Genomic DNA, 230,686 nt, shown 5'->3' with positions numbered 1-230,686 from the left:
CAGAGATAGTATGGTTTGTTTTTTGATAAGCACCCGCTACTGAGGACTCCTTCATTATTAAAGACGTTTTACGCTGAGTCTTAAATTGACAAAAATATTCAAACATTATCATAGCCGCCATTATAAAACTGAGTTTTAGTACTGTAAATTTAATACTAGAGTTCCAATAAGCCATTAGTTTAATGGATTTGGACCCTTTAAGTACAATTTAGTTACTATGACTGCATTTTTATGGTTATAAATATTATTTACTAAAACCAATAGGAACGTAACCCTATCTGTTTCTTGTCTTAGACTGAGCCTCTATTGCCGTCACTCCATCATTCATTAGACAGCAGCATTACCCTTAGCATCGCGGTCTTTAATGCTTTGTTGCCATGCTGCTGACCGTCTGGTTCGATCAGCGACTTGTCCAACCAATTGACCACAGGCTGCATCAATATCATCACCGCGCGTTTGGCGAATGGTACAAACAAAACCTGCTTCGCTTAAAATATTACTAAACGCATGAATGCGATTATTACTTGATTTATCATAAGGGGCATGCGGGAATGGATTGAACGGTATCAGGTTTATTTTACTTGGCAAACCATCAAGTAATGCAACCATCTGCTCAGCGTGCTCATTGCTGTCATTGACGCCATCTAACATGACATATTCAATCGTGACATGTTTTTTTTGGCGCGGATTGACGTCATAGACGTAATTTTTTGCCGCAGCGATCAGCTCACTTAACGGATATTTTTTATTAATTGGTACCAGCTCATTACGCAATTCATCGTTGGGTGCATGCAGTGAAATGGCTAAAGCCACATCAATATCCTTCGCTAACTGATACATCTTTGGCACTACACCTGACGTCGATAAAGTGACTCGGCGTTTGGACAAACCATAAGCATGATCACTAAGCATAAGCTCCATCGAGCTGACCACTGGTTTATAATTCAATAATGGCTCGCCCATGCCCATCATGACAACGTTGGTCACGTTGTTCTCCCATAAGCCATGATCGACGTTTTCTAAGCTGTCGTTTTCGTCTGCCATATAAGAAGCGTTGGCGACCCACAACTGCCCGATAATCTCAGCGACGCTCAAATCACGCTCAAAGCCTTGTTTACCTGTACTGCAAAAACTACAGTCCAATGCACAGCCGACTTGTGAAGACACACACAACGTTTTACGGCCATTTGCTTTACTATCATCTGCTGGGATAAGAACCGTCTCAACCAATGAGCCCCCAGTGACCTCAAACACCCATTTACGGGTGCCATCATCACTATATTGACGATGAATAACCTTTGGCGGGGTTACGCAGGCGTGCACAGACAGCTTGTCGCGCAACGACTTACTTAGATTGGTCATCTGCTCAAAATCAGTCACCCCGTGCTGATAAATCCACTTAATCACTTGAGTGGCACGAAATGGCTTTTCACCGATGCTCTTAAAGTAATCAGCGAGCTGTGCTTGTGTCATACCTAATAGATTGGTTCTTGCCTGCGCTTCATCTACCAACTTAATGTTATCAGTGCGCTTGTTGGGTACGTGCTGAGTAGGAGCTTGAATAGTTGACATAATAAGTAACCTTTTGGCCTAAGCCATGAGCGTAGTAATACAATTAAATGCTGCATTGAGCAATCCGCTATGAGCGCAAACTTTGTCAGTTATAAAATACAAATGATTATCTACAGCGACAATGTACTGATAAGGGATTGATAACGTTAATTAAATGATTGAGAATTAATAATGAGGGACATAATAATAAATTTCAACAAAAACAACCGATAAGCTTAAACATAGACTGGTTAATAATAGCATATTCAACAAAATACAAAAAAGTTTAGTAATAGCGCAAACGGCTTATACCCAGTTGAGTATAAGCCGTCCTTACAATACTAATGATTAACGCTCAATATCATAAGCAGATATTAATAATAACTATTAGCGCGTACGTGCACAAACTTCATCATCGCTGAAGAAGTAGCTGATTTCACGTGCGGCTGACTCAGCTGAATCTGAACCATGAACCGCATTTTCGTCGATGCTGCTAGCGAAGTCAGCACGGATAGTGTCTTCAGCAGCTTCTTTTGGGTTGGTTGCACCCATGATTTCGCGATGCTTAGCGATGGCATTTTCGCCTTCTAATACTGATACCAATACTGGACCTGACATCATGAATGACTTTAGGTCATTGTAAAATGGACGTTCAGCGTGCTCAGCGTAGAAGCCGCCTGCTTTTTCATCATCAAGTTGCAACATTTTTGCAGCAACGATTTTTAGACCGTTTTTTTCAAAGCGGCTGTAGATTTCGCCGATATTGTTGTTACCAACTGCGTCAGGTTTGATGATAGATAAAGTACGTTCGTTAGCCATGAGAAGCTCCTAATAGAATTATAAATTAAGGGTTTGAATCGTTTATTATCACTATAATACTCAGGCATTTCAGATTTACCAATTTGTATATCTGAGCCTCGACATGTGATTGTTGCCTATTATAATGATTGACGCTATAAATGATAGGATTAATTATGATACCAGCTTACTGAAACGTAAATTTTGCCTTACTAAAAGTTAAAAGGTACATACTATATATTGTATATTTACCAATATTATTAATTTTCATAAAAAACCCCAATGCTAGCTCTTAGCTGGACATTAGGGTTTTGTCATTCAATAGTTTGTTCTATTTATCTAAGCATCATACGGATCACGCAATACGATGGTCTCTTCGCGATCAGGACCCGTTGAGATAATGTCAACAGGACAGCCAATCAACGCTTCGATACGCTTGATGTATTTTTTAGCATTTTCTGGCAAGTCATCATAGTTGGTAATACCGACAGTAGATTCGCTCCAACCTTCTAGCGTCTCATACTTTGGTGTTACTGATTCATAAAACTCAGCATCATGCGCGCCTGCACATTCAGTCTCTGGTAGCTCATAACCAACACCAATTAATAGCTCTTCTAAACCATCTAATACATCAAGCTTAGTCAAGCAGATACCTGACATAGAGTTCAGTACAACGGCGCGGCGTAGGGCTTCAGCATCAAACCAACCACAGCGACGTGCACGACCAGTGGTTGCACCAAACTCATGACCAACTTTGGCTAAATGGGCACCGACATCGTCAAACAATTCTGTTGGGAACGGACCACTACCAACACGTGTGGTGTAGGCTTTAGTGATACCAAGTACATAGTCCAAATACAATGGACCAATACCCGTACCAGTAGATACGCCGCCTGCCGTGACACTTGAGCTAGTCACAAACGGATAAGTACCATGATCGATATCAAGTAACGTACCTTGTGCACCTTCAAACATTAAATTCTTGCCAGCCAAACGCAGCTGATTGAGGTCTTCAGTGACATCAGTTACCATGCCCTTAATCTCTTCTTTCCACTCTTGGCAAAGCTTGAGTGTCTCATCAAAATCAATCGCGTCAACTTTATAGTACTGAGTCAGCTGGAAATTATGATATTCGATTAGGTTGCGTAGTTTTTCTTCTAGATCTTCACGGAACAAATCAGCAAGCTTGATCGCACGGCGCGCAACTTTGTCTTCGTATGCAGGACCGATACCGCGACCTGTTGTACCGATTTTACCAGTACCGCGCTTTGCTTCACGAGCTTGATCGAGTGCCACATGATAAGGCATGATAAGTGGGCAGTTAGGTGAAATACGTAGGCGCTCACGTACAGGCACGTTGTTGTTTTCAAGCGCTTTCATCTCTTTTAATAAAGCATCAGGTGCTAGTACAACGCCATTACCGATAAAGCAGGTTACACCTTCACGTAAGATACCTGATGGGATAAGATGCAAGACAGTGGTTTTGCCATCGACAACTAACGTATGACCAGCATTGTGGCCACCTTGAAAACGTGCTACTGCTGAGGCTTTTTCGGTAAGTAAATCAACGATTTTACCCTTACCTTCATCACCCCATTGGCTACCTAAAACTACGACATTCTTACCCATAATTAATCCTTACAATGATGTATTAAGGTGCATGGCCTGTTCATTATCAAACAGCCATACGATAACAATTTAAAACTAAACGAAAAATGATACTTTTTGACGATACTGTCTTTTGATAAACCCATTTTTTGATACGATTCTTTGACAAAATAGCTTTATTCAACAGCGGTTAATTGCCACTGGTTGGCAACGATACTTAATCGATGCGTGACGTCTTGAGGACAGTCATGTATATCCAGCGGTACAGTGACTCGGTAACCTTGCTGGCGTAAGCTATCAACTTGTTGACGTAGCGTCTGTCTTTGTTCGCTATCCATATTGTTAATTGCAGCATAATCAACGACCACTACCACTGGAGCAGCCAGTTCGACATGTGCTAACAAGCGACTGACATCCATACTAAAACCTGTGGCTTCACGTGGCTGGCTGTTTGTTAGGTGACCACCACTTTGCATACCATCGAAACGTCCACCACGTACTAATGGTTGAGTTTCACTGTTGATATAGCCATTAAATACAATACCAGTATGATAGTGATAGCCCGACAGCTCAGTGACATCGATACTGACATTACAATTCCACTGCTCTTGTAGATGGGTTTTTAAGCGCTGTAATTCATCGACTGCAGTAACAATCTCGGTATCTTGTTGCGCGGTATCTGACAGCTTCGCCAATAGCCGTGTCATGTCGTGACCAAAGCGCGCTAAAGCATAAAAATCACTACCCATGGGTAATGTTTGGCAGACACGCTTTAACTCTGGTAAGTTTTTGTTGGCATATAAATGCATCAATTGCTTAGTGTCGTTATCTGACAGCTCAACCAATAAAGCCAACCGTTTAAATATCGCCACATGACCCAAGTCAATGTGCAAAGCTGCACTCATATTTAGGTCATTGACCATCGTAAATAACACATCTATCAATTCAAAATCTGCACTTAGCGATGCACAACCAAATATCTCAGCACCTAACTGCAGTGGCGTACGTGATCCAAACAATCCTGAGGGTAAGGTATGAATTACGTCACCTGCATAGCAATAACGCGCAATACCTGTCCCGCCATGATGGGCATCGATACGCAAAATCTGCGGCGTAATATCCGCGCGCACCCCCATCAAACGACCCGTAAGCTGATCGATGATTTTAAAGGTTTGACGCTTGAGATCCTCTGAGGCATCACTTAACAACGACTCTGTAAACTCAATCATCGGCGGGTTAACCAGCTGATAGCCATGAGTAATAAGCTGCTGAGTCAACTGATGTCGCAGCACTTCTTGCTTTTGCGCATCTTCAAATAATACATCAACCACACCATCAGGTAGTAGCCAGTTATTAGCAACTTCTGCGGTAAAATTACTAAGATGAAAATTACTGAGATGAGACAGATGATTGGGTACGCTATTATCATCAGCATGCTGAGAGGTGGAATTATTTTCAGAACGTGATTGGACGGGTACAGCTGAATAAGAACTGACAGACACAATAAATCCTTGTTTGGCGTATTGCTTACCAAAAAACGCGGCATAGTAAGGTTTGATTTATATTTACATCAACGATGAATATTGTATGTTTTTGACACATTTTTAACACGCAACACCATTGACCCAATTATTTATAAACAAACTAGGTAACCGCAAAAGGGTGAGTAATAAGTATAAGTTAGGATGATAAGACGAGTATCTTTGTACGCTAATTATAGTAAATGGTCAGCGCACTTTATGTTTTAGTTTAGCATAGCAACTAGGGTTCGCCTAGTCACAATTCATATCAATACGTTCTATATAGTCATAAATACCTTATTGCTTTAATACTGTTTATTCTCAGCCAAAACTATCGTTTGTAATTATTTTTACCATCTATTAAATTTTTAAGGATTATTCGATTTACATCTTTTTAATAGACCCATGTTACACTAGCCTATGTTTTAGGCTATTAGTAGACAGGCTATAATTACCTCGAAATAAAGTCGATACATTAGTAGTCATACGTGACTGGTATAATTTTTCGCTTGCTGCCATTACAGAGACTACAGCAAATCCATTCCAGTACGTTTACTTACAAAAAACACAACTAACAAACTACGGCAAAAACTTGCCAACTCCCATTCTATATAATGACTTAATTTCGGAGACCTTATGTCGTCTGACTACCACCCTAACCCTGCTATTAATCAAACCAATGTACTAGGTACTGCTCTTGCCAGCTGCTGCTTTGATCCTATTACTGGCTACTATCGTAATGGTTTTTGTCATACGGGCAATCATGATGTTGGACAGCATACTGTCTGTGCCAAGATGACCAGTGAGTTTTTAAACTTTTCATCAAGCCGTGGTAATGACTTAATCACGCCTTTGCCAGAATACAATTTTCCAGGTCTAAAACCTGGTGATTATTGGTGTATTTGTGCGCTACGCTGGGTTGAAGCATTAGATTTCGATATCGCACCAAAATTGAAGCTAGAAGGTTGCCATGAGAGTTTGTTAACACTGGTCGATATTGACACTCTAAAACGCTATGCGATATAACATCGACATGGTTTATCGTTGGGCTTTTCTAGGCTGAATTCATTTGGGCCATTTTGAATAGAAAGTAGCCATTTAGATTTTATAAAAGTAATAAGAGAGGGTGTATGGACCGTAATGACGATCTATCTATTAAGACGAACACCCGCATTACACCTGACTCTAATATTAGTCGTATCTATTCTGATATCAGCGACAGTCACCCTTATCTAAATAGTTATGATAGCTATATTTACGGGGATGTAGATGCTACTGCTGAAGACACTATTGAGACCATGACGGTGTATGATCCTGACTCTGAGCGCTATGAAGACATTGATTTGTCCAGCGATGACGAAGTGGTCAACTGTTATGCTTATTCGCGTAAGACAGGCGAGCAACTGAGCCAAGTGGCGCTCAATGACGTCAGTCGTGCGCTTAGCAACAGTGGTCAGTTTATCTGGCTTGGACTGTATGATCCCAGTTTAGAGACCATGATTAAAGTCCAAAATGCCTTTGACTTACATGAGCTGGCAATTGAAGATGCGTTTGCCGATCATCAGCGCGCCAAAGTTGAAAACTATGACAACGACATGGTATTTGTGGTGCTACGTACAGCCAAATTAGAAGACAATATTATTCGCTATGGTACTACTGCCATATTTATGGGTAAAAACTATCTGATTACGATTCGTAATGGACCCTCCAACTCCTATGCACCCGTACGTGAGCACTGCAACCGTCGCCCTGAAAAGCTACGCATGGGGCCCATATTTGTATTGCACGCTATTCTCGATTTTATCGTTGATAACTATATGCCAGTCACTGATCGTCTAGGCAGCTATTTGCGTGAGCAAGAGCGCTATGTTTTTAGTTATGAGTTTAATAAAAGTACGTTAAAAAACCTCTATGAGCTCAAGTCGCAACTGGTAAATATGCGCGCAATTATCTTGCCCGTACAAGACATCTGTAGTTTTTTTATCAATCACAAAAAAAGCGAGTTGGTCTCTGGATTTTCGCAAGCAGCAAAACCTTACTTTCGTGATGTCAATGACCATCTACTCCACTCTTTAGACGCTATTAATGGTTTGAACGAGATGCTCAGTGTGGTGATGAATACTTATATGGCGATGGTAAATATGGGACAAAACGAGGTGGTACGTAAGCTTGCTGCTTGGGCGGGTATCTTAGCCGTACCGACTGCCATCGCTGGTATTTATGGGATGAACTTTGACTTTATGCCCGAGCTACACTGGAAGTACTCATACCTTGTGATCATGGGACTTATCATCGCCTTATGTAGTTATCTGTATTATAATTTTAAAAGACTAAAATGGTTGTAAGATAAGTTGATATACAAAAAGGCTACTAGATAGCAGCCTTTTTTATCATATCGTTCAGTCTATTTCTGAGCATCTAAACCCGCTGACTTTTCAGCTGCATCGACTGTTTGACGAATCAATGTATTAATAGTCATTGGACCTACGCCACCTGGAACAGGCGTATAAGCACTAGCAATATTCTCTATGCCATTCAATTCAATATCGCCGACGCCGCCATTGTCGGTTGGATGAAAGCCTGCATCGACCACTACTGCCCCTTTTTTGATCCACTCTGCTTTAATCAGCTCAGGCACACCTACAGCCCCAACGACAATATCAGCACGCTTAATATGCTCAGCCAAATCCTGCGTTTTTGAATGACACATGGTTACTGTACAGTTGGCATTTAATAGCATCATCGCCATTGGCTTACCCAAGATGGCACTACGTCCTACGACCACTGCCTCCAAACCTGCAAGCTCTATATTATAGTGTTCCAATAAATGCATGATGCCTTGCGGTGTACATGAACCATAAGCAGACTGCTGCATTGCCATACGACCAAAGCCTAAGCACGTCACCCCATCAACGTCCTTTGCCAAATCAATCTGCTCAAAACATGCACGCTCATCAACATGATCAGGGACAGGATGCTGGAGCAATATTCCATGGACATCTGGATTGTTATTAAGCTCGTCTATCTTGGCCTTAAGCTCCTCTGTGGTTGTCGCACTTGGCATCTCAACTCGAATAGAGTCCATACCGACGCGCTTACAGGCGTTACCTTTCATACGCACATAAGTGGCAGAAGCAGGATCATCACCAACCAATATCGTTGCCAAACTTGGCGTACGACCAGTCTTGTCTTTGATACTATCTACGCGTGTACGCAGTTCTTGCTCTATTTGCTTAGCAAGTGCTTTGCCGTCTAATAAGGTGGCAGATTGGCTATCTGACGTCATCGTCGTTTCAATTGACGAGGCATTTGACATGGTAACTCCAATGAATAAAGCAATAAGAAAAAGAGGACACAGTGTCGGCCATTATTTTGCTCAGTAAACATAAGCGAGCCGCGGCTTACTATAAGCGTATATATACCAAATTGGGCACATCATTGGCATAATTAAGATAGCAATTTTACCGATAAATTTTCTAAAGAGCAGACACCGTACTAAGCAAGATATTGTACCTATTTTGCGACTAAAAGCCCAGTCGGCAATAAAGATTACCTCCTAAATATTGCAAATTCTTATATGTTCTTGTAAGACATATTAACGTAGATAAGCTTATCACTTGCGACTAAAACTTGGCAGTCACCAGTCATTAAAGCCAAAAATCACTCTTAAACTTGAGATTCAAGGCTTATTAGTGTTACTCTTGTGACACGTAAATGTTACTTATATTTAACACGAATGTCGTTTTATGGGTAAGTTTTATTTGTGAATAGTATAAAACATCAGTTATAGACTCAAATGGAGTCAAACGCTATTTACATGTTTTCACGCGCTATTGGCCAGAGTTTCATTTAGCCAACTTGCTTATGGCAGTTACAGAGCTCTCACATCGTTATTCATATATTTAAAAGTTTCGATTTTTCTAAAAATCTTGAATAAAAAACGAGTGCCGACTTTAGCTGTCTATATCTAATGCGAAGTAGTGGTTATTACTTCGTGTTCGTTAGTACTTTGTTGATAAGTACTCATCTGTAACATCTACTATGACATGTGACTATATGAGCGTGATGGCAACCCCATTTTTAGACGCCAGTCATTTGGGGGCTACTGTTTGCTATATATCATATTATCCGATGTTTGATCCTTGGTATGTAGCATCCTCATCGCATGTTTTGCTAACTGACTGTTAATGAAACAACAGATTTTGTGGTATTCATAGTATTAGTCTGATTACTAAATTCATAATTGGTTGGGACTATAAATTGTAGTACCAACTTTTTTATCTAAAACAATCTCGAGGTATGAATTTGAAAACTGAGTCATTGTTCCAATTTTCATCGTTAACCATTATTTTATTGTTGTTAGCGTTTTATGGCGGCACTTACTTATTGTCATTGTTGATTAAAAAAGACAAAGAGACGACGTCGGGTTTTATGGTCGCAGGCCATGGTGTCGGTTTTGGTATGGGTGCAGCCAGTATGACTGCTACTTGGATTTGGGCAGCATCGTTTTATGCCGCCGCTACTTCTGGCTATAAATATGGCGTTTCAGGGCCGATACATTATGGCTTTTGGGGCGCGCTAATGATTTTATTCATCTACCCTTTTGGCATGCGCTTTCGTGAGCTTGCCCCTGATGGACATACTTTAGGCGAACTTATTCACGCTCGTCATGGCTCATCAAGCCAATTAATTTTAGCCATATCCAACCTTATGGGCAGCTTAATTAGCTTGATGGTCAATTTCACTGCGGCTGGGGCGTTGGTATCGGTACTATCACCGTTATCGTTCCAAACAGGGGTGATTATTGCGGGTGTCGGAGTACTGAGCTATACCCTAACTTCAGGGTTTCGCGCCTCAGTCTTCACTGACTTTGCCCAATTAGTCGCTTTGATGGCTATTGGTATCGTTATTATTCCGGCAGTATTATTTGCGATGGGTGGGCCTGAAGTTATGGTCAGCGGACTATCCAACTTGACGCTTGAGCAACAGAACTTCTTTTCGCCTGAGGCATTTTTTCAGCAAGGTGCGCCTTATTTTGTCGCCGTATTGGCTTATGCTATCGGTAATCAAACCATTACGCAGCGCTTATTTGCGATTGACAAAACCAAGATCAAAGCGACGTTTGTCACTGCTACAGTTGGCTATGCAGGCATCGTCATCGGTCTTGGTATGATCGGTTTAATGGCCTTGACCATTGGTATCGAACCACTTGATGGCAATATGAACAACCTGATCCCGCAGATGGTCAGTACTTATTTGCATCCTGTCTTTATCGCCTTGTTCTTTATCTTGGTCATCGGCTCATTGTCATCGACTGCTGATTCAGACTTGTCGGCATTATCGACCATTATGATGGCAGATGTATATGGTAAGAACATCGCTAGAGGTAAAGTTAAACCTAAGACTATGATGCTGGTTGGTCGTAGTACCATGATTATTGCCACTGCTGCTGGTCTGATCTTTGCTAGCTTTAAGCTAGATATTTTAGTGATGTTGGTATTCGTAGGTGCATTGTGGGGTGCGATTGTCTTCCCTGTGATAGCCAGTGTGTTTTGGAATCGTGTGACTAATACCGCTTTTACCTCTGCGGTCATTATCGGTTTGCTGTTTTTCTGTATTGCTCGCTTTGAACTATTGCCAATCACCGGATACGTTGCTTTGTTTTTTGAAGTATTGGCGAGTGTTGGAGCCGCGGTTGTGATCGGGCTAATGGTATTTGGCTTTTTGGGCCGTAAGATTGGTATGTTAGCAGCAGCTATTACGCTGGTACTGATGCTCATTTTCGCTACTGGCTTCTTACGTCAATATATGGTCCTACTCGCTTCACTAACGGCTTATGGCGCTAGTACCATCGTCTGTGTCATCGTCAGTCTAATGGGCAATGAACGTTTTGATTTTGATCTGATTAAAAAGCGTGTTGGTGACTATGATAAAAAAGCCAAAGTATCAAAAACACCAAATGCGAAAGTATAGATCATCTTAGGTAATGATGGTTAGGCAACGATGGTCGGTAGATAGCTGACCGTTGATTGCTCTTAAATACCATATTTATAACTACTATAAGGAGATATCATGGACAACGTCTTTATTTATGGCTTGTATATTTTAATTTGGCCTGCGATTACGCTTGGTGTACTGGTTTTGATTTGTACTGCAACTTATCGTGACATCAAAAAAGCCAAACGCAATAACAAAGACATCTTATAAACAGATTATTGGACAAGTTTAGCTGCAACGCTTATAAAAGGTGTTGCAGCATTCTGGTCTTATCATCAACTGAACACTTATTGATAAGATAATAACTGCTCAAATATCTTTAAATAATGCTTAAATCGACTTACATTAGTAAATAACTTATTTTTAGCTAAAAAATGACTTGTAATTTAAATTATTTTTGCTAATATAGTCCACCTTGATTGGCTGGATGGCAGAGTGGTCATGCAGCGGACTGCAACTCCGTTAACGCCGGTTCGATTCCGACTCCAGCCTCCAATTATTTATTAACTTTACGTTAATTTAGGCTTGCATTATTAGCACAACCGCTTATAATAGCGACCACTTATCTAGTAACTAGATGGTCTATCAGCTAGTTCACATTGTAGATAAAACAAGTTTTGCCCGGGTGGTGAAATTGGTAGACACAAGGGATTTAAAATCCCTCGCTCTAACGAGCGTGCCGGTTCAAGTCCGGCTCCGGGTACCATTATATAGTTCTATGCTATCTCATAGAGTAGCCAAAGCCCCTGATATCAGGGGCTTTGTTGTATCTAGTGTCCTATACTGTCCTGCTCTATCTATCTCAATCCATGCATCATGTACATTACTATGTATAAATATACAGCAAATCGATGCGATAAATAGATAGCGGTCGCGCCTACTTTCAATAAAGATAATAAACAGTTGCTTATCTGCTAATATTTTTGTATAACCATCAGACACAACACGCTCTTACTATATATATTACATACTAGACAAAGCTATATTACTGTAATCCTTCTGCTGCTGTTTTATCTAAGTTCGAGTTATTTTCGTTTACAGTAGCCGTATCAACAGCCTTTTGCTCATTTTCCACGCTGTCTACACCAGAATAGTATGCTGTACCCCCTGCGTCATCATCTGTACTGTCTGTACCTTCTGCTTCATTTATGGAAGTACTAACACTAGCTTCAGTGTCACTATCTGTCTGCACTGGCGTCATTTCACTAGATTCTGTATTATTAGTATCGGCCTTTTCCTCTGCTTCATTACTACAAGCGCTTAGTCCGATAAGACTTACTAATACTGCCACCCATAGCTTATTTCGCAAGGTTCTATTCAATACTGAATTTTTCATTTTAATGTTCCTTATTATAATACCCATCAATTCAAGGTAAGTACTATTTTCTATGTCATTTAAATATTAACTGCTATTACTAACCAATCGTTTTTGTTTGTTTTGATTAATCGTTTAACAAAACCACTAGGTATGCTTATTATCTTTTTACATGTCCTAAATGATCTTGTCCCTTATTTTGCCTCTTATATAGTTATCTTTGTTAAGTAGAAAAAACAAACCGCCTGACTCTTAGAGTTAGACGGTTTAATAATTTTAGGTTGAGCACTCTGCAATCTTACTCGCTACCTATTGCTTATTAAACTTAATTACACTGGCAGCATTTTTCGCACATATTGCATTTTTTGCAAGTTGATGGACTGGTACATCCGCATTTTTCACAGCTGCAAGTAGTGTTGTAATGAACAGAAGGAGCTGAAAAGTTTGTTTTTTTGGCGTTTGACATCATCATAAATCCTTGTAATAGAAGAATAATTAATCTTGACAGATATAAGTAATACTTTCTGTAAAGCAAATGTTAATCTATTGATCAAAGTCCACCCGATCACACTATATAACCTGCCATAACCCTTCGACATTAACCTTATTTGGCTCGATAGTTGGATAATCTGTAAAATTCAATGTATAACCGTCAGTTTTACTTGTCGCTGGCGTAATCTGACAGGTCGCGCCGAGTGGAAAGCTATGTTTTTTACTGATATGCCCAAAGCTCATGCCATTATAGATAGGTAGTCCAGTCAGCTTATGCAATTGGCGTATGACCGTGGCCACATCGTAACGCTTATCGTAGCTATCCTTACCTGCGCCGGATAATGAGCCAAACACGATTGCTTGCTGATTCTGGAACACCCCTGCTAAATACAAATCATAGAGCATGCGCTCAATACGATAAGCCTGTTCCCCCACATCTTCCAAAAATACAATGCCGCCTTTAATACGCGGCAAGTACTCGCTACCTGCCAGCGCTGAGATCACGCTCAGATTACCGCCCCAAATCGTTCCCGTGACTGTTTGAGTCTTATCAGTCGCCAGAATCGCTGGTAATTGCTTACTGGTCAAATCTGCATTTTGAATGCTAATGTTCAGATCAGGATTCGTCAGTGCCTCTACAAATTGTCGACAACTGACTTCATCAGGGGTCGTTTTGCCAAATTCGCTATAGAGCATGGGGCCTGCGAGCGAGCTCATTTGCCCTTTAGCGAGTAGCGCACATTGAATAGCAGTGACATCACTAAAGCCTGTTAGTATCGTACCCTGCTCTCTCATAATTCGTCCCAGCGTTTGCCAGTCAATCAATGGCAGCAGACGCATTGCGCCATAGCCACCGCGTACACCCATGAGCAGTTTGGGTGCGGCAATCGCGCCAGTCGCAATGTTTTGTAGATCACTGGCTCGCTGCGTGTCCGTTCCTGCAAAGCGCAAATATTGTCGTTCGGTTATAGCAGGATTGTGCACATCAAAACCTGCGCAAGCCAGGCGCTCTAACGCCAACTGGTTACGCTCATGATTACCGCCAACGTTGGAGCTAGCAAATAGACGCGTCTCAATAGTAGGATTGATGCAATGTGATTTGGACGCTATTGACTGATTACCCTCTGGCAACGCCGTCGGCAGATCATCTTTGGTCAGCGGCATACTGCTATTTTGATCGCTCGTTTTGTCTGCAGCTTTAATCGTTAAGCCTTGAGCGATACCTTGAGTTGCAAGTAGACTAGCCCCTGTACTCACCCCTAAGCGACATAAGAATTGGCGGCGACTAAGCTCCTTATCAGCCGCAGTGGTCATATCAGTTTGTTGTAAAAGAGTCGGATTTTCTGTACGCATACTGAACTGTTACCTCAAAACTTATTTTAAAATAATGGTTTTAGAACAATGGCTTAATTATCAACGTTTTTAACATTAACTTTATATAAATAATATCGCAGTTTGACAGCTTTAATAGCGACAAGGGTTGCATAACCCTATAACCATGGCCTATTACAACGACAACAAATTGTTAAACAACCATGTTTGGTACTTACCATTACTCTTGTTATAGTAAATGGTAAGAAATAATTCATCAATAATGATAGGAACGCTAGTATGGCTGATAAAGAAAAAGATAATAAGTCGCTTTTAGACAATATTAAACTCATCTTAAGTAAAGAAGACAGCATAAAGGATCAAGTCGATAAGGATCGCGGTCTTGAGCGTTATGCGAAAGATTTGATGCTACTGATGAGCTTGGTAAAAGATTATTACCAAGGTAATTATCGCAATATACCTTATAAAACTATTTCAGCGGCAGTGGTTGGGTTGTTGTACGTCCTAAACCCTATTGATATTATTCCAGATTTCATACCTTTTATTGGTCAAGTTGATGATGCCTTGGTAATTGGGTTTTGCCTAAGATTGATGGAGAAAGACTTGAACAAATATAAAGCTTGGAAAAACGAGCAATCAATGTCCAAAGATTCCATGTTTAAAGATGATGCAAATTCTGAAGGTAAAGCGTCTGATAATAAAGACAAAAATGTAAAAGATAAGAAAAAATCCTAATTATTAAAATAGTGCTCAATAGTATTTTTAATCATAAAAACACGGTCAATGCGTTCATCATTGACCGTGTTTTTTTGCACATTAAGCTTAAAATTAGTAAACCATCATTAGTCAGTGATAACTAACCATCAATCAGGTACCTCATAATTGGCATTTTCTGGGTTAAGACCGAACGAATAAACAAACGTGGCAACAAGACTATTAATGATAATAAAGGGCAGATCAATCGTGACATGTCCGAGTAGATAGCGTCCAATCAGCCAAGAGATAACGAGCATAACAATAAAAAACGCGCCCAGATATCCTAAGATGACAGGATGTTTTAGACCATAGGGCTGCGCGGGTTTGGGTTGTTTACCGAGTACATATGTACGTATTGCCCAGCCAGCGGCATAAGACAATCCACCCAAGACGACATAACTCAAAAAATTCATATAATCTAACTCTATTGCTTAATGACTGGCAAGATATTCTGCTTTGACTACGCTATATTTATTATTAAAGGCTGCCTATAGTTAAAGGCTTTCAGTGCTTGGCCCGACATTATCAATAATAATATTGGCATGTGGGTTGGCCAAGATGTCCGTATTAACTTCATCACATTCTACCTGATAAATCGTATTGGCCCCTTTATAGATATAAGACAAATACTCACTATCAAGCAAAGGATCAATATTGGCATAAACAGGTTTGACATGTGCCATGACCAGCACTCTATCAGGACGACCGATGACTGCGTCAACATTGTCAGGGTCAATGGAGAAAAAATTGGGTATCTCGCTATTCGCTATAACTTCTAGTGGCTCAGCTTTGTCCCACACCCGCTTGGCAGTCGCAGGCTCTTTCATTTGCATAACCCACCTGCCTTCTTGCTGACTGACCTTAATCTGGGCAGGCTCATCATTGCTAACCGTATAGCAACCTTCAAATACGGACAAATCCGTCTCAGTCTTTGCAGCCTCTGTTTCTGTAGTCGTACTGGTACCATCGCAACCTACTAATAGCAATGCACTAATGGTCATAGCACTGATGGCAAGCATCCTAAACTTATGACCCATAACGTTTGAGCGATTGAACATGATAATATTATCCTACGTTAAAAGAGACTGTGATATAGATAAATCCGCTTTAGCTGACAAGTAATGTCATGTCCTTATCCCACTCATTTTAACAGAAAACCACCCCCTTACTGTTTTGATATTTAGTTTTATAGTTTTATGGCAAGCGATGGCGCATATGAGCCCCGTATTTGCTATAATTGAGCGCAGTTATTCAATCACATTATAATCAATCTACGATAGTATAGACACAGATAACGACTAAACGTCCTCTACGACAAGAGTCTTATGTAGTTAAGAGTGTCGCCATTTATTATAAGTTGATTATCCATTAAGCTTTTAGGTCATTATGTCAGACAATCCTGCTCTATCATCCTCACCTTCTGCTGCATCTGCCAGCACACCTGCAAATGTATCGACCATAAGCCAGCAAAATACGACCAATCCATTGGCGGTAAAAGCGAATACCACAATCGCCTATACAGATGGCGCTTGTAAAGGCAATCCTGGCGCTGGTGGCTGGGGCGCGCACCTTATTTTTAGCGATGGCCATACGCAAGATTTGTACGGTGGCGATAAAGAAACCACCAATAATCGTATGGAGCTGATGGGAGCGATAAAAGCTTTGGAACACAGTCCTCAAGATATAAAGCTTGAAATTTGGACCGACTCAAGCTATGTCAAAAACGGTATTACCCAATGGATTGAAGGCTGGAAAAAGCGCGGCTGGAAGACTGCGGGCAAAAAGCCTGTAGCCAATCAAGACTTGTGGCAACAGTTGGATACGCTTTGTCAAGCACGCGATGTTGATTGGCACTGGGTTAAAGGTCACGCTGGGCACGCGGGTAACGAAAAAGCAGATGAGCTGGCCAATCTAGGCGTCACGTCTAGCAGCGAGCAACCCTCTGTCGCACATTCTGTCGATAACTCTGCACTTAACGACGATGACACTGCTAAAAAAAAAGCCAATGATTGGTTAAACGATGACCCGTTAGGCTTTAATATGATGGATGAGGATTCAGACGAAGAATTGTTATACGAAGATTCTTTAAATGAGATGTCAGATAACAGTGACTCAAAGTCTGTATCAGTCAAACAATTAAATAATACTACGCAGCCAGTGAGTATCAATACCATGATATCAAATGAGACGAATGCACACAGCGATACAACCAACGTATCAGCAGACTTGCCAAAATTCGATGGTGATACTGGTCGTGCCAACCCCAACTTTCGTCCGCTACTACCACAGCCTATTCATCGACACGAGCCCAATCGTCAGCTGATCATGGATACAGAGACGACAGGGCTTGACCCTCTCAAAGGTGACCGCGTGATTGAAGTCGGTATTGTCGAGATGGTCGGTCGTAAGTTTACGGGCGAAAAACTCCATGTTTATATCAACCCGCAGCGCGGTATGGATGAAGAAGTCATTCGTATTCACGGTATCTCTGAAGCTTTTTTGGCAGATAAGCCAACCTTCGATCAGGTTGCTAAGTCGTTATATGATTTTATGGATGGCGCAGAAATTATCGCTCACAATGCCACTTTTGATATGAACTTTTTGAACATGGAGTTTGGTAAAGTGGGTCTGACAGACTTTGCCGAACGTGTACAAGTGACTGACTCTTTATTAATGGCAAAGCAGCAATACCCTGGACAAAAAAATACGCTAGATGCTTTGGTGCGCCGATTGGATGTCGGTAAGCAAGATCGTACTTTTCACGGCGCCTTGTTGGATTCGGAGATTTTAGCTGAAGTTTATCTGGCCATGACGGGTGGACAGGTAACGTTAGCAATCGAAGAAGATACTCAAACAGAGGGTGGAAACACCGCTCATGCTAATTTTGCGAATTTGGCATCTTTATTGCTAGAGTCAACCGTAGACAACCATGCTAATCAAAACTGGTTTGCAGGGTTAGCAGAAGATTATCCTGATTTAAACGCTAGGCTATCGCAGTGGTAGAGCGCGTTACTGCGCATGATTAATGGGCTTGCGCCCGTTAAATATCTAATAACATACTAAAAAGCCTGTTTTTATCAATAATTATCTGCCGTTAAAGTCGACTCTATCAATATTTTATGGAAAAAAACTATGAGCCAGTCTGAGCAAACAATATTGACCACCCCTGCCCTTAGTATTACTAACTTTAACCTACCTTCTCTACATCTGCTTCATAATGAGATTACAGTCATTTTAAAGGATACTGAGAATCATCTTAGCGAATTTAACGATGATCAAGAACAAGTCTCTTTATTATTAGACTCTATTAGTGTGTTAACACAACTGTCTTGTATTTTTGAATTGGTTGCATTAACTGGCGGACAGCTGTTAAGTACAGCCATCGCACAAGGTCTACAACAGCTTTATGACAACAATAATAACGGCGACACCGCTTTGATTATGGATCTATCAGAGGCGATCATGACACTTGATCGTTATGTCGAGTTTGTACTATTGACCGAGACAGTTGAGCCAACTCTACTCTTACCAATTATTAACAAACTCTATGCTCACAGTCAGCAAGATACGATCGATGCCGATTGTTTTTCTGACTTTGGTAGCAGCAGCGTCATCATTGCCAATCCTGAACAGAACTTTAAACCATTAAGCGAGTTAAGCTTGGATAGCGACTTACTCACCAATGCTTATCGCAGCGGTCTAAATGTCGTTCTTGCCAAACATGCACCACTAACGGCGGATACCCAGCAAAAATTAGATGCTATGAGTGCCGCTTGTGCAGTGATTGCCGCCCATACTGATAGCCTGTTTTGGCAAGCGGCAACGGCTATTGTCACAGATATCAAAGACATATTACCGCTAAACGCTAGTCAAAAACATACACTAATCTACTTAGAGCAGCAGTTTCATAGCTATTTGCCAATCATGGATGCCCGTTTTGCAGACCTAGTAAGTTTTGCTTGTCAGCGTGACAATCAACAAGCGCAAAAGCTACGCATTCAGTATGCAAATAATCGGCTTGAGTCATCACAGCTTGAACAAATGCAGCGCTTCTTGTTTGGACCAAACCGTGCCATTACTGATACGCTAAATGATATTATTCAAAACCAAATCAGCACTATCAAAGAAAAAGTTGATAGTTATGCCCGCGGTGACACGCTTAGCCCTGCGGCGGCACAAGTAAACTCAATAGCTGCCGATCTTACAGAGCTGAGCTCAGTACTGCAGTTATTATGTTTGGCTGATGCAGCAACCTCTCTTAAAAATGTCGCCTCAGCTGTAGCAAAATGGCAAACGCCAGCCCCTGATGAGTTTGACTCTCTGCTATTGGCGCTAATGCATGCCGAGAATGCTTCGAACGCGATGGCGAAAATACACACGCCAGGCGCTATTCATTTGGCAACGCACAGTCAGCATATCTCATTACATCAAATCGATACGGCCTATGATACGTTGGTACAAGAGAGTCGTACGGCCATATCAAGTGCAGAGCAAGCAATTAACGACTATTTATTGGATGACAATCGCGACCTGCTTAACCTTGAAAATATACCTGATCTGATACATCAAGTTGCGGGTGCAATACGCTTCTTACAATTGCCTACACCTGCAAATATGCTTAGCCAGTTGACCATCAATATGCAAAAACGTCTTGAAAGTGGTCAAAGTATAGATGATCGTACACTTGCTCATATAGCTGATGTACTTATGGCAGTAGACTATCGCTTGGATGGTTTTGAGAACAATCATCCTGTGAGCAAAAAATCACTGGATGTTGCTCAGGATAGTTTGAGCCAACTACTTGCCGCTTAATCGTTGCAGATAAATATAAGCAACTTTTTATCAACCCTCTTGCTGCTTTGGATAGCTATTTATGACCACCGCTTTTGTAATTGATAACGAGACTGTACTGTGCCGCTATACTGCAAAAGGCTGGTGGCCTGTGCAAGTGCCTGTTTTGGCTATTGAAAACGATACTGTTACAAAAGACCAAGCAGCAGAGTCATTAATTAAGCTTTATCAGGTTGGCCGTGTTGAGTTACTGGCAAGCTTAGCAGCAAGTCACTGGGAGACAGGTGAATTACAAGAGTTGAATACTGATCCCGAGTCGATTGATGGCAATGATGTACCCGCTACCATTGCCATTACTTACGATTATGCGCAAACTCACGGCATTGCTATTCCTCACTTAACTGAAGACTCTCATAAGTCAACCGCATTGCAGACGCCATCAGCTGGTACTGAAAAGATAGACTTTATTACTTATAGGCAACTTATCACCCAGCTACCAGCAGCGCTCTCTACGCAGCTGAGTCAAGCGATACAATTGCTACGCTGGCAAGCAGATACTCAGTTTTGTAGTCGCTGCAGCGCGTCGGTTACGGTAGCCAAATTTGGTGAGCGTGCGATGGTCTGTCCGGTCTGCCGCTTACGCCAGTATCCACGAGTACAACCTTGTGTCATCACAGCCATCACTCGTCCAAACCCACAAACCGGCGAGATGCAAATACTCTTGGCACACCATCACCGCTATGGTCGACCAAGTACGCATCTTCAGTATGGACTGATTGCAGGTTTTGTAGAAGTGGGTGAAAGCTTAGAGCATGCGGTAGTACGTGAAGTCGCTGAAGAAGTAGGTATCTGCTTGACTGACATTCGCTACGTCAGCAGTCAACCATGGCCGTTTCCCTCAAACTTAATGTTGGGATTTCGAGCGTCTTATACAAGCGGTGAGATAGTCATACAAGAAGATGAGCTTTCGCACGCCGACTTCTTTGATATCTCAAACTTACCAAAGATACCTTTTAAAGGCAGTATTGCTTACGATTTAATTGCACAAATTGCTCACGAACAAGGCATAATACTTTAGCTTTATAGAATATATTCGTGTGTAACCAATAGTATGCCATTATGAACAATCCTCTTTTATGATAGATTATCTATGCTAGTCACGACCAATAGTATCTCTCGCTAATTCTTTACGCCAGTTTTAAGGCCTTTGATTAAATGCCCAGTAATATTCATACCCGTCTAACAAACCTGCCGATACTGTTTGATACATTAACTTTAGAGACGCTGCCAGCTGACACACAACAGCAAATTGCGTATGTTGACTCGTGCCTGCCCCAGACACAATGCGGTCTTTGCGATCATCCTGATGGCTGTCTGCCTTATGCTACCGCTATCGTTGTAAATGGTGAACCGCATAATAAATGTGTACCTGGCGGACAACCTGTCAGTGATGCCATTGGCCATATTTTAGTCGCAGATCATGCTACTTTAGATACGGTCTTTTCACAAAGCCAAGACTCAAGTAACGAGCCAAAACGCTTGAGTGCTGTACCATCAAAGTGGCCAATAGACCCCACGACTGAGCGTCCGCACGAAGTACGCGCCATCATTCGTGAAGATGATTGTATCGGTTGCACAAAATGCATCCCTGCCTGTCCGGTCGATGCCATCGTCGGTACTAGCAAACATATGCATACGATCTTTACAGACTTATGCACTGGTTGTGAGCTATGTATTGCACCCTGCCCTGTTGACTGTATCGATCTTGTGCCTATTGAGCGTGAATTGTCAGCAGCAGAACGCACGCAGGAACAAAATGAGCTGCGACAACGTTATCATACGCACCTTAGGCGCGTCACCGAGCAACTGGCGGATAGTAATAACAGTAGACCTGTCGTCAGTATGGTAGAGGCCAAGCTAAATAACGCCAGCGCACAAGCGATTGATATCGATGAGCAGCAAGCAAAAGACACGATTGCTGCCGCAAAACTACGTACCAAAATCAAAAAACTAGAAAAACAGCTGAGCGTCCGTCCTAATCCGAAAAAAAGCGCTGAGTTGGCCACGTTGCAAGAACAGCTGTCTCAATTATAGTTTTAGTCTCAAAGAGAGTTTTGGCTATACCATCTTGTTTGTTCTAACTCAGTATCCATCTTAATCAATAGCTATCAAAAGATTACCCATATATCATGAGCAAAACTGTTAAGCATAAAACTGCAGATACACCGCCATCAAGACGATTGCCCAATCGTGATGTGCGACCATTTTTTGAAAAGCTGGCTGCTACTATTGACGATCCCATTACTGAATTAAACTACAGTAATAATTTTGAGCTGCTTATTGCAGTCATACTCTCTGCACAAGCGACTGATGTGAGCGTCAATATCGCAACCCAGCAGCTATACCCTATTGCCAATACTCCTGAGGCCCTATTGGCATTGGGTGAAGAAGGACTAAAATCTTATATCAAAAATATTGGCTTATACAATGCCAAAGCCAAAAATGTCATCAAAACTTGTCGCGATTTAATAGAGAAGTTTGACAGCACGGTACCTGATAACCGTAAAGACTTAGAGTCGCTCGCTGGGGTCGGACGCAAAACCGCTAATGTGGTCTTAAACACCGCTTTTGGACAACCAACAATGGCAGTCGATACGCATATCTTCCGTGTTAGCAATCGCACGGGATTGGCTACTGGTAAAAACGTATTAATAGTAGAGAAAAATCTGGTCGAGCGTATTCCAGAAGACTTACTAGTTGACGCTCACCATTATCTCATCTTGCATGGGCGCTATACCTGTCAAGCGCGTACTCCCAAATGCGGAGCCTGTCCAGTCTACGAAGAATGTATGTTTAAAGATAAAGCCGCGTTTGTAGAGATTTAACAATTCTTTGTAGCTAATGTTGTCTAATAGAGTCACTTCAACTTAAATAAAAACGCTACAGATAACCACTGGCAAAAATTTAGCTAGCTCGTTGGTTTCTACGATTGTTAGCAACCATAGCTGACACTAGAGTTTTCACTCGATTCACGGTAAAATGTGCTAATTTTTTGATTCACTTTTGCCTCTTATTTTCCGTTAACATTCAATTATGACTGATTTAGTAACGACAGTCCTTGCAATTAAGCGATCTAACTATGCGTGAATACAACTTATTTACATCTGAATCCGTAAGCGAAGGCCATCCTGATAAAATGGCTGACCAAATCTCAGACGCCATTCTTGATGCCATTTTACGTGAAGACATCCAAGCTCGCGTAGCATGCGAGACGCTGGTCAAAACTGGTGCCGTCATACTAGCAGGTGAAGTGACGACTACTGCTAATATTGATGTAGAACGTATTGTACGTGATACGGTCAATGGTATCGGCTATCATCACTCAGATCTTGGCTTCGATGGTGAGACTTGTGCGGTTATTAATATGCTTGGTAAGCAATCACCTGAAATCGCTCAAGGTGTCGATCGTAGCAGCCCAGAAGAGCAAGGCGCTGGTGATCAAGGCTTAATGTTTGGCTATGCTAGTAATGAAACCGAAGTATTAATGCCGGCTCCTATTGAGTTTGCGCATCGTCTTATGGAGCGTCAGTCTGAGCTACGCCGAGCCGGTGATCTGCCTTGGTTACGTCCAGATGCCAAAGCACAAGTTACCTTAAAATATGATGGCAATCGTCCGACTGCGATTGATGCTGTGGTATTGTCTACTCAGCATGACCCAAGTATCTCGCAAAAAGATCTGCAAGAAGCCGTCATGGAATCTATCATTAAACAAGTACTGCCAGCCGATCTATTGCATGCTGGTACTCGCTACCACATCAATCCAACTGGCAAGTTTGTCATTGGTGGTCCTGTCGGTGATGCAGGCTTAACCGGACGTAAAATCATCGTCGATACCTACGGCGGTATGGCTCGTCATGGTGGCGGCGCATTCAGTGGTAAAGATCCTTCAAAAGTTGATCGCAGCGCCGCTTATGCGGTACGTTATGTCGCCAAAAACATCGTCGCGGCAGGATTGGCTGAGCGCTGTGAAGTACAAGTGAGCTACGCGATTGGGGTCGCTGAACCTACCTCTATCTCGGTAAATACCTTTGGTACAAGTAAAATCAGCTCTGAAGAGATCATTCGCCTGATTCGCACGCATTTCGATTTGCGTCCTTATGGCATCACGCAAATGCTCAACTTACTCCAGCCTATGTATCAACGCACAGCAACCTTTGGACATTTTGGTCGCGTTGGCTCTGAGACTGCCTTTACTTGGGAAAAAACAGACAAAGCTGAATTGCTAAAAGCAGATGCAGGTCTATAAATCTATATTCAAATACACTCAATAGGAGTCGCTTATGTCTCAAGATAATATTGATAACAACGCTCAAAATCACAATGTAAATGACAATGCTGAAGCATTGGCGGAAATCACCCCTGAAATGCAGGCATTTTATCAGCGAGCCGATGCCATCATTGGTGTTGCAAACAGCCAATTGGGTCCTGATGCTCATTCAGGTCAAGTCGGCGCTTCATTGCTTTATGCAGCTGCGCGTTATAGCGCTTCAGTCGCCTCTATTGGTTTTGTAAAGGGTGATGACTTTGCAAAAGAAAAAGACGATATCGTAGAGTTTTACGTTAAGCAGTACCGTCAGATGTTAAGTGACAATTTGACTGATTATGCACAAAACTTCGATAAATATGTTCAGCTCAATCAAGATGATAAGTCGTCTAAATAAACACCCTATTATCTAATCCGAAAATAAAAACCCCAGCCTATAAATAGGCTGGGGTTTTTTATTGGCTATCTTTTTAACAGATGACTGACTACAATTAGACTAGTACTTAGGAAACTTAGGCTATTTAAGCTTAGGCCATCTTTAACTTATAAAAGCAAATATAGCAGAATAGTCTGCTATATAACCGATTATTAGCTCATCCCCTACAACAGGATGTTGTAGTTTTTATAAATTGCGACTTTCATAAATTATGCTTCTCATAAATAAGGACATATTATGTTTAACAATAGTTTTTGGACCTCTTGGCGTTCATGCTTGTCGTCACTTGTAATATCTGTAGCGATAACAATAGCAGGCTGTAGTAATATACCGAGTGTCGCCGAGCCTGATAGCACTTCGATTCATACACCGTCTACTGCTCAACCAGCGCCTAGCAACGATTTGTTTACTAAGTGCCCGCCTCACAACCCAGAGCAAAACATGTGTACCATGCAGTACGACCCTGTTTGCGTTACTACTAAAGTTGGCTCGGTAGTCAGTTATCGTACGGCAGGTAATGCCTGCTCAGCCTGTGGCACAACTGCAGCGATAGGTTATGTACCAGGGAAATGTATCTAAACTTTTAATAGCCTTAAAAAATCTAGCGTTATACTTATAAAAAACCCCAGCCTATTTATAAACTGGGGTTTTTTATTATTCGCATCATTTTTACAATCTTACTAATCAGACTTGGTAACTTTAGGAGGACCTTTTAGCAAATGTTCATCACGGAACTCGTTTGCTGAGTTATGTTCTGCTGATTCCTCAGTGACAAACCACTGCTGATTGCGATATAACACCAGACGATCTCGGCTCAAGCCGCGAAGTAGCGCGTACATCATGACCAGCATGACAATAGCAAAGGGGAACCCTGACACAATAGCTGCGGCCTGCAATGCCCCAAGTCCTCCCGCTGCTAGCAATATCGCTGCAATCACACCTTCAGTCCCTGCCCAAAACAGGCGCTGAACCTTAGGTGGATTGGTATCACCGCCCGATGTCAACATATCGATGACGAAGCTGGCAGAATCAGATGAGGTCACGAACCATAGTACGATCATGACAATAATTAAGGCAGTTGCTGCTTGAGTAAAGGGATAGGTTTCCATCAATTTAAAGATAGCACTACCAGTATCTGCTTGTACTGCCTCAACCAGTCCAGGACTGGCAATGTCAGGACTGACTGCAGCCATTAGCTCCATGTGCACTGCCGACCCGCCAAATGCTGTAAACCATAAGAACAATATGGTAACCGGAATCAGTAACACCCCTAATATGAATTCACGAATCGTGCGACCACGAGAAATACGGGCGACGAATACGCCAACGAACGGTGACCAGCTGATCCACCATGCCCAATAAAAGATTGTCCATGAAGATTGCCAGTTTTCTTGACCTTCATAAGACTCTGTCCATAAGGCTAGCGGAACAACTTGGTGCAGATAATTACCGATATTCTCTACAAAACTATTAAATATAAACTGCGTTGGGCCTAAGATAATCACAAAGCTCAATAGCACAATAGTCAGAAAAATATTGATGTCACTTAAACGCTTAATACCTTTATCCAGTCCCATCAATAGCGACAGTCCAGCAAGCGCGGTAATAACTGCAATCAAGACAATCTGCACTGTAATGTTATTAGGAATGCCGAATAGACTCTCAAGACCAGAGTTGATCTGTAACACACCTAAGCCTAAGGTTGTGACCACCCCAAACATTGTGCCAAACACAGCCAACGTATCAACAGTATGACCCCAACGTCCATAGATTCTTTGACCTAATAATGGATAAAGCGTTGAGCGAATGGAGAGTGGTAAACCACGGCGATAGTGAAAATAAGCCAATGCTAAAGCCACCATGCCATAAATCGCCCACACATGGATACCGTAATGTAAAAACGAGATATTCATCGCAAGCTTGGCAGATGCAACCGTCTCTCCTTCGCCTAGTGGCGGTGCCATAAAGTGGTACAACGGCTCAGCCGTACCCCAGTAAAGCAAACCAATACCGATACCCGCTGAAAACAACATTCCAATCCAAGAGATGAGTTTGTATTCCGGCTTTTCCATCTGATGTCCAAGCCTAATATCACCATATCGGCTAAATATTAGATAGATACTCATGACCACGGCTAAGTTGACTACCATGATAAAAAACCAGCCAAAACGAATTGAGATAAACGCTTTTGCTTGCCCAAACACTACGCTTGCCAGCTCATTAAAAAAGGCACCGAAGATAATAAACGCAATAATTAAAATCGCTGAAGACAAAAATACTGGTTTACTTACCCTTGGAAAAGGGCCCAATCGACCAACTTTAACGTGATCCATAGATTTTTCCAAAATTAAAAAAAACGATACCCTATCAAGATATTGCCTACTTATCAAACGCAGTGTCGTTACGGTTGAGTTCTCATTAAGAAAAGTTTGAAAGTAGCCTGACTCTAATCACTACTTTATTAACTAATAAAACCCCAATCTACGAATAGATTGAGGTTTTGTGTAGCGACGTGCAATTTTATATTATGCTTTAATCACCCTTAGCAATCTCAGGTGGTCCTTCTAATAGTTCTTCATCAACGAACTCGTTAGCCGTATTATGCTCGACCGACTCTTCCGTGATAAAGCGCTGCTCTGCACGGTACAATATAAGCTCATCACGATTGAATCCTCGTATCATAGCGTACAGCATGACAAAGACGACAACGGCAAACGGGAATCCTGCCACGATAGCAGCCGCTTGTAGGGCACCCAAACCGCCCGCTGCCAGTAGAATAGCAGCCACAAAACCTTGAGTTATCGCCCAAAATAGACGCTGAATCTTGGGCGGATTGGTCTCACCACCCGCAGTTAGCATATCGATCACAAAACTTGCTGAATCTGAAGAGGTCACAAACCATAAAACAATCATGATGATGATTAACATCGTTGTGGCTTGCGTAAATGGATAAAACTCCATTAATTTGAAAATAGCATTACCGTAGTCATTTTGTACCACTTCAATGAATCCAGGATTGCCAATCAGCTCCATATTTACAGCCACACCGCCAAAGGTTGTGAACCAGAAAAACAGGATAACCATAGGAATAAACAAGACGCCTAATAAGAATTCACGAATGGTACGACCACGGCTAATACGAGCGATAAACACGCCAACAAATGGTGACCAGCTAATCCACCAAGCCCAATAGAAAATAGTCCATGATGACTGCCAATCGCCCTTACTATAAGCTTCACTCCAAAAGCCTAATTGAACGATATTTTGTACATAGTTACCGACGTTTTCAACCAAGCTGTCCATGATGTATTGAGTTGGGCCCATGATAAAAGCAAACCCTAGCAGTACAAAGGTCAAAACAATATTGGTGTCACTAAGACGCTTAATGCCTTTATCCAATCCCATTAATAAAGAACCACAGGCGAGCATAGTAATAAAAGCAATCAGGATAATTTGTACGGGTACCGAATTTGGTAAACCAAACAATCCCTCAAGCCCTGAGTTGATTTGTAATACACCAAAACCTAAGGTAGTGACGACACCAAACATCGTACCGAATACAGCCAACGTATCAACAGCATGGCCCCACCCGCCATAAATCCTTTTGCCCAACAATGGATACAGACTTGAGCGAATAGAGAGTGGCAGACCACGGCGAAAGTGGAAGTATGCCAGAGACAACGCCACGATGGCATAAATGGCCCAAGCATGGATACCATAGTGCAAGAACGAGATGTTCATTGCTTGTTTGGCGGCTTCTACTGTCTCAGCTTCGCCAAGAGGTGGTGCCATAAAGTGATAAACAGGTTCTGCGGTGCCCCAGTACATGATACCGATACCAATACCTGCTGAGAACAACATGCCAATCCAAGATGGCAGACTATACTGTGGCCTTTCGGTCTGATGACCCAAGCGGATGTCACCATACTTACTAAAAATCAAATATAAACTTAGCACCACTGCCACGTTCATTAAAATAACGAATAGCCAGCCAAATCGCCGAGTAATGAAACCCTGTGCTGCAGCAAATACTGAATCAGCCAGCTCATGAAACAGAGCGCCAAATATAATAAAACCCACGATCAAAACTGCCGAGGCAATAAAAACAGGCTTATTAACTCGTGGAAAAGGTCCTAGACGACCAATTTTGAGTTCACTCATAATACCTTCCTAAAATAGAGTTGTGCCACTATGTTTGGATATAAACAACCTATCAAACCTAAAAATATATATAACCGCATAAAAATAGCCCTAAATGTGAGGGCTATCTGTGTATGAAAATTCTAATAATAACAATAACGATAACAGGTAATATAGATTAGTCACCTTTAGCAATCTTAGGCGGACCTTCCAATAGATCTTCATCAACGAACTCGTTCGCCGTATTATGATCTGCTGATTCTGCAGTAATGTAATACTGTTGAGCTCTATACAGTATCAACTGATCTCTACTTAAACCACGTAGTAGCGCGTACATCATCACAAATACGACTAAAGCAAATGGTAGACCTGCTACGATAGCTGCTGCCTGTAAAGCACTTAGTCCACCGGCTGCAAGTAAAACTGCAGCTATGACGCCTTCTGTACTTGCCCAAAATAAGCGCTGAATTTTTGGCGGATTGGTATCGCCACCGGCTGTTAGCATATCAATGACAAAGCTTGCCGAATCTGATGATGTTACAAACCAAAGTACAATCATAATGACAATTATAAAAGTAATCGGTTTGGTTAACGGGTAGTACTCGATCAGCTTAAAGATGGCACTACCAAAATCTGCTTGTACCGCTTCAACGAGTCCTGGACTAGCCAATGCAGGATCAATAGCAGCAAGCAACTCCATATGAATAGCAACGCCGCCAAAAGTCGTAAACCAAAAAAACAAGATTGTTATTGGTATTAACATGACCCCTAACACAAACTCACGAATGGTCCGGCCGCGACTAATACGGGCAATAAATATACCGACGAATGGCGCCCAACTTACCCACCACGCCCAGTAAAATATCGTCCATGAAGACTGCCAGTTTTCTTGACCTTCATAAGCTTCGCCCCACAGTCCTAGTGGAACAAACACTGATAAATAGTTACCGACGTTTTCAAGGAAACTATCGAAGATAAATAACGTTGGTCCTAGAATAACCATAAAGCCAAGTAAGATGGCTGTCAGTCCGATATTGATATCACTTAGGCGTTTGATACCTTTATCCAAACCCATTAACACAGAAATAACGGCTAAAACCGTTATAAAAGCAATTAAAGCAATTTGTACTGTTAAACTATTAGGCGTACCAAATAACTTCTCAAGTCCTGAGTTTATTTGCAAAACCCCCAGACCCAAAGATGTTACAACACCAAACATTGTCCCAAATACTGCTAGGATATCGACAGCGTGCCCCCATCGACCGAAGATCTTTTTACCTAATAACGGATAGAGCGTTGATCGAATTGATAGAGGTAAGCCGCGGCGATAATGAAAATAGGCGAGAGACAATGCAACAAACGCGTACAGTGCCCAAGCGTGTAATCCCCAATGCAAAAAGGTAAAGTTAATAGCTTGTTTAGCCGTCTCTACGCTATTTGGCTCACCTAATGGAGGCGCCATAAAGTGGTATAAAGGCTCAGCGGTGCCCCAATAGATCAAACCAATACCAACACCAGCAGAAAACAGCATGCCGATCCATGAGAATAGACTATATTGTGGTGCCTCTGTTTGGAGACCCAAACGAATGTCACCATAACGGCTCATGGCTAAATAAATACATAACGCTAAAGCCAAGTTCATTAATAGAATAAAAAGCCAGCCAAACTTATCAGTAATAAAACCCTGCAAAAAACCAAAAAGAGTACCAGCAGTTTCAGTAAATAGCACTCCAAAGATAATAAAACCGACGATTAAAATACCTGACGTAATAAAAACAGGCTTACTCACTCGCGGAAACGGTCCCAATCTCTCAACTTTTACATGATCCATCTGTAAATTTACCTTAATTTCCTGTGAGGCACACAATAACAAGATATTTCTTAACTATCAAATCTAATTCAACTACTTACAAGTTTGCAACTGACTGCAATACTGCGGATTAATGCCTTATAACCAGTTTAAAAAAAGTAATAATAGTAAGAATTAAGCATTAATATCTCTTATTATTACAGATGTGTCTTAACTCACTCTACTCCTTTATATGCTAACAATTAGGAATCATCGCAGCACCTATATGCAAAGTTATATAAATCAAATAAAGAGGCATATTCTTATTTTGGCAAGAGTTGTAACAATCTACCGCTATCGCCATCTTCTAATACCCACACTTCACCATCGACTGTCAGAACGTTACGAATACGAGCACCCATATCATAACGATAACGCTCAGACGCATCGCCTGTCTCTTTCATATCGACTACGATTAAAGCTTTGGATGATAAACCACTCATCAGTGCATCGCCCTGCCATTCTGGAAAATTGTTTTGATTACCAGCGCTATAGATACTCATAGATGAGGGTGAAATAACCGGTGTCCATGTGATTTTAGGCGGCTCGAACTCAGGACGGGTGTCGTGATCAGGAATATCAGTACCCGAATAGTTACGGCCATTAGAAACCACAGGCCAGCCATAGTTATTGCCTTTTTTAATAAGATTAAACTCATCACCGCCGCGAGGTCCCATCTCATTGACCCACAATCTGCCTGACTCATCAAATGCCATACCAAGTACATTACGATGGCCTATTGTCCAAAACTGTGAAGCAATATTGCCAGTATTGCCAGCAAATGGATTGTCTTTAGGGACAGACCCATCAGCATTTAACCGAATTATTTTACCCAAATTAACGGTCATATCCTGTGAAGGATCCTTTTTCTGACGCTCCCCTGAACTGATGTATAAATACTGTCCATCAGGAGAAAATAGTAATCGATGACTATAATGACCTTGACCCTTTACTTTTGGCGTTTGCTGCCAAATAGGCGTGATAGCTTGCAAACTTGGTGAATCAGTGTCTAGCCCTACAAGTTTGGCTTTAACGACCTTAGCGCCAAATGTATTGTTGTCGGGACCGTCACCTGCTTCAACATAACTGATATATACCATCTTACTCGTTGCAAAATCAGGCGCTAACACAATATCTCCAAGACCGCCTTGTCCGCCATATGCCACACTTGGCACACCATCGACTTGTGTCTTATTGCTCGTTTGAGTATCAACGATAAAGAGCTCACCTGTTTTTTGGGTCACAAGTAGTTTGAGAGGGTCATTGGCTGTTTTTGGTAGCGCTGCCATTGCCCATGGTTCATTGAAGGTCGCAAACTCTTTAGTCGTAAATTCAGGTTTGTTGGTGCTTTTTTGCGCACTATTAGCAGCATCATCAGACGCTTTTATGGTTGGGGGCGTTGTATCAGTGTTTAAGGTGGTTGAGTTAGAGCAAGCAGAGGCACTAAATAGTAACGCTACTATGCTCAAAGGTACATTGATACGTTTAGTAATGGTTGTCATCATATTCTCCCTATTGATGTGCTTTTATCTAATATAGCAAGTGAAAACACCGTCAAGGTACAAATTATGTTTTTAAATAAAAAAACCCCTTACCTGCTGTTGCAAGTAAGGGGTCAGTTTTGTACTACACTTTAGCGTTATTAACTCATTCTAAGCTTATCAAAGGTAAGCTTATCATCTACATCTACGTCGACTTTGATAATGTCACCTGCGACAAAGTCACCTGCCAGTAGCTTTAATGACAATGGGTTTTCAATCTCTTGCTGGATAGCACGTTTTAGTGGACGTGCACCATATACTGGATCATAACCTACAGCGACCAGCTGACCCATTGCTTCATCAGATAAGGTAATATCTAATTCACGCTCTTGTAAGCGGCGACGCAGACGCTCTAGTTGGATATCAGCAATGCCAGCCATTTGTTCTTGACCGAGCGCATGGAACACTACGATCTCATCAATACGGTTGACGAACTCGGGACGGAAATGCTCACCAACTGAATCCATTACTGCCGCTTTGATGTCTTGGTAGTCTTCACCAACCATCTCTTGGATTTTATGTGAACCCAAATTACTGGTCATGATGATAACCGTGTTTTTAAAGTCTACCACCCGACCTTGCGAATCAGTCAAGCGCCCATCGTCCAATACCTGTAATAAGATATTAAACACATCTGGATGCGCTTTTTCTACTTCATCAAACAGCACAACACTATAAGGCTTGCGGCGTACAGCTTCGGTTAATGTACCGCCCTCTTCGTAGCCGACATAACCAGGAGGGGCACCTACCAAGCGACTGACACTGTGCTTTTCCATGAACTCACTCATGTCGATGCGCACCATCGCCTCTTCACTATCAAATAAGAAGTTTGCCAAAGACTTAGTCAGCTCAGTCTTACCTACCCCTGTTGGCCCTAGGAACAAGAACGAGCCAGAAGGACGATTCGGATCAGACAAGCCTGCCCGACTACGACGCACTGCATTAGCAACCGACTCAACTGCTTCGTCCTGACCGATAACGCGCTCGTGAAGTTTGTCTTCCATCGCCAGCATCTTATCGCGCTCACCTTGCATCATTTTACTGACAGGGATGCCTGTCGCCGCGGCCACCACTTCAGCAATCTCATTATCAGTGACTTTATTACGTAATAACTTTACGCCAGCAGGCTCACCTGTTTGCTCCTTTTGCTCAGCCAAGTCAGACTCATTGATACGGCGCTCAAGCTGCGGTATGGTTTCATACTGCAGTTTACTCATGGTCTCGTAATCGCCTTCTCGGCTTGCCTTATCATAAGCGATGCGTGTTTTGTCAAGCTCATCTTTGAGCTGTTGACTGCCTTTGACCAGCGCTTTTTCTGCTTGCCAGACTTCGTTAAGATCAGCGTATTCTTTTTCAAGCTCATCAATTTGCGTATCAAGCACTTTACGCTCAGCTCGTGCGCCAGCATCTTCTTCATTTTTGAGCACTTCGCGCTGCATTTTTAGCTGAATAAGACGACTATCAAGCTTACCTAGCGCTTCAGGTTTACTGTCCATCTCCATACGTAAACGACTGGCTGCTTCGTCTATTAAATCGATGGCCTTATCCGGCAGCTTACGATCAGTAATATAGCGATGACTCATACGCGCCGCCGCGATAATGGCACTGTCTTGAATATCAACACCATGATGCAACTCATAACGCTCTTTGAGACCACGAAGAATAGCAATGGTATCTTCAACCGTCGGCTCATCGACCAGTACCTTTTGGAAACGACGCTCAAGTGCCGCGTCTTTTTCAATATACTGGCGATATTCGTCCAAGGTCGTCGCCCCAACACAATGTAACTCACCACGTGCTAATGCAGGTTTTAACATGTTCCCGGCATCCATCGCGCCATCCGTTTTACCCGCACCAACCATGGTATGCAGCTCATCGATAAACAAGATAACGTTACCTTCTTGTTTGGCCAAGTCGCTCAGTACACCCTTGAGACGTTCTTCAAACTCACCGCGGAATTTTGCTCCAGCAATCAGTGCACCCAAGTCAAGCGACAGTACTTCTTTACGACGCAGACCCTCCGGCACGTCACCATTGATAATCTTTTGCGCTAGGCCTTCAACGATAGCCGTCTTACCGACACCTGGCTCACCAATGAGCACTGGGTTGTTTTTGGTACGGCGTGATAGCACCTGTATGGTGCGGCGAATCTCCTCATCACGGCCGATGACGGGGTCGAGCTTGCCAAGCTCTGCCTGCTCGGTTAGATTAATCGTATACTTATTAAGGGCATCACGCTGATCTTCAGCATTTTGATTGTCTACCTTCTCATTACCCCGTAGCTGTTCAATCACTGCTTTTAACTTATCAGCAGTCACCCCTGCACTCTCAAATATCTTTTTAGTCTCGCCCTGTTCAGCCAGTGCCAATATGACCCATTCAGTAGCAATAAAATCATCACCCGCTTTTTGTGCCTGACGATCTGCAAGATTTAAAATTTTGACCGAGTTTGGATTTAGATTGACATCTCCTGTCGGCTCGCTAATTTTGGCTTGATTGTCTAACGCTTTTGCTACACCGTTTTTTAGTGCAGGAATAGAGGCACCTGCCTGCTGACAGATAGACAAATTGGACTCATCTTGTAGCAGTACGGCAAGCAAATGCACTGGGTCGATACCAGTATTGTCACGTCCTAACGCTAGGCTTTGCGCCTCTTGAATGGCGGCTTGCAGCTTTTGCGTAAACTTCTCAAATCTCATAGTATTATCCTTTTATAATTCATATTTTTAACAGTTTTTATAACGGGCTTATAACAAGGCCCTTCTGTTTGTCTGCTATGTATATGCGGGATATCGGATTGTATTTCAACTAAATATATTTAGTGTCAACACCAGAAAATGACTTACTGGTAATAGTGCTCACATATACCAACTACAATTGCTTTGTTTTAAACCTTACCAGTAGTAATGATATTACTTATAGGCTATCAATTGGTGTGTTGTATGGCTATTTCAAGAGAAGAATATGGTAAGGAGAAATTATAAAATCTACGGCTCTAGAGGCTGTTAATACAAAAAGCCCAAAGCGTTGATTTAACCAATGCATTGGGCTCTTTCTGTATTAACTTAACATTTTAAATATTTTTAGCTGACCGTAGATAACGCTTCTTTTAATTTATCTTCAAAGGTATCTTTTATAAAGTGTGCATACTCTATACTGATGTGTTCTGCATCACGATACATTATCTTTCCAGAAAAAGTAGTCGGGCATTTTTCGGCGGTACAGAACATATCTGACATATCAATACCTGTAATAATGTCTTGATACTCTATAGTAGGATCAGTCGGCAATAGAGCCTCAGTCCGGTCTATGACACACGTATCTGTATCTGCTGCGTTCCTACTTCTATGTAAGCAGTCTGGTACATCAAAACCGAAGCGTGGATTGTCTCTTATCCCAATCACATCTATTTCATTATCAGAGATTACTTTCCAAGTATCAATATAAGATTGAGGGATAAACTCTTTTTGGTCTACTACGGTTCTAGTAGAATTGGTGATGACAGCATGAGGCGCTATCTCTATAATTTTTTCAACCGCCTCCTCATTCCATATGTGACAAGATTCGTTAGACTCTTCTACCACTCCTAAAGGACAACCCGCTTTTGTCATATTGATCACTTTAAAGTTATTCTCTTTACCGATGCTGTCTAGTGCGGTGATCCATTGTACTGCATGAGAGCCGCCTGCCAGTACTATCTCACGATCAGACGTCAAATCTCCAAAGTCGCAAGTAGTCACCTCCTCTCCGTCCATAGATTGATTGCACCCAGCAGCATAAGCAGCAGGGACCCTTTGCTTTATCGTAAGCAGACGTTCACGATCTGGTTTGAAGCTTTCATTTTCTAAGTAAATTTTATCGCCTGTAAATGGTTCAATAGATTTTTGTTCCAATTCTATCTTAGCGCTTTCAGTAGTAGAGACGACTTCGTGTCTAAAAGCGAAAGCCGCTACCATCACAGGTAAGAAAAATAGAATTCCGATTGAAAAATTCACCAGTACTTTTTCTCTTGGTATTCTTCTAAAAGGAGATTCTATCTTTTTGCTGGTAAAGTAGGCCAAAAGCGTAGACACGCTCATGATCATTAGCCCTTGTATCAGACTAATAGACTCATAACCAAAATATTCTTTATAAAATATCAATATAGGCCAATGCCACAGATAGATAGTGAAAGATATCCCCCCTAAGAATACTAGGAATTTATTGGACAATAGCTTGTTTACAACGCCCTGACCACCGACACCTGACATAATAATAAAAACTGCACCAAGTACAGGAATTAAAGATATAGGACCCGAAAAATTTGCGCCTCTAGGTATAAAGATTGCACCGCCAATAATCAAAGCAATACCCAAGATGCCTAAAATCTGTCTATATTTTATTTTTTTGGCATTGGATATTAAAAGAAACGAGAGTGAACCGAAGAAAAACTCCCAAATTCTAGACAATGGATTGAAGTAACTCATAGCTGGATCGTCTTTGACCAGCATAGTAGCGTAGGCAAAGGATGCCAGTATAATAACAATTATTCCCAAAAAAAGAGGCGTAGATGTTTGTCTTTTCTTCGCAAAATAAGCAAGAGGAATCAAAACCAATGGAAAGACCACATAAAACTGCATTTGAATAGACAGTGCCCAAAACTGCTGAACCGGGCTTGGCGGTCTACCAGTAGATAGATAATCGACAGAGAGTCTAATTAACTGAATGTTTTCAAGATGCAAGGCACTGGCGATGATCTCATGTAACACGGTATATATTAGAACTGGCGATGAGATAAAGTAGCTGGCAATAAGTGTCGCTGCAAGTACAATATATGCTGATGGCGCGACTCTTTTTATAACGCCGCCCCAAAAAGGAAACGGGCTGACAGTGCCATTTAAAAAATAGCCTTTTAATACTATTGAAGCCATTAAAAATCCGGAAACGACGAAAAATACATCCACCCCACCTGATACCTTATTAAACCAGATATGGAACACCATGATGATAATAGCCCCTATGGCCCTCAGTCCTTGAATGTCGTTTCGATACTCATGGTGGGTGTACTTTTCAAACACGGGTTCCTCTCTATATTCAGATAAGCGATTATAGACAATAGCACAGAAATATTAAAAGGGAAGAGGTAACATAAAATAGTCTGGATATACGGTATTATAACGTTGATATACGGTTCTGTAATAAGATGATAATAATCTCCGTGGCTGTTTTTATCGTTGAAGAAGTGCCTTTAAAGTCGCTTTATTGATGAGTTGAAATGATAAATTATAGACAGTAATTATCAATAAGAGTCAATAGCCACAAGACATGCACAGAGTTAAAAACAAACCTTTGATTTATAAGGACTTTATCCACAATTGTATTATAAGAGTAGCTTTAGAAGGATAGACGAGTATCTTTTTGCAGTTAATGCTATTGACCTGGACTGTTGAAATTGTATTTACATCAACAATCAGAATTCATCTAATTTAGATAAAAGATGAACTTATAACGAGTAATTTAGAGAAAAATACAGAGAAGTGATAAGCGCTTTACTCTTGTTCGCTGTTTATTGGGAAGCCATATTACTATATCGACCAATTTTGCATCTACTATAAATAGCAAAGCGCTATGCTAAATGTCATGTCTTTTTTATAAATAAGAATTTTATATCAAGGAGTTATCGGATTTTACAGCCAGTTAATACAGGTTAAACCATACGAATGGCGCCATCCAGGCGAATGACTTCCCCATTTAAGTAAGCATTATCAATAATGTGAGTGACCAGTTTGGCAAACTCATTAGGAGCGCCCAAACGTTTAGGATAAGGAACGCCCGCCTCTAACTGCTCACGCGCTTTTTCAGGAATGGTATCCATCATAGGTGTTGCAAAGACCCCAGGCGCGATCGTCATGACGCGAATACCGTGACGGGCCAGCTCACGAGCGAGTGGCAAGGTCAAACCGACCACGCCCGCTTTAGATGATGCATAGCTTGCTTGCCCTACTTGCCCATCAAAAGCAGCGATAGATGCCGTATTGATAATGACACCATTATCAGTGTTCTTTTCTGCCACGTTCTCTGTATCACTGTTGTTCGTTATGCGCTTAGCAATGGAAGCTGCGACCAAACGTGCCACGTTAAAAGAGCCAACAAGGTTGATATTAACCCCACGACTAAAGGCATCAAGCTCCGCTGGATTATTTTCGCGATCGAGCAGCTTTTGTACGACAGCGATACCTGCACAGTTGATAGATCCTTGTAGACCGCCAAATGCTTCTTCGGCTTTATTGACAGCCGCCTGTACCTCTTCGCCACTGGTAATATCACAGCGTACAAACCGTACATTATCACCCAGCTCATCGACCAATGCTTGTCCGGTTGACTCGTTCAAATCAGCGATAACGACTTTGCCGCCTTCATTAACGATGGCACGAACGACTGCCTCACCCAATCCTGATGCACCACCAGTGACTAAAAAGCTGTGTTGTTGAATTTGCATTATTATTCCTTAACCATTTAAGGTTTTGTATTTTTAGTTGAAATCTTGCAAAACTTTTAGTTGAAAGTATTAAAAATCTTGACAATTAGGCCTATTCATTTAGCAGCTTATTCAGCAGTCAAACTACGTAATAAAAAGCGCTGAATCTTGCCGCTTGGCGTTTTTGGTAATGCTGCAACAAACTCAATCTCACGTGGATAAGCATGGGTTGATAAACGCTTACGTACCAAGTCTTTAATTTGCTGGGCAATCTCGTCATTGCCTTCGATGCCATCTTTTAACACCACATAGGACTTAATATTGTGTCCGCGCACCTCATCAGGGACACCGACGGCGGCCGACTCAGCAACGGCCTCATGTTCTAATACAGTGTTTTCAACATCAGTTGGACCGACACGGTAACCTGCCGTCGTAATGATGTCATCATCACGACCTGAGAACCAATAGCTGCCATCACTATGACGCTCGACCACATCTCCTGTCAGATAATAGTCTTCAAAGAACGCCTGTTTTTCGTTCCAGCTATAACCACGGAAATAAAACGCTGGTGATTGACTGACTACAACTGCTAGCTGGCCTTGCTCGCCATCAGGCAATACTTGCATATCATCATCCAACACGACGAGGGTATGCCCTGGCAGAGCCATACCCATCGAGCCGACTGGGCATTCATGTTCTAACGCATGGTGTTCACAGCAGGTCATTCCGGTCTCTGTCTGCCCATATTGATCGCAGACTTGGCAGCCTAAATGGTTTTGCACCCAGCTTACTACTTCAGTATTTAAAGTCTCACCTGCTGAGTTGGCACAGCGTAATGATAATGTCGAAGTATTATTATCAGTGATTTCTTCAAAAACACCGCTTGATTTCATCATGCGAAATGCCGTTGGTGAAGAAGCTAAGTTGGTAATCTTATGACGCACCATAAAGTCGCGCGTATTGGTCGCATCAAAACCCGCCTCATTAAAATAAGTCGTGACACCTAATAGTAGAGGTCCGGTAATCGCATAATACAAACCGTACGCCCAACCTGGATCTGCCATATTCCAGTAGTTATCACTCTCGCGTAGATCAATCGCATAGCGCATATATAGATAAAAAGCTGGCAACGCGGCTAATGGAACACTGACACCTTTTGACTTGCCAACGGTTCCTGAGGTAAACATCTGCAAAAATGACGCATCCGTATCTAACAAGATTGGTTCTATATCTTGCGACTGTGTTGCTATCATCTCGTTATAATTGTCGTCATCCCAAGACTTGCTATCAGCTGCACTACCGATAAAGACCATTTTGGTCTGCTCAGCCAAATCTTCAAACTTGCTACGATTATCAGCGTTAGTGAAAACGATTTTGGTGTTGGCTTTGTCCATCCGGTACTTGATTGAATCATAGCCAAAAGCGGTAAATAGAGGCTGATATATCGCACCTAAACGCCAAGTTGCCAATACAATGATTAATAACTCAGGCGTACGCGGTAGCATGGTGGCTACTTGGTCACCGACTTTTACACCATAAGACTGTAATAAGCTGGCTACCTGTGCGCTGGCTTTATCTAACTCACCAAAGCTCATGCGCGTTATATTGCCCGCAGTATCTTCGTGGACCAGCGCGATAGTATCAGCACGGCCATCACGCACATGACGTCCACAGCAAGCCATATAAGCATTAAGCCGATCGTCCAGATGATCACCAAAGATCTCTGTTAACAACGCCTTCATGTCAAAATTATTATAATAATCAGCATAGCTTGCTAGAGTGTTTGAAGCATTCGAAGCAGGGTTTTGAGATGCATTGGTATTTGAAGATGAGATAGTCATGAGCTAATCCTTTAGCAATTTATAAATAGAGATAGATCAACGGTTCAAGTCAGATATATGTTAGTTCTAATAGCAAAACGATCATATTCTATAGACCGTCTCTTATTCTTACATTTAATATAATCTATTAGTAACGCATTTCTATGTTTATTTCAATACATAACGTATCATTTTTACGATTAAATACAAGCTTTCTAATGGGTCTAAATTTATTCTACTGTACTTAAAAACCCAAGTAACGCTTTCTCTTCACAGCGTTGATATTCTTTAGTGCGTCCACGACGTGCTTGTTTATAAGACTCAAAAAACTCTCCCGCTAAAAACTTCTCAAGAATGACAGGATGAATATAGGAGGCTCGGCATACAGCGGGTGTATTGCCTAGCTCATCCGCCACATCTTTGACCATCTCTGTAATGAGCTTTTGGCGCTCGTCGCTTTCAGGCGCACTTGCTAGTATCTCCTTGCCTACTGACGTTTGCAGCTCATCGTAAAGGTAGCTGGCTGCCAGCACACTCGCCATCCATGTGCGAAAGTCCTTTGCGCTATACATCTTGCTTTCACAATCGTTGCCGCAAGTATGCACTCGCAGATAGTCATTGATATCTGCACTATCGACCACCTGCTTATCGCCATTGTCATCCAAATATTTAAAAATCTGATAACCGGGTAGCTCACTACATGCCTGTACGATGTCAATTAAACGCTCGTCCTGCAACTCAATATGATGCTCTTTGGCGCTTTTACCGACAAAATCAAACGCCAGCCCATTGTCTGTTTCGCTAACATGCTTGCTGCGTAGGGTACTGAGGCCATAGCTTTTATTGAGTTTAGCATAGCGGCTATTACCGATACGAATCAAAGTCGTCTCAAGCAGCTTAACGACTGCAGCCAACACATTTTCTCGTGACAAAGGCTCAGCTTCTAAATCTTTCTCAACTTGTGCGCGTAAGTTTGGCAATGCTTCTGCAAACCCTATCATGGCATCAAACTTAGCCTGATCACGGATATTGTTCCATGACGGATGATACAAATACTGCTTACGTGCTTTGTCATCACGGCCCGTCGACTGCAAGTGGCCTTTGTCATCTTGGCATATCCAAACCTCTGACCACATCGGTGGAATAACCAAAGCGTCAAAGCGCTTACGCAACGCTTTGTCCTTCACAGTCTTGCCAGTCGCATCACGATAGGTAAACCCGCGCCCCCAACGTCTACGTGTAAATCCAGGTTCATCGTCGCTCACATAGCGCAGATTAGCACGGCGCGCTAAATGCTCGTAATCATGACGTGTGTTTTCCATAATTGCTTGCTGGTTTTCCTTTGCCATAAAACAGTACGCCTATTGAAAGTTATTGTTTTAGCATAATTAACTGTGATTATTTTTGCTGTTTACTTGCCACAGATAAAGTGTAATGCTGTGTAAAATCTGGCTTATTAACTGCCATAAAAAAACGCCAAGCATTAACCACTTGGCGTTAATTATTCTAATACTATAGTTGAATCCAAATAACTCAGATACATGGCTATCAAGCCGCTTAATGAAAAGTTGTTTTTATATCGGATTGATTATAGTCTAAAAACCCCTATTTACCATAAGTGCATAAATAAGCCGTTTCTACTTCAACTTTAACATTAAACTTCTTATTGGCTTCAATAGTAAATTGCTCGCCAGCATTAAAGGTTTGCCATTCATCGCTTTCTGGCAATTTTACCGTCAACGCTCCACTAACGACGCTCATGGTTTCAAATTCGCTGGTGCCAAACTCATATTCACCCACACTCATGACACCGACAGTAGCTGGCTTGGTCGCCGTTTGAAAAGCAATAGAAGTCACTTTATCATCAAAATAGTTATTTACGCTTAGCATAGTTTTTCCTTAAGTAATTTTCGCTTTGTTACCCAACTATCAACCTTATGGACTACTGTAGGCTGTGGCTTTAGCCCAGCATTGTGCTTCAGCAAAGGTTTAAGCTGGGCTAAAGCCACAGCCTACTTCAAAAAGATTCAAAAATTAAGAGTAGGGATTTATTCTTAAAAGCACCCTTACAGTCCAGCTTTTAGGCTCGCTTCGATAAATTGATCGAGATCGCCGTCTAATACTGCACCGGTGTTAAAGGTCTCAACACCCGTACGCAAGTCTTTGATACGTGAGTCATCCAGCACGTATGAGCGAATTTGACTGCCCCAACCGACATCAGATTTGTTATCTTCAACCGCTTGTTGCGACTCCATACGTTTTTGCATCTCAAGCTCATAAAGCTTAGCACGTAGCATTTTCATCGCAGTGGCCTTGTTACCATGTTGGCTACGCTCATTTTGACAAGTCACGACTACGCCACTTGGCTCGTGAGTAATACGCACCGCAGAATCAGTCGTGTTCACGTGCTGACCACCCGCGCCCGATGAACGATAAGTATCAATACGCAAATCCGCTGGATTAATATCAATCTCGACATTATCATCGATTTCAGGCGAAACAAAAACGGCAGCAAATGAGGTATGACGGCCATTATTACTATCAAATGGTGATTTACGGACTAAGCGATGCACGCCAATTTCGGTACGTAACCAACCAAACGCATAATCGCCCTTGATTTCAATCGTGGCTGACTTGATACCAGCGACGCTACCTGACGACACCTCAATGACATCGACTTTAAAGCCATGCGCCTCTGCCCAGCGCGTATACATGCGCAGTAGCATTTCGGCCCAATCTTGCGCTTCAGTGCCGCCGCTGCCCGACTGTATATCTAAGTAGCAGTTATTTGGATCCATCTCACCGCTAAACATGCGACGAAACTCTAAGTCCGCAACGCGCTTCTCCGCATCGTCGAGCTCGGCTTGTACATCAGCAAGCAACGATTCGTCTTCTGCTTCTACTGCCAGCTCCAGCATGGCAGATGCATCTTCTAAGGTGGTCTCAAGCGAAACCACGACATCGATGACCCCATCAAGCTGGCTTTTCTCTTTATTAATCTTGGTGGCACGCTCTGGATCATTCCATAGCTCAGGGTTTTCTAGTTCTAAATTGACTTCTTCTAAGCGTTCTTGCTTACCATCGAAGTCAAAGATACCTCCGCAAGTCCTGCCCACGCTCAGATAGATCTTTGATTTGTTCTTGATACGGATTGATTTCCATAGGTTTTCCTGTGTTTATTAAGTAATAGTATCTATTGTAGGCTGGGTTTTTAACCCAGCTTCAGGACTTTACAAATTTAAAATGCTGGGTTAAAAACCCAGCCTACGCCAAAAATAATAATTATTAAGAGCGATATTGTAGACTACTCATTGCAATGACGTTGCTAAATAATGAAAAGCTAAATCGACCAATCTTCTACTGCCCAGCGATGAGCAAGCGCATGTGCATGCAGTGCATCATCAGGTGACACGCAAATAGCCACATCGGCCCAATCTAATAGTGGGATGTCATTTTTGGAGTCTGAATACGCATAAGTTTTCTCAAACTTAACTCCTGCTATTTGCTGCTTATCAAGCCACTTATCAAGATGATAAATTTTGCCCGCTTGAAAGTTTGGCTTATCAGTCAATTTGCCAGTATAGCGCTCGTCTTTAATTTCAAGCGGTGTGGCAAGCACATTGGCATCCGTAATGCCAAACCGCTCAGCAATGGCAGACACCACAAAATCATTGGTCGCAGAAATAATCACGACATCATGACCTTGCTCAATGTGCTGACACAGTACTTCCATCGCTTTTGGACGAATATGAGGCTCGATTTCGCTTTTAATATAATCTTCTCGTAATTCGTGCAATCTATCCATTGGCAAGCTACTCAAAAACTGCGCGACAAATTCATTATATTCCGTCGCATCAAGAGTGCCTTCGATATAGTCCTGATAAAACTTTTGATTGGCTGTGCGATATTCGGCTTCATCGACAAGATCATGTTTGACGATATATTCGCCCCATAGATAATCGCTATCGACATCGAGTAAAGTGTGGTCTAAGTCAAATAACGCCAAGGTGCGGGCTACAAAAGCGGTGTCGATGTTTTTGGTGCTCATATTACAATGCTCATTAGAAATAAGTGTTGGTCAGTGCGTTTTGATATTGCTGAATTAGTATGTTGATAAATTAGACATTGATGCTCAACTATTCTGGTTGTTCAACCTCGACCAGACCAGTTTTAAACTTCTGACAACGCGCTGCATAATGCATAGCAGACTCTTTTAGCATAGCCACTTGATCATCCGTCAAGGTTTTTACCACTTTCGCAGGCGCACCCATCACGAGTGAATTATCTGGAATTTGTTTGCCCTCAGTGACCAAAGCCTTTGCACCAATGATGCAATTTTTGCCAATTTTGACGTTGTTTAATACTACAGCGCCGATGCCAATCAGACTATTATCGTCCACCTGGCAGCCGTGCAACATGGCTAAATGACCGATAGTAACATAGTTACCAATTTTGACTTCAATACCTTCATCGGTATGGATAACGCTATTCTCCTGCACATTACTATAATCACCAATATGAATGCGCTCGTTATCACCGCGAATGACCGCTCCGAACCAAATACTGGCTTGATGACCTAAGTAAACGTCACCGATGACGCGTGCTGAATCTGCGACCCAACCGTTAAAAGGACTAGCAAACTCAGGGGTTTTGTCTAAATACTGATAAATCATAACGAATCCTTGTTTTAGTTGTACGTGTTGACTTTATTATTTATTGGATATAATTAAGTGCCGTCCATTGTGGCAAAGCTATGTCATAAAATCCAGCCATTTTGATAGCAGACGTGTGGCTATATTGATGTTGAGTAGAGAGTTAGATTCCTTTTACTTAGGCTATTTTTATAATTTTGAAAGGCTTGTTTGCAACTATCCTTTGATAAGTGATTATTAAGCTTGTTAATCGGCTAGCTATATTGGCATATATTGTATATAATGCGCAAAATCTGTGCCTAAGCGAGCGGACATGATGCAAGTTACCTATTCACTACCCAGTGAGTTTTGTAGTTTCCATCAATAATGTCTTCTCGCTTTTTTGTGGAAAATTTTTGACTTTAGCCCTTTTTTATTCTGGTTTTGACGGCAGTTATAACAGTCTAAAAAGCACTTGTAAGCCAATATTTGAATCAACACATTATCATGGCACTCACCAATAATAGTGGAGGCAACCCTTGAGTTCATCGACAGAAATACAAGCAATTTTGGCACTAGCAGACGGTACGATTTTTCGCGGTGTCAGTATCGGTAGTCTTGGTCATCGTGTCGGCGAAGTGGTTTTTAATACAGCCATGACAGGGTACCAAGAAATCCTGACCGACCCAAGCTACGCACGCCAGCTAGTCACTCTCACCTATCCACATATTGGCAATACTGGTACTAACGCTGAAGATGTTGAGTCTGGTAACGGTCATCAAGTCTGGGCAGACGGTCTGATTATCCGCGATGCGACGATGGTTACTTCAAACTTTCGTAATTCAGAATCATTGAGCGATTATCTGCAAAATCATGATACAGTCGCCATTGCCGATATTGATACCCGTCAATTAACGCGTCTATTACGTGATAAAGGTGCACAAAACGGCTGTATCCTGACGGCTTCTAATGGTGAAACCATCAGCAGCGATGACGAGCAGCGAGCCATTAAACTAGCACAAGAATTTGCTGGCTTAGAAGGCATGGACTTAGCAAAAGAATGCTGTACGCCAACAACGTTTGAGTGGACAGCAGGCAGCTGGGATTTATCAGATACTCTACTCAACCGTGATGTGCCCGGTAGCCATGATAGCGGTACAGGCGGCTTCTTCAAGCATTTAGGTACGCATGTTGAAGCAAAGTATAATGTTGCTGCCTATGACTTCGGTAGTAAAACCAACATTCTACGTATGCTAGTAGATCGTGGCTGTCATGTGACCGTCGTGCCAGCACAAACGCCGATCAAAGACGTGCTCGCGATGAATCCAGACGGTATTTTCTTATCAAATGGTCCTGGCGACCCTGCTGCCTGTGATTACGCTATCGATGCGGTACGTCACATCATTGAAGAAACCGATATTCCAACTTTTGGTATCTGCTTAGGTCATCAGCTGATTGGTCTTGCCAGTGGTGCCAACACCATCAAAATGAAAACTGGCCATCATGGTGCCAACCATCCTGTACAAGATTTGGCGACTGGTACAGTTATGATTACCAGTCAAAACCATGGTTTTGCGGTTGATGAAGACACGCTACCTGACAATGTGAAGTCTACCCATCGCTCATTATTCGACGGTACTAACCAAGGGATTGAGCTGACCAATAAACCAGTCTTTAGCTTCCAAGGTCACCCAGAAGCCAGCCCTGGCCCGCATGATGCTGCGCCACTGTTTGATAAATTTGCAGAGATGATGGCAGCTGCTAAGACGGCGAAGGCTTAAAGTCTTGACAACCAGTCATTAACCGTAAGTAGATAGTCAACTGTCGAACAATAAATATAACGCTTGAATCATTAATAGCGGTTTAAGCGTTATCATACAAAACACGATAAGCCCTATAAAAGTATAGATTCACTAAAATATCATTTAAACGAAGGTAGCCCTAACTATGCCAAAACGTACCGACATAAAAAGCATTCTTATCATTGGCGCAGGCCCTATCGTCATCGGTCAAGCATGTGAGTTTGACTATTCAGGCGCGCAGGCGTGTAAAGCGCTACGCGAGGAAGGCTACCGCGTCATCTTAGTCAACTCAAACCCTGCCACCATCATGACCGACCCTGTCATGGCTGACGCGACCTACATCGAGCCAATCACTTGGCAGACGGTCGAGCAAATCATCGCCACTGAGCGCCCTGACGCTATTTTGCCAACGATGGGCGGACAGACCGCGCTTAACTGTGCGCTAGATTTAGACAAGCATGGCGTACTGACCAAATATAACTGCGAGTTGATTGGCGCCACCAAAGATTCAATCGAGATGGCAGAAGACCGCGAGCTGTTTGACCAAGCCATGAAGCGTATTGGCCTTGAATGTCCGCGCGCTGAGACTGCTGAAACCATGGAAGAAGCCTTTGCGACCCAAGAAAAAATGGGCTATCCATGTATCATTCGCCCCTCATTTACTATGGGCGGCTCAGGTGGCGGTATCGCGTATAACCGCGATGAGTTTATCGAGATTTGTGAGCGCGGGTTTGATTTATCACCGAACCATCAATTGCTTATCGATGAGTCATTAATCGGTTGGAAAGAGTACGAGATGGAAGTGGTTCGTGACAAAAACGACAACTGCATCATCATCTGCGCCATTGAAAACTTTGACCCAATGGGCGTCCATACTGGCGACTCTATCACCGTTGCACCAGCACAAACTTTGACCGACAAAGAATACCAAATCATGCGCAATGCATCACTGGCGGTACTGCGTGAGATTGGTGTAGAAACTGGCGGCTCAAACGTACAGTTCGGTATCAACCCTGACACGGGTCGTATGGTTGTCATCGAGATGAACCCACGCGTCTCACGCTCATCAGCATTAGCATCAAAAGCCACAGGTTTCCCGATTGCCAAAATCGCAGCAAAACTGGCGATTGGTTATACCCTAGATGAATTACAAAACGACATCACTGGTGGCGAGACTCCTGCCAGCTTTGAGCCTGCGCTTGATTATGTGGTCACTAAAATACCGCGTTTTAACTTTGAAAAGTTCCCACAAGCGGATAATATCCTATCGACGCAAATGAAATCAGTCGGTGAAGTCATGGCAATCGGTCGTAACTTCCAAGAGTCTATGCAAAAAGCCCTGCGCGGTATGGAGACAGGCGCTGATGGTTTTGATGAGCAAATCGATCTGGCAAAAGTACCTGCTGACAAAGCGCGTTCTGAGATTATTAACCGCCTGACTATTCCAACGCCTGAGCGTATTTACTATCTCGCTGATGCTTTTCGCGTTGGCATGAGTGTCGATGAGGTATTCAACTTTACCAAAATTGACCCGTGGTTTTTGGTACAAATCGAAGACATTGTCAAAACCGAAGCACAAGTGAAAACCTTAGGCTTTGGCGGCTTAACTGAACAAAATATGCGTAGCTTTAAACGTAAAGGCTTATCAGACCTGCGTCTGGCGAAATTACTTGGTGTATCGCAAAAACAGCTACGCAAAAAGCGTTGGGACTTAAACGTTTATCCAGTCTACAAGCGCGTCGATACCTGTGCCGCAGAGTTCGCCACCAGCACCGCTTATATGTACTCAACGTACGATAGTGAATGTGAAGCTAACCCAACTGACAAGAAAAAAATCATGGTGATCGGCGGCGGCCCTAATCGCATCGGTCAAGGTATTGAGTTTGACTATTGCTGTGTACACGCAGCGCTTGCCATGCGCGAAGATGGCTTTGAAACCATCATGGTCAACTGTAACCCTGAAACGGTCTCAACCGATTATGACACCTCAGACCGCCTGTATTTTGAGCCAATCACCTTAGAAGATGTGTTAGAGATTGTGCGTATCGAAAACCCAGACGGCGTCATCGTACAATTCGGTGGTCAAACCCCATTGAAACTTGCTCGTGCACTAGAGTCAGCCGGCGTCAAAATCATCGGTACCAGTCCTGATGCAATTGACCGTGCTGAAGACCGTGAGCGCTTCCAGCACATGATCCAACAACTAGACTTAGTACAACCATCAAATGCGTTGGCGACCAGTTTAGAAGACGGTTTGGTTAAAGCAAAAGACGTTGGCTATCCGTTAGTGGTACGCCCCTCTTACGTCCTAGGTGGTCGCGCCATGGAAATTGTCTATAACGAAGATGAGCTGAGACATTACTTGCGTACTGCCGTACAAGCATCCAATGAAGCACCAGTCCTATTAGATCGCTTCTTGGACGATGCCATCGAAGTTGATGTCGACTGTGTTTGTGACGGTAATGATGTCGTAATCGGCGGTATCATGCAGCACATCGAACAGGCGGGCGTACACTCTGGTGACTCTGCTTGTTCACTGCCGCCTTACTCGCTCTCTGATGAATTATGCGACGTGATGCGCGCGCAAACCGTTGCTATGGCAAAAGAGCTTGGCGTTATCGGTCTGATGAACGTACAGTTTGCCGTAAAAGGCAAAACGGTCTATATTTTAGAAGTTAACCCACGTGCTGCCCGTACCGTACCGTTTGTCTCTAAATGTATCGGTACGTCATTGGCACAAGTCGCAGCGCGCTGTATGGCTGGCACCTCGCTTAAAGATCAAGGCTTTACCAAAGAGATTGTCCCTGCATTTTATGCAGTAAAAGAAGCCGTATTCCCATTCGCCAAATTCCCTGGTGTCGATCCAATCTTAAGTCCTGAGATGAAATCAACCGGTGAAGTTATGGGCGTTGGTAAGACCTTTGGCGAAGCATTTTATAAAGCCGTTATTGGTAGTAATGAGCGTCTGCCAGGCTTGCCAACGGCAGGCGAAACCAAGACTGCCTTTATCTCAGTTCGTGATAGTGACAAAGCACAAATCGCTCCTATCGCACGTCAGTTGGCAGACTTTGGATTTGATATCGTTGCTACTACTGGCACCCAAAAAGTATTGAGCGATGCAGGTATTGAATGTCAGCAGATCAATAAAGTTACTGAAGGTCGTCCGCATATCGTTGATGCCTTGAAAAACGGTAAGATTGACCTTATTATCAACACAACCGAAGGCAAACAGGCACAGGAGGATTCGTTCTCCATCCGCCGTAGTGCGCTACAGGGCAAAGTATTTTATGTCACAACCTTAGGTGCCGCTGATGCCGTCTGCAAATCTTACGCGATTGACTTACCGTTTGATGTCTATAAGTTACAAGATTTGCATGAGCAAGCAAAGGTAGTTGACGCGACTGAATAAATTCAGTAAATTAACCATAATCGTAACCTTACCTTAATAGTATAATTTTTAAAAAGCATAGTGGCTTAATTGCGACTATGCTTTTTATCACGTAAGTTTATTGTAAGATATCAAATCAATTGTTGAATCCTTAACGTTTTAAAGATTGAACAACACAAAAACCATCTTTTTTATATTTCACATTTATTGTAATAACATCGACACCATCTCATTATGAGGTGGTGTGATGTTATTGGTTTAAGGAAAAAAACCATGCAACGTTACCCTATGACTCCACAAGGGCATGCCGCCTTAGAAGCCGAATTAAAACAACTAAAAAGCGTCGACCGTCCACGTATTACTGCTTCTATCGCTGAAGCTCGTGAACATGGTGACTTAAAAGAAAACGCTGAATATCATGCTGCCCGTGAGCAGCAAGGATTTTGTGAAGCGCGTATCCGTGACATCGAAGCCAAGCTTGGCGGAGCTCAAGTCATTGACCCTACAACCTTAAAACAAGAAGGTCGTGTGGTGTTTGGTGTCACTGTCGTCATCGAAAATATGGATACTGAAGAAGAAAAACATTATAAAATCGTCGGCGATGACGAAGCTGATTTTAAAGTGGGTAAAATCTCTGTCAACTCTCCTATTGCCCGTGGCTTAATCGGTAAGTTTGAAGGCGATGAAGCTCGTATTGAAACGCCAAAAGGTGTGGTTGAATATGAAGTAATGAAAGTCATTTATGGTTAGTATAGAGACTTGGAATTATTGTTTATTAGCTACTGACTATAGAGTCCTTTGACAGCTCTTTGGCCTTTATAAATTACACAATTGTGCTTTTCTACTGATATTTTTTTAGTGCATAATTGTTTGGGTTTGAATCAATACCTATCTTGTGAGTGGTATTGGTCAAGCTGGCGGTTGCCATTAAGATTTCCACCCTTGTGGGTTGACACGGTCTACAGTGTTAGCTTACAAGGGTTTTTTCTATTTATATAATACTTATCTTAGCTTTATTTACTATCATCTGAAAGGACTCTGTCATGACCATGAATATCAGTGCGCCAAAAACACTTAACAAAAATCAGTTCGTATACATGAGAGCAACTCTTTTTGGCATATTGATTGGTTGTGTTCTTGCTACTTCTACGGCAAATGCTGCTCCTAGAATTGCTATTGGTCAGCCTACTACTGGCAATACTACTGTGGTCGAGCAGCACTCTGATGGCAAAAACGCGACCATTACTGCGACACCTAATGGTATTACGATGCAAGACGGTCTACCGTTTTCAGTCGCTCAAATCTCCAACGTGCCACGCTATACTATTCATCAAGGCACCACTCAGGGCAGTACAACGATCACGACAGTTCCAGTTGATACGCTACCTCTTAACACCATACCAGTGACCAAAAAAGTTACTCAAGCAGGTGTCCTAACCACTCCTGTAAATACAGTAGCCCAAGTATTGCCTGTTGCTACTAGTAATGAGATGCCAGTGTTCAATCAAACAACTAGCGCCCAGCCAACCATTAATCAAACTGTTACTAGCCAAGCAGTGACCAACCAAGTCGTCTCTACAGCAACATCTTTAGATACCTTACAACTCCAACCAACTTTTAGCACACCCGATATCGTTGGTGCGCAAACTAAAATCATGAAAATTCTAAAAAATAGCGAGGGCCGTGAGATTGCCGTACCGGCCAATCACGTCGCGCCCGGTGATGTTATTGAATACCACACCACTTATATCAATACGACTGCGCAGCCAGTGAGTGATATCAATGCAAAGGTGTCATTACCAAGCGGCGTCAAACTGGTATCTTTAAACAGCTCGCTACCGACGTTTGCGACCACTGGTGGTGACAACTATCAGACCATCAAACAAGTTGGTAATACCGTCGTTGTTCAAGAGAATTATTCTGGTCTCAAATGGAACTTAGTCAACCTCGATGCCAATACACCGCAGACTGTGATTATACGCGCTAAAGTTCAATAATCATCTATCCTACTATGGCGTATGCTGTTTTGACACATCACTTTATAAAAGGTCTTGAATGTTCAAGACCTTTTTTTATTTTTTATACGACACTATCTGTCGTGTTATATCCTTAATTCTTCTATAAATCCAATGACTTAGCGTTAATTTTGATAAAATAGTACTCTACTAATGAATGGGTACTATAACTTATGGCAACCATCAATTACGATCGATTACAAGGCAAACTCAACATCTTAGCGGACGCTGCTAAGTATGATGTTTCTTGCTCATCCTCAGCTGGCACGCGTAAAAATCAAGGTGGCGGACTCGGTGACGCTTCTGCGACAGGTATCTGTCACAGCTATACCGAAGACGGTCGCTGCGTCAGTTTGCTTAAAATTTTGCTGACCAATCATTGTATCTATGACTGCGCGTACTGCACCTCACGCAAAAGCAATGACACACCGCGCGCCGCTTTTAGTGTCGAAGAAGTGGTTGATCTGACCATGCAGTTTTATCGCCGTAACTATATTGAAGGGCTGTTTCTCAGCTCAGGTATCTTTAAAAGTGGCGACTATACGATGGAACGACTGGTCGAAGTCGCCAAAATCCTGCGTACTCGCGAGCGCTTTAATGGTTATATTCATCTAAAAACCATCCCTGGCGCGTCAAAAGAGCTGCTACTAGAAGCAGGGCTTTATGCTGATCGTCTCAGCGTCAATATTGAAATTCCAACCAAATCGGGTCTGGCTTTGCTTGCGCCAGAAAAGTCGCACGACGAGCTAAAAGCACCGATGGAAGCGGTAAAAGAAGAGATCATCACCATCCGTGAGAGCCGTAAAACGCACAAAAAAGCACCAAAGTTCACTCCAGCGGGTCAAACCAGTCAAATGATTGTTGGCGCGAGCAACGAGACCGACTTACAAGTGATTCAGTTATCAAGTCACTTTTATAAGCAGTATGATCTCAAGCGGGTTTACTACTCAGGTTACGTGCCGATGCTGTCTGATAATCGCTTGCCAGCGATCGGTACGCCGGTGCCTATGGTGCGCGAAAACCGCCTATACCAAGCGGATTGGTTAATGCGTTTTTATGGTTTTGGCGCGCATGAAATTGTAGAGCCTGAGTCGCCATTTTTGGATTTAGACTGTGATCCAAAACTCGCTTGGGCTATCCGTCATCGCGAGCATTTCCCTGTCAATATTCAAACAGCAAGCTACGAGATGATTGTACGCATTCCAGGTATCGGCACCAAAACCGCCAAAAAAATAGTCAAAGCGCGTAAGTTTAATCAGTTGACGCTTTACCATCTCAAAAAAATGGGCGCTGCGGTCAATCGTGCCAAATATTTTATCGCAACCACTGGCAAAAACGAGCATCTTGCGCATTTAACACGTGACAACTTTCGTCAATACGTACTGGCGCAGACGCAGACTAAGTACAAGGATCAACGCAGTGGGCAACTGGCACTGTTTTAAAAGGAGCGTATATGCTAGAGCTGGCCCCAAACACCGCGTACTCTGTTGGTCAATTGACACCCAGTATTGTACTTTATGAGCCAAGTTTTGAAGGTTGGCTAAGTGCCGTCTTCTATGTTTATGCTAATAAATTACAAGACGATGCAGCACTACGATTGATTGCCCAAGACTGTTATGTACCTTCTTTGATTGCTCAAGCAACCAGCGTTGTGCCTAATGAAGAAAATGCTGAACGTGTATTGGTAAAATTAAACCAGCTATTAGGTCGCTCAGGTATGCGCAATTTACTTTGGGGATTTTTGTCTGAAAAGGACGACATTGGTACCACTTTATTTCAAGTAGTCAAATATGCTATTGGCTACCCTAGTCGCCATGTTATGCAGGACTTGGGTAACTTGAACATACTTGAGCTGGTACAAACTGTAAAGTCTGTTGGACGTGAAAAGCATCGCATGGAAGCGTTTGTGCGTTTTGAGCACACAACCAGTGACATCTATTTTGCCCGTGTTGAGCCTGATTTTAACGTCTTGCCGCTGATTGGGGAGCATTTTCGACAGCGTTATCAAGATCAGCATTGGGCAATATATGACTTAGCGCGCGGTTATGGCATCTATTATGATAAAAGCCAAAGCACGCCCTCAAATCCTGCCGAATTGCAAACCATCACTGAGCTTGATGATGCTGTCTTACGCAACCCTGCCAGCATACATAGTGAGGACGAGCAGCGTTATCAAAAATTTTGGCAAGGCTACTTTACCAACGTCAACATTAAAGAGCGCAAAAACCCTCGTTTGCACAGACAGTATTTACCGCAGCGCTATTGGAAATACTTAAGCGAAAAGCAAATATTGCCCAATGCTGAACACTTGCAAAAGCGTCGTTAGCCACTTATCAATTCTTTAGACTGTAGAAACTTGAGCTAGCATGGCGATTTGTCACCTCTAATCGGTCTTCATGGTTGAGTTTTCAGCATTTTTAACTGACAATAGCAGCTTGATATCCTAACTGGTGGCCCACGCTATTATGAAAGTTATGCGCTTACTGTCGTCCTTAAAGCATGATGAATCCGAACGTGGGATTTTTCATCTTGGACGCGCTTTGGCCAAAAACGGGCATACTTCTATTATCGTCTCTAGTGCCGATGATGATAACGATTTGGTCAAACGTTTAGAGCGAGATGGCAATATATACCATCAGCTGCATATGTATAAAAAATCATGGTTATCAATTTTACAAGTTGCCCCTCTACGTCATCTTATCGAACAATACAATCCTGATATTATCCATGTGCATTCACGCACACCTGCTTGGATATTGCATTTAGCCCTGCGCCGAGCACGCGTAAAACATCGACCAAAGCTAGTCTCAACCATGTATGGTTTTTATTCAATTAATAAATATTCACAAGCACTACTGGATGTCGATACTATTATTACAGTATCAGATAGTGTGACGAATTATTTGAGAAAAGGTTTACATCGCGAAGAGATCGATCCAAAGTCCATCAAGCGTATCTACCGCGGCGTTGATACGCGTCGTTATCCATATCGGCACAACCCTTCTGTATATTGGTTGCGCCGTACCTTTGCAGAATATCCAGAGCTTGAACATAAAAAATGGTTGGTTTTTCCGACTATCATTGGTAATGAGTATGGACAAGAATGGCTGATTGATATTTTAGGTAATCTGCAAGAACAATTTCCCAACATTCACGCTATCATTATGGACGAAGACCATAGAGATGGTGATGTGGCGCATGAAGACTTTCGTCAGCGCACCAATACGTTAGGTCTGGCTGAACGTATTACCTATGTCGGTCGTAAACGTAACGACATGCGCGAGTGGCTATCAGCGGCCAATATCGTTATGGCACTTGCCAACCAGCCTGAATCTATCGGTATTAATGCCCTGCAGGCGATTCATCTAGGTACACCTGTGGTTGGTTGGGATCAAGCGGCTTTTAGTGAGATTTTGCAGCCGTTATACCCGCAGGGGTTGGTTAAAAAATATAATGCTCAGGCTCTATGCAAAGTTGTCAAAAGTCAGTTAGAAAGTGTCACTCGACCTGAGATGACAGATAAATTTACCATGCGCCAAATGATTAAAGAGACCATTGAAGTCTATCAAGGTCTGTATGAAGCACTGCAAAAAGAACAAAAAGCGTTGTTAGATGCTCATTCTTTACAAAGATCCAAAAAGCATCTAAAAGTGGCCAACCCTCCTTTTATCGATACTCATGATAAAAGGACAATAAATACAAAGATTAATCTATTAAAAAAGCCGCCAAAAACAACTGGCGACTCAGTGGCAAATATAGAACAGACTGCTAATGATAAAGCTGTCGTCACTAATAAAAGTAAAATGGATAAAAGTAAAACGGAACACAATTATAAGCAGTAACAGTTAAGAACGAATTGCATTACTTTTTAGTATAGCAGCAACTCTATATAGTCATTTTATCTAATAAGTCGTTGGTGTATGCGCACTCACTATATGAGTCACCGTATCGCTAGGATTGATAAAGGTATGCGGCTTCATGGTATCAATCACATAACTGTCCCCTTTATTTAGCAAGTATGTGGTCTCCTCGATACGAATCAGAATCTTGCCCTCAATAACCGTACCGATCTCTTCTCCTTCGTGAGCGATTTTTTCTTCCGTTGAGCTGTTGGGCTGATAGGTTTCAATCAAAAATCCCAAGTTTTTGGTTGTGCTGCAGTTGTATACCTGTTTGAGTGACACCCTGCTATTTGGTTCACTAAGCTCAATCAAATCTTTGGGAGTCACCACCACCCTTGCTTTAGGCTCTTTCCACTCATCACTAAAAAAAGTCGTCAAATCAGAGCCTAGCACCGCTAAGATTGCTTTTAATGTATTGACAGCCGGACTCACTTTATTACGCTCAATAGCACTGATTGAGGTATTGGTCAGTCCTGCAAGCCTTGCAAGCTTACGCTGTGAATAACCTTTAGCAAGACGCAGCTGATTAATCTTTTTACCAATATCTTCTTCTGGTCGTTCATCCGCCTCCATGGCTGTCTGAGCCTTTTCGGAGGCGACTGTATCGTCTAAAGTGGTTGTACCTGAAACGTTATTTAGAGAGTTTTTTGCTGGCATGTTGAATGAATTCCGTGAACAAAAATTTGGACAAGTTATCTTGCGCATAATTTAACTCAGGGTGCCATTGTACACCAATCATAAATGGATGTTGTACTAAGCTGATTGCTTCTACTAGCCCATCACGTGCTACAGCTTCCACAGATAAGCGCTCTCCGACTTTATTGATGGCTTGCTTGTGCAAGGAGTTGACATGCCATTCTTTGCCAAACTCCGCCAACCGTCCTTCTGGTTGGATTAAGACATCGTGTACAGGTTGATACTGTACCTCAAGAGGCGCTGTACTGTCTTCTAGATGCGGCTCATAAAACCCTTCCACTTCACGCCAATCTGGATGTAGCGTTCCCTCAAAATGTACATTCATCTCTTGTAGACCGCGGCAAACCGCTAATAAAGGTGTGCCTGTTTTATCTGCATGAGCCAATAGTTTAAAACTCAAATCGTCACGACCCAAATCTTGTTTTTCTTCAAGATGCGTTGCGCCATAACGGGTTGGTGCAACATTACTATAGCTACCTGTCAACAAAATACCGTCAACAACTTTCAATAATGCGTCAAAGTTTGCACTATCAGCAGCTGTGTTTGGCAGCAAAATAGGATTACCGCCGTAAAAATTCACAGCATCGATGTATTTTTGATAAACCGACTGCGATGGCTGACCATCAACCATTTTATAACAAGAAACAATAGCGATTACAGGTCTAAAAGTATGCATGTCAATCTTCCTTGAATGTAACATCCGAACCTAAAGATTCAGATTGAATGAGCTTATAATGGCTTAAAATTTAACATACTCGCTCATAAAATGTAAACTATAAACTTCATTATTAATGCTACGGAATTATAATGGTTATAATAAGTTACTTATTAATAGTTTTAAATAGTAATTGACATATATAAATTTCAATCATATATTGAATGACATCGGTAAGACAAAAGATACATTTTATCCATTAAGCATATTGATAAATAGTGATGTAAACAGACACTAAGGCATTAATATTATTGATGAAAATAAATAAAACGTGCTTAGCAGTAACTGGTAACGAGACAATAAACTTTATTTATGACATCACTTATAGTCACTGTTTTATTTGAAATCTTCGATAACCTTTATAAAAAGGTGATATACAACAGCTACTAAAGGCTTGGTAGCAACAACCCAAAAAATCTTGAAAATTAATAGGAATTAGAGACATGACGACAACCAATGGAATGGTCGAATCTGCAAACAACACTGAATATGTCTATGTGGCTGCAGGTGATATTAATGGCTTACTTCGTGGTAAGCGCATCCCTTTTAATCAAATGGAAAAAGCTCAGAACGGTAGCATCCGTTTGCCGTTGTCGATCTTAGGCGTCGACATATGGGGTGCTGATGTCATTGAGTCTTCTCAATGCAATGGTGATATAGATGCCATTGCCCGTCCTACAGGCCGTGCGGCATATCCCCTTCTTAACACTAGTGCACCATCATCCTTGTTACCCGTTTGGCTTTATACCGAAGACAACGAGCCTTATTATGGTGATGCCAGACATGTATTGGACTACATCAGTAAAAAATTCAAAGCGCTTGGACTCACGCCAGTTATGGCAACGGAACTTGAGTTTTATCTGCTTGATTACACTGAAGGCGAAACCCCAAAACCCCCTATCCGTCCAAAAAGTGGGCTGCGCCTCAATAAAACATCGATTTTAAGTATCAACGATTTACTACAATTCGATGAATTTTTAGATGAAATCTATGCGCAATGTAAAAAGCTTGATATTCCTGTTGATGCTGCCTTGGCTGAAAATGGTTGTGGCCAGTTTGAAATCAATTTATTACATGTCGACGATCCATTAAAAGCTGCAGACGATGCTATTTTGTTTAAACAGGTTGTCAAGGCTGTCGCTGCACGTCGTAAATTAACCGCAACTTTTATGGCAAAGCCTTTTGGTTTGCAATCAGGTAATGGCTTTCACGTTCACTGTAGTCTGCTTGATAAAGATGGCAATAATGTTTTTGATGATGGCTCAGAAGCTGGGTCAGATATGCTACGTCATGCGGTAGCTGGCCTTCTAAAAACCATGTCAGATTGCACTATATTATTTGCACCGCACGTCAACTCGTATCGCCGCTTTACTCCAGGGACACTGGCACCAAATAATATCTCATGGGGCTACGAAAACCGTACGGCAGCCGTACGTATCCCAGGCGGCGACTCTAAAGCACGCCGGATTGAGCATCGCGTGTCTGGTGCAGATGCCAACCCTTATCTGGTCTGTAGCGCAGTCTTGGCAGGCATGTTATATGGTATTGAAAACAAGCTTGAAGTCCCAGAACCCATCAACAGTATCACTTATGACGATAGTGAGCTTAAAACGTTACCTTTAGACTGGTTATCAGCCATTCGTAAGTTTGAAAATAGTGATTTAATCGACTCATTGTTCCCAAGTGAGATGATTGAGCTGTTAATCGCTGTCAAAAAACAAGAAGCCAAGCGCTTTGCTCAGCAAGTTACTAACCTTGAATACCTCACCTATTTACAGGATGTCTAATATGTCAAATAGCAATGTTACACCGCCTATGGAGCAAAATGCTCAGCCGAACAAGCCGTCTAATAATAAGCGCAATATCCCGCATTATTCAGACAAAGGGCAATATCCTGATAGCTATTATGCTGCCAGTCGTAATCCTAAACCTGACAGACCAACGCTAAAAAATGACATTCAAACGGAGGTTTGCGTGGTTGGTGGTGGCTATAGTGGCTTATCAACCGCCCTGCATCTGATCGAGACCGATCATGAAGTCGTCATTCTTGAGGGCGCGCAGATCGGCTGGGGCGCATCAGGACGTAATGGTGGTCAAATCGTCAATGGCCTTAACGCCAGCTTACAAAAGATTCAAAAATCTTATGGTCAACAAAACGCAGACTTCGTCGGTCAACTAGTGACTCGCGGTGGCAAAATTATTCGTCGTTTTATCGCTGATTACAATATTGACTGCGATTTAAAAGAAAAAAACATCTTTGCAGCTTTAAACAATGGACAGCTAAGAGACTTACAAGAAACGCATGCGTTGTGGGAAAGCCATGGCATGCATGATCGAGAAATGTTGGACAAGTCTGGCATTCAAGAACACATAAAAACAGATGCTTATGTGGGCGGTGTCATTGATCATTCAGGCGGGCACTTTCATCCACTCAATTTAGCACTCGGTGAAGCCGCTGCTGTCGAACAAGGCGGCGGTACCATCTACGAAAATACGTTGGTCGTTGATATTGAATACTTCGATGACTCTATCAAAATCATCACTGAATTTGGCACAGTGACTTGTAAGCAGGCTGTAATTTGCGGCAATGCTTATCTTAATAAAGTCATTCCAAAACTGACGGATCGCGTCATGCCAGTATCAACGCAAATCATCGCGACCGAACCTTTGGGTGATTTGGCAGACCAACTGCTTCCAACCGATGTCTGTGTTGAAGATGTGCGCTATATTTTGGATTATTACCGTCTTTCTGCTGACAAACGTATGTTATTCGGTGGTGGTACCGTCTACGGTGGTCAAGACCCATCTGATATTACTGCTAAAATCAGACCCAATATGAACAAAATATTTCCAGAATTGCGCGATGTCAAAATAGACTACGCGTGGAGTGGTAACTTTGCCTTGTCTTTTTCCCGTGTGCCCCAGCTGGGCAAATTACATGATCGCGTATTTTTCGCGCACGGTTATAGTGGTCATGGCGTGACAGGCTCGCACTTATTTGGGCAGATATTGGCAGACGCTATCAATGGCAAGACTGCAGAGTTTGATACGTTTACCAAGATACCATGGATACCTTTCCCAGGGGGCCGTGCATTAAGAGTACCTTATTCGATGATGGGATCATGGTGGTATGCCTTAAAAGATCGTACTGGCATGTAGACCAATAAGATAGATTAATAGATAATAGTTCATTTTCTAAATTTTTTGAGGATCGTTGTTACATTACACCATCACAGCAAAGGAGTGTTGTGATGAGCTTGATACCAGTAAATTCATTACTGTTATCAAGCATAAATTAAAGAGCATATTTTGTTCTATAAAAAATGAGGTTTTACAAGGAGTGTAACCATGAATATGAAGCTCAACGACGCTGTTGAAGGACTGTTTCATAACAAACGAGTGTTCTTAACGGTGGTAGTAGGTATAGCCATCTACCTTGCTTTCGTCTGGCTTTCAAGTACTCGAGATGCATCAGAATCTTGGGGTGCATTATCATTATTACCAACGCTACTAGTCTTAATCACTGCTATTGTCTCAAGACGCCCGTTTGAATCAATGATAGCAGGCTGTGTCGCCGGCCTGGTCATGCTCAATCCTTTTGATTTGGTCTCCCCCTTCGCTGACAATATCTCTATGGTTCTAGGTAATGAGACGATTATCTGGATCGTTTTGGTGTGTGGTCTTATGGGCGGGCTTATTCAACTGCTTGAGATCAGCGGTTGTCTAGATGGCTTTAGTGAATGGCTACAAAAGATCATCAAATCACGCAGACAGTCACTTTTGGCTACCTTTGCTTTGGGTATTGTGGTTTTTATTGATGACTATCTAAACTGTCTGGCCGTATCGACTTCTGTCAAAAAACTCACAGATGCGTATGGCGTATCACGTGAAAAACTGGCTTATATCGTTGATTCTACAGCGGCGCCCATGTGTGTGATTGTTCCTATTTCTACTTGGGCTGTCTATTTTGCAGGCTTGTTGGAAGAAAATAACGTCGCAGGAGACGGCGCTGGTTTAGGGCTTTATATCAGTGCGATTCCTTATATGGCGTATGCTTGGTTTGCCCTTATTATCGTATTCTTAGTTGCAACTGGTATATTTGGCAACTGGGGACCAATGAAAAAGGCTGAAAAACGTGCACAAGCTGGTAACCCTGTACCTGAAGCCTTTGTAGAGGAGCAGTTAATCTCAAACGTAAAAGCCAAACGCAAGTTATCGTTCAAAGCCAATATCTTAAACTTCGCGTTTCCTATGATCTTATTGATCGTCTCAACCATCTACTTTGAAATTGATTTATTAAGAGGCGCGTTATTGACGTGTTTTGTGACCGTTCTTATATATTGGATACAAGGAATTTTGAGCTTTGAGACCCAAGTTGAAGCTATTTTTAAAGGCTTTAAGGTCATGTTATACCCACTCTCAACTGTAATTGGAGGCTTTTTTCTAAAAGCCATCAACGATGAGCTTGGCATGACTATGTATGTCATTGAATCCATCACACCATATATGACCATTATCATCTTCCCTGCTGTCATTTTTGCAGTCATGGCTTTCTTAACATTTGCAACGTCGTCAAGCTGGGGTCTATATGTCTTAGCGATGCCAATTGTCTTCCCAATCTCTATGGCTCTGGGGGTTAGTACGCCACTGATGATTGGTGCTTTATTATCTGCCTCTTCATTTGGTAGTCATGCTTGTTTCTTTAGTGATTCATCATTATTAGCAGCACAAGGCGCTGGCTGTTCACCGATGCAGCATGCCTTTACACAGTTCCCTTACGCTATGCTAGGTGCGGTACTGTCTGTCGCAACCTTCTTAGGCTTAGGGTTTATGATGGCCTAGATATAGCATAGTGTTGTTATCAGACCGTTATACTATGGGCAATTACCGTTTGGTCATTGTCCATTATCAACTATTTAATATGGGTTTTTTGTCCGACCTTACTTCTTAGCTAATATATAAAAGGAATTAGATTATGCGTACTGTAACTGTTGCTGCCACCCAGATGGCTTGTGGTTGGAATATTCAACAAAACATAGATACGGCAACTGACTTGGTTACCAAAGCCGCTAAGGACGGAGCCAATATCATTTTACTCCAAGAGTTGTTCGAGACGCCCTACTTTTGCCAAGTTCATGATTTTGATTATTTTAAACTTGCCACCTCTGTCGCAGATAATGCTGCCATCACTCATTTCAAAAAATTGGCCAAAGAGCTAGAAGTGGTCTTACCGATTAGCTTCTATGAAAAGTCGGGCAATACGTTTTTTAATAGTATCACCATAATTGATGCCGATGGCGAGATACTTGGTACCTACCGTAAGACGCATATACCAGATGGCATTCCTTATGCTGAAAAGTTCTACTTTACCCCAGGCGATACTGGCTTTAAGGTGTGGCAAACCAAATACGCCAAGATTGGGGTCGGAATTTGCTGGGATCAATGGTTCCCTGAGTGCGCGCGTAGCATGGCATTGATGGGTGCTGAAATATTATTTTACCCAACCGCTATTGGTGATGAGCCAACACTGGATATCGAATCAAAGGGGCATTGGCAGCGCTGTATGCAAGGACATGCAGCAGCCAACCTAATGCCAGTGGTTGCATCTAATCGTATTGGCTCTGAGACCGTCACGCAAAATGGTGCTGATAGCGTGATGTCGTTTTATGGTGGCTCATTCATCACTGATGGCCGAGGCGAGATAGTTCAAGAAGCATCAGCAGATAATAATGAAGTCATCAGCGCCACCTTTGATTTAGACAAACTTGCTCGTGAACGCCAAGAATGGGGCGTTTTTCGTGATCGCCGTCCTTCAATGTATGGCACGTTACTGACTCATGGCTAAGCTGCACGTAATGTCAAACTGTGACTGAGATAGGTTATACAAAATTGTTTCTTAAAAGATTACTGCTAACAAGGTGACTTATATGTCTGAACTCATTCAAGACTCAACTCCAATAGACGACGGTTTTTATATGCCAGCCGAGTTTGAGCCCTTACAAAAAGTGTGGATGATCTGGCCTTATCGAGAAGACAACTGGCGTCAAAAGGCGGTCCCTGCCAAAGCAGCTTACAAAGCGGTGGCAATGGCTATTAAGCCCTATTGTAAGGTTGCAGTTTTAGTCAACCCTGATGACTACCAAGCTTGTCGTGATAGTTTGCCAGCTGATATTGACGTCATCTCCATGCCGAGCAATGATGCGTGGGCGCGGGACATCGTACCGACATTTTTAATCAATGATGCAGGTGAGCTACGCGGCTGTGATTGGACGTTCAATGCGTGGGGCGGAGACTACGATGGTCTTTATGCACCTTGGGATGACGATGATAAGTTAGCTGCGCGTCTATGCGATTATTTGGATATCAAACGCTACCGTACCGAAGATTTTGTGCTGGAAGGCGGCGCATTTCATGTCGATGGTGAAGGCACAGTATTGACCACACGCATGTGCTTGCTCAGTCCTGGCCGTAATCCCCATCTTAACGAAACTCAAATCGAGGACAAGCTGAACACTTATCTTAATACCCAAAAGGTGCTCTGGATTGATGATGGTATCGATCCTGAAGAAACCACAGGACACATCGATGATATCGCCTGCTTTGCTCGTCCGGGTGAGGTGGTTTGCTTGTTTACCGATGACCCCAACCATCCGTTTTTTGAGGCCACTCAAAAAGCCTATAAACAGCTCTCAAACATGACAGATGCTAAGGGCCGACCTCTAACAGTTCATAAGCTTTGCTGTACCCAAAAGCCAGTTACGTTGCCTGAAAACTACGATATAGTGCAGTCTGATGATGCCAAAGCGCGCCATACAGGTGATGTATGTATTGCCTCGTATGCCAACTTCTTAATCTGTAATGAGGCCATCATTGTCCCACAATATGATGATATCAACGACAGTTTGGCCATTGAACAGCTTGAAAAAATCTTTCCTCGTCATCAGGTAGTGGGAGTACAGACAAAAGAGATTGTTTTTGGAGGCGGTAATATTCATTGTATTACCCAGCAGCAACCAGCCCTTAAACGCTAACGCTTAAACAATAGTAATTTTACTAAAGACATTATGCTATTCATACAGTTTAATATGTTACTGTAATGGGCTTTACCATTTATCAGAACACTTATAAATGGTGCAAAATTGAATTTTAAACGTTAATTGTTTGAATAATAATCAATATGGATTTTAACCAAAGGAATATTTATGAGCGACTATCAAGTTAGCAACCCCGCGACTGGTGAAATCGAAGCCACCTACCCAACAGCGACTGAGCAAGATATTCAGCATGCTATTGAACAAGCAGACAACGCTTATCAAGAGTGGCAAAAAACCTCTCTTAGCGAACGTAGTGCGATAATGAATAAAGTCGCTGACATCTATATTGATCGTCAAGATGAGCTTGCACGTATCGTTGCCAATGAGATGGGTAAACCTGTTGGGCAAGCAAAAGGTGAGATCGGCTTGGTCGCTGAAATTTATCGCTACTATGCAGACAATGCTGAGCAACTATTGGCACCGAATACGATCGATGTTGACCAAGGTTCAGCGTCCGTAGAAAAGTTGCCAGTTGGTACATTATTTGGCATTATGCCGTGGAATTACCCACATTATCAGGTCGCACGTTTTGTCGCGCCGAACGTCATGGCAGGCAATACCATTATTCTAAAGCATGCGCCCCAGTGCCCGAATACCGCAGAAGTCATCGTTGATATCTTAAAAGACGCAGGCCTGCCTGATGGTGTGTATAACAATGTCTTTGCTACCAATGAGCAAGCGGCGACTATTATTGAAGACAGTAGAGTCCAAGGCGTCTCATTAACAGGCTCTGAGCGCGCAGGACAAGCAGTTGCAAAAATAGCGGGCGGCGCGCTTAAAAAGGTCGTTTTAGAGCTTGGTGGTTCTGATGCCTTTATTGTGGCAGCAGATGCGGATATTGAGCAAGCTGTTGAAGGAGCTATTGAGGGTCGTTTTGGTAACACCGGTCAAGCTTGTAATGCAGCCAAACGCTTAATTGTCGTTGATAGCGTATATGATCAGTTTGTTAAAGGCTTTACCGATGCGGTACGTGGAATGAGCCTAGCGGATCCGCATAATGAAAAAACGTTCATTGGACCGATGTCATCAAAAAGTGCAGCGCAGAATTTGCAAGAGCAGTTAGATGGCGCTATTAAAGCAGGTGCAACTGTGCTTGTTGAGGGCGGCATGGTTAAAGATAAGCCTGGCGCTTGGTTTGCCCCTGCTGTACTGACAGACGTTGATGAGTCGATGGATGTTTATCGCGAGGAGCTATTTGGTCCTGTCGCAGTCATCTACAAAGCCCGTGATATCGCTCAGGCTATCAAAATCGCCAATGATGTCCCGTTCGGACTTGGCGCGTCTATTCAAACCCAAGATTCAGCCTTAGCAGCAGAGATCGCTGAACAGCTAGAAGTCGGCATGGTGACGATTAACTCACCGTCTGGTTCTGAAGCCAATACCCCATTTGGCGGTGTCAAACGCTCAGGATTCGGTCGCGAGCTTGGTACCCTTGGTATCACTGAGTTTTTAAACTACAAGTTGATTCGCGATAAATCGTGATCAATAAAGTCATTCTTTATACAAACAAAAAGCCTAACATCAAATGTTAGGCTTTTTTATGATCATGACAATATTAAAACTTACTTTTTGTAAGGGTTCTCTTTTAGCCATTGCTGGTTGACAATTTTAAGCTCTCGCAGCTCTTCATCCATAACCACTTTGCTTTTACCTGGATTTTTCATAGATTCGTAAACGAAAAATACAATTCCTAATACTGTCCAACCGAGGAAGATGGACCACTCAAGACCACTAAGCGCGGCTGGCATACCAGGCAAGTATAGAACAAACAAACCTAAACCAAGCACGATAGCAACCATTCCGACGATTTTGCCTTGCGGTATTCTAAAAGGACGCACCATATCGGGTTCACGATAGCGCAACACTAAAAATGACACCGCTACTAAGGTATAAGCAATAACGACACCAAAGCCGCCAGCCGTGACGATCCATACCAGCATCTTACGACCAAATAGTGGTGCAAGTGTAGCAAGACCACCAATAAGTAAAATTGCATTAATCGGGGTTTTATGTTTGGGATGCAGTTTACCTAAGAATGCTGGCAACATATGGGTTTTGGACATAGCATAAAGCAAGCGGCTACCACCAATCAAAAAGGCGTTCCAGCTCGACATAATACCCAGCACCCCACCGATGACCAACAAGACCCCTGCCCATTTACCTTGCCATGCGCTCTCCATTGCATCAGCAGTTGACAAAGTAGATGTTTCCGCCAATGCTATAGGTAGCGTCACTCCAACACTCCAGATAACACCTACGTACCACATCACTGCAATAACTAAGGCAATAATCAAAAATTTGCCAATGTTGGGACGGGTTAAATCTATTTCTTCTGCCGCTTGTGGAATAACGTCAAAGCCTACAAACATAAAGGGCACCATCACAATAACCCCTGTAATAGCAGCAGCAACACCTGAAAAACCATCACCAACAAAAGCTGGCGATAGCTCGGTATTAGTAGCCTCAGGGTTAAACAATATCGCGCCTATGAATAACAATGTGCCAACGAGTAAAATCCCAGCTACTGCAGTCTTTTGAAACCAAGCGCTGACTTCCATACCGCGTGTATTTAGCCAAGTTACTAGGATTGAGCCTGCCATACCGACGCCTGCCCATGTCGCGTAGACATCCCATCCTGCTATATTCCATAGATACCCTTGATTATAATTCGGTATCAAATACTCCACCACCGTTGGCAGTGCCACGGCTTCAAAAGCCACTACTGATAAGTAACCAAATAACATACTCCATGAGCATATAAAAGAAGCATTAACCCCCAATGCACGATGGGTATAAGTATGCTCACCACCAGTGATTGGCATTGATGCAATCAGCTCAGCGTAAGTGATACCAATCATGATTACTATGAAACCACCAATAAGAAACGCTGTCATAGCGCCCCAAGTACCCGCTGAAAACACCCAGCCGCCGGCTAATACTACCCAGCCCCAGCCAACCATCGCTCCGAATGCTAAGGCAATAATATCAATTACCCCTAGCGACTTTTTCATTGCAGACATAACTTACTCCTTGTCTATATATCGTCCGTGTTAACCTCTTACGGTTAAGCTGGCCTGATTGGATACCTCAAACCTATTGCCTAGACCCTAGTACTACGTTACTCGTTTAGTACCAGCGCAAACAACTGGTTTTTTATTACGATAATTTTGAATATGACCTAACAAAAACAACAATGGCGTCTTGATTTACAAGACGCCATTATAGAGCTTCTACTCAGAATCAGTATTCTAAGAGCGATCTTGCTGTCATATTTATACTTTAACCAAATTTAAAAGCTTAGTTAACATGGACACAGCTATCACGATATGTTTTAGCACAAAGCCCCTAAAACTACGTAGCAATTAAGCGGTTAAAATGCCTTTTATAATATCAAGACCTTCTTGCAATACTTCATCTTCAACTGTTAGCGGAACCATGACACGAATCGCGTTGCCATGCATACCACAAGACGCTAACAATAAACCTTGTTCAAAAGCTTTAGCTTTTAGATTAGCTGTAGCATCCGTATCAGGTTTGCCTTCACTATCGATCAGCTCAAAAGCTAACATTGCACCTTTGTGACGGATATGACCGATACTGCTAAGGTTTAGATCTTTTAAGAATGATTCGATTTTATCGCCAATCTCAACACTGCGCTCAAGTAGGTTTTCTTCTTCAATGACTTCCATGACGGCCAGTGCTGCCACACATGCAAGCGGGTTACCAGAATAAGTCCCACCCAAACCGCCGACTTGCGGTGCATCCATAATATCAGCACGACCAATGACCGCAGAGATAGGATAACCACCTGCTAAGCTTTTAGCGCTCGTCATTAGATCAGGCTCGACACCTAGCTGCTCACTGGCGAACAAAGTACCGGTACGTGCAAAACCACACTGGACTTCATCAAAAATCAGTACAATGCCATGCTCGTCACAAATCTTACGCAACGATTTAGCAAATGATGGCGTTACCTGATGAAAACCGCCTTCACCCTGTACTGGCTCAATGATCATCGCGGCCACTTCGCTTGGATCGATATCCGCTTGAAAAATCATCTCAAGACTGTGTAGCGCTTGTGCTTCTGTGACGTTCAACTCTTCAGCTGGGAATAGCGCATGAAAAACAGGTCCTGGCATAGGGCCAAAGTTCTTTTTGTATGGAAGCACTTTACCTGTTAGGCTCATGCACATTAGCGTACGGCCATGCCAACCGCCAACGAAAGAGATAACACCTGGACGACCTGTTTTAGCGCGAGCAATCTTAATGCAGTTTTCAACCGCTTCAGCACCAGTCGTTAAAAAGAACGCCTTGGTATCGCCACTGATAGGGGCTTTTTTGCAAAGTTTTTCAGCAAGATCTACGTAGCATTCGTAGTTAATCATTTGCGCTGCTGTATGAGTAAATTTATCAAGCTGCTCGTGTACACGCTGGGTGATTTTTGGATGGCTGTGACCTGTATTTAATACCGAAATGCCGCCTACAAAGTCAATATAACGATTACCTTCAACGTCCCAAACTTCTGAATTTTTTGCTTTTTCTGCAAAAATAGGAAACGCCACACCAAGTCCTGTTGGTAATACAGCTTTACGGCGCTCAAGCAATGATTGATTGTTCGTAGTCATAGGAATGTCCTTTTCTTTATTTTTTACATAAGTGCCAGTTATTAAGTGGCGGTTATTGAGTAACGATTTATCTAATAAATACTAGATACCAAAATTTATTAATTTTATTTAACACTAAAATTCTTTAACGCGTTGATCCTCAACTTAACATTCATCAAAAACTATGGAAGAAGCTGAGGATCAAAAAATTGACTGTTAAAAACCAAATACATCAGTCAAATCATTAACTGACGTCAGAGCACCAGTACTTGGTCACAACGTATTCTTCGATACCATATTTAGAGCCTTCACGGCCAAAGCCAGACTGCTTCACACCGCCAAATGGGGCTACTTCTGTAGAGATAAGTCCCGTATTATGACCGATGATACCGTACTCAAGACCTTCAGAGACACGCCATGAGCGAGCATAATCTCCGCTATAGAAGTAAGCAGCTAGGCCGTAGATGGTATCGTTGGCCATGCGGATGACTTCTTCTTCATCGTTAAAGGTAAATATGGTAGCGATAGGACCAAAAATCTCTTCATGAGCAATGTCCATGTCACTACTAAGATCAGTAATGACAGTCGGATTATAGGTCAACTCTGATGCGCTATTGATGCTACCACCGGCAATTAATGTAGCGCCTTTATCCAACGCATCTTTGAGTAGGGCTTGCACTTTTTCTAGCGCTTTTTTGTTGATCAAAGGACCGATATCCACGCCTTCTTCCAAGCCGTTACCAACATTTAGTTCAGCGACTTTTTTGACAAACACTTCTAAAAATTTGTCCTTAATACTGTCTTGAACGTACACACGGTTGGCACACACACAGGTTTGACCAGCATTACGATATTTAGAAGCAATCAAACCTTCGGCTGCTTTTTCGAGATTTGCGTCATCAAAGACGATAAATGGGGCGTTGCCACCCAGCTCTAATGACAGCTTTTTGATAGTTGGGGCACATTGAGCCATCAAAGTACGGCCCACTTCCGTAGAACCTGTGAATGATAACTTATGAATACGAGTATCGCCTGTAAGGATGTCACCAATCGTTGATGATTTACCAGTCACGACTTGAATGACACCAGCTGGGATACCTGCTTGCTCTGCTAATGCACCTAAGGCTAGCGCAGAAAATGGGGTTTCAGTGGCCGGTTTGATGATCATCGTACAGCCTGCCGCTAATGCAGGTGCAGCTTTTCGGGTAATCATCGCAGCTGGAAAGTTCCAAGGCGTAATGGCCGCGCAAACCCCAACTGGCTGCTTAAGAACGACGTGGCGTAGTTGGGATTGATTGGCAGGGATCACATCACCGTAAACGCGCTTGCCTTCCTCTGCAAACCAGCGAATAAAGCTATTGGCATAACCAATCTCGCCGCGTGACTCAGTCAAAGGCTTGCCTTGTTCTGCAGTCATAATGATTGCAAGATCTTCTTTATTAGCATCAATGAGATCTGCCCATTTTTGCAATAATTCTGCGCGTTCTTTTGGTGTTTTTGCAGCCCATGCTGTTTGTACGTCGTGCGCATAGGCGACAGCGTCATCGACGTCTTCGGTGGTAAGACTTGGAATAGTGCCTATGATGTCACCATTAAAAGGGTTACTTACTTCAAGAGTGGCTTCATCACTAGCAGCGTGCCATCCATCCTTAATCAAGCAATGCTGCTTAAGCAGGTCTGAATTTGATAACTGTAGAGTAGATTGTGACCGTTGTGACATTGTGACGCTCCTTGTCGATTAGGCTAATGACATATTATAAAGGTATTAGTAACTTTAATAGTGGAATCGTTTTAATACGACTCTGCATAAATAATTATTGATAACTATTATATTGTTCAATATACTGAACATAGATTCTATATATGAGACATCATTATAAGAATGATAGTATCCACTTTGCAACCTTTATTGTCACTTTCATGACTATTTAATGCTTTATTTTTATGGTTTTTAATTTTACTCACTTTAATAGGCCACTTATGAGCTCGATCGCTGTCCCTGCACTAGACAAAACTTTTCAGATTTTAGATTTGATTACGGCAAGTACCCAGCCCTTGACAGCCGCTCATATTGCCAAAGAGTTAGACCTTCCTCGTAGCTCAACCCATAATATTTTACAAAGTCTGCTCACCAAACACGTGATCTATAAAGACGCTGAAAACCGCTTTCATTTAGGTTCTTATTTAATGTACTGGGCGGGCAAATATGAGCAGCAGCAAGGTGTGATTCAACTATTTAAAGACTTGATCGTCCAGTATCCTGTCCTACTACAACATACCGTCACACTATCTAAACTGGACCTAGGAGAAGTGGTGTTTTTGGCCTGTCATGAAGCCCCTGCACCGCTCGGCTTTACCTTCCGTGCTGGGGTACGTGTGCCTGCCGTATTTTCAGCAACGGGCAAAGCCATGCTTTCAACCTTACCTCGGGACACTATAGAGACGATATATGAAGGCGACTTTCCTAAACCGCTAACGCCAAATGGTGTCGACAACTTTGATAGCTTCGTTGATGAAATGACGGCTATTCACGACAGTCGTATCTCGTTAGATGATGGACAGCTACGCGAGGGCATGTATTGCTTAGGCACTTATATTCGCAATGCTTCTGGTCATGCAGTCGCCGGCATGGCAGTCAGCTTTTTGCAAGTTGAATATGAAGCCAAACGCGCTGAGGTGAGTGCTGTTCTGATTGAGCTTGCCAAACAAATAGAGCAGCGCTTAGGTTTTATACCTTCGCGCTCAGAGTAGTTTGGTTGACCACTTTACCTAAACAATCCCATCGGCTCTAAGCTTGGCGATCATCTCGCTATCATAACCAAAATCTGCAAGCGTACTGTCGGTATGCTCGCTTAATTTTGGTGGCGGCGTACGATAAGTAACGGGAGACCCTGAGAGCTTAATAGGGCTGCCGAGTGCTTTTACTGGACTGCCTTGCGCAGCGAAATCAACAATCATCTCACGCGCCTGCGCTTGCGGCATTGCTAGTGCTTCGGCGATATTATGAATAGCCCCGCACGGAATACCTGCCTGATCTAATGCCTCTAACCAGTACGCACGCGGATGCTCGGCAAACTTCTTGACCAGCGCATCGCATAACAGCTCACGCTCTGCAACTCGGGCAGGATTGGTCATAAAGCGACTGTCCGTATGCCAATCTACGCCTAGCACGTCACAAAGTCTGGCAAACTGACTGTCATTACCACAGGCTAATATGAAATGCTCTTCACCTTGAGCGGCAAATACCTGATAAGGCACAATGTTTGGATGCTGATTACCCAGTCTTGGTGGCACTTTATCTGATGCCAAATGATTCATACCGACGTTCGCCAGCATAGCCAGCGCACTGTCTAACAATGCCACATCGACGTGTTGTCCAAGGCCTGTACGTTGACGCGCCAACAGTGCCGCCTGGATACCAATGGTCAGCTGCAAGCCTGCAAACAAATCGACGACTGCGACGCCGACCTTATGGGGTTCACCATCGCTAGGACCAGTAATACTCATCAGCCCCGACAAGCCTTGAATAATATAATCATAACCTGGGCGCTTGGCATCTGGCCCTGTCTGACCGAACCCTGTCAATGACGCATAAATTAAACGCGGATTGTCCTGTTTGAGACTCTCATAGTCTAGGCCATATTTTTTGAGACCACCGACCTTAAAGTTCTCTACCACAATGTCACTATCAGCGATAAGTTGCTTGATAATAGTCTGTCCGGCTGGGGTGGTGATATCGACCGTAAGCGATTTTTTATTACGGTTAATAGTCGCGTAATAGGCAGACGTGTCATCGCTAAACTTGGGCGGCGCCCAGTGACGCGTTTCATCACCGATATGAGGACGCTCAACTTTGATGACTTCTGCGCCAAGATCCGCTAGTACTTGTGTGCAGGATGGACCAGCCAATACCCTTGATAGGTCAAGAACTTTGATGCCGTATAACGCCCCTTCTACAGTGTCACTATTATTTAACTGTGCATCAGAAGGTTGTGATGTTGTATTCATGATATTCCCTTACCTTTTTAGAAGTATTGAGACGTTTATTATTCTAAGTGCTTATATCTTGCTACTTTGTTATTTCAACTTATAAAAAAACGCACGCTAATGTTAAGCGCTGTATTAAAGGCTAAACAGTAACGTACGTTAGTCGTTAAACATCTATACTTGGATAATAATTTAATCAAACATTCTTAAATACTTTAGATTAATAAAATGCTTGAATACCTGTTTGCGCGCGTCCTAAGATCAGGGCATGAATATCGTGCGTACCTTCATATGTGTTCACCGCTTCTAGGTTCATCACGTGGCGAATGATATGAAACTCATCAGAGATACCATTACCACCATGCATATCACGAGAAACACGAGCGATATCGAGTGCCTTACCGCAATTGTTGCGCTTAATGAGCGATATCATCTCAGGCGCTGCATTGTGCTCATCCATCAAACGACCGACTCGTAGCGCCGCTTGTAAACCAAGAGCAATCTCAGTTTGCATGTTTGCAAGCTTTAGCTGTACCAGCTGCGTCGCAGCTAATGGACGGCCAAACTGTTTACGATCAAGCGTGTACTGACGCGCAGCTTTCCAGCAAAATTCAGCAGCGCCCATAGCGCCCCATGCGATGCCGTAACGCGCTTTATTCAAGCAACCAAATGGCCCTTTAAGTCCGCGGATATCTGGAAAAGCATTGGCTTCTGGAACAAAGACTTTGTCCATGACAATCTCGCCAGTCACTGACGCCCGTAGTGAAAACTTACCTTCAATCTTCGGTGCTGATAGACCTTTCATACCTTTATCTAAGATAAAACCACGAATCTTGTCTTCATCATCCTTCGCCCAAACGACAAACACATCAGCGATAGGACTGTTGGTAATCCACATCTTATTACCAGTTAGCTCATAACCACCATCAACAGCACGCGCACGAGTTGACATAGACGCAGGGTCTGATCCTGAATCAGGCTCGGTCAAACCAAAGCAGCCGATATACTCACCAGTTGCAAGCTTAGGTAGATACTTCTCTCTTTGCTCTTCAGTACCATACTCATGGATAGGATGCATCACTAGGCTTGATTGGACACTCATCGCAGAGCGGTAACCCGAGTCTACTGCTTCAACTTCTTTGGCAATAAGACCATAAGCCACACTTGACAAACCAGCACAGCCATAGCCTTCAATAGTCACCCCAAGCAGGCCCATCTCACCCATTTGTCGCATGATATTACGATCAAAGTTTTCGTTGCGATTGGCCTCTAAAATACCAGGCATCAACTCTTTTTGAAAAAACTGACGCGAGCTTTCACTGACCATACGCTCTTCGTCAGTAAGCTGATCACGCAGTAAAAAAGGGTCTTCCCAATCAAAACTTGGGCTGGCATTCGTTCGTAGGTTGGTAGGTGCTGACATGTCGTACTCCTTTACTTAAGACGGCTTGTAAAAAACAGTTCATTAGCTTTTCATCAAAGCTATTTATATGATCAGTTAAGTGACAAGCAAATTTTGTTTGACAACTTAGTTCCACTATGTGAAACTTAGTTTCATAATGTAAAACTATTTAAGCAAAATTTATCCTTCTTGTAAACCCTTTTAAATATATATGGTCAAAAAATGACAAAAAACCTGCCAGAACCTAAGCCTTTATTAGAACGGATAAATAGTGCTCTTATTCAGAGCAAAGAGGAAGAAGACAGGCAGTTTGTCACGGCGCTTGGGCGCGGCTTGTCTATACTCGCTGCCTTTGAACAGCAAGAGCAGTTAAGTCATCAGCAATTGTGTCAAATGACGGCATTGCCAAAAGCGACCATCACTCGGTTAATTTACACTTTAACCACGCTTGGATTTTTACGTATCTCCGCCCACGGTCAGTATGAGTTGGGCAGTAGCGCGGTGCGATTAAGCGCGACTGCTTGGAGTCGTCATGATGTGGTCGCATTTGCTGAACCTTTGCTACGTCAGTTTGCAACACAAAACGAAGTGTCAGTGAACTTAGCCACAGAGGTTGCAGGCGAAATGCGTTATCTTGCCTGCTGCCGCAGCCCTGCTCGCCTATCGGTCAATTTACAAGTTGGCTCAGCCGTACCCATCGCACGCACCGCCATTGGACGAGCTTTTTATGCGGCAAGCTCACAAGAAAGACAGGCGGTTATCATTAGCAATCTGCAAGAGAATTTGTCTGTCGAAGATTATAACCATGCGCAAAGCACCCTAGCCAGCGCAGCGGAGCATTATGAAAAGTATGGCTATACTGTGTCTGATGGAGAGTTTTCTACTGACATATTAGCAGTCGCGGTTGGGGTGTTTGATGTCGCCACTGGGCAATATGCGTATTCGCTCAATGCCAGCGTGCCAAGTGCCAACTGGGAAGCAGATGACTATGCCGCGATGATAGTGCCAAAATTGCAGGCATTGGCGGAGCGGATTGGTGGTGGGGTTTAAGAGTCCGACTGACTAAGCCTTAAAGCATATTTAGAGAAAAACTCCACAAGAAGTTGTTACTCAATGATACCGTTGTAGTGTTATCATAAGTGTATGATATACCCGTCAAATTTATGCCTATTATTGATCAAGACGTCAGTCTGGCTTTCTTATTTATAAAAGACTGCTGTGTGTTCATATATCAACTTATTATCGCCTTTTTAATCTTTACGTATTACTGCCGAGCCTCGCTATGCCCCAATCTCGTACCAATCTAAATCCTGAACCCAAACACAGTCGCCCTTACATCACAGGACTGCTACTACGCTATAGTACCTTTGGTGCCTCTATTTTAATTTTTTTGGCAGGGCTATTACTAATCAACTGGTGGTTGATTGTTATTGGTGGCTTGGCAGTAGGTTTAGGTATTTATGATCTAATTCAAACCAAGCATTCCATCCTAAACAACTACCCTGTCGCAGGTCATATTCGTTACGTACTAGAGGATTTTCGCCCTGAGATTCGTCAGTATTTGCTTGAGGACGATAAAGAACAAGTACCGTTTTCACGTCAACAGCGGGCGTTGGTCTATCAGCGGGCAAAAGGGGTCAGTGACACCAATGCTTTTGGAACGCTCGATGATTTGTACGCGCATGGTAAAGAGTGGTTTTTGCAATCAGCGATTAGCGCACCTATAAAAAATAAAGACTTTCGTATCATCGTCGGTGGCGAGCATTGCACCCAGCCGCATGATATGTCGGTGTTTAACATCTCGGCGATGAGCTTTGGAAGCTTGTCTGCCAATGCCATTATGGCGCTCAACCAAGGCGCGAAGATGGGCGGCTTTACCCACGATACGGGCGAGGGCGCAATCAGTCCTTATCACCGTAAATTCGGTGGGGACCTGATTTGGGAGATTGGTACGGGTTATTTTGGTTGCCGTGATGAAAATGGCGACTTCGACCCACAGTCCTTTGCCGAAAAAGCGGTCGACCCACAAGTAAAAATGATTGAAATCAAACTATCACAGGGCGCAAAACCAGGTAAAGGTGGCGTGCTACCAAGCGAAAAAATCACTCAAGAGATTGCAGATACGCGTCAAGTCCCTACTGGTCAAGACTGTGTATCGCCCTCCTCGCATACTGCCTTTAGTACCCCGCGCGAGCTGGTGACTTTTTGGCAAAAGCTACGCGAGCTGTCCGGTGGTAAGCCTGTGGGCTTTAAGCTGTGTATTGGTCAGCCGTGGCAGTTTATGGCGATTGTCAAAGCCATGATAGAGATGGACAATTACCCTGATTTTATCGTGATTGATGGTGCAGAAGGTGGTACGGGCGCAGCACCCGTTGAGTTTATGGACAATGTCGGCATGCCAATGGTTGAAGGGTTTTTATTGGTACATAACACCTTAGTTGGGGCTGGCGTCCGTGACAAGGTTAAGCTTGGCGTCAGTGGCAAGATTGTGACAGGTTTCGATATTGCTCGTCTAATCGCGCTAGGCGCCGATTGGTGTAACTCTGCGCGTGGCTTTATGTTTGCGGTTGGCTGTATTCAGTCGCGCTCTTGTCATACCAATACTTGTCCAACAGGGGTTGCAACCCAAGATCCGTATCGTCAAAAAGCGCTCGATGTGCCAAGCAAAGCTGAGCGCGTTGCAAGCTTTCATAAAAACACACTCAAATCGCTTGCCAGTATCGTCGGGGCAGTTGGTCTTGAGCACCCAAGCCAATTGCAGCCTTATCATATTGCACGTCGCCTAGATGATGGTCAAATTAAGCTACTATCGAAGTACTTTTACTTTACAGATAAGGGGGCGCTACTTGATCAAAGCGCTCGTGCTGATGTCTTTAACCAGATGTGGGTCATGGCAAACCCTAATAGCTTTTTAGCCAACAACGATGCGCTGATTGCTTATAACAAAGACTCGCGTGATAAAGGTAAAGAGACCAGCGCCCCTACAGAAAAAACTGTTAATAGCCCAGAATATGATGAAGTCGATGGCGGTCAACTAATTGGTAATGTAAACAACACCTTTCGCGACCTTCCATCCACTAATCATTAAAAATAGTTTATAGGGGCTGAGCTATTATTATTGATATGACAAAAGATAGCGGATTGATATCAAGCTTTGTGTTTGCCTTACCGTTGACTCTGCTCACGTTAAGTATTAGCGCCTGCCAGCCGATAGATGCTCACAAATCTAATACTGGCATGCAAAGCTGGTCATGCCAGTCGCAAGATTCACCCTTTACTTATAGTACCTGTCGCATCAATGCTGAGATACTAAATAGTGAACGCTACTCTCTACAGCTGTTTTGGCAACAACCTGATGGCTTAAAACCATTACTTACTTTTGCTAATTTATTAAATACGCTGCCAAAGAAACAGAACTTAGTTTTTGCTATGAATGCAGGTATGTACAATGAGCGTTACGCGCCGATTGGTTACACGGTCATTGAAGGTGATGAGATTCGTGCCTTAAACCTAAACGAGGGCGGCGGTAATTTTCATTTATTACCCAATGGGGTTATGTGGTGGGATACCTCTGGCAATGTGCAAATCACTGAAAGTCATGCTTTAGCTGAGCAGCTTAACAGTGGCGAAGCCGATCCTTGGTACGCCACCCAATCAGGCCCAATGTTGGTCATCAATGATGAGATACATCCACAGTTTAACCCTGATAGTAGCTCACGTAAGTTTCGTAATGGTGCAGGCGTTTGTAGGGATAACAGCATACAGCTCGTCAATAGCGATGAGCCTGTGACATTTTATCAGTTTGCATCCTTATTTAAGGATAACTTAAACTGTCCAAATGCGCTGTTTTTAGATGGCGGTGTTGCTTCAGCATTATATGCGCCCAGTATTGATAAGCACGACAAAAAAGAGATGGGGGTGATAATTGGAGTGGTTGAAACTAAAGAATAAGCCTTAACCTTAAAAGTCAAAATTTTGTAATTCGTTTGCTTGCTTTTTTTGTGCTCGGCGCATTCTGGCCATTAGCTTTAACCAATCTTGCTTCAAAAAAACCTTGTAAAACTTTGCCTTTAATAAGACCTTACGATGATAAAATCCATTGGATTGCATTTTGGCCAAATGCTGCTGCATGCTAGAGAGGACGTAATTCTCACTAAATTTTTCGCAGACAGTCGGTGTGGGCATCAGTAAATTGCTCATACAAACAGGGGCGACTTCATGAAATAAGATTTGCTCTACTTCGCTGATGGTCAAATGAGCCACTTGATTGGCTATTTGCTCATGATTGATATGATGGTCGACGAACAAGTCTGACAACGCCATCCATACCAGTTCTCTATCACTTAAGCTACTCATGTTTTTGCCTCAGTCCTGCACTATTTACTAATGCCTTACTATGAAATTAGCATATCTATACGCCCGCTAACAGCTAAACTTTGCTACAATAGCGCCAATTTTTGTTCCACAATATATTAAATGATTGAGAGATTACTATGGGTTTTAACTGCGGCATCGTCGGCCTACCAAACGTAGGCAAGTCCACTTTATTTAATGCCTTAACCAAAGCGGGAATCGCCGCTGAAAACTTCCCGTTTTGTACCAAAGATCCCAATACTGGTATCGTGCCAGTGCCAGATCCACGTTTAAAGAAGCTGGCTGATATCGTCAATCCTGAGCGCGTCTTGCCAACAACGATGGAATTCGTCGATATCGCAGGCTTGGTCGCTGGCGCCTCAAAAGGTGAAGGTATGGGCAACCAGTTTTTGGCCAATATCCGTGAAACCGATGCCATTGCCCACGTGGTACGCTGCTTTGATGATGACAATGTGGTGCATGTCGATGGCCGCATCAGCCCAATTGATGATATCGAAACCATCAATACAGAGTTGGCACTTGCTGATTTAGACGCGGTTGAGCGCGCGATTTTTAACTTAACCAAAAAAGCCAAAGGCGGTGATAAAGATGCATCAGCCATGCTCGATGTGTTCAAAAAAATCGAGCCGCTCTTAGCTGAAGGTAAAGCGGCGCGCGCAGCAGGATTAGATAGCGATGAGAAAAAACTGATCAGAAGTTATGGTCTGATTACCTTAAAGCCTACTATGTATATTGCTAACGTGGCTGAGGATGGTTTTGAAAATAACCCTTATCTCGATGCTGTGCGCGACTATGCCACGGGTGAAGACTCTATCGTAATCGCCTTATGCAACCAAATCGAATCTGAAATCGCGCAACTGGATGAAGATGACAAAAAAGACTTCTTAGAAGATATGGGCATGGAAGAGGCAGGTTTGGATCAAGTGATTCGCGGTGGTTATGACTTACTTGATATGCAGACTTACTTTACCGCTGGCGTTAAAGAGGTGCGTGCTTGGACTGTCGCTATTGGTGCAACAGCGCCGCAAGCGGCGGGCGTGATTCATACTGATTTTGAGCGTGGTTTTATCCGCGCTGAGGTCATCGCTTATGATGATTTTATCGAATACAACGGCGAAAAAGGGGCTGCTGCCGCTGGTAAATCACGCCTAGAAGGCAAAACCTACATTGTACAAGATGGCGACGTCATGCATTTCCGCTTTAACGTCTAAGTATCCCAACAGTATAAGCATTTTGCCTGTTTGCTGACTTACACAGTCTTAGCATAGTACAACCAAAAGTCAGCCTTCGCGCTGGCTTTTTTTATTATACTGATTTAACGGATATCAAAATACATCGTATATTTTTATAAAGCGTATCTCAAAAGACGATAATGTTAATGACAATAATAATGGAATATAAATCATGCCTGCTCATTTTAATAAGCTTACCACCCCAGCCGATCATTGGGCGCGATTATTTACCGCACAGCGTCTAGGTAGTATAAAACCAGCCCCTATCCAAGACAGTGCTCGCTCCTCCTTTCATAAAGACTATGATCGCTTGGTGTTCTCACACTCCTTTCGCCAGCTCAATCAAAAGACCCAAGTCCACCCATTAACCAATCAGCTAGGCATTCATACACGCCTGACTCACTCTTTAGAAGTGTCTTGTATTGGGCGCTCGCTAGGAATCATGGCAGCAGAAAAGCTTCATGATAAATTAAGCAATGGCCTACCTGCAGGTGTCACGCCATCAGATGTAGGCGTCATCGTCCAAGCAGCCTGCCTTGCTCATGATATTGGTAATCCCCCTTTTGGTCACGCTGGTGAGTACGCCATTTGTGATTGGTTTATGCATTCTGATCGCCAAACCATCTTGCAGAATATCAGCAACGATGAGCGTCTTGATCTGTTTGCTTATGAAGGCAATGCGCAAGGATTTCGCCTATTGGTCCGTAATGAGCACCATCCTGACCTGGGCGGTATGCGTCTGACTTGCGCGACATTGGGCGCTTTTATGAAATACCCGTGGTTAGCGACGCATAGCAATCCGCTAAATAGCACTCCAATAAACAACCAGCATCAGAGCGCTGATCAAAACGCCCCTAAAATACAAAAATTTGGCTGTTTTTATAGTGAAGCTGCACAGTTGGAGCAGTTGGCGGACTGTTTGCAATTGCCACGCTCAGAGCAGCACGATGGTTTTTCTCGTCATCCGCTGGCTTATCTGCTGGAAGCGGCAGACGATATCTGCTATGCGCTTATAGATTTAGAGGATGGAATCAATTTAAATATGCTCACCTATCATGAGGTGGCGACGATATTTTATGAGTTGATTGGCGAGCGTCCTAGTCGTATTGATTTGCCTGCCCATCTCTCTGTGCGACAGAGCCTAGCTTCACTGCGAGCACGCGCAATGATGCGCTTGGTCAATACTGTGACCGATGCTTTTGTGGTAAATAGTGATAAGTTGCTAGCTGGAACCCTCAATGGCAGTTTATTTGCGCATTGTGATGCAAGTGTGCAAAATGGTATCAATCAAGCCAAGCAATTAGCACGCGAACAGATATTTAATCATCCAAGTAAAGTGCGCATGGAGCTTATGGCGAACCAATGCTTACATCGTCTACTTGACTCATTTATGCCATTGGCATGGATGGCACATACAAGCGCATCAAAACCTTTTGAGCAGCAACGCCTATTGAGCTTGTTACAGCCCCACCTTGATGAAAACAGACGCCTACTAACAGAGGATATTTATCATAACATTCTAAATATTTTAGATTTTATTACTGGTATGAATGACCATGAAGCTTATAGGTTGGCGCAAGAGTTGCAGGGTCATTGGGGTACAATGGTTTGATAATCTCGCTGTTAGTATCGGCACTGTCCGCGTATTTCATTCGTATTTTTGCGATGAAATGAGTATGATAAACATCTATTAGGTAATTTTGAAATATTATGAGCAGTCGCGAACAAAAAAAGCTTCAAACTCGGCGAGCATTTTTTAATGCAGTGCTAGACTTATGCATCACCGGGCAATCATTTAGCTCTATCAGTCTTAGACAAGTCACTCGTGAGGTTGGTGTGGTGCCGACTGCCTTTTATCGTCACTTTGATGACATGGAATCTTTGGGTGAGGCATTGGTCGTTGAAGAGCTAGGCGGTACCCTTGCTATTTTACGTGATGGTCTACAGATCGGTCGCAAACGCAGTTTTGATCGTCAAATTGCAAAAAGCATTCAGTTGTTTTTACAAACCGTCAACGCTCAGCCGCGTTATTGGCAGTTTTTGGTCAGTGAGCGCTTCGGAGGCTCAGAAGCTGTCCGTAAAGCCATCAGCAATCTGATAAAAATGCATGGAAAAATCTTGGGAGAGGATTTAGCACTGCAGCCTGCCTTTACGCATATTAACGATTACGACCGGCGTCTACTGGCCGAAGCTGGGGTCAATATGTTTTTTTCTTGGATTATTGATTGGTTGGAACTCACCTATTCTGAAGAACACGATGATGAGATGAATCCGGCAGAAATCGAAGAGAAAAAACAATTAATGCTCCATAACTGTACGCGCCAAGCGCAAATGTTGTTTTATGGTGCTTATAATTGGAAATCAAGTGAAGAAACACAGCTTAATGATTGATACCACATTTTTAAATAGAATGTATTTAACCACTTATGAATAGTAAGAATGCTTAAAAAATAGGACGAAATGCCCATAAGCGCTGTGCTATGATCGTCACTATTTTGGCCTCTCTGTTATTACCGCTGGTATTACTAGCATCGTTGTTGTTGGCACCATTATTATTCATATCGTCGTCGTTACCAGATTTGGTTTTACTGATTAATACCGTTGCAAAACGCTGCGGCGCGGCGCCTACATTGCTATTGCCAGTTGCGGTAATGAGTGCTCTGAATGCTTGACTATCTACCGCTAATAACGATTCAAACCCTTGACGCTCCTCAGCGCCCATACTAATAAATGGCGGTAGCTGCCATAAATCATCAACTGAAGCCAACGCTTGCTGCGTGCGCAGGTCTGTAAACGTTTGCATCTGCTGTGGGGTCGTCTCCTCCATCAGCGCAGCTAATAATACGGGGCTTGCTGTATTAATATTAATTGGTACAAAATAAGGGACCGCGGTAATATACGGGCGCAAAATGGCCAATGTATCAGCGCTTACCCCGCGTACCTCTTGGAGTTGGTCGATACTGACCAATGATTGATTGGGCAGTAATTTATTTGCACGAATATTTGTTTGCTGACCGTATAAGACACTTTCATCACCGCCATCGTTATAGATTTCGTTGTCTGGATCTTGCCAATCAAGTACCGCGATCGCGATTTCAGGCTCTAGGTTTAACTGGGTTAATAAACGCTCAAATACCTCTAAGGCATCGCTATCGACTGCGTTATCATGATAAAGATTATTGATATTAAAACGACTGGCCTCATCGCGTAGCTCAATAGTGATGCTGTGCGACCCTAAAGTATAGGGCGGCAACGGCTGCGCCCAAATATCTTGCACACTATCGTTATCATTTAGCTTATCATCAGCGCGAATAATGGTAATTGCTAACTGCTTTCCTGCTTCTAAGTCTTGTAGTAACTGATCTTGATTAAATAGTAGCCCACTGCGGCGAATAACGATTTTTTGGCTTGCAAGCATCGCCCCTGCTACCACTGTAATACTGACAACCAAAAGCAAAATGGTCAATAAGGCCATGCCGCGCTGGGAGTCTGCTGTCATTGTCATAAGCGCCTCCTATTATTGGCCGTTTGTCGTGTTATCAGGATCATTTTCGTTATCGCTATTGCCGCCTATATTGGTATTAAGTCCACTACTATTATTTGATAGAGGTTGCGGGGCAAGCGCCCATTGCCAGGTAATCGGCATATCTTGATAAGTAAAGCTCATCCCTATTCCTTTAGGAAGTAAGACAGTCTCTGCCTCATCAATATTAAGGTTATTACTATTATTGTTATTAATCTCTTGCTTATCTGCGCTAGGGAAGTTATTACTGATTTCAGGTAAGTGGGCTTGCCAGCGCGCTGCTGTGACACCGCTGAGCAGTATCGTATCTAGGCTGACGCTATCAGCCCCACTTTCAATACTGTTATATTGTCGCCGGATAAGACGCTCATCTGTAAAGACATACTCAACACGCTGCAAGCTTGGACTGGTTTGGTAGCGCGGATCGGGATCAGCAAAACGCACAAAGCTAAGCTGCTCACTCTCTAAATTCATAAAAGGTTCAGCAGCTATAGAGTCTTGCCCACTATTAGTATCATTAGCGCTGTCGTTCAGACTAGAGTCGTTTGCGCTACTATTTTGCGTAGAGGGTTCTTGATATGCAACGATTTGCCCCATGTCTTGTTGCAATTGCAAATACGCATATTGTAAGACCGCGAGCTGATCGGCATGGAACTGTGCCCGCTCGCGAGCACGGTTAACCCCATCAAACACCTGCCACCCTGCGACGGCAAGCATCGCAAATATTGCCATTGCGACCATCAACTCAAGTAAGGTAAAGCCGCGCTGCTGCCTCACAAGTTGCCTCCACTTGGATTTAAACTACTCAGATCTAAGCTACCGACATCTTGTTCTGCATTGCCTAAGATCACATCAATATCTGTTACCGCTGAGCGCACTTGTCCATCAATAATAGGGGCAACGCTGATATTTACTTCCTTGAGCGCGGGCGACAACGTATTATTAACGGTCATGGCTACTTGCCACGTACGGCCTTGAGCATCCATCGTTTGCGTGCTATTGGCCGTCAACCACGACTCTTGAATCCGCAAATCAGCCGCGGCGTTTTGTGCCACAAAGTGTGCAAGCGTGCGCGTACGTAGCACCTCAACCGAGCTTAGATATGCACTACTGGCACGGCTAGCGGCAACAGCAACCACCGCCAGTATTGCAAGCGCCACCATCACTTCAATCAGCGTAAATCCACTTTCACGCTTGGCAAGCAAGGTTTGGCTTGTGCTATGTGTTGTCATGTGCGTTGTTGGTTTATTTCTCTTTGCCATCTGCTACAGTCCCTGCCCTATCGTCATACTACCGTCCGGCATAATGGTAATGACCTCTCCGACTAATCGTGACTGATGGCGCACTTCAATCGTGACAGGAGTGGCTTGCCCAGTGCCAAACCACAATACTTGCGGCACTGCTTGCCCATTAAACCAAGGCTGTAAAATCTGGGTGGACTCAAGCCCTGATGTATTGTTTGCCTGTAGACTTTGAATGCTTAAGCTGACCCCATCTGGCATTTCTGGCAACGTGACTTCCTTCTCCCGCTCCCAGCTGGGCGTTGGTGGATTGTCGTCATTATCGCCTGACATACCGGACAAATCTGCAGATAACTCCATTGCGTTTTTGGGCGTGCTATCACCGTTTGGCGTTACTGATTGAGTCTGATAGCCGATATAGGGGTTTGATAAACTCATGATAACGGGCGTCACTTGACCTTGCTTGTCTGCTTGTAAGCTTAAACCCATCGGCTGCATACGCTCAGCTGCCAGCAGTCTGACATAGCTTAATGAATCAGTAAGATGCTCATAAAAGGCGCGGTTTTTTCGGGATTCACTACTACCGACAGAGACAGCAATCATGCCGGCAAATATAGACAAGATAACCATGACCACCATGATCTCGACTAGGGTAAAACCAGTCTGCGAACGCGCTAGTATTGGCAATACAGTTTTTGAAGAAAGTGCTTGATTAGGTAATGCTTGGAGATGTTTTGTTTGAAAGTAGCTTTCTTGAGAATGCATAGGAGAATTGCGATAACAATGCCTCAACTTTATAGCTGAGTCATTGTCTAGATCAAATAGCTTATACTTTGGGGGGCAAAAAGCGTGCTCGATCACTGAGCTGGACTGAGTTTTGGCAGTGATCGGCATGTTATACCTATTATCAATAAGTCGTATTACGATGTTCTTCTGATTCTGTATCAATTTGCTCAACCAATTCTTGCATATCCTCATCCAATACATCTTGGTCCGTCTCATCGGCTGGGTAATGACTGGGCAACTCAAGCATTTGCTGCACAAAGACATAACGTAGCGTATCGCGGCGACCGAGATAACGCTGATAAAAACTGGAGTTTAATAGCCCCGCTCCGCCTTGACCCATTGCCCAAATGGAGGACAAATAATCACGAGTACTCAAACTGCTACGCTTGTCTTTTAGATAAATACTAATAATATCGAGTAAGCGTTTCATACGCTGACGGCGAATATCGTATAACTCACCAAATAAGCGATTAAGACCAGTCACTGACGCTGCCAGACGTTCTTCTATTTGATTAAGGAGCATGGCTTTTTGCGGATTAAGCAGCTGCTGAAATATCATCCGCGCAATCCCTGCTGAAGGACAATCATCGATACGGTTTATCTCAAACAATTGCTCTTCATAACGAATAATAATACGCAAATACAGCTCATCTTTACTCGAAAAATGCTTATATAACGTCCCTTTTGCCAAATCCAGTTGTTCGGCCAAACTGTCTAAAGTGATATCACCGTCGCCTGACTCAAGTAATAACTGCTCAGCCATCGCTAAGATATTCTCTTCGCGCGCTTTAAACTGATGTTGACGACTCATAATCTCTCCTAAAACCTGGTCAGAACAAACATCTGACCATATTGCGATAAACAGTACAATAGAAAGTAAAACGGTAGTGTCAGCATCAAAACTGTATGAAAACTATCATGGACTATAAATGGATATGGCACTTATATTTGCTTAATATAGTCGATACGTTGTAACCCAACGCACGACTGGTATAGGTTTCTCTTGCTTGCTGTGTCAACGCTTTTATACTTAATAACTGAGTACGCAGCGAAAAGACTATACAATTAATGACTGACTGGTCATAGCATAACGATTTTAGTGGTACTGTGCCAGTAAATTTTCAAAGTTTTTTGCAGTCATCGCCCCTACTTCATTGCTACTACAACCATACATATCAGCAAGATAGCTGGCAACGTACGGAACATACGCCGGCTCGTTAGGTCTACCGCGTTTGGGCACAGGGGCAAGATACGGGCTGTCTGTTTCGATGAGTATTCTGTCTTTAGGCATATTTTTTGCTGCATCTTGAATCATCTGCGCACTCTTAAAACTCACAATACCTGAGAACGAGATATAAAACCCTAAATCCAGCGCACGTTTGGCCGTTTGCCAATCTTCGGTAAAGCAATGAATAATGCCATGTTCAGCACCTTCCGCCCTTAAGATATCGATAGTATCCTCTTTGGCATCACGCATATGTACGACTAGAGGTTTCTTTAAACTTTGACTGGCATGAATGTGCCGCGCAAGGCTGGCTTGTTGCTCTTTTTTATTTTCTGTTGACCAGTAATAGTCCAGCCCCGTCTCGCCTATTGCCCAAACGTGCTCAGCGTCGGCGATCTTTATCAAACGCTCGACCGTCGCTGATTGCAATACGCCAATATCTTCACAAGGGTGAATACCAACGCTCATACCAAGATTTAGCGTTTCATCACCGTAAGTGCTGACAATATTGGCAATCTCATCATATTCAGCAAAATCACACATAATTGCCATCGCACGGTTAACATTGGCTTCTTTCATAGCAGCTATCGCGCCGGACAACTGACCGTCGTACTTCGTTAAATCTAACCGGTTTAGATGACAATGAGTATCAGTAAACATAAACAATCTCGTTAATAAAAATCAATAAGTATAGGGTCTCTTGAACATTTATTGCTCTAATCAGCACTGTTTTCAAGGGGTGTTTAACAGTAAACTATCAGGCTATAGTGAGTTCAGTATAAAAACGATACAGTGGAACTGGGATGACTTTTACGCAGCATCGAGCGGCACAGGCACAGCACGCCAGAAAAGTTTATACCAGTTCCGCGTTGAAATATAATGTATCTATTTTATTTAGAATCGACTATAGCTATTTATAAAACTTAACTTAGCACTATCGGTGCTGCAAACACGGCTAAAACCTCATAAACCCACGGTGCTAGTAACGACGTATCACTGGCAAAACAACGCACTTTTTATTCACTTTTCGAAAGCCTTATCATTATGAATCATAAAAAAACCGTTACTCTGCCCCCTATTATAAAGACTTTGCTACCTAAGTATTTGTATAAGCGACAGTTCTTATTACAGGACAACGGACATAACAATCACATCGATATTGCTACAGATACCCGTATTATTGGTCATTCAGTCATTACCATTCGTAAAGGCCATGACAATCAAATCACCATTGGTGAGCATGGACAATTTAACACCTTAAAAATCGATATCAATGGTAGTCATAATCAAATAACTATCGCAGATCATGTCAAATTTTCTGGTCAATTACTAATTGTTGGCAACCAATTGCACATTCATATCGGTGCGCGTACCACTGCCATAGATTGCTATATTTTGGCACGCGATAAGAGCGTGACCATTGGTAACGCTTGCATGATATCGCGCGGCATCGAAATTCGGGCGACTGACGTCCACAAGGTCTACGATATAGACTCTAATATGCGACTGAATAATGCTCATGCTGATGTTGTCTTAGGAGATCACATCTGGATTGCTGCCAATGTGACTATCTCTAAAAACGTCACTATCGCTAGCGGTTGTATCATTGCAGCAGGTGCTTTTGTCAATAAACCGATAGAGACGCCAAACTGTATGGTTGCGGGCACGCCTGCAAAAATCATTCGCCAAAATGTACGCTGGGAGCGCTAAAAATAGCTTAAACTAAGGTAGCTAATTAAGTGGCACCACGCGCATCACCTCTTCTATGGTCGTCATCCCTTCACTGATACGCTTCGCCCCAGATAAGCGCAGTGGTTGCACGCCTTCGCGGTACGCTTGTTGTTTGAGCGTATCCAAATTGGCGTCAGCGGCGACCAGCTTTTTGAGCTCATTTGACAATGGCATGATCTCGTACAGACCAACGCGGCCTTGATAACCTGTATGGCGACAGTGCTCACAGCCCTGCGCCGTATAGATTTGTGCTGGCGCAGCAGCGCGCCAAGGCTGTACCAACTCTTGCCACTGAATCGCTATCTCGCTATCTGATGTGACATCAACGGCTTGCTTGCAATGCGGACATAATGTACGTAATAAGCGCTGCGCCATCACGCCCAAGATAGTTGCCGAAGTCAAAAACGGCTGGACACCCAAATCATGCAAACGAGTCAGGGAGCTTGGCGCATCATTGGTATGCAACGTTGAGAGCACCAAATGTCCGGTCAGGGATGCTTGCACTGCCATGTTGGCGGTCTCATTATCACGAATCTCACCAACCATAATGATGTCCGGGTCTTGACGCATTAAGGAGCGGATACCATCAGCGAAGTGCAAATCCACGCCTGTATTGACCTGCATTTGGTTAAAGGCCGGCTCAATCATCTCGATAGGGTCTTCGATAGTACAGACATTGACCTGCTCAGTCGCTAGCTGCTTGAGCGTACTGTATAACGTCGTGGTTTTACCAGAGCCCGTCGGACCAGTGACTAAAATAATGCCGTTTGGATGTGCGGTCAGCTCCTGCCAAGTTTCAAGCTGCTTACCCGACAATCCAAGCTGAGCAAACGAGCGCACCAATACTTCTGGGTCAAAGACGCGCATGACCAGCTTTTCGCCAAAGGCAGTCGGCATGGTAGACAGACGCAGCTCGGTTTCCATTCCATTATGGGTACGGGTTTTTAGGCGGCCATCTTGCGGTTTGCGCTTCTCTGCGACATTAAGACGTCCTAAGATTTTAATACGCGCGGTCACTGCGATTATAATTGCCAGTGGCATCTCGTAAACGGTATGCAATACGCCATCGATACGAAAACGTACTTTGCCCGTCTCACGGCGCGGCTCTAGATGAATATCACTGGCGCGCTGCTCAAAGGCATATTGCAGCAGCCAATCGACGACTTTGACGATATGTTGATCGTTGGCATCTGGATTGGTGTTGTCGCCTAACTGCAATAAAGCTTCGACATTAGTCACATCAGCAGCTGCACGCTTATGCACGCTATTTGCCCCGGCAATCGCTTGCGTGACTTGGTAAAACTCTTGCCGATAGCGATTAATCTGCTCAGGACTGATATAAACCGTGCGATAGCTTTTAGACTTAATCAGCTTTTCGATGTTTGTATGCCAATCGGTATAAAACGGCTGATCGGTACCGATGATGACCTCATCTAACGTGACCTCAATCGGCAAAATATGCTGCGAGCGCGCATATTCAAAAGACATCAGCTGCGTTACCGCTGGTACATCAACCTTTAACGGATCAATGCGAAATATGGGCATATTTGCTTTGGCGGCCAGCCATTGATTAAGCCATGCCAGTGTTAATTTATTCTCAGAGCTGTTATCAAGCGCATGACCATTTGGCAAACCAAACTCACTTATCGTCAGTAGCGGATGCTGCGCCTTATCACGGCGACTGGTAATCACCAAATTGTAGCCACGCTGGTCAATCACTCTATCTGCCAATAATTCATCAAGACACCAACGTAAATCAATCACTATCGAATACTGCTGAGCGGACATATTTTTCTTCTTTTATGGTTAATTGAGTAGCGAAAGCATTACGCTAAACTCTAGAAATTTATAAAATTAATAACTTTGAATTCAATTCACTTCTACAATTGCTGTGATCTGCAACTGCCCTGACTCTAGCAACTGAAAGCTGACATCTACTGACTTATAACGCATGACAAACGCTGCATTTATCTCCGTACGTCGGTACGCAGGACGTGGATCTTGCGCGATTAAGGCTTTTATAGAGTCGATATCAGAGATGAGCAATTGACTTTGCATCTTGCAAACCACCGAAGATACCGTAGCATTTTTTGTACCAACATCTTGATGGTTGGTTTTATCAGATTGACCTATCTTGACCTGCTCTACATTAATCAAAGTCATAAACTGCTCGTAAGCAGATTCAGTCATCGTCACATCCAGCAGCGCCGGCGCAGTTGGCGCAAACCCACTTTTTGCCTCAATAACAGCATCGCTATAAGCCACATAGGGTTTGATATCGATAATTGGCGTACCATCAATCATATCAGCACCGCGAATGATAAGTAATACGCGACCTTCTACCACCTCAACCCGTTCAAGTTTCACCACAGACAGCCCTAAACCTGAAGGTCGATACATACTACGACTGGCAAACACCCCTATCTTCTCATTACCGCCTAACCGTGGTGGTCGTACTTGCGCACGAAAACTGTCTTGCGTTTTATTGATATGACCATTTTTATTTGCATGACTGGCTTTACTTAAATAATTGTGATGAAACTGCCAGCTAAGCCAAATATGACTAAACGCTTCTAAGCCTACAAATGCCGTTGGTGTGTTATAAGGCGCTAGCATTTCAATCACACTAGTCAGTGCCACCAGATTTGGTTGTCTTGGTGCCCCAAACTTCTGTGATAGTGGCGCACGATGATAGCCAATAATTGGCGCATGATGGTAGCCCTCTGATGTACAGTCCTCTAACGCATTGCCCTCTGACTTATCGCCTTCTAACGCATTGTCACCTGACATAAAAAATCTCCAAAAAACTTGCCAATAGTGACAATTTGTCTATTTAAAACAGATTCATACAACAAAACGGACTGACTATAAAACAGTCTCATCCAATCATACAAAATTATTTACTAACGATATTCTATTTTATCATGCCCACTTAGAACCGCTGAGCGGATTTTTATTTTAAAGTTTGGTATTATGAGCGTGGAATTTATTGAGAATCGTTTGTATTCGTCTACTAGCGTCTCTATACATAGACTTTGCAGGCATTCCCAGCCCCTTATAATGATGCTAAATTAGTATTTTATAATACAGCCTAGTTGCTTAGCTTATGATGCTATTGAACTTATAACACTCAATATTAGTAAGTTTAATATCTTAGATTTTAAGCGGTGGCGCTCACTGTCTTTATCATGATTTTGATGATAGCTATTGGCGACATACACTTTTAGTGCATGAATCTACCATTGAAAATTTTAATTTAATACTTATTTAAACCTAATAATGTAGTCAGTAATCTATTAACGAGGACTTTATGTCAAAACTTCGCACCGAAACGGTCACAGAGGTTCATCACTGGAATGACGCTCTATTTAGTATCAAAACCACGCGCGATGATGGTTTACGTTTTCGTAACGGTGAGTTTGCGATGATCGGTCTCGCTATCGATGGCAGACCATTACTACGCGCTTACTCGATCGCTAGTCCTAACTATGAAGAGCATTTAGAATTCTTTTCTATTAAGGTTCAAGACGGTCCATTAACTTCACGCTTGCAGCATATTAAAGTCGGTGACGAGCTATTGGTCAGCAAAAAACCGACAGGTACGTTAGTGCTTGATGATTTATTACCAGGTAAACATCTATACATGCTATCAACGGGTACTGGACTTGCGCCGTTTTTAGCATTGGCACGTGACCCTGAGGTGTATGAGCGCTTTGACAAAATCATTCTGGTTCACGGCGTACGTCATATTGATGATTTGGCTTATCAAGATATGTTTGAAAACGAGCTGCCAAATGACGAAATCTTTGGCGAATGGTACCGCGAAAAGTTCATTTACTATCCGACTGTCACGCGTGAAGCATTTAGAAATACTGGACGCGTCACTGATTTGATGAAATCAGGTAAACTGTTTGAAGACATTGGCCTGCCACCAATGAATAAAGACGATGACCGCGTCATGCTCTGCGGTAGTATGCCTTTTAATGCGGAAGTGTCAGAGATATTAGATGGCTTTGGTCTTACTGTGTCACCACGCATGGGTGTACAGGCAGATTATGCAGTCGAGCGTGCCTTTGTGGGATAATTTGGCTAAGGCTAAATTTAATAAAGTACAATTTATAAAAATATTTCTTGACGGCTAAAAATAGGCTGTTATAATACGCAGCCTATACAGTTAACCCTGTAGCCCAATTCGATAATATTTATCCAATAAACATTATCTTCTAACATGCCAGTGTGATGGAATTGGTAGACATGACGGATTCAAAATCCGTTGCCTTTAAAAGCGTGTCGGTTCGAGTCCGACCACTGGTACCAATATAGTAAACCCTTACAGTCTATGGATTGTAAGGGTTTTTTATTGTTTGGATTTTTATAAATTGGTAGCGTAATAATAGTGTCCAATGAATCTTGTTACAACTGTATGTTCACGTATTATAGTGTTATTAATATAAATGTTAACTGCTGCACTACGGATGAGTTATGAAAGTTAAGCTTAGTAAGAAGTTTATCGTTTCAGTTGCATATGCTACAAATGGTACAGATGTCTACATGAATGAAGTATTAACGGGTTTGCACTTGGTGTGGGTAAGCGATCTAAGAGATATATGCTCCATAAACGCATTAATGGAAATGCTCTATCGTGATGAAGTTGAAGAAACACATCTAAATTTTTCTGTATCAAGACCTAATGCTTTATATTAATGCTTAATTATTTTGACTTTTGAGCTAGCAATATATCCTTATATGTGCTCATGCTTTCTAAGGTGATCGCGCATAATTAGAGTTTACCTCGCCTAAGCCTTTACCTTCATATTTAGTAAAAACCGCATGAATTGATTCAAACGCTGATAGGGCATCAATAGTACGAATGATACCGCCTTTGGTGAGCGCTTCATCATCTTCCATAAAGACAGGCGAAGTGGTCAAACGTACAATATCACGCAGAATGAAATGCTTCCCTGCTGTTTCATTAGAGCTTTTGGCAAAATTGCGAATGAGTTCTTCAAACACTAAGCCCATGTCATAACTGGATATGACTTCAGGGCTGAGAGCAAAATTTTGAAACTTCTGCACTACTTGATGGAGCAAGTTGGCACCATCTAGTTGTCCGACTAATTCTTCAAACTTAAAATACTCAAATATCTCGCGAGCGTCTTTAGAGAAGGATTGAATTTAACACTATACTATATATAGCGTCGGCAGCCTTGATTCAATCAAGCATTTTACTTAGATAATATGCTAAACATTGGGGTTACACTACAGCCATTGCATAGTCATCTGAAAATTTCGGCTTACAGAGTATTGTTTTTTTCTATGATATAGTTAAACCGTACAATTCATTAAAGGATTTAAGTGTCGTATAACTAGGCAATCAAAACGGATACCAAATACTTGGCTGGTGCTCGTTCCTCGCGGTAGATTATAGGCAAGTATTCTTTGCCGCTTATTACGGCGTTACTTACTAAAATCATATGGAGATCTCTATGAATAAGTTTCTAAGTGTAGTATTGATAAACCTACTAATGATTTCCTCGGCCTATAGTGCTGATACTTTTATACTCAAGCTTGTTGACCCTCTTGATGAGCCAGAATCCTACTGTCTCGATGTTGCAGGTTGGGGGGACCACTTAAAGATAGAAGATCCCCTGCAGGTGCATACATGCAAATCCGACTCACCTGATCAGGAGTTTGTTATTAAGGGGAGCACACTAGTTATGCCTGAGTACAATAGGTGCCTGACCGTAAGTTCATCTGGAAATATGGCTCAGCCTGGAACAGCCCTGATGATCCGTGAATGCGATGGTAGCGTACAGCAGAACTTTGAGCTTCTTTCATCTGGTCAAATTAGCCTGACGAATTCGAACCTATGTCTGGCGGCAGGAAACACAAGCTTAGAAGCTTCTGGCCCAAGTCATCTGTGGAGGGTTGCAAGTATGCAATCTTGCGAGAGTACAGATAAAAAATTAACGACTTGGAAAGCACAATAGTTAATGATCCGCAGTCCGTAGATACCATGAGAAAAAGCAAGTTATTAATTACAATTTGTATTTTTTAAATAGTTTAACAATATAAGCGTTCAACAACTTTGAGGCTACTCACATGCGTAAAAATCTTCTTACTCATGATAGTAGTCTACTCCAAAGACTCTCAAGAACATTAGTATCCCCTCGGCTACGTATTACATTTTCATTAGTAATTATCGTCCTTATATTCGTTTCAATGACAAGCTGTACACCGCGGGTCTGGAACACATCAATCATAGGAACAGATAACCCTAGTTATAACTTCAAAAATAACTTACCCAGTAATTCAGATGATGTTTTTGTGGTGCTTGCCTTCTCTGGTGGCGGTACTCGCGCAGCAGCATTGAGCTATGGGGTGCTCGAAAAGCTACGTGATACGCCTGTGATGATCAATGATGTGGAGCGCAGGCTACTAGATGAGGTGGATGTCATCTCCTCAGTATCAGGTGGGAGCTACACTGCCGCTTATTACGGCTTATTTGGTGATGAAATATTCGAGCGATTTGCCCCCGAGTTCTTATATGAGGACTGGCAGTCACGACTGATGAGGCTAGCGATACGACCACAAAGCTTAATTGCGATGAGTAGCTCTGAATACAATCGCGGCGATCTGGTAGCGAATAACTTAAATGAGAGTTTGTTTCGACAAAAGAGCTTTGCTGATATGGGACGCGGCAAACTACCCTTTGTTATTTTAAATGCCAGCGACCTCAATAATGCCATGACCTTCTCGTTCACCCAGCAGCAGTTTGATTTTTTATGTTCTGATTTATCAAGCTATCCTGTAGCCAGTGCGGTGATGGCGTCTTCTTCTGTGCCTGGTATCTTTGCCCCTATTGCTCTGCGCAATTTTACTGACTGTCCTCAGCGCTCTCAGCCTTGGGTTACAAATGCTCTCAACCAAGACGATCATTTACCGCGCAGTTATGCTATAGCCCGTGCACTGGATCGATACTCGCAGCCAGATCGTATGCCAGTGGTGCGCCTAGTAGATGGCGGGGTCACTGATAACTTGGGCGTACGCGGCTCGATGATGAGTCCTGTGACTCAGTATGGCGATGTCCCCAACATGGCAGGCGCGTTCAGTCCTGACAAGTTGCGTCAGGTCAAACAAGTACTGGTTGTGGTCGCTAACGCCCAAACTTACTCAGAGCATGAGTGGTCAGTTCAGAGCAAAGATCCGAGTTTTATACAGACTGTTTCGGCGGCGAGTGAAGTTGCTTTAGGCACTTTAAATAACGAGACTATTTCGTCTGCCAAAAAAGAGTTTTTGCAATGGGGCGAGCACGTTAACGCTCAGCGTCCAGCGGCGTCTGCACAAGTTGCAGTGCATTTTGCGGTATTGACCTTTGATCAAATCAAAGATAAAACTGAGCGAGCAAAGTTCGACGCGATGCCGACGACGTTTCGGTTGCAGCCCGAGCAAGTTGATGATCTGCGTGCTTTAAGCAGTAGCCTACTAGATCAGTCTGAAGAATTTCAAAAATTTCGTAAAGCCTTACAGTGATTTAATATTCACCAAATTCTAGTTTTATATCTACTCTAATAATATATTTTGAGTGATTGCTTAAATTCAACTTGTAGGAGTTTCAAATGAGCCTTAATAAAAACCAGTAACAGCTTTGCAATGAGAATCGAACTGACTTCTCTGACTTAAAAGCCGTTATCAAGCATTCAGCGATGACTATCCTCTATCCGCTCAGTCATTTGGGCTATACGATTTCACCTCAAGCCAATTATGGATGGATTGGTGAGGCAGGTCCTGACCCTTCATATGGTGATGATATCGACGGTCAATCGACTCCAGTAGGTTTTGATAACGAATTTACTCAGCGCAATGCGATAATTATGACTTGGAGCCTCATGTATATGGCTCGTATGCTAAAGGATGCAGGCAGCTTACCCAATCATGGTAACGATGAAGAAGCATGGAAGGCAGGATGTCGCTTTGATTATGAAAATCCCGAATAAACGCTCTATCAAGTAGCCTTACGGCCTTTCATAAATAAAACCATACTAATAATGACGCTAAGTACGCTGCACATAATAAAAACGTTGTGCGCGCCGCCTGGCATGTACTCCGTAAATGACGTAAAAAACTGACCCGAAAACACTGCCATCGTAAAATACGATAGATTACGGCCTCGTACGTTGGCAGCGCTTAACTCTACCGTCATGTGGTTCAATAGCGGAATACTAAAGCCAAAGCCAATGCCGATTAACAGCGCACCTATTATTAATATCAAGGTGCTGGCTTGCGTAAAGCAAACATACGATAAGGCAAATGCTAAAAAGGCCAGCGCCAGTACTTTGGGCTCATTTAACCATTTGATTATTTTGGGCATAAAACCTGCGGTAACCACCGCCACCAAAGAGATAAAGGCCAGCAGTTGACCGATTTGTGATTCGTTATAGCTAAGCTCATTCATAGTGATGGGCAATAACACGGTTGACGTAAAAAATATAGTCATCGCTAAGGTTGAGATGAGATACACATTTTTTAGAGTCAGACCGCTAATAATGGTTTTACTATCGTCTTTTACTATCTCTGCATTCTCTGCTGTAGCTGCATGATTACGCGGTACAAACAGTAACAGCATGGCTAAAAAAACCCACGCTACCAAATAAATCGATAGCGGCAAGGCCCAAAACTGTGATGCAAGTAAGCCACCCAAAAACAAGAAAATGACCCCGCCAAGCTCAATGGACATGCCTTGCTTAGCAATCATTTTTAGGCGCGCCTCTCCTTGATACCACGTAGAGATGAGTACCGTGCAGCTCGCCATGACGACCGCCGTGATACCGCCCAATAAAAACCGATTGCTAAACACCTGCGCCGGTCCATGTAAAAGATAAGCACTGGCACCTACAAGCCCATACAAAGATAACCCGATAATCAAGAGTTTGTACGCGCCATATTTATCGATGAGCTTTCCTGCTAGTGGCGCAAACACTACCGCACCTAATGACGGTAAAGTGATTAGCAGCGCGCTATTATCAGTAATACCCAAACCTGCCGAAATGCTAACCAAGCCGGGTGCCAGTAACGTGCCGACCATAATGGTCAAACTGGCAATACACAATAAAGTAAAACTACCTGCGGTTTTTAACTGGTTCATATATGTCCTTAGTCGATAAGAAATAACATCGACTCATCAATAATCTCGTACTAATCGATATCACTGTACTGATATAACTGTACTGATATCATTTATTTTTTGGCGAATGCATTGAATATGGCACTGATGATGATAAAGGCGATACTGACCATCACTACCCCTGGCCATTGGTACAAAGCAAATGCTTTGACACCTGCCATAGACCCCAATGCCCCACCTGTGTAGTAACCCAGCATATAGATACCGTTGATGCGGCTCTGAGCGGCGGGGTCGATACTAAAGACCCGAACCTGATTGGCCACTTGCGCACTGAATACAGCAAAGTCGATTAAAATAATCCCGACAATCAGCGATACCAAATTACCTGCAAACAACCCTGTAATAGCAAAGCCTGTCGCTGCTAGTGTCAGTGCCATCATCACTAGCGTTTTAGAGCCCAATTTATTGACCCATTTGCCAGAAGACTTAGCCCCTATCACCCCTGCCAGCGCAATCACACCAAATAGTCCTGCCTGCTGCGCATTGTAATTAAAAGGTGCTTCGCTGACATAAATCGCTAACGTCGCCCACAGCACATTGAATGAGGCAAACCAAAATGCGCCTGCCAAGGTAAATTTTTGCAGGGATTTATGTTTTACAAATAGTGATAAGCTACTTTTGATAAGTGGAAAGTAACGCAGCGTGGTATGCGGTGTATTGGTTGGCAAAAACACCCGAAGCAGTACCCCAAAGACAGCAGCAAACGCCGCAGACATCACAAACACACTGCGCCAGCCAAGTTGCTCACCTACAAACCCACTTAAGGTTCTAGATAATAAGATACCAATGGTCAGCCCCATCATCAGCGTGCCAAGCGTTGCACCCTTGTTTTCAGGCGACACCATGGACGCGGCAAATGGAATGAGCTGCTGGGTAATATTGGCACTAACACCGATCAAAAACACCGATATAAGTAATACAGGTAAGCTAGGTGATAGCGCTGCAAAAACACATGCTGCTACCAATAAACAGGATAAGATACCAATCAAGCGTCTACGCGCAATAGAATCACCCAAAGGTGAGAGAAACAATAGAGCAAAGGCATAACCAAACTGCGTCAATGCCGGAATACTGCCCAGTTGTGAGTCGGTCAAATCAAACTCAGCACCAATGAGCGGTAAAATAGGTTGATTGTAATAAAGGTTGGCGGCGGTTGCGGCAATCGCTGCAGTCATTAACAGTAAAATAAATCGGCTTAATGACTGGTTTGATGATTGACTTGGCGACTGGCCTAGTAGTGGCTTGTCCATTGTTATCTCGGCCTAGTAAATTATGCCGCAAGTATAAAGCCTACCAAGCCATAACAAAAATGATAGTATATAATTGAATCCATACAAATACTGTATAGATAAAAAACAAGATTGAGCAAAATTTTGATAAAAGGTATCAATAAAAGAGAGTGATGATATGGATATAAAAACGCTCAAAAGCTTTATGGCCGTAGCCAAGCATCAGAGCTTTTCAGAAGCAGCGCGGGAGCTGTATACAGTACAACCTGCCATCAGTCGTCATATCTCATCGTTAGAGACAGAATTGGGTGTTGTCTTGTTTAACCGTACTTCTCGTGAAGTGACTATCACGCCTGCTGGCGAGCAATTACTGAAAGACGCCGCTGTTATTTTGAGCTTAGCAGAGCAAGCGAAGACACAAGTCAAGCGAGCCCATAATGGACAAGTAGGCACGCTCAATATTGCGCATTTAAGCTCAGCCTGCTTGACTTTTATGGCCCCACTGGTACGCAGTTATAAAGCGCAATTTCCGCACGTACACGTCTCGCTATTTGAGATGACGGTGACAGAACAGATAGAAGCGTTCAACAATGACCGTATCGACATTGGGTTTTCGAGGCCATTACCGAGTGCCATTGCTGATGACTTTATTAGCCACAGTATCTATATCGATAAATTGGTGGCGATTGTGAATCAAAATCACGCAGTAGCCGATCAACAAACCATTGATTTGGTGCAGTTAAAAGACGATAAGTTTATTATTTTTAACCGTGATGAAGCGCTTGGTCTATTTGATGAAACCATCATGCTATGTAAGCAAGCTGGGTTTTCGCCCAACATCATCAGCCAACCCAAGCACATGCAAACATTGGTGACCGAAGTGGCAGCAGGATTGGGTGTGGCGATTGCGCCCTATTGCGTGCGCAAACTGTATAGTGATGGTTGTCACTTTATAACGTTAAATAACGTCAGCACACAAATACCCGTGCATATCCAATATAAGCAGAGCAATAATAGTGCAGCTACTGATGCATTCGTGGCAGCAGCATTAAACGCAAAAGATGACATTCGCCAGAACATGGAGTAATGAGCCACCCACTACCTAAATAGCTACCTGACTCAAGTTAAATACTCTTCTACTACAGAGGCTGACGGTTCAAGAGTAGTAAGGCCCTTTACAAGGTAGATTTCATAATAATGGTACGCTCTCTAAGATAAAGGGCTGGTATACGTTCAATATCAGATACTAAATATTTAGTAGCATAATTTTCAGCTCGGCTTTGATTACTGGTTAATAAGTTACTATTTTTAAAATTAACATCATTATAGTGAGTCGATAGTTTTTCCTCATTAGCAGAAAGTAAGTTAACTGAGCTAGGTTCAAATACTTGTGACATCATAGGTAATATGGCAAAAGTCGAGGTTACTGGTGCTAAGACTAATGCTGAACCTAAACAAAGCAATCGCGCTTTCGTGCTAAACAGATTAAGATAATTTCTCATAATAATATTCCTTATTGTATAATCAGTTCATTGTAAAAATGTTATAGCAAGGCTGATAGAAGTTTTTGCCGCCTCTGTCTGCGTAGGCACAGCACGCCAGAAAATTTTTATCGGCCTTGCCGATTTATAAACACATGACTCTTTTATTTAGAATCGACTATCAATTAATATTCTGCTATTCATTTAAATATAAGAGCTATAACTACTAGATCCCACTCTGCGATTCTTACCTGTTTTAAGCGTTCTATTTATCTCAATTCTTTATCTAACACTATTATATTTTGATCAGTTATATTCATTTTCTACGTTACATAGATTTATGAAACTTTAAGAAAGGTAACGTTTATTGTTCAATCTCTATAATAAAATAAAATTTTTTATATTCTTTTTGACAAAGCAAAAACCAATCTAACAAGGCTGGTTTTTTATACTAAGTATTTTTTACTTTATAACGACTATCTTTGATTAATTTTTTTATGAGCAGTAAAATGTTTAGAAGAGTCATTCTTAGCCTTGGCTTGTACATTCTTATGCTGAACAACAGTAGCTTTTTTGACAAACTTAGACTTTGAGTACTGTTTAGCTACTTTATGCTTTGAGGCAGCGACTTGCTTAAGCTTGACTGGCTTAGCCTTCACTTTCTGTTTTTGATGCTGAACTTGAGAGGAATGCGTTTCCATTTTGTGATGAGCCGCATTAGCTGAACTGAGCATCGCAAAACAGCTAGAAGTCGCTATAACTAAACTGATTATTAATTTTTTCATCATTATTTCCTTTTGGCTTTATATTGACTGTCAATGATTTGACAATGTCGTAGTTATAAATGCTTTGATTACAAAGGAGAGTATAAATAATAATGAGGTTGCGTAGATTTATGAAACTTTAAGAAAGGTAACATTTGCTGCTAAAACTCGATTTAGTGTCCATAGATAACAGCAAAAAACCAACTCGTTAAAGTTGGTTTTTGCGAAGCTAGTTAAATGAATGAAAACTAATCAACAGTGTGGCGTATGATAACTTCATTATCTAAAATAACATTGGTTGACCATATAAAACGTGCATCGTTATTAGAATCATCGAAAATATCAACAAAGTCGGTATAAGCGGATTTATTGTTAACGCCGATATCATCATTCGTAAATACGGTCGCGCTCGGCCAAGCGCTATCGTTAAAGTCTGGCGCATACCAATTGTTAGGCAGCGACCAGTGCAATGCATAATCTTGTGAGCCGTCATCACTGCCTTCAGTTGAGCAATTTGTTGTCAAACGTAATGAGTCTTTTTCAGCGACGCAGCTCAAATCCCGAATAGGCGCGGTATAAAAGGTTTGTGCTTTCCAGCTATCGTTGGTTTTAGCGATGATTTCATTATTGGTATTCATGAATACCGCGACTACCCCGCCATCACCTGGATAATAAGACTGCCCTTGATTGCTCTCTGAACCAATACCGCTATTTTCTTCCCAATCAACCAGTTTCATCGCCACTGTAAAGGGCTTTTTGACCTTAAATTGTACTAAGCTGGAATTAAATTGGGTAAAAGGTACACTGTCTTTACCGACAGGTACGCCATTAATATAAATCTCAAAATAGTTATCGGCAAATATATAGGCAGTAATGACGTCACCATCGGCATCAATCTCAATAATATCGGACGGATCTAGTGCATTACGAGCCTCTGTAGCTGAGGCGTAGCGCACGCCTGTACAAGGGTTATTTAAATCATGAGCAAACGGAAAGCGGCTATTTGTAAAGTTTACCTCAGCAGGTACAGTCCACCTCTTCCCATCCGTACTGTTGATATGACCAATGGGCGCGTTTCTGCCATTTTCACACTCATATAGCGAAGGTATATCAACCATCGCCTCACCTTGAGTAACAGAGGCTGTGCCTTGATAAGCAGCAGTTGCGGATCGCTCCGGGTTGTTGATAACACTAGAGTGATGACTCACGCCAGCCGTGTTTTCACTGCTACAAGCACTCAATACGCAAGTTATCAGCGTTATCGACGCCATATTAAGTCCTAACTTCAACGGGGTAACTGTCATACCTTTACTCAATTGTGAATTAAGTTTTGAATCAAAATCTTTAGGTTTTATTTTAGAGTATATTATTTATCATTCTACTGCCATTGACCGTCTTTAAAAGTCAAACTCAAGTGATAACTGTTTTTAACACTAAGCACATATTGAGTTCTTAGCAGCTGTTCAGATAAATAGTTAAACATTCAACACGCTTTATCAGATAGCCATTGGAAAACCCTACTATCATCTTCACAGTAGGGTTTTGATATTTATAAAGTCAACTTATCAAAAAGCGTCTCTAAAAGTAAATAACATTAAGCGCCAGTGCGACTATGACCTCTGTCGCTTCTACCTCTCCGCTCACCTCGCTCGCCGCGTTCTGCACGGATTTGCTGCAGCTGCGATCGCTGATCAGCAGTCAATACTTTAGCGATCGCTTGTTGGCTTTGAACCCTATCAACAAAGCGTTGTCTTGCCTGATTGGCATGTTGATCTGCCAAGCGATTTAAGGCAACCGTATCAAGCGTACTGGCATTTGATAAGGCTTGTATCTGCTCGCGCATTTGCTCCCGCTGCGCTTGGTTTTGCGAGCGGTTATTATCACGTTCTGCTTTCTTAGCTTCCCTAATAGCCTCGATTTGAGCTTGCTGCGTGGCTGTCAGATTGAGCTGTGATAATGGACCCCTATTTATAGACATACCGCCTTTGTGATGTTGCATCTGGGCTGCGCGCTGTGATTGATTGTCTGGAGCGGCGCTGGCAATGCCAGCCATTCCCAATAAAGTCGATGCTGATAATAAGGTGGCGATGGTTAGGTTTTTCATTATGATTTCCTTTTGGAATGAATATTACAGTTATGGGGGCGTACTAAATTTGCAGTCTTGCAAATCGTTATCCGCCCTTTGATAAAACAAGGTTCTATCGACAAGACAAATCATAATATAAAGGCATGTTGCGTAGATTTATGAAGATTTAAGAAAGGTTACGATTGTCACTATTTACCGTTTATCTAAGTTTACGCTATGAGCTAGCTTGCCTTATCCCAAATGCTTTTTACTTTATTATGTATGGTTCATAATAATTCTAGAAAGGTAATGGTTTAGTAAATCATCAGTCCTTTGGCGGCGTTATCGGATAAAGCATGCGTTTGAGTACAATATCTTTACGAATAAAGTGATGATACAGCGCTGCGCCTGCGTGAACTGCAATCAACACCCATACAAAATAAGCACCACCTTGTTTATGGATAAAGTCCATAGGCGCTTCAAACTGCTCCCATGTCAGATTCATCCAACCTTGCACAACCGTTTGAAATATTTGCGTATCAGCAAATTTAGGGATTTCAAATAAAAAAAACAGCTGCGAGGGACCGCCTGTGCCAAGATAGCCCGTAAGCGGGATAACAATCATTACGATATATAATAATATATGAGCGCCATGTGCTGCTAAGTGCTCCATATTAGTGCCTGGCACGTCTTTGGGCTGCGGGTTCATAAATTTCCAAATGATTCGCAGCACAACAAACACTAAAACAGAAACCCCAATCGCGGTATGAAACGAAAATAATGATTTTGCCAAGTCGGTTTTGGGCGTTACAAACCAGTGTTGATAATAAATGATGACATAATTACCAATAAAAGCGAGCGCGACAATCCAGTGGAATATGATGGCTATCAAACCATAGCTGTATTTTGTATTTTTTAAAGAAATAGTAGACATATCTTATGCTCAGTTCGGTAGCGATGACTCTGCTGATATTTGAGAATATTAAAAAATTTCTTATTGACTGTCTGTTTTGTTAAGTTCTCAAATTATCAAGCAAGGACTGTGTTCAATTTATAATTTTGCAAATACATTAATAAATGTACTTCTATCGTCAAAACAAATGATAATACAAAGGCATGTTGCGTAGATTTATGAAACTTTAAGAAAGGTTACGATTGACGCCATTAAGCCTTTATCTCTTGTAAACTTACTTTATGTACTGAGTGTGTGGAATGCTCTGATAGCTTGATTGGGTGCAGTTTTATTAAATTTAGCTTGGTTCAATTTAGAAGTATGAGCGACGCACAAAAATAGTACGATAATAAGCGATCTTTTATCAAAAACTTAGGACTAGGTTATGACTCATATTTTGCTTGGCGACGATGACGAAGAGCTGACTCAATTATTGCAAGAGTACTTGTCTAATCATGAGGTCAGCTGTGATTGTGTCTATGATGGCGAGCAAGTACTACAGCGTCTGCAAGATACCGCCTTTGAGTATGATCTATTAGTCCTAGATATCATGATGCCCAAAATAGATGGACTTAGCGTATTGCGTCAGCTGCCAGCTACCCGTCAAATCCCTGTGATTATGCTGACGGCAAAGGGTGATGAGATTGATCGTATTATCGGTCTTGAGCTTGGCGCTGATGATTATATTGCCAAACCCTGCAATCCGCGCGAGCTGCTGGCAAGAATCAACGCCGTTATTAAGCGCACCACTACACCGTCAGTAGACACCCCTGCTCTCACTCATGATCGAATGACTCTAGATCAAGGTCATCGTATCTGCACCATTGATGATACTGAACTACAAGTGACGGGTACTGAGTTTGATTTATTAGTGACTCTGCTACAGCATCAAGGTGAGGTCGTTAGTAAAGAGTGGCTATCGCAAACCGTACTACAGCGTGAGCTACAGCCCTTTGATCGCAGCCTTGATGTGCATGTCTCGCGCCTGCGCAAAAAACTTCAGCCCTTTCATGACGAACCTATCAAAGCGGTACGCGGCAAGGGCTATCAGTTGGTATTGTGATAAATAATTATGATAAATAATTTGGAACAACAATCAGATAAAAAGCGCAAAGTTATTCCTTCACTACCCCTGTTTTGGCGATTATTTTTGAGTTTGTTATTGCTACTGCTACTAACATCAGTGATATCAATCGCCATTGAAAGGTGGATAAACGCGCAAGCATTAGAGTCTCGAATGGCGATGCAAGTGGCGCACCTAGTCACTGTACGTCAAGAGGTGATACAGACACTCAAAGCAGGTGACTATGATGCCCTGCGGCAAGTCTATCGCCGTGAGCGTGGTCTTCATAATCAAATTATTATCGTTGATGAACAAGGCATGCCTCTATACTCGCGTTTTATACCGTCAATAGGGGGAAACAGTCAACCACCCGAGGCACTCAACAACCCCGCCTTACCACCCAATCAAATGATTCAAGAGGTGGTACCAAATACAGAGGATTATCCTGAGCTGCAAGATATAGCTGTCACCACACCTGATGGTTATACCTATACCGTGCAACTACAACCGCGCCTGCCATTGCCAGATCTCATAGCCTTACAAAGAACTCATTTTCCGGTGCGCTTTGGCATTATTTTACTCTTTAGTCTATTAGCTTGTTACTGGTTTAGCCGTGCTTTATCGACACGTATTCGCCGTGTTCAATCTAAAGTACACCGTATGAGCGCAGGTGATTATATGTCTGGTGATGATTTATCACAGCTTGGGGATGATGAGTTGGGCGCCCTAGCGAAGGACGTGTCTCATTTGTCCGATAGATTGGCAGATAGCGAGCTGTCCCGTAAGCAAATGCTTAGTGACATCTCCCACGAACTACGCTCGCCACTGGCGCGCCTTGAGGTGGCAACTGAGCTGACTCGTGACTATGCACCCAATGCAACGCATTACCTTGATCGTATCCAAAAAGAGTCCACTCGCATGAATGAGCTGATTGGGCAGATTATTCATATTCAATCCCTACAAATGCAGCGCTATGTGACACGCCCTGAGGACTATGAGTCAATAGACATAGCGATGCTCCTTGATGAGATTGGTCAGGACGTGAGTTTTGAGTTTTATGATAAACACATTGAGTGGCGATGCTTGAATAATAGTGATGAGGCAAGTAGCGATAAGCTCTCATATACAATTATTGGTAATCGAGAACAATTGCATAGCGCTTTTGAAAATGTGATTCGTAATGCTTTTATCTATTCAAACTCGCACTCTATCGTCGCATCCAAAATTGAAAAGATCACATTGACGAATCAAACGTCGGCACTAAAAATAAGCATTATCGATCAAGGGGCTGGTATAGATGACGATAGTCTAGAGCGTATCTTTCAGCCTTTTGTACGCTTAGATGCGTCCAGACAACGCCCAATAAGCTCTGCTGTTAACATCACTGCTAATAAAACCAGTAAACAAGAAGGGGGTTACGGTCTTGGACTGGCTATTGCTCAGGCGATTATCGCTGCGCACCAAGGTCAGATCAGTGCTAGCAATCGTAACGATGGCGTCACGGGGCTTATGGTTGAAGTGGTATTGCCTATACAAGTTTGAATGATGGCTATTTGAGTAGTGACTATTTGAGTAGTGACTATTTGAGTAGTGACTATAAGTCATATAATTAAATAACAAAAAGCCAATCAACACTTTAGATTAACTATAATCATCAATCAAGCTATGGTTTGTAGGGTAATGTCTAGCACCGACGACGATAGCAGTTATTGCAAGTGCGGCAACCAATGATATGGTTACTCCTGCACCGCTTGCCGCCTCCATATATCCTTGAGTACTAACATAAACACTTATCATATCAACGCTAATCACTACAGCTAACAGCAATAACAGAGTCCAGCCAATAGCAGCGATATATCCATTCATAATATCTTTCATAATGATCTCCTTTTAAATCTATATTTAGTGTCAATAGTCAACATAGATTGATTTGGTTTGATGCTCAAAAGTGAGATTCTAAAAGCACCGCGATAAAGCACTGCTCTATCGATAAAGAAGATAATAAAAGATTTTAGCGTTGCGTAGATTTATGAAACTTTAAGAAAGGTAATAATTATAGCTAGTTACTGGCTGCCATCTGTATTTTATTAGTTGTTGCAAAAAACATTAAAAATTATCGAATAAACATTGTAGTAAATAGAATATTTTTAGGTAATGCTTTTTTGCAAAATTAATTTACACCTATAATATAAGAATTGTTAGGCACTACTACCTACAACATTATGGGATTATAAATAGCATTTATAATCATACTGATGCCATCCAAACTATAACAAGACTAGGTTTATAAACGCTCTAGGCTAATGTTTACAATACGGACAAGATAAGTGACTAAAAATAGTATTTGTTAGGTGGTTTGGTGAATGGCGAGGTTTGAAGTTAATGACAAGATCTAAAACCAATTGTTTAAAGCATTTTTGATACTAGAAAAATATTGTTGCCTCTTTTTAGTTAAAGCTAAATATAGTCATCTTTATCTTAAGTTACTATTTATAAATATATTTTATTATTAATTATAGCTTATTGTCGTTAAGTATATTTAGTTACTTAAGATAGCAAAAGGATTCAAAATCCGTTGCCTTTAAAAGCGTGTCGGTTCGAGTACCAATACTAAAATACCGCTGACTATAAATCGTTAGCGGTATTTTTTTGAGCGTTGGTTTATAAATCTATGCTATAGTTGTTACTAAATAAAATAGAGACATTGCATTAATATGAGAGACTGGTACAAATTTTTCTTGCGTGCTATATATATGGACTCTATCTCATAGAGCCTGTGGAATATAATTTACTCTAAAACCAAATCTATTCAGCCTCATCTATAAGGGTATTTAACGCTTCTGCCATATCGTCATCGATAAGATTGTCTTCAATATAATTGACCAATTGATGTATGGTGCTCAGATCCATCTCTTTAATACCTAAGCTGACCAGCTCTTCGTTGATAGACTCTAAACTGACAACATCTTCAGGATTGCCCAATAAGTGTTCATCAAATCCAGCATTGACGAACCAATATAGCTTTTCTAGTACGGTGTTTTTTTCTGTCAAGGTAGAATAACCATCGCCTTGGATAAATAAATTAAAATGATAAGGTATCTCTACATCATTGATGAAAAACGTGCGCATACAGTCTATCGTATAGGCTTGGCTATCACTATTCTCATCGTCTACATTGCCTCCGCTGTCTTCAATCTGCTCTGTGACTAAGCTTCCTACTATCTGATAATCGCCTGTTTTTACTTTGTGATTATAGATGATAGTAGCGTCAGCTATGGCGTCAAAAATGACCGCGCTAACATCTAGCGTATTGTCATCGATATCATAAAAGGCTTTTAGTGCGGGTAAAAACTCGGTTAGCTCATCTTCAGATACTGGCGTGAGAAACTGCTGCTCGTATATGGTTATCATGTCTTCAGGAGCATAAGTATTAACGTTGTCTTCTTCATTTCTGCCGGTAGGATTGAGCGGAATAAAGTTAAAGGGGTTGTTATTGGTCATATATAGTGCCTTGTACTAGAAATTCGCTGTATTGATAGCTGTGACCACAGCTCTAGCGTATATCGCTAGTTATGACGCCACAATAAGGGGCATACGCCCCCTTTTAGCCCTCAAACAGTTATTTTAACTCAAAGTTATTTATCATAGCTTGGTAGTTACTGTGGTTCATAAAGTATTTTGCAGAATATTTTGAACCTATAACTGAGATATGATCTCCATCAAAAGTGTACGGAACAGTAATTCCATCAACATCAAAAGTGTTATTGTTCTCAAAGAGCATTGTTCTGTTAATATAATAAACATTGTCATGTTTTTGAGATAAATCGTTCAGTCTCATGTTTGCTTTACTTACAAATGTGTCATTACCATCAAAAGCATCTATATCAAATGGTTGATCAAAATAAATACTTTTATAAAAACCTTGTAACGGGTTTTTTTTGTAATCATAAGGAGCTGCCATAAGGAATATATTTACATCTAGCTTAGCTGCTTCATCAATTAGTTTTTCCACATCTTTAAACTGTTCAAATTCTAAAGCATTACCCCACGATCCTGCGAATATTAAATTTTCATAATTTTGCATATTTTCTTTCAGGTATTTTCTGTTTAATAAGCATTGCTCATAGGCCTTATTCGTTTTAGAACCTATAAAGTTTTCAGTAAGAGACGGAACACACCAGTTGGTAACTATTGATTGAAAGGATGCGTCATTAGCCTTAAATACCTCGTCAAAAAATGGTTCATTATGACCAGCAAAAGAATCACCAAATAGTAATGTCTTAGCATTTTTTTCTTTATTACCTAAATAACAATCAATCCCCTTACTTTGGCTTACCTCAAAACTTGGGTCGTGAGATGAATAAAAACAATAACCGTTATTTCTATAAGGTATTTTTAGGCCATCAATAATACTTTTGTCAGATGCGTTTAACGAAAATCTTTCCTCAACCCCTTTATCTACAAAAACAAAGCTTCCTAGGACACCAATTGCCAATACCATGTATATAGGCTTGTGCTTTAAATACGTAAATAAGTTGCCAAACTCTCTTCTGAAATTAATTTTTTCAACATATTTGTAGCTCAAAAACCCAAGTAGTATAGAGAGTGCCATACCTAAATAAACATAAGAGCTACTTAGCGAGAAGTAGTATATAGCTACAACAAGTGGCCAATGCCAAAGGTAAATTGAGTAAGACCAAGCTCCTAATTTTTGGAAGACTATATTGCTCGTAATAATACTGTCGTTACGCTGTGCTTGGATGATTAGGAACGATCCTAGAACCGGAAATAACGCTAGGTAACCTGGCCAAGGATTTTCTGCTGATATTAAAAAATAAGAGCTGACAACCAAAGCTACGCCTATCCACTCTACAAACTTTTTTCTGTTCTCTTTTAAAGTAAAAGGATAAGAATAAGCAACACCACCAATCAACATCTCCCACGCTCTGGTAGTCAATAAGAAGTAAGAGGCATTGGGCCATTTGTAAGTAGAAAAAACACAAAATATAAAGCCTAGAACCGTTGCCCCTAGTATCATAAGTTTCATAGTCTTTATTGACAGAAACTTACGCATAGCAACCAGAATCAATGGATAGATAATGTAAAACTGCCATTCTACTGATAATGTCCAAGTATGTAACAGCCACTTTTCAAGAGAAGCTGCATCAAAATATCCAGCTTCCCTCCAGTACATGACGTTGGATAAAAAACCTATACTACTGGCAACATGCTTACCTAATACTCTGTAATCAAAGGGCGTAAGGTAAAACCAACCAAAAATCATCAGGACTAAGCAAAGCAATGCTAGAGCAGGAATGATTCTATTGGCGCGAGCAACATAGAATTTTAGAATAGAAAATCTGTCTTGCTCAATCCCTTTAAATATTATTCCAGTCATTAAGAACCCTGAAATTACAAAAAAGACATCAACGCCAGCAAAGCCTCCTGGCATCCAAGAAGGATTGAAATGGAATAGCAGAACAGCGATAACTGCGATTGCCCTGAGGCCATTAATATCTTTTCTAAATTTCATAAGAACACTGTCCAAAAGGTTAATATAAAGCTGCTATAAATATCGCTATAAATACAATATTGTAAGCTGTACATCAGTCGACTAAGAAGATATTGTCGATGGTATCTTATTTGTATGTGAATGCATAGCTCTACTAGTGCAGTTAATGCCAGTTATATGCAATAGATATCATTTTATTAAGCAGTTTTAAGGCCAAATCACAAACCTAAGAAACATATACAAAAAATCAGCATAAAAGTTGCTAATGAAAAATTATAAAAACTCTATGCTCGTATAACTATTCCCTGAACTAATACACCTCAGCCATAGAGTTTTTTATAAAATACCTATAAGGCGTTTTAACATGAGCAAACGTATCACTGAAACGCAAATTGTATTCATTTTAAAAGAAGCTGATGTAGGATTTTCTGCCAAAGAGCTATGCCGTAAATACGGTATCGCTAGTTCAACTTTCTACAAATGGAAGTCTAAATATAGTGGTATAGAAGCGTCTGATGTGAAGCATTTAAAAAAGCTTAAAGAAAACCGCAGACACAAACAGATATATGCTGATTTAAGTTTAAAATCTCAGATACAGGAAGAGTTTATAAATTAAGAGATTATAAATTTGACAGTTCAATTATCGTTATAGTCTATAAAAAAGAGCTACCACTGCATACAGTGTTAGCCCTTTCAAACGGTGCTTCTTATTAGATTATCTTAGGTATTTTTAAACCATATTATGTTTGATCTTGATACCCAGTGCTATTTCGATAAATCCAAACACCGGATAGAGCACGCCAGCAGCAATCGGTACGCCAAGCATATTGTAGATAAAGGCGAAGAATAAGTTCTGTCTGATGACGGATTTTACTTCCCTGCTGTCCGCGCCTTCTCCATGACTATATGCATGTTTATGGTTATGGTCGTGATTATCATTGTTTGAGTTAGCGACTTCATTCTCAGGTTGTAGAAACATACCGCATATTAGACAATCGCTCTTCTCGACATCTCCAACCTCAGGATGCATGGGACAGATAAAGATTGTGCCATTATAGCCAGTAGGTACTTTGTCGTACTGTCCGCCTTCTATAGACTTTGTATCGTCAGCATGCTTCATAAAATCACTCCTTGAAGACAACGAGTAGAGATTTTGAACCAATTATATCAAGCGCTGATAGCCGTGGTTTCTACTCTGCTTTACCTGCCTAACCATTTAATTGAGCCTCAGACTTAGTCTGATTTACGCAGATATTTAATCAGTGCCAAAATAGCCAATATCAGTACAGCAAAAACCAGTACCGTAAACAATAGGGAGACTATGGATCTTCCCCACCCCACACCATGCATTGATCCATTCATCATGCTTTGTATAACGGCATCAGTCATACCATGCATCATAATTACCATTAAAATAACTCCTTACCTTTTATTCCCTTAATAGTAGTAATGATATAGTACTGGCGTGTGATCGTATACCTTTCAATAAACTATTTACTTGATGACATCCAAGACACAATACTCATAAAACACGGTGCTCAAAATTTATGACTGTTTATTCCAGCTCTTCAATAAGCGTCTGCATCTCACCAATTTCACGCTTTTGTGCTTCGATAATATCGTCGGCAAGCTTACGTACGCGCGGATCTTCGATATCAGCACGGGTACTGGTCAAAATAGCAATCGAGTGATGCGGTATCATCGCCTGCATCCAATCGACCTGATCAACCGTTTGTTGTGATCTAACGCCCCATAAACCAAAGGCGAATAGCACGACGCTAATCCCATAAACCATGAGATTGATCTTGGTCTTTTTATACATATTGCCCATAAAGGCAAGCATGATAACAGCCATCATCGCGCCCATATATAACGCCATATAAGCTCTAGTTTCACTAAAATAAACGTGATCCCATTGATACGTATTAAAATACATCATGATAAACATCACCACTGTCGATGTTAAAATCATCAGGGTGAACTTCACATAGGGGTTCATTTGCTTCTGTTTATTATCCATATGATTATTCACAATTTTGTCCTTAATTTAATAAAAAAGGCACCTAACTACAGAGGTGCCTGTTTTTTAGCGCTAGTGTTATAGACTGTTTTTTACTTAAATGGTTAACACTAGAACCAAAACTTTACACCGGCTGTCACACTACTAGAATCAACGGCTTCGTCTTCTTGACGTCGCAAATCTCGAGCGTCGCTCAAAGCAGTCTCATAGCTGATACCCACATAAGGTGCAAGCTGTCGACTCAATGTCTCATAAGTCAGCCTAACTTCGGCCTCCATTTCGTTAAATCCCTTACTAATATTGTTATCTGTGTCATCTTTACTAAATGCCGTCAGCTCTACTTCTGGAATGACTACCCAATGCTGATCTAAACGCCACTCATACTCCGCACCTAGATCCAGACGGACTTGCCCATCGGTATATAAATACGCTCTAGCGTCAGTTTCGATGAAGTATGGCGCAGTGCCTACAATACCAGTCATCACAGCAGGCTTGTCGTTTTCGGTATCATAAGCGACACCGGCTTCCCCATTCCAAAAAATACTAAGCGGCTTCCAGTAAGATAGTGAGGTTAAGCTATCAATTTCTTTCTCATCTTTAGTTTGGATACTACCTTCGCTACGTAGCGTTACGCGGTTGCTGTCTGTACCGTACCAACCTTCAACCTCATAATTGATCTGATCCTCGTCAAACTGATAACCCAAATCGTCTACTGACACGCCCCATAATGGCAAGCTGCCCATCATCAAAGGCTTACCATGCTCCCCATAAGGAACGCCATTTGAATAATCTGGACTACGAGCATCAGCTGGCGGTTCGCCGCCTTGCATCCCAGACATATCCATACTGCCATGATCCATGCCCGACATATTCATACCGCTATGATCCATACCTGACATATCACCTGACATATCCATGCCACTGTGGTCCATATCCGACATGTCCATACTGCTGTGATCCATATCTGACATATTCATGCCGCTGTGATCCATCTCGGCTGCTGCTGCAAAGGGTGATGCCAGCATAACTAGGTATGACAACCCAATGAATGGCAGACTTTTTTTAATGGTTTTCATAATGCACTCACCTTCCACGATTCATTAAACAACGGCAACTTCTCTAAACATGCCTGCTTCCATATGATAGAGCAGATGGCAATGCCACGCCCAGCGCCCTGCTTCTCCTGTAACATCGAAGCTGACCTTTTGTGCAGGCTGCACGATAATGGTATGTTTACGCACCTGAAAGTCACCATCAGGCGCACGCATATCGCTCCACATACCATGCAAATGCATCGGATGATTCATCATGGTGTCATTGATTAAGGTAATGCGCACGCGCTCATTAGGTTTGATGTTGACCGGCGCGGCATCCCGAAACATAACCCCATCTAATGCCCAAATATAACGCTCCATATTACCAGTTAGATGTATTTCAATTTCACGAGTAGGTTTGCGCTGCTCGCTAAGCGCAGTCTCATCTACTGTATGCAGCTGGTTATAGGTTAAAACATCACGGTTTTTAGCAACCTTACGTAAGTTGATGCCTGGATCGTCAAGGTTGATGCGCGGACTATCGACGCGCATATCGGTCTTAAAATCATACTCGGTCTTGGCATGGCGAGCATCGTAACCGTTATCGCCCATCGCGCCCATCATATCCGCCATCGTCAGCCACTCAAATCCATCCATAGCCGGAATGAGAGCGTGCGCATCAGGGGTTGTGGCAAGCCTTGCGGCAACGTAATCGGTACGGTCAATATTTTGCGCAAATATGGTATAGGCGTCTTTGCTTGGCGTCACGATGACATCATAAGTCTCAGCCACCCCAATACGAAAATCATCGATAGCCACCGGTTTAACGTCTACGCCATCGGTCGCTATTACGGTCATCTTAAGTCCCGGGATACGCACATCAAATATCGTCTGCGCTGAACCATTGATAAAGCGCAGTTTGACAGGCTGACCGGGTTTGACGATTTGTGCCCAATTAGCAGCAGTGGTTTTGCCATTGATCAGATAATCAAAAGTCGTCTCGCCAGTTAAATCACTAAAGTCGGTCGGCATCATGCGCATCTGATTCCACATTTTGCGCTTATCAAAAGCTGTCTCGATATCTGTTGCGGCAATATCGGACAAAAGCTTTTTAAAATCTGGCAAATGATAATTATCAAAGTCTGCACGCTGTTTAAGTAGTTTTAGCAAATTGTGTGGGTCACGGTGCGTCCAATCACTGAGCAAAATGACATGATCTTCTTGGATAGGATGACGTTCGCGTCCTTTTGGCTCAATGACAATAGCCCCGCGCATACCGGTTTGTTCTTGGAATCCTGTGTGCGAGTGATACCAATAAGTGCCAGATTGTTTCAGGGTAAATTTATACGTAAAGGTGCTATTGGCTGGAATACCATCAAAGCTAATACCTGGCACGCCATCCATCTCAAACGGTACAAGCAGACCATGCCAATGAATAGAGGTCGACTCATTCATCTGGTTATGGACGCGGATCACTACCGTATCACCTTCACGCATTTTTAGCGTTGGCGCTGGCAATGAGTCATTAATGAGCGTCGCCATGCTCGTTTTGCCATTAACAATAATGGGTTTTTTGCTGACATAAAGATCAAACTCATTGCCTGTCAGTATGGGTACTTTATGCTCGAGCTTATCAGTGTTAATGACGACGTTTTTTTGATTTGCCCCCAAGGCACTATTGGCCATGGTTGGCAGGGTCGATAGCATAGACGCGCCAATTAGCGTAGATGAGCCTGTTAAAAAACGCCTGCGGTTAAGCATGTTTTTATTATTCATAATGATGACCTAACTTAATCCATAAAATGGGAATTGAGTTTGTACCAAACGATCTACTTTAAACATCAATCAAACTACAATTGCTGATGCGGCAACTCAATATCAGCATAGACGCTTGTCGTACCGTCTTTATTGATTTGCATGATTTGATACGGCATAAACTGATTTTGATACTCCATACCAGGGCTACCGACTGGCATACCCGGTACGGCAAGACCGATAGCATCGTTTGGCGGATTGGCTAGAAACTGCGCCATATGCTTAGCTGGGACATGACCTTCAAAGACATAACCATCGGTGGTAACTGTCGTATGGCAAGACTGCATTTGCGGTGATACGCTATAACGCTCTTTGAATACCGATAAGTCTGTAACGTCTTGCGCAGTGGCATTTAAGCCATTGTCTTCTGCATAACCTATCCATTCTTTACAGCAGCCACAGTTGGCATCTTTATACACCGTAGCCGAGACATTTTTAAGAAGCTCTGATTGGTTTATCAAAGGAGCCGTCACTGCTGTTATCTCAGCTTGTGGCTGTGCTACCTGAGCCGTTTGTGTCGCAACCGTTGGCTCAGGTTGTACAGGCTGTGAATCAGAAGCGCTCGTATTTGATTGGCTACAAGCCGCTAATAGTAGTGAAGATGTCGCCATCACTAAAAGAACACGAGCAGATAATTGGTTGTGTTTGCTAGAAAACATATTGGTATAGCGCTTCATAGAGCCACTCCTAAGCGTCTGTTTGCATTTTTGATATTAAAAACTAGATGTTAAAACCCATGTATTAAAAACTACGATACTAAAAAATATGAACTTGAAAATAATTAATGCTGCATTTCAAATCCGTCATCCGTCATATCCATCGTGTCGCTATTGAACGACATATCCAGCATATCGTCGTCCAATCTTGTTGTTAGCATGGTGTACTGACTTTTATCTAATTTAGGTAGCGATCTGATAAACGCGATCATGGCCCACATTCTATCGTCATCATGCGTTGCGCCCCATGCTGGCATTCCAGACGCCATAATACCGTGCTTAATCGCCCAAAACCCCTGTCTAGCACCCGCCTGCGTTTGATAACGCGCAACAATATCAGTATTGGTAAAATTAGGCGGCTTTGGATATAGGCCTTGACTAAGGTCAGTCTGTTCTACGCCAGGAGACAAATGACAGCCTGCGCACATGTCTTTATAATCTGCGCCGCCACTGCTAATCATGTCAACCTGTGCTAAATCTGGAACGATGATATCTCTACTCGCGTTTTCTATAGAACGATGACGAGCGGTCTCCAAGAAGTTGTAGACCATTGGACTATGCTCTTGATCGGCGCCAATATTTATAACACCACTAGTAATGACAGCAAAAACACCAATAATTGCGACAACAAGGGTAGAAACCACCCCCAATAAGAATTTCATGTAGTTATCCTAAAAATCTATTGTTGTTAATACACCACTATCATTTAGCAAGGCTGCCTGATAGTGATGTATATTTTATAGGATTATATTTAAAATTCTTAAGATTTACTTTTATTACTGACCGTCTCACTACTGACGCAGTGTTGTTGATAGATCTGCTTCATTTTGCCCATATTAGCCATCATGGCTTTCATAGCAGGGTCGTTCATATCCATCTTGCTATGATCCATTTTTTGCATCATTTGCATATGCTTTTCCATCTTTTTACAGCTCATTTGATCTTTTTCGGCATGGAATTTTGGATCATGAGCCATAGCAGACGTTGAAATGACTAGAGCAACAGCAGTGATGATGATTGATTTGGTTGAGTACATGGTAAATCCTTATTTTTTGGTGAAAAGCCATGTTACTGGCTTAGATTATGTCTTATTTATTCTGACTGCTAGATGACAATAAGATGACAATTTTGTCATCTTCGTCGCTTTAGATTTTCATGCCGAGTATATTCCTTTAGTATGAAGACCACAGTAAGGCTAAAAGTAATAGCGAGAATGAGCCGCATTAAATTGATCCGCCTAATGGAGGCTAGCCTATGAAAGTATTGCTAGTAGAAGATGAGATAAAGCTTGGTGAGTACATAAAAAAAGGGCTCAGCGAAGCCGGCTTTATCGTTGACCATCAGACCACAGGACTCAGCGGCTATCATGCTCTTATGACCGAAGACTTTAACGTCATCATTATGGACGTGATGTTGCCTGATATTAATGGCTTTGAGCTGGTATGCAATTATCGAGCCGCTGGCAAGCATACGCCTGTCTTATTTTTAACGGCAAAAGATGAGTTAAGCGATAGGGTTAAAGGCATTGAGATCGGCGGTGATGACTATCTAACCAAGCCTTTTGCCTTTGCCGAATTAATAGTTAGAATAAAAAGCCTACTAAGACGCGTCAGTCAAGCAGATTATCAAAGTACGATTATGCAAATAGCGGATCTAAAAATGGACATTGCCAAGCGCACTGTGCATAGAGGCGACAGCGCTATTAAACTGACGGCAAAAGAGTTCTCACTGTTGCAGTTTTTATTAGAACGTCAAGGTGAGGTATTGCCGCGCTCTGTCATCGCCTCGCAAGTATGGGACATGAACTTTGATAGTGATACCAATGTCATTGATGTGGCGATAAGACGCCTGCGACTAAAGGTGGATGATGGTTTTGAGATCAAGCTGATTCACACCGTACGCGGCATGGGTTATAAGTTGGACGTTTTAGATACACATGATACAGACGTTAAATAAATCGATGTTAAATAAAACACCACCTAATAATACTCAAGCTAAATTTGATAATCGGCGCTGGCCTTTGCTTTGGCGCACGGTATTTTTACTTACCCTATTTGTGGTGCTGTCACAAATTGTGCTGTATATCTGGATTCAGCGCTCGGTGAAGGGACACTTTGAGGAAATGGACGCTGAGATTATTAACCACGCTGCCTTTAATCTTCGCCAGCATTTGACGGATAGAGAATATCAAAGCGCTCTGCCTTCTACGCCAAATCCTGCCTTTTTACCGAACCCAGCTTCTTTAGATTCAGCTACGCTATCAGCGCCCATTAACGCTGATCATCTGCATTCGTCTTGGCTCGATTACGATCTAAAAATCTTACTTACTGACAAAGACGGCCAGCTATCTACCAGTACGCCTAGTGGTTTTGCTGACGAGTTGCCCGCAAATTTTAGCCTACCATTATTATGGCAAGAGCATCACGAGCGGCAATTTGTCACCACGATAAATGAGCGCCGTTATCGAGCCGTCATCATACAAAATAATGATCTATTAGCGCTAATTGTCCTACCTATCGATATTCATCATCAGTATTTATTACAGTTTAATCGCCAGCTTAGTATTATATTGCTAGCGATTACCTTGCTATTGGTGTCAGTTGCTGCACTCAGCGTCTATTGGGGTTTTGCGCCTTTATCTACGATCACACAAAAGATGAAAGGCATCAATCCTGAGCGCCTTGATGAGAGAATTAATGCCAGCGAGATGCCAAGAGAGCTAAGACCTTTGGCCCAGTCTTACAACTTAATGCTGGCTAAGCTTGAGAGCAATTTTGCCTCCCTGCTACGCTTCTCTGACAATATTGCTCACGAGCTGCGTACTCCCATAGCCACGCTCAGTACCCAAACACAGGTGATGCTCAGTAAACCTAGAGATAGCGATGAGTATATCGAGCAGCTGCATCATCAGCATGAAACTTTAGAGCAGTTATCGAGTCTGATTAATAATATGCTCCTGCTCGCCAAGACTCAAAAGGGGCTGAGTGACTCGCAGCTTAGTGCTGTCGATACTGACAGGCTGATTGGCAAACTTGTCGATTATTTTGAGCTGATCGCCGATGAGCGCGGTATCACTTTCGACAAATTAGGAGACTTTGGCAGTGTGTTAGGCGATGAAGGGTTGCTGCAAAGGCTGTTTGCCAATCTACTGTCAAATGCTATCTATTATGCGGCTAGTGATAGTGTCATTACTATTGCCGCGCATAAAACGGCCATGATTGACAAAGACAACTTATCAAAAAATGACACATCCTGCACAAAAAAACAGTCATTAAAAGTAACTATTACCAATCGTTTGGACGAGCCACTGGCACAAAGCGATGCGGATAAATTATTTGAGCGTTTTCATCGACATGATCAAACCAAAGCCATGCACGCAGGATCAGGTCTGGGTTTATCTATTGTACAAGCGATCGTCAACGCCCATAACGGCAATGTCAGTATCTCTATTAAAGAGGATTATTATTTCGAGGTTGAGGTGATTTTGTAGCGAGCACAGAATTAACTTGGCAGCATCGGCAACCAAAACACCAAAGCCAACAGCGTGGCTAGTAATACTGGCGGCGTAATGAGCAGGCCGATTTTCATATATTGCCCCCAGCTGATTTTATAATCTTTTTCTGCCAACACATGTAGCCATAACAAGGTCGCAAGGCTACCGATGGGTGTAAACTTCGGTCCTAGATCATTACCAATCACATTGGCATATATCATCAGCTCGCGAGTGGCAGCCGGTACTTGCGCGCTATCAATCGCCAATGCGCCTACCAAGGTCGATGGCATGTTATTCATGATAGAAGCTACAATCGCCGAAAGAAAACCCGTGCCTACTGTGGCGATGATATTACCTTGCTGCCCTAGCCAATTGAGTATCTGAGCACCATAAGCTGTCAGTCCTGCATTCCCCAAGCCATACACCACCAAGTACATACCGACAGAAAACAAGACAATTTGCCAAGGTGCGTTACGTACGACATCAGACACCGAAACAACCGCCTCTCGCCCACCTTGCCACCAGCGACCTGCGATGGCCATCAGCATTAAAGCCGCCGCTCCAGTGACAACGGAGATAGGAATACCTATTGATTCAGTCGCAAAATAAGCAACCAATAATAAGGCAAGTAGCGGAAAAGCTGCCCTAAAAACTAACATATCTTCAATAGCAGATGCAGGTGCGCTAAGATTGGTAATAGAATAATGTGTTGGGATTTGGCGGGCATATACCACCCACAGCACTGCTAATGTCGCGATGACAGAGATGATATTGACGGGCACCATGACCGCCGCATAACGTCCAAAGCCAATATCGAAATAATTGGCGCTGACGATATTGACCAGATTAGAAGTCACTAGCGGCAAACTTGCGGTATCAGCGATAAAGCCCGTCGCGATGATAAAAGCCAATGCCGATGGCGGTGAAAACTTAAGCCGTAGCAAGATGGCGATGACGATCGGTGTCAGGAGTAATGCAGCGCCATCATTGGCAAAAAACGCGGAGATAAACGCGCCCAATATGACAATCATGGGAAACAATAAGCGTCCTTGCCCATTGCCTAGTCTCGCCACATGCAAGGCGGCCCAACCAAAAAATCCCGCTCTATCTAAGATAAGCGAGATAATAATCAGTGCCACAAAGGTAAAAGTCGCATCCCAAACGATATCCCACACCACAGCGACATCGGATAACTGTACCACGCCAAAAGCCAAGGCGACCAACGCCCCGCCCAACGCGCTCCAACCAATGCCCAAGCCTTTAGGCTGCCATATCACTAAAACCAAAGTTACGATAAAGATAATGAATGCGAGCATGGAGCAACCTTGTTTACGGCGTGTTGATTATAACTAGGAGATATTACAGCGACTTTTGATTGACACGCTGTGATAGCTCTTCGGCACTTTCCACCCGCTCAGAGTATCTATCGGTCAGATAGGTCGAGCGTCCACGAGTCAACCACGTAAACTTCACCAGCTCTTCACAAACATCCACAAGGCGCAGATATAAAGGCGACATATCCATACGATTGTCATCATTAAACTGTAAAAAAGCCTTAGGGATAGACGATTGATTGGGGATAGTAATCATACGCATCCAGCGCCCCAGAATGCGCAGCTGATTGACGGTATTAAAGCTTTGACTGCCACCGCTGACTTGCATCACTGCCAAGGTTTTGCCTTGAGTGGGGCGTACGCCGCCCAGTGCAAGCGGTATCCAATCGATTTGTGCTTTCATAATGCTGGTGATGCTGCCGTGACGTTCTGGGCTCACCCACAGCATGCCTTCTGACCACTGCGCCAGCTCGCGCAGCTCTTGCACCTTTGGATGATCGCTATCAGCATCATCAGGTAGCGGCAACCCTGATGGATTAAACATCCGTACTTCGCAGCCATACCAACGCAGCAGCCGACTTGCTTCCTCAGCCGCTAACCTAGAAAATGAGCGCTCACGTAACGACCCGTATAGCACTAGTATCTTAGGCGGATGACGTGGGTCATTCGGCGCAACCAGCGACTCAATATCGATCGGTTGTAATTGATTGGTATCAATATTGGGCAGGTCATCTAGATTAAATAAACCCTCTGCGTGAGGTTGGTTTTTATTGGTTGTTGTCATGATAAATCGTCTCGCCGTCCTCTTTAGTAAAACTGATTACTGGGTTTTCTAACAATTCAAACACCCGCTCTGATGGTCGGCATAAGGCTGCGCCCTTATCCGTGACCACGATAGGACGGTTGATTAAGATAGGATGCGCGATCATCACATCGATAATATAGTCATCAGATAGCGCAGGGTTATCTAAGCCCAGCTCATCATTGATAGCTTCTTTGCTACGTAATAACTCTCTTGGCGAGATATTCATCTTTGCCAATAGGTCAACCAGCTCGTCACGGCTTGGCGGGTTCTTTAGATACTCTACCACTTCTGGCTGCTCACCTGATGCTTTTATGATGGCAAGCGTATTGCGGGAAGTGCCGCAGTTAGGGTTATGAAAAATCAATGGTTTCATAGCAATTTTACCTATTTTTTGAATCTATAGAGAATTCAGCATAAAAACGATACAGTGGAACTGGGATGAATCTTACGCAGCATCGAGCAGCGCAGGCACAGCACGCAAGAAAAATTTATACACCAGTTCCACGTTGAAATATAATGTATCTGTTTTATTTAGAATCGACTATAGTTATTAAGAATATGTCTATTGAATTAGCTAGCGACTTAGCGCTGGCTTTACAGACTGCCTTGTTTATTAGCTGTGGCAGTCTCACATCCACCCAAACTGTCTATGAGCGAGGCACACAGCTCTGGATGTCCTGCACAGCAGTCTTGCAACAAAAACTGCACAACCGCCTCCATATGCGACAGCGACGCACGATAGATAATTTGCCGGCTTTGACGTTTTGAGACCACCCACCCTGCTCGTGCCAGCACCGATAAATGCGCTGACATAGTGTTATGCGGCACCGATAGCTGACGGGCTATTTCACCCGCAGGTAAACCCTTAGGTTCTTGACTGACCAGTAGTTTAAAGGCTTTTAGACGAGTATCTTGAGAGAGCGCCGCAAAGCTTGCGATAGCGTTAGTTATTTCCATATGTCCAATAATACAGACATATCAGAATATTTCAATAAACAATAAATAAAAAATGTTTATAAGTAGCATTTTAAAGCTTTTGATAATCCAATTTTTAACAACGTACAACCCACAGCAAAAAACCCGCTAAAAAATATAGCGGGTTTTGACGTCGATAAATGGGTCAGTCAGATTTATACTCCGCCCGCCCCTTTACTTGACATTTCGCTGTTCTCAACCAATATGGCAGCCGCTGTTTTTTTGAGTAACGCCCACTGCTCATCATCGACATAGATGCCTTCCTTCCATGCACGCTGATGAGTTTCAAACAGCTCATCCGTCGATATCTTATGGTCGAAGTGCTGGATATCGTCTTCGATATCAAAATTTGAGGTGGCCAGCTCAATGATCATATCGTCAGTATTATAGTTGGCTTGCGCCTTATTAAAGAAGTAAATATCAGGATAGACAAAGCCTTGATTTAGAGTGAATAAAGTATGCTTAGGCGCTGAGCCGTTATCCCATTTGGCCAGACAAGCGATACCGTTATCAGCCAACTTGACCAACTCACTATACGCCAACCAGCGATTATGACAGTTCATTAAATAAATCTGAAAATGATCCAAATCACCCATTTTTTCTAGGGCGTAGTCCATGATGGCAGGCAAATGACAAATCAAACTGCTGTCATGCAAATCAAAGCGAATGGCGCCCGTTTCTTGATGGACGATATCAATAGGCGTATCTTGCTCAGTTAAGATAAAGGGCGTGGCATTATTAAAATGACGCACACCATCCAATCCTGCCATCTCAAGCTCAGCCACCATAGAGGCGATGACATCAGCCTCGCCGACTTCTCGGTGCATCCCCGTAAAGGCTTTATACACCATTGCCACGATTTCATTGTGCGATACAATCATGTCTTAAATCTCCTTGGTAATGGTTGAGTCTTGAGTGGGCAGTGTTTGGGTAGACGAATTTTCTGTAAATGAATCTTTTGTAGACAAGTTAGGTAATAAAGGAAACAGCCATTCATCACTATGTACTTCGTTAAATAAAGGCGCACCTTGGAACAAAGTGATTCGTACCCAGCGATCAGACCTAGGATCGAACTTGGTCGCGCCAAACATCGATAGCTTACAACGTAGTAGATGCATAGGCGGTGTATGCTTATGCAAAACATTCATCTGAATGTCACCCATTTTTTTGTGGCCCATGGTCCATACGCGGCGAGCGATAGAACGGTATTTAGGCTTGCTTAGCATAAACTCGGATATCAGCTGCTGTGGATCGGCCTGTTGTAAAGCCACATACAAGTTCTTTGCTTGCCGCCCGATATCTAATGATAGCTCTCGATCATCACCGGGCTCTTGCCCGCGTACGCCCATGCGTGGCTCTTCTTTATCCACCGAGCGATACCAAAACCAATAGCGATTATCAGGCTCATCAAAATCAATCGTAATCGCCCATTGATAACGTGACTCTAATACATCAAGCAAATCTTGAATCACTTTGCCTTTTGGTAGTGACAAGGCTTCATCCGCGTTGACCTTTTCTTGAAACGCATCGACACGCTCAGGATATAGCTCCATTAAGCAAGAGATGATGACTTCTTGGCTCTCAAAACTTAAATGATCGTGAGCTTGCAAGAACTCCGCCCATGTTTTGTAAGCTTCAATCGTGGTCATAAGCTCGCTTTTCAATGCACTCAGCTCTGTAACGACAGCTTCGTTTAATGTGGCTTGCTGCTCATTGATGGTAACGATTTCGGTAAAATGCTGAATCGCGCGCGCAAGCAAGCTGGAAAAATACGCCACCTTTTCTGACTCAATATCACAGACCAAGGTCGCTTGCACCGCTTCTTCACGGGTGGTGAGCCACTGATCAACGATACAAGGGTGATTGATTAGATACGGTGCCATACCCAGACCCGTCGCGTTACCGATTCCTAGATAACGCTTAATCTCTGGATGGAGCGCGACTGCTTTATTACCGCCTTTTTTCTTGGCTAAAAAATCAACCCAATCAAGGCTAAATTCACGTAGCAAATAAACTGCACACATCTGCGCGCGAAACGACTGATTAAAGTCTTCGCTATGATCTAATGGCTTAAAATCATAAATACCAAATTTGCCGTTGCCATAGACTGCCGTGGTACGCAGGATATAACCGACTTGTGCGAGCACCTCAAGGTCAGGCTGCTGACCATCAGCTAAGGCGCTCACGATATGATCAAACACTCGCACGCTTTTATTAGCGCGTGCCAGCACCATCACCATGTTGGAATTGCGACCTGCTTCTTGTAGCGGTACATTGGCTTTGAGATTATCGAGTAGCTCCTGACCAATCTCCCCAAAAACAAGACCAAAGGTGACATCCCACTTTTGAGCGATCACTCGATCATTACGCTCGTCATCGGCCAGCTCATTACAGAATACCACCAGATGATAAGTATGTTCAGGGGTTTGCAAACGGTAGATGACTTGTCCATAACCCTTGTCATCCAAATCCCACAGATGCGTACTCAGTGTCCATTTTTCTCTATCAATTTTACGCAGTAATGTACGTACAAAGCTGATACGCGTCTGGTGCATCGCACCCAGTCGCTCAGCATTCATGACCACATCGGGGCTGCGTAAAGACAGTGTCGCTACGTCAATGCTCTCATTGTTTGCGTGAACCAAATTCATAATGCCACTACCTTACATAATATGTCAGACCAGTTGACTGGCTGACCGTTTTAACGAAGTGCTTTTAATCAAAGCCATTTAAAAACCAACCATTTTAATCAAACCACTGTGAATAAATTACTATCATAATCAACATGTTATACACAATATATCTATTATGATAGTTGTTCAACAATTTACTTTTCTTCAATAATTTTTTGTTTAGCGAGCTTTTCCTCCGCCTTGCGATGATTGACCACAACCTTGTTAGGACGATACAAATCTTGATCACGTGCCATTTGCTGGGCGATTTTTGGTCCGTTCCATAGAGAAGGCAGCAAAACAAAAGACACAGGAACCGCAGTAATGACAATAAAGGACTGCAAGGCGCTCACTCCGCCTGAACCAAGCGAAATCAATACAATAGCAGTAACCCCCATCATGATGCCCCAAAAGGTACGAATCATAGCGTTTGGCTCACGCTCGCCACTGATGACGACGCTGATGGTATAGGTCATCGAATCCCCTGTGGTTACGATAAAAATCGTGGTCAAAATCAAAAATAGTATCGAGGTAATCAATGGAAACGGTAGCTGCTGCGTGACTGCTAATAATGCGCCTGGTAAGTTGAAGCCTTCAAAGGCGGCGCTCACACTGCCCGGATTAGCAATCTCAAACGCCAGTCCCGAACCGCCAACGATGGTGAACCAAAAACAGGTGACAAGCGGTGCAATGATACATACTGTGGTAATCAACTCTCGAATGGTACGACCACGTGAAATACGAGCAATAAAGATAGCCATCATCGGGCCATAGCCCAAAAACCAGCCCCAAAAGAATACCGTCCACCAGCTAAGCCAACCTTCATCACCGCGGTATGTGGCCATCGGAATAAAGTTGTCAATCAAGCTACCGACACCTTGAATATAGCCATTAACGATAAAGTTGGTCGGGCCAAAGATCAAAATGAAAACCATCAGTGCAAAAGCCAGCGTAACGTTAAAACGGCTTAAGAGCTGCATACCGCGCGTCAGTCCACTAATCGCTGAGATGGTATAAAGCGCAATAGCGAATACGATAATAATTAGCTGAGTGGTAAAGGTATCAGGGATACCAAATAACTCGTTGAGTGCATAGCTGGTCTGCAAACCTAAAAATCCAATAGGACCGATGGTGCCCGCCGCCACCGCGACGATACAACAAGCATCGATAATGGCGCCAGCTTGACCCGTCAGTACACGCTCTCCAAACACAGGATAAAGTAAGGTACGCGGCTTAAGTGGTAAGCCTTTGTCATAATGCAGATGCATCACTACAATAGCGGTCAAGCTGCCAACAATTGACCACGCCAAAAAGCCCCAGTGCATAAAAGACTGTGACAAAGCATTGAATGCACGTTGTTGTAAGTCTGGTGACTCACCATATAAAGGCGGCGCCGTCACATAATGCGCAATGGGTTCAGCGGCCGCCCAAAAGACTCCGCCGCCAGCAAGTAACGTACAAAAAAGAATGGCCATCCACTTAAAGCTGTCCATCTCTGGCACAGGCAGATTACCCAAAATAACTCGTCCTGTGCGGCCAGCACCAACAGCCAAAGCAATAACGAAGGTCGCTAACAACAGTATCTGCCAAAAGGGACCAAAAATATTGACCGACCAAGCAAAGCTGACATTGACGATTTCTGCTAATTGCGCCTCAGCAAAGATAGCCATCAAAACAAAGAGGGTAATAAAACCGCCACTGTACCAAAACGCTGGGTTTTTAAGACCTAAGGTATCGGACGGCCCCTCTACATGGGTTAAGGTACCTGTTGTTTTGTCGACGTCTGAGCGTCCTTGCTCATCGCTATTAAATCCCTTTAAATCGGCCATGATGTGGCTCCATATGCTAACGTTACATTGTTTAAATCAGAGGTATAGTCAATCCACTATAAAAATGAAAGAATTTTAACGCTATAAAACGTCGTTTGTCTTATAGCGCGTTGGAGTGATGGCTTGCAAAGCTTAGATTTAAACAACGAACCTCTAAAAAACGAGCTTTCAAAGCTCAGCTTTAGAGTGTTAATATTTAAGCCAATGGCTTTAAACCTTGCTCTAAAAAATCAAACCAGTTTTGGCCGATAATTTTGCCAGCATCAGCCTCATTAAAGCCATGCTGTAAAAGACCGTTATAGATATTTTCCATACCATCTTTGCCAGCGAACCAAGGCAAAGTATCCGGCCAGCCTGAATTATTAGCATTACCTTCACCATAATCCATCGCTTTTGACCAGCGACCATTACGCATCCATTCAAGTACCGCTTGCGGCTGATTGAGACACAAGTCGCTACCAATAGCTAAGTGCTCAACACCATATTTATCCGCACAATTGGCAATCATTCTGCAAAAGTCCTCAAGCGTACAGTCGCTACCATTTGGCAAGTGGAACGGGTATAAACTAAAGCCTAATAGCCCGCCCGCTTTGGTCAAGGCGCTAATAACCGTGTCTGATTTATTACGCAAGGCATCATGAGCGGTGGTTGGATTGGCGTGACTGATACATATCGGACGCGAGGAGACTTCTATCGCCTCAAGCGTAGATTGCTCAGCACTGTGCGACATATCGACGATCATACCGACGCGATTCATCTCTTTAACAGCTTGCTGACCAAAGCGGGTGACGCCGCTGTCATTCTGCTCATAGCAGCCAGTTGCTAGCAAGCTTTGGTTGTTATAAGTCAGCTGCATAATCAAGAGACCCATACGGCGCATGACGCTAATTAGGCCAATCTCATCGTCGATTGGTGAGCAGTTTTGCGCGCCAAAAAAGATACCGACTTTGCCTTGTTCTTTTGCCGTTTTAATATCAGCGACCGAATACACAGGCAAGATCAAATCACTGTTTTGCTCAAAACGCGCGTGCCACTCAGCAAAGCGGGTCATGGTCTGACGCGCGTCTTCATGATAAACCAAGGTTGCGTGCACCGCATTGATACCACTATCTTTTAGCATCTTGAAGTAGTCACGATCCCAATGGCTATACTGTAATCCGTCGATGACGATATGATCTTGGTACATCTTGTTATCCTTCTTATGACTCGTTTTTCGACTGAACTCTGTCGTAGGGTGGGTTAGCGGTAGCGTAACCCGCCGATATTTGACAGTTTATATTTAAAGTGGCGGATTACGTTTTGTCGGCACTCTTTGCAAGAGTTTGAAAAACTAACCCACCCTACGCAAAACACGCCTCTACTTTTTATCAAAGACTAATATGCTTTTTGATAAGCGGTCTTGACGATAGTATAAAACTCTTTGGCATATTGACCTTGCTCACGCGGGCCAAAGCTTGACTCTTTACGACCACCAAACGGCACATGATAATCGGTACCTGCAGTCGCTAGATTTACCATGACACAGCCCGCTTGTACTTGCTCTTTAAACATCGCGCTATTACGCAGACTTTGGGTAATGATGCCGCCGGTCAAACCAAAGCGCGTATCATTGGTCATGGCAATCGCTTCTTCTAAATTCTTGACGCGCAAGACACAGGCCAGCGGAGCAAATACTTCTTCTTGGTTAATATCCCAGCTGTTGTCAGTCTCAGTAAACAAGGTCGGCGACATATAGTAGCCGTCATGTGGCATCTCTAACCGCTCACCACCAAAGGCTAAATTGGCACCGGCTTGCTTGGCTTTTTCGATCCAATCCATGTTTGATGCCAACTGCTTGTCATCGACCACAGGTCCCATAAAGATACCGTCGTCAAGCGCATGACCAACCTTTAGCGTTTTCATTTTGGCGACCACACCGTCGACGAAGGCATCATGGATACTGTCCATGACGATAAGACGTGAAGAGGCGGTACATTTTTGTCCTGAGCCCCCAAATGCACCAGCAACCGCTGTATCGATAGCCGTTTGTAAGTCAGCATCATCAGCGATGACTAACGCATTTTTACTACCCATCTCAAGCTGGCAACGGATGAAGTTTGGAGCCGTCGCAGCAGCGACTTTGCGACCTGTGGGCACAGAGCCTGTAAAGCTGACCGCGTCGATGTCTTTAGAATTGATGAGCGCATCACCGACGCTAGAGCCACCACCCAATAGTAAGTTAAACGTACCTTCAGGCAGGCCTTGACGGTGAATAATATCAGCCATCGCCACCGCACTGGCAGGCGTTAAGTTCGCAGGCTTCCAGATAACACTGTTACCAAAAGCTAAAGCGGGGGCGATTTTCCATACCGCAGTAGCCGTTGGGAAGTTCCAAGGCGAGATAATTGCAACCACACCGACGGCTTCACGAGTGACTTCGACTTTGACCCCAGGACGTACCGAGTCAGCAAGGTCGCCCATTTGACGTAACACTTCGGCAGCATAATAATGAAAGAACTGCCCAGCGCGATAAATCTCACCGCGACCTTCCGCAAATGGCTTACCTTCTTCACGTGACAATAAAGTACCTAGCTCATCACAACGGGCAATCATCTCATCACCAATCGCTTGCAAGATAGACTGCTTCTTTTCAAGTGGCGTCGCTTCCCACTTTGGCTGCGCCTGACGCGCAGCAGCAATAGCATCTTTGACTTGATCTGTGCTGGCCTGTGCGAACTCACCAACGATTTCGCTGGTATCAGATGGGTTAATATTGGCAATACTATTAGCGCCCGCTTGCCATTCACCATTGATATAGATGGATTTGGCTGGATCTTGTTGCAATACTTGTTGGGTGGTTTGGGCTGACATAAGAACATCCTTAGTAAAACGATTAAAATCAAAATCTTGGAAAATTTATTTGAATAATTAAAATACTGAAAACGTACAATTATTATTCGTTGGAGAATCTATGAGAAGCTTAAGGCACAGCAGCATAAACGACCAGCTCTACCAGCATCTCTTCGCGAGCCAGTCCTGCTATCACTAGAGCCGCTCTGTTTGGATATGGTGCTGCGAAATATTCAGCATACACTTGATTGACAGTTTTGAGATACTCGCGATCCGTCACATAAATCAGCACCTGCAATACCGAATCCATGCCAACGCCTGCAGATTCCAAAGTATGTTTTAGGTTGTCTAGCGTTTGCCGAGTTTGCGCCTCAATACCACCTGCGACCACTTCACCATTTTCATCGATAGGAATCTGTGCGGTATACAGCGTTCCATTGTTAGTAATTGCCCACTCTAACGGTGATTTGGAAGCGTAAAGTGAGGTCTTAACGGGCTGCTTAGTGGTTTGAGTCGTCATGCGGTGTTCTTCCTTAGATAAATGGCGGCATCATCTGTTTAATTGATAGCCTGTATTGCGATGTTGCATCCATGCTACCCTTTTAATAATGACAAATCTAACTAATTAAATATTAAAATTGATAGATTTAATCTATCATAGTAGATATATTATTGATAAACAGATTTCGGCGGCAGAAAATATGAAAATACAGCAATTACGGCATTTTTTATTTGTGGTAAAAGAAGGCGGTTTTCGTGCTGCGGCTGAGCGCGCCAATCGATCACAAGCAGCGCTGTCAGCCTCCATCAAAGAGCTGGAGAAGACGCTCGGTCAGCGTTTATTTGAAAGTGGTAATAAGGCCACACTCACCCCTTTTGGTAAAACCTGCTTACCGAAGATTGAGCAATTCCTGACCACTTATAAAGCACTAGAAGATGATCTCAAAGCATCTGCTTCTGGTGACAAAGGTAAAATAAGAATTGCCAGCGTGCCATCGCTTGTCACCAAGCTGTTGCCAAGCGTGTTGGTCGAATACGCCAAAAAGCACCCTGATATTGAGATTGTACTGATAGATGATAATTCTGTTGGGGTGGCCAATCGATTATTGGCAGGTGAAGTAGATTTAGCATTGGGTAACTGTATCAGTATAGATCAGGCGGATATAGATTTTACACCGCTCATTTCAGACCCAATTGGCGTCGTTTGCTTAAACAGTAACTCGTTAAATCAGTTGAAAAATAAGTCAGAAAAGCAACAAAATAGATCACGAAAAAAAGGGCTTAAATGGCAACAATTAGTCACGCAGCCTTTTATCTATAATGGTACTTGCCGGCTACTTGAAAACACGCCTGCTGAGGTGCTTAACCGCAATGCGCGCTACACGGTCGAAAACATTACCTCCTTGTTTTCACTACTGCGCAATGACCTTGGTATCACGACTTTGCCCAAGCTCGCCTTCCCTTCTAACGAGCCTGAACTGGTATGGCTTGATTTGCTGGAACCAGCTCTGGACAGACAGATCGGCATCTTTAAATTAGCGAATAAAACTATCTCACCGTCAGCACAAGCCTTTTATGAGTTGTGTATCAAATACGTGCAAGAGCATTATCCTTTATCAGATATGGCATAATTTTGCATGGTTTGATTTTGCATGGCTTGGTTTTTTGACCTTGTCAAAGCTTGATTGTTGTTTTAGACTAGCCGCATTAGACCACCGTGGGCAACTCTTGATGTTTTAAGCCAATGGTTCTAAGCGCTCCTTTGTCATCGACTTCCTTAATAACCAACGACCATTCATTATTTATCGTGACCGTATCACCCGACACCGGAGCCGTATCCAAGCTTTCTTTTACATACTCAGCCACAGTCTGCTGCCACATATTTATTGACGGGTCGTCAGCTTTAGACTTGAGCTTATCTGCGAGCGTTTCGGACGCCATAATGCCAGTAAAAAACGGTAAATCTCCGAGCTTTACACTGGGTGATAACAACCAATCTCCGTAGAAATCATCGATGGCTTTACGGTCTAACGTCGTGTCGTTAAAAATCTTGGCAATCTTACTGGCATGGTTGCCCCTCATGGCGTACCAGACGCTATCACCAAATTTGAGCTTGGTATTTTCATCGACAATGACGATTTGTTGTCCACGTACTAACGCGAAAATACTAATCTCATCAGGACTCACCCGGTTAGAGATGCCTTTAGGATGACGACCGATAGCAAACGCCCCTGATTGCACCTCGAACTCGTATAAAGTGATACTTGCCTTGTCCGACACCCAAACTTCGTGCTCCTCTTTTGGGTCTTTATTCGTTGGAATACGCACCTTAAATAAATTCGCCATCATAGGAATAGTCGTTCCTTGTAAAATCAACGATAAGACCACCACCCCAAACGCAATATCGAACAACATAAAGGCGCCCTCTATCCCTGCCATGACCGGCAAAATGGCAAGAGTAATAGGGACAGCACCGCGCAAACCAACCCAGGAGATAAAACCAATCTCCCTGTCTTTGAACTTAAAAGGCTTCACACTGGTATAGACGGCGATAGGACGGGCAACCAAAATCATAAAGGCGGCGATTGCCACTGAATAATGCCAAACGTTGATAACGTTAGACGGTGTGACTAACAGACCTAAAACGACGAAAAGCACTGCTTGCGACAACCATGCAAAGCTATCCATCACTCGCATGACATGCTCAGTTGAGCGCACTTTATGGTTGCCGATGAGCACACCAGTGAGGTAAACAGCCAAAAAGCCACTACCGCCAATTAAATTGGTAGCCGCAAAGACTGACAAGCCAGCAGATAGTATCAAAATTGCATACATACCCTCTGCTAAATAAACCTTGGGTAATAGCCTAGAGAGTAGATAACCAAAGAGTAAACCCATCCCCAAGCCAAAGCTTAATTGCTGTAATAGTAAGCCTAAAAATCCGAATACCGTCTGTCCAGCAGGATCTACATTGAGAGCGATTAAGCCTGTAACCAATAAGATAGCCAAAGGGTCGTTGGCACCGGACTCCAATTCGAGCGTGGCTTGTACGCGATCATTGAGCTTGACGCCGCCATTTCGTAATAGAGAGAACACCGCTGCCGCATCGGTTGAACCAACGATTGCTGCCATCAGCAAACCAAAGCGCCAATCCACATCAAGCAGCCAAGTGACAAAGACCCCTAGCACCATGACGGTCGCCAGTACGCCCCAAGTCGCTAGCGTGACCGCAGGCTTGAGTCCGACTCGAAATGATTTAAACGAGGTACGTAAACCGCCGTCTAACAAGATACAAGCTAAGGCTGCCTGCCCGACGAAGTTAGCAATATTATATTGTGAAAACTCAATCCCTAAGATACCTTGCTCGCCTGCCAACATGCCTACTGCTAAAAACAACAGTAACAATGGAACGCCCAAGCGCGCCGATAACGTACTTGCCATGATACTGGCAAAAATTAACAATGCCCCCACTAGGTATAGGATATTTAAGGTATCCATCTTTGTAAGCCCTATTTTTAATAATTATTATGATGGTGTTGGTTATAAAGATTGAGCTGGTTATATTCATTGATAGTACTATAAATAACTATAACAGATATGGCTTGGCGAAGTTAAAAACGTAACATGGACAAGCTATTAATAACGACCTATTAACGACAGAGCCAAGTGTTATTAATAGCTATACTATATAGTCAATTCGCTATAAAAACGATACAGCGAGACTGGTATAAGTTTTTTGCAGCCTCTGTCAGCGTAGACACAGCAAGCAATAAAAATTTATACCAGTTACGCATCACGTCACAACGTGTCGATTTTATTTGGTATCGACTATATGTCAATTTTCAAGCAATAAATCCGTACAATAAAAAAAGCCATTCCATTGTATAAATGAAACGGCTTGTTTTGTTATGAGGCTGAATGAAGTATTAACTCTATGGGCTTGGTAACATATTTAAATACGATTTACGGTAAGAAAATTGAAATATGCGCTTGCTCTTTGTTTTCTTGAATCACATTGTCATACGCTGATAGCTGGTTGTCAGAAAAACTATTAGTAAATTGCCACATGGTTACAAATATTACAGTCAATAATACCGCCATGACCGCGAGAATAATCCATAGCGGTGTTTCGCTAGTGAGAGTATGCTTAATCTGATCCGGAATCGCCCAAAACGGTGAGAATTCGTTCTTATTGCCGCGAAGATGCTCAATTTCATCGCCTAAACGTGAGATTAGATAGCGAATCTTTTCCGGTGCTTCAAGGCGGTACTTGCCCTGAAAACCAAGCAGCATTGCATAGTGATAGACTTCTAAAGCAGGTAAACGCTTATCCCCTTGCTCACGTAAGCCATCTAAACGTTCAAAGAATTCGTTGCCAGCGATTTGTGAGCCAAATAAATCCAGTTGCAAAGGGTTCATCTCCCACGCGTCTTTTAGCGTTTGAAATTCTGGCTCCTGCGAGGTCATGATGGTTTCATCAATCAGCGCACAGTAAGCGTACTTAGCTTCATGAATATCTTCTGATAAAAAGCCTTTTTTGCGCGCATTTATCTCAAATTTATCTAGGAAGTCGTATATCTTTTGACGAAACTTATGTGGTTCGGTACTAAAGTAGTGGTTGCGTAGTAAGAACACTAAATAAAAGCCGTCATACATGATATCAACCAGCGATTGGCTGCTGATGCGTTTATCAAGACCGATTGCTGAGACTTTTGATGCCACCTCACCTGAATCTAACAATGAGGGCGCAGAACCAATTGAATTATTCCCTGACATGATCGTTCCTACTGCTTAATTTTTGAAAATACTGGTTTTGGAGATATTAATTAACGACAGCAATCAATTAACGTGTATACACAAGTAGCGATTTATAACGCTGCTCGATAGTAGCTTCTAAAATCCACTACTGTACGATAGCCATTAGCTCTATTTTTAAATCATCAAAACCGTTTGGCACATAGATACAGATAGATTCAGACTTTATCATCTCATCATACAGCTCACCTACAGGCTCAATGGTAAAGTAACTAAATCCTGGCCGCACAGGTATCGCACTAGGTACTTGAGTCACATGCGAGACAGGTGAACCGGGCAGCGCTGATAAGACACGCTTCTCTACCGAATCAGGGGTCGCGACCTTAAAGCGGCGTGGTACGATATCGATTAATTCATGCATCGGCAGTGAGGAGCTAATAGACAGATATAGCTGTGAGCTGCGTGTGATTTTGTCGCCACTCAGCTCCCCTGTATAGTAAGACGATTTATTTTGACGCAATGGGATTGAGATGAAGTTACTCGCAATCACGGTATTGAGTAACTCACGAATGATTGAGATGATGCTATTAAACGACTCATTAGCATTGTCATGATGATAAGATGGCAGATCGCCTACTTTGTATAATGAGCTAAAAGTGGCCAATTGACTGGCCACATTTAATAGTGCCTCGTAAAGGCGCTCTGGATGTATTTTAGCATTGTTATATAAGTGACTTAGCTGAGAGTATGCAGTATTGAGTGTATGTAATAGCCAAAAAGATGCAATGTCTGATGAGCGAAATTCTAGTAAATCATTATTAGACTGACGATGATGATCATATAATGAAGTCGATTTGGTATTGATCATGGTCATCAAACGATAAACTTGGCCAACGAGCGCAGGGTTACTCTTAATATGAACGCTAGGGACGATATAATCTTCGTCCACTTGGTAGATGCCTTGGGTTGTGCGCACCAGTTTGGTAACTAACAACGATAGGGTATCTTGACTGGGCGCTTGCGCAGAATGACTCAGTTGCAGGCTCGGTGACAATTTAATAACATCAATGACTGCTTCAGCTGCCTGACTATATAAATCTTTTGCTTCAATAGCTCCCCTGACATAGCGTGCTGGATTATCACTATGCTCTGTCTGTATATTACTGCCACCATTATGGACAATCTCTAAACTTAAAAATACAAAGACCTCATCACCATGATCTTGACTATCTAGCGTAACACCTTTGGGCAATGCATCTATACGAGGTGCCTGATATATTGTGCCATCTAGCAATACAGCGTAAATACTTTGAAAGCTTAACAAGTTACTCTCTAAAAGCTGTTTATCTATCTGAACATCGGATACTCCGTAAGCATACGGCTGCATCAGCATCATACTCAGGGCGCGCTGTGAGTTATGATATGTGTCTTGAATCTGAAAATGCTGAGGTCTTAAAAACAGCCCCTCACCCCATAGTACTCTGTTTTTACTCAAGACAATCTCCTACAAACAGCTGACTAATGGCTGCTGATAATATTTAAGTTTGGTCGTAAATGCAGGCGCAAGCTTTGGGCTGATACCCTCTACGATATTGACGTCACATGCACCTATATGAAGCACCAGTGGCTTATCAAAATTGAGACTATTAAGCGGAATAAGGAGCTGTGAGCGTTTTTTGGTGTATCTAAGTCCCACTTTAACCGCCATAAAGCGTGCATCTTGAGGAATATTTAAAGTCAGACTGGTCTCACGATTGGGGATGACACTGACTTCTTTCGCAGCCAGTTTTTCAACTTCGGTGAACTGACTTTCTTCTTCTAAAAATGCAACATAAGCGATACTCGCAGTACCTTGTTTGGCACGTCCTGCATTGGCATTGGCCATAGGTTTGATATTTAGTGTAACCTGCTGCCGTCTTAGTTGCTCTTGCAAAGCCTGCTGCTCGGTATTCATGTTTTCGATCTGCTGTTGCTGCTTTTCTAACTGAGCTTTTAGATTTTGCAGATCGTCATTGTCACTGTTTTTGCCATTACTGATGATGCTTTTTATATTATCAGCAATAGTAGATTCGCCCGCCAGCGTAGAGACTTTGCTATTTGTTTTGCTTAATTTATCAGCGCTACATCCTGCTAGCGTTCCGCTTAACAGACAACCAGCTGTCATCAATCCTATGGATAATATCTTACATCTGTTCATATTTTCAATTTACCTTGAAATACTATAGTTATTATTGACTGGTCAAAATCTCTGCCATTTTTGGGCGACCAAGCACCCCTTTTTTGCGCAGCTCAACATGCCCAAGATCCATCATTCGCCAGTCTCCTCCCCACACAAGTCCAGCTGACTTGGCCACTTTACCATATAATCTATAGCCTCGCATCGCCCAAGGATCCTTTTCAGTAATGACAATCTTACCGTTTTTAATAAACGCGCTATCCCCTGCAAGACCAAACTGATGATAACTTTTATAAGAGCCCGCTTTGGTTACGTGTGTGCCTTTTTTAAGCAATCTTGCTTGCCTTGCAGGACTACGATAGCCTTCTAAAAGCACCATATCATAGCCATACTGATCGCTCATTACCTTATAAACAGTTAACAGCCGTTGAACAAATTCTGAGTTCATCTTTTTCCAATTGCGGTCAGCATTTTTGATGTTGATATGACCATTGTGCAGATGCGAAGCCAAGATGTCTCCTGAGTAGCCAGTCGTACTATCTTGAGCATTTAGAGTGGACAAATCTGGCTCAGGTAATATGAGCGGCCTTCCGGCTTGAGAAAAATCCGTTTTTTCATCGGGCCAATAACCTTTCTCAGTCTGTGCGGCTTGATAGCTTGCAATTTCAGCTTCAAGTTCAGCAAATAGCTCTTCTGGTGGCGATGGCGGTGGTCGCAGACGCTCACCTACAAGTAGCTGGTTAATTTGTGAATTAGCTGTGCTGTACGTAGCATCTTTGGCATGGTAAACCTCAAGAGAGTTATGCGTGATAAGGGCATAACATAGGCCAATAGTCGCCGCAATAATTAACAGTGACAGTGTAGATATGATTGGGATGCGCTTTATATTGATAGGTAATATAAAACGATGAGTACCCTTTATAGTAGAGCGGGAAAACGTTACTGGTAGCCGCCTTGATAAGAAACTTGTTTTTAAACCAGATAACTGCTGGACATTGTTTTTTACCTTATCAAATATCTGCGTACACAGTTGTGGATCAAAAAGTACCACAACAACAACAACTGATATCAGTGTAAAGACAGAAACGATTAAGTACATCATAAAAATACAAACAGTCGTTGGTAATCATTATTTTATAGATAGTATATAGACAAATGAAGTGCTTTAAAATAAGCAAACTTAATTTCACTATTACTTTTTATGTTTATATTGTCTTTACTCCTCATACCGTATTTTTAAAAGGAAAAACACTCAATTTAGAGAATCATACTGTATAAACTGTTGGTCTAAAAAGTCCTATGAGCTAAAAATTACTTATTTTTAGTCGAACAATAAAAGGGAATATTATATTATTGACTGAGTTAGAATTACAAAGTAGCAGTAAAAATTTTGATTATTTCATAAAACTTAAGAAAAAAAGTCGGTAAATAGGGGTAAAAAGAGTGGTAGTGAACAAACTAATATCTTATGCCCGCTATTTTTTAGTGTTGCTCGTGATCATTTATGTCATATTGGCTTGGATGTACTTCAAAGACCATGCCGTACAGCTTACTTTATTTGGTTTATTGCTTTGGTTTGTCATTGTCCCGCTATTACTGCTTGCCTTGGTGCTAGCGCTTCGATGGAGACAAAAAAAAGTAGCAAGCAGTACTGCCGATGTATCAGATATCAGTAGTGAGAAAAAAAGTCCCAAACCGCCGGATTCTTATAATTTGTTTATATACAGCAGCATTTGTCTGCCTGAAGGAGATAACTGGTCTGATGTAGTTGATAACGATGAGGATCTTACTTTACTAAATGAGAAGCTGACAGACTTTGATGGATTGCCAATACTGACAAAACCGATTGCAACGCTTACCGATGTCGCACCTTTACCATACGAGTATATGGAGGCTACAAACCTAGCGGATTCAGATGTAAACGGCTTAACTGAGCGTTTATGTTCATTGATTTATGAACAGCTCTCTTTAAGTGATAAGGCGTTGTCTAGCATTGCTCAACATCTTTACGAGCACTCCAATCAAGACGTTTCTGAGCCCAATTCAGCCATCGATATTCATCCTGATTGGCAGCAGCATTACCTCGTTAGTGCAGACAAAACAAACAATGCAGAACCCACCGTCACTCCTACTGATAGCTCACTCTCTAAATTTTCCATTTATCTGTGCGTGCCTGAAGGCGCAGACACAGATCTACTCATCGCAGCCACAAAAGAGCAGCTGGCAACTTATGGTTTTTTAGAATCTCTAATGATTGTTACCCCTATTATCACTAGTGATACCGATCCAAAAAGCGATGTCACTTACGACCCTATACAGTTTATCAATGAGCAGCTGATACCCTTGTCTCAATCGACGGCATCTGAGCTTTGTTTATTGATCATTGCAGACACACAGATTAATGAGGAATGGCTAGAGCTACAGCTATACTCAAATGATAGCTCTAACACTCTTCCTAGCGAAGCTGCAGTACTCCTTATCTTTGGCAATCAAGCAGCTCAAGACATACTCGACAGCGATACCTATGCCAATGTCTCATTAACTCAGATCTTTGCTCCTGATAGCCAAGATATAAGCGCACAAAGTACTGATATAAACGACCCCAGTAAATCAGATAAACATTTCAATAAACGTAGTTATAGACATCAATTAATGATGATCAATGACCTACTACTGGACAGCTCTTTTTTACAGTCATTGACTTCTGAGAGGTCTTCCACTCAGAACAAACCTAATGACATAGAACCCAAAACTAATGTCTCACCTTCCAATATTACGCTTACATCTATAACTGACATTAATCCACAAAAACAACCTGATGATATATCAGTATATATGAGCTTTATTGATGCACTGACAGAGCAAGATATACTAGTAAACGAGTACCATTTAGGGCATTATATGCCATTGAACCACTGGTTAAAGCCATTTATCAGTCTGTCACTATTTGTTAGCTTAATAAAAGAAGACCAACAAGAGTCAGATTACCTACTTCTTAAAACTCGACATAAAAAATGTTCTACACTCTGGTCAGCAGATTTTTCTTAGACGTTTTAGTGATAGCTTTTGATAGAAAATTGACACTTTATCGTTGTAAATACTCATTTTATTGTCTTAAAACCACATTAGGTAGCACGCATGTTTTCAAGGTTTTTTCATCTTATCTATAATCCAAGAGTGTTGTTGGTCTTGGGTATCATAGTGGCTCTAGTCTTGTTGTACGACTATGTGACAATCAAAACCTTTAGCATCGTTATTGGTGTCTTAATAACATGTGCAGTGCTAGGAGTGCTTGGCTACTATCTGTGGAAAAAGCGCAAAAAAGCTTCAAACGAATTAGCCGACTTGGTTGAAGACAACAATGAAAGTCTAGATGATGGCGCACACGTAGCAAGAGATGAGAATGCACAAGAAGTGCAAGCCCTACGTCAACAAATGCAAGACGCTATTAAGACCATCCGTAAGTCAAAGATTGGTGATCAAACCGGTAAGGCGGCGTTATATGAGCTACCGTGGTATATGGTTATTGGTAATCCAGCAGCAGGTAAAAGCTCCGCTGTACTGCATTCTGGTTTAAAGTTTCCATTTATGGAAAAAACCAATAAGCTATCGGTAAAAGGGGTTGGCGGTACGCGTAATTGCGATTGGTTTTTTTCAACCGAAGGTATTTTACTTGATACCGCAGGCCGCTACTCTGTCTACGAAGAAGATCGCTTGGAGTGGCTGTCATTCTTAAACCTGCTCAAAAAGAACCGACCTAAAGCGCCAATTAACGGCATCATTATCGCGGTCAGTATCGCCGAACTTACCAAAAATGATCCAAGTTATGCCTTAGACCTGGCCAAAAACTTACGCAGCCGTGTCCAAGATTTGACCGAACAGTTAGAAGTCTATGCCCCTGTCTACGTAGTCTTTACCAAGATGGACTTGGTCTCAGGCTTTCGTGACTTTTTTAATGACTATGAGCAAGAAGAGCGCAGTCAAGTATGGGGCGCAACCATCCCCTACCCTGAGGATCCCGAAAATATCAACATTACTGATGTGTTCGAAGAGCATTTTGGTGTATTGGTCAACGGTCTAAAAGACTTGAGTACGACTAAGCTGTCTTTACGTCATCAGCGCACTGTCTCTCCCAGTCTGATGACTTTTCCTATGGAGTTTCAGTCGCTACGTCCGATGATACGAACCCTTATGCATGCTTTGTTTGAGGACAACCCTTTTCAATTTAAGCCCATATTGCGCGGATTTTATTTTACTAGCGCCTTACAAGATGGACAGGTTAGCAGTCAGATGACTTTGCAGATGGTGCAAAATTACGACTTGCATCCACCCGCTCTCCCTCTCAGCGCTCAGCAAGGAACCACCGATAAGCCCTATTTTTTGCAGGATTTATTTTCTAAAGTCATCCTAAAAGACAAGCATTTGGTCAAGCAACACAAAAATCGTAATAAACGCAGTCATCGTGCTATTGCTACCTTGGCCGCTGTGGTGGCTCTGTGTGCGGCTGTTGGACTATGGACATGGTCATATACCAATAATAAGCAATTAACTGAACGCGTAGTAGCCGACTTACAACAAGTTGCCGAGCTACAAAAAAATTCTGATGGTGATCTGCAGTCTCAGCTTGAGTCGCTTAGCATTTTACAAAGCCGGATAGAGCAGCTTGAGGGCTATAAAGAAGATAAGCCACTATCTTTGAGCCTTGGTCTCTATCAAGGCGATAAGCTCAAACAAAAACTACTCGCAGAATACTACAACGGTATCCGTATCATCCTCTTAGCACCCACCAAACAAAATATAGAAAAGTTCCTGACAGAAGTGAATACTAACGCAGCCCAGTTAGAATTACGTACAGAGGAATCTGCAACTGAAAGTACAACTGAGACTGCGACTAATGACGCTTATATTCAGTCCGATCCTACCGACGTTGAAGATGCTTACAACGCGCTAAAAGCTTATCTTATGCTTGGCAATCACGATAATTTAGAGACCAGCCATTTAAGTGATCAAATGACGCGTTTTTGGCGTAACTGGCTCGATGCCAATCGAGCTGATATGCCACGTGACAAAATGATTCGTAAGGCTGAGCGTATCTTAAGCTTTACCTTAGCACATGTCGACGACCCCGCTTTCCCGCTCATCCAAAATGACTTAGGACTGATAGATAAAACTCGCAGCAACCTATCTAAAGTCAGTAAAGGCCAGCCTGCACGTGAGCGTGTCTACTCTGAAATCAAAATGCGCTCATCTGCTCGCTTCCCTTCTGTCACGGTTGCACAGATCACTCAAAATGATGCCAATGAAGCACTACTTGGTAGCTATGTGATCTCAGGCACCTTTACCAAGCAAGCATGGGAGTCTTTCGTTAGTGATGAGATTGATAAAGCTGCCACTACTAGAGTGGTCGCAGATGATTGGGTGCTGGCAACCAGTAGCCAAGATGATCTTACGTTGACTGGTAGCCCTGAACAAATACGACAATATTTAGTCAATCGTTATAAGCAAGAATATATCGCTGAATGGAAACGCTTTATATCGCAAGTTTACGTTCGTGATAGCGAGGGATTTGATGATCATGCTGTCTTATTAAACCAGCTGTCTAACGCAAAAGAATCACCATTAAAAACACTATTTGAGACAATTGATCGTCAAACTCAATGGGACAACCAAGCTACTAACCTCGGCTCTGCTAATGTTGGTCAGTCTCGACGCTCCTTTGTAAATTGGTTTAAGCAAACCATACTGCGCCAAAGTCCAGCTGAGCTGCGTATGGCAGAAGCGGCAATGAACAACGGTAGTAGCTCTAGTGACACAAATTCTGCTCCGCAAGCCAATTTAGGTGTGATCGCACAAGAATTCTCCTCTATTCATGCTTTAGTCATGCCAAGAGAGGACAATCAAGATCTATCGCTGTTAGACAATTACCTAGTAAGCTTAGGAAATATTAGAACACGCTTTAATAATATAGCGCGTAGTGACGATATCGGTCCTGATGCCCTATTGTTTGCTTCACAGACCCTAAGTCCTGACGGCTCAGAGCTGACCAAGTCTCTACAGATCTTGGATGAGCAGATACTGAGTCAAGCCAATTCAGAAATAAAACAGCTGGTTCGACCCTTGTTAAGTGAGCCGCTAACGCGCTCATTCAATATGCTGCTGACACCTACTAAGGCTGAGATTAATAAAGTCTGGCAAGCGCAAGTACAGAGGCCGTTCCTCGATAATTTAGAGAAAAAATATCCATTTACTGCCAATGCTAATTTAGAGGCGACACCAGCAGAGATTGGGCAATTCTTTGGGGAAGATGGCTATGTGGCGAGATTCGTGAACGAGACTTTATCGCCCTTTATCATTCGTCGCGGTGATCAAATCTCAAGTAAGATTTGGAATGGTGCAGGTTTAGGTTTGAACCCACAGTTCGTCGCTGATTTTGGTCGTTATTTTGTCAACTATACTGGTAGCAATAGCTCAGGCCCGTCTAGTACAGCTGGTGCTGCTTCCAATCAAACAACGTTCCAGATTATGCCATTACCAGTGAGCGGCTTGACAGAGTATACAATCGTAGTCGACGGTCAGCAGCTGCGTTATCGTATGGGCACACAAGCATGGACGACTTTTGTATGGCCAAACCCGAGTAGCCAGCCTGGCGCTAGCATTAGAGCCAAAGACTATGATGGCAGAGACTTTACTGTCTTTGAGGAAGCCGGAAGCTTTGGGGTAGAGCGCCTCATTAATAGCGCACGCCGGACCGAGCTTGGCGATGATATCTTCGAGATGGCATGGTCAGGTGATGGCACAACGATTTCTGTCCGCTTTAGAGTTATCAGTGGCAATAGTAACAATGCTGCTCAAGGTCGCTCCAATAATCCATTTACTGGCATGAAACTACCTGCCGATGTAATCGCCCTTGGTGTTACGCGTAGTGCAAAGCCAATTGCTAATCCTAACGCTGACAATAACAGCTCTTCTGCTCATAATTTAGCAGATCAAAGCAATGAACAAGGTAATGCAACTACGAATAACACTTCTGCACCCTCTGAGCAGCAGGAGCAAACGCGATGATGCCCGAATCACTACCTTTAGTTTATTTTGGCAAGCTGCCTGCTCGCGGAGACTTCGTGCGTGCACGCGCTCATATCAATGAAACCAACATTATTGATCAGTGGGTTAGCCAAGCTCTGACTACTTCAGGCTCCCTATTGAACGAGTCATCAAAGGGTGATGTACCCTCCAAAGAGCCTCCCTTTTTAAACTTCAGTCACATCGATACTGCTGCAAACCAAATCATTACTGGAGTGCTGATACCCAGTCATGATAGTAGTCATAGAAAGTATCCTCTTATCGGCTTTGGCGTTATCCATTTGGATAAACCTAAAAGCTGGACGAACTACCTTCCTATCAAATCGCTTACTATTTGGGATGATATTTATGCAACATTAATTGCAGCAAAGGCTCAAAACGATAGCACACAAGTGACTGACAATTTAAACGACTGTCTACTGACTATCGATAACAACGCCAGCACCCACTACTATGATTTTATTAATACCATGACTCTACAAGACATTTCGGTATTCATGGATATCAGCAAACAGCAACTGGTACAGCAGATTATCGCGACAGGCTTGTTGTTTTTGCCTACTTTTGCTAAAGGCTTCCGTGGTCTCAACAAATCTATATGCTGGACACTAACGTCTGATAAAGCCAGCGCTATACATATGGCGACTTTTTGGCATGACTTGATAAGTGGCTTCTACCAGCCACATCAAATCTGTCTCAACACTTATTTATATCGCACCGCTAATCATTATCGTTTGTTACTGAACTTCACTAAACCTGACGGACGTGTACTGAGCCAACTAACAAGTAGCGGAGATACAAAATCTGATGACTGGGTTTGGATCGCTAATAGTGACTGGACACAAGGTTATATCAATGAAGATATCGGTCTGACCCGCTTTAATAAAATGTTGTTGCAAGACAATCTTTACCTGTATGATACCAGACAACTGTTTAAAAAAACCTTCCTAGCGCAATAGTTATTAATGACTAATTTTAAGATTATTTTATTCAATAACCGTTTAATAACATCTAGACTAAAAAGGTATTTCAATGAAAGCCCTCTACACAACAACAATACCTAAGCTAACTCATCGCAAAAAAGGTCTGATATTAGCTGCTGCTATGACGCTTCCTATGAGTGCTGTTGTCTTTGCAGAACACAACGATACCCATATTGCAAACGGCTCTCAAGAGGTACCGGTCGTCATTAAAGGTGTCGTCGCTACCAGTTCAGATAAGCAGCAGCTACTTGAAAAGCTTAAAGCCCAATACCCTAATAAACCAGTCAGAGATGAGATTGAAGTACGCTCAAACATCAGTATACCAACCAACTGGCAGCAAATAGCCACAACCATTATCGATAGCGATATCTCCAATATTCGTCAAGGTCGTATCGACATTCATGGCACTACCATTAGTTTACATGGCAAAGTGAACAGTATTGAGCAAAAGCAGGCGATCCAAAACCGTATTCACACCCGTTTGACTGATCTTTATCAATTAGAAAATCAACTAGTCGTCACCGCCAGCGAACAACGTCTCATAGATGACACTCTCGGCAACCGTATCGTCGAGTTTGAATCAGGCAGCGCCAACCTCACCCCATTAGGTCTCGGTATCTTAGACGACATGGCAGGGGTGATCCAAAGCCTAGGCGATAAGCCCGTTACGATTACTGGTCATACTGACAATGTGGGTAACCCTACTGCCAACCTAGCCCTATCCAATGAGCGAGCAGAAGCAGTTAAGCAGTACCTGATAGGCCGTAATATAGATGCTGCTCGTCTAAGTACTACAGGCAAAGGTGACGCTGACCCTATCGCTAGTAATGACACCGAAGATGGACGCCGACGTAATCGTCGTATTGAATTTACGCTTGGCGAATAACACCGCTGTCTATGATGACAACGATAAATAAGCATTCAAGTTGATACTGCCGTCGCTTAACAATAGGGATATTCATTATGCTACGCTTGACCAATACCTTAATGCCTATGACTGCTGACAGACTCTATGCCAGTGAAGGTAGCAGCCAAGCTCTCCATCCAAGTGCTCGGCAAAATACTGACACTCATCAAACATGGCAACAGACCCTACTTAATGCCCCTGATGAAGCCGCCATCATCGCCCAGCTTAACCCAAATATTCCGAGTAGATCCTCTTCGTCAGAGCAGCACCAGCATGGCATCGACACCTACGTGCTACATGTCTATATCCATGAGCTCAATCACCCCTCTTTTATGCCACTGACCCCTTTGATTGGTAGCCCTTTAACCCTCAGCTTTGATACCCCAAGTGGACTTGTCTATCGTCATCTATATATCACTGCAACGCGACAATTAGATCATGATGGTAGCTATGGCTACTATAGACTCATCGCACAGCCGGTCACTTATCGCTTGCATCAGCATCTACGCAGCCAGATAGATACTGACCTATCAGTACAAGCCATGGTAGCAGAACGCGTCGCCATGCAAGAGATAGACGTGGTCGATGACAGTGGCACTGATGGCAGTAGTGAAGAAAACGCCAGTTGGACCCCAGCGCGCATGACCCAGTGGCAAAGCAGTGACTGGAGTCATATCTGTGAGCGCCTCTCAAGACAAGGACTCACCGCTTACCTCAGGCATGCACAAACCGAGGAGCATGCACCGCCCAAGCTTATCATCACCTCAGCCTATCCTAGTGATGAGGATAGTATCAGCTCGAACATAGGCGCCCTACGCTTCGGTCAAGTCTTGCATGACCGTGTCGACGCTCCTATCCTAGCTCTTAGTGAGCAGATCAGTAGCCAACCAAACACGATTACAATGCAGCGCTTTAATAGCGCCAGTGTCGCCCATCCGACTCAGTCAGCGGATGTAGCTGTTGGTCAAAGTGATAACGAAGAAAGTAATCAAGGAGGACAAAACGCCCTAACCTTAGACACTCCAGCCGCCTTTGCTCCTGTGACAAATACTGAGTCTATCGATGACGCTACTATCATGGCAAATAGTCACCATAGCCGTTATAGCATCTACCATGCGCTCGCTCACTGCACTGATTTAAATGTTACAGATACCTTTACCCTAGTGGGTCATAGCCATCTTAATCAGCATTACCGTGCCACTCATATCGTGCATTTAGCACGCAATAGCCTCGCTCATGTAACAGGGTTGATCAATAGTCGTCGTCATTACGAGCGTCATGCCTCAAGTCTAGAAGCAGGTATTCATTTAACCCAGCTCAGACTAATCACCACCGACACCCCTTGGGTAGGTGCGCTATACAGCAGACAAGCACTCCCGCCAATGACGGGGATCGCAGATAGCCAGTCTGATACGGACAGTCGCAATCATATGACGCCGACACGCAACTATTTATTAGATAGCCCTGCTCAATCTATCAATCGATTAGAAGCCCAAGCAGGAAGCAATTATGGCAGCCACTTTACCCATAGAGCAGATGATCAAACTCTGATGCAAGCTATCGGTGATAGTGAGCATCTGATTAATACCGGTAGCCTGTTGTCATCAAGTCGCCCTAGTCTATTTGAGACTGTCGATGAGCAAGCAATCGAGAGCGGCTATCGCAACACGGATAATGGTTTATCCGAATGGATCAGCGATCATAGAGAGGACAACGCCTACTCGCAGTTTAATGTCGATGCAGGAGACGTTGTTGCCAGTCTTAAAATGGGTATTATCGATTCACAAAGTGATAGCACGATAAAGAAACAAGGCATTAGCGCCAAAACCAATGCGCAAATCAATATCAAATCAGGGGAAGCGCTGGTGCTGTCAACCCAGCCACAAACCCATGCGCAGGCAGGACAGCACAATTACCAACATCATACTCCAAGTCTCACTCAAACGAGTCTCGGTGTTCAGCACTTGGCGGAGCGACTCAAGCAGTTGGCAACAGGCTTAGGTCGTAATGTGAACGACAATAAAGCCATCAAGACGCAGCTAGAAAATATTGCCAAAGAACAACAAACCCAAACCCATCAAACCACGCCGTTCACTCTGATTGATAGTACCGCCGATAGCAGCTATGTGAGCGATGACACGCTAATTCATAGAACCATGGGTGAGATGATTACTACCACTCAGCAAGACATGATGATCAGTAGTGGCGAGTCTCATAATCAAATCAGCAGCGAGTCACTCAATATAGTCGCCGATGGTCAATTTAGCATGACTAACGCGAAAGAGAATATTACCCTCTCTGTGCATACAGGCAAACTGGAAGCGACGGCTAAGCAAGATGTGAACATCGCCTCCTCCACCAAAGAAGTAGAGGTAGTGGCGACGAACAAGGTGACGATAACGGCAGGCGGTGCGAGTATCACCCTTGATGGTGCTGATATTACGATAGCAGCGAAAGAGTTTGCGGAGAAAGGCGGTAAGCATGGTAAGGCTGGGGGCGCGGTTGATAGTAGTTATTTATCGCGATTACCCTTTGATAAGCTCGTTGAAAAAGAGTTCTTTGATGAGCAGGTGCAGTTTTTAAACACAGCAGGGACACCTATTAAAAATATTGATTATCGATTAATCGGTAAAAACTTAAATGTTGAAGCCAAAGTTGACGATGAAGGAAAAACCGTTAGAGCAGATACAAATACTGAATCAGAAACACTAGAAACTAAAATGATATTTAAGCCTATTGAAGGATTAAAAGACTTATAGCGAGTATAAAATGACAACGCTTAAATTCGATACTAATACGGTAAAAAATAGCTGTGCTACTAAGACAATGCCATGTACTTATACATGGTCAATAGCTCAATATCAATGCTTTGAGAAGTTAACAACAAATGCTGATAGAACGTCATCTACTATTCATTTGAGAGTGGTACAAGATGGAGAAGCAAGAGCCAGACGAATCGCTGCTGTATACGCTAAGTTCTATTTAGAACATAGTGATGTCAATGGTAATTCACGATACAAGGGACGTCATTTCTGGATGGGACTTGGTGCTTTTGCCAGTAAAACTGTAGCTGACGCGCTAGGTCATTGGTCTACTTCAGCAGATGGTGGAGTATTTGGTGTTGAGTATAATTTTAAGCTAGGTAACTTTTGGTTATATCAAGATATCGCTGGATGGCATTTTGAATACAATCAATGTAGTACTAACTTCTTTGAATGTATTGGACAACGTAATACTGAGAACTATATTGATGAAGTCAAAACGATGGTTTATGATTCGCATGGCGCCTATGATGTATTACCTAAAATACGTAATCTTGGTACAAGTCAGTATATCAGACCTGCTTTTAATGCGACTAAAGAATTTGAAAGGCTTGGCTCTACTAGAAAAGAACAAAGAAAAGAAGCACAGAAAACGAATCTTATGCAACTTGCCAATCATGAACAGCGCGAAGTACTACAAAAGATAATCTATCAAAAAAGTAATTTTAGAGCAGGATTGGCGTTGGCTGAAATTGGAAGAGGAAAAATGTCTATTCCTGAACTGCAAATGGTCTATACCTCTGAAGCAGATACTGATGATCCCGATTTAAAAAATATTGCTCCTGATGATATCAAACTGGCTGATATTACAAAAAGGATGGATTGGATTAAAGATGTTGCTGAACAATTTATTGAACTTATGAACGGTGAGAAAAGAGATAAGGTTGAAGGAGAAATAGTTAAAATAGCAGGATGGATTAACCAAACTTAGGGATAGCTATGTTTAAACGTCAACTTATCAAAACAGTATTACTAGCAATATCATTATCACTCTCCACACTTGCCTGTAGTGAGAACAATAAAGGAGATACTATGCCGCCTCATGCGACCGTTTCAGTAGAAGAGAGCCCTGAAGTCTTTAAAAAGAATAACAAAGATATTAAGCAGTATTGGAGTTTTGATGATAATCCGCTCAATATTGGTAGCTTAGGCGTTACTTTTTATAAACTACGTTTCCCTAGCAAAAACTATGCTAACGTTACTTTTACTTACCCTAATATTCCGCCGCTTACTGTTGACAATGTCAGTAGCACCTCAGGCTACTTCGATCACGATAAGCCAAAAAGAGGAATACAATCTACTGCTATCCGCTTTTTCATTGAAAATGCGCAAGGGAGCTATGGTGTTACACAAAAAGATGCCTATGCCGCTGTGCAAAAGTTATTTAAACAACTAGAAGAGCAAGGTTGGCAAAACGATCGCCGCGTTACTAATGCTCGTATCTCTGTTGAAGATAGTTATGATTATGTCACTAATGAAAATGTCTTGTCTAGCTTTCTTAACTATCAATACCCTCTGACCTTTGACCAGTTCAAGAAACTACCGAGCTTGCAAACATGGAAACTGCGACATGGTACTGATGTTTTTTTAACGGTTGACATACAATACAACTTTGAAGAAGAAATTAATAATTACGTCTATATGGTCAGCTTAGATTTTAGGTCTGAGCAGAGTTATATAAATAGTTATATCAGTTACGATAATCCAAACGATACTATGGAGTCACTTTTTACAGAGATTTATCCAGACTTACCATTAGGAAGACTACAATCAGAGACTGAAGCTATCGAGATAGGTCTAGACATTCAACAAGATCAGCCCGACTACACCCTACCCCTTGTGCTAGAAAAGACAGGTATCGACACTGGTAAGTTTGTCTCTATTGACCCTTATAAGATAACTTATGATGAGTTTATGAAGCGCTTTGATGCTGGCGAAGACATGACGCCTTATTATGAAAACCAGCCTACAACTAGACCTGAGATTACCAGTCAAGCTCGTGGACGATGCCTTGCCAATCAGCCTTGCCCTAAATCAGGTTACTGGTTTACTCCTGCCAAAAAAGACAGCCGAGCCTATTTTAAACAGGGCGACATCATGCCTGATTACCCAAACAATGATTGGGGGCAAGTAATTTGGCAGTTTGATGGTGAGATAGGATAGCTTTGATTAAGCCATCTTCGGGTGGTTTTTTAGTTTTAGTACTATCAACCCCTGCTCAAGCTCGAGAGCACGACTACCAGCAGCACACCCCGACCCTGACCCAAACCAGTCTCGGTGGTCAGCACTTGGCAGAGCGTCTTAACCCAGCTCGCAACAGGACTGGGACGCAACCCTAAAGATCATAAAGCCATCAAGACCCAGCTTGAAGCTATAAGCGAGGAACAACAAAGCAAGACCCATCAGCAAACACCCTACACGCTAGTCGATAGTGCCGCAGATATCAGCTACATAAGCCAAGACACTCTGATACATAGAACCATGGGTGAGATGCTAACGACCACGCAGACAGACAGGCATATCAGCAGTGGTGATAGTCATAGCCAGATCAGTAGTGAAGCGCTCAATGTCATCGCTGATGGTCAGGTGACTCTAACCAACGCCAAAGACAATATTACCGTCTCTGCCCATACAGGCAAATTAGAGGCCACTGCCAAGCAAGACATCCATATCGCCTCCTCACTCAAAGAGGTTGAGATCGTAGCAACCAATAAGATTACCCTGACAGCTGGGAATGCCAGTATCACACTGGATGGGGCTAATATCACGATTGCGGCAAATGAGTTTACGGAGAAAGGGGGTAAGCATTCGAGGGCGAAAGGGGGTGTTGATAGCAGTTATTTATCGCGCCTGCCTTTTGATAAGATCGTTGAAAAGGAGTTCTTTGATGAGCAGGTGCAGTTAGTTGACCCGATGGGTAATCCACTACCAAATATGAAATACCTATTAACGGGAAAGAATGTCAATATAAAGTCAGAATCAGATGTTGAAGGTAAAACGTCTCGTATCAATTCAGGGGATAAAGAAGACGAAATAAAAATGCAGTTAGTCTGGTCTACATTCAGTAATAGAAATAATAAGTAGGATAAATAAATGGTCATAAAAGTAAAGACTAAGACGAATACTACTGTAAATAGCTGTACGCCAGTGAGTTGTACTTGTGAAGAGTTATGGTCTGTTTCTCAACAGTTTTGCCTAAAACGTTTAAGTGAAGAAGTGTCAGCGAACTCTTACAATTTTGTAGACAGCTATAGTGTAAGAGCACGTCGAATTGCAGGTACTTATGCACGGTTTTATTTAGAAACCGAAGAACACGGTGATCCAAGTAAAAAAGGTCGCTTTTACTGGATGGCCCTTGGTGCATTTGCAAGCAAAACTGTAGCTTGTACGTTAGAGCATCCTACTGTTAGGTTAGGTCGTTTTCCTAACGATCTAATAGTAACGGCTTCAGACTGGTTTGGACAAGGTAATTTTTGGCTGTTCCAAGATATCGCAGGGTGGCACCATTACTATGGTAAGTTTGGGTCTGAAGTTTTTTTTAAATGTATGAATAAGCGTAATACTAATAACCTTGTACCACAAATGAAAACTGCAATAACTAACGCAGACTGGGCTAGCGACTCACTACCAAAAATTAACTATTTAAAAAGTAATGACTACTTAGTTAAAGGATTTAGCAAAGCTAAGGAGTTTGAGAACCTCCCCTCTAGTAACATTAAAAAATCAGAGAGACAAAAGGCTCAATATGAGAACTTGTTACAAATTGCTTATCATGAACAAGGTGAAATTTTGCAGCCTCTAATATACGAAAATTGGCGACACAAACGCGAAATTGATGCCATGGGTTAGTTTAGTCTAATCACCCCAGACGTTGTGCTTTATTTTTCAAATACTTGTAAGGTACCGCAAATTACGGTACAACCAAAGTATCGCTATCGTGGTAGTCATGCTGAAAATAAAGATGACCCTAAAATCGTCAAATATGTATCAAGGCCTGATGCAGATATCGTTTTGTACAACTATAAAAGTCGTATGAAATGGATTGAAGCTGCAGCAAAAAAGTTTCATGGTCTGATGCAAAGTGAGAAACCATACATGCATAGTCAACTTCAAACTATGGCCAGCTGGTACAACAAAGCTGACTCATAAACTCATTTTTAATAAAACAGTAGGTCGTCATGTTAAAGCAAATTTGCTTCACTTTCGTATATTTCATTCTACTTTTTCCGATTACAGCTTGCCAAGCTAAAACAGAGGTTATTATGCCTGATAAACCGTTAGAGATTGCTTTGAATATGACGGCCGAAGAGTTATATAACGCTAATCCTGAATACAAAGCATTTCAAGAAGGTGATGCTCAGCCTATGGGAGTTACTTTCCAAGGCTATGACTTTCCCCGTTTCCAAGAAAGTAAAATGGTTTTTAAATATCCAATTGGTGAGTTTTTGATAGATGGTGTGATGTCTGTTATCGCTTACGATAATATTAAAACTCCTAACAGTTTATTAACGGACTACAACATTACTTTTATCTTCAACAAAGATTCTGATGGCATCACAGACGAAGATGCTTATAAAAAAACAATGAATCTATTTAAAGAACTAGAAGATAAAGACTGGGTATTTGCTAATAGTATAAGTAGTCCTCGATTATCACCTGAGGATAGTTTTAAATTTGCTCTTAATTCAGAAGGAAGTGATTTATATTTAGACTTTACCTATGATTTGACATTTGAAGAATGGATGCAGTTAAGTAACATACAAACTTGGCAGTTAAGGCACGGAACTGATGCTTTCATGGATATTATGTATATCAGAGATACTGATCCTGAAACAGGCAACCGTCATTACTTAATGAGTTTAGATATAAGTGATCCAATCGAAGTCGTTAAGCAAACGGTAGGTGCAGACCATAGAGACAATTGGGAAAAAGAGTATGTTAGATTATATTCAGAAATACCCACATGGAGATTACAATCAGAAACCCAAGCTCTTGAAATGGGTTTAGACATCCAACAAGATCAACCTGACTATACTCTACCTCTTGTACTAGAAAAAACAGGTATCGACACTGGTAAGTTTGTATCCATTGATCCCTATAAAACAACCTACGAAGAATTTATCAAGCGATTTGATGCTGGCGAAGATATGACGCCCTACTACGAAAACCAGCCCACAGCTAAACCTGAAATTACCAGTCAAGCTCGTGGACGTTGTCCAGCAAATCAGCCTTGTCCTAAATCAGGTTACTGGTTTACTCCTGCCAAAAAAGACAGCAGAGCCTATTTTAAACAGGGCGACATCATGCCTGATTATCCTAACAATAATTGGGGCAAGGTTATTTGGCAGTTTGAGGGTGAGAAAGGGTAATTTATTATTATTTATATTTAACCACCTTTGGGTGGTTTTTTATCATTGCTTAGCATAATAACTTCAACCACGACCACCCTTTACAAGCAGTTGATCTCACCCCTAGCCCTAAGTGTAGCGAATATCCTTGGCTGATCATAGGATTGCAGACCAGAAAAGTCTTATTAGTCAATCTCAAACCATCAATCAAAAAACCTTAATAACCCTGCACCCTCAATCAAAAATACTGCATCTCCAGTCATTTTATTTCTTAAGGTATTGTCTATAGTTTAATGACTACAGTTATCTTTTTAGATATAGAGATATTGTAGGAATAACACCTTTTTACAGGACGTAAAAAACATGGTGTGGCTACTGTCAACGAAACAGAAGTCTTTGCTAATTATGTTTAGCCGATAGACGATGATGACGACGGTACAACCAATAGACTATCATAAGGAGTGTGATATGGCGGGTATAATACAACCAAAGAATAAGGGGCATGACATTTCTGCTACCCCTTCTGATCCTAACCAAGAGTTGGTGTCGAACGAAGATCGAGCTACCAAAGGCTCCTTAACCATGGCATGGTGGGGCGTTTGTAGCGCCATGTTTTATCTGGTCATTGGTATTGCAATGGCAGAGAATTATGGGACTAAGAACGTAATTATCGGCTTATTGATAAGCTGCGTCGCTTACGGAATCATCAATGGAATCATTACTCGCTATGCCATTCGTACAGGCATGTCGGTGGCTTTGTTTTCTCGCGTATTATTCGGTCACAAAGGTGCAGCTTTAGCGACACTGATATTTTTTGCCACGGCGATGTATTACGCGGTATTTGAAGGCTCTGTCATTGCCGTCACCTTTAGCCAAACTTACCCCTCTGTCCCTTACTGGATCGCCGCTTTAATCGTGGTGGCTTATAGTGTGCCTATGATTATGGGCAGTGTCCAAAACTGGCTGGACAAACTAAATGGTGTGCTCTTGCCATTCTACATTATCGGACTTATCGCAGCAGTCGTTATGGCGACCAATGAGTATGGTTATAGCAGTGCTTGGCTATCTTTAGGGCCTGAAGAAGCACTGCCTTTTGGCTGGTGGAACGTTGCCGTATATTACATGGGCATATGGGTATTGATGATGTATACCTTTGATTATGCGCGTTATGGCAAGCAAGAAGACAGCAAATTCTTATCTTGGTTTAATTTCGGCATCCCCTTCTATCTAGTCGCTTTTTTCTTAAGCGGATTAGCAGGGATTTATTTGGTAAGTACTATCCCCTTAGAAGGCGCGTTATCGGAAGTGTCCATCACTTTAGGACTGGTAAAATTGATGGGTGTGTTCGGCCTCATCTTTGTGGTCATTACTCAAACTCGTATTAATACCGCTAACTACTTATTAGCAACGACCAATTTACAAGCCTTCCTCAAAGATACTATCAATATTCAAATTCCAAAATTTGTTGGTGCATTGTTGATTGGTACTTTTATTTTCGTTCTCATGCTACTCGATGTATTTGCCTATCTGTTACAAGCACTTGCTTATCAAGGCGTGTTTGTGGTGGCTTGGGTGGCTATTGCCCTTACCCACATTCTCTATCCTAAACGTGAAGATATCTTTGGTGCTGTTCCTGTCATTGATCCGCAGCGCTTGCCAGCATTTGATAAGTCAGGATTAGTCGCTTGGATAGCAGCCTCAATCGTCGGAATCGTGCTTATGAATTTAGGTGGTAGCTGGGTCAATTGGTATGCGACCTTGACCTTTATTACAGCGACTGTTCTGTACGCGATATTGATGCCCAAAACTCAGCAACACGTTTTACAACTCACACCAAAACCAACAGTTAGTTAACCATATAAGATAAAAGGTGCGCTGACAGTCAAATACTGTACCTGCTCAATCCATTTATTTGTGGTTAGCATTGTTATAGTAAAGCCAGTGCGATAATAAGATTACAAGGAGTGAATCATGAATCAAGCTAAAAACACCTCGACCCAAGCTTCAACCACCACCCTCGATCCTATCACTTTATCCGTTGTCCGCGGCGCGTTAGAAACCGCGCAGCGCGAGATGACACTTACTTTAGAAAAAACAGCGCGCTCTAGTGTATTTAATCTAGCGCATGATTACAGTAATGCGCTGTTTGATCATTTGCCTGAGATGATTTTGCAAGGACAAGACATTCCTATTCATCTAGGCTCATTGATGCCAGCCATGAAAGCGGTGGCAGAATTTTATGGCGATGATGTTCATGAAGGCGACATTATTTATCATAATGACCCTGTCGTTATGGGCAGTCATATTTTAGATTGCTGTATGTATAAGCCTGTGTTTTATGAAGGTGAGCTGGTATTTTGGACGGTATGTAAAGGTCATGTCACCGATATCGGCGGCCCTGTACCTGCTGGTTATAATCCAGATGCCAAAGAAATCTATGCCGAAGGATTACGCATTCCACCGATTAAAATATGGGAAAAAGGCGTTAGACGTGATGATGTTATCAATCTGATCCATAGCAATATGCGCTCACGTCGCAATCAAGAAGGCGATTTGAATGCGCAATATGGTGCTTGCGCGGTCGGTGAACGTAATATGATTGCGCTGCTAGACAAATATGGTGTAGAGACAGTTCGTGCTGCCATCGAAGAGCTAAAAAGCATGGCTGACAAACACATGCGCTCGCTCATCGAATCCCTTAATGATGGTGAATATCATGGCGAGGCCGTTCTGGAAGATTCAGGGCATGGCCTTGGCGATTTGACTATCAGTGCAGACATCACTATCAAAGGTAGCGATGTACATATTCAGATAGATAGCCCGCCACAAGTTCCTTATTTTATTAACTCTTATGCTGGTAACTCAATGTCAGGCGTCTTGCTTGGACTTATGATGTTCGCCCAAGTAGACCCTCCTTATAACGAAGGTCTATATCGCTGCGTTACCGTAGATTTAGGTGAGCATGGCACGCTATGTAATGCCAAAGAGCCTGCGCCTCATGTGAACTGTACCACCACACCAATGGAGACATTGACAGATGCGGTACGTAAAGCGCTTGAAAATGCTGCACCTGAGCGCGTAACGGCATCGTGGGGACACTCATCAGGGGTCAACATCGCTGGTATTGATCCAAAAACGGGCGAGCAATATGTCACCATGGTACTCGCGTCAATTATTTCAGGCGCAGGCGCCACTCAGCAAATGGATGGTTGGCATGCTTGCGGGCCTTTGTGCTGCTTTGGTGCGTTAAGCTCAGGTGATATCGAGTTATTAGAATATCAATATCCTATCGTCGTCCATAAGTATGGACTGGCAGAAGATAGTGGCGGCGCAGGACGCTTGCGCGGCGGCTGCGGTACAGTTTGGGAGGTAGAGCCCCTCGATCATACCATGACCGTCGTTGCTTTTGGTGAAGGACGTCATATTCCAACGATGGGTGCAGGCGGAGCTGAGCAAATCTCACCAGAGCTCAAACTGGGTAAATTAGAAGTGTTCCGTGAAGGCGGCGAGACTGATGTACATCTTCACAATACAGTAATTGAGATCAAGTCAGGAGAACGCGCGCGAAATACCAATCCTGGTGGCGGCGGCTTTGGTCGCTCTTTTGAGCGTGAACCAGAAGCTGTATTACGTGATGTCATCGAAGGGATTGTCTCTGTGGCTGCTGCTGCAAAAGAATACGGTGTCGTCATTGATAGCAAAACCATGCAACTAGATGAAAAAGCGACTCAAGCATTACGGGCAGAGGCGGCATAGTTGGTACAGGGATGTGCTGACTCTACATATAAAATAGAAAAGTTTAAGGATGAATTATGAGTTATGAATTTCGTTTAGGCGTAGATGCTGGTGGTACTTTTACCGATTTCGTATTGGCTGAAAATGGGGGCGATATACATCTATTTAAAGCCCCTTCTACCCCAGAGGATGGTACTAAAGCGATTGCAAACGGATTGCAACAAATTTCAGAGAAGTTTAATCGTTCAATCACAGATATTATCCAAGCTTGTGATTTATGTATTAACGGTACTACTGTTGCCCTAAATGCTCTGATTCAAATGAAAGGGGTAAAAGTAGGACTACTCTGTACGGAAGGTCATGAAGACAGTATTGAGATTCGTCTAGGTCATAAAGAAGAAGGTCACCGCTACGATGCAAGCTACCCGCCAGCGCCGCAGATAGCTCCGCGGGATTTGCGCTTCCCTATTCGTGGTCGAATACTTGCCGATGGGACAGAGCGTGAAGAGCTCAATGAAGACGATATTTTAGCAGCCATAGAAGAGCTAAAACGTCAAAACGTCAAAAGTGTGGCCATCTCTTTTGTATGGTCAATTCGCGATACCAAACACGAGCAGCGTGCAAAAGAGCTGATACAGCAGCATATGCCAGATGTATTTGTGTGCTGCGGCAGTGAGGTCTATCCGCAGATTAAAGAATATACGCGTACCTCAACGACCCTAGTTAACGCCTATCTAAGTCCGATTATGTCATCTTATGTCTATAAGATAGATGATTACTTTAAACAACTTGGCGCTGATCAACCAGTACGTTACTTCCAATCTAATGGCGGGCTTGCATTGGGTGAAGTCATGAAAGAGCGTGCGGTTAATGCGATCAACTCAGGGCCTGCCTCTGCACCGCAAGCGGGATTATATATCGCTGAACCTTTCGGTATTAATAACGTGATTACTGTCGATATGGGTGGTACCTCGTTTGATATTACACTAGCAAAAGATGGCAAAACCAGTCTAAATCGCGATATTGACTTTTTGCGCAATCGCATTGGTGTACCTATGATTCATGTCGAAACCCTAGGTGCTGGCGGTGGCTCTATTGGCCATATCAATAACTTTGGCATGTTAGAGGTCGGACCACAAAGTGCAGGCGCGACCCCAGGACCTGCGTGTTATGGTAAAGGTGGCACACTACCGACGGTCACCGATGCAAACTTAGTATTGGGATATTTGCAGTCTGGTGCCGTACTAGGCGGGATTGTCACTTTAGATGAAGATAAAGCAAAGGCTGCTATCGATGAGCATATTGCCAAGCCTTTAGATATCGATTTACCTCATGCAGCTTATGGTATTAGTACGATTGTCAATCAAAACATGGCCAATGGTATTCGCCGTATCACTATCGAAAAAGGCTATGACCCTCGCGACTTTGCTTTAGTTTGTGCAGGTGGCGCTGCTGGTATGCATATTATTTCACTAGCAGAAGAGATGGGTATCAATACAATACTTGTACCTAAGTCGGCCTCTTGCCTATGCGCTTTTGGACAAATCATCTCTGATGTCAAATACTCGTATCTAGCCACTCAAATTATGATTATGTCTGCAGAGGCTAACCTTGAGGATTTGAATGCTACTCTTACAAGGCTAGAGAAGGATGGTATCGAGAAGCTTAAAGAAGATGGGTTTAGTGACGACGACATAGAAATTGAACGCGCTATGGAGATGCGCTACGTTGGACAAGTCCATGAATGCAATGTCATCGTGCCGAACGGCAACATAGATAGTAATGCAGCCGAAGATATCCTACAAGCCTTCCACAAGCGTCATAAAGAATTGTATACTTATGATGAACGAAACAGTGCTGTAGAGCTTGTCAATGTAGAGGTTTCAATCATTGGTAAAGTCAACAAACCTGAGCTACCTACCCTAGATGCTCAAGTTGGATCTGTAGAAAGCGCTAAAGTAGATGAGCGTCAAATGATACATGATCATACTTATCAATGGATTCAAACGCCTATTTATGATGGTAACAAATTGGGTGCAGGAGCAGTCGTTACCGGTCCAGCTCTGATTGAAGAGCCAACCACAACTATTGTGATTAAACCTAATTGGCAAGCTGATTTGCATCAATCTGGAACATATAAGTTGAGTAAAATTCAGTAATGTGAATATAATACGTTTTATAGGTATTAGTTAAACCTTCGCCTTTCTCTCTTTATGGGAGAAGGGTATTTATCGTTTTTGTTAAGATAACTCTGAAAACTAAGTGGAGAGAATAAAGAGCTGTAAACTTATTACCTAGCATTTAAGGATGAATGCAAATGGAACATAGTCAAGGCATAAGCAAAAAACTCTATGAGCATATAGATAACACCAGTAGCACTCAAAAACCAGTCAAGCCTTTACTAAATGCTGATAGCTGGCAAAACGCGATTAGTGATACCTATTTTGACTTAAAGGTACAAGTTAAAAACCCTAATCAGTTCACAGGTCAACTTCAACAGGCTAGCTTAGCTCAAATGGGTATTTCAGGCTATATCGCTGATTCTGTCCATTATCAGCGTAGTGGACAGGATGTATCCAGAGCTTGCGATAGTATTCTGCTCACGTTTCCATTGAATGGCTCAGTGTGCTTTGAACAGCAAAAACGGCAATTAACTTGTCACCCTGGTCAGTTCTTTATTGAGCTGTCTCATCAACCTTATCAATTTTATCATACCGAAACGGTAAAGCTACAAGTCTTAAAAGTGCCGATAGCCAGACTAGAAAACCATCAGCGTTTAATAGAGCAGTATTTTGCTCAGGCCATTACTACTGAACAAGGCTCAGGGCGACTGCTTAATCATCAAATCAATCATGCTCTGCACCTTGCTACTAACTTCACCTTATCCTCTACAGAGTCTCAGTTTCTTGAGCAACAACTGTTAGACTTAATCATACATACTCTACATCGACCTACCCTATCTCTAGCAGATAGTCAAAACTCAACGATCAAAGCTGCACATCTACAACGGATCGAAGACTTCATACATTTTAACTTAGCCAATCCTCAGATTTCTCCTAAACTGGTCTCACAATCTTGTCATATCTCTGAGCGTTATATTTATCTGTTGTTTCAAAATCTACCTTACTCGTTTTCAGAGTGGGTCAAACTGACCAGATTACTGGCTGCAAACAAACTCTTAACCAAAGCCAATTATAGCTCTGTTGCTGAGGTTGCTTATCAAGTAGGTTTTACCGATCAAAGTTACTTTTCACGTATCTACAAACAACACTTTGGCTTCTCACCCAAAGATACACCTTTTAATGAGACCAAGCCCTATGAGCACGGAGCGAATGCTAATTAAGTCATACTAGCGTACTCGTACTAATACCACCTACAAGCTTGTGCTCTTAATGAAGAAAGTCTGACTTCCATTATTGATACGATTGTTTATCGGCAGTTTTACTTATCGATATGCACGACTAATAAATAAGTTTTTTTAAGAGTCCAATTAGCCCTACCCTTTATTCCTAAATGGAATAAATACATGATGACTTGATGTTAGACCTTATGCCCAAAATCAGGATAATCACTTCTTTGTTATTCATTTTTTGATTTCTTAGGAGTTTGTAATGCAGTTATTGTTACTAGTGGCTGTTTTTGTCGCATTACTATATGGCTTGTGGCGTTATCACCGTCAGAGTGATTCATTAAGTCGTAGTGTCTTCCTAGGTTTATTTGTCGGCGTAGGTTTTGGTTTGGCGCTTTCAGCGCTTAATATCGATACCACCAATTTTTTACCCTGGGTAAACATTGTCGGAAATGGCTATGTCAATTTGCTAAAAATGATTGCAATGCCCTTGGTATTCATTTCAATCTTAGCCGCCATCGCACGTTTAGAAAAAGCGTCTATGATTGGCTCTATGAGCTTTTGGATTATCGGCACCTTGCTAGTTACGACAGGGTTTGCTGCTTTAGACGGCGCGATTATTGCCAATTTATTTACTCTTGATGCCAGCTCTATTGTTGCAGGTCAAGCAGAAATTGCACGTGGACAAAGCATGGTTGAGAGCAGTACTCAAGTCTCCGATTTGACCATTCCAGGGTTAATTTTAAGCTTCATTCCCACTAGTATCGGCGCGACATTTGCAGGTTTACAAAGCACTTCGATGATATCTGCTGTGGTTATTGCCAGTTTATTAGGAATAGCCGCTTTAACGGTTAATGCAAAAGAACCTGAAAAAGGTGCGGTAATCATTCGCGGTATCGACATATTGCAAAGTTGGGTGATGGCACTGGTACGTTTTATTATCCGTTTGACTCCTTATGGCGTTTTTGCCTTAATGATTAAAGTCATTGTCACTACTGATGCCAGTGCAGTTTGGCAATTAGCTAAATTCCTCCTTGCCTCCTACGTTGCCCTATTCATTGTATTGATAATGCATGCACTTATCATTTTATTAACCGGGCGCTCACCCATCAAACACTTCAAAAAAATTGCGCCTGTACTCACATTCGCTTTTACCTCACGTAGCTCAGCAGCGTCTATTCCTCTAAACATTGATGTGCAAATTAATAAGCTTGGTGTTGCTAAGCCCATTGCGAATTTTTCAGCATCGTTTGGCGCGACCATTGGTCAAAATGGTTGTGCTGGCGTTTATCCTGCCATGCTGGCTGTGATGATTGCACCGACTATGGGGCTCAATCCTTGGTCGATAGGATTTATAGCTTCCGTCATTGGCGTCTCTATGATTGCCTCATTTGGTGTTGCAGGGGTTGGTGGCGGAGCGACATTTGCAGCCATTATCGTGTTATCAACCTTGGGGATGCCGCTAGAGCTCGCTGGTTTGTTGATATCTATTGAACCATTAATCGATATGATGCGTACTTTAGTCAATGTTAGTGGCTCAATCACTTCTGGTGTCGTTGGCAATCGTATTCTTAGTGAGTCGTCTGAACCAGAGCGGCTAATTGATTATGATACTCAAGTAAGTCACAGCTAAATAGTAACACTGACTGGATTTTGGTACTGTCCAAGTTTCAATAATAAGCATTGTACAAGACATAGCGAACGGTAACTTTTGGGGTAAACACTAAAAGCTTACTGCTTCGCTATCTTTTACGGCTGGTTTGTCGTTAATTCTCAATATACCCTAACCTGATTCATCATTGTTCTTTAAATAAGAACTTTCATTTGTGATTATTGCTGTTTATCTACCTATAATTAATGAATAAACTGTTATCATCAAATAACGGTAGGATTGATCAAAAACAAGATAAACGCTTTACTATAACTATAAAATCACAACAAGAAGATAGCGCCTTTTTACGCTAGTTTTTCAAAAAAAATTAATACCAATCTGTTTTTATCAATCCTATTTATAGTTGTTTTTTATTCGAATTTACATAGACAATCAATACTAAAACCAGCATAGATAGGAGATCGGTATGGGCTTATTAATCGATGGCAAATGGCAGGACCAATGGTATGATACCGATGCCAGTGGCGGCCATTTTAAACGCGAAGAGTCAGGCTTTAGAAACTGGGTCACCAAAGACGGTAGCGTAGGGCCGACAGGCACAGGCGGTTTTAAGGCTGAGCCTAATCGCTATCATTTATATGTATCTTTAGCTTGTCCTTGGGCACATCGTACGATTATTTATCGTAAGCTTAAAGGTTTGGAAGATATGATTTCGCTATCAATCGTTAATCCTTACATGGGCGATCACGGCTGGACGTTTGCAGAAGGTGCTGGAGTAATTGCTGACCCTATCTCGCACGCTAACTACGCTTATGAGATATACACTAGAGCAAAATCAGATTATACAGGACGCGTCACTGTCCCTATTTTATGGGACAAAAAAACCAACACTATCGTTAGCAATGAGTCATCTGAAATCATTCGTATGTTCAATTCAGCCTTTGATGAGGTTGGTGCGCTACCAGGCGATTTTATACCGTCAGAGCTATTAGCGGAGATCGATGAGATTAATACATTTGTATATTCTGCTGTTAATAACGGGGTTTATAAATCCGGCTTTGCAACGACCCAAGCAGCTTACGAAGAAGCTGTGAATGCGCTATTTGATGCGTTAGATGTGTTAGAAAAGCGCTTAGAGAATCAGCGCTATCTGGTCGGTAATACCATTACCGAGGCCGATTGGCGGCTATTTACCACACTTGTGCGTTTTGATGCCGTTTACGTGGGTCATTTTAAATGTAATCTGCGCCGTATCGTTGATTACCCTAACCTTTGGGGTTACCTGCGAGATTTATACCAAGTACCAGGTATAGCCGAGACCGTCAATATGGATCATATTAAGGTCCATTATTACACCAGTCATGCCAACATCAACCCAACTGGTATCGTACCTATCGGTCCTTATCTTGACTTTAATACGCCGCATAACCGCGAGCAATTATCGTAAATAGACAAACGATGATAACAAGATACAGGGCGACTGGTATGAATTTTTTGCAGCATCTGTCTGCTAGCTACAGCAAGTAAGTAAAATTCATACCAGTTTTACGTTATTAAATAACGTATCCATTTTATTTAGTATCGATTATAGTAAATAGATAAGCTTTCGCATAAAAAAGAGGTTGTTCAAGATTTTATAATAGTCTAGAACAGCCTCTTCTTTTAAATATTTTAAATGTAGTTTTGTTAGCGTTTTTGAGTGACATCCAAATCACTTGAGTAGGCAAATAAAGCAGGCGCACCGCCCGTGTGCCAAAACAAAACACGATCAGTCTTCTTGATTTGACCCGTACGAATCATGTCTATGAGACCACCCATCGCACGGCCCGTATAGACCGGATCTAACAATATTCCTTCTGTTTGCGCCATCATCTCAATGGCTTCATTTTCGAGTTTGCCAACCACACCATAACCCTCGCCAACATAATCAGAATTAAGCATCAAATCGGACTCTGAAAACTTATAATCTGTATTAATAAGTTTTGCTGTACTGTTAGCAAGTGCGACAGTATATTGATCAAACGGTACTTTATCGGTTTCGCCCTTATCAATGTTGATGCCTACTATCTGATAAGGCGAGTTGAAAATCTTGTTCCCAAGCATTAAGCCTGCTTGTGTGCCACCAGAGCTGGAGGCAAAGACGATATGAGTGAATGTCTCGTTGATGCTCTCACGCTGCAACTCTAGCTCTTTAAAAGCTTCTACAAATGCTAGAGCACCGAGCTCGCTTGAGCCACCATAAGGCACCACATAAACGTTTTTACCCGCTTTGGTTAATTGCTCAACGATTTGAGGAATATCTTCACCTTTGCGGTTGACTCCTGCCCAATGAATATGACAACCAAATATTTTATCCAATAACAGATTGCCACTGACTTGCTCAGGCTCCTCTCCGCCTAATACTAAATGACATTCAAGACCCAAGCTTGCCGCAGCAGCTGCCGTTTGGCGACAATGATTGGATTGCGCAGCACCCGCCGTCATGATGGTATCAGCGCCTTTGGCCAGCGCATCACCGATGATAAATTCAAGCTTACGGGTTTTGTTACCACCCAATGCCAGCCCCGTATTGTCATCTCTTTTCATAAAGATTTTAGGGCCAGCAAGCTCTTTGCTTAATCTAGTGAGCTCAATTAGTGGTGTTGGGAAAAATCCTAACGACTGTCTAAGTATATGGTTATATTCCATGTCTTGTCCATTTTATGATAGAAAATGATGGATAATGCTAAGCCTTATCCACTGGTAACCGTTATACAAAGTGGTTATTTAGCTAATATTAACAGCATAGTCTCGAGCTGCAAAAATATTTATTTAACCATGCGCTATGCTCAACAAGTCATCAGACAAAAAAACCCCAAGTAAACCAATACTTGAGGTTTTCGCATTTGTGAAAACTACTATTTAATATCAGTATCAGCTAAACCCAATGTAGCTTTGATATCATTCATCATCGATAGCGTCCTATAATTCCTATCTTCTGATTTATCGCCAACCACATAATAAACCAGTTTGAATGCTTTGATACGTTCTGACTTGGTTTCGATAAGTGTGCTCAAAGATTTAATAGAGTCATCTTCAGCAAAACGAACGATAAGCGTCTGAGTATGTATCATGGCTGCCAATTCAGTATTCAAAAGTTGACTAAATGGTTCTTGTTCAGTCAGCACTTCAGTCAAACGCATCAGCTGGTCACGGTCTATATTGTCATCAGCAACTATATTACACAAAATCATCATACGCACGACAGCTTCATTAAAACTGCCTTCAGAGATTTTGGTCAGTGCCTCTTCTACCTTTGGCAATTCATGCAGTTCGTCTTTATTCAACAGACGACGTGAGCCTACTGATTCTCCATATTCACGAAACCAAGGCATTGACCAAATCCCAAAGAACATACTCTCTGTATATCTACCCTGCCAATCTCGCCAAAAGTCCAGCGTCACTCTGACACTATCCATAAACATTTTTTCGACTTGCAAGAAAAGATTATCTTGCTGCATAGATTCAATGGCTGGCAGTTTGACTCTGGCATAAGCATTAGAAGGATTAGGCAATTTTTGCGTTTTTTGTGTAGGGACGAAGTCTGCACTTTCATAATTATCAATTGTACTAGTCATTGTTTTATTCAAATGACAAGCAGCTACAGCTAGTGGATTTTTGCTACTCCACATGCTTCTTTGAAGTCTCAATGGATGCATAGTACGAAGAAATTGAGCGGAAGTCTCATTGCTCATAGCTTTTACTAGTGGACGCAAGTTATGTTCATAAGCTTGAGTTTGAGTCATCGAGTAGCGGTGTACCGCTTTGAATAATTCTTCATCGGTTCGGTCGTCTCCTAGCGCTTGATTTAAATCTTTAAAAGTACGACGTTTTAGATCAACGGTAAACGTTTTTTCTTGCCCCGAGCCCTCAATATGATCAATGTGCAACTCATACAATCCTGGTGGTAAAACTTCAATCATATCCATGATTGAGGCTATACCTGTATGCTCATGATTGGCAATTTTGGAGCTGACAAAGATACCTAGATGGCCTACTTGCTCATGAATCATATAGATAATACGTTGACCGCAAACCTCAACATCTCGCTCATCACTATAAGCATCTAGAATCCATGATAATGCTTGAGGAGGCGGGGTAATATCATCACCATGTGAAGCAAAAGCGATAATAGGTGCTTTGACATTACGCAGATCGATATTTGTCCCTTTCTCTAACTGCGCGGTATTGCGAGCAAGACGATTGCCAACAAAGATGTTTTCTACAATCCACTGAATTTCTTTGTCATTCATTAAAAAGAAACCACCCCACCAACGCTCAAAGTCAAGAAAGCGCTGACGATTAGCTTCTGGGTTCTTGTACAGATCGTAATATTTTCCGACATAGTTACGATAAGGGGTCATTTTTTCAAAATTATCAACCAGTGCTGCCCCATCGAATACGCCATTATTTATGTCAGCACTAAGCATAGATAGCCAAGTACCACCATTGACGCCTGCTTTGTAACGCATCGGGTTGACCCCAACCTCTCCGCTCCAAGCTGAGATAGGCGCACCATTTAAGACGATAGGCCCTTTGATATCTTGATTGGTTGCAGCCAAAATAAGCGCCGCCCACCCACCTTGACAGTTACCAATGATTACTGGTGATTGTGCATGGGGATGTCTTTTTTCTACTTCACGGACAAACTTTCCTTCAGCATAAGTAATATCGGCAATGGTTTGCGTCGGCTCAGGAAGACGCTTAAATGCCACAAAATACACAGGATGGCCTTGGCTAAGGGCAACACCGACTTGACTCTCATGCTTAAAGCCACCAATACCTGCACCATGGCCAGCTCTGGGGTCAATCACGATATAAGGGCGCTCATCATCATTGGTGACAATCCCTTTAGGTGGTTCTATTCTTAGCAAGACGTAATTGCATGGGCGTTCAAACTTGGTTGCATCCATGATTACTTGATAGTCATAATCTAAGACTGGCGGACAGCCAGCCAGCTCATGCTCAAGAAAAATATCACCACGCTCTTTAAGTACATCGACTGTTTGTAAAAGTCGTTTACTACTATCTGTACTGTAGCTCAACCATTCTTGCCATAGTTTTTTTGGCGTAGAGGTCTTCTGCCAACTTTTTATAATGGCATTCTTATCTTGATTCAGAGTCTGGATATTTTCTTGAATTTGTTTATGATTTTGTTGTAAATGCTTACAAGTAACCTCTATCAGTAAACCTGCGCCGTCTGTTCTATAGTTATTTTGTAGGTTGAGCTCGTCTATGGTATTTTCATTTTTGTAAAACTGATGGTTTACCATCTCTTGAAAGTTTGGTATCAAACCTGTGGCTCTATGATGTGGGTTGCTACGACTTAACCACACCTCGGCTTTGTTTGGATTTTCAATATTTTTTTCAATAGTGTCTGACATAGGTGGTTCCAATTTTGAGTTGACGATAATGTTTTTTATATACTGCTATTATTGATTATCCACTAAGGCTAATTGTTTACTAACAGACAAGATTTATTAAGGTTCAGTTGAGCGTAACGCTTCATCTGCCCTGACGTGTACATACTCCCCTGGAGCATCAGAGAGTACCTGCCACTCTTTACCTGTATGCGTGATACCCGGTTGTCTGCTATCCACTTCACCTGCACTATGCTGATTGATCCATTCGCTCCAATGTAGCCACCAGCTCTTATCGTGCTTTTCTGCTTTGGCATACCATTCATCAGGATCGGCGACATAATCTTCATGGGTATAAAAGCCATACTTACCCGTTGGCGGGTTGATAATGCCAGCGATATGCCCTGACTCACCGAGTACAAAGGTAACATCACCGCCCAGCACTTGTGTAGACGCATAGCTTCCTTTCCATTTGGCGATATGGTCTTGTAATGTTGCTACGACATAGGTTGGGATAGTCACTTTTGACAAATCAATCTTTACACCGTCGTATACCAACTCGCCTTTTTCAATCATCTTATTACCCAAATACAACTCGCGTAGTACAAAGCTGTGCAATGCGGCAGTCACGTTGGTAGCATCAGAGTTCCAATATAGAAGATCAAACGGAATTGGACGCTCCCCTTTTAGGTAATTTTGCACATAATAATTCCAATAAAGACTGTTTTCGCGCAAAAGACTAAAGGCAGCGCCCATTAGACGTCCGTCAAATACCCCTTGCTGCTCTCCTTCTTGCTCAAGCGCGCTGACCGTACGTTCGTCAATAAATACGCCTAAGTCTCCAGGATCACTAAAGTCAAATATCGTGGCCCAAAAAGTTGCACTGGCTATACGATCTGCTTGCTTATTTTCAGTCAACCAAGATAGCGTCAACGCCAGCAACATACCACCAATGCAATAACCGATGACGTTAGCAGCTGACTCCCCTGTAATCTCTTTAATGACATCTAAAGCCGTCAGCAGTCCCTCGTGCATATAATCCTTCATATTGACGTCTTTATAAGCCCGCGTTGGATTGGCCCACGACATCACAAAGACGCTATGGCCTTCATCAAGCGCCCAACGGATATATGAATTTTTCTCTTTTAGATCCATGATATAAAATTTATTAATCCATGGTGGCACAATTAATAAAGGTCGTTTATGAACTTTGGCTGTCGACGGATTATATTGTATCAACTCAAACAATCGGTTACGAAACACCACCTTACCTGCTGTCGTGGCAATGTTTTCACCAAGCTTAAACGCATCATGATCAGTCATGCGAATGCTTAGCATTTTAGAGCTTTTTTCCATGTCTTCTGTTAGCTGCTTGAGTCCTCTTACCAGATTTTGGCCCTTTGATTCCATGGTCAATCGCAGTATTTCAGGATTACTCCATAAAAAATTACTTGGTGCCATTGCGTTTAGCCATTGACGCGTAAAGAACGACAAACGTTGGCGGGTTTTTTCATCAACACCTTCAGTATTATCAATAGTGTCCATCATGCCGTTAGCTGTTAGCAAATAGCTTTGTTTCAAAAAGTCAAAGATAGGATTGTTTGTCCATTCTTCGTCTGCAAAACGTTTATCGCCTTTTTCTGGGGTGGCAAGAGGTTGTATTTGGTCTTCTGACCCTTTCATTAGGGTATTTTGGTACAGCTGAAACTGTTGTTTCCATAAATTCATTTGTTGTTCAATTAATGCAGTGGGGCTTTTTTCTGCCACACCTGTACTGAACTTCTGCCAACCGTCTATCATGTTGAGCATCAAAGATTGGCTTATATTGTCATCTTTACCAGCACGTTTTAACGTTTCACTAAAAAGCTTTTGGGACAACTCATTAAGACCATTCATATCGTTGTTAGCGGTTTGTTGATCTTTACTTTTATCGTTTTGCGATGAGTCTGTCTGTTGAGCACCAACGTTTTCAGAAGTACTTGGCATCATAAAATTGCCAAAATTATTGATTGAGTTCTGCCATAGCTTCATGTTGGCTTCGAACGGATTTGAAGCTTGACTAGATTGATCAAATAAAGATTGATTGAGCTGATTTACTTGGTTTAACTGATCTAAATATTGTTGACCGAAGCTATTAAAGTTAAAGGCATCGCTAGTATTATTTTGACTATCTTGTGTATTTGACTGTTGTGTATTTGATTTTTGCGATGATATATTTGATTGGTCATCGGATTGCTGATTGTTTTTATCGGACTTATGATTATCCATATCTGTACCTATTTTCCTATCCATAAACGATACTGGATTTAAACAGTATCCAGCTTTAAACGATATATAGTTATAAAACACTTCTAATTTGTACAAAAGTGCAAGCCTATTGATCCAATAAAGCTAGCACAATAGAAAAAAGATGGGATAGAGTTCTCTAACCCACCTTTTAGGTTTAATAATTACATGATATCTCATCAATAACAACTAATAAGATGATTAAATTTATCAGTAATTACAATTACTTATTTGTTGATTTTCCAGTACTGCTGGTATTACCAGTCCCAGTCTTTGTGCTCGCTTTCGTATTTGAGGTATTCGAGCTAGCATTGGTATTTGTCTTTGCACCTGATTTGGTATTTGCACCAGTCGCAGTTTTTGCAGCTTTTGTGGCTTGCTCAGTAAACTGCTCAGCCATTTTGTTCATGTTTGCTGCGTACTCTTGGCCTTTTTTTGTTGCTTGATCAGCAGTTTTCTGCATATTTGACTGCATTTGCTCACTGGTTTGACCCTGAACTTCACCCAAAACTTTCATAACGTCATCATGCATATTGCTGCCAAGCTCTGTCATGCGCTGAGCGTCTGACAACATTTTTTGACTGATGGTATTAAGCATCTCTGCTTGCTTGCTGCTAAAGTCTTTGGCAGCTTCTGGAGAGTCTATTTCTGAAACTTGACGCATGTTTTCTAGACCCATTTCTGCGTAGGTCTTAATAGTATTAAGTGAAAACTCGGTCATCATTTCAGCGTTTTTTAAAAAAGCTTGGTTTAACTTGGTCCAAGGTTCAAACATTTTTTGGGCGCTTTCATTGAACTGATTGACATAATCTTGCGGGGTCTGTTGTGACATATCATTACTCCTTGTATCGAACGATTGGTTTAGCTTTGTCCAAGGTTCGAACATTTTTTTTGCATTTTCATTAAACTGATTCATATAATCTTGCGGGGTTTGTTGTGACATCTTATTGCTCCGTATATTGACGGTTGAGAAAAAATCGTATGCGTTAAAGGTTAAGAAAACATTATAATATTATTAAGTTTGTTACTTTATACAGTACTGTAACAAAAATGTTTAACAGTAAAGTTAAGACATATACTGACCACCATTTACTGATATGGTTTCACCTGTGACGAATATGGCATCTTCACTGATAAGATACATACAAGCAGCAGCGATTTCGTTTGCACTAGCCAAACGACTCATTGGAATAGTTTCTTTAATTTTATCCATAATATGTTCAGGTACACTCTCCACCATGGGTGTATATGTATAACCAGGAGCAACGACGTTGGCTGTAACTGATGAAGCAGCCCCTTCGTATGCCAATGCCTTAGTAAATCCAATAATGCCTGCTTTGGCGGCTGAATAATTCGTCTGCCCATACTGACCACGTAAGCCATTTATCGAGCTGATATTGACGATGCGGCCAGTTTTTTGTTCTAGCATTTTGACAAAAACTGGATGAACAATGGTATAAAGAGACGTCAAGTTAGTGTCAATTACTTCCTTCCATTGCGCAAAGCTCATTTTTTTAAAGCTACTATCACGAGTGATACCTGCTCCGTTTATCAAAGCATAAATGCTATCGTACTTATCAATTGCCTGTTGAATCGCTGCCGTTGCGGTTTCGTGATTACTCACATCAACGGCAAGAAACTCAAAGTTATCTGAGTCAAATCCATTATCATTGCACCACTTTTTTGTACGCTCAGGATCTTCTTTACTTAAGGTTGCTATGACATGATAGCCACTAGTCACTAACTTCTCACAAATAGCTGTACCGATTCCACCAAGTGCACCTGTTACTAAAGCAACTTTTTTGTCTGAAACATTCGATTTTGACATAAAAAACTTCCTTATCTTATTGATGAATAATTAACGTACAGCTACATTCTTTTACTGGAATATAACACAGTTCTCCCCTGATAATTATCCTATGTTGGTAATAAATCATTGTTATTTGTAGGGGTTTAGTATTAAAGAAAACGACTGCGTTTAACAATACGACATAAAGGTCAAGTTACTTCGATATTTAGCAAAATTACCATGTAAGATACCAATCTAAATTCAAGTAATAAGCTAAACTTAGGTATCAATCTGAGTAATGTTAAAAAAATTTTTGAAAATCATTGATATATTAACTATAAAGCCAAAGAAACGCAGTATGCCGTCCCTTTGGCTGGTTATACATCTATCTTGCTATACGTTCATAACATTACGACTTATTTTTTGCATTTCTAAGCCACTTTACTATGAGGCTTGGGTTTTTAACAAACGCGACCAAGGCATCGGTCAATTCTTTATTGTTAGTAACCTCTGGTCGTAACTTTGATCGACGGTTATCTGCACAAGCTTTTTTAAGACATTCGCTCACCTCTTCGGCATCAATCTTTTGTCGTTTGAGAAAGCTGCGAATACTATCTTTCTCTAGCAAACACATAAGCAGATGGCAAAGTTTTTGATCATATCCATCCGTATTACTGCTTGGGAATGGATCATCACCGCCTATCCAGACAGCAGCACTTAAGAGCTGCTCCCTTGTAAAGGGGTTGTTTTGTATTGATTGACCTTTCGCCAAAACCCGCACCTTATAGATACCGGCTGAACCAGCATGGAATGCGACATTGAAAACACCAGGCTCAACCTCCGATAGGGTTAAATTTACTTTAGTGCCATTAGGTCTTTCTAACTCTGCTCGGATGGACGCACCATTGTCTAAGGGGCGCTCGTACTGAGTCAATTGAGCTGATAAAGTTATCATGCCGCCTGGCTCTCGGGTAGCCTGCTCAAGCTGCGCTCTAAGGCGTAGATCAGAACTAGAATGCACATTAAAGGAATAGCGTAGCCCGTGTGTCTTGACCTTATTAAATTTTTCACGGTCGTTTTCAAGGCTGGCTAAATATTTAGCGAATACTTTTTCATTCAGATTGAGGACTGCATGCCATTGACCTTCACGTTCTTCAAGCCCTGCAACAGCGGTCGGCAAAGTCATGCGATAAAACTGCACGTGTTCACTTGCTGAAAACGCTAACTCAACAGAAGCGTTGGCAATGCTTGGGTCGATTATTTTGCCACTTGGAGTTTCAAGCATATAGTCAAAAACATCTGGTAGAGCGTCTCCCGTCAACAAGATTGCATCTACTGTGATATCTGCTTCGTTAAGATTAAACGGAATACGTATCTTACGGGCAGGTTGAATCCAACCCTCGGGATCCATCACTACCTCCGTATTTTTAACTCCTGACAGTATCTGCAAAAAATATTTTTGAAGCGTAAAGTAGTCATCAGTATCCAAAGTACCAGTCATTAAGACATAACCATTTGTACTACCAGTTAATGCTTCCAAAGCAGCAGGACTGATCTGTAGCGCCGTTCCTAAGCCAATAGCAAAGACGCTATCATTGATAATGCCATCATCTAGAAGTTGGCTAATGTAAGGCGATCGGTTTTCGCGACCATCCGTGAGTACCACCATAGCAGTATGATTATAGCTGCTAGGTGTCAAATCACCCAACTCGCTACTAGCCAACTCAATCCCAGCACCAATAGACGTCGAACCGCCAGATGATGGTTGATCCATGATGGCTTCATTCGCAGCTATACGCCCAGAGCCCGTGCCTAACGCGCCCGCAACCGCAATCGAAGTCCCCGGGGTCGCATTACTGTCGAAATACACCACACCAATGCCGTCTTCGTCGCCCAATAGATCGACGAATACAGGCGCGCTGTCTTTGAGCACTTCAATACGTAACCGACCATCGCCTGCGTCCCAAGCCATACTACCAGATTTATCCAGCACCAAAACGGTGGCGACCGTTGGTTTGGGGATAGTCGTGGCAGATAAACTGATAGACCACGCTTGCCCAGTTTGTACACAGGTAATTTGCGCGGTTTCTGGACCTGAGCTACCAACACTGGTAGCTGTGTAAGAAAACCAAACCTGCGCTACATTAGTACTATCTGTATTAACGACAACCCTATCACCGTCAGGCGTTCCAAACCCTGTGCCTGTAGGGCCGGCCGTGATAGTAAATATTAGTTCTCTACAAAAACTGTTGTCAGGACTGGGAGGACTTATGTTAAAAGTTGCAGCCCGCACCGCTGTACTACCTACAGGTATAGCGTTAAACACTAATGTCGTGTTGAGGGGTATCACTATAGGCGGCGTATCCGTATCATATGAGTATCCCATAGCGTGGTGATCCAACGTCTCAGATACCAGCGTTCCCAAACCAAAGAGTGTGTCATTCAAGCGGTGACCATCGAGATGATCATTGCTTCCTGAGTCAACAGGAACATAAGGCACTGTCGGATGCAGCGCTTGCCAATCAGCCCATAGTTTATCCACAAAGCAGTGATGCAGAAAAAAGACCGGGTCATTAGGAGAAGTGCCTGGAAGCATAGAACCTCCTACCCATTCGTGGACGAGATTATGAGTATTGGAGAGCGGTGGAGAATTTCCACTTACAAGAGCCATACGCCCCTCGTTCGCAGCTCGATAACCTGTGCTTACTCTATCAAAATCAGCGCTGTCATATGGCGTTATCGCTTGAATTTCATCAACATGATCCTGAGTGGGCAAGTTAGGAGCCCTAATGCTAGCGCCAAACCGCCGAACCAGATCTTCGTCAATTCGAACCTGTGGATTGGTCAAATCTAGTTGTCTAAAACCAACGTCAATGACTACAATATCCCAAATGTCTGCTCTGAATGGACCATCTTGAACAAAATTACCCGCACCAGATCCATTGCCGCCCATAAGATCATTGGCCCAGACAGCGGCATTCATAGGGTCCGCTGCATCTGCTGCCCAGTCCCAATATGGTAATGTTACCCCAGGTACCAATCTGTCCAAGTCCAGCTCAAACTGGCGTATAAACGCACGGTGCCATGGCAAAAACGCCGGACCGCGATGTGCTCCATTTCGAATCATAAACAGGCTAGGACTCATTGGATCTAAAGCCCAATCCCAACCTCCTGGTGTTGCCCAGTTCATGGCCATATAGTGGTCAAGTACATACTTGTCATAGGTGTTATTGATTAAAGGGTATAAGGCGCGTACGTGTGCTGGATCATCTTCATCGTCGACGTATGCGTATAACTCAGCCTTCATCAGTTTAATTGCACTAATGAAAGCGGCCTTTTCCTCTGTCGTTAGAGAGTTCACGTTTTTTCTACAAGTCATGAGTGACAACTCCTTTATTAAATGCTTGGAATTAGATGCTTGAAACGAATAACGATGAGCAAAGGTCCAGGCATTGTGAGCTTAAATAAACCATGTAGGCAAAATCGATTATTTTACAAAATTTGGTAGGTTATCAATCACATCATGTACTAATTCAACCGGCGACTCGTACGAAGAATACGGCATTAAACCGGACTCAAATAGTCCATCGCGAAACTCTACGACTTCAAATGCTTTATTGTCTATTTCAACCTTTAACACCTGCAAAATCTTTTGGCTTTTATCAGAGCTTGACAGTTTAGAAAAGGTAATTTTTCGTCCTTTATACTCTATAGATTTGGGATACTTTTCATCTGGGATATGCTTGTTGTCTTTAATCATTTTAAACTCTCCATTAGCCAGATATTTAGTACGATTGTTTGGTTTAGCCTTGCATTGCAGTAGATATCACAACTGAAAATCGTTAACACGAGCAGATGTAAAAATAATAACCAAATACCTGAAATAAATATACTAATGCTTGGAAATTATCTATTACATCAAGGGTTTATCACCTTTATCTATACACAGTCTAATTTAAGTTGTCAAACTTATAATGCTTCATTAGTAGAGGTTTTGATTAGTGGCTTAACAATATTTGTCCGTCCATATTTGTTTTGGTATTTTTTAGTATTGATAGTAGAAAAGAATCAAGCCTTGAATACATAACTTTGAACGAGGATAAGCGTTGTATTAATATCTTAAAAACTATTGTTAATTCATTTAAAAAATTTAGCTATCTGTTATATTTATAATTACAAATATACTCAATAAATAAAATTTATCTTGTAGAATAATACATGATATTTTTTAAATACGATTTTTAGAATGACTTATAAGTGTGAAGTAAAAACGAAATAGTAGATTAATGTTGTTTGAGGAGAAATATAATGACTAGAATAAGTCAAGGCTACATTCATAAGTAATGGATTATATATCGATGGATTAGTTAGATACTTATTTATTGCCACTACGCTAATTGGCACTATACTAGATAAAAAAAGGTTTACAATGAAAAATAAACGGATTGGAAAGTAGGAATCACCTAACTCTTAATACTAAGCTATAAAAGCTAAGCATTAAAAAGCCAAAGGGACGATCTATGTCGTCCCTTTGGCTTTTATGTATCAATATTAAAACTTTCAACTTACATGATTGTACTACTTATAGCCATGTCATCAAACGCTGACGCTATATTGATCGATGTCATTATGGCAGACTATCGGTATCATATGAGTATCCCATAGCTTGATGATCTAGCGTCTCAGATACTAGCGTACCCAAACCGACAAGTTCATCGTTTAAGCGGTGACCATTGAGATCATTGCTTGCTGTATCGTCAGGTGCATAAGGCACTGTTGGATGCAGCGCTTGCCAATCAGCCCACAGTTTGTCGACAAAGCAGTGATGGATAAAAAATATCGGGTCATTAGGCGATGTGCCAGGTAACATAGAGCCAGCTATCCACTCATGTACGAGGTTATGGGTATTACCAGGCGGCGGAGTTTTGCCATTGACAGGTAGACGCCCTTCATTCGCCCCGCGATAGCCCACACTGGCTTGGTTAAAATCACCGCTATCATAAGTAGAGATCTGCTGAATCTCGTCAACGTCAGCTTGAGTCGGCAGATTGGGCGTACTACCTCCAAAATCCCGAACCAATCCGCCATCAGGTTGTCCAAAATAATTAATGATAACCCAACTGTTCTCTAGGTCTGCTGCATCGTAAGCAAATGGCCCACTTTGCACCACTCTATTCGGGCCAGATCCATTGCCGCCCATAAAATCATTGGCCCAAATAGCAGCATTCATAGGATCCGCGGCATCCGACGCCCAGTCCCAATAAGGTAAGGTCACCCCCGGTACCAATCTGGCCAAGTCCAGCTCAAATCGACGTATAAATGCACGATGCCATGGCAAAAACGAGGGACCGCGATGTGCTCCATTTCGATTCATGAAATTTCCACCCCAACCTCCGGGTGTTGCCGTGTACATAGCGATATGATGGTCAAGTACATACTTATCATAGGTGTTGGTAATGTTAATATATCTGGTACGTACGTATATTGGATCGTTTGGATCATCGACATATACGTACTCTTCGGCTTTCATAAGCTTAATAGCGTTAATGAAAGCAGCTTTTTCCTCTGTTGTCAGGGTATTTAGGTTTTTTCTAGTAGTATTATCGACAGGCATAGTGTTGGTAGATAAATTAATGGACCAAGTCTGCCCCGTTTGCACACAGGAAATTTGCGCGGTTCCTGTGACTGGATCAGTGTTACTAGTAGCCGTGTAAGAAAACCAAACTTCTGCTACATTGGTATTGTCTCTATTAATAACGACTCTATCGCCATTAGGAATGCCAAACCCTGTACCTGTCGGGCCATCTGTAATAGTGAATACCAGATCTCTACAAAAGCTATTATCAGGAATGGGGGCACTAATGTTAAAAGTTACGGCTTGTACCGCTGTCGTACCTATAGGCGTATCGTTAAACACTAATTCTGTATTGACCGGTGTTACTATGGGTGGTGTATCCGTATCATACGAGTATCCCATAGCGTGATGATCTAGTGTCGCGGATATCAGCGTACCCAACCCAAAAAGCTCATCGTTTAAACGATGACCATTAAGATCATTGCTTGCTGTATCGTCGGGTACATAAGGCACTGTTGGATGTAGCGCTTGCCAATCAGCCCATAGTTTATCTACAAAACAATGATGCAAAAAGAATATCGGGTCATTAGGCGATGTACCAAGCATCATAGAGCCAGCTATCCACTCATGTACGAGGGCATGGGTATTACTAGGCGGAGGGGTTTTGCCGTTGACAGGTAGACGCCCTTCATTCGCGCCGCGATAACCCATGCTATTCGTATTGAAGTTACCGCTATCATAGGTGGATATCTGCTGGATTTCGTCAATATCAGCTTGCGTGGGCAAATCTGGAGTATTGCGCCGAGAACCAAAATTCCGAACCAATCCGCCATCAGGCAGTCCCAAATAATTGATAATAACCCAACTGTTCTCTGGATCTGCATCATCGTAAGCAAATGGACCACTTTGCACCACTCTATTCGGGCCAGAGCCATTACCGCCCATAAAATCATTGGCCCAAATAGCGGCATTCATAGGATCCGCGGCATCTGACGCCCAGTCCCAATAGGGCAAAGTCACCCCCGGTACCAACCTATCCAAGTCCAGCTCAAAACGGCGTATAAACTCACGTTGCCATGGTAAAAACGCTGGACCACGATACACTGCATTGCGAGTTAAAAAATTACTTCCCCAGCCCCCTGGGGTTCCTGTATACATACCGATGTGATGATCGAGTACATACTTATCATAAGTATTGGTTATATTAGGATATCTATCACGTATATGTGCAGGATCGTTTGGATTGTCGACATATACGTACTCTTCCGCTTTCATGAGTTTAATAGCGTTAATAAAAGCGGCCTTTTCTTCTGTCGTCAGAGCATTCACATTTTTTCTACAAGTCATGAGTGAAAATTCCTTTTTAATATGCTTGGAAACAAATGCTTGGCATCAATGACTAGAAGCAAAGGTCCAGGCAGTGTGAATTTGAACAAACTGTATATTTAAGAGGCGTTATTTTTTAAACTCTGATACGTAATCAATCACGTCTTGTGCCAACTCAACTGGTGATTCGTATGAAGAATATGGTAATAAGCCAGACTCAAATACTCCTTCTTGCAGCTCTACAACTTCAAATTCTTTTTCATCAACTTCAATTTTTAATTTTCGTAAGTGCTTTTGGCTGTGGTCAACGCGTTTTTCGACTTCAAGTGCTCTTTTATCATGTAGACCGGCACGTTTCTCGACTTCAAGCACTTTCTTACCATGTAATTCAGAGCTTTGTAATTCAGAGCTTTGTAATTCAGAGCTTTGTAATTCAGAACCTGAAAGATCAGAAAACTTAATTTTACGTCCTTTGTATTCTGTAGATTTGGGATACTTTTTATCTGAGGTAAGTTTATCTTTTTTAGTCATCTCAATTTCTCCATTATCTAAATATTTATTACAGCTGTTTATTTTGATGTTACAAAAGCATGGATCATTGGTTCATTGCCGAATAGGTTCGACATTGAATTTAAAATTTTGACAATTATCTTAAGCTCATTTGATTAGAAGACTTCTATCAAATGAAGCAATAACGATTACCATATATTCAGATGTATTCTCTTATCTGAATATATTTGAGTATAGCTATCCTTAAATAAAGAAAGTACAAACATCACAATCTGTTACTGGTGCGCATGTTACTTGCTTGCAGTGTCGTTACAGCTAGAAGCTATGTAAAATCTACCCCAGTCACTTACACTGTATTCATTTTATAATGGACTGATTATACAGTCTGAGAACAGCGTATAAACTATATATCATTCGTTTAAAATAAAAATATAATGTCATTAGAATAACTTTTTATAGCACTGTCTAACAAAGACGGTGCTATAAAAAACTTATCCCATTATCGTATAAAGATACAGCGTATTTATTTTATTTAGTATCAGCTATATAACAACCATAACTCTCTCGTAAAGACAACGCAAGCTGAATCTATTAAAGAATACGTAAATTACAGTTTAATGAATTCTAACTTGTAGACCATACAATGCTCTACTTTATGCAGTATTCTATTTCTAGAATATAATTTTTCATTGTAAGCCTATGATAGATAAAGAATATTAATATCGTTTCTAGTGAAGTATGCCACAGTAATACTCCCCTATTTAATAGCAAATCGTTGAACACAAAAAATCCCAAACAAGCTAATGTTTGAGGAATATGCTTGTCTTGATGTATTGTTTAAAAATATAATTTAAAAGACAGAGTGTTAGCACGATTTAATTAGTAGCAGACTTTATATTTACCCCTATCTTCACATTTGCCAGCACAAACCAAATAAAATCAGCCCAATAGCCAGCATCTTCCACCATGTTACCACTTCTCTCATAAGTAGCACTGAGGTTGCCATACCGAATACAGGCACCAACAAAGCGAATGGCGCAACCTTTGAAGCCATATTTTGCGCCAGCAAGTGCGCCTACAGTTCAAAGCCAATCAGCGTTATTACATAAGCGATCAGGCTACCCCATGCTACCAGTGTTAGCGCTGCTAGAGCCAAAGCTTTATTCTTACCGTTAGTAGGTGATCATTAATTTTGAAAGAATAATAAACATATAAACTTATCGCGAATACTTTATTAAAGAGTAGACTACTTCTTAGGGTCTGATAAAGACAGAATAACCAACCCTTACGGATAAAGGCTTTAAGGAGAATTACAGACACAAAAAAACCTCAAGTAATCTAATACTTGAGGTTGAAACTTTTGTATAAAACTAAGTTTTAAATATGGCGCAGCGGACGGGACTCGAACCCGCGACCCCCGGCGTGACAGGCCGGTATTCTAACCAACTGAACTACCGCTGCTTAGGTCGTCTTAGCATCTTGCCTTTATAAAAGGCCCACTTGCTAATAAGTGGTGGGTGATGACGGATTCGAACCGCCGACATTCTGCGTGTAAGGCAGACGCTCTACCAACTGAGCTAATCACCCTGAGAAGCGTATAAAAAAAGCACTGCAATTTTAGGTTCGCAAGAGAATTTTCCTTAAAGGGAAAATTCTAATAACTTTGCAAGAAGATAATTAATTAATCTTACTACAAGTTAAAATTCCTAAAAGCTTTAACATCTAAAGGTGTCACACTCTAAAATCATAAAACTTCCAACAACACAGAACTTATTAATTAAAGCCCCTTGCTGTGGGTGTGTATTATATAGATTTACACATGACTGTCAAACGCTATTTTCCACTTTTTAAGATATTTTTGACGTTTTTATTCAAATTTCTAGCAAGCAATTGTTTTTATTGCTTTTATATTTCCTAAAAAACCGAAGTTTTTTAAATATGCTATTTATTTATTCGCCAGTGCTTGCTCAATATCACTTTTGATGGCTTCTGGCTTAGTCGTTGGGGCATAGCGTTCGATGACTTGCCCTCTGCTATCGACCAAAAACTTGGTGAAGTTCCATTTGATACCGTCGGTTAATACCCCGCCTTTCTGATTTTTGAGCCATTCGTAAATAGGATGGGCATCTGCACCATTGACATCGGTTTTTGCCATCATAGGAAAGCTGACACCATAGTTCTTTTGGCAAAACGCACCAATCTCATCATTACTGCCTGGATCTTGACTGCCAAATTGGTTACAAGGAAAACCAATGACGACCAGCCCTTGATCTTTGTACTGTTGGTATAATGATTCTAACCCTTCAAACTGCGGCGTAAAACCGCATTTACTTGCCGTATTAACGATTAGTAATACGTTGTCTTTGTAATCAGAAAATGCTTGCAAGCTACCGTCCATGCGCTCAGCGGTAAAATCATAAATCGTACTCATTATTCATCCTTAAATTGAGGTTTTTATTTTTTTGAGCATTCAAGCAAATACTATTGAAAAGGAAGCACCAAGTACTTCCTTCTCACACCTCTAAAATCATTTACATGACTTACTTTTCGGACTTATCCAAATCAATAGAGACCGAGTTGATGCAGTAGCGCATACCAGTGGTCTCACGTGGCCCGTCAGGGAAGACATGACCTAAGTGAGCACCGCAATTGCTACAGGTGACTTCTGTGCGAGTCATGCCTAGCGAGTTGTCAACGTGCTCGTCAATCGCACTATTGTCAATACCTTGGTCAAAACTTGGCCAACCGCAGCTAGCATCAAACTTACTACTCGAATCAAACAAACTAGCACCGCAGCCTTTACAGCGATAAACGCCATCATCGGTCGCATCATTGTACACACCTGTGAATGGGCGCTCTGTACCTTTCTCACGCATCACATGGTATTCATCAGCACTTAAACGCTCTTTCCAGTCAGCTTCAGTCAATTGGCTGATTTCTTCTTTGCTTAATTGGTTGTCTTGCATAATTTATCCTTATTAGAGTATGGGTTATCTAGTCTGTATATAGCGTTTTGTTATAAACACTACCCTACTATAAATACATTGGCAGACTAATCTAACACCTTCTATCTATTGACTATATAACGATTATTCAAGGTAACTATACAATTTCCGTTACATATATATGTCATCTACGATAGCCACTACTTATTAATACTTACGATAACCAATATATCAGATGCAAAAACTCTAACTACAACGTGTTGGCTGTAGCCTTATTACTTTGACATGGTCAAATGCAAGAATAACTTGCAAAGACAATAATTAAAAAACTTGCATCTATATAGATAATGCAATAATATCTTGCAATAGATAATGATAAAACTTATCAAAATAATAGGCTAAGACAACTATGAATGATAATAAAAGCAATATGGCACAAGCTGAACGCTTAGTAGCGCTACGCCGTGAAAAAGGATTTACTGCCGAACAATTGGCCCAAGCGATGACTGCAGCTGGTGCAAAAGTTAGTCGCGGCGCTATCTCCAATTGGGAGCGTGGCACTAACGGTATTGTTTCCTCTAAATTACCAACTCTCGCACGTATTTTAGGATGTAGCGAAGGCTATTTACTTCGTGGCGATATACAAAAAGAAGCTATGAAACAAAACGCTGCCAATAACGATAAAACAGCTAACCTATCAAACGACCAAGCCAACCAACCGCCTCTTCATCTACAAGAAAGGCCTGTCAGTAAAGAAACTAATAGCGTACTACAGTTGACAGATCACCAAGCAGACTCAAAACATAAAATAAATACAGGTAGTAATACTATGACATCACTCAAAAAATCTACTAAATTACAAAACGTTTGCTATGACATTCGAGGGCCGTTGCTGCAAACAGCGAATAAGATGGAAGCGGAAGGTCAGCGGATTATAAAGTTGAACATTGGTAACCCTGCGCCTTTTGGACTTAGTGCCCCTCATGAAATATTGCGTGACGTGGCAATGAACTTGCCTGAAGCCACTGGATATTCAGACTCGCAGGGTATCTTTTCAGCACGTAAAGCCGTATTACAATATTACCAATCAAAAGGCCTGCTCTCTGCTGTAGATGTGCGTGATGTCTATTTGGGTAATGGCGTCTCTGAGCTGATTGTTATGACCATGCAAGCGCTAATGAATGATGGGGATGAGGTATTGATTCCGATGCCAGATTATCCACTATGGACAGCTGCGACCAATCTCGCTGGCGGCACCGCCGTGCATTACCGCTGTAATGAAGACGACAATTGGCATCCTGATATTGAAGACATCAAATCAAAGATTACTAGTAAAACCAAGGGCATTGTCGTCATCAATCCTAACAACCCAACGGGTGCGCTTTATTCAGACGAAATTCTCAAGCAAATTATCGAAGTTGCCATCGAGCATGATTTGGTTATCATGGCAGATGAAATTTATGATCGCGTACTCTATGACGATATGGCTCATACGCCTATGAGCACTTTGTCTGATGAGGTGCTTATCTTGTCATACAATGGACTATCTAAGTCGCATCGCGTTGCAGGTTTTCGCGCTGGCTGGTTGATGGTCTCGGGTAAAAAACAGCATGCCAGCGACTTTATCGAGGGTTTAGACATGCTGGCCTCCATGCGCTTATGCTCAAACGTACCTGGGCAATATGCTATTCAGACCGCGATGGGTGGTCATCAGAGTATCAAAGAGCTAACCTCAGAAAAAGGACGTCTATACAAGCAGCGTGAAATGGCTGTTTCTCGTCTTAACGCTATAAAAGGTATCTCGTGTACTATGCCACAAGGCGCATTTTATTGTTTTCCAAAGATGGATCCTGCCGTTTACCCTATCGAGGACGACATGCAGTTTATGATGGAGCTATTACTTGAAGAAAAAGTATTGATGGTACAAGGGAGTGGCTTTAACTGGGATGCACCTGATCATTTCCGCGTGGTGTTCTTACCTAATCTTCACGATTTAGAAGATGCTATGGATCGGTTAGATCGCTTCTTTGCCAAAAAACGCCAGCAGTTTGGTACTGCTTAGTTTTTTAATATTATTTTATTAATGTTAAATCTTAAACCCTCTACAAAAAAACGCTTATCAGCACGATGTTGATAAGCGTTTTTTAGGTTTTTACGACAGCTTAACTAGAAAACTTGCTTGAGGATCAGATAGCTGATGGCCGATAGTGCTGCCGCCACTGGTAAAGTAATTACCCAAGCCAAACCAATAGGCTTCATAAGCGACCAGTTGGTATCACGGTTAACAATACCAATCCCTAATACAGCGCCAACCAATGTATGGGTACTCGATACCGGTAATCCCATTGTAGATGCACCCATAACGACGGCTGCGGCAGCAAGTTCAGCAGAGAACCCTGAAGCTGGGTGCATTTTTGCCAAATTCGTACCGACTGTCTGAATGACCTCTTTACCAATAAACCAAAGACCGACGATAAGTGCCACACCAAAAGTCAACATCACAGCAGGCGGAACAGCCGCTTGTGAAGCGATCTCATTAGTACGAATAACATCCATAATCGCGGCAAAAGGTCCAACAGCGTTGGCAATGTCATTTGAGCCGTGACTAAAGGCAAATGCCGATGCTGTAAATACTTGCATCCAGCTAAACATGATAAAAGTCGCTTTGGTAAGATCTTCTTTGTGCTTACCACGAATACTTTTGGTATAGATAAAAGTAGCCAACCAAACCAGCGCCCCTATCATGCCCATGATTAAAAAGCCTTGCAGGGTCGTCATATTGCTGTTGACGTTTTTAAGACCTTTAAAGACCACAAGAGAAGTCATTACCGTACCACCCATGGCAGCAATGATAGGTACCCACTGCTTAATGGCTTTTAGCGTATCAAGATTACTGCGCTCATGCTCAATCTTATAAAGCTCTTTATAATAATCTGTTTCTAAGTCTTCAACCACACAATCATCATCTTTATAAATCTCTTGATCGCGTAGCATCGCGGAGGTATAAGCCAGCTGTTCTGACTCTGATAGACTGTCCAAAAACTCTTTATGGTCTTGTTTCAAGACTTTTTTACTGGCTTTTAGCTCACCGATATGAGCTTCAGCTTTATCATTATAATCAATGATGTTTTTCTTAATCTGCCCATAAAGTAGGTAAGCCAATACACCGCCTAACAATGGTGACAGTACCCAAGAAATGGCGATCGTCCCTATCGTACCCCAATCAACGGTAGAAAATGCACTTGCACTACCACCCAAATCAAAACCCAATACAATAGAGCCACCAACCACGCCACCAATAATAGAGTGGGTAGTGGAAACTGGCAAACCTTTACGCGTAGCAAACAACAGCCAAAATGCGGCGGCAATTAACGCAGATAACATGACATAAATAAACTGGTTGGGGCTAACAGGTAAGCCGTCTAAGTCAACGATACCTTTACGAATAGTATCGGTAACCTCGCCGCCTGCCAGCACCGCACCTGATACTTCAAAGATCGCTGCCACACCCAGTGCTTGTGGAATAGTCAATGTACCAGCACCGACTGAAGTGCCAAATGAGTTGGCGACATCATTACCACCAATATTAAATGCCATAAAGACACCAAAAGCGGTTGCCACAATGAATAGCGTCGTCTGTTGACGCATTGTATAATCGAGTCCCCACCATAAAAAATAGCCGGTCATCGCAATCAGTAAAATAGCAAAAAATAAATTGATTCTCATAGTGCCAACTTGTTTGGTCGACCCTGTAGAACTGCTGCTAATACCCATAAATTAATGCGCCTTGCGTAAGCTAATTGAAAATATTTGCGATGTGAATGTATGATAGAAAGTAGCGCGTTTATCATACCATTAAGCCGCAAGTATCACGCCAAATCATTCGATTAAAGCATCTTGCGGCTTAACAGTTCATTCATAATAGTTGTAATTGAAATAATGCTATTTGGTCATTTTTATCACGCGCCTATTATATTAAATAATCAGACATATTGCATGACGATACTACAAGATTTGTAACTAAAACACTAAAATCTGTCTTTTATTAGTCTAATACTTAGGCTAAATATAGAATTGATAAAACCTTTAATTTTCGTTGGTCCTATTATCGATATTCACAATGAATTGTCAAAGAAAACATACGAATTATTCTGACCAAAAAACTTGATGCCTACTTATTAATTGCTTTGCTATAAAAAACAATACAATATCTGACATTCATAAGTGAGATTTTAGCTGTGCAATAGCATGGTCTAGTACCTGTAAACGAGCATGACGCTTTTGGTTGGTGGCGATGACACACCAGGGCGCGCTAGTAGTATTGGTACGCGCCAGCATATCAGCTGCTGCTTGAACATAGTCTGACCATTTATCACGATTACGCCAGTCATCATCGGTGAGCTTGTATTGCTTATGCGGCGTCTTACGGCGATCCTCAAAACGTTTCAACTGCTCTTTTTTATCAATGGCAAGCCAGTACTTTATGACAATCGTTCCTGCTGCCATGAGCTCTGCCTCAAAACGATTGATTTCATCATAAGCGCGTTGCCATTCTGACTCGTCTATCAATGCTTCGACACGCTCGACCAATACCCGTCCATACCAAGTACGATCAAAAATAGCGATACGGCTCATACGATCCGTTTGCTCATTTGGCAAACGTGTCCAAAACCGCCATAAATAAGGATGCTGCAACTCGTACAACATCGGTGCACCAATATTATAAATTTGATATTCACGTGGATCGAGTGGCGCAACCAGCCTCTTAATAGCGCCGCCTTTGCCTGCTGCGTCCATTCCCTCAAAGGCAAATACCACATGACGACCTTTACGCGCGCGTAGTAACTCTGCAAGCTCAGACTGCTTGTTTGCAAGTTGTTTATGATAGTCGGACTTATCGATATCAGGATTCTTAATATCCATTAATTGCTCGGGTATATCTACAGAGACAAAGTTTTCTACAGAGATAAAGTTTGGCTGCCTGTCATCGTCGCTTAGGCTTGCGTCGTCACTTAGGCTTACGTCACTTTTAAGGTCGGCAGATGCATGTGTGCTCATACTACTTGCCAGCGCTCCTTGCATCGCTTGTAATACCTGATGGCAAAACTCAGTTGCTGCTTGTGATTTATCGCTGCCATCGATAACGATCCAGTCATCTTGCTGCCTCAATAGTTCAGCTGCCACACGATTAAACTGCGCGACTACGTCGCTATCACCCCAATCGATTTGATACAAAAACTGGGGATCAGCTTCTTTATCCTTTAGACGTGCTTGTAAGGTTTCAACCTCAACATGAAACCAGCACTTGAGTAGTTTGGTTTGGTTTGTAGCTAGATCACGCTCAAATACTTGCAACTGGCGCAGGGCTTGCCGTAAATAATCTTGCCATTTGGTAATGGGGAGCACCTGATGTTCATCGTCCTGCATAGCGGTGGTCGCCATGTGCATCACATGATACAAAAGATCAGCATACCAGTTGCCAAAATAGACCATGACGTCGCCATGTCGCGGCATGGCTTGAGTATGAGCTTGCCAAATAGGCTGATATGCCAGCGGCGGATGACCAATGGTTGCTTCAACTTTTAATAATCTTGGATCAACCCATTGACGTAGCTGTTTGACCGCCGTCCCCTTGCCTGCTTGCTCCATACCGTTGACGAGTACCAATAGTCCGGTTGGCTTGTGGGTAGGAGATGTCGTTTGCTGCCGTGTGTCTCGTAGTGCATATTGCGCCGTCACCAACGCCAATCTCAGTGCATCCTTGTCTAATGAAAACTGACTTAAAGGGTTGGGAGTCAAACGCTGATCTATCATCTGTTTTTCAATTTGAATGCCTGTGGCTTTTTGTGCCTCATCTGATTTATTATAAGACATATGTCAGTTCCATTTTATTTTTATGCAAGAGGTTATTAACTATCAATCTTTTATAATAATAGCACTTGCTTAAGCAGTAAATTACAGTGCTATGTAACAGTTTGACATTTGTATTCTAACTTAAATTCTTTTAAGGTAATATATTACGCTAGCGGTGCTATTTACCAACATTTATAACTTTTAAATAAAAGTCATTTTCATTGAAACATCTATCCCTAACCATACAGGACAAACTTCTATGTCTGCTTTATCTGATTTACAACAGCATTTAACGCGCTATTGGGCACTTCCTTATCACGATGATGAAGCATTAGATGCTAAGCTCAAGGACGTACAAGCATGGCAGCGAGCACGTATTCAGCGTACTCATTCAGAGCTATTTGAGCAGCCAAAGAATAAGCCTATGGCGAATTATTTTCTCACCCAACTATATGGTGGTGATGAATTTAAACTGTTGGCCAAGCAGCTAGAACGCATCCTGCCAAAAGCAAAAAAGCTTGAGAAACTTGCCAAAGAGTCCGTATTACAGACTGGCACTATGGCTGTTCAGGCCGCTATTTTGGCAATTGAGCTGGATATGCATTTGGCACAGTGGTTAATGGAGCAAGATTTAGCAGTTAATGAAGAAAACATGCTTGCCGCCTATCGTGCGGTCGATGAAGCAGACGAACGCCGTCTACAGATTAATAACCTCAAGGATGTCTGCTATCGTACAGATAAGTATCTCAACTCCTTTATGCTACGTAAGGCCTTCTCTTTTGCCAAAAGTACGGCATATAATCGCGGCTATCAACCCTTATACGACTTTATCGATGCAGGCTTTACCGCGATGAAGCCTCTTAAAAGTGTGAGCGATTTTATTGAACCATTCTGTAAACGTGAACTGCAGATCATTGATCAAGTTCATCAGGCTGATAGTAACAACAACGTCGAAGTATTTGCTGTATCATAGTCTTGAACAGTCGCTAAGTTGAGCATTTTGCGCGCATTGTAATGATCAATCACTGTTGGTCATTTAATGCTAGCAAAATGCTTTTACATTTGGACAAAGAGTAATTATGATTGAATAATTGCAAGAGCCAAATAGACACTATAATAGGCCACAGGACGACTCTATGACCAATGACTTAAAAAAAACCAATCACAAGTTCACTACGAACAGCCATATTCAAGATAAACTAGTTAAAGATAGTATCGCTCATAATGAAAGCATTAGTGCCAAGGCTCAAGCTCGTGTAAACCCTACTTCTAATACGCCGAGCCCTAATTCAATAGTAAACAATGCCAGTACTGCAAATACCAACAATAGCGACTTTACTCAACTACAAGACTTACCAACAGGAACACCGCAAGGTCAACAAACCACTATGCCATACAATGACAATAAAATGAGCAACCACTCAGCACCGACCTCAAACGATCAAAAGCCGCGAGCTGCCTTTAATCAACGTGATGATATCAATAACCCGCATACACTGGATACTGATGGTTCAGAACAGACTCATTTTGGTTACAAGACTGTCAACAAAGCTGAAAAGCAAGCGCGTGTGGCTGATGTGTTTACCTCAGTTGCCAAAAAATACGATATCATGAACGATCTGATGTCTTTTGGTATTCATCGCCTTTGGAAGCGTTTTGCTATTAGTTTATCCGGCGTACGTGCAGGTCAACACGTATTAGATATCGCAGGTGGTACAGGTGATTTGGCTAAAGTGTTTAGCCGTGAAGTAGGTCGCAATGGTCATGTTGTCTTGTCAGACATTAATGCAGCAATGCTAGAAGTTGGCCGTGAGCGCTTGATTAATGCCGGCTGTAACAACGTTGACTTTGTCCTTGCCAATGCCGAAACTCTCGCCCCTTTCGAAGATGAGAGTTTTGACTTATTGACGATTAGCTTTGGTCTACGTAACGTCACTGACAAAGATGCGGCTCTACGTTCAATGTACCGTGTATTAAAGCCAGGCGGGCGTTTATTAATTTTAGAGTTCTCAAAACCTATTTTTGAGCCATTATCTAAAGCTTATGACTTATACTCTTTTACTGCCCTACCTCTTATGGGTAAGCTTGTGGCGAATGATTCAGAAAGCTATCAGTACTTAGCAGAGTCGATTCGTATGCATCCAAATCAGCACACTTTAAAGCAAATGATGGAACAAGCAGGGTTTGAAAACTGTGATTACCATAATTTGACAGCTGGTATCGTTGCCGTGCATAGAGGCTTTAAGGCATAACGCTGACTGCTCGATAATGTTCAACCTTCAAAACAGTGCTGACGATTCTGACAACGCTACAGCATGACCATAACTATTTTTGATATGCGAGAGTATTATGCTAACGGTATTACTTTTGGCAAGTGCCGAAAAACTCATCAATATGGCTATTGCTAGTGATGATATCACTAAAGCTGGCCTGACACCGCTTGCTGGTAAAGTACTGCGATTAAATATGGTCATGCCCAAGGTGCAAGTGGATATTTTATTTAACCATGAGCATCTACGTTTTGAGCCCATTACTGCCAATAGTGTGTTTGAGCCACGCGGGCAAAGCTTTGGTCGAGATGCTGATGAGCGTCAACAGGCAAACAAGGATATGGGGCGTATTGGCCATAGCCGTCCAGACTGCACTATTAATGTCGAAAACCCCGCTCAGCTCTTAAACTTGATACGCGGCGCTGAAGGCAATCTACCGATTGACGGTGACTATAAAGTATTGATGCAGCTCAAACAGCTGGTCGCCGGATTTGACCCTGACATTGCAGGACAGCTCGAACCTTTTATTGGCAAGCCGATGGCTAGCCAGTTGCAATTACTGATATCTCAGCTCAAAGGCAGCTTTCGCCATACTGCCAAACGTACTTTTGACGATGTGAGTGATTGGGCCAATGACGTAGCAGGCAACAGCCCACCTGACCCTATCGAAAAAGCAGAAGCAGACAGTCTTAAGCAGCAGATTCTTAAGCTGCGTGCTGATATTGAGCGTGAAGAGGCACGGTTAGCAGCGATTAAAGCTGAGCAAGCACGCTTAACCGATAGATAAATATAGTTTACCTTATTCATCTTATCCGCATTCTTATCTAGACTGTTCTGTTTGTTTCAAGTAACTACTTAGAGTAACCACCGCCCATGCTATTATCCTACCGCGCCCGTCTTCTCGAACTTTGGCGTATCGCTGCAAGCTACCGTATTGATACTCACTTTACGGCTGAGGAATCTCCTCAGCTACAGCCAATCTTACGTCTGATTCGGATGCACCCAGCGGCTTGGGGTAAAAAGCATCAGCCAAACGCGATTAAGTATGCACTAGAAGATATGGGCACGCTGTTTTTAAAGCTTGGTCAGCTATTATCCACCCGTCGTGACTTAGTGCCACCTGAAATTATTGAACAACTGATTCAGTTACAAGATAAGGTAAAACCTTTTGACGCTGATATCGCCATCTCTCAAATTCAAAATCCAAAACATGGTCTGGGTCAGTCTGTTGAGACGCTATTTGCTCGCTTTGACGTCAAACCATTAGCCGCAGCCTCCATTGCTCAAGTACATACCGCAGCATTGAGAGATGGTCGTGAAGTCGTAGTAAAGGTCGTGCGGCCCAATATCCGCACAACTATTGTTGCAGATTTTGAGCTATTACGTGAGCTTGCCAGTTGGGCATCGGCACGAATCGAAGCGGCACGTGCGATACATATAGTTGATATCGTTGAAGACTATCGTCAAGTCATGCTCAACGAGCTGGATTTGACTTTAGAGGCAGACAACACCACTCAGATGCGTAACAACTTTTTGGGTTCGGCATTGATGTATGTACCTGAGGTTTATGACGCTGCAAAAAATGTCATGGTCATGGAACGCATTCAAGGCGTACCAATCTCACAAACGCATGTCTTTGATCAGTTAGGCTATGATCGAGCAACACTCGCAGAAAAAGGATTAACGATATTTTTTACCCAAGTTTTTCGAGATAACTTCTTTCATGCCGATATGCATCCGGGGAATGTCTTTGTAGAGACCCCACCAGTTAAGACATTGGGAGATAACATACAAGCAGTCGACCTTGGTCATGAACCGCGTTATATTGGTCTTGATTGTGCCATCATGGGCACGCTATCGAAAGACGACCAGTTGATTGTAGCGCGTATGCTATTGGCCGTCATGAACAACAACTTCACTGCTATGGTCGATATCGTCAGCCGTGCTGGCTGGATTCCACCTAATACTGACAAACATGCTTTGATGCGCGATATGAAACGCACCGTTGGTCCGATGCTACAAAAGTCTATCAATGAGATTGATTTTGCTGGCGTCTTAATGCAAATTTTAGACATTGCCCGTCGCCATCATATGAGCATTCCACCTCAATTGATGTTGTTACTAAAAACTTTGGTACATGTTGAAGGCCTTGGTCGTGACTTGTATCCAGATTTGGACATCTGGTCATTGGCCAAACCGATCTTAAGCAGCTGGATTAAAGAGCAGCTTGATCCTATGCGTAACTTCCAACAGATACGTGCACAGCTACCAGAGATTCTATTGTCCAGTACTGACATTCCAAAACTGCTAGATCAAGGTCTGCAAAGTCTTGCTTCGCAAGGGTCGCGTCAAGACAGTCAGCTACGTGAGATTCAGCAGATACGTGCAGACATGCTCAATGATCGCCGCCGCGACTGGCTAGCATTAGCAGGATTTGGCTTATGTGTCGCCATAGCAACGCAAGTGGTCGGCTGGCTATCACCTGTGTTTTATATTTTGGCCATACTAGCGGTCGTTTGGCGCATCTTAGCTTAAAGCTGCCGCTTTACTAACAAGGATAAGTTATGATCAGCTCTCAGGTTAATGCTATACCCACTAAACCAGACTATAGTGCCGCTATTAGTGAGCTACAAGCTCAGTTTGGCGAGCAACTCAGTGCCAATCTGACAGTCTGTGAACAACACGGCCATACCATGACATGGCTTGCCAACCAGCCACCAGATGCCGTACTGACTGCACAAGATAAACACGACGTCGCTAAAGCGGTTGCGATTTGTAACCGACATAAAATGCCAGTCATTGCTTTCGGTATTGGCTCATCGCTTGAGGGTCAATTAAATGCTCCTTATGGCGGACTGTCAATTGATATGCATGCGCTAGATGCTATCTTGCAAGTCAATAACGAAGATTTGACAGTGACTGTACAGCCAGGCGTCACGCGTGAGCAGCTGAATCATTATCTGCGTGATACAGGTTTGTTTTTCCCGATAGACCCAGGCGCCAATGCTAGTATCGGCGGTATGGTGGCGACCCGCGCCTCAGGTACTAACGCAGTACGCTATGGCACGATGAAAGATGTGGTACTGGCGCTTGAAGTGGTGACAGCAAACGGAGAGATCGTACGAACTGGTACGCGTGCCAAGAAGTCGGCTGCAGGTTATGATTTGACGCGCTTAATGATAGGCTCTGAAGGTACGCTTGGTATCGTCACCGAAGTCACGCTCAAACTGTTTGGGCTTAGTGAATGTGTTGGTAGTGGTCTTTGTCATTTTCCAACGATTGAAGATGCCTGTCAGGCCGTCATGCTTACCATTCAGATGTGCTTACCTATCGCTCGAATCGAATTGCTTGATGCTTTACAAGTAAAAGCCTGCAACCAATACGCAAATCTTGATCTACTTGAGACACCTACATTGTTTGTAGAGTTTCATGGGACTGAAGCGAGCGTACGCGAACAAGCACAGACTTTTAATGATATTATCGAAGAGTTTGGCGGTACTGACTTTGTTTGGGATACTAATGAAGCTGAGCGCAAACGTCTGTGGCAAGCGCGTCATAATGCTTATCATGCCAGCTCGGCCCTGCGTCCAGAAGCAAAAGCCTTATCGACTGATGCCTGTGTGCCTATTTCGCGCTTGGCTGAATGTGTCAGCGCTACCGCAAAAGACATTGCAGACGCTGGAATGATAGGCCCTATGGTCGGTCATGTTGGCGATGGCAATTTTCATGTTTTATTATTGGTTGATACTGATGATCCAGTAGAGACTGCCAAAGCTGACGAGATCATCGGACGGTTGGCTATACGTGCTATCGAGATGGATGGCACTTGTACTGGTGAACATGGCATCGGTCAAGGTAAGCAAAAATACATGGATCAAGAACATGGCAACGCCATACCGCTAATGCAAGCCATCAAGTCCGCTCTTGATCCAAACAATATCCTAAACCCTGGTAAGATTTGGCCTCAGCCTTTAGTAATAGAAACACCTCAAGCAGTAGAAGTATAAAATAAGCCTACACAAAAAATGCGCCTACTTTACATCCATAAAGTAGGCGCATTTTTTATTCAAGCAGTCAGATGGTTTTTACTGTATCTGATCAATCGCCACTTGAGTTAGTATTCGACCACGAGCCGTACGTAATACATAACCTTGCTGAATCAAATAGGGCTCGATCACATCTTCAAGTGTACCGCGATCTTCTGCCATGGCTGCTGCCACTGCTTCCACGCCTGCCGGACCACCGTCAAAGCGTTCATGCAAAATTTCAATATAACGCCTATCAAGATGATCTAGACCGCGCCGATCGACTGCTAGCATATCTAGCGCACTAGCAGCGATAACACCGTTGATACTACCATCCCCTCTTACTTCAGCATAATCACGTACTCGCCGTAATAAGCGATTAGCAATCCTTGGCGTACCTCGCGCACGGCGTGCAATCTCGATAGCACCATCTTCGCTCATTGAAACACGCATTAGGCGCGCCGCTCGGCTGACAATAGTTGTCAGATCAGCAATATTATAAAACTCAAGGCGCTGAACGATACCAAAGCGATCACGCAGTGGTGAAGTCAAAAGCCCCGCTCGCGTCGTCGCTGCTACCAAAGTAAAAGGCGGCAAATCAAGTTTGATAGAGCGTGCAGCAGGGCCTTCGCCAATCATAATATCAAGCTGAAAGTCTTCCATTGCTGGATATAGTATCTCTTCAATGACTGAGCTTAAACGATGAATTTCATCAATAAACAACACATCACCAGCTTCTAAATTGGTTAGCATGGCGGCTAGGTCACCTGGACGCTCAAGTACAGGGCCTGATGTCGAGCGCAGATTACCACCCATTTCACGAGCAATAATATTAGCAAGCGTCGTCTTACCCAAACCAGGCGGACCAAAAATCAAAGTATGATCTAATGCCTCATCACGACCTCGCGCGGCACCAATAAAGACTTCCATCTGTTCACGCACAACTGGCTGACCGATATATTCAGACAGAAGCGAAGGACGAATGTTGCTATCAGGGGCATCATCTCCCCCTTCTAGCGGATTAATTAAGCGGTCTTGCATCATAGGTTCTATCATTATATTAAGAAGGTAAAGGTAATAAATAGCATAACCAAACCTAGCGGATAAGTCATGTAAAACGTTTTAAAGTATGCATTAAAACGAAAATAAGCGACAACTAGTGTCGCTTATCCATAGATAACTATATATGTAAGACAGATAGGCTAAAAACCAGATAACTGCTGTAAGGTAGCTTTTAACAAGCTTTGCGTATCAGCAAAGACATCACCGTTACTTTTGGCAGCTTTAATTGCCTGCTGTGCTTCTTTTTCTTTATAGCCCAAGCTAATCAGTGCGCCCTCTACTTCAGCAATGATACTTCCTTCCTGCGTGACCGGCACTGGCTGAATGTCAAACTCTAAATGACTATCATCGACTTCGATATTTTTAAGCTTATCTTTAAGCTCAATCAATAAACGCTGTGCTGTTTTTTTACCGATACCTGGTATACGAGTAAGCGCGGTTTCTGAGTCCTGCGCCACATGCATTTTTAGCTCAGCTGCTGACATAGCAGACAGCATGGCAAGCGCCATCTTGGCCCCAACCCCATTAATCTTAATAAGCTGGCGAAAGACATCACGCTCTTTTCGATCGATAAAGCCATACAGCAACTGCGCGTCCTCTCGGACATGAAAATGCGTCCAGATGCTTGCTTGCTGTTCCAACTGTAGCTGACAAAATGAGGGTAATGGTAGCTCGATATCATAACCTACGCCTGAGGCTGTCATGATACAGGCTGTCGGTGCCATTAAATATTGTACTTGCCCAGTAATAAGTCCAATCATAGTACCTCACCTGTCATAAACAATTTATAAGAAACTTTTATATAAGGAGCATTAGTATACATACATCTAATACCCCTTAAGCAAATCCTAAATCAAACTTTTTAAAAGGTTGGCTTATTGATAAAAATCAACCATGCCTTCAAGGCTAATTGGACGAATTTTATGCGCTTGACCAGCAGAACCAAAGGCCTCAAAGCGGTTACTACAGATATCTGACATTGCTACCATAGAAGCTTTAAAATATTTACGCGGATCAAACTCACTAGGATTGTTTGCCAAGTATTCACGAATAGCACCTGTTGACGCTAAACGTAAATCAGTATCGATATTCACCTTACGCACACCATGCTTAATGGCTTCTACGATTTGCTCAACTGGCACACCGTAAGTTTCGCCGATATCTCCACCATTCTCATTGATGACTTTTAACCATTCTTGCGGCACTGATGATGAGCCATGCATGACAAGATGAGTATTGGGTATACGTGCATGAATCTCTTTCACGCGTTCAATTGATAAGATATCGCCTGTGGGTGGACGCGTAAACTTATAAGCACCATGACTGGTACCAATCGCAATCGCTAGTGCATCAACATTGGTGTCTTTGACAAATTGCTCAGCTTCGTCCGCACTGGTCAACAGCTGCTCATGATCAAGAACGCCTTCTGCCCCTGAACCGTCTTCTTCGCCAGCCATACCAGTCTCAAGACTACCTAGACAACCAATCTCACCCTCTACAGAGACGCCGCAAGCATGAGCAAGCTTGACGACTTCACGCGTCACACTCGCATTATAGTCATAATCCATCGGCGTTTTACCATCTTCACCCAGTGAGCCATCCATCATAACTGAAGAAAATCCAAGCTGAATTGAGCGTTGGCAAATGGCCGGTGACATGCCATGGTCTTGATGCATAACAACTGGGATATGAGGCCATTCTTCGATAGCGGCAATAATCAAGTGTCGTAAAAATGCCGAACCAGCGTACTTACGCGCGCCAGCACTGGCTTGTACAATGACAGGAGAGTCGCAAGCATCGGCGGCCATCATAATCGCTCGCATTTGCTCCAAATTATTTACGTTAAAAGCAGGCACACCGTAGTTGTGCTCAGCGGCGTGATCTAAAAGTTGACGTAAGGAGATTAGGGCCATAAAACGCTCTCTGATTGGTTTTAAAATAATAACGTTATTGAAAACTGCAAAATATCATGCACTGAGCATGATAGGTATACTAAAAAATAGGGTAAGCTTAAAAACCAGATTAAACCCAACGATTACTCAGCGTTAAACGCAAACTGCAACCATAAACAATAATCACGTTGTTTACTTACCCGAATTATAGCGGGGTGATTATAGCAAAAATTATCTACGCCTCGTAGCAGTTACACCAGTATTTATTTATCTGGTCAGTTTTCCAAATCGTTGATATTTACAGTAATCTAACTTTCATGGTCTCTGTCAAATAACGAGCACAAAAAAGCCCTGACTACTGTCAAGGCTTTTTAAATTTTTCAGGGCTTATAGAGTAAGTATTCGTCTAATAATTATAGCTTAACGTCTCATCTAACAGTAATCAATACATTGACTATTAGATTACTAAGCGAAATTGCTTAGTACTGTTGCTCAGCTTCAACTTCAACTTCGTTTGCACCTTCAGCAACAGCGTCTGCACCTTCAGATACCGCTGCAGCAGTACCTTCAACAACTTCGTTTGTGCCTTCAGCAATAGCATCACCAGTATTTTCTAAAGCATCAGTAGCAGCCGCACCAGCTGTTTCAGCGCCTTCAGCAACTTCTGTACCAGCTTCTTGAGCAGCTACTTCAGCTTCTTGTGCAGCAGCTTCAGTTTCATTAGCAGCTTCTTCTGTATTGGCAGCAATATCATCACCCGCAGATTCAACCGCAGCTTCTGTTTGCTCTTCAGTTTGTTGGCTACACGCAGTGACTGCAAACGTACCAGCAAGGACACTAGCAAGTAACAAATGACGTTTTAACATAATAAACCCCTCATAAATAATGCATGTCAAAATACATGGTGGCGCTATTTTATAGGTAGCAAATAAGACATGCAATAATAATTTTCAGTATATTAACAAATAATAACTGCTTAATAATAATCCTCAATTATCAACTTTATATACTCATTGTTCTTATTAGATAACAAGCACAGCTGATAACATCTATATAGCCTACCTTAAATATTAGATTTCATTTGTACGCGTAATGTTACTAGTAGCGTGACTTATATTAATATTTGGTAATTTTACAGTAATAATGCTGTTACCTTTCATACTGTATTTATAACCGTTTATCTTTAAACAGCTATTTTTCTATAATTTGTAAGGCAGCTACGGCAGGTAAAGTCTTGCCTTCAACAAACTCTAAGAACGCTCCACCACCTGTAGACATATAGCTTACATTATCAGCCACTTTATATTTATCAATGGCAGCCAAAGTGTCACCTCCACCCGCTATCGAAAACCCATCGCTATCTTCTACTGCTCGCGCTAAAATCTCAGTACCAGCGCCAAAGGCGTCTACTTCGAATACACCAACTGGACCATTCCACAGTATAGTTTTGGCGTTGATAATGGCATCAGCCAGTTGCTCAGCACTTTGCGGCGCAATGTCTAATATCATATCATCGTCGCCAATATCGCTCACTGCTTTAACAGTGGCTTTTGCTTGCTGCAACGAGCCTATAAAATCATCAAAATTAATGTCATTTTTATCAGCAACAACCACAAATTCAGGCAACAAGATATCAGTCTTAGTCATGATTTGACGAGCTGTATCGACTAACTCTGCTTCATACAATGATGCACCGACGCTATGGCCTTGCGCTGCCAAAAAGGTATTTGCTATACCGCCGCCAACAATAATTTGACTGCAGATATCCGCTAAGCTATGAAGAACTTCAAGCTTGGTAGAGACTTTAGAGCCGCCAACAATGGCTAGCATCGGCTGAGCTGGAGTCTTGAGCGCTAAACTTAATGCATCTAGCTCAGCGGCGAGTAATGGACCGGCACATACCGTCTTATTAGCTTGACGCATGGCTTGAGTCACCCCTTCCGTAGAAGCCTGCGCCCGATGAGCCGTACCAAATGCATCCATTACAAATACATCGCACAAACTGGCATAAGCTTCCGACAGCGCAGTGTCATTGTTTTTTTCGCCTTTATTAAAACGAACATTTTCTAATAAAACCACTTCACCAGCTGTAATATCTACGCCTTGCTCAAGATAATCATTGCTAAGCATTACTGGCTGTTTTATTTGTCCTGCTAGATTGGACGTTAAATACTCAGCGACAGGCGCAAGAGAGTATTTCGATTCAGGAGCGCCTTCTGTTGGACGACCTAGATGTGAACATACAATGACAGCTGCTCCCTTATCTAACGCCATCTTGATGGTTGGCAAGCTGGCCTGCAAACGTGCATCACTCGCAACTTTGCCATCTTTAATAGGGACATTAAGATCTTCTCGGATCAATACTACTTTATCCGTTAAGGTCAGCTCACTCATACGTAAAAAATTCATGATCGCTCCTAGGCTACGTTGATTATTTTATCTACCGTTTTAACAAATTAATTTAACTGCTATTACTGTATGAGCCGTAGTTTATACAATAGAGCGCATTCATTCTAGGCAAAAAACAAGCTTAACCGTAAATTCTTCACAAAAATTCACCACTACAAACATTTAATATTCATTATTGAGAATATATATGCAATCAGTAGTCACAATCACAAGATGTCTTGAAGAGTTAGTAACATTTCGTGGTGGCACTGATTGATCAATCATCTTAGTATAAGAGGTTATCTATTCGCAAAAAACTTTATGACCCTCGATGTATAGATAATAACTTTATAGAAAATAGCTTTATAGAAAATAACAACAACCCATTTGGAGAGTATAATGAGCATTGATTTTGACGCTGCCAAACAAGACCTACTAAAATTAAAAGAAGAGTATGAAACTCGCATCAATAAAATTGAAGATCATATTCAACATCCACAAGACAGTTTGAACGAACATTGGGATGATCAAGCCATCTCATACCGTCAAAACGACATGCGAAAAAACTTATTAGGTGAAGCAAGACAAAGTCTTATTTATGTCGAAAACGCTTTAAGCCGTATTGAAAATGGTACTTATGGTGAATGTGAAGTGTGCGGTGAACCTATAGAAGAAAAGCGTTTAGAAGCATTGCCTTACGCTACCTTATGTATGGATCATGCTGAATAGGTTCTTTATACAGTACATTATTGAATTTTTAGGCAGGTATTTACCAGTTGGTAAGTGCCTGTTGCCATTCTTGACAGCGCTCCTCTATCGACTGTACAGGCAAATCTATAATATCCCCAACCACGGCAATATAAGCAATAGGCAGTCCTTTTAATTGAAGAATGTTTTCAGCCGTTAGTCCCCCGATAAGACAAACATCAGTATTATTGTGAGTGGCATATTGGCAGCCATCGATAAGTTGCTGTCGAGTGATAATGTTGGCATTGGGTTTAGTAGACGAGGCAAATATAGCGCCCATAGCAATGTAAGTTGCGTTTGAAGAAATCGCTTCTTTAATAAGGGCCATATCTCCATGACAAGTGCGACCAATAATTTGGTTGATTTTTAATTGTTGTTTAGCTTCGTCGATAGCACCATCTTGTTGTCCAAGATGTACCCCCACGCCAAGCTTGGCAGCCAAAGCAACATCGTCGTTTATGATGACTGGTACCCTGTATCGTTTAGCCAGTGCGACTATTTTTACGGCTTCACTATACAACTGCTCTTTACCATTTGGCTGTGCCAATACCCGTTTCCTTCTGATTTGTAACAACCCTATCGTACCTGTCGCTAAAGCTGCCGCTAACTTGGCATAAAGCAAATCAAACTCATCATCATTAGTCAGCAGATACAATATAGGCCCTTTTTTTGACATATCTGAAACTGATGTTTTAGTCATTGTTTATCCTTAAGTTTAATTAATAAAAAAAGACCGTTATCTTAGATAACAGCCCTTTTTGTCTACAAACTCTAGCTTTACAGCCGTTTATATCAGCACCTTATACTGTCTGACGCGTGGCTAAACTGGTCAAGATGTTTTTGGCATCACCCCAGCGAGTCGCTGAGCTATTAGCACCCAAAATCACAATAATAGCAGGGCGGTTGTTGACACGGGTTTCCATGACGACGCAACGACCTGCCTCATTGATAAAGCCTGTTTTAGAGATACCAATTGGATAGTTCCCTGAGCGCACAAGGCTACTGGTATTATTGGCTTTATAAGTACGATTGCCACTTGAATAATTGGCCACAAAAAAGTCGTAGCTTTTGGTAGTAGAGAAACGACGAATAACGTCATAATTACCAGCCGCACGTACCATTTTTACCAAATCATTTGACGAAGCAACATTGCGTTTATCAAGTCCTGTTGGGTCACCAAAGAATGCCGTTGTCATTCCTAATTCTTGAGCTTTACGGTTCATGGCCCGTATAAAGGCATTGTAACCACCTGGATAATTACGCGCTAAGCTCTTTGCAGCAGGGTTTTCCGACTTCATTAAAGACATCAGTAACAGCTCTGCACGATTCATACGATCGCCTGACTTTAAGCGTGAGCTTGCACGTTTAGGACCTACAAAATCCTCTGGATCAAGTGTAATCTCTTCACGCATATCTAGACCCGCATCTAACACGACCATTGCTGTCATTACCTTAGTAATACTGGCCATAGGACGAGCAATATTTGCATCTTTTTCATAAATGGACTCACCAGTTTCAGCATCGATTACTGCTACACTGCGTGAGTCAGTGCTGATCGGAATCATGCTACTGCTACCAAAACTACCACGGTAAGTGGTGTTATATCTGTTACTACTGCTACCGTAGCTGTTAGAATTGGTAATACTGGTAGTGCCATAGCCATTGTCAACTTTTTTGAGAGGCGTAGTAGCACTTTTAGAGCTGTACATAATGTTGCGTGCTTCTGATAAGCTATCAGCGCCGCCCCAACTGACGCGTGCACTAGACTCAGCAGGGCTACCATTAATACTTAGCGCAGCTTGTGCAGCACTGCCTAAGCTTAACGAAATCATGGCAGCAACCAGTTGCTGTTTGGTTAATGGTAAATGTTTCATTCTTCCCCCTGCTATTGGTCTCACATCAATTGCATATTATTATGCACAATTGGGTAACGTAGCGTTTTTGATGGTGTTTGTAGACACTCGTATAGAGTTTTTGTACTTTTAGTGTATCATGGTTTTTACATAAGTTTAACGTATCAGGCTGACTTCGCAAGATTTTTTTGTATATATACGAAGATTACTACAATTGCTTTGGATTTGGGTAATAATAAATAATACTCGAAAAATATTTGTTATAGTTCTATATCTTAGTCAAGTATTGAGTTTTCTCTACCGTTATCGTTAAGTATTATTTCCGTGAATAAAGCGATCTTATATAAGTCACTATAGAACAAGATTATTATAAATAGCAACATCGATATAGAATTAAATACTTGTACTAAACTATATAAGACAAGTCACTATTAAATAACATGTTTGTATTGTAGCCAGCTTTCATTAGCGTTTGGCTATTCTAATGCATATTAATCTATCAAATAGTAAAGAGTATAACTATGATTCGAGTATTAGTAGTAGATGATCATGACTTGGTGCGTATGGGTATCAGTCGGATGTTGTCTGACAGTGCAGATATTGAAGTAGTCGGTGAAGCTGATAGTGGTGATATGGCATTAAAACTTGCTAAACAGCTTAGTCCAGACGTGGTCTTATTGGATGTCAACATGCCTAATATCGGTGGTCTTGAGGCGACAAAGCGTTTGGTACAGTTGGACATGGGAATAAAAATACTAGCGGTAAGTAGCATGTCAGCGCAGCCATACCCATCAATGCTCCTTAAAGCTGGGGTCAATGGTTATATTACTAAGGGCACACCACTTGATGAGATGATACGCGGTATCAAAAAAATATATCAAGGTGGCCGTTATTTCAGCCATGATGTTGCTGAGCAGCTAGCAGAAGTATTGTTATCTGATAATGCCTCTTCGCCTTTTGACTTGCTAAGTGATCGCGAAAAACAGGTCGCTATGATGGTGGTCAACTGTCAAAGTCCTCAACAAATTGCTGACCAGTTATTTGTAAGTGTAAAAACCATTAACACCTATCGCTATCGTATTTATGAAAAAGTTGGGGTAGATAGTGACGTTAAATTGACGCATCTAGCCATCCGCCATGGGCTGATTCAGCCTTAATACTAGACTTATCTGTACTTTTAATTGGTCTATTGCTCATTACTACTCCCCTTCGGTTATTTTATGAAATCTGCTTTTAAAACCATCAACGTCATTTTGCAGACTTTAAAGCAGGATAATACTTTACCTGTATCACAATTGCGTAAGCTTGGGATAATTTATAATGGTTATCGCTTAGTAGTTAGTGCGTTTTTGCTATTAATGGCATATGCCAATATTAAAGCTGACACCGATTTGTTATTACTGAGCTTATTGCAACAAACTGCACTTGGGTTTTACGTCATTCTTAGTTTGATTTTACTCAGTTTATTCTTAGTTGCTACCAAGCAGTTACAACGCCAGTTGGTGTTTGGTCTAGGCATTGATGTTATTGTATTAAGTTTACTGCTATATACCAACGGCGCCCCAGACTTACAATTGGCAATGCTATATATGGTGGTGGTAGCAGCCAGTTTTATGTTGCTGCGTAGCTCACAAGCGCTGGTCATTACCTTACTTGCAATTTTATTCGTCATTTATCAGCAATTTTTTCACGCGATTGCCAATAGTATGAGCTTGACCAATTTAGGTGATGCCCTACTCATGTCAGCCAGCTTCTTAGCAGTTGGCTTTTTAAGTTGGTCAATCTCTCAACGCTTGGTGCATGTCGAAAGGTTTATAACGCGTCAAGCAGAGGAAGTAGAGCGTCTAAATACGATTAACCAAGAAGTCATTAGTCAGATGCTAAACGGCATTATGGTGATTGATAAGCAGCACATTGTGTTGGCCAATCATGCAACTTATCAGCTACTAGGCATTCCTGAGACCGAAGCATCACCGTTTAAAGAAGTACCTACGAATTATAGGGATTCAAAACCAACTCTTAGGCAGCAGCAGCGTAATTTTAAAAATCATCATAATCCATTATATGCTTTTCAACAGGCTTTGGCTCATCAACATAGAGCGCTACTCAACAGTTGCTTATCTGTCCCTACCAATCAGTCAAGAAACTTTGTTTACGAATTGCCTGAAGCGGCCACTGCATCTATTACCAACAAACTGCGTGTACAAGTAATTCCGCTAGAAGATGACAGTCAATTGATATTGCTTGAAGATTTACGCCGCGAACAAGCCAACGCCCAACAATTAAAGCTGGCCTCTTTAGGGCAGCTCACAGCCAGCATTGCTCATGAGATTCGCAATCCACTTGCTGCTATCTCACAAGCCAGTCAGTTGTTATTGGAAGATATGAACGATGTGGCTGACGCAGACGAGAGCCACAGTCAAACTGCTATGAATACTAGTGGTAATAATGAGCTGTATAAGATGATATTTGCACAAACCAAACGTGTTAATCGTATTATTGAAGATGTGTTAAAACTATCACGTCAGCAGCGCTCTAACAAACAGACCATAGAGCTTGGAACTTGGATGCCACAATTTTTAGAGAACTATTTTCGTGGCAATGATATTTTTTTGCATGATATCTCGCATCCCGTGATACAGTTTGATAATCATCAATTAGAGCAAATACTGATTAATTTAATTAACAATGGTTTGCGTTATTGCGGTCTTGTACATCCGCATGCTTATGCTGAGGTGGAAATATATTGCGTGCAGAACGATGTTATAATCGATGTTTTAAATGAAGGTGAAAAAATCGCTCCAGCTGATGTAGAGCGCTTATTTGATCCGTTTTTTACTACTGATAAAGCAGGTACGGGACTGGGGCTTTACTTGTCTCAAGCTTTTAGCGAAGCCAATCATGCCAGGCTACTGTATGTCGCTGAACACGAAAAGACCTGTTTTCGCTTAATCACACCCATGGGCTCTTGTTCAGAAGTAGTATGGGATGACGAAGATTAAGGTTCAAGGTGTCAATGATGCATCTACTGCTAACACATTGATTTTGACCCATAGTCAGTACAACACATGTGTGCAATTAGTAAAAGATAAAAAGTCTTACAGATAAAGGTTTTTTATTTATAATGAATATTCGTTCAATCCCTTGTATCAATTAAGCAATAATGAGGTTGTATATGACAGCAATCGCGCTGGTCGTCGATGATGAAGTAGATTTATGCCGACTTATGCAAATTACGCTGACAAAGATGGGCATCAAAAGTGACGTGGCTTATAGTTTATCGCAAGCAAAATCTTATCTAGAAAATAACCACTATGACTTTTGTTTGACAGATTTACAACTGCCAGATGGTTCAGGATTGGAGTTGGTTAAGCAGATTAGTAGTAGCTCTAATACACCAGTTGCTGTGATCACGGCACACGGTAGTATGGATCTGGCTATTGAAGCACTTAAGATTGGTGCTTTTGATTTTGTGAACAAGCCGCTTGAATTACCGCGACTACGCCAACTGGTCGAAAATGCTCTCAAAGTTATTCATCAAGATGAAAGTATTCAAGCAACTGATGAAATTACGCCTGAACAGCAGTTATTAGACAGTCGCCTGATTGGCAACTCTACTGTCATGCAAACTCTAAAAACCACCATCATTAAGCTTGCCCGTTCACAGGCGCCCGTATTTTTATCAGGTGCTTCTGGTACTGGTAAAGAAGTGGTCGCCAGACTCATCCATGATTTAAGTCCACGCCGTGATGGTAGTTTTGTCCCAGTCAACTGTGGCGCGATTCCATCTGAGCTTATGGAGTCAGAGTTTTTTGGCCATAAAAAAGGTAGCTTTACTGGTGCGGTTGCAGATAAGCAAGGTTTGTTTCAACAAGCCAGTGGTGGTACATTATTTTTAGATGAAGTGGCAGATTTACCACTTGCTATGCAAGTAAAGCTATTACGTGCTATCCAAGAAAAGACAGTGCGCGCTATTGGTGACACCAAAGAGGTACCTGTAGATATTCGGATTTTATCAGCTACCCATAAAGACTTAAGCCAGTTGGTAAAAGACGGAGAGTTCCGGCAAGATTTATACTATAGAATTAATGTGATAGAGCTTAAGCTTCCCACACTCAATACACGCCGTGACGATATTCCTTTACTTGCCAAGCACTTTTTAGCGCTGATATCTGAAGAGTGGCAGCTAGGTACACCAGCAGAGCTGACTGAAAGTGCTTGTACGCGTCTGCAGCAGCATGAATTCGCTGGAAACGTTCGTGAACTGCGCAATATATTAGAGCGTGCAATTACTCTAGCAGAAACCACCATGATAAGTGATACCCATCTAGGGTTGCCCAAACTTAATGACAGCGATACTGTAGGCTCAAAAGAGTTGGCAGAACGTGAGGATATCAGCACTGTCTCTACAGTAAATAATGAGCCTATGATATTACAAGTGGATGGACCTCAACAAAACACCAAAACCGATAATAGTGGACATCTTTCAAACAATTTGCATCCATATCGCACCCATAGCCAACACTATTCTTCAGCGTTTCAGATGTCTACTACTCAGTCCGACAGTGTTAATACTTCATCTGTCTACAACCAAGACCGCCGCAAGCCTGACCAGTTTGTTGACGACATACATACGCAACCATCACTCGTCAGTATTTCTGAAGCTGAATTGCCTCAAAAAGGTCTAGAAGCCTATTTGCAGGAGCAAGAAAAACGTTTGATCATTAAGGCGCTTAATCAGACTGATGGAAACAAGACACAAGCAGCAGAGTTGTTAGGTACGACTTTTCGCTCGTTACGCTACCGGATGAAAAAGCTTGAGATTGATGAAGAGTAGCGCAATACCTTAGATTATATTAGTGTGATGGAATGAGTATAAACGCCCTAGCCTTATTAACAAATAGAACTCACTGATACTGTTTTTAGCACTTTTTATAAATCCCCTTTTTCAGTATCAGTCATGCTATAGGTATTGTCTTTTTTTACAAGATGAAGTCCTGAAGAGTGTATTTTCGGTCGCAACACATCGATAGCTTGTTGCTCCCATGAGCGCTCATTACCAGATAGAGCTATATCAGGTTGTACACCTATTTTATCTATCTTTTTGCCTGCTGCTGTTAAATAATGAGCCACAGTCAACTTGACGGCTTGTTCGTTATTAAGCGGTATGACTGACTGTACAGACCCTTTACCATAGCTGACTTCACCGACGATAGTTGCACGTTTTTGTGTCTGTAGACTGCTTGCCAGCACTTCTGCTGCCGAAGCAGAATAACGATTTTGTAAAATCACTACGGGTAAAGATTTAAGTAAGGCTGTATCTTGGGTCGCTAAAGTACGTAGCTCACTTTGTCTACTCTTTACCTGCACCACGTCAGTGTCGTTCATAAATAGACTGGCTACTTTCACAGCCGATGTCAGTACGCCACCTGGATTATCACGCACATCAAGCAGTATTCCGGTAATGGGTGCATCAAGACTGGTTAGACTTTGCAAAATCTTTTCACGGGTATTATTTTGAAAAGCGGGGAGTTTGATAACAGCAATACCATTAACAAGCCGTGTCTCAATATCTTGTTGGTGAGTATTGTTGCGCTGCAAGGTAATGACACGCTTGCGGCGACCGGCTTTAGACACAGTTACATCAACTTGCGTACCGGCAATTCCGTTCAGTAGCTGCTCTACATCATCAGACTGCCGATCACCATCAACCTTAAACTCACCAATCTGATGTATATAATCGCCAACGGTAATACCTTTTTTATCAGCAGGTGACTCATCTACAATATCAGTTACAACCCAATACCCCTCATCTGGTTTATATACTGCTTTTAAGCCAACGTCACCAACATCTCCTTCAGTAAATGCGCGTAAGTTTTCATACGCTTCTGCATCCAAAAATTCAGCATGGCTATCAAGCTTGGTCAGCATGCCACTCATCGCATTATCAAATAACGCTTCATCATTGACAGGATCGACGTACTGGCGGCGTACTAAGTCCACTACTGCGACAAAGGTTTTTAGTGTCTCAGGGGAGATTGCATTTAAGGACACCTGCGCAACGTCAGCTGGTATATCAGACAAATCATCTTCTACTGTATCAACTGCTGTCTCATCGGCTACAGCATCTATATCATCCTCTGTTTGACCAGTTGATTGATTCTCGCTATTTAAGTCATTTGCGCCTACCGCGTCACTACCTACTGTATTGTCATCAATGTTCAAGCTAATCAGTTGCAAGTCTGCAGTAGGATTATCAGTATTTACACCCATCCCTACAGGTTCTGTAATGGCTGCCTGTGCAGATATGTTGACACCAGTTATCCCAAGGACTCCCACTAAACCTATCTTTAGCGCAGACTCACAGATAGCAAACGGTACCAAATCAAACTTGAGCGGCATGGTTGGTAGTTTTAAAGGTAATAAAGGCATAAAGAGACTCGTATAGGATAAAGAATATGTACAGATCTATCATTGCTACATGACTGCCAACGCCCTAAAAAAAACTAATGGGTCTACAGCAGCGATACGATAACAAGTGATAAAATATAGGCTCTTCAGTATAAAATAAGTACCATGCTACTAGGATAACTTTTACTTATTTACTGTACCTACACAGCTCGATGCTATGCAAGATTTAGCTCAGTAGCCTATTGAATTTTTGTACTTTTTCTATGTAGGATTGACTATAGCATTAAGACACCATTAGAAAATAGCGTAATATTGCAAACAAAAAGGGGAAAGATAAATACTGTCTTTCCCCCTTATTTATAAAAATATCATGTTTACTACAAGGTAGGAATTAACAAACTCTTACCTGTCATCTCTGCTGGTGGTTCGATATTCATTAATGACAAAATAGTGGGAGCGACATCGCTTAACTTGCCTCCCCTACGTACTCGTATATTTTGCTCACCGACGTAGATAAGAGGGACATGTTCTGTCGTATGTTGAGTATGCACTTGCCCGCTTTCATAATCTTGCATCTGCTCGCAGTTGCCATGGTCTGCCGTGATTAACATATCACCGCCAGCTGCCCGTACTGCCGACTCAATACGTCCGATACATACATCAAGCGCTTCCACAGCTTGTACCGCTGCATCAAAAATACCTGTATGTCCGACCATGTCACCATTGGCGTAATTTACAACCAACACATCATACTTTCCTGATTCTATAGCAGCCACTAGCTTATCAGTCACCTCAGGGGCACTCATCTCTGGTTTTAAGTCATAAGTGGCTACATCTGGAGATGGCACTAAGATACGCTCTTCACCCTCATATTCTGCTTCACGGCCACCACTAAAAAAGAAAGTCACATGCGCATACTTTTCAGTTTCAGCGATACGCAGCTGGGTTTTGCCCTGATTCTGCAGATACTCACCCAGTGTATTGGTCAGCGAGGTTGGATAATATGCAATGCTGGTTTTAGCGTTATCTGCTAAAACGTCAGAGTACTTGGTCAACATCACAAAAGCTGCAAGGTTTGGCTGCTTTTGACGAGCAAAACCTGAAAACTTATGATCTGGTAGCACAAACGCTTGCGCAAGCTCACGAGCACGGTCAGCACGAAAGTTCATAAATATTAATGCATCATTATCTTCAACAGTATATGGCATCTCATCACGTCCAATCACGGTCGTTGGACTGACAAACTCATCGGTCTCTCGTGCTTTATAAGCTGCTTGGACAGCCCCATCTGCTCGCGTTGCTAGACGATCAGCCTTTCCTTCAGTAATAAGCTCATAGGCTTTTTGGACACGATCCCAGCGGTTATCACGATCCATCGCATAATAGCGCCCAATGATACTGGCAATCTGTACGCGGCCGCCTTCATAATGGGCATTGAGTTTATTGATATAGTCACGCAGACGATTGATATACTTATCCGCAGATTTTGGCGGCGTATCGCGACCATCCAAAAAGCAATGGACAAAAACGTTTTTTGCCCCATGAACCAATGCAGAATGACACATACCTTCAATATGATCTTGATGTGAGTGCACGCCACCATCAGATAGTAGTCCCATAATATGAACATTACCACCCAACTCGTTAGCCGCTTTTACTGCTTCAACCAACGCGTCATTTTTGTAAAATTCGCGATTATTAAGCTCATTTGAGATACGGGTTGAGTCTTGGTAAAGAACACGGCCAGCACCAAGATTCATATGCCCTACTTCTGAATTACCGAATTGACCATCTGGTAAACCAACATCTTCTCCTGAAGCTGATATAAGCCCATGCGGATATTGCTGATAAATATTATCCAAATTTGGCATGTTTGCCGCGGCAATGGCATTGTCTTCAGCTTCCTCACGATGTCCAAAACCGTCTAATATCATTAAGACATGTGGCACTTTTTTGTTAAGGTTGTTATTAGACTCAGCTTTACTGTCTGTGGTATGTTCTGCTTGTTGTTGCATATTGGACATAGATTACCGCTCCTCAAATGAATGAACGCCTATAGTACTGTATTAGATTAAAGTGTCTATACTACCACAAAACTCAAAATAGCTGAAAACTCAACATTTTTCAGTCAATATATTTTATGAAGCTTTTTAAACCGTTATTAAATTAAAGCCATTGATAAGTAAAACGAAGATTAAGACAAAGTATCAATCTGTAAATCAGCTTGCAATCAGTTATATCATTGGTTAAGATAAAAATATTCTAGAGTGTTAGCTAGTGAATGTTTATTCCCTGAGCCGATAATGCTTTACCTGGATGTGCTATCTATTGCTTCATTGTGTATGCCTGCACCGCTTGCGGTGTATCAGGAAACCTGCCGAGGCAGTGACACATCCGCCCTGAACTTCACGGTTCATGGGTCACCATTTTACGGCGGCACTCTGGTTGTTATATTCGGTCGCACCTTCTAGGTTACGCCATCGAAAGCCCCTTTGTTTATTGAACAAGGGGGCTTTTCTTATGTCTGATCGTTAACTAATCTCTTATTTACCGATTAAAAAACTATTCATCATTGGCAGACTTAGTAATTTTCTTGACATCTTTTGGAATATTTTTAGCCGTACCATCGACCGTGGTATGTTGTTTGAACACATCACCAAATGGATTCTGTTGCTGTTGTCCAAATGGGTTTTGACTACCCATCCCACCTGCACCGCCGAACGGGTTTTGACCACCCATCCCACCGAACGGGTTTTGACCACCCATTTGCCCACCCATCTGTTTGGCCATCATCTCCATCATTTTTTGTTGATTATTCATGACGTAGTTATTGGCTACATCTTTGAGCTTCTTCTGGACAGGAGGTAGTACCACGAGCAACGCTAACACATCGCTAATAATACCTGGAATTAATAGTAAAATTCCAGCCGCCGCCATTGCCACACTTTTGAGCATCGTCGATTCTTGCGGACGCATGGCAGGGTTCATCATACCTCCTGCCTTCATCTGCTGAGCCATCGGATTAAGAGCCGACATGCCTTTACGAATAAGAGAAATACCAATGACAGCAGCGACAATAAACCACATAAACACAAGCCAGCCACTCATAAATTGAGCAAGCAAATACCATATCAGCATCTCAATAATAAACCAAACGATGGCAATACCAACTATCTGACCCATAAAGTGTCATCCTATCAAATAAAAAATTAAGCACCATAAAATTAAAATGGTTAACATGTCATGTATATGGGGATTGATTGCTATACTATCAAACTTGAGGTTGATTTTTAAGCCATAAAAAAATGAAAGCAAGACGGAATACTATGACAATTATTATAGGCATTGATCCTGGCTCACGTATGACGGGCTACGGAGTTATTCAGCAAACGGGCGACAAGCTAACTTATATTGATGCAGGTACTATCCGTACTGACACAAAAGAGATGCCTGAACGTCTCAAGCGTATCTTCAATGGCCTAACTCGTATTACCCAGTATCATCTAAAATATGCCAATGAACCTATTTATGCTGCTATTGAGCAAGTATTTATGGCAGAAAACCCCGACTCTGCGCTCAAGCTTGGGCAAGCTCGCGGCGCTGCTATTGCAGCAATGGTCGCGTTGGATTTGGAAGTATCAGAATATACCGCCCGTCAAATCAAACAAGCAGTTTGCGGTTACGGTGCAGCAGCTAAAGAGCAAGTACAAGAAATGGTTTGTCGAATACTATCTTTAGATGTGGTGCCACAAGCAGATGCTGCTGATGGCCTAGCTTGTGCCATCTGCCATGCGCATTCTAGTCATTCGATGAACAAATTACTGCTCAATAGCTCTATGCGTGGACGCGGTGCTTCTAAGAAAAAGGGCCGCTGGCGTCTAACCGAAGAGGACTTGGGGAATTTGCGTTAAGCACTTGTTTGTCCTATATATGAGCGATCAAGCAACACATTGTAATATCGGTAACCATTAAACAAAAAGCACGCGCTATTATATAGGCACGTGCTTTTTATGGCCATGTTTTGCTTTTTAAGCTACTGTATTTAACTGGGTACCGAACTTTCTATCACCATATCAAGCACGTAAGCATACTTTGTATCTGTGTCGCCATCCGCTGCAAGCTTATAACGCTGTAAGCGCAATATTTCATCATGACCAGGGTTATGCTCATAACCCTCAATATTACCTTTGAACGCTGTCCACTCACCTTCGTCTATCTTAATACCTTGATCATCATAGGTAATAGGTTTTACTTGTAAACAACTTTGCGCCTTATCATTAGGACAAAGTTTTGTGTTTGCGTCCACTGCCCAAAATATTGTTTCACCTCTACTATTATATTTTGCTTGCGCTGTCATTCTACCTCTCCAAACGAGAGTAGTGCTGTCGCTTGTGATTTGAGTAAGGGTTGGAGGCGCCTCATTTGTCAAACTTAGCTGGCTTTCACTTTGCATTAACTCATTTAGTTTATTCTCAGCTGTATTCAAATCATTACACAGCATTTTTGTACCCATACCATCTTCAGTCATCAGTATATTGTCTTGCAGCTGATAAACAGCATTAACAGTATTGCAGCCTACACTATAGCTGATGGTATTTTGTCCTTGATATTTGTTAAAGTTTAAAACAACTTGGTTGTTAATATCCATTAACGATGTTATCGGCTGGGTATCGGCATCAGTTGCAGTATCCAATGTCCAGCGGTAACGAGCAAGCTTGGCACTCATTTTTTCTTCAGCACTAAGTTTTTGAGTAGTAAGTGTTGATTGAGCATCAGTATTGATAGCCGCGTTTTCTACAGTAGTATCGCTTGAATTATTATTGGTTGAAGTATTATTACAGGCAGTTAACGCTAAGCTAGATGCTAGCAAACTTGGCAGCAAAGAGAATTTTAAAATTTTACTTACCATGTTACATCTCTCTTACGACAGTTATTTAAACTTGCTTACAAGTATTCGGTTTCTTTTATCAGGTGATATGAACGATATCAAATAGTATAACTACTGTAAGAATAACTACGTTACCTTATGTAACTAAATGTTTAATTTTATTATTTGGTACTTTCTTATATTCACATATAACTGTCCGTATTATTCTTCCAAATAACAATGGATAGTCAATCTCTTAACTATCCATTATTGAATGTTGCATAAAATATAGCGTTATACCGAGCTTTTTTAGCTGCAATTCTTTGTAGGTTTGGCCGTTTTTTTGATATTAAAACGCTCATTCATCATTTGATAAAAGCGCGCTAAATTTTCTCCTTGCTCATTAGGATTAACCTTAAGAATCTTGCCAAAATCTAATCCTAAATATAGCACAATATCAGCAAAGCTTAGTTGCTCCCCCACTAAGTACTCATGACCATCTAATGCTTTTTCAAAATAAGACAGTGCTTTGATTGCACGGTTTATAGACGGTGTTACAAACTCTGGTACTTGCTCAACGCGCTGGGCTTTAGAGGGATGACTGTGTTGAAATGCCAGCATAAGGTTGTATAAAACTTCAAACTCAGCGATACGGCGCATAGAGCAGACTTGTGCACGTTGTACCACGTCATTGCCCATCACTGAGCGCTCACCATAGACGCGATCAAGGTATTCGCAAACCGCTTGAGAGTCATTAAGCACAGTACCATCATCTAGGGTTAATACTGGTACTGTTTGCATAGGATTCATTTGGGTAAAAGCGTCTGACATCTGCTCATTGGCTGCAAAATCGATATCTACGACATTTATGTCATCCATATCATCAACGTCGATACCTTTTGAGGCTAGTAAAATAAGTGCTTTACGTGGATTAGGGGCAGTACGAGTTACATACAATGTCTTCATGGCAAACTCCGTGGAAGGGTGATTAATACTAGTTATAGCCTACTATAGTTATCATAGCAAAGCCTTATTAATACTTGTCAGCATATTAGTAAAAAACCTCATAACTTTACGTTATGAGGTTTTGGGTTTTAATCTGTGATTTAACCGGACTATAGCACTTAGCTTATTTATTTGGTGCAGGTGTGGTACGTAGATATGGCTTGATTTCTGTATGTCCTTTAGGGTAGTTGGCGGCGATATCTTCATTCTTGACGCTTGGTGGAATAATAACGTCGTCACCATCTTGCCAGTCCACAGGCGTCGCAATATTGTATTCATCGGATAACTGTAGCGCATCGATGATTCGAACGATTTCATCAAAGTTACGACCACAGCTGGCAGGATAAGTTAGTGTTAAGCGTACTTTTTTGTTTGGATCGATAATAAAGACGCTTCTAACTGTGGCAGTATTATCAGCGTTTGGATGAATCATGTCATAAAGATTGGCGACAGTACGATCTGAGTCCGCGATGATAGGGAAATTGACCGCCGTACCCTGAGTCTCTTCAATATCACCCACCCAGCCTTTATGATCTTCTAAATCATCAACTGACAGCGCAATGGGTTTGACGTTACGTTTTTGGAACTCTCCGCCCAGTGCTGCGGTACGTCCAAGCTCAGTCGTACAAACTGGCGTATAGTCTGCAGGATGCGAGAACAATACAACCCAGCTATCCCCTGCCCAATCATAAAAATTAATATCACCATCTGTGGTTACAGCGTCAAAATTTGGTGCAGCGTCACCTAGACGTAAATGTGCCATACTTAATTCCTTGTATTAGTGATGAGCGCTAAAATGTCTCAAGGCGCTCTGTTATTATCGTAGACATAGCCGATAAACAACGACTCGGCTAGCGTCAGTAAGCATTCTATTTTATATTAACAAACTGGTTATGAATGTCTTGTGACGGATTGTAATGCGGTTATTCCATTTGTCTCTAAGCAAGTTAGTATAGACTAAATTATACTTATGCACAAAAAAGCCCATCTCTAGCGTACTAGAAATAGGCACAATTGCAAACTACTATTGTCGAGCTTAATCTATAACGGCAATACTTTAACTTATATAACTTATTTATAAAAATTCACGGCGTAAATCTAAGGTAGACTGTTGACCTAACCCCTCATAGTGTTGATCAAGAAAGGCTTTTGCAGATTCGCGGCCAATATCACGCAGGTGCGTTAAAAACACCCATTCAGAATTTATTTTACTAGACGCTGACAGTGGATTGATTTGTTCGGTGGCTTCAACACGGTGTAAGAATACTTTAGAATAGCGCTCCTTATCCAAATTGTTTTCTTGCAGCTGACGGGTCACAAAATCAATCGCTCGTAACTCTCTTAACAAAGAAGAGTTGAACGAAATCTCATTAATACGGTTCTGTATCTCTATAGCACTTGTTGGGGTTTCATTGCGTTCAATAGGGTTAATCTGCACAATCATAATATCTTGAGACTTGGTGGTACGAAACAAAGGATACAAAGGTGGATTACCAACATAACCACCGTCCCAATACGGTATGCCATTGATTTCAACCGCTTGAAAATAAGAAGGCAGACATGCCGAAGCTAAAATCATGTCTGCGGTCAGCTCTTCACGATTGAATACCTTTATTTTGCCCGTATGCACGTTGGTTGCCGCCACAAATAGCTTTAACTTGCTACATGCTCTGACCTTTTCAAAATCGATGGTAGACTCAACTAGATCACGTAGCGGGTTGATATCCAACGGGTTGGTATCATAAGGCGAAGCAACCCGACTAAATAAATCAAGCATTAGATACGCTGGTGAGTCGTCTACATCCCACTTGCCAGTCAAAATACTTAAGGGACTACGTTTGACGGGGTTCATCATGCCCATATAAGCCACTTGACGCCAAAACTGCTCAAGCGCCTCACGTGCGCCATCTGCACCATTATCCATATAGCCTTGAGCTAATACCGCTGCATTCATGGCTCCAGCACTCGTCCCAGTGATACCTTCTACACTGATTCGGCCATCTTCCATGAAATAGTCTAGTACGCCCCAAGTAAAGGCGCCGTGAGAACCGCCGCCCTGCAATGCTAGATTGATCGACTTTTTAATCATAATCTCTTTACTCTCCCTTAGATATGTCGTTGAGCATGTCTATTGGATCAAACAATCAAACACATCTTACTACTGGCTTGTATCCCTAATCCAAACATCGTACTTTCGAGTTTGATAGACGACAATTAAGCTGGCTTATAACTGTCTCGTAAGCTGACGATTTGGTTAAACACCGGCTTGTCGCTGGTGTGCTCCTCGCTATCGGCGATAAAGTAGCCTTCACGCTCAAACTGAAAGCGCGTGCCAGCATCAGCGTTGGCGAGCGATGGCTCAACTACAGCTGCAAGCTCAGTCAATGAATTGGGATTGAGTACTTGATGCACATCACTGGCACTACCTGGGTCCTCGACACTAAATAACTGCTCATACATACGCACGGTCGCAGGCACGCCAAGGCTTGCTGATACCCAATGAATCACGCCTTTGACCTTGCGCCCTTCAGGGTTGTTGCCCAATGTCGCAGGATCAATCGTCGCTTTAAGCTCGGTCACATTGCCAGCATCGTTAGTAATATGCTCAGTCACGGCCAGCACATAGGTATTACGCAGGCGGATTTCTGGCTTTTCTGGTGACAAGCGCTTATAACCTGCTGGCGGCTCAATTTCATAGTCGCCTTGATCGATATAAAGGGTTTCGGTAAACGGAATCTCACGCTCACCCATATCGACGTTAGGATGTTTTGGCTGCTTGAGCCATAGAGTCTGAGCACCTTCATCCCAGCGTGCATTGACGCTATCGGCCTTTTGTGACTCCCAGCTGCTGACCGCTTCCGCAAAGTTCGTAATCGTCACTTTTAAAGGCTTGAGCACCGCCATACCGCGTGCGGTCGTCGTCTCTAATGACTGACGGATACTGAATTCTAATAGACGAAAATCAACAACGCTGTCGACTTTAGTCACACCAACGCGCTCACAAAAGTCACGCAGGCCCTCTGGCGTATAACCACGGCGGCGCATACCCGCGATGGTCGGCATACGTGGATCATCCCAGCCACTCACCACTCCTTCGTCGACCAACTGCTTGAGCTTACGCTTACTGGTCATAGTGTGATCGACATTTAAGCGGCTAAACTCATACTGGTGCGGCGGTACCTCAAAGCCAATTTTTTCTACGGCCCAATCATAGAATGGACGATGGTCTTCAAATTCCAGCGTACACAATGAATGGGTGATACCTTCGAGCGCATCAGAGAGCGGATGGGCAAAATCATACATCGGATAAATGCACCATTTATCGCCGGTTTGGTGATGGGATTGATGCATGACGCGGTAGATGACAGGGTCACGCATGTTCATATTGGGGCTAGCCATATCAATCTTGGCACGTAGCACCGCCTCACCTTCAGCGAACTTACCGTCTTTCATCTCATCAAAAAGCGCTAAGTTTTCTGCGACACTGGCATCACGCTGCGGTGATGGCGTGCCTGCCTCATTAAATGAGCCGCGGTTGTCGCGGATTTGTTCAGGCGACTGCAAATCTACATAAGCGTCGCCCTGCTCGATAAGCTGCACCGCCCACGCATAGAGCTGATCAAAATAACCTGAGGCATGATGCGCCTCGCCTGCCCACTCAAATCCTAACCATTTGACATCGTTTTCGATATTGTCGATGAAGTCTTGTTTTTCTGCGGTTGGGTTGGTGTCATCAAAACGCAAATTACAGACACCGCCAAACTCCTCAGCAATACCAAAGTTTAGACAGATTGATTTGACATGACCCAAGTGCAAGTAGCCGTTTGGCTCAGGGGGAAATCGTGTCACGATTTGAGGATATTTTTGCGCGTTGACATCATCACGAATGATATTGCGAATAAAGTCGTTTTTTTGTGCATTATTGCTTGAGTGCTCACTCATTACTCATTGCTCCTAGCGCAAGTGTTCAGGATATAGCGCGTATCATCGCGCTTAAAAATGATAAATTAAAAAAGACTGATAAAAGATAACGTTGCGTTATTCTATCAGGTTTCACAAACGCATTAACAGCCTGATACATGACAGACGACAAAAAAGCCGTTAGACTAGCCATAACTTTTAGTCACCAACTTTCAACCACCACTTGACAGTGTCATTTAAGGCGCTGCAATCAAAAAGGAATATCTCATGGTAGACATGCCACCAGTAGTAGAACTTGACACCAGTATGGGTGCGATCGTCATTGAACTCAACGAAGAAAAAGCGCCAAAAACCGTAGAAAACTTTTTAAACTACGTAAAATCTGGTCATTACGATGGTACGATTTTTCATCGTATTATTGATGGCTTTATGATTCAAGGCGGCGGTATGGACGCTGAGATGAACGAAAAAGCAACCAATGCGCCAATCGAAAACGAAGCGGACAATGGTCTAAAGAACGACAAAGGCACCATCGCCATGGCACGTACACAAGACCCGCATTCAGCGACCAGTCAGTTTTTCGTCAACGTCAAAGACAACGATTTCTTAAACCACTCTGGCAAAAACATGCAAGGTTGGGGCTACACTGTATTTGGTAAAGTCACTAGTGGCATGGACGTCATCGAAAAAATGCGCGGCGTACCAACTGGTCGCTTTGGTATGCATGCTGATGTGCCAAAAGAGCCAGTGGTTATCAACTCTGCGACCATCGTTTCTAAATAAGTCATATAAGTAAGCTTTACTTATAGTCTGACAATAGACGACAAGGATTATGATAAATGCAAACGTTTAATCACCTGATAACGACCCGCCCTCACGAGGTGCGACAAGTATTGATCAGCGATTTGCATTTATCGCCAGAGGAGCCTGCCTTAGTGCAGGCTTTTTTAGCACTGCTCAATGACTGCCTTGCTCTACCTGCCCTCAAGCGCTTGTTTATCTTAGGCGACTGGTTTGAGGTCTGGATTGGTGATGACGCTTATTTAACGCTGTCAGATGATGCGCGCCAAAGCCATTGGCTCACCCCGCTTATCGTTAAATTAAAACAATTGCGGGTAGCGGGCTGTGAGATTTTAGTCATGCATGGCAACCGAGATTTTTTATTGGGTCAGCCTTTTTGCAACCTATTTGGTGGTGAGCTGATTGATGAGCCATATACCTTAACTGTCGGACAGCAACACTATCGTCTTGAGCATGGCGACGCGCTTTGTCTTGATGATAAGAAATATCAGTTTTTTCGTAAAATCATGCGTAACCGTCTAACCCAGTGGTATCTGCTTAATAAATCCCTAGAAAAACGTTTGGCAATAGCCGATAAAATGCGTCAAAAAAGCCAGCAAAACAATGCCAATAAAGCCACTCATATTATGGATGTTAACGATGATGCGGTGATACAAGCCGTGACTAACAGTGATGCTTTGCTACATGGCCATACGCATCGTCCAGATATCCATCAAGCAACCGACACCAAAAAACGCTATGTGCTGGGAGATTGGCGACTGCTAAATAACGATACTCGTAAACCAATGGTCAGCGCAGTGATTGGTGTGGTGATCGCTAACGAACACTCAGATAGCAATAAAGCTGAATTTAAATTGGTTGAATTTAAACGACTCATGGCATGATAACTATAGTTAATTCGATATAAAAACGGTACAGCGATATGAAACGTTATTTTCGTAGCCTCTGTCAGCGCAGGCACAGCACGTAAGAAAAGTAACGTTTTATTGAGCGACTGGATAGCCATGTATCTGAGTTATCTAGATTCGACGATATGTGGACGTCTCTTATTTACGATAAAAAGGGTCCATTAAAATAACAGACCCTTTTTTGACTATGCTAAAACCACTTAACTTTATGGCATCAGTTTAAAAAAGTGCTGACGATAGTGCTTAAGCTCACGAATAGAGTCGCGAATATCGTCTAACGCTAAATGACTACCACCTTTTTCAAAATTCTTTAAGACATCAGGACGCCAGCGAAAGCATAGCTCTTTAATGGATGACACATCAAGATTGCGATAGTGGAAGAACTTTTCTAGCTCTGGCATTTGCCGCGCTAAAAAACGTCGATCTTGACAGATGGAGTTACCGCACATCGGCGACTTGCCACTATCGACCCACTTATTCAAAAACTTGATGGTCTCAGCTTCAGCTTCTGCTAATGTCACCGTACTGCGGCGCACACGATCAACCAAGCCTGATTGGCCATGTTGCTTGGTATTCCACTCGTCCATCCCATTTAATATACGGTCAGATACCTTAATCGCAAACACTGGTCCTTCTGCCAAGACATTTAAGTCTTCGTCAGTGACAACGGTCGCAATCTCAATAATCTCATCAGTTAAGGTATTTAGACCAGTCATCTCTAAATCAATCCATACCAGCCCTTTTTTACCTTGGTTTTTAATTTTGATTTTATTGGGATGGTCATCGGTACTCATATTTTGTCCTATGGTCAATAAATTTTTAAACAATATTTAAGTAAGTTTCGTGTATAAATCATACAGCGATAATAGTATTTGATTAGTAACAGTACGCGTCTGCTGATTTAAGATATTTAAAAGGTTCAAAATATTACAAAACCCCTGTCTGCTATAAACGCTTTAGGCTGTATGTTAGCAAATTTTCACGCTACACTTAGCAATATTTTTATAATAGGTCACAAACCCATGGCACTAATCCGGCAACGCAAACTGACTAAACAACAGATTCGTCGCATCGACAAGCAGCAGCTTGAGAGTCAAGAAAGCATCGATGAAAGCTTAATGGATGGTGTGGTCATGGCGCATTATGGTAAGCAACTAGAAGTACAAATTACAAGCTTGCCTGCGATGATACCCGTGCAGCCAGAAATTGCGCCTGATGACCCTGAGCCGTTTTGGCAAGCACTTGAGATGGGCGATGTCTGGCGCTGCCATGTGCGTACCAATTTACCGATGCTAGCCGCAGGCGATCATGTGCGCTGGACTGCGGATCCCAATACTGGTTTTGGCCGTATCGAATCCGTACAGCCACGGACTTCTCTTGTCTCACGTCCAGACCGCTATCATAAGCTTAAACCTGTCGCTGCCAACATCGATATCTTAGCCATTGTATTTGCCCCATTGCCAGCTGCTGCGCCGACACTTATTGATCGCTACTTGGTTGTCTGTCATCACGCTGGTGTCAAACCGCTATTGGTGCTTAATAAAGCGGACCTTCTTGCCCAAGAAAATGGCGTCGATACCAATGAGTTATTGGCACAGTATGCAGCCCTTGGTTATGAAAGCGTACTGACCTCAGTTGATTGTCCCGAAAACATTGCCGATAACGATGAGCAGCAGGGTCTTGGTGAGCTAAAGCGCCACATAGACAAAAAACTGGTCATTTTCGCCGGTCAGTCTGGCGTCGGTAAAAGCAGCTTAATTAATGCGTTATTACCTGACTCCGCGCAGAGCGTTAATATCATTTCTGAAAACTCAAAACTTGGTCAACATACCACGACGACCAGTCGTTTATTGCCATTTAATCCAGACGATCTTACTCAAGGCGGTATCGTCGATACGCCTGGCATTCGTGAATATGGCATCTGGCATTTAGATCCTGACGATATCATTTCAGGTTTTATTGAACTTGCGCCACTCGCAGGCGATTGCCAGTTTCGTGACTGTCGTCACACTTATAACAGCAAAGGCTGCGCGCTATGGCAAGCGGTGGCTGATGGTGATGTGCTACAGCGCCGTGTTGAAAATCTTGTGACCTTGCAAGCAGAAGCGGATACTAAGCCATACTAGTATCGCTATTTATTGAATCAATACTATCAAAACATAGGTTGCTCATCATACATTTACTATAGATGACCTAATCGGTATAATAGCGCCTTGTTCAAAATCATTGAGCTGTCTTCTCAGCTTAATAGAACGCTTATTTTTTGGAGGTTTGGTTTGGATCGTGCGCTTGAATTTGTGGGCAACCACCCGTTTTTATTTGGTATATTGGCCGTACTTGCCGTACTGTTCTTTACCATTGAAAACAAACGTAGCGGCAAAAAAGTGTCGCCCAATACCCTCGGCATGATGGTTAACTCTCAAAATGCGCAGCTTATTGATATTCGCGCCAAAAAGAAGTTTGCCACCGGCTATATCCAAGGCAGTCGTAATATTCCCTTTACTGAGCTCAAAGATCATTTAGATGAGATCCGCGCAATTGAACAGCCAGTGATCATTGTATGTGATATGGGCGTACAAGCAGGCGCGGCTATCCAGATGATTGGTAAAGACAGCGTCTATCGCCTAGAAGGTGGTGTGGGTGGCTGGCAAGGAGCTGGCATGCCATTGGTAGGATTAAAAGATGCCAAACCTAAGAATAAAGGCAAAACTAAACCTAGCTTGCACAAGTAAGCTTGCTCTTGGTATGAATAAAAAGACATGACTTTTAGTTGTGTCTTTTTTTATGGAAACTTAGCTAATAAACTCCTTACAGTGTTTTATGAGCTTTTATGACAAGCTGACTTGAATTTACTAACCCTACCCCCACTTTATAATGAGCGCAATCAAACATACATTCATTATCAGTCTATTCAGTTTAAGACAATAAAGATTTTATATAATATTTAATTATTAAGGATATCTTATGACTGCTTCAGTTAAAGTTTATACAACACCTATCTGCCCTTATTGCACAAATGCCAAACAACTATTAAAGAATAAAGGCGTTGATTATGAAGAAATCGGTATGCACGATATGAGTAGCGACGATCGCCGTGCACTGATGCAAAAAACCAATAACTATCGTACTGTGCCTCAAATTTTTGTTGGTGATACTTTTGTTGGTGGCTTTGATGAACTAAATCAGATGAATCAGCAAGGTAAGCTGGATGAGTTACTAGCAGGTTAATTTGCGATTTTAAACAATTTATATAACAACGACAGTGATCACTATTAGCAAATCTAGTTATAGTATTAAGTGATTGATGACAAACTATTGTTATTATTGTCCTAGCTTGTAATAATGTAGCTTGATATCACACGTTGTTATAAAAACATTTCTATCAAGACAATAACGACACATTGCATTATTTATTCGAGGAATCAACATGGCTGAAGAACAAGCACAACCGCAACTGGCATTAGAACGCATTTACGTAAAAGATATGTCTCTTGAAGTACCAGGCGCTGGAGTATTCACTAAAGAGTGGAATCCTGAGCTTGATATTAACCTATCAAGTAACGCTGAAAAGCTAGATGACGACCACTATCAAGTTATCTTAACAGTAAGCGTTACCGCTAAGAACGCTGAAGAACCAGCGTTTATCGCTGAAGTTCATCAAGCAGGTATTTTTTTATTAAAAAATATCCCTGATGATCAAATTGGACAGATTTTAGGCGCTTATTGCCCTAATGTGTTGTTCCCATATGCGCGTGAAGTCATTAGTGACATTGTTACTCGTGGTAGCTTCCCGCAGCTGTTGCTTGCACCAGTCAATTTTGATCAAGCGTACGCGCAAAGCCAACAACAAGCGCAAGTTGATGCTGAAGGTAATGCATAAATTTCAAAAAAGATTTTATATTTTTAAAAAGCCATCTCCTAACTTAGGTAGATGGCTTTTTTATGGGCGGGTCTTTTTAATATTGTATGGTTATAAAGTATCAACAAAAAACCCTGCCAATGAGCAAGGTTTTTATTAGCATAAAGAATAATAGAAAAAGACTAGCTTCTCAACGCTGACAAAACTTGATTTTTAACCTCATCGATAGCTTGTGTACCATCAAACTTGTCATATTTGGGTGCGTTTTCGCCTTCTTTGGCTTTGTCTTGATAGAAACCTACCAAGGCTGATGTCTGCTGATGATAAGTGGCGAGGCGTTCTCTAATAGTAGATTCTTTATCGTCTTCGCGCTGGATAAGTGCTTCGCCAGTGACATCGTCGACACCGTCTTGCTTTGGTGGATTATGATCGACATGATACACACGGCCCGAGCCTGGATGTTGGCGGCGACCAGATAGACGCTTTACAATCTCATCGTCAGGTACGCTAATCTCGACCACATGATCGATAGCAACGTCAGCGTCTGCAAGGGCTTGAGCTTGCGGGATGGTACGCGGAAAACCATCAAGGATACAGCCATTAGCACAATCAGGTTTAGAGATACGCTCTTTTACTAGGTTGATGATAAGTTCATCAGAAACCAAACCACCTGCGTTCATAATGCCTTCAGCTTGCTTACCAAGCTCGCTACCTTCTTTAATCGCTGCACGTAGCATATCGCCAGTAGAGATTTGCGGGATATCAAACTCTTTCGAAATAAACTGTGCTTGGGTGCCTTTACCAGCGCCAGGTGGACCTAGCAAAATAATACGCATCATAATACGTTTCTCCTTGGTGGATGGGATGTTAGGGATTGGTTAATTGCGCGAATGCCAGATATACCTTACCTTGTGACATTATAAAGCTCAAGTTTTTTTGGTATTAGTACCGTATGTAGGTATGACTTAGCTGTTCATATAACACAATTGCACGCCGTAGCTATCACTACAGCGCCTAGATTATTGAAGTTTTTAAAGTTATGGTATTTGCTGGTTAATTTCGATATTGACTTGTTTTTGGTCAGCAGTAATTACGACAGGATTGGCTGACAAATCACCTGACTCTGCACTGGCATTGCCACTATGACTAATACGGGCAATAACAGCCAATTGGGTTTTTGCCGCGCGTGCTGATTGTATCGTCCTTTCAGGCATCATAGCGTCAATGTCGCTTAAGCTTATATTAGCCTCACCTTGCTGAATCACACTAATCGGTAGACGTTTGGCTGCAAACGGTGGGCCACCGTTGACATCACGAATAGCAACAAACAATACGTCATCGCCTTTGATCAATGGCAATAAGCTAGGATTAACGCTTACGGTCACATTAACTCCCTCAGCGGCCTGCTGCTGCTGCCCTGTTACGTTGGCACTCAACTCATCCAAACTTGCCAGCGCTTGGGTGTGATCGCCTGGCTTGGCGGCGATACTCGCTCGTAATCTTTTGATCCAGCCTTGTGCTTGTTCAAAGTTGCTAGCCCGTGCTTCACCCATTGCCATTAGCATTTGTGCGCCTTCATGTTGGGGGTTATTACTCAGCACATCTTGCAAGACGCGACGGCTATTAGCATCCAGTTGACCTTCATTAGCAAAAAAGCTAATTTGCGCATAAGTGGTTGCAATTTCTTCGTTGTCAGGAGATAAACGATACGCTCTAGATAAAGCCTCTAATGCAGAGTCAGTTACTTCAAGTGACAAAAACAGCTCTGATAGGCGCATCCAGCGATCAGGATCGTCAGCATGACGATGGACATTGGTCTGCATGGCAGTAATCAGTTGACGACCATCTTCAATAGCCCATTCTGGCGGCTGATCAATTTTACCTGTCAAAAGATCATCAGCTACTTGCCCAACTTTATCTTCAGCTTGCCATAGCTCAAATACTGGGGTGCGATCGCTTATTAGTAAATATGCCATCGCGGCCATCACTGGCACCCAGACAATAATTATTAAACGGCTTTTGACACCTGGGTTTATCATCGGTGCTACTTGACGCTGCGCATCTAATAGCTGGCGTTCAAGCTCAAGCTTTTGATTTTGGTAATGGTTATCATCAATAGTGCCGCTGTCTTTATCAGCTTTAAGCTCTGCCAAACGTTCACGAAACACGGTTACGTTGATGTCTAACAGTTGGTTGTCTACAGGATTGTTTTTTAGGCGAGTTGCACGTAGCCATGGTGTGATGACGATGACAGCAAGGATTAAGGCAACGAGTAAACTTAGGGCAATAAATAAGCCAGCAGTAGAAAATAGGGTCATTTTTTGTCCTCTGTGCTTGTGACATCATGATCGGTACTATGCGAACGTGATAAAAGACGATCCAGCTCAGCTTTTTCTGCAGGTGTCAAAGCTGCAGCAGGGGTATCAATCATCTTATTCGTATCACCCCGAGCGGCCAGCTGTCGGCGTTTACTCTGCCAAAACCAGCCGGTAATCAAAAAAATCAATAATAATGGCGGAAAAAACCACAGTATCCATGTTGATGGACGGACAGGTGGCTTATAGGTAATAAAATCACCGTAACGTTCTTGCATATAGCTACGTATCTCTGCATCACTACGTCCGTCTTTGACCATATCATAAGTTTTTTGTTTTAGATCTTGTGCAATCGGCGCATCAGATCCTGCAAGGTTTTGATTTTGGCATTTAGGGCAACGCAGCTCTTCAATAAGACCGCGATACTGAGCTTCTTGCTGCACTGAATCAAAGTCGTAAACATCGATTGCTGCATAAGCTGTCATACTCAGTAGGCACGCCAGTATAAGGCTTCCTAGCCTTATAACAATAGCCGTTGTTATTTGAGCGCCTCTCATTTGCATGCCTCCCCAACTTGACTTGGATCAGGACTATTGCCATTTTTATTGGCTTCGTTTAGTACCATTAGGCAAGGCATGATACGCTCTTGCCAGTTGGCCTCATTGACTTCTCCAATGATGTGCTGGCGGATAATACCGTCACCATCGACGATAAAAGTTTCAGGAGCCCCAGTTAAACCAAGGTCTAGTGCAAACTGACCTGACAAATCTTGAATGGACATCGAAAACGGATCGCCACCTCGGTTCAAATAGCTTAATGCATCACCAATATCATCTTTGTAATTGACGCCAACCAAATTGACCCCGCGTTCTTCTAGCTCCATCAAGAACGGATGCTCAATAATACAAGTTGGACACCAAGAACCCCATATATTCATCAAAAACGGTTTGTCGGGTAAATTGTCATTGGTCATAATACGGCTAGTGTCTGACAACAACGGCAGCTCAAATGCAGGAACTGGACGCTCAAGCGCCATATTAGCCACGATATCAGTAGGCTTACCCAAGCGCATATAAAGCATTACTATCAGCCCTAAGAACACAATAAGTGGCACTAGAAACCATACTTTCAGCTGTTTTTTGTTCGTCATTTTACGATGCTGTGCATTGCTCTGCTGGCTGTTGGGAGTATTGTCCGATTGACTCATCTTATTTCTCCCCAAACGCTGTTGTCGGTATGGTTGTACTAGCCGTAGTATCAGCCGCGATCTTATGTGACGCTTTGACTTTTTTGATACGGTAGCGACTATCAAACATACTCATTAGTGCCCCTAAAGCCATGATAATCGACCCCAGCCATATCCAGCGAATCAGAGGTTTTACATAGATACGCACTGCCCATTGATTGCTGCCTTCAGCGATTGGCTCACCAAGCGCAACATACAAGTCGCGCATGAGGCTGGCGTCAATCGCAGCTTCTGTCATCGGCATCATACTAATAATATAGGTACGTTTTTCAGGGTATAAAACTGTAACGTCGCGCCCATCCTTTGTGACTGAAACTTCAGCTTGAATACCATCAAAATTGCTGCCTTTTACTTCACGAAAGTCTTTGACAGTAAAATCATAACCTTGAACATGAACAGTATCATTCGGTCCAAGTGCTACATCACGCTCAATACTTAAGCTACTAGTAAAAGCAACACCAATCGCTGCGATTAAAACCCCAATATGAGCAGTTTGTTGTCCCCAATAACTAAGACGTAATTGACGCAGTCCGTTAACCATATTTGGTGCATTCTTGGTTTTATCTTTAAAATCGATAACCATCCATAATAGTACCCAAAAGCTTACTGCCAAGGTCACACCGATATTTAGCATAGATGATGGATGAACAAAATAAGCGATGATCGCCGCCAATATCAGACTACTGGCTGCGATGACCATACCAACGCCAAGCAGCGGACGCTTGTCTTTTTTCCAGCGAATATTAGAACCCATGCCCATAGCAAGTAATAACAACCAAGTCAAAGGTACAAACAAAGCGTTAAAGTAAGGAGGGCCGACAGATACTTGACCTAGATTAAAAGCATCCGCAATAATTGGATAAAGCGTACCTAGCAGGACCACTAAAGTGGCAATCAAAATAATGGCGTTATTAATAACCAAAAACGACTCACGTGAGATCAGCTGATACTGACTCTCAACCGTCAAGCGCCAGCCACGTACTGCAAACATCAATAGTCCACCGCCCACGATGATACCAAGGATGACTAGAATAACTAAACCACGCGTGGGATCGGCTGCAAACGAATGGACTGAGGTAATAACCCCAGAGCGTACCAAAAATGTCCCTAGTAGACTCAATGCAAACGCAAAAATCGCTAGCATAATTGTCCATGCTTTAAATACACCGCGCTTCTCAGTCACTGCTAACGAATGTAATAACGCTGTACCAGCAAGCCATGGCATGAGCGACGCGTTTTCTACTGGATCCCAAAACCACCAACCGCCCCAGCCAAGCTCATAGTAAGCCCACCAAGACCCTAAGGCGATACCGATGGTCAAAAACCCCCACGCAGCTAGCGCCCAAGGACGTGACCAGCGTGTCCATACTGCATCCAAGCGCCCTTCCCACAGCGCCGCCATACAAAAAGCAAAGGGTACAACCATACCCACATAACCCATATATAGCATGGGTGGGTGAATGATCAGACCAAAATCTTGTAATACTGGGTTTAGATCCGCACCATCCACAGGTATGTTTGGCAAAGTGCGGTTAAATGGCGATGAGGTAAAAATCAGCATCGCTAGCATCATCATTTGTACTGCTGCCAAAATAACCAATACTCGTGCTCGCATCGATAATGGCAAGCCGCGACTAAAGTAAGACACTAGCGCACACCATGTCGCCATAATAGTCATCCATAGTAGCAAAGACCCTTCATGGCCACCCCAAGTTGCCGACAACTTATAATACCAAGGCAACAAAGTGTTAGAGTGCTGTGCGACATAGACTAGACTAAAATCATTATAATAAAAGCCTGCCATCAGCGCTGCGAACGA

At 42.4% G+C, this 230,686-nt stretch carries 187 protein-coding genes, 5 tRNA genes, 1 other RNA gene and 1 pseudogene (2 of these 194 only partly in view); 84 read left to right on the top strand and 110 right to left on the bottom strand.

What is annotated here, in order from left to right; all coding sequences use genetic code 11:
* The 5 genes from pilW to Q0890_RS08590 form a co-directional block, all read right to left on the bottom strand.
* A protein-coding gene (gene pilW / locus Q0890_RS08610) for a type IV pilus biogenesis/stability protein PilW (protein ID WP_299219516.1) crosses the window boundary here: on the bottom strand, positions 1-55 show its start. It extends 875 nt beyond the left edge of the window; 55 of the gene's 930 nt are visible here — the first part of the coding sequence; it begins with the start codon at positions 53-55; its stop codon lies beyond the left edge, outside the window.
* A 272-nt stretch (positions 56-327) separates the two neighbouring features.
* On the bottom strand, positions 328-1,572 hold the full coding sequence (gene rlmN, locus Q0890_RS08605; protein ID WP_299219514.1) for a 23S rRNA (adenine(2503)-C(2))-methyltransferase RlmN: 1,245 nt from the start codon (positions 1,570-1,572) through the stop codon (positions 328-330).
* A gap of 366 nt (positions 1,573-1,938) precedes the next feature.
* Entirely contained in the window at positions 1,939-2,370 is a 432-nt protein-coding gene (gene ndk / locus Q0890_RS08600) for a nucleoside-diphosphate kinase (RefSeq protein ID WP_299219511.1), read from the bottom strand.
* A 318-nt stretch (positions 2,371-2,688) separates the two neighbouring features.
* Positions 2,689-3,978: an adenylosuccinate synthase gene (locus Q0890_RS08595; RefSeq protein WP_299219509.1), complete on the bottom strand. Its 1,290-nt coding sequence runs from the start codon at positions 3,976-3,978 to the stop codon at positions 2,689-2,691.
* Positions 3,979-4,133: 155 nt separating this feature from the next.
* Positions 4,134-5,459, bottom strand: a complete 1,326-nt coding sequence (locus Q0890_RS08590; protein WP_299219508.1) for an ATP phosphoribosyltransferase regulatory subunit — start codon at positions 5,457-5,459, stop codon at positions 4,134-4,136.
* A 654-nt stretch (positions 5,460-6,113) separates the two neighbouring features.
* Between Q0890_RS08590 and Q0890_RS08585 the strand changes: the two genes are divergently transcribed.
* Together Q0890_RS08585 and corA are read left to right on the top strand one after the other, a co-directional pair.
* Positions 6,114-6,503 (top strand): DUF2237 domain-containing protein, encoded by a 390-nt coding sequence (locus Q0890_RS08585; protein ID WP_299219506.1) that lies wholly within the window; start codon positions 6,114-6,116, stop codon positions 6,501-6,503.
* Positions 6,504-6,607: 104 nt separating this feature from the next.
* Positions 6,608-7,822, top strand: a complete 1,215-nt coding sequence (gene corA, locus Q0890_RS08580; protein ID WP_299219505.1) for a magnesium/cobalt transporter CorA — start codon at positions 6,608-6,610, stop codon at positions 7,820-7,822.
* A gap of 59 nt (positions 7,823-7,881) precedes the next feature.
* Here corA and folD read toward each other — a convergent pair whose 3' ends face one another.
* Positions 7,882-8,763: a bifunctional methylenetetrahydrofolate dehydrogenase/methenyltetrahydrofolate cyclohydrolase FolD gene (gene folD / locus Q0890_RS08575; protein ID WP_299219866.1), complete on the bottom strand. Its 882-nt coding sequence runs from the start codon at positions 8,761-8,763 to the stop codon at positions 7,882-7,884.
* 1,013 nt (positions 8,764-9,776) lie between these two features.
* Here folD and Q0890_RS08570 point away from each other — a divergent pair.
* From Q0890_RS08570 to Q0890_RS08555, 4 genes are all read left to right on the top strand, one after another.
* Positions 9,777-11,450 (top strand): sodium:solute symporter family protein, encoded by a 1,674-nt coding sequence (locus tag Q0890_RS08570; RefSeq protein WP_299219503.1) that lies wholly within the window; start codon positions 9,777-9,779, stop codon positions 11,448-11,450.
* 99 nt (positions 11,451-11,549) lie between these two features.
* A complete protein-coding gene (locus Q0890_RS08565) occupies positions 11,550-11,684 on the top strand; it encodes a putative transporter small subunit (protein WP_299219501.1) in 135 nt (44 codons plus the stop codon).
* 211 nt (positions 11,685-11,895) lie between these two features.
* A tRNA-Cys gene (locus tag Q0890_RS08560) sits at positions 11,896-11,969 on the top strand.
* A 124-nt stretch (positions 11,970-12,093) separates the two neighbouring features.
* A tRNA-Leu gene (locus tag Q0890_RS08555) sits at positions 12,094-12,180 on the top strand.
* A gap of 279 nt (positions 12,181-12,459) precedes the next feature.
* Here Q0890_RS08555 and Q0890_RS08550 read toward each other — a convergent pair.
* Positions 12,460-12,810, bottom strand: coding sequence for a hypothetical protein (locus tag Q0890_RS08550; RefSeq protein WP_299219499.1), 351 nt, complete (start codon positions 12,808-12,810; stop codon positions 12,460-12,462).
* Positions 12,811-13,359: 549 nt separating this feature from the next.
* Positions 13,360-14,595: an LD-carboxypeptidase gene (locus Q0890_RS08545; protein ID WP_299219863.1), complete on the bottom strand. Its 1,236-nt coding sequence runs from the start codon at positions 14,593-14,595 to the stop codon at positions 13,360-13,362.
* Positions 14,596-14,892: 297 nt separating this feature from the next.
* Between Q0890_RS08545 and Q0890_RS08540 the strand changes: the two genes are divergently transcribed.
* A complete protein-coding gene (locus Q0890_RS08540; protein WP_299219497.1) occupies positions 14,893-15,348 on the top strand; it encodes a YkvA family protein in 456 nt (151 codons plus the stop codon).
* Positions 15,349-15,476: 128 nt separating this feature from the next.
* Here Q0890_RS08540 and Q0890_RS08535 read toward each other — a convergent pair whose 3' ends face one another.
* The gene (locus tag Q0890_RS08535; RefSeq protein ID WP_299219495.1) at positions 15,477-15,782 is read right to left on the bottom strand and encodes a hypothetical protein; all 306 of its coding nucleotides are present in this window, start codon (positions 15,780-15,782) and stop codon (positions 15,477-15,479) included.
* 81 nt (positions 15,783-15,863) lie between these two features.
* On the bottom strand, positions 15,864-16,427 hold the full coding sequence (locus tag Q0890_RS08530) for a hypothetical protein (RefSeq protein WP_299219493.1): 564 nt from the start codon (positions 16,425-16,427) through the stop codon (positions 15,864-15,866).
* Between the two features lie 328 nt (positions 16,428-16,755).
* Between Q0890_RS08530 and dnaQ the strand changes: the two genes are divergently transcribed.
* The 8 genes from dnaQ (at position 16,756) to Q0890_RS08490 (ending at position 25,499) form a co-directional block, all read left to right on the top strand.
* Positions 16,756-18,372 carry a DNA polymerase III subunit epsilon gene (gene dnaQ / locus Q0890_RS08525; protein ID WP_299219492.1) on the top strand — a complete coding sequence of 539 codons (1,617 nt, stop codon included), beginning with the start codon at positions 16,756-16,758 and terminating at the stop codon, positions 18,370-18,372.
* A 129-nt stretch (positions 18,373-18,501) separates the two neighbouring features.
* Positions 18,502-20,181 carry a hypothetical protein gene (locus tag Q0890_RS08520; RefSeq protein WP_299219490.1) on the top strand — a complete coding sequence of 560 codons (1,680 nt, stop codon included), beginning with the start codon at positions 18,502-18,504 and terminating at the stop codon, positions 20,179-20,181.
* A 61-nt stretch (positions 20,182-20,242) separates the two neighbouring features.
* A complete protein-coding gene (nudC, locus tag Q0890_RS08515) occupies positions 20,243-21,238 on the top strand; it encodes an NAD(+) diphosphatase (RefSeq protein WP_299219489.1) in 996 nt (331 codons plus the stop codon).
* Between the two features lie 137 nt (positions 21,239-21,375).
* A complete protein-coding gene (locus Q0890_RS08510; protein ID WP_299219487.1) occupies positions 21,376-22,254 on the top strand; it encodes an RnfABCDGE type electron transport complex subunit B in 879 nt (292 codons plus the stop codon).
* Between the two features lie 95 nt (positions 22,255-22,349).
* Positions 22,350-23,045 (top strand): endonuclease III, encoded by a 696-nt coding sequence (gene nth, locus Q0890_RS08505; protein WP_299219485.1) that lies wholly within the window; start codon positions 22,350-22,352, stop codon positions 23,043-23,045.
* A 254-nt stretch (positions 23,046-23,299) separates the two neighbouring features.
* On the top strand, positions 23,300-24,466 hold the full coding sequence (gene metK / locus Q0890_RS08500) for a methionine adenosyltransferase (RefSeq protein WP_299219483.1): 1,167 nt from the start codon (positions 23,300-23,302) through the stop codon (positions 24,464-24,466).
* A 34-nt stretch (positions 24,467-24,500) separates the two neighbouring features.
* Positions 24,501-24,881 (top strand): DUF3144 domain-containing protein, encoded by a 381-nt coding sequence (locus tag Q0890_RS08495; protein ID WP_299219481.1) that lies wholly within the window; start codon positions 24,501-24,503, stop codon positions 24,879-24,881.
* 276 nt (positions 24,882-25,157) lie between these two features.
* Positions 25,158-25,499 carry a hypothetical protein gene (locus Q0890_RS08490; protein ID WP_299219480.1) on the top strand — a complete coding sequence of 114 codons (342 nt, stop codon included), beginning with the start codon at positions 25,158-25,160 and terminating at the stop codon, positions 25,497-25,499.
* A 101-nt stretch (positions 25,500-25,600) separates the two neighbouring features.
* On the opposite strand, the gene Q0890_RS08485 is transcribed toward Q0890_RS08490, so the two are convergent.
* The 13 genes from Q0890_RS08485 to Q0890_RS08425 form a co-directional block, all read right to left on the bottom strand.
* Positions 25,601-27,253 (bottom strand): BCCT family transporter, encoded by a 1,653-nt coding sequence (locus Q0890_RS08485; protein ID WP_299219478.1) that lies wholly within the window; start codon positions 27,251-27,253, stop codon positions 25,601-25,603.
* Positions 27,254-27,452: 199 nt separating this feature from the next.
* Entirely contained in the window at positions 27,453-29,081 is a 1,629-nt protein-coding gene (locus tag Q0890_RS08480; protein WP_299219476.1) for a BCCT family transporter, read from the bottom strand.
* 157 nt (positions 29,082-29,238) lie between these two features.
* Positions 29,239-30,891 carry a BCCT family transporter gene (locus Q0890_RS08475; protein WP_299219474.1) on the bottom strand — a complete coding sequence of 551 codons (1,653 nt, stop codon included), beginning with the start codon at positions 30,889-30,891 and terminating at the stop codon, positions 29,239-29,241.
* A 281-nt stretch (positions 30,892-31,172) separates the two neighbouring features.
* A complete protein-coding gene (locus Q0890_RS08470) occupies positions 31,173-32,411 on the bottom strand; it encodes a PQQ-dependent sugar dehydrogenase (RefSeq protein ID WP_299219472.1) in 1,239 nt (412 codons plus the stop codon).
* 140 nt (positions 32,412-32,551) lie between these two features.
* A complete protein-coding gene (gene clpB / locus Q0890_RS08465; RefSeq protein WP_299219470.1) occupies positions 32,552-35,149 on the bottom strand; it encodes an ATP-dependent chaperone ClpB in 2,598 nt (865 codons plus the stop codon).
* A gap of 384 nt (positions 35,150-35,533) precedes the next feature.
* Positions 35,534-37,507, bottom strand: a complete 1,974-nt coding sequence (locus tag Q0890_RS08460; RefSeq protein ID WP_299219468.1) for an acyltransferase family protein — start codon at positions 37,505-37,507, stop codon at positions 35,534-35,536.
* 629 nt (positions 37,508-38,136) lie between these two features.
* Positions 38,137-38,928 carry an SDR family NAD(P)-dependent oxidoreductase gene (locus Q0890_RS08455; protein ID WP_299219466.1) on the bottom strand — a complete coding sequence of 264 codons (792 nt, stop codon included), beginning with the start codon at positions 38,926-38,928 and terminating at the stop codon, positions 38,137-38,139.
* Positions 38,929-39,035: 107 nt separating this feature from the next.
* Positions 39,036-40,748 (bottom strand): AMP-binding protein, encoded by a 1,713-nt coding sequence (locus Q0890_RS08450; protein ID WP_299219464.1) that lies wholly within the window; start codon positions 40,746-40,748, stop codon positions 39,036-39,038.
* Positions 40,749-40,957: 209 nt separating this feature from the next.
* Positions 40,958-42,076, bottom strand: coding sequence for a DNA topoisomerase IB (locus Q0890_RS08445; protein ID WP_299219462.1), 1,119 nt, complete (start codon positions 42,074-42,076; stop codon positions 40,958-40,960).
* 256 nt (positions 42,077-42,332) lie between these two features.
* Positions 42,333-42,617 (bottom strand): pyrimidine/purine nucleoside phosphorylase, encoded by a 285-nt coding sequence (locus tag Q0890_RS08440; RefSeq protein ID WP_299219461.1) that lies wholly within the window; start codon positions 42,615-42,617, stop codon positions 42,333-42,335.
* 176 nt (positions 42,618-42,793) lie between these two features.
* A protein-coding gene (prfB, locus tag Q0890_RS08435) for a peptide chain release factor 2 (protein ID WP_299219459.1) occupies positions 42,794-43,889 on the bottom strand; the annotation gives its coding sequence in 2 pieces (ribosomal slippage) (positions 42,794-43,816 and positions 43,818-43,889; 1,095 coding nt in all).
* Between the two features lie 178 nt (positions 43,890-44,067).
* Positions 44,068-44,775 carry an HAD family phosphatase gene (locus Q0890_RS08430; protein WP_299219458.1) on the bottom strand — a complete coding sequence of 236 codons (708 nt, stop codon included), beginning with the start codon at positions 44,773-44,775 and terminating at the stop codon, positions 44,068-44,070.
* An 88-nt stretch (positions 44,776-44,863) separates the two neighbouring features.
* Positions 44,864-45,400, bottom strand: a complete 537-nt coding sequence (locus tag Q0890_RS08425) for a gamma carbonic anhydrase family protein (protein WP_299219457.1) — start codon at positions 45,398-45,400, stop codon at positions 44,864-44,866.
* 497 nt (positions 45,401-45,897) lie between these two features.
* On the opposite strand from Q0890_RS08425, the gene carA reads away from it, so the two are divergent.
* From carA to Q0890_RS08390, 7 genes are all read left to right on the top strand, one after another.
* Positions 45,898-47,139, top strand: a complete 1,242-nt coding sequence (gene carA, locus Q0890_RS08420) for a glutamine-hydrolyzing carbamoyl-phosphate synthase small subunit (protein WP_299219455.1) — start codon at positions 45,898-45,900, stop codon at positions 47,137-47,139.
* Positions 47,140-47,305: 166 nt separating this feature from the next.
* Positions 47,306-50,569 (top strand): carbamoyl-phosphate synthase large subunit, encoded by a 3,264-nt coding sequence (carB, locus tag Q0890_RS08415; protein ID WP_299219454.1) that lies wholly within the window; start codon positions 47,306-47,308, stop codon positions 50,567-50,569.
* A gap of 252 nt (positions 50,570-50,821) precedes the next feature.
* Positions 50,822-51,298, top strand: a complete 477-nt coding sequence (greA, locus tag Q0890_RS08410; protein WP_299219453.1) for a transcription elongation factor GreA — start codon at positions 50,822-50,824, stop codon at positions 51,296-51,298.
* A gap of 293 nt (positions 51,299-51,591) precedes the next feature.
* Positions 51,592-52,545 carry a hypothetical protein gene (locus tag Q0890_RS08405; protein WP_299219451.1) on the top strand — a complete coding sequence of 318 codons (954 nt, stop codon included), beginning with the start codon at positions 51,592-51,594 and terminating at the stop codon, positions 52,543-52,545.
* 191 nt (positions 52,546-52,736) lie between these two features.
* Positions 52,737-54,005 (top strand): putative DNA modification/repair radical SAM protein, encoded by a 1,269-nt coding sequence (locus tag Q0890_RS08400; protein ID WP_299219450.1) that lies wholly within the window; start codon positions 52,737-52,739, stop codon positions 54,003-54,005.
* Positions 54,006-54,016: 11 nt separating this feature from the next.
* Positions 54,017-54,889 (top strand): TIGR03915 family putative DNA repair protein, encoded by an 873-nt coding sequence (locus Q0890_RS08395; RefSeq protein WP_299219449.1) that lies wholly within the window; start codon positions 54,017-54,019, stop codon positions 54,887-54,889.
* Positions 54,890-55,028: 139 nt separating this feature from the next.
* Entirely contained in the window at positions 55,029-56,405 is a 1,377-nt protein-coding gene (locus Q0890_RS08390) for a glycosyltransferase (protein WP_299219447.1), read from the top strand.
* Positions 56,406-56,465: 60 nt separating this feature from the next.
* Here the strand turns inward: Q0890_RS08390 and Q0890_RS08385 are convergent, their stop codons facing one another.
* Positions 56,466-57,122, bottom strand: a complete 657-nt coding sequence (locus Q0890_RS08385) for a cupin domain-containing protein (protein WP_299219446.1) — start codon at positions 57,120-57,122, stop codon at positions 56,466-56,468.
* Positions 57,097-57,837 carry a gamma-glutamyl-gamma-aminobutyrate hydrolase family protein gene (locus tag Q0890_RS08380; protein ID WP_299219445.1) on the bottom strand — a complete coding sequence of 247 codons (741 nt, stop codon included), beginning with the start codon at positions 57,835-57,837 and terminating at the stop codon, positions 57,097-57,099. The genes Q0890_RS08385 and Q0890_RS08380 overlap by 26 nt, the downstream gene beginning before the upstream one ends.
* Before the next feature lie 482 nt (positions 57,838-58,319).
* On the opposite strand from Q0890_RS08380, the gene Q0890_RS08375 reads away from it, so the two are divergent.
* From Q0890_RS08375 to Q0890_RS08350, 6 genes are all read left to right on the top strand, one after another.
* Entirely contained in the window at positions 58,320-59,663 is a 1,344-nt protein-coding gene (locus Q0890_RS08375) for a glutamine synthetase family protein (protein ID WP_299219443.1), read from the top strand.
* Between the two features lies 1 nt (position 59,664).
* Positions 59,665-61,035 (top strand): FAD-binding oxidoreductase, encoded by a 1,371-nt coding sequence (locus Q0890_RS08370; protein WP_299219442.1) that lies wholly within the window; start codon positions 59,665-59,667, stop codon positions 61,033-61,035.
* A 189-nt stretch (positions 61,036-61,224) separates the two neighbouring features.
* A complete protein-coding gene (locus tag Q0890_RS08365) occupies positions 61,225-62,718 on the top strand; it encodes a Na+/H+ antiporter NhaC family protein (protein WP_299219441.1) in 1,494 nt (497 codons plus the stop codon).
* Positions 62,719-62,848: 130 nt separating this feature from the next.
* Positions 62,849-63,721 (top strand): N-carbamoylputrescine amidase, encoded by an 873-nt coding sequence (aguB, locus tag Q0890_RS08360; protein ID WP_299219860.1) that lies wholly within the window; start codon positions 62,849-62,851, stop codon positions 63,719-63,721.
* Positions 63,722-63,803: 82 nt separating this feature from the next.
* Positions 63,804-64,907 (top strand): agmatine deiminase, encoded by a 1,104-nt coding sequence (aguA, locus tag Q0890_RS08355; RefSeq protein WP_299219439.1) that lies wholly within the window; start codon positions 63,804-63,806, stop codon positions 64,905-64,907.
* 171 nt (positions 64,908-65,078) lie between these two features.
* Positions 65,079-66,452: an NAD-dependent succinate-semialdehyde dehydrogenase gene (locus Q0890_RS08350; RefSeq protein WP_299219438.1), complete on the top strand. Its 1,374-nt coding sequence runs from the start codon at positions 65,079-65,081 to the stop codon at positions 66,450-66,452.
* Positions 66,453-66,532: 80 nt separating this feature from the next.
* Here Q0890_RS08350 and Q0890_RS08345 read toward each other — a convergent pair whose 3' ends face one another.
* The 3 genes from Q0890_RS08345 to Q0890_RS08335 all read right to left on the bottom strand — a co-directional run bounded on the left by Q0890_RS08345 (position 66,533) and on the right by Q0890_RS08335 (position 71,294).
* On the bottom strand, positions 66,533-67,990 hold the full coding sequence (locus Q0890_RS08345) for an APC family permease (RefSeq protein ID WP_299219436.1): 1,458 nt from the start codon (positions 67,988-67,990) through the stop codon (positions 66,533-66,535).
* A gap of 342 nt (positions 67,991-68,332) precedes the next feature.
* The gene (gabT, locus tag Q0890_RS08340; protein ID WP_299219435.1) at positions 68,333-69,595 is read right to left on the bottom strand and encodes a 4-aminobutyrate--2-oxoglutarate transaminase; all 1,263 of its coding nucleotides are present in this window, start codon (positions 69,593-69,595) and stop codon (positions 68,333-68,335) included.
* Positions 69,596-69,818: 223 nt separating this feature from the next.
* A complete protein-coding gene (locus Q0890_RS08335; protein WP_299219433.1) occupies positions 69,819-71,294 on the bottom strand; it encodes an NAD-dependent succinate-semialdehyde dehydrogenase in 1,476 nt (491 codons plus the stop codon).
* A 260-nt stretch (positions 71,295-71,554) separates the two neighbouring features.
* On the opposite strand from Q0890_RS08335, the gene Q0890_RS08330 reads away from it, so the two are divergent.
* A complete protein-coding gene (locus tag Q0890_RS08330) occupies positions 71,555-72,325 on the top strand; it encodes an IclR family transcriptional regulator (RefSeq protein ID WP_299219432.1) in 771 nt (256 codons plus the stop codon).
* 18 nt (positions 72,326-72,343) lie between these two features.
* Here the strand turns inward: Q0890_RS08330 and Q0890_RS08325 are convergent, their stop codons facing one another.
* Positions 72,344-73,582, bottom strand: coding sequence for a CaiB/BaiF CoA-transferase family protein (locus Q0890_RS08325; protein ID WP_299219431.1), 1,239 nt, complete (start codon positions 73,580-73,582; stop codon positions 72,344-72,346).
* A gap of 199 nt (positions 73,583-73,781) precedes the next feature.
* Positions 73,782-74,984, bottom strand: a complete 1,203-nt coding sequence (locus Q0890_RS08320) for an acyl-CoA dehydrogenase (protein WP_299219429.1) — start codon at positions 74,982-74,984, stop codon at positions 73,782-73,784.
* A gap of 201 nt (positions 74,985-75,185) precedes the next feature.
* Between Q0890_RS08320 and Q0890_RS08315 the strand changes: the two genes are divergently transcribed.
* The 3 genes from Q0890_RS08315 (at position 75,186) to Q0890_RS08305 (ending at position 78,914) form a co-directional block, all read left to right on the top strand.
* Positions 75,186-76,013 (top strand): IclR family transcriptional regulator, encoded by an 828-nt coding sequence (locus Q0890_RS08315; RefSeq protein WP_299219428.1) that lies wholly within the window; start codon positions 75,186-75,188, stop codon positions 76,011-76,013.
* Between the two features lie 232 nt (positions 76,014-76,245).
* Entirely contained in the window at positions 76,246-78,051 is a 1,806-nt protein-coding gene (locus Q0890_RS08310) for an FMN-binding glutamate synthase family protein (RefSeq protein WP_299219427.1), read from the top strand.
* 35 nt (positions 78,052-78,086) lie between these two features.
* The gene (locus Q0890_RS08305; protein WP_299219425.1) at positions 78,087-78,914 is read left to right on the top strand and encodes a phosphodiester glycosidase family protein; all 828 of its coding nucleotides are present in this window, start codon (positions 78,087-78,089) and stop codon (positions 78,912-78,914) included.
* A gap of 9 nt (positions 78,915-78,923) precedes the next feature.
* On the opposite strand, the gene Q0890_RS08300 is transcribed toward Q0890_RS08305, so the two are convergent.
* Positions 78,924-79,319, bottom strand: coding sequence for a hypothetical protein (locus Q0890_RS08300; protein ID WP_299219424.1), 396 nt, complete (start codon positions 79,317-79,319; stop codon positions 78,924-78,926).
* 137 nt (positions 79,320-79,456) lie between these two features.
* On the opposite strand from Q0890_RS08300, the gene ychF reads away from it, so the two are divergent.
* The 3 genes from ychF (at position 79,457) to Q0890_RS08285 (ending at position 82,960) form a co-directional block, all read left to right on the top strand.
* On the top strand, positions 79,457-80,548 hold the full coding sequence (gene ychF / locus Q0890_RS08295; RefSeq protein WP_299219423.1) for a redox-regulated ATPase YchF: 1,092 nt from the start codon (positions 79,457-79,459) through the stop codon (positions 80,546-80,548).
* Between the two features lie 193 nt (positions 80,549-80,741).
* Positions 80,742-82,181, top strand: a complete 1,440-nt coding sequence (locus Q0890_RS08290; protein WP_299219421.1) for a deoxyguanosinetriphosphate triphosphohydrolase — start codon at positions 80,742-80,744, stop codon at positions 82,179-82,181.
* A 98-nt stretch (positions 82,182-82,279) separates the two neighbouring features.
* Positions 82,280-82,960, top strand: coding sequence for a TetR family transcriptional regulator (locus tag Q0890_RS08285; RefSeq protein WP_299219419.1), 681 nt, complete (start codon positions 82,280-82,282; stop codon positions 82,958-82,960).
* A 52-nt stretch (positions 82,961-83,012) separates the two neighbouring features.
* Here the strand turns inward: Q0890_RS08285 and gspK are convergent, their stop codons facing one another.
* The 6 genes from gspK to Q0890_RS08255 all read right to left on the bottom strand — a co-directional run bounded on the left by gspK (position 83,013) and on the right by Q0890_RS08255 (position 88,004).
* Complete coding sequence (gene gspK / locus Q0890_RS08280) at positions 83,013-84,074, bottom strand: type II secretion system minor pseudopilin GspK (protein ID WP_299219417.1); 1,062 nt, start codon at positions 84,072-84,074, stop codon at positions 83,013-83,015.
* Positions 84,075-84,086: 12 nt separating this feature from the next.
* Positions 84,087-84,869 (bottom strand): type II secretion system minor pseudopilin GspJ, encoded by a 783-nt coding sequence (gspJ, locus tag Q0890_RS08275; protein WP_299219415.1) that lies wholly within the window; start codon positions 84,867-84,869, stop codon positions 84,087-84,089.
* Positions 84,866-85,354 (bottom strand): type II secretion system minor pseudopilin GspI, encoded by a 489-nt coding sequence (gene gspI, locus Q0890_RS08270; protein WP_299219413.1) that lies wholly within the window; start codon positions 85,352-85,354, stop codon positions 84,866-84,868. The genes gspJ and gspI overlap by 4 nt, the downstream gene beginning before the upstream one ends.
* 3 nt (positions 85,355-85,357) lie before the next feature.
* Positions 85,358-86,227, bottom strand: a complete 870-nt coding sequence (locus tag Q0890_RS08265; protein ID WP_299219411.1) for a type II secretion system protein — start codon at positions 86,225-86,227, stop codon at positions 85,358-85,360.
* A 13-nt stretch (positions 86,228-86,240) separates the two neighbouring features.
* Positions 86,241-86,930: a TetR/AcrR family transcriptional regulator gene (locus tag Q0890_RS08260; protein ID WP_299219409.1), complete on the bottom strand. Its 690-nt coding sequence runs from the start codon at positions 86,928-86,930 to the stop codon at positions 86,241-86,243.
* A 285-nt stretch (positions 86,931-87,215) separates the two neighbouring features.
* A complete protein-coding gene (locus Q0890_RS08255; protein ID WP_299219408.1) occupies positions 87,216-88,004 on the bottom strand; it encodes a TatD family hydrolase in 789 nt (262 codons plus the stop codon).
* A 384-nt stretch (positions 88,005-88,388) separates the two neighbouring features.
* Here Q0890_RS08255 and Q0890_RS08250 point away from each other — a divergent pair, with 384 nt between their 5' ends.
* Positions 88,389-89,054: an acyltransferase gene (locus tag Q0890_RS08250; protein ID WP_299219406.1), complete on the top strand. Its 666-nt coding sequence runs from the start codon at positions 88,389-88,391 to the stop codon at positions 89,052-89,054.
* Positions 89,055-89,075: 21 nt separating this feature from the next.
* On the opposite strand, the gene Q0890_RS08245 is transcribed toward Q0890_RS08250, so the two are convergent.
* The gene (locus tag Q0890_RS08245) at positions 89,076-90,863 is read right to left on the bottom strand and encodes a GspE/PulE family protein (RefSeq protein WP_299219404.1); all 1,788 of its coding nucleotides are present in this window, start codon (positions 90,861-90,863) and stop codon (positions 89,076-89,078) included.
* A gap of 81 nt (positions 90,864-90,944) precedes the next feature.
* Positions 90,945-91,865 (bottom strand): tRNA (N6-threonylcarbamoyladenosine(37)-N6)-methyltransferase TrmO, encoded by a 921-nt coding sequence (tsaA, locus tag Q0890_RS08240; protein ID WP_299219402.1) that lies wholly within the window; start codon positions 91,863-91,865, stop codon positions 90,945-90,947.
* 520 nt (positions 91,866-92,385) lie between these two features.
* On the opposite strand from tsaA, the gene Q0890_RS08235 reads away from it, so the two are divergent.
* The 3 genes from Q0890_RS08235 to Q0890_RS08225 all read left to right on the top strand — a co-directional run bounded on the left by Q0890_RS08235 (position 92,386) and on the right by Q0890_RS08225 (position 93,779).
* Positions 92,386-93,159 carry a ferredoxin--NADP reductase gene (locus tag Q0890_RS08235; RefSeq protein WP_299219400.1) on the top strand — a complete coding sequence of 258 codons (774 nt, stop codon included), beginning with the start codon at positions 92,386-92,388 and terminating at the stop codon, positions 93,157-93,159.
* Positions 93,160-93,305: 146 nt separating this feature from the next.
* Positions 93,306-93,392: transfer RNA gene (locus Q0890_RS08230), tRNA-Leu, on the top strand.
* 165 nt (positions 93,393-93,557) lie between these two features.
* Entirely contained in the window at positions 93,558-93,779 is a 222-nt protein-coding gene (locus Q0890_RS08225; RefSeq protein ID WP_299219398.1) for a hypothetical protein, read from the top strand.
* Between the two features lie 156 nt (positions 93,780-93,935).
* On the opposite strand, the pseudogene Q0890_RS08220 reads toward Q0890_RS08225, so the two are convergent.
* Positions 93,936-94,250: pseudogene (locus tag Q0890_RS08220) on the bottom strand (SAM-dependent DNA methyltransferase); the annotation flags it as partial.
* Between the two features lie 311 nt (positions 94,251-94,561).
* On the opposite strand from Q0890_RS08220, the gene Q0890_RS08215 reads away from it, so the two are divergent.
* The 3 genes from Q0890_RS08215 (at position 94,562) to Q0890_RS08205 (ending at position 97,072) form a co-directional block, all read left to right on the top strand.
* Positions 94,562-95,065 carry an RICIN domain-containing protein gene (locus Q0890_RS08215; protein ID WP_299219396.1) on the top strand — a complete coding sequence of 168 codons (504 nt, stop codon included), beginning with the start codon at positions 94,562-94,564 and terminating at the stop codon, positions 95,063-95,065.
* Positions 95,066-95,177: 112 nt separating this feature from the next.
* Positions 95,178-96,608: a patatin-like phospholipase family protein gene (locus Q0890_RS08210; protein ID WP_299219394.1), complete on the top strand. Its 1,431-nt coding sequence runs from the start codon at positions 95,178-95,180 to the stop codon at positions 96,606-96,608.
* A gap of 173 nt (positions 96,609-96,781) precedes the next feature.
* Positions 96,782-97,072, top strand: coding sequence for a hypothetical protein (locus tag Q0890_RS08205; protein ID WP_299219392.1), 291 nt, complete (start codon positions 96,782-96,784; stop codon positions 97,070-97,072).
* A gap of 8 nt (positions 97,073-97,080) precedes the next feature.
* On the opposite strand, the gene Q0890_RS08200 is transcribed toward Q0890_RS08205, so the two are convergent.
* The gene (locus Q0890_RS08200) at positions 97,081-98,220 is read right to left on the bottom strand and encodes an MFS transporter (RefSeq protein ID WP_299219391.1); all 1,140 of its coding nucleotides are present in this window, start codon (positions 98,218-98,220) and stop codon (positions 97,081-97,083) included.
* Positions 98,221-98,312: 92 nt separating this feature from the next.
* Positions 98,313-99,509 (bottom strand): MFS transporter, encoded by a 1,197-nt coding sequence (locus Q0890_RS08195; protein ID WP_299219389.1) that lies wholly within the window; start codon positions 99,507-99,509, stop codon positions 98,313-98,315.
* A 157-nt stretch (positions 99,510-99,666) separates the two neighbouring features.
* On the opposite strand from Q0890_RS08195, the gene Q0890_RS08190 reads away from it, so the two are divergent.
* Positions 99,667-100,575 carry a LysR family transcriptional regulator gene (locus Q0890_RS08190; protein WP_299219387.1) on the top strand — a complete coding sequence of 303 codons (909 nt, stop codon included), beginning with the start codon at positions 99,667-99,669 and terminating at the stop codon, positions 100,573-100,575.
* 88 nt (positions 100,576-100,663) lie between these two features.
* On the opposite strand, the gene Q0890_RS08185 is transcribed toward Q0890_RS08190, so the two are convergent.
* The 5 genes from Q0890_RS08185 to Q0890_RS08165 form a co-directional block, all read right to left on the bottom strand.
* Complete coding sequence (locus Q0890_RS08185) at positions 100,664-100,990, bottom strand: hypothetical protein (protein WP_299219385.1); 327 nt, start codon at positions 100,988-100,990, stop codon at positions 100,664-100,666.
* A 455-nt stretch (positions 100,991-101,445) separates the two neighbouring features.
* The gene (locus Q0890_RS08180; protein ID WP_299219383.1) at positions 101,446-101,757 is read right to left on the bottom strand and encodes a hypothetical protein; all 312 of its coding nucleotides are present in this window, start codon (positions 101,755-101,757) and stop codon (positions 101,446-101,448) included.
* A 224-nt stretch (positions 101,758-101,981) separates the two neighbouring features.
* A complete protein-coding gene (locus Q0890_RS08175) occupies positions 101,982-103,004 on the bottom strand; it encodes a hypothetical protein (protein WP_299219382.1) in 1,023 nt (340 codons plus the stop codon).
* 323 nt (positions 103,005-103,327) lie between these two features.
* The gene (locus Q0890_RS08170) at positions 103,328-103,837 is read right to left on the bottom strand and encodes a Spy/CpxP family protein refolding chaperone (RefSeq protein ID WP_299219381.1); all 510 of its coding nucleotides are present in this window, start codon (positions 103,835-103,837) and stop codon (positions 103,328-103,330) included.
* A gap of 286 nt (positions 103,838-104,123) precedes the next feature.
* Positions 104,124-104,732, bottom strand: a complete 609-nt coding sequence (locus Q0890_RS08165; protein WP_299219380.1) for a cytochrome b — start codon at positions 104,730-104,732, stop codon at positions 104,124-104,126.
* A 403-nt stretch (positions 104,733-105,135) separates the two neighbouring features.
* Here Q0890_RS08165 and Q0890_RS08160 point away from each other — a divergent pair, with 403 nt between their 5' ends.
* The gene (locus Q0890_RS08160; RefSeq protein ID WP_299219378.1) at positions 105,136-105,813 is read left to right on the top strand and encodes a response regulator transcription factor; all 678 of its coding nucleotides are present in this window, start codon (positions 105,136-105,138) and stop codon (positions 105,811-105,813) included.
* 9 nt (positions 105,814-105,822) lie between these two features.
* Positions 105,823-107,355, top strand: a complete 1,533-nt coding sequence (locus Q0890_RS08155; protein ID WP_299219377.1) for an ATP-binding protein — start codon at positions 105,823-105,825, stop codon at positions 107,353-107,355.
* Between the two features lie 99 nt (positions 107,356-107,454).
* Here Q0890_RS08155 and Q0890_RS08150 read toward each other — a convergent pair whose 3' ends face one another.
* The 3 genes from Q0890_RS08150 to Q0890_RS08140 form a co-directional block, all read right to left on the bottom strand.
* Positions 107,455-107,691 carry a hypothetical protein gene (locus tag Q0890_RS08150; RefSeq protein ID WP_299219376.1) on the bottom strand — a complete coding sequence of 79 codons (237 nt, stop codon included), beginning with the start codon at positions 107,689-107,691 and terminating at the stop codon, positions 107,455-107,457.
* Between the two features lie 927 nt (positions 107,692-108,618).
* Positions 108,619-109,314: a hypothetical protein gene (locus Q0890_RS08145; RefSeq protein WP_299219374.1), complete on the bottom strand. Its 696-nt coding sequence runs from the start codon at positions 109,312-109,314 to the stop codon at positions 108,619-108,621.
* Between the two features lie 118 nt (positions 109,315-109,432).
* Entirely contained in the window at positions 109,433-111,346 is a 1,914-nt protein-coding gene (locus Q0890_RS08140; protein ID WP_299219373.1) for an acyltransferase family protein, read from the bottom strand.
* 343 nt (positions 111,347-111,689) lie between these two features.
* On the opposite strand from Q0890_RS08140, the gene Q0890_RS08135 reads away from it, so the two are divergent.
* Positions 111,690-111,941 (top strand): transposase, encoded by a 252-nt coding sequence (locus Q0890_RS08135; RefSeq protein WP_299219372.1) that lies wholly within the window; start codon positions 111,690-111,692, stop codon positions 111,939-111,941.
* Between the two features lie 114 nt (positions 111,942-112,055).
* Here the strand turns inward: Q0890_RS08135 and Q0890_RS08130 are convergent, their stop codons facing one another.
* The 8 genes from Q0890_RS08130 to Q0890_RS08095 all read right to left on the bottom strand — a co-directional run bounded on the left by Q0890_RS08130 (position 112,056) and on the right by Q0890_RS08095 (position 117,946).
* Positions 112,056-112,445 (bottom strand): heavy metal-binding domain-containing protein, encoded by a 390-nt coding sequence (locus Q0890_RS08130; RefSeq protein ID WP_299219370.1) that lies wholly within the window; start codon positions 112,443-112,445, stop codon positions 112,056-112,058.
* 113 nt (positions 112,446-112,558) lie between these two features.
* Positions 112,559-112,735, bottom strand: coding sequence for a hypothetical protein (locus tag Q0890_RS08125; RefSeq protein WP_299219368.1), 177 nt, complete (start codon positions 112,733-112,735; stop codon positions 112,559-112,561).
* Positions 112,736-112,880: 145 nt separating this feature from the next.
* The gene (locus tag Q0890_RS08120; RefSeq protein WP_367276844.1) at positions 112,881-113,345 is read right to left on the bottom strand and encodes a DUF305 domain-containing protein; all 465 of its coding nucleotides are present in this window, start codon (positions 113,343-113,345) and stop codon (positions 112,881-112,883) included.
* A gap of 110 nt (positions 113,346-113,455) precedes the next feature.
* The gene (locus Q0890_RS08115; RefSeq protein ID WP_299219364.1) at positions 113,456-114,421 is read right to left on the bottom strand and encodes a copper resistance protein B; all 966 of its coding nucleotides are present in this window, start codon (positions 114,419-114,421) and stop codon (positions 113,456-113,458) included.
* 24 nt (positions 114,422-114,445) lie between these two features.
* Complete coding sequence (locus Q0890_RS08110; protein ID WP_299219362.1) at positions 114,446-116,155, bottom strand: copper resistance system multicopper oxidase; 1,710 nt, start codon at positions 116,153-116,155, stop codon at positions 114,446-114,448.
* Between the two features lie 74 nt (positions 116,156-116,229).
* Entirely contained in the window at positions 116,230-116,871 is a 642-nt protein-coding gene (locus Q0890_RS08105; RefSeq protein ID WP_299219360.1) for a DUF411 domain-containing protein, read from the bottom strand.
* A gap of 104 nt (positions 116,872-116,975) precedes the next feature.
* Complete coding sequence (locus Q0890_RS08100; protein WP_299219358.1) at positions 116,976-117,572, bottom strand: cytochrome c; 597 nt, start codon at positions 117,570-117,572, stop codon at positions 116,976-116,978.
* 98 nt (positions 117,573-117,670) lie between these two features.
* Positions 117,671-117,946, bottom strand: coding sequence for a hypothetical protein (locus Q0890_RS08095; protein WP_299219356.1), 276 nt, complete (start codon positions 117,944-117,946; stop codon positions 117,671-117,673).
* Between the two features lie 218 nt (positions 117,947-118,164).
* On the opposite strand from Q0890_RS08095, the gene Q0890_RS08090 reads away from it, so the two are divergent.
* Together Q0890_RS08090 and Q0890_RS08085 are read left to right on the top strand one after the other, a co-directional pair.
* Positions 118,165-118,866, top strand: a complete 702-nt coding sequence (locus tag Q0890_RS08090; protein WP_299219354.1) for a heavy metal response regulator transcription factor — start codon at positions 118,165-118,167, stop codon at positions 118,864-118,866.
* On the top strand, positions 118,847-120,400 hold the full coding sequence (locus Q0890_RS08085) for an ATP-binding protein (RefSeq protein ID WP_299219353.1): 1,554 nt from the start codon (positions 118,847-118,849) through the stop codon (positions 120,398-120,400). Before Q0890_RS08090 ends, Q0890_RS08085 begins: the two co-directional genes overlap by 20 nt.
* An 11-nt stretch (positions 120,401-120,411) precedes the next feature.
* On the opposite strand, the gene Q0890_RS08080 is transcribed toward Q0890_RS08085, so the two are convergent.
* From Q0890_RS08080 to Q0890_RS08035, 10 genes are all read right to left on the bottom strand, one after another.
* Positions 120,412-121,719 carry an arsenic transporter gene (locus tag Q0890_RS08080; RefSeq protein WP_299219351.1) on the bottom strand — a complete coding sequence of 436 codons (1,308 nt, stop codon included), beginning with the start codon at positions 121,717-121,719 and terminating at the stop codon, positions 120,412-120,414.
* Positions 121,720-121,762: 43 nt separating this feature from the next.
* Positions 121,763-122,521, bottom strand: a complete 759-nt coding sequence (gene arsH / locus Q0890_RS08075; protein WP_299219349.1) for an arsenical resistance protein ArsH — start codon at positions 122,519-122,521, stop codon at positions 121,763-121,765.
* On the bottom strand, positions 122,505-122,915 hold the full coding sequence (gene arsC / locus Q0890_RS08070) for an arsenate reductase (glutaredoxin) (protein ID WP_299219347.1): 411 nt from the start codon (positions 122,913-122,915) through the stop codon (positions 122,505-122,507). Before arsC ends, arsH begins: the two co-directional genes overlap by 17 nt.
* A 221-nt stretch (positions 122,916-123,136) precedes the next feature.
* Positions 123,137-123,499 (bottom strand): helix-turn-helix transcriptional regulator, encoded by a 363-nt coding sequence (locus tag Q0890_RS08065; RefSeq protein ID WP_299219345.1) that lies wholly within the window; start codon positions 123,497-123,499, stop codon positions 123,137-123,139.
* Between the two features lie 173 nt (positions 123,500-123,672).
* Positions 123,673-124,398 carry a DUF3726 domain-containing protein gene (locus tag Q0890_RS08060; RefSeq protein ID WP_299219343.1) on the bottom strand — a complete coding sequence of 242 codons (726 nt, stop codon included), beginning with the start codon at positions 124,396-124,398 and terminating at the stop codon, positions 123,673-123,675.
* Between the two features lie 3 nt (positions 124,399-124,401).
* Positions 124,402-126,168 carry a hypothetical protein gene (locus tag Q0890_RS08055; RefSeq protein ID WP_299219341.1) on the bottom strand — a complete coding sequence of 589 codons (1,767 nt, stop codon included), beginning with the start codon at positions 126,166-126,168 and terminating at the stop codon, positions 124,402-124,404.
* A gap of 176 nt (positions 126,169-126,344) precedes the next feature.
* A complete protein-coding gene (locus Q0890_RS08050) occupies positions 126,345-128,018 on the bottom strand; it encodes a BCCT family transporter (RefSeq protein ID WP_299219340.1) in 1,674 nt (557 codons plus the stop codon).
* A gap of 196 nt (positions 128,019-128,214) precedes the next feature.
* Positions 128,215-129,204: a membrane dipeptidase gene (locus tag Q0890_RS08045; RefSeq protein WP_299219338.1), complete on the bottom strand. Its 990-nt coding sequence runs from the start codon at positions 129,202-129,204 to the stop codon at positions 128,215-128,217.
* A 188-nt stretch (positions 129,205-129,392) separates the two neighbouring features.
* A complete protein-coding gene (locus Q0890_RS08040; protein ID WP_299219336.1) occupies positions 129,393-130,868 on the bottom strand; it encodes an aldehyde dehydrogenase family protein in 1,476 nt (491 codons plus the stop codon).
* Positions 130,869-130,977: 109 nt separating this feature from the next.
* The gene (locus Q0890_RS08035; protein ID WP_299219334.1) at positions 130,978-131,367 is read right to left on the bottom strand and encodes a RidA family protein; all 390 of its coding nucleotides are present in this window, start codon (positions 131,365-131,367) and stop codon (positions 130,978-130,980) included.
* 181 nt (positions 131,368-131,548) lie between these two features.
* Here Q0890_RS08035 and Q0890_RS08030 point away from each other — a divergent pair, with 181 nt between their 5' ends.
* On the top strand, positions 131,549-132,478 hold the full coding sequence (locus Q0890_RS08030) for a LysR family transcriptional regulator (protein WP_299219332.1): 930 nt from the start codon (positions 131,549-131,551) through the stop codon (positions 132,476-132,478).
* A 76-nt stretch (positions 132,479-132,554) separates the two neighbouring features.
* Here Q0890_RS08030 and Q0890_RS08025 read toward each other — a convergent pair whose 3' ends face one another.
* The 5 genes from Q0890_RS08025 to Q0890_RS08005 form a co-directional block, all read right to left on the bottom strand.
* Positions 132,555-134,345 (bottom strand): potassium/proton antiporter, encoded by a 1,791-nt coding sequence (locus Q0890_RS08025; protein ID WP_299219330.1) that lies wholly within the window; start codon positions 134,343-134,345, stop codon positions 132,555-132,557.
* A 465-nt stretch (positions 134,346-134,810) separates the two neighbouring features.
* Positions 134,811-135,623 carry a type IVB secretion system protein IcmH/DotU gene (gene icmH / locus Q0890_RS08020; protein ID WP_299219328.1) on the bottom strand — a complete coding sequence of 271 codons (813 nt, stop codon included), beginning with the start codon at positions 135,621-135,623 and terminating at the stop codon, positions 134,811-134,813.
* A 127-nt stretch (positions 135,624-135,750) separates the two neighbouring features.
* Positions 135,751-137,097, bottom strand: a complete 1,347-nt coding sequence (gene tssK, locus Q0890_RS08015; RefSeq protein ID WP_299219326.1) for a type VI secretion system baseplate subunit TssK — start codon at positions 137,095-137,097, stop codon at positions 135,751-135,753.
* A gap of 9 nt (positions 137,098-137,106) precedes the next feature.
* Positions 137,107-137,766, bottom strand: coding sequence for a hypothetical protein (locus Q0890_RS08010; protein ID WP_299219324.1), 660 nt, complete (start codon positions 137,764-137,766; stop codon positions 137,107-137,109).
* 64 nt (positions 137,767-137,830) lie between these two features.
* Positions 137,831-138,880, bottom strand: a complete 1,050-nt coding sequence (locus Q0890_RS08005; protein ID WP_299219323.1) for a M15 family metallopeptidase — start codon at positions 138,878-138,880, stop codon at positions 137,831-137,833.
* A 347-nt stretch (positions 138,881-139,227) separates the two neighbouring features.
* Between Q0890_RS08005 and Q0890_RS08000 the strand changes: the two genes are divergently transcribed.
* The 17 genes from Q0890_RS08000 to Q0890_RS07920 all read left to right on the top strand — a co-directional run bounded on the left by Q0890_RS08000 (position 139,228) and on the right by Q0890_RS07920 (position 165,061).
* Positions 139,228-140,826, top strand: a complete 1,599-nt coding sequence (locus Q0890_RS08000; protein ID WP_299219321.1) for a hypothetical protein — start codon at positions 139,228-139,230, stop codon at positions 140,824-140,826.
* 90 nt (positions 140,827-140,916) lie between these two features.
* On the top strand, positions 140,917-144,840 hold the full coding sequence (gene tssM, locus Q0890_RS07995; protein ID WP_299219319.1) for a type VI secretion system membrane subunit TssM: 3,924 nt from the start codon (positions 140,917-140,919) through the stop codon (positions 144,838-144,840).
* Positions 144,837-145,817, top strand: coding sequence for a type VI secretion system-associated protein TagF (gene tagF / locus Q0890_RS07990; protein ID WP_299219317.1), 981 nt, complete (start codon positions 144,837-144,839; stop codon positions 145,815-145,817). Before tssM ends, tagF begins: the two co-directional genes overlap by 4 nt.
* A 73-nt stretch (positions 145,818-145,890) precedes the next feature.
* A complete protein-coding gene (locus Q0890_RS07985; protein WP_299219315.1) occupies positions 145,891-146,727 on the top strand; it encodes an OmpA family protein in 837 nt (278 codons plus the stop codon).
* A gap of 77 nt (positions 146,728-146,804) precedes the next feature.
* Positions 146,805-149,507, top strand: a complete 2,703-nt coding sequence (locus tag Q0890_RS07980; RefSeq protein ID WP_299219313.1) for a DUF2345 domain-containing protein — start codon at positions 146,805-146,807, stop codon at positions 149,505-149,507.
* 10 nt (positions 149,508-149,517) lie between these two features.
* Positions 149,518-150,501, top strand: coding sequence for a hypothetical protein (locus tag Q0890_RS07975; RefSeq protein ID WP_299219311.1), 984 nt, complete (start codon positions 149,518-149,520; stop codon positions 150,499-150,501).
* 8 nt (positions 150,502-150,509) lie between these two features.
* Positions 150,510-151,733, top strand: a complete 1,224-nt coding sequence (locus Q0890_RS07970; RefSeq protein ID WP_299219309.1) for a hypothetical protein — start codon at positions 150,510-150,512, stop codon at positions 151,731-151,733.
* Between the two features lie 2 nt (positions 151,734-151,735).
* Entirely contained in the window at positions 151,736-151,909 is a 174-nt protein-coding gene (locus tag Q0890_RS07965; protein ID WP_299219307.1) for a hypothetical protein, read from the top strand.
* The gene (locus Q0890_RS07960; RefSeq protein WP_299219306.1) at positions 151,848-152,654 is read left to right on the top strand and encodes a DUF2345 domain-containing protein; all 807 of its coding nucleotides are present in this window, start codon (positions 151,848-151,850) and stop codon (positions 152,652-152,654) included. Before Q0890_RS07965 ends, Q0890_RS07960 begins: the two co-directional genes overlap by 62 nt.
* A gap of 9 nt (positions 152,655-152,663) precedes the next feature.
* Complete coding sequence (locus Q0890_RS07955) at positions 152,664-153,419, top strand: hypothetical protein (RefSeq protein ID WP_299219304.1); 756 nt, start codon at positions 152,664-152,666, stop codon at positions 153,417-153,419.
* 413 nt (positions 153,420-153,832) lie between these two features.
* The gene (locus Q0890_RS07950) at positions 153,833-154,939 is read left to right on the top strand and encodes a hypothetical protein (protein WP_299219302.1); all 1,107 of its coding nucleotides are present in this window, start codon (positions 153,833-153,835) and stop codon (positions 154,937-154,939) included.
* A gap of 447 nt (positions 154,940-155,386) precedes the next feature.
* Positions 155,387-156,772 (top strand): hypothetical protein, encoded by a 1,386-nt coding sequence (locus Q0890_RS07945; RefSeq protein ID WP_299219301.1) that lies wholly within the window; start codon positions 155,387-155,389, stop codon positions 156,770-156,772.
* Positions 156,773-156,889: 117 nt separating this feature from the next.
* A complete protein-coding gene (locus Q0890_RS07940; RefSeq protein ID WP_299219299.1) occupies positions 156,890-158,674 on the top strand; it encodes a hydantoinase B/oxoprolinase family protein in 1,785 nt (594 codons plus the stop codon).
* A 56-nt stretch (positions 158,675-158,730) separates the two neighbouring features.
* Positions 158,731-160,812 carry a hydantoinase/oxoprolinase family protein gene (locus Q0890_RS07935; protein ID WP_299219297.1) on the top strand — a complete coding sequence of 694 codons (2,082 nt, stop codon included), beginning with the start codon at positions 158,731-158,733 and terminating at the stop codon, positions 160,810-160,812.
* A 158-nt stretch (positions 160,813-160,970) separates the two neighbouring features.
* Positions 160,971-161,996, top strand: coding sequence for a helix-turn-helix domain-containing protein (locus Q0890_RS07930; RefSeq protein ID WP_299219295.1), 1,026 nt, complete (start codon positions 160,971-160,973; stop codon positions 161,994-161,996).
* A gap of 268 nt (positions 161,997-162,264) precedes the next feature.
* Entirely contained in the window at positions 162,265-163,635 is a 1,371-nt protein-coding gene (locus tag Q0890_RS07925; protein WP_299219293.1) for a cation:dicarboxylase symporter family transporter, read from the top strand.
* A 445-nt stretch (positions 163,636-164,080) separates the two neighbouring features.
* Positions 164,081-165,061, top strand: a complete 981-nt coding sequence (locus Q0890_RS07920) for a glutathione S-transferase family protein (protein ID WP_299219291.1) — start codon at positions 164,081-164,083, stop codon at positions 165,059-165,061.
* 239 nt (positions 165,062-165,300) lie between these two features.
* On the opposite strand, the gene Q0890_RS07915 is transcribed toward Q0890_RS07920, so the two are convergent.
* The 14 genes from Q0890_RS07915 to msrB all read right to left on the bottom strand — a co-directional run bounded on the left by Q0890_RS07915 (position 165,301) and on the right by msrB (position 183,465).
* Positions 165,301-166,302 (bottom strand): D-cysteine desulfhydrase family protein, encoded by a 1,002-nt coding sequence (locus Q0890_RS07915; protein WP_299219289.1) that lies wholly within the window; start codon positions 166,300-166,302, stop codon positions 165,301-165,303.
* A gap of 209 nt (positions 166,303-166,511) precedes the next feature.
* Entirely contained in the window at positions 166,512-169,037 is a 2,526-nt protein-coding gene (locus tag Q0890_RS07910) for a DUF3141 domain-containing protein (protein ID WP_299219287.1), read from the bottom strand.
* A 96-nt stretch (positions 169,038-169,133) separates the two neighbouring features.
* The gene (gene phaC, locus Q0890_RS07905; protein ID WP_299219285.1) at positions 169,134-171,281 is read right to left on the bottom strand and encodes a class I poly(R)-hydroxyalkanoic acid synthase; all 2,148 of its coding nucleotides are present in this window, start codon (positions 171,279-171,281) and stop codon (positions 169,134-169,136) included.
* 241 nt (positions 171,282-171,522) lie between these two features.
* Positions 171,523-172,242 (bottom strand): phasin family protein, encoded by a 720-nt coding sequence (locus tag Q0890_RS07900; protein WP_299219283.1) that lies wholly within the window; start codon positions 172,240-172,242, stop codon positions 171,523-171,525.
* Between the two features lie 123 nt (positions 172,243-172,365).
* Positions 172,366-173,127, bottom strand: a complete 762-nt coding sequence (gene phbB / locus Q0890_RS07895; protein ID WP_299219281.1) for an acetoacetyl-CoA reductase — start codon at positions 173,125-173,127, stop codon at positions 172,366-172,368.
* A gap of 370 nt (positions 173,128-173,497) precedes the next feature.
* Positions 173,498-176,467 carry a tyrosinase family protein gene (locus Q0890_RS07890; RefSeq protein WP_299219279.1) on the bottom strand — a complete coding sequence of 990 codons (2,970 nt, stop codon included), beginning with the start codon at positions 176,465-176,467 and terminating at the stop codon, positions 173,498-173,500.
* Between the two features lie 108 nt (positions 176,468-176,575).
* Positions 176,576-176,848: a hypothetical protein gene (locus Q0890_RS07885; RefSeq protein WP_299219277.1), complete on the bottom strand. Its 273-nt coding sequence runs from the start codon at positions 176,846-176,848 to the stop codon at positions 176,576-176,578.
* A gap of 867 nt (positions 176,849-177,715) precedes the next feature.
* A complete protein-coding gene (locus Q0890_RS07880; RefSeq protein ID WP_299219275.1) occupies positions 177,716-180,010 on the bottom strand; it encodes a tyrosinase family protein in 2,295 nt (764 codons plus the stop codon).
* A gap of 108 nt (positions 180,011-180,118) precedes the next feature.
* Positions 180,119-180,520 carry a hypothetical protein gene (locus Q0890_RS07875; protein WP_299219273.1) on the bottom strand — a complete coding sequence of 134 codons (402 nt, stop codon included), beginning with the start codon at positions 180,518-180,520 and terminating at the stop codon, positions 180,119-180,121.
* Between the two features lie 889 nt (positions 180,521-181,409).
* On the bottom strand, positions 181,410-181,553 hold the full coding sequence (locus Q0890_RS07870) for an EamA family transporter (RefSeq protein WP_299219271.1): 144 nt from the start codon (positions 181,551-181,553) through the stop codon (positions 181,410-181,412).
* Positions 181,554-181,883: 330 nt separating this feature from the next.
* A tRNA-Asp gene (locus tag Q0890_RS07865) sits at positions 181,884-181,960 on the bottom strand.
* 50 nt (positions 181,961-182,010) lie between these two features.
* Positions 182,011-182,086: transfer RNA gene (locus Q0890_RS07860), tRNA-Val, on the bottom strand.
* Between the two features lie 358 nt (positions 182,087-182,444).
* Positions 182,445-182,930, bottom strand: a complete 486-nt coding sequence (locus Q0890_RS07855; RefSeq protein ID WP_299219269.1) for a glutathione peroxidase — start codon at positions 182,928-182,930, stop codon at positions 182,445-182,447.
* A 109-nt stretch (positions 182,931-183,039) separates the two neighbouring features.
* Positions 183,040-183,465 (bottom strand): peptide-methionine (R)-S-oxide reductase MsrB, encoded by a 426-nt coding sequence (gene msrB, locus Q0890_RS07850; protein WP_299219267.1) that lies wholly within the window; start codon positions 183,463-183,465, stop codon positions 183,040-183,042.
* Positions 183,466-183,853: 388 nt separating this feature from the next.
* On the opposite strand from msrB, the gene Q0890_RS07845 reads away from it, so the two are divergent.
* Positions 183,854-185,506 carry an aminotransferase class I/II-fold pyridoxal phosphate-dependent enzyme gene (locus tag Q0890_RS07845; RefSeq protein WP_299219265.1) on the top strand — a complete coding sequence of 551 codons (1,653 nt, stop codon included), beginning with the start codon at positions 183,854-183,856 and terminating at the stop codon, positions 185,504-185,506.
* A gap of 104 nt (positions 185,507-185,610) precedes the next feature.
* Here Q0890_RS07845 and Q0890_RS07840 read toward each other — a convergent pair whose 3' ends face one another.
* Positions 185,611-187,218 carry an inorganic phosphate transporter gene (locus Q0890_RS07840; RefSeq protein ID WP_299219263.1) on the bottom strand — a complete coding sequence of 536 codons (1,608 nt, stop codon included), beginning with the start codon at positions 187,216-187,218 and terminating at the stop codon, positions 185,611-185,613.
* 444 nt (positions 187,219-187,662) lie between these two features.
* Entirely contained in the window at positions 187,663-189,318 is a 1,656-nt protein-coding gene (locus Q0890_RS07835) for an ATPase (protein ID WP_299219261.1), read from the bottom strand.
* A 238-nt stretch (positions 189,319-189,556) separates the two neighbouring features.
* Between Q0890_RS07835 and Q0890_RS07830 the strand changes: the two genes are divergently transcribed.
* The 5 genes from Q0890_RS07830 (at position 189,557) to Q0890_RS07810 (ending at position 195,574) form a co-directional block, all read left to right on the top strand.
* Positions 189,557-190,270, top strand: a complete 714-nt coding sequence (locus Q0890_RS07830; protein WP_299219260.1) for a hypothetical protein — start codon at positions 189,557-189,559, stop codon at positions 190,268-190,270.
* Between the two features lie 163 nt (positions 190,271-190,433).
* Positions 190,434-191,549, top strand: a complete 1,116-nt coding sequence (gene ubiE, locus Q0890_RS07825) for a bifunctional demethylmenaquinone methyltransferase/2-methoxy-6-polyprenyl-1,4-benzoquinol methylase UbiE (protein ID WP_299219258.1) — start codon at positions 190,434-190,436, stop codon at positions 191,547-191,549.
* Positions 191,550-191,646: 97 nt separating this feature from the next.
* Positions 191,647-192,354, top strand: coding sequence for a hypothetical protein (locus tag Q0890_RS07820; protein WP_299219256.1), 708 nt, complete (start codon positions 191,647-191,649; stop codon positions 192,352-192,354).
* A gap of 86 nt (positions 192,355-192,440) precedes the next feature.
* On the top strand, positions 192,441-194,102 hold the full coding sequence (locus tag Q0890_RS07815) for an AarF/UbiB family protein (RefSeq protein WP_299219254.1): 1,662 nt from the start codon (positions 192,441-192,443) through the stop codon (positions 194,100-194,102).
* Between the two features lie 29 nt (positions 194,103-194,131).
* Complete coding sequence (locus Q0890_RS07810; RefSeq protein ID WP_299219252.1) at positions 194,132-195,574, top strand: FAD-linked oxidase C-terminal domain-containing protein; 1,443 nt, start codon at positions 194,132-194,134, stop codon at positions 195,572-195,574.
* A gap of 78 nt (positions 195,575-195,652) precedes the next feature.
* Here the strand turns inward: Q0890_RS07810 and ruvB are convergent, their stop codons facing one another.
* From ruvB to Q0890_RS07785, 5 genes are all read right to left on the bottom strand, one after another.
* Positions 195,653-196,633: a Holliday junction branch migration DNA helicase RuvB gene (gene ruvB / locus Q0890_RS07805; protein ID WP_299188522.1), complete on the bottom strand. Its 981-nt coding sequence runs from the start codon at positions 196,631-196,633 to the stop codon at positions 195,653-195,655.
* A gap of 161 nt (positions 196,634-196,794) precedes the next feature.
* Positions 196,795-197,415: a Holliday junction branch migration protein RuvA gene (gene ruvA / locus Q0890_RS07800; protein ID WP_299219250.1), complete on the bottom strand. Its 621-nt coding sequence runs from the start codon at positions 197,413-197,415 to the stop codon at positions 196,795-196,797.
* 114 nt (positions 197,416-197,529) lie between these two features.
* Positions 197,530-198,567 (bottom strand): class II fructose-bisphosphate aldolase, encoded by a 1,038-nt coding sequence (gene fba, locus Q0890_RS07795; RefSeq protein WP_299219248.1) that lies wholly within the window; start codon positions 198,565-198,567, stop codon positions 197,530-197,532.
* A gap of 458 nt (positions 198,568-199,025) precedes the next feature.
* Positions 199,026-199,412, bottom strand: coding sequence for a hypothetical protein (locus Q0890_RS07790; RefSeq protein ID WP_299219246.1), 387 nt, complete (start codon positions 199,410-199,412; stop codon positions 199,026-199,028).
* 325 nt (positions 199,413-199,737) lie between these two features.
* A complete protein-coding gene (locus Q0890_RS07785) occupies positions 199,738-200,955 on the bottom strand; it encodes a phosphoglycerate kinase (RefSeq protein WP_299219245.1) in 1,218 nt (405 codons plus the stop codon).
* A 378-nt stretch (positions 200,956-201,333) separates the two neighbouring features.
* Between Q0890_RS07785 and Q0890_RS07780 the strand changes: the two genes are divergently transcribed.
* Positions 201,334-201,663: a TraR/DksA C4-type zinc finger protein gene (locus Q0890_RS07780; RefSeq protein ID WP_299219243.1), complete on the top strand. Its 330-nt coding sequence runs from the start codon at positions 201,334-201,336 to the stop codon at positions 201,661-201,663.
* A gap of 40 nt (positions 201,664-201,703) precedes the next feature.
* Here Q0890_RS07780 and Q0890_RS07775 read toward each other — a convergent pair whose 3' ends face one another.
* Positions 201,704-202,381 carry a thiamine phosphate synthase gene (locus Q0890_RS07775; RefSeq protein WP_299219241.1) on the bottom strand — a complete coding sequence of 226 codons (678 nt, stop codon included), beginning with the start codon at positions 202,379-202,381 and terminating at the stop codon, positions 201,704-201,706.
* Positions 202,382-202,481: 100 nt separating this feature from the next.
* Complete coding sequence (locus tag Q0890_RS07770; RefSeq protein WP_299219239.1) at positions 202,482-203,555, bottom strand: serine hydrolase; 1,074 nt, start codon at positions 203,553-203,555, stop codon at positions 202,482-202,484.
* A 500-nt stretch (positions 203,556-204,055) separates the two neighbouring features.
* Here Q0890_RS07770 and Q0890_RS07765 point away from each other — a divergent pair, with 500 nt between their 5' ends.
* From Q0890_RS07765 to Q0890_RS07755, 3 genes are all read left to right on the top strand, one after another.
* Positions 204,056-204,691: a response regulator gene (locus tag Q0890_RS07765; protein WP_299219237.1), complete on the top strand. Its 636-nt coding sequence runs from the start codon at positions 204,056-204,058 to the stop codon at positions 204,689-204,691.
* 63 nt (positions 204,692-204,754) lie between these two features.
* Positions 204,755-206,536 carry an ATP-binding protein gene (locus Q0890_RS07760; RefSeq protein ID WP_299219235.1) on the top strand — a complete coding sequence of 594 codons (1,782 nt, stop codon included), beginning with the start codon at positions 204,755-204,757 and terminating at the stop codon, positions 206,534-206,536.
* A 173-nt stretch (positions 206,537-206,709) separates the two neighbouring features.
* Positions 206,710-208,371, top strand: coding sequence for a sigma-54 dependent transcriptional regulator (locus Q0890_RS07755; protein ID WP_299219233.1), 1,662 nt, complete (start codon positions 206,710-206,712; stop codon positions 208,369-208,371).
* A 95-nt stretch (positions 208,372-208,466) separates the two neighbouring features.
* Here Q0890_RS07755 and Q0890_RS07750 read toward each other — a convergent pair whose 3' ends face one another.
* Both Q0890_RS07750 and gpmI read right to left on the bottom strand, forming a co-directional pair.
* Positions 208,467-209,966, bottom strand: coding sequence for a S41 family peptidase (locus Q0890_RS07750; RefSeq protein ID WP_299219231.1), 1,500 nt, complete (start codon positions 209,964-209,966; stop codon positions 208,467-208,469).
* 356 nt (positions 209,967-210,322) lie between these two features.
* Positions 210,323-211,960, bottom strand: coding sequence for a 2,3-bisphosphoglycerate-independent phosphoglycerate mutase (gene gpmI, locus Q0890_RS07745; RefSeq protein WP_299219857.1), 1,638 nt, complete (start codon positions 211,958-211,960; stop codon positions 210,323-210,325).
* Positions 211,961-212,201: 241 nt separating this feature from the next.
* Between gpmI and ssrS the strand changes: the two genes are divergently transcribed.
* A non-coding RNA gene (gene ssrS, locus Q0890_RS07740) (6S RNA) lies at positions 212,202-212,397 on the top strand.
* 110 nt (positions 212,398-212,507) lie between these two features.
* Here ssrS and Q0890_RS07735 read toward each other — a convergent pair.
* On the bottom strand, positions 212,508-213,128 hold the full coding sequence (locus tag Q0890_RS07735) for an FxsA family protein (protein ID WP_299219229.1): 621 nt from the start codon (positions 213,126-213,128) through the stop codon (positions 212,508-212,510).
* Between the two features lie 143 nt (positions 213,129-213,271).
* Here Q0890_RS07735 and ruvC point away from each other — a divergent pair, with 143 nt between their 5' ends.
* Positions 213,272-213,856 (top strand): crossover junction endodeoxyribonuclease RuvC, encoded by a 585-nt coding sequence (ruvC, locus tag Q0890_RS07730; protein WP_299219227.1) that lies wholly within the window; start codon positions 213,272-213,274, stop codon positions 213,854-213,856.
* 131 nt (positions 213,857-213,987) lie between these two features.
* On the opposite strand, the gene Q0890_RS07725 is transcribed toward ruvC, so the two are convergent.
* The 5 genes from Q0890_RS07725 to Q0890_RS07705 all read right to left on the bottom strand — a co-directional run bounded on the left by Q0890_RS07725 (position 213,988) and on the right by Q0890_RS07705 (position 219,759).
* Positions 213,988-214,854 carry a DUF4377 domain-containing protein gene (locus tag Q0890_RS07725; protein ID WP_299219225.1) on the bottom strand — a complete coding sequence of 289 codons (867 nt, stop codon included), beginning with the start codon at positions 214,852-214,854 and terminating at the stop codon, positions 213,988-213,990.
* A 267-nt stretch (positions 214,855-215,121) separates the two neighbouring features.
* Positions 215,122-215,778, bottom strand: a complete 657-nt coding sequence (locus tag Q0890_RS07720; protein ID WP_299219223.1) for a glutathione S-transferase family protein — start codon at positions 215,776-215,778, stop codon at positions 215,122-215,124.
* Positions 215,779-215,941: 163 nt separating this feature from the next.
* Complete coding sequence (locus tag Q0890_RS07715) at positions 215,942-216,580, bottom strand: peroxiredoxin (protein ID WP_299219221.1); 639 nt, start codon at positions 216,578-216,580, stop codon at positions 215,942-215,944.
* 312 nt (positions 216,581-216,892) lie between these two features.
* Positions 216,893-217,906 (bottom strand): patatin-like phospholipase family protein, encoded by a 1,014-nt coding sequence (locus Q0890_RS07710; protein WP_299219219.1) that lies wholly within the window; start codon positions 217,904-217,906, stop codon positions 216,893-216,895.
* Positions 217,907-218,031: 125 nt separating this feature from the next.
* Positions 218,032-219,759 (bottom strand): glutamine--tRNA ligase/YqeY domain fusion protein, encoded by a 1,728-nt coding sequence (locus Q0890_RS07705; RefSeq protein ID WP_299219217.1) that lies wholly within the window; start codon positions 219,757-219,759, stop codon positions 218,032-218,034.
* A 246-nt stretch (positions 219,760-220,005) separates the two neighbouring features.
* Between Q0890_RS07705 and Q0890_RS07700 the strand changes: the two genes are divergently transcribed.
* Together Q0890_RS07700 and Q0890_RS07695 are read left to right on the top strand one after the other, a co-directional pair.
* Positions 220,006-220,521, top strand: a complete 516-nt coding sequence (locus Q0890_RS07700; RefSeq protein ID WP_299219215.1) for a peptidylprolyl isomerase — start codon at positions 220,006-220,008, stop codon at positions 220,519-220,521.
* Between the two features lie 56 nt (positions 220,522-220,577).
* The gene (locus Q0890_RS07695; RefSeq protein ID WP_299219213.1) at positions 220,578-221,423 is read left to right on the top strand and encodes a UDP-2,3-diacylglucosamine diphosphatase; all 846 of its coding nucleotides are present in this window, start codon (positions 220,578-220,580) and stop codon (positions 221,421-221,423) included.
* 230 nt (positions 221,424-221,653) lie between these two features.
* Here Q0890_RS07695 and orn read toward each other — a convergent pair whose 3' ends face one another.
* A complete protein-coding gene (gene orn / locus Q0890_RS07690) occupies positions 221,654-222,241 on the bottom strand; it encodes an oligoribonuclease (protein ID WP_299219211.1) in 588 nt (195 codons plus the stop codon).
* A gap of 228 nt (positions 222,242-222,469) precedes the next feature.
* On the opposite strand from orn, the gene rsgA reads away from it, so the two are divergent.
* The 4 genes from rsgA (at position 222,470) to secB (ending at position 225,327) form a co-directional block, all read left to right on the top strand.
* A complete protein-coding gene (rsgA, locus tag Q0890_RS07685) occupies positions 222,470-223,573 on the top strand; it encodes a ribosome small subunit-dependent GTPase A (protein ID WP_299219209.1) in 1,104 nt (367 codons plus the stop codon).
* Positions 223,574-223,723: 150 nt separating this feature from the next.
* Entirely contained in the window at positions 223,724-224,179 is a 456-nt protein-coding gene (locus Q0890_RS07680) for a rhodanese-like domain-containing protein (RefSeq protein WP_299219207.1), read from the top strand.
* Positions 224,180-224,411: 232 nt separating this feature from the next.
* On the top strand, positions 224,412-224,675 hold the full coding sequence (grxC, locus tag Q0890_RS07675; protein WP_299219205.1) for a glutaredoxin 3: 264 nt from the start codon (positions 224,412-224,414) through the stop codon (positions 224,673-224,675).
* 199 nt (positions 224,676-224,874) lie between these two features.
* On the top strand, positions 224,875-225,327 hold the full coding sequence (secB, locus tag Q0890_RS07670; protein ID WP_299219203.1) for a protein-export chaperone SecB: 453 nt from the start codon (positions 224,875-224,877) through the stop codon (positions 225,325-225,327).
* A 161-nt stretch (positions 225,328-225,488) separates the two neighbouring features.
* On the opposite strand, the gene adk is transcribed toward secB, so the two are convergent.
* The 5 genes from adk to Q0890_RS07645 all read right to left on the bottom strand — a co-directional run.
* Positions 225,489-226,145, bottom strand: coding sequence for an adenylate kinase (gene adk, locus Q0890_RS07665; RefSeq protein WP_299219201.1), 657 nt, complete (start codon positions 226,143-226,145; stop codon positions 225,489-225,491).
* Between the two features lie 198 nt (positions 226,146-226,343).
* Positions 226,344-227,624, bottom strand: a complete 1,281-nt coding sequence (gene ccmI / locus Q0890_RS07660) for a c-type cytochrome biogenesis protein CcmI (protein ID WP_299219199.1) — start codon at positions 227,622-227,624, stop codon at positions 226,344-226,346.
* Positions 227,621-228,145 (bottom strand): cytochrome c-type biogenesis protein, encoded by a 525-nt coding sequence (locus Q0890_RS07655; RefSeq protein WP_299219854.1) that lies wholly within the window; start codon positions 228,143-228,145, stop codon positions 227,621-227,623. Before Q0890_RS07655 ends, ccmI begins: the two co-directional genes overlap by 4 nt.
* Positions 228,146-228,174: 29 nt before the next feature.
* Complete coding sequence (locus Q0890_RS07650; protein ID WP_299219197.1) at positions 228,175-228,828, bottom strand: DsbE family thiol:disulfide interchange protein; 654 nt, start codon at positions 228,826-228,828, stop codon at positions 228,175-228,177.
* A 1-nt stretch (position 228,829) separates the two neighbouring features.
* On the bottom strand, positions 228,830-230,686 hold the 3' portion of the coding sequence (locus Q0890_RS07645) for a heme lyase CcmF/NrfE family subunit (protein WP_299219195.1). The gene runs 159 nt beyond the window's last position; only the last 1,857 of its 2,016 coding nucleotides appear in the window; its start codon lies off the right edge, out of view; its stop codon occupies positions 228,830-228,832.

It is taken from the genome of uncultured Psychrobacter sp. (genome assembly GCF_947488565.1).
Taxonomy (GTDB): Bacteria; Pseudomonadota; Gammaproteobacteria; order Pseudomonadales; family Moraxellaceae; genus Psychrobacter; species Psychrobacter saeujeotis.
This window is presented reverse-complemented; position numbering and strand designations above follow the sequence as displayed.

Excerpts from the sequence above, each read along its gene's own strand:
- Q0890_RS07750 (WP_299219231.1), bottom strand. The coding sequence starts at position 209,966 with ATGCCTTTATTACCTTTAAAACTACCAACCATGCCGCTCAAGTTTGAT.
- Q0890_RS08305 (WP_299219425.1), top strand. The coding sequence starts at position 78,087 with ATGACAAAAGATAGCGGATTGATATCAAGCTTTGTGTTTGCCTTACCG.
- phbB (WP_299219281.1), bottom strand. The coding sequence starts at position 173,127 with ATGTCAAAATCGAATGTTTCAGACAAAAAAGTTGCTTTAGTAACAGGT.
- Q0890_RS08550 (WP_299219499.1), bottom strand. The coding sequence starts at position 12,810 with ATGAAAAATTCAGTATTGAATAGAACCTTGCGAAATAAGCTATGGGTG.
- Q0890_RS08470 (WP_299219472.1), bottom strand. The coding sequence starts at position 32,411 with ATGACAACCATTACTAAACGTATCAATGTACCTTTGAGCATAGTAGCG.
- Q0890_RS07815 (WP_299219254.1), top strand. The coding sequence starts at position 192,441 with ATGCTATTATCCTACCGCGCCCGTCTTCTCGAACTTTGGCGTATCGCT.
- nudC (WP_299219489.1), top strand. The coding sequence starts at position 20,243 with ATGACCACCGCTTTTGTAATTGATAACGAGACTGTACTGTGCCGCTAT.
- Q0890_RS08595 (WP_299219509.1), bottom strand. The coding sequence starts at position 3,978 with ATGGGTAAGAATGTCGTAGTTTTAGGTAGCCAATGGGGTGATGAAGGT.
- Q0890_RS08455 (WP_299219466.1), bottom strand. The coding sequence starts at position 38,928 with ATGCAAATTCAACAACACAGCTTTTTAGTCACTGGTGGTGCATCAGGA.
- Q0890_RS08350 (WP_299219438.1), top strand. The coding sequence starts at position 65,079 with ATGAGCGACTATCAAGTTAGCAACCCCGCGACTGGTGAAATCGAAGCC.
- Q0890_RS07910 (WP_299219287.1), bottom strand. The coding sequence starts at position 169,037 with ATGTCAGACACTATTGAAAAAAATATTGAAAATCCAAACAAAGCCGAG.
- Q0890_RS08120 (WP_367276844.1), bottom strand. The coding sequence starts at position 113,345 with ATGGATAATAAACAGAAGCAAATGAACCCCTATGTGAAGTTCACCCTG.
- Q0890_RS08320 (WP_299219429.1), bottom strand. The coding sequence starts at position 74,984 with ATGTCAGCACCTACCAACCTACGAACGAATGCCAGCCCAAGTTTTGAT.
- Q0890_RS08125 (WP_299219368.1), bottom strand. The coding sequence starts at position 112,735 with ATGGTAATTATGATGCATGGTATGACTGATGCCGTTATACAAAGCATG.
- Q0890_RS08430 (WP_299219458.1), bottom strand. The coding sequence starts at position 44,775 with ATGAGCACCAAAAACATCGACACCGCTTTTGTAGCCCGCACCTTGGCG.
- Q0890_RS07845 (WP_299219265.1), top strand. The coding sequence starts at position 183,854 with ATGAATGATAATAAAAGCAATATGGCACAAGCTGAACGCTTAGTAGCG.
- Q0890_RS08045 (WP_299219338.1), bottom strand. The coding sequence starts at position 129,204 with ATGTACCAAGATCATATCGTCATCGACGGATTACAGTATAGCCATTGG.
- nth (WP_299219485.1), top strand. The coding sequence starts at position 22,350 with ATGAGCAAAACTGTTAAGCATAAAACTGCAGATACACCGCCATCAAGA.
- Q0890_RS08035 (WP_299219334.1), bottom strand. The coding sequence starts at position 131,367 with ATGACGACTCAAACCACTAAGCAGCCCGTTAAGACCTCACTTTACGCT.
- Q0890_RS08065 (WP_299219345.1), bottom strand. The coding sequence starts at position 123,499 with ATGGAAATAACTAACGCTATCGCAAGCTTTGCGGCGCTCTCTCAAGAT.
- Q0890_RS08390 (WP_299219447.1), top strand. The coding sequence starts at position 55,029 with ATGAAAGTTATGCGCTTACTGTCGTCCTTAAAGCATGATGAATCCGAA.
- Q0890_RS08445 (WP_299219462.1), bottom strand. The coding sequence starts at position 42,076 with ATGGCAAAGGAAAACCAGCAAGCAATTATGGAAAACACACGTCATGAT.
- Q0890_RS08205 (WP_299219392.1), top strand. The coding sequence starts at position 96,782 with ATGACTATCCTCTATCCGCTCAGTCATTTGGGCTATACGATTTCACCT.
- Q0890_RS08195 (WP_299219389.1), bottom strand. The coding sequence starts at position 99,509 with ATGGACAAGCCACTACTAGGCCAGTCGCCAAGTCAATCATCAAACCAG.
- Q0890_RS08165 (WP_299219380.1), bottom strand. The coding sequence starts at position 104,732 with ATGTCTACTATTTCTTTAAAAAATACAAAATACAGCTATGGTTTGATA.
- Q0890_RS07835 (WP_299219261.1), bottom strand. The coding sequence starts at position 189,318 with ATGTCTTATAATAAATCAGATGAGGCACAAAAAGCCACAGGCATTCAA.
- Q0890_RS07885 (WP_299219277.1), bottom strand. The coding sequence starts at position 176,848 with ATGATTAAAGACAACAAGCATATCCCAGATGAAAAGTATCCCAAATCT.
- Q0890_RS08565 (WP_299219501.1), top strand. The coding sequence starts at position 11,550 with ATGGACAACGTCTTTATTTATGGCTTGTATATTTTAATTTGGCCTGCG.
- Q0890_RS08160 (WP_299219378.1), top strand. The coding sequence starts at position 105,136 with ATGACTCATATTTTGCTTGGCGACGATGACGAAGAGCTGACTCAATTA.
- Q0890_RS08210 (WP_299219394.1), top strand. The coding sequence starts at position 95,178 with ATGCGTAAAAATCTTCTTACTCATGATAGTAGTCTACTCCAAAGACTC.
- Q0890_RS07950 (WP_299219302.1), top strand. The coding sequence starts at position 153,833 with ATGCCTGATAAACCGTTAGAGATTGCTTTGAATATGACGGCCGAAGAG.
- Q0890_RS08080 (WP_299219351.1), bottom strand. The coding sequence starts at position 121,719 with ATGCTCGCATTCATTATCTTTATCGTAACTTTGGTTTTAGTGATATGG.
- Q0890_RS08330 (WP_299219432.1), top strand. The coding sequence starts at position 71,555 with ATGAGCTCGATCGCTGTCCCTGCACTAGACAAAACTTTTCAGATTTTA.
- Q0890_RS07780 (WP_299219243.1), top strand. The coding sequence starts at position 201,334 with ATGAGCATTGATTTTGACGCTGCCAAACAAGACCTACTAAAATTAAAA.
- aguA (WP_299219439.1), top strand. The coding sequence starts at position 63,804 with ATGTCTGAACTCATTCAAGACTCAACTCCAATAGACGACGGTTTTTAT.
- Q0890_RS08090 (WP_299219354.1), top strand. The coding sequence starts at position 118,165 with ATGAAAGTATTGCTAGTAGAAGATGAGATAAAGCTTGGTGAGTACATA.
- Q0890_RS08315 (WP_299219428.1), top strand. The coding sequence starts at position 75,186 with ATGACAAAAAACCTGCCAGAACCTAAGCCTTTATTAGAACGGATAAAT.
- clpB (WP_299219470.1), bottom strand. The coding sequence starts at position 35,149 with ATGAGATTTGAGAAGTTTACGCAAAAGCTGCAAGCCGCCATTCAAGAG.
- Q0890_RS08200 (WP_299219391.1), bottom strand. The coding sequence starts at position 98,220 with ATGAACCAGTTAAAAACCGCAGGTAGTTTTACTTTATTGTGTATTGCC.
- rlmN (WP_299219514.1), bottom strand. The coding sequence starts at position 1,572 with ATGTCAACTATTCAAGCTCCTACTCAGCACGTACCCAACAAGCGCACT.
- Q0890_RS07775 (WP_299219241.1), bottom strand. The coding sequence starts at position 202,381 with ATGACTAAAACATCAGTTTCAGATATGTCAAAAAAAGGGCCTATATTG.
- Q0890_RS07700 (WP_299219215.1), top strand. The coding sequence starts at position 220,006 with ATGGTAGACATGCCACCAGTAGTAGAACTTGACACCAGTATGGGTGCG.
- Q0890_RS07840 (WP_299219263.1), bottom strand. The coding sequence starts at position 187,218 with ATGGGTATTAGCAGCAGTTCTACAGGGTCGACCAAACAAGTTGGCACT.
- Q0890_RS08055 (WP_299219341.1), bottom strand. The coding sequence starts at position 126,168 with ATGAATTTGGTTCACGCAAACAATGAGAGCATTGACGTAGCGACACTG.
- Q0890_RS08135 (WP_299219372.1), top strand. The coding sequence starts at position 111,690 with ATGAGCAAACGTATCACTGAAACGCAAATTGTATTCATTTTAAAAGAA.
- Q0890_RS08255 (WP_299219408.1), bottom strand. The coding sequence starts at position 88,004 with ATGTTTACTGATACTCATTGTCATCTAAACCGGTTAGATTTAACGAAG.
- Q0890_RS08510 (WP_299219487.1), top strand. The coding sequence starts at position 21,376 with ATGCCCAGTAATATTCATACCCGTCTAACAAACCTGCCGATACTGTTT.
- Q0890_RS07890 (WP_299219279.1), bottom strand. The coding sequence starts at position 176,467 with ATGACTTGTAGAAAAAACGTGAACTCTCTAACGACAGAGGAAAAGGCC.
- orn (WP_299219211.1), bottom strand. The coding sequence starts at position 222,241 with ATGAGTACCGATGACCATCCCAATAAAATCAAAATTAAAAACCAAGGT.
- Q0890_RS07770 (WP_299219239.1), bottom strand. The coding sequence starts at position 203,555 with ATGAAACATTTACCATTAACCAAACAGCAACTGGTTGCTGCCATGATT.
- Q0890_RS08150 (WP_299219376.1), bottom strand. The coding sequence starts at position 107,691 with ATGAAAGATATTATGAATGGATATATCGCTGCTATTGGCTGGACTCTG.
- Q0890_RS08325 (WP_299219431.1), bottom strand. The coding sequence starts at position 73,582 with ATGAATACAACATCACAACCTTCTGATGCACAGTTAAATAATAGTGAC.
- Q0890_RS07915 (WP_299219289.1), bottom strand. The coding sequence starts at position 166,302 with ATGGAATATAACCATATACTTAGACAGTCGTTAGGATTTTTCCCAACA.
- rsgA (WP_299219209.1), top strand. The coding sequence starts at position 222,470 with ATGGCACTAATCCGGCAACGCAAACTGACTAAACAACAGATTCGTCGC.
- ccmI (WP_299219199.1), bottom strand. The coding sequence starts at position 227,624 with ATGACCCTATTTTCTACTGCTGGCTTATTTATTGCCCTAAGTTTACTC.
- tssM (WP_299219319.1), top strand. The coding sequence starts at position 140,917 with ATGTTTTCAAGGTTTTTTCATCTTATCTATAATCCAAGAGTGTTGTTG.
- Q0890_RS07720 (WP_299219223.1), bottom strand. The coding sequence starts at position 215,778 with ATGAAGACATTGTATGTAACTCGTACTGCCCCTAATCCACGTAAAGCA.
- ruvC (WP_299219227.1), top strand. The coding sequence starts at position 213,272 with ATGACAATTATTATAGGCATTGATCCTGGCTCACGTATGACGGGCTAC.
- Q0890_RS08145 (WP_299219374.1), bottom strand. The coding sequence starts at position 109,314 with ATGACCAATAACAACCCCTTTAACTTTATTCCGCTCAATCCTACCGGC.
- metK (WP_299219483.1), top strand. The coding sequence starts at position 23,300 with ATGCGTGAATACAACTTATTTACATCTGAATCCGTAAGCGAAGGCCAT.
- gabT (WP_299219435.1), bottom strand. The coding sequence starts at position 69,595 with ATGACTACGAACAATCAATCATTGCTTGAGCGCCGTAAAGCTGTATTA.
- Q0890_RS08010 (WP_299219324.1), bottom strand. The coding sequence starts at position 137,766 with ATGACAGCTGGTTGTCTGTTAAGCGGAACGCTAGCAGGATGTAGCGCT.
- Q0890_RS07810 (WP_299219252.1), top strand. The coding sequence starts at position 194,132 with ATGATCAGCTCTCAGGTTAATGCTATACCCACTAAACCAGACTATAGT.
- Q0890_RS08190 (WP_299219387.1), top strand. The coding sequence starts at position 99,667 with ATGGATATAAAAACGCTCAAAAGCTTTATGGCCGTAGCCAAGCATCAG.
- dnaQ (WP_299219492.1), top strand. The coding sequence starts at position 16,756 with ATGTCAGACAATCCTGCTCTATCATCCTCACCTTCTGCTGCATCTGCC.
- Q0890_RS08110 (WP_299219362.1), bottom strand. The coding sequence starts at position 116,155 with ATGAATAATAAAAACATGCTTAACCGCAGGCGTTTTTTAACAGGCTCA.
- Q0890_RS07695 (WP_299219213.1), top strand. The coding sequence starts at position 220,578 with ATGCAAACGTTTAATCACCTGATAACGACCCGCCCTCACGAGGTGCGA.
- Q0890_RS08215 (WP_299219396.1), top strand. The coding sequence starts at position 94,562 with ATGAATAAGTTTCTAAGTGTAGTATTGATAAACCTACTAATGATTTCC.
- tagF (WP_299219317.1), top strand. The coding sequence starts at position 144,837 with ATGATGCCCGAATCACTACCTTTAGTTTATTTTGGCAAGCTGCCTGCT.
- Q0890_RS07955 (WP_299219304.1), top strand. The coding sequence starts at position 152,664 with ATGGTCATAAAAGTAAAGACTAAGACGAATACTACTGTAAATAGCTGT.
- greA (WP_299219453.1), top strand. The coding sequence starts at position 50,822 with ATGCAACGTTACCCTATGACTCCACAAGGGCATGCCGCCTTAGAAGCC.
- msrB (WP_299219267.1), bottom strand. The coding sequence starts at position 183,465 with ATGCAAGACAACCAATTAAGCAAAGAAGAAATCAGCCAATTGACTGAA.
- Q0890_RS07650 (WP_299219197.1), bottom strand. The coding sequence starts at position 228,828 with ATGAGTCAATCGGACAATACTCCCAACAGCCAGCAGAGCAATGCACAG.
- Q0890_RS08095 (WP_299219356.1), bottom strand. The coding sequence starts at position 117,946 with ATGTACTCAACCAAATCAATCATCATCACTGCTGTTGCTCTAGTCATT.
- Q0890_RS08490 (WP_299219480.1), top strand. The coding sequence starts at position 25,158 with ATGTTTAACAATAGTTTTTGGACCTCTTGGCGTTCATGCTTGTCGTCA.
- Q0890_RS08155 (WP_299219377.1), top strand. The coding sequence starts at position 105,823 with ATGATAAATAATTTGGAACAACAATCAGATAAAAAGCGCAAAGTTATT.
- Q0890_RS08310 (WP_299219427.1), top strand. The coding sequence starts at position 76,246 with ATGCCCCAATCTCGTACCAATCTAAATCCTGAACCCAAACACAGTCGC.
- Q0890_RS07785 (WP_299219245.1), bottom strand. The coding sequence starts at position 200,955 with ATGAATTTTTTACGTATGAGTGAGCTGACCTTAACGGATAAAGTAGTA.
- Q0890_RS08290 (WP_299219421.1), top strand. The coding sequence starts at position 80,742 with ATGCCTGCTCATTTTAATAAGCTTACCACCCCAGCCGATCATTGGGCG.
- Q0890_RS08300 (WP_299219424.1), bottom strand. The coding sequence starts at position 79,319 with ATGAGTAGCTTAAGTGATAGAGAACTGGTATGGATGGCGTTGTCAGAC.
- Q0890_RS08335 (WP_299219433.1), bottom strand. The coding sequence starts at position 71,294 with ATGTCACAACGGTCACAATCTACTCTACAGTTATCAAATTCAGACCTG.
- tsaA (WP_299219402.1), bottom strand. The coding sequence starts at position 91,865 with ATGTCAGGTGACAATGCGTTAGAAGGCGATAAGTCAGAGGGCAATGCG.
- Q0890_RS07880 (WP_299219275.1), bottom strand. The coding sequence starts at position 180,010 with ATGACTTGTAGAAAAAATGTGAATGCTCTGACGACAGAAGAAAAGGCC.
- Q0890_RS07940 (WP_299219299.1), top strand. The coding sequence starts at position 156,890 with ATGAATCAAGCTAAAAACACCTCGACCCAAGCTTCAACCACCACCCTC.
- Q0890_RS07935 (WP_299219297.1), top strand. The coding sequence starts at position 158,731 with ATGAGTTATGAATTTCGTTTAGGCGTAGATGCTGGTGGTACTTTTACC.
- fba (WP_299219248.1), bottom strand. The coding sequence starts at position 198,567 with ATGGCCCTAATCTCCTTACGTCAACTTTTAGATCACGCCGCTGAGCAC.
- Q0890_RS08050 (WP_299219340.1), bottom strand. The coding sequence starts at position 128,018 with ATGGCCGATTTAAAGGGATTTAATAGCGATGAGCAAGGACGCTCAGAC.
- Q0890_RS08425 (WP_299219457.1), bottom strand. The coding sequence starts at position 45,400 with ATGATTTATCAGTATTTAGACAAAACCCCTGAGTTTGCTAGTCCTTTT.
- Q0890_RS07945 (WP_299219301.1), top strand. The coding sequence starts at position 155,387 with ATGGCGGGTATAATACAACCAAAGAATAAGGGGCATGACATTTCTGCT.
- Q0890_RS08025 (WP_299219330.1), bottom strand. The coding sequence starts at position 134,345 with ATGGATACCTTAAATATCCTATACCTAGTGGGGGCATTGTTAATTTTT.
- Q0890_RS07970 (WP_299219309.1), top strand. The coding sequence starts at position 150,510 with ATGTTTAAACGTCAACTTATCAAAACAGTATTACTAGCAATATCATTA.
- Q0890_RS08545 (WP_299219863.1), bottom strand. The coding sequence starts at position 14,595 with ATGACCACTGCGGCTGATAAGGAGCTTAGTCGCCGCCAATTCTTATGT.
- Q0890_RS08375 (WP_299219443.1), top strand. The coding sequence starts at position 58,320 with ATGACGACAACCAATGGAATGGTCGAATCTGCAAACAACACTGAATAT.
- Q0890_RS08535 (WP_299219495.1), bottom strand. The coding sequence starts at position 15,782 with ATGAATTTTTTGAGTTATGTCGTCTTGGGTGGATTGTCTTATGCCGCT.
- Q0890_RS07820 (WP_299219256.1), top strand. The coding sequence starts at position 191,647 with ATGCTAACGGTATTACTTTTGGCAAGTGCCGAAAAACTCATCAATATG.
- Q0890_RS08265 (WP_299219411.1), bottom strand. The coding sequence starts at position 86,227 with ATGCCGATCACTGCCAAAACTCAGTCCAGCTCAGTGATCGAGCACGCT.
- Q0890_RS08480 (WP_299219476.1), bottom strand. The coding sequence starts at position 29,081 with ATGAGTGAACTCAAAATTGGTCGTCTAGGACCTTTTCCACGAGTTAAT.
- Q0890_RS08140 (WP_299219373.1), bottom strand. The coding sequence starts at position 111,346 with ATGAAATTTAGAAAAGATATTAATGGCCTCAGGGCAATCGCAGTTATC.
- Q0890_RS08235 (WP_299219400.1), top strand. The coding sequence starts at position 92,386 with ATGTCAAAACTTCGCACCGAAACGGTCACAGAGGTTCATCACTGGAAT.
- Q0890_RS08400 (WP_299219450.1), top strand. The coding sequence starts at position 52,737 with ATGGCAACCATCAATTACGATCGATTACAAGGCAAACTCAACATCTTA.
- Q0890_RS08440 (WP_299219461.1), bottom strand. The coding sequence starts at position 42,617 with ATGCTAAGCGTAAATAACTATTTTGATGATAAAGTGACTTCTATTGCT.
- Q0890_RS07900 (WP_299219283.1), bottom strand. The coding sequence starts at position 172,242 with ATGTCACAACAAACCCCGCAAGATTATATGAATCAGTTTAATGAAAAT.
- Q0890_RS08450 (WP_299219464.1), bottom strand. The coding sequence starts at position 40,748 with ATGACTATCTCATCTTCAAATACCAATGCATCTCAAAACCCTGCTTCG.
- Q0890_RS08405 (WP_299219451.1), top strand. The coding sequence starts at position 51,592 with ATGACCATGAATATCAGTGCGCCAAAAACACTTAACAAAAATCAGTTC.
- Q0890_RS08585 (WP_299219506.1), top strand. The coding sequence starts at position 6,114 with ATGTCGTCTGACTACCACCCTAACCCTGCTATTAATCAAACCAATGTA.
- Q0890_RS08170 (WP_299219381.1), bottom strand. The coding sequence starts at position 103,837 with ATGAAAAACCTAACCATCGCCACCTTATTATCAGCATCGACTTTATTG.
- Q0890_RS08225 (WP_299219398.1), top strand. The coding sequence starts at position 93,558 with ATGAAAGTTAAGCTTAGTAAGAAGTTTATCGTTTCAGTTGCATATGCT.
- grxC (WP_299219205.1), top strand. The coding sequence starts at position 224,412 with ATGACTGCTTCAGTTAAAGTTTATACAACACCTATCTGCCCTTATTGC.
- Q0890_RS08005 (WP_299219323.1), bottom strand. The coding sequence starts at position 138,880 with ATGATGTACTTAATCGTTTCTGTCTTTACACTGATATCAGTTGTTGTT.
- Q0890_RS07790 (WP_299219246.1), bottom strand. The coding sequence starts at position 199,412 with ATGTTAAAACGTCATTTGTTACTTGCTAGTGTCCTTGCTGGTACGTTT.
- Q0890_RS08100 (WP_299219358.1), bottom strand. The coding sequence starts at position 117,572 with ATGAAATTCTTATTGGGGGTGGTTTCTACCCTTGTTGTCGCAATTATT.
- Q0890_RS08180 (WP_299219383.1), bottom strand. The coding sequence starts at position 101,757 with ATGATGAAAAAATTAATAATCAGTTTAGTTATAGCGACTTCTAGCTGT.
- arsH (WP_299219349.1), bottom strand. The coding sequence starts at position 122,521 with ATGACAACAACCAATAAAAACCAACCTCACGCAGAGGGTTTATTTAAT.
- Q0890_RS08475 (WP_299219474.1), bottom strand. The coding sequence starts at position 30,891 with ATGGATCATGTAAAAGTTGAGAGATTGGGACCGTTTCCGCGAGTGAGT.
- Q0890_RS08385 (WP_299219446.1), bottom strand. The coding sequence starts at position 57,122 with ATGCCAGCAAAAAACTCTCTAAATAACGTTTCAGGTACAACCACTTTA.
- phaC (WP_299219285.1), bottom strand. The coding sequence starts at position 171,281 with ATGGATAATCATAAGTCCGATAAAAACAATCAGCAATCCGATGACCAA.
- Q0890_RS08365 (WP_299219441.1), top strand. The coding sequence starts at position 61,225 with ATGAATATGAAGCTCAACGACGCTGTTGAAGGACTGTTTCATAACAAA.
- Q0890_RS08185 (WP_299219385.1), bottom strand. The coding sequence starts at position 100,990 with ATGAGAAATTATCTTAATCTGTTTAGCACGAAAGCGCGATTGCTTTGT.
- Q0890_RS08040 (WP_299219336.1), bottom strand. The coding sequence starts at position 130,868 with ATGTCAGCCCAAACCACCCAACAAGTATTGCAACAAGATCCAGCCAAA.
- Q0890_RS07765 (WP_299219237.1), top strand. The coding sequence starts at position 204,056 with ATGATTCGAGTATTAGTAGTAGATGATCATGACTTGGTGCGTATGGGT.
- Q0890_RS08495 (WP_299219481.1), top strand. The coding sequence starts at position 24,501 with ATGTCTCAAGATAATATTGATAACAACGCTCAAAATCACAATGTAAAT.
- Q0890_RS08285 (WP_299219419.1), top strand. The coding sequence starts at position 82,280 with ATGAGCAGTCGCGAACAAAAAAAGCTTCAAACTCGGCGAGCATTTTTT.
- Q0890_RS07930 (WP_299219295.1), top strand. The coding sequence starts at position 160,971 with ATGGAACATAGTCAAGGCATAAGCAAAAAACTCTATGAGCATATAGAT.
- Q0890_RS08030 (WP_299219332.1), top strand. The coding sequence starts at position 131,549 with ATGAAAATACAGCAATTACGGCATTTTTTATTTGTGGTAAAAGAAGGC.
- Q0890_RS07855 (WP_299219269.1), bottom strand. The coding sequence starts at position 182,930 with ATGAGTACGATTTATGATTTTACCGCTGAGCGCATGGACGGTAGCTTG.
- Q0890_RS08250 (WP_299219406.1), top strand. The coding sequence starts at position 88,389 with ATGAATCATAAAAAAACCGTTACTCTGCCCCCTATTATAAAGACTTTG.
- Q0890_RS07735 (WP_299219229.1), bottom strand. The coding sequence starts at position 213,128 with ATGGGTCAGATAGTTGGTATTGCCATCGTTTGGTTTATTATTGAGATG.
- Q0890_RS08395 (WP_299219449.1), top strand. The coding sequence starts at position 54,017 with ATGCTAGAGCTGGCCCCAAACACCGCGTACTCTGTTGGTCAATTGACA.
- Q0890_RS08345 (WP_299219436.1), bottom strand. The coding sequence starts at position 67,990 with ATGTCTGCAATGAAAAAGTCGCTAGGGGTAATTGATATTATTGCCTTA.
- Q0890_RS08530 (WP_299219493.1), bottom strand. The coding sequence starts at position 16,427 with ATGTTCAATCGCTCAAACGTTATGGGTCATAAGTTTAGGATGCTTGCC.
- Q0890_RS08105 (WP_299219360.1), bottom strand. The coding sequence starts at position 116,871 with ATGAAGCGCTATACCAATATGTTTTCTAGCAAACACAACCAATTATCT.
- Q0890_RS08370 (WP_299219442.1), top strand. The coding sequence starts at position 59,665 with ATGTCAAATAGCAATGTTACACCGCCTATGGAGCAAAATGCTCAGCCG.
- Q0890_RS07725 (WP_299219225.1), bottom strand. The coding sequence starts at position 214,854 with ATGGTAAGTAAAATTTTAAAATTCTCTTTGCTGCCAAGTTTGCTAGCA.
- ndk (WP_299219511.1), bottom strand. The coding sequence starts at position 2,370 with ATGGCTAACGAACGTACTTTATCTATCATCAAACCTGACGCAGTTGGT.
- Q0890_RS07980 (WP_299219313.1), top strand. The coding sequence starts at position 146,805 with ATGCTACGCTTGACCAATACCTTAATGCCTATGACTGCTGACAGACTC.
- Q0890_RS08380 (WP_299219445.1), bottom strand. The coding sequence starts at position 57,837 with ATGCATACTTTTAGACCTGTAATCGCTATTGTTTCTTGTTATAAAATG.
- ruvA (WP_299219250.1), bottom strand. The coding sequence starts at position 197,415 with ATGATTGGACTTATTACTGGGCAAGTACAATATTTAATGGCACCGACA.
- Q0890_RS07875 (WP_299219273.1), bottom strand. The coding sequence starts at position 180,520 with ATGACTAAAAAAGATAAACTTACCTCAGATAAAAAGTATCCCAAATCT.
- Q0890_RS08115 (WP_299219364.1), bottom strand. The coding sequence starts at position 114,421 with ATGAAAACCATTAAAAAAAGTCTGCCATTCATTGGGTTGTCATACCTA.
- gspK (WP_299219417.1), bottom strand. The coding sequence starts at position 84,074 with ATGACAATGACAGCAGACTCCCAGCGCGGCATGGCCTTATTGACCATT.
- Q0890_RS07760 (WP_299219235.1), top strand. The coding sequence starts at position 204,755 with ATGAAATCTGCTTTTAAAACCATCAACGTCATTTTGCAGACTTTAAAG.
- Q0890_RS07830 (WP_299219260.1), top strand. The coding sequence starts at position 189,557 with ATGTCTGCTTTATCTGATTTACAACAGCATTTAACGCGCTATTGGGCA.
- Q0890_RS08085 (WP_299219353.1), top strand. The coding sequence starts at position 118,847 with ATGATACAGACGTTAAATAAATCGATGTTAAATAAAACACCACCTAAT.
- Q0890_RS08245 (WP_299219404.1), bottom strand. The coding sequence starts at position 90,863 with ATGTCCGCTCAGCAGTATTCGATAGTGATTGATTTACGTTGGTGTCTT.
- Q0890_RS07985 (WP_299219315.1), top strand. The coding sequence starts at position 145,891 with ATGAAAGCCCTCTACACAACAACAATACCTAAGCTAACTCATCGCAAA.
- Q0890_RS08520 (WP_299219490.1), top strand. The coding sequence starts at position 18,502 with ATGAGCCAGTCTGAGCAAACAATATTGACCACCCCTGCCCTTAGTATT.
- arsC (WP_299219347.1), bottom strand. The coding sequence starts at position 122,915 with ATGAAACCATTGATTTTTCATAACCCTAACTGCGGCACTTCCCGCAAT.
- gspI (WP_299219413.1), bottom strand. The coding sequence starts at position 85,354 with ATGGCAAAGAGAAATAAACCAACAACGCACATGACAACACATAGCACA.
- secB (WP_299219203.1), top strand. The coding sequence starts at position 224,875 with ATGGCTGAAGAACAAGCACAACCGCAACTGGCATTAGAACGCATTTAC.
- folD (WP_299219866.1), bottom strand. The coding sequence starts at position 8,763 with ATGACGTCAGATAGCCAATCTGCCACCTTATTAGACGGCAAAGCACTT.
- ychF (WP_299219423.1), top strand. The coding sequence starts at position 79,457 with ATGGGTTTTAACTGCGGCATCGTCGGCCTACCAAACGTAGGCAAGTCC.
- Q0890_RS08060 (WP_299219343.1), bottom strand. The coding sequence starts at position 124,398 with ATGATTGTATCGCACAATGAAATCGTGGCAATGGTGTATAAAGCCTTT.
- Q0890_RS07705 (WP_299219217.1), bottom strand. The coding sequence starts at position 219,759 with ATGAGTGAGCACTCAAGCAATAATGCACAAAAAAACGACTTTATTCGC.
- carB (WP_299219454.1), top strand. The coding sequence starts at position 47,306 with ATGCCAAAACGTACCGACATAAAAAGCATTCTTATCATTGGCGCAGGC.
- gpmI (WP_299219857.1), bottom strand. The coding sequence starts at position 211,960 with ATGCAACAACAAGCAGAACATACCACAGACAGTAAAGCTGAGTCTAAT.
- Q0890_RS08130 (WP_299219370.1), bottom strand. The coding sequence starts at position 112,445 with ATGAAGCATGCTGACGATACAAAGTCTATAGAAGGCGGACAGTACGAC.
- ruvB (WP_299188522.1), bottom strand. The coding sequence starts at position 196,633 with ATGCAAGACCGCTTAATTAATCCGCTAGAAGGGGGAGATGATGCCCCT.
- Q0890_RS07710 (WP_299219219.1), bottom strand. The coding sequence starts at position 217,906 with ATGATTAAAAAGTCGATCAATCTAGCATTGCAGGGCGGCGGTTCTCAC.
- Q0890_RS08485 (WP_299219478.1), bottom strand. The coding sequence starts at position 27,253 with ATGGATCACGTTAAAGTTGGTCGATTGGGCCCTTTTCCAAGGGTAAGT.
- Q0890_RS07870 (WP_299219271.1), bottom strand. The coding sequence starts at position 181,553 with ATGGCTTCAAAGGTTGCGCCATTCGCTTTGTTGGTGCCTGTATTCGGT.
- icmH (WP_299219328.1), bottom strand. The coding sequence starts at position 135,623 with ATGTCAGGGAATAATTCAATTGGTTCTGCGCCCTCATTGTTAGATTCA.
- adk (WP_299219201.1), bottom strand. The coding sequence starts at position 226,145 with ATGATGCGTATTATTTTGCTAGGTCCACCTGGCGCTGGTAAAGGCACC.
- Q0890_RS08540 (WP_299219497.1), top strand. The coding sequence starts at position 14,893 with ATGGCTGATAAAGAAAAAGATAATAAGTCGCTTTTAGACAATATTAAA.
- corA (WP_299219505.1), top strand. The coding sequence starts at position 6,608 with ATGGACCGTAATGACGATCTATCTATTAAGACGAACACCCGCATTACA.
- Q0890_RS08260 (WP_299219409.1), bottom strand. The coding sequence starts at position 86,930 with ATGAGTCGTCAACATCAGTTTAAAGCGCGCGAAGAGAATATCTTAGCG.
- Q0890_RS07925 (WP_299219293.1), top strand. The coding sequence starts at position 162,265 with ATGCAGTTATTGTTACTAGTGGCTGTTTTTGTCGCATTACTATATGGC.
- Q0890_RS07715 (WP_299219221.1), bottom strand. The coding sequence starts at position 216,580 with ATGGCACATTTACGTCTAGGTGACGCTGCACCAAATTTTGACGCTGTA.
- Q0890_RS08175 (WP_299219382.1), bottom strand. The coding sequence starts at position 103,004 with ATGGCGTCGATAACGCTGATAACTTGCGTATTGAGTGCTTGTAGCAGT.
- Q0890_RS07755 (WP_299219233.1), top strand. The coding sequence starts at position 206,710 with ATGACAGCAATCGCGCTGGTCGTCGATGATGAAGTAGATTTATGCCGA.
- Q0890_RS08570 (WP_299219503.1), top strand. The coding sequence starts at position 9,777 with ATGAATTTGAAAACTGAGTCATTGTTCCAATTTTCATCGTTAACCATT.
- Q0890_RS07975 (WP_299219311.1), top strand. The coding sequence starts at position 149,518 with ATGACAACGCTTAAATTCGATACTAATACGGTAAAAAATAGCTGTGCT.
- ubiE (WP_299219258.1), top strand. The coding sequence starts at position 190,434 with ATGACCAATGACTTAAAAAAAACCAATCACAAGTTCACTACGAACAGC.
- Q0890_RS07920 (WP_299219291.1), top strand. The coding sequence starts at position 164,081 with ATGGGCTTATTAATCGATGGCAAATGGCAGGACCAATGGTATGATACC.